This window comes from Paenibacillus sp. Soil766 (assembly GCF_001428105.1).
Taxonomy (GTDB): Bacteria; Bacillota; Bacilli; order Paenibacillales; family NBRC-103111; genus Paenibacillus_E.
The window spans coordinates 1-230,686 of sequence record NZ_LMSJ01000005.1; the positions used below are offsets into that span (position 1 = coordinate 1).

The 230,686-nt window shown below is 43.6% G+C and carries 147 protein-coding genes and 6 pseudogenes (1 of these 153 cut by a window edge); 137 read left to right on the forward strand and 16 right to left on the reverse strand.

Features of this window, described 5'->3' with window-relative positions:
- Positions 1–300: 300 nt before the first annotated feature.
- The 7 genes from ASG89_RS04755 to ASG89_RS37460 all read left to right on the forward strand — a co-directional run bounded on the left by ASG89_RS04755 (position 301) and on the right by ASG89_RS37460 (position 15,258).
- Entirely contained in the window at positions 301–2,013 is a 1,713-nt protein-coding gene (locus tag ASG89_RS04755) for an S-layer homology domain-containing protein (RefSeq protein ID WP_057309231.1), read from the forward strand.
- A 229-nt stretch (positions 2,014–2,242) separates the two neighbouring features.
- Positions 2,243–7,348, forward strand: a complete 5,106-nt coding sequence (locus tag ASG89_RS04760) for a discoidin domain-containing protein (RefSeq protein ID WP_057309233.1) — start codon at positions 2,243–2,245, stop codon at positions 7,346–7,348.
- A gap of 259 nt (positions 7,349–7,607) precedes the next feature.
- Positions 7,608–7,802: an aspartyl-phosphate phosphatase Spo0E family protein gene (locus ASG89_RS04765; protein ID WP_235549601.1), complete on the forward strand. Its 195-nt coding sequence runs from the start codon at positions 7,608–7,610 to the stop codon at positions 7,800–7,802.
- Positions 7,803–7,963: 161 nt separating this feature from the next.
- Positions 7,964–11,083 (forward strand): heparinase II/III domain-containing protein, encoded by a 3,120-nt coding sequence (locus ASG89_RS04770; RefSeq protein ID WP_057309236.1) that lies wholly within the window; start codon positions 7,964–7,966, stop codon positions 11,081–11,083.
- A 4-nt stretch (positions 11,084–11,087) separates the two neighbouring features.
- Positions 11,088–12,242: a glycoside hydrolase family 88 protein gene (locus ASG89_RS04775; RefSeq protein ID WP_057309238.1), complete on the forward strand. Its 1,155-nt coding sequence runs from the start codon at positions 11,088–11,090 to the stop codon at positions 12,240–12,242.
- A 601-nt stretch (positions 12,243–12,843) separates the two neighbouring features.
- Positions 12,844–14,436: a TniQ family protein gene (locus tag ASG89_RS04780; RefSeq protein ID WP_057309240.1), complete on the forward strand. Its 1,593-nt coding sequence runs from the start codon at positions 12,844–12,846 to the stop codon at positions 14,434–14,436.
- 714 nt (positions 14,437–15,150) lie between these two features.
- Positions 15,151–15,258 carry a TniQ family protein gene (locus tag ASG89_RS37460; protein WP_235549602.1) on the forward strand — a complete coding sequence of 36 codons (108 nt, stop codon included), beginning with the start codon at positions 15,151–15,153 and terminating at the stop codon, positions 15,256–15,258.
- Positions 15,259–16,037: 779 nt separating this feature from the next.
- Here the strand turns inward: ASG89_RS37460 and ASG89_RS04785 are convergent.
- On the reverse strand, positions 16,038–17,240 hold the full coding sequence (locus ASG89_RS04785) for an MFS transporter (RefSeq protein ID WP_057309241.1): 1,203 nt from the start codon (positions 17,238–17,240) through the stop codon (positions 16,038–16,040).
- 82 nt (positions 17,241–17,322) lie between these two features.
- Entirely contained in the window at positions 17,323–17,604 is a 282-nt protein-coding gene (locus tag ASG89_RS04790; protein WP_028554769.1) for an ArsR/SmtB family transcription factor, read from the reverse strand.
- Between the two features lie 792 nt (positions 17,605–18,396).
- Between ASG89_RS04790 and ASG89_RS04795 the strand changes: the two genes are divergently transcribed.
- Entirely contained in the window at positions 18,397–19,164 is a 768-nt protein-coding gene (locus ASG89_RS04795) for a stalk domain-containing protein (protein ID WP_057309243.1), read from the forward strand.
- 430 nt (positions 19,165–19,594) lie between these two features.
- On the opposite strand, the gene ASG89_RS04800 is transcribed toward ASG89_RS04795, so the two are convergent.
- The 3 genes from ASG89_RS04800 to ASG89_RS04810 all read right to left on the reverse strand — a co-directional run bounded on the left by ASG89_RS04800 (position 19,595) and on the right by ASG89_RS04810 (position 21,744).
- Complete coding sequence (locus tag ASG89_RS04800) at positions 19,595–20,161, reverse strand: NAD(P)H-dependent oxidoreductase (RefSeq protein ID WP_057309245.1); 567 nt, start codon at positions 20,159–20,161, stop codon at positions 19,595–19,597.
- Between the two features lie 289 nt (positions 20,162–20,450).
- Complete coding sequence (locus ASG89_RS04805; protein WP_057309477.1) at positions 20,451–20,882, reverse strand: tautomerase family protein; 432 nt, start codon at positions 20,880–20,882, stop codon at positions 20,451–20,453.
- Positions 20,883–20,988: 106 nt separating this feature from the next.
- Positions 20,989–21,744, reverse strand: a complete 756-nt coding sequence (locus ASG89_RS04810; protein WP_057309479.1) for an SDR family NAD(P)-dependent oxidoreductase — start codon at positions 21,742–21,744, stop codon at positions 20,989–20,991.
- A 271-nt stretch (positions 21,745–22,015) separates the two neighbouring features.
- Between ASG89_RS04810 and ASG89_RS04815 the strand changes: the two genes are divergently transcribed.
- The gene (locus ASG89_RS04815) at positions 22,016–22,399 is read left to right on the forward strand and encodes a MerR family transcriptional regulator (RefSeq protein ID WP_057309247.1); all 384 of its coding nucleotides are present in this window, start codon (positions 22,016–22,018) and stop codon (positions 22,397–22,399) included.
- 353 nt (positions 22,400–22,752) lie between these two features.
- Here the strand turns inward: ASG89_RS04815 and ASG89_RS04820 are convergent, their stop codons facing one another.
- Complete coding sequence (locus ASG89_RS04820) at positions 22,753–23,646, reverse strand: LysR family transcriptional regulator (protein ID WP_057309249.1); 894 nt, start codon at positions 23,644–23,646, stop codon at positions 22,753–22,755.
- A 101-nt stretch (positions 23,647–23,747) separates the two neighbouring features.
- Here ASG89_RS04820 and ASG89_RS04825 point away from each other — a divergent pair, with 101 nt between their 5' ends.
- From ASG89_RS04825 to ASG89_RS04835, 3 genes and pseudogenes are all read left to right on the forward strand, one after another.
- Positions 23,748–24,650 carry a DMT family transporter gene (locus ASG89_RS04825; RefSeq protein WP_057309251.1) on the forward strand — a complete coding sequence of 301 codons (903 nt, stop codon included), beginning with the start codon at positions 23,748–23,750 and terminating at the stop codon, positions 24,648–24,650.
- 380 nt (positions 24,651–25,030) lie between these two features.
- Positions 25,031–25,582, forward strand: a complete 552-nt coding sequence (locus tag ASG89_RS04830) for a dienelactone hydrolase family protein (protein ID WP_057309252.1) — start codon at positions 25,031–25,033, stop codon at positions 25,580–25,582.
- Positions 25,583–25,816: 234 nt separating this feature from the next.
- Positions 25,817–27,084: pseudogene (locus tag ASG89_RS04835) on the forward strand (IS110 family transposase).
- A gap of 556 nt (positions 27,085–27,640) precedes the next feature.
- Here the strand turns inward: ASG89_RS04835 and ASG89_RS36145 are convergent.
- Positions 27,641–27,862, reverse strand: a complete 222-nt coding sequence (locus ASG89_RS36145; protein WP_157276529.1) for a TetR-like C-terminal domain-containing protein — start codon at positions 27,860–27,862, stop codon at positions 27,641–27,643.
- A 435-nt stretch (positions 27,863–28,297) separates the two neighbouring features.
- Between ASG89_RS36145 and ASG89_RS04840 the strand changes: the two genes are divergently transcribed.
- From ASG89_RS04840 to ASG89_RS04900, 15 genes and pseudogenes are all read left to right on the forward strand, one after another.
- Positions 28,298–30,688, forward strand: a complete 2,391-nt coding sequence (locus tag ASG89_RS04840) for an EAL domain-containing protein (RefSeq protein WP_057309253.1) — start codon at positions 28,298–28,300, stop codon at positions 30,686–30,688.
- 60 nt (positions 30,689–30,748) lie between these two features.
- Positions 30,749–31,165 (forward strand): annotated as a pseudogene (locus ASG89_RS37465) (IS6 family transposase); the annotation flags it as partial.
- 318 nt (positions 31,166–31,483) lie between these two features.
- The gene (locus ASG89_RS04845) at positions 31,484–31,873 is read left to right on the forward strand and encodes an NUDIX domain-containing protein (RefSeq protein ID WP_057309255.1); all 390 of its coding nucleotides are present in this window, start codon (positions 31,484–31,486) and stop codon (positions 31,871–31,873) included.
- A gap of 148 nt (positions 31,874–32,021) precedes the next feature.
- Positions 32,022–32,495 (forward strand): UPF0158 family protein, encoded by a 474-nt coding sequence (locus ASG89_RS04850; protein ID WP_057309257.1) that lies wholly within the window; start codon positions 32,022–32,024, stop codon positions 32,493–32,495.
- A 165-nt stretch (positions 32,496–32,660) separates the two neighbouring features.
- Positions 32,661–32,891 (forward strand): hypothetical protein, encoded by a 231-nt coding sequence (locus ASG89_RS04855; RefSeq protein ID WP_057309259.1) that lies wholly within the window; start codon positions 32,661–32,663, stop codon positions 32,889–32,891.
- Between the two features lie 728 nt (positions 32,892–33,619).
- The gene (locus tag ASG89_RS04865; protein ID WP_057309262.1) at positions 33,620–34,171 is read left to right on the forward strand and encodes a hypothetical protein; all 552 of its coding nucleotides are present in this window, start codon (positions 33,620–33,622) and stop codon (positions 34,169–34,171) included.
- 256 nt (positions 34,172–34,427) lie between these two features.
- The gene (locus ASG89_RS04870; protein WP_057309264.1) at positions 34,428–35,597 is read left to right on the forward strand and encodes a hypothetical protein; all 1,170 of its coding nucleotides are present in this window, start codon (positions 34,428–34,430) and stop codon (positions 35,595–35,597) included.
- Positions 35,598–35,772: 175 nt separating this feature from the next.
- Positions 35,773–35,946 carry a hypothetical protein gene (locus tag ASG89_RS37470; protein ID WP_235549603.1) on the forward strand — a complete coding sequence of 58 codons (174 nt, stop codon included), beginning with the start codon at positions 35,773–35,775 and terminating at the stop codon, positions 35,944–35,946.
- Between the two features lie 104 nt (positions 35,947–36,050).
- A pseudogene (locus tag ASG89_RS37475) lies at positions 36,051–36,526 on the forward strand (tyrosine-type recombinase/integrase).
- Positions 36,527–36,865: 339 nt separating this feature from the next.
- On the forward strand, positions 36,866–37,051 hold the full coding sequence (locus tag ASG89_RS37480) for a hypothetical protein (protein ID WP_235549604.1): 186 nt from the start codon (positions 36,866–36,868) through the stop codon (positions 37,049–37,051).
- A gap of 35 nt (positions 37,052–37,086) precedes the next feature.
- Positions 37,087–37,620: a Nif3-like dinuclear metal center hexameric protein gene (locus tag ASG89_RS04880; protein ID WP_235549605.1), complete on the forward strand. Its 534-nt coding sequence runs from the start codon at positions 37,087–37,089 to the stop codon at positions 37,618–37,620.
- Between the two features lie 240 nt (positions 37,621–37,860).
- Positions 37,861–38,655 carry a phosphotransferase gene (locus ASG89_RS04885; protein ID WP_057309266.1) on the forward strand — a complete coding sequence of 265 codons (795 nt, stop codon included), beginning with the start codon at positions 37,861–37,863 and terminating at the stop codon, positions 38,653–38,655.
- 352 nt (positions 38,656–39,007) lie between these two features.
- Positions 39,008–40,024 carry a phosphotransferase enzyme family protein gene (locus ASG89_RS04890; protein ID WP_057309268.1) on the forward strand — a complete coding sequence of 339 codons (1,017 nt, stop codon included), beginning with the start codon at positions 39,008–39,010 and terminating at the stop codon, positions 40,022–40,024.
- 205 nt (positions 40,025–40,229) lie between these two features.
- Positions 40,230–40,724: a GNAT family N-acetyltransferase gene (locus ASG89_RS04895; RefSeq protein ID WP_235549606.1), complete on the forward strand. Its 495-nt coding sequence runs from the start codon at positions 40,230–40,232 to the stop codon at positions 40,722–40,724.
- 174 nt (positions 40,725–40,898) lie between these two features.
- Complete coding sequence (locus ASG89_RS04900; RefSeq protein WP_057309272.1) at positions 40,899–41,894, forward strand: phosphotransferase; 996 nt, start codon at positions 40,899–40,901, stop codon at positions 41,892–41,894.
- Between the two features lie 457 nt (positions 41,895–42,351).
- Here ASG89_RS04900 and ASG89_RS38165 read toward each other — a convergent pair whose 3' ends face one another.
- Complete coding sequence (locus tag ASG89_RS38165) at positions 42,352–42,483, reverse strand: hypothetical protein (RefSeq protein ID WP_268795582.1); 132 nt, start codon at positions 42,481–42,483, stop codon at positions 42,352–42,354.
- 162 nt (positions 42,484–42,645) lie between these two features.
- The gene (locus ASG89_RS38555; protein ID WP_082592735.1) at positions 42,646–42,828 is read right to left on the reverse strand and encodes a transcriptional regulator; all 183 of its coding nucleotides are present in this window, start codon (positions 42,826–42,828) and stop codon (positions 42,646–42,648) included.
- Here ASG89_RS38555 and ASG89_RS35395 point away from each other — a divergent pair.
- A pseudogene (locus ASG89_RS35395) lies at positions 42,811–43,179 on the forward strand (ADP-ribosylglycohydrolase family protein); the annotation flags it as partial. The gene ASG89_RS38555 and the pseudogene ASG89_RS35395 overlap by 18 nt on opposite strands.
- Positions 43,180–43,714: 535 nt before the next feature.
- On the opposite strand, the gene ASG89_RS04910 reads toward ASG89_RS35395, so the two are convergent.
- Positions 43,715–44,755: a substrate-binding domain-containing protein gene (locus ASG89_RS04910; protein WP_057309276.1), complete on the reverse strand. Its 1,041-nt coding sequence runs from the start codon at positions 44,753–44,755 to the stop codon at positions 43,715–43,717.
- A gap of 696 nt (positions 44,756–45,451) precedes the next feature.
- On the opposite strand from ASG89_RS04910, the gene ASG89_RS04915 reads away from it, so the two are divergent.
- The 20 genes and pseudogenes from ASG89_RS04915 to ASG89_RS05005 form a co-directional block, all read left to right on the forward strand.
- A complete protein-coding gene (locus ASG89_RS04915) occupies positions 45,452–46,483 on the forward strand; it encodes a Gfo/Idh/MocA family protein (RefSeq protein ID WP_057309278.1) in 1,032 nt (343 codons plus the stop codon).
- 104 nt (positions 46,484–46,587) lie between these two features.
- On the forward strand, positions 46,588–47,448 hold the full coding sequence (locus ASG89_RS38170; RefSeq protein WP_268795583.1) for an ABC transporter substrate-binding protein: 861 nt from the start codon (positions 46,588–46,590) through the stop codon (positions 47,446–47,448).
- Between the two features lie 13 nt (positions 47,449–47,461).
- Entirely contained in the window at positions 47,462–47,929 is a 468-nt protein-coding gene (locus tag ASG89_RS38175; RefSeq protein WP_268795584.1) for an extracellular solute-binding protein, read from the forward strand.
- 164 nt (positions 47,930–48,093) lie between these two features.
- On the forward strand, positions 48,094–49,848 hold the full coding sequence (locus ASG89_RS04925) for a sensor histidine kinase (RefSeq protein WP_235549607.1): 1,755 nt from the start codon (positions 48,094–48,096) through the stop codon (positions 49,846–49,848).
- An 8-nt stretch (positions 49,849–49,856) separates the two neighbouring features.
- Positions 49,857–51,494 carry a response regulator transcription factor gene (locus ASG89_RS04930; protein WP_057309282.1) on the forward strand — a complete coding sequence of 546 codons (1,638 nt, stop codon included), beginning with the start codon at positions 49,857–49,859 and terminating at the stop codon, positions 51,492–51,494.
- 241 nt (positions 51,495–51,735) lie between these two features.
- Complete coding sequence (locus tag ASG89_RS04935; protein WP_057309284.1) at positions 51,736–53,583, forward strand: GH32 C-terminal domain-containing protein; 1,848 nt, start codon at positions 51,736–51,738, stop codon at positions 53,581–53,583.
- A gap of 24 nt (positions 53,584–53,607) precedes the next feature.
- Positions 53,608–54,540, forward strand: a complete 933-nt coding sequence (locus ASG89_RS04940; RefSeq protein WP_235549608.1) for a carbohydrate ABC transporter permease — start codon at positions 53,608–53,610, stop codon at positions 54,538–54,540.
- Between the two features lie 19 nt (positions 54,541–54,559).
- Positions 54,560–55,396 (forward strand): carbohydrate ABC transporter permease, encoded by an 837-nt coding sequence (locus tag ASG89_RS04945; protein ID WP_235549609.1) that lies wholly within the window; start codon positions 54,560–54,562, stop codon positions 55,394–55,396.
- A gap of 45 nt (positions 55,397–55,441) precedes the next feature.
- Positions 55,442–56,407, forward strand: a complete 966-nt coding sequence (locus ASG89_RS04950; RefSeq protein WP_057309286.1) for a PfkB family carbohydrate kinase — start codon at positions 55,442–55,444, stop codon at positions 56,405–56,407.
- 302 nt (positions 56,408–56,709) lie between these two features.
- Positions 56,710–58,287, forward strand: a complete 1,578-nt coding sequence (locus ASG89_RS04955) for a glycoside hydrolase family 32 protein (protein WP_157276530.1) — start codon at positions 56,710–56,712, stop codon at positions 58,285–58,287.
- A 260-nt stretch (positions 58,288–58,547) separates the two neighbouring features.
- Positions 58,548–60,368 (forward strand): sensor histidine kinase, encoded by a 1,821-nt coding sequence (locus tag ASG89_RS04960; protein WP_057309287.1) that lies wholly within the window; start codon positions 58,548–58,550, stop codon positions 60,366–60,368.
- Between the two features lie 182 nt (positions 60,369–60,550).
- Positions 60,551–61,867: an extracellular solute-binding protein gene (locus ASG89_RS04965; RefSeq protein ID WP_057309289.1), complete on the forward strand. Its 1,317-nt coding sequence runs from the start codon at positions 60,551–60,553 to the stop codon at positions 61,865–61,867.
- Positions 61,868–61,995: 128 nt separating this feature from the next.
- Positions 61,996–62,922, forward strand: coding sequence for a carbohydrate ABC transporter permease (locus tag ASG89_RS04970; protein WP_057309291.1), 927 nt, complete (start codon positions 61,996–61,998; stop codon positions 62,920–62,922).
- A gap of 20 nt (positions 62,923–62,942) precedes the next feature.
- Entirely contained in the window at positions 62,943–63,773 is an 831-nt protein-coding gene (locus ASG89_RS04975; RefSeq protein WP_057309293.1) for a carbohydrate ABC transporter permease, read from the forward strand.
- Between the two features lie 57 nt (positions 63,774–63,830).
- Positions 63,831–65,447, forward strand: a complete 1,617-nt coding sequence (locus ASG89_RS04980) for a response regulator (RefSeq protein ID WP_057309295.1) — start codon at positions 63,831–63,833, stop codon at positions 65,445–65,447.
- A gap of 83 nt (positions 65,448–65,530) precedes the next feature.
- Positions 65,531–66,025 (forward strand): hypothetical protein, encoded by a 495-nt coding sequence (locus ASG89_RS04985; protein WP_057309297.1) that lies wholly within the window; start codon positions 65,531–65,533, stop codon positions 66,023–66,025.
- A 613-nt stretch (positions 66,026–66,638) separates the two neighbouring features.
- Positions 66,639–70,280, forward strand: a complete 3,642-nt coding sequence (locus ASG89_RS04990; protein WP_057309299.1) for a GH32 C-terminal domain-containing protein — start codon at positions 66,639–66,641, stop codon at positions 70,278–70,280.
- Positions 70,281–70,505: 225 nt separating this feature from the next.
- Positions 70,506–76,955, forward strand: coding sequence for a family 16 glycoside hydrolase (locus ASG89_RS35050; protein ID WP_235549610.1), 6,450 nt, complete (start codon positions 70,506–70,508; stop codon positions 76,953–76,955).
- A gap of 266 nt (positions 76,956–77,221) precedes the next feature.
- Positions 77,222–77,872, forward strand: a complete 651-nt coding sequence (locus tag ASG89_RS05000) for an HAD family hydrolase (protein ID WP_057309301.1) — start codon at positions 77,222–77,224, stop codon at positions 77,870–77,872.
- 194 nt (positions 77,873–78,066) lie between these two features.
- Positions 78,067–78,351, forward strand: a pseudogene (locus tag ASG89_RS05005) (GH32 C-terminal domain-containing protein); the annotation flags it as partial.
- A 1,505-nt stretch (positions 78,352–79,856) separates the two neighbouring features.
- Here the strand turns inward: ASG89_RS05005 and ASG89_RS05010 are convergent.
- Both ASG89_RS05010 and ASG89_RS05015 read right to left on the reverse strand, forming a co-directional pair.
- A complete protein-coding gene (locus ASG89_RS05010) occupies positions 79,857–80,516 on the reverse strand; it encodes a hypothetical protein (protein WP_157276531.1) in 660 nt (219 codons plus the stop codon).
- Entirely contained in the window at positions 80,516–81,016 is a 501-nt protein-coding gene (locus tag ASG89_RS05015; protein ID WP_057309307.1) for a hypothetical protein, read from the reverse strand. Before ASG89_RS05015 ends, ASG89_RS05010 begins: the two co-directional genes overlap by 1 nt.
- 602 nt (positions 81,017–81,618) lie before the next feature.
- On the opposite strand from ASG89_RS05015, the gene ASG89_RS05020 reads away from it, so the two are divergent.
- The 5 genes from ASG89_RS05020 (at position 81,619) to ASG89_RS05040 (ending at position 88,916) form a co-directional block, all read left to right on the forward strand.
- The gene (locus ASG89_RS05020) at positions 81,619–83,853 is read left to right on the forward strand and encodes an AraC family transcriptional regulator (protein WP_057309309.1); all 2,235 of its coding nucleotides are present in this window, start codon (positions 81,619–81,621) and stop codon (positions 83,851–83,853) included.
- Between the two features lie 297 nt (positions 83,854–84,150).
- Entirely contained in the window at positions 84,151–85,074 is a 924-nt protein-coding gene (locus ASG89_RS05025; RefSeq protein ID WP_057309311.1) for an ABC transporter permease, read from the forward strand.
- 1 nt (position 85,075) lies between these two features.
- Entirely contained in the window at positions 85,076–85,951 is an 876-nt protein-coding gene (locus ASG89_RS05030; protein ID WP_057309312.1) for a carbohydrate ABC transporter permease, read from the forward strand.
- A 161-nt stretch (positions 85,952–86,112) separates the two neighbouring features.
- Positions 86,113–87,609: an extracellular solute-binding protein gene (locus tag ASG89_RS05035; protein WP_057309313.1), complete on the forward strand. Its 1,497-nt coding sequence runs from the start codon at positions 86,113–86,115 to the stop codon at positions 87,607–87,609.
- A 14-nt stretch (positions 87,610–87,623) separates the two neighbouring features.
- On the forward strand, positions 87,624–88,916 hold the full coding sequence (locus ASG89_RS05040) for a sulfatase (RefSeq protein WP_057309314.1): 1,293 nt from the start codon (positions 87,624–87,626) through the stop codon (positions 88,914–88,916).
- 112 nt (positions 88,917–89,028) lie between these two features.
- Here ASG89_RS05040 and ASG89_RS05045 read toward each other — a convergent pair.
- A pseudogene (locus ASG89_RS05045) lies at positions 89,029–89,234 on the reverse strand (helix-turn-helix transcriptional regulator).
- Positions 89,235–89,282: 48 nt separating this feature from the next.
- On the opposite strand from ASG89_RS05045, the gene ASG89_RS05050 reads away from it, so the two are divergent.
- From ASG89_RS05050 to ASG89_RS05080, 7 genes are all read left to right on the forward strand, one after another.
- Positions 89,283–89,465: a hypothetical protein gene (locus tag ASG89_RS05050; protein WP_057309316.1), complete on the forward strand. Its 183-nt coding sequence runs from the start codon at positions 89,283–89,285 to the stop codon at positions 89,463–89,465.
- Between the two features lie 116 nt (positions 89,466–89,581).
- Positions 89,582–90,076: an AAA family ATPase gene (locus ASG89_RS05055; protein WP_057309318.1), complete on the forward strand. Its 495-nt coding sequence runs from the start codon at positions 89,582–89,584 to the stop codon at positions 90,074–90,076.
- Positions 90,073–90,252, forward strand: coding sequence for a hypothetical protein (locus ASG89_RS05060; protein ID WP_057309320.1), 180 nt, complete (start codon positions 90,073–90,075; stop codon positions 90,250–90,252). The genes ASG89_RS05055 and ASG89_RS05060 overlap by 4 nt, the downstream gene beginning before the upstream one ends.
- 288 nt (positions 90,253–90,540) lie before the next feature.
- Entirely contained in the window at positions 90,541–91,143 is a 603-nt protein-coding gene (locus ASG89_RS05065) for an extracellular solute-binding protein (protein ID WP_157276532.1), read from the forward strand.
- A 69-nt stretch (positions 91,144–91,212) separates the two neighbouring features.
- The gene (locus tag ASG89_RS05070; protein ID WP_057309323.1) at positions 91,213–92,526 is read left to right on the forward strand and encodes a Gfo/Idh/MocA family protein; all 1,314 of its coding nucleotides are present in this window, start codon (positions 91,213–91,215) and stop codon (positions 92,524–92,526) included.
- A gap of 1,122 nt (positions 92,527–93,648) precedes the next feature.
- Entirely contained in the window at positions 93,649–94,995 is a 1,347-nt protein-coding gene (locus tag ASG89_RS05075) for an ABC transporter substrate-binding protein (RefSeq protein WP_057309325.1), read from the forward strand.
- Between the two features lie 173 nt (positions 94,996–95,168).
- Positions 95,169–97,457 (forward strand): glycosyl hydrolase family 95 catalytic domain-containing protein, encoded by a 2,289-nt coding sequence (locus ASG89_RS05080; protein ID WP_057309327.1) that lies wholly within the window; start codon positions 95,169–95,171, stop codon positions 97,455–97,457.
- Between the two features lie 67 nt (positions 97,458–97,524).
- On the opposite strand, the gene ASG89_RS05085 is transcribed toward ASG89_RS05080, so the two are convergent.
- Entirely contained in the window at positions 97,525–100,215 is a 2,691-nt protein-coding gene (locus ASG89_RS05085; protein ID WP_082592749.1) for an alpha-L-rhamnosidase, read from the reverse strand.
- A complete protein-coding gene (locus ASG89_RS05090) occupies positions 100,202–101,227 on the reverse strand; it encodes a hypothetical protein (RefSeq protein ID WP_057309328.1) in 1,026 nt (341 codons plus the stop codon). The genes ASG89_RS05085 and ASG89_RS05090 overlap by 14 nt, the downstream gene beginning before the upstream one ends.
- A gap of 207 nt (positions 101,228–101,434) precedes the next feature.
- On the opposite strand from ASG89_RS05090, the gene ASG89_RS05095 reads away from it, so the two are divergent.
- The 72 genes from ASG89_RS05095 to ASG89_RS05450 all read left to right on the forward strand — a co-directional run bounded on the left by ASG89_RS05095 (position 101,435) and on the right by ASG89_RS05450 (position 216,061).
- Entirely contained in the window at positions 101,435–102,613 is a 1,179-nt protein-coding gene (locus ASG89_RS05095) for an iron-containing alcohol dehydrogenase (RefSeq protein WP_057309329.1), read from the forward strand.
- 78 nt (positions 102,614–102,691) lie between these two features.
- Positions 102,692–103,996 (forward strand): four-carbon acid sugar kinase family protein, encoded by a 1,305-nt coding sequence (locus ASG89_RS05100; protein ID WP_057309330.1) that lies wholly within the window; start codon positions 102,692–102,694, stop codon positions 103,994–103,996.
- Positions 103,993–105,003 carry a 4-hydroxythreonine-4-phosphate dehydrogenase PdxA gene (pdxA, locus tag ASG89_RS05105; protein WP_057309332.1) on the forward strand — a complete coding sequence of 337 codons (1,011 nt, stop codon included), beginning with the start codon at positions 103,993–103,995 and terminating at the stop codon, positions 105,001–105,003. The genes ASG89_RS05100 and pdxA overlap by 4 nt, the downstream gene beginning before the upstream one ends.
- A gap of 48 nt (positions 105,004–105,051) precedes the next feature.
- The gene (gene dapA / locus ASG89_RS05110; protein WP_057309334.1) at positions 105,052–105,945 is read left to right on the forward strand and encodes a 4-hydroxy-tetrahydrodipicolinate synthase; all 894 of its coding nucleotides are present in this window, start codon (positions 105,052–105,054) and stop codon (positions 105,943–105,945) included.
- Between the two features lie 22 nt (positions 105,946–105,967).
- The gene (locus ASG89_RS05115; RefSeq protein ID WP_057309335.1) at positions 105,968–106,906 is read left to right on the forward strand and encodes a dihydrodipicolinate synthase family protein; all 939 of its coding nucleotides are present in this window, start codon (positions 105,968–105,970) and stop codon (positions 106,904–106,906) included.
- A 21-nt stretch (positions 106,907–106,927) separates the two neighbouring features.
- The gene (locus ASG89_RS05120; protein WP_057309337.1) at positions 106,928–107,566 is read left to right on the forward strand and encodes an SGNH/GDSL hydrolase family protein; all 639 of its coding nucleotides are present in this window, start codon (positions 106,928–106,930) and stop codon (positions 107,564–107,566) included.
- 204 nt (positions 107,567–107,770) lie between these two features.
- Positions 107,771–110,449 (forward strand): glycoside hydrolase family 78 protein, encoded by a 2,679-nt coding sequence (locus ASG89_RS05125; RefSeq protein ID WP_082592753.1) that lies wholly within the window; start codon positions 107,771–107,773, stop codon positions 110,447–110,449.
- On the forward strand, positions 110,446–111,750 hold the full coding sequence (locus ASG89_RS05130; protein WP_057309341.1) for an alpha-L-fucosidase: 1,305 nt from the start codon (positions 110,446–110,448) through the stop codon (positions 111,748–111,750). The genes ASG89_RS05125 and ASG89_RS05130 overlap by 4 nt, the downstream gene beginning before the upstream one ends.
- Before the next feature lie 29 nt (positions 111,751–111,779).
- Positions 111,780–114,491 (forward strand): hypothetical protein, encoded by a 2,712-nt coding sequence (locus tag ASG89_RS05135; RefSeq protein WP_057309342.1) that lies wholly within the window; start codon positions 111,780–111,782, stop codon positions 114,489–114,491.
- 26 nt (positions 114,492–114,517) lie between these two features.
- A complete protein-coding gene (locus ASG89_RS05140) occupies positions 114,518–116,887 on the forward strand; it encodes a glycosyl hydrolase family 95 catalytic domain-containing protein (protein ID WP_057309343.1) in 2,370 nt (789 codons plus the stop codon).
- 1 nt (position 116,888) lies between these two features.
- The gene (locus ASG89_RS05145; protein WP_057309345.1) at positions 116,889–117,872 is read left to right on the forward strand and encodes a sialidase family protein; all 984 of its coding nucleotides are present in this window, start codon (positions 116,889–116,891) and stop codon (positions 117,870–117,872) included.
- A 110-nt stretch (positions 117,873–117,982) separates the two neighbouring features.
- Positions 117,983–120,139 carry an MGH1-like glycoside hydrolase domain-containing protein gene (locus tag ASG89_RS05150; protein ID WP_057309347.1) on the forward strand — a complete coding sequence of 719 codons (2,157 nt, stop codon included), beginning with the start codon at positions 117,983–117,985 and terminating at the stop codon, positions 120,137–120,139.
- A gap of 34 nt (positions 120,140–120,173) precedes the next feature.
- Complete coding sequence (locus ASG89_RS05155) at positions 120,174–121,238, forward strand: sialidase family protein (RefSeq protein ID WP_057309349.1); 1,065 nt, start codon at positions 120,174–120,176, stop codon at positions 121,236–121,238.
- 24 nt (positions 121,239–121,262) lie between these two features.
- Positions 121,263–122,153: an AraC family transcriptional regulator gene (locus ASG89_RS05160; RefSeq protein WP_057309351.1), complete on the forward strand. Its 891-nt coding sequence runs from the start codon at positions 121,263–121,265 to the stop codon at positions 122,151–122,153.
- A 74-nt stretch (positions 122,154–122,227) separates the two neighbouring features.
- The gene (locus ASG89_RS05165) at positions 122,228–123,250 is read left to right on the forward strand and encodes a dienelactone hydrolase family protein (RefSeq protein ID WP_057309353.1); all 1,023 of its coding nucleotides are present in this window, start codon (positions 122,228–122,230) and stop codon (positions 123,248–123,250) included.
- Between the two features lie 112 nt (positions 123,251–123,362).
- Entirely contained in the window at positions 123,363–124,484 is a 1,122-nt protein-coding gene (locus ASG89_RS05170; protein WP_057309355.1) for an ABC transporter ATP-binding protein, read from the forward strand.
- Between the two features lie 15 nt (positions 124,485–124,499).
- A complete protein-coding gene (locus tag ASG89_RS05175; protein WP_082592755.1) occupies positions 124,500–127,466 on the forward strand; it encodes an extracellular solute-binding protein in 2,967 nt (988 codons plus the stop codon).
- On the forward strand, positions 127,453–128,427 hold the full coding sequence (locus ASG89_RS05180; RefSeq protein ID WP_414813243.1) for a carbohydrate ABC transporter permease: 975 nt from the start codon (positions 127,453–127,455) through the stop codon (positions 128,425–128,427). The genes ASG89_RS05175 and ASG89_RS05180 overlap by 14 nt, the downstream gene beginning before the upstream one ends.
- A complete protein-coding gene (locus ASG89_RS05185; protein ID WP_057309359.1) occupies positions 128,428–129,327 on the forward strand; it encodes a carbohydrate ABC transporter permease in 900 nt (299 codons plus the stop codon). It abuts the gene before it with no gap.
- Positions 129,328–129,358: 31 nt separating this feature from the next.
- Entirely contained in the window at positions 129,359–130,795 is a 1,437-nt protein-coding gene (locus ASG89_RS05190; protein WP_057309361.1) for a DUF5060 domain-containing protein, read from the forward strand.
- Between the two features lie 3 nt (positions 130,796–130,798).
- Positions 130,799–132,277 carry a DUF5060 domain-containing protein gene (locus tag ASG89_RS05195; RefSeq protein WP_057309363.1) on the forward strand — a complete coding sequence of 493 codons (1,479 nt, stop codon included), beginning with the start codon at positions 130,799–130,801 and terminating at the stop codon, positions 132,275–132,277.
- 21 nt (positions 132,278–132,298) lie between these two features.
- Positions 132,299–134,668 carry a glycosyl hydrolase family 95 catalytic domain-containing protein gene (locus ASG89_RS05200; RefSeq protein WP_235549611.1) on the forward strand — a complete coding sequence of 790 codons (2,370 nt, stop codon included), beginning with the start codon at positions 132,299–132,301 and terminating at the stop codon, positions 134,666–134,668.
- Between the two features lie 249 nt (positions 134,669–134,917).
- Positions 134,918–136,015: a Gfo/Idh/MocA family protein gene (locus tag ASG89_RS05205; RefSeq protein ID WP_057309367.1), complete on the forward strand. Its 1,098-nt coding sequence runs from the start codon at positions 134,918–134,920 to the stop codon at positions 136,013–136,015.
- A gap of 14 nt (positions 136,016–136,029) precedes the next feature.
- Entirely contained in the window at positions 136,030–136,860 is an 831-nt protein-coding gene (locus ASG89_RS05210; RefSeq protein ID WP_235549612.1) for a sugar phosphate isomerase/epimerase family protein, read from the forward strand.
- Between the two features lie 9 nt (positions 136,861–136,869).
- Positions 136,870–138,519 (forward strand): hypothetical protein, encoded by a 1,650-nt coding sequence (locus ASG89_RS05215; protein WP_057309491.1) that lies wholly within the window; start codon positions 136,870–136,872, stop codon positions 138,517–138,519.
- A gap of 44 nt (positions 138,520–138,563) precedes the next feature.
- Positions 138,564–141,641, forward strand: a complete 3,078-nt coding sequence (locus tag ASG89_RS05220) for a glycosyl hydrolase 2 galactose-binding domain-containing protein (protein WP_235549613.1) — start codon at positions 138,564–138,566, stop codon at positions 141,639–141,641.
- Positions 141,596–143,689: a hypothetical protein gene (locus ASG89_RS05225; protein ID WP_057309371.1), complete on the forward strand. Its 2,094-nt coding sequence runs from the start codon at positions 141,596–141,598 to the stop codon at positions 143,687–143,689. The genes ASG89_RS05220 and ASG89_RS05225 overlap by 46 nt, the downstream gene beginning before the upstream one ends.
- On the forward strand, positions 143,686–145,725 hold the full coding sequence (locus ASG89_RS05230) for a beta-galactosidase (protein ID WP_057309373.1): 2,040 nt from the start codon (positions 143,686–143,688) through the stop codon (positions 145,723–145,725). Before ASG89_RS05225 ends, ASG89_RS05230 begins: the two co-directional genes overlap by 4 nt.
- Positions 145,726–145,782: 57 nt before the next feature.
- Positions 145,783–148,872 (forward strand): glycosyl hydrolase, encoded by a 3,090-nt coding sequence (locus tag ASG89_RS05235; protein ID WP_057309375.1) that lies wholly within the window; start codon positions 145,783–145,785, stop codon positions 148,870–148,872.
- 32 nt (positions 148,873–148,904) lie between these two features.
- Positions 148,905–151,025, forward strand: a complete 2,121-nt coding sequence (locus tag ASG89_RS05240; RefSeq protein ID WP_057309377.1) for a YIP1 family protein — start codon at positions 148,905–148,907, stop codon at positions 151,023–151,025.
- The gene (locus tag ASG89_RS05245) at positions 151,022–153,298 is read left to right on the forward strand and encodes a DUF5696 domain-containing protein (protein WP_057309379.1); all 2,277 of its coding nucleotides are present in this window, start codon (positions 151,022–151,024) and stop codon (positions 153,296–153,298) included. Before ASG89_RS05240 ends, ASG89_RS05245 begins: the two co-directional genes overlap by 4 nt.
- Complete coding sequence (locus tag ASG89_RS05250) at positions 153,298–154,164, forward strand: carbohydrate ABC transporter permease (protein WP_057309495.1); 867 nt, start codon at positions 153,298–153,300, stop codon at positions 154,162–154,164. The genes ASG89_RS05245 and ASG89_RS05250 overlap by 1 nt, the downstream gene beginning before the upstream one ends.
- A gap of 35 nt (positions 154,165–154,199) precedes the next feature.
- Positions 154,200–155,156, forward strand: coding sequence for a carbohydrate ABC transporter permease (locus ASG89_RS05255; RefSeq protein ID WP_057309381.1), 957 nt, complete (start codon positions 154,200–154,202; stop codon positions 155,154–155,156).
- A 28-nt stretch (positions 155,157–155,184) separates the two neighbouring features.
- Positions 155,185–155,883, forward strand: coding sequence for a hypothetical protein (locus ASG89_RS05260; protein WP_057309382.1), 699 nt, complete (start codon positions 155,185–155,187; stop codon positions 155,881–155,883).
- A gap of 41 nt (positions 155,884–155,924) precedes the next feature.
- Positions 155,925–156,662, forward strand: a complete 738-nt coding sequence (locus tag ASG89_RS05265) for a hypothetical protein (RefSeq protein WP_057309383.1) — start codon at positions 155,925–155,927, stop codon at positions 156,660–156,662.
- A gap of 25 nt (positions 156,663–156,687) precedes the next feature.
- Complete coding sequence (locus tag ASG89_RS05270; protein ID WP_057309384.1) at positions 156,688–157,416, forward strand: hypothetical protein; 729 nt, start codon at positions 156,688–156,690, stop codon at positions 157,414–157,416.
- 210 nt (positions 157,417–157,626) lie between these two features.
- Positions 157,627–158,646 (forward strand): hypothetical protein, encoded by a 1,020-nt coding sequence (locus ASG89_RS05280; protein ID WP_063867699.1) that lies wholly within the window; start codon positions 157,627–157,629, stop codon positions 158,644–158,646.
- 56 nt (positions 158,647–158,702) lie between these two features.
- The gene (locus tag ASG89_RS05285; RefSeq protein WP_082592757.1) at positions 158,703–160,046 is read left to right on the forward strand and encodes an ABC transporter substrate-binding protein; all 1,344 of its coding nucleotides are present in this window, start codon (positions 158,703–158,705) and stop codon (positions 160,044–160,046) included.
- Between the two features lie 192 nt (positions 160,047–160,238).
- A complete protein-coding gene (locus ASG89_RS05290) occupies positions 160,239–161,603 on the forward strand; it encodes an S-layer homology domain-containing protein (protein ID WP_057309388.1) in 1,365 nt (454 codons plus the stop codon).
- A 77-nt stretch (positions 161,604–161,680) separates the two neighbouring features.
- Entirely contained in the window at positions 161,681–162,166 is a 486-nt protein-coding gene (locus ASG89_RS05295) for a hypothetical protein (protein ID WP_057309390.1), read from the forward strand.
- Positions 162,167–162,358: 192 nt separating this feature from the next.
- Entirely contained in the window at positions 162,359–163,060 is a 702-nt protein-coding gene (locus ASG89_RS05300) for an ABC transporter ATP-binding protein (protein ID WP_057309392.1), read from the forward strand.
- 76 nt (positions 163,061–163,136) lie between these two features.
- On the forward strand, positions 163,137–164,084 hold the full coding sequence (locus ASG89_RS05305; RefSeq protein ID WP_235549614.1) for an efflux RND transporter periplasmic adaptor subunit: 948 nt from the start codon (positions 163,137–163,139) through the stop codon (positions 164,082–164,084).
- A 12-nt stretch (positions 164,085–164,096) separates the two neighbouring features.
- Positions 164,097–166,997 (forward strand): ABC transporter permease, encoded by a 2,901-nt coding sequence (locus ASG89_RS05310; protein ID WP_057309396.1) that lies wholly within the window; start codon positions 164,097–164,099, stop codon positions 166,995–166,997.
- 1 nt (position 166,998) lies between these two features.
- Positions 166,999–167,883: an ABC transporter ATP-binding protein gene (locus ASG89_RS05315; RefSeq protein ID WP_057309398.1), complete on the forward strand. Its 885-nt coding sequence runs from the start codon at positions 166,999–167,001 to the stop codon at positions 167,881–167,883.
- Between the two features lie 192 nt (positions 167,884–168,075).
- Entirely contained in the window at positions 168,076–171,228 is a 3,153-nt protein-coding gene (locus ASG89_RS05320; RefSeq protein WP_057309400.1) for a hypothetical protein, read from the forward strand.
- Between the two features lie 210 nt (positions 171,229–171,438).
- Entirely contained in the window at positions 171,439–172,725 is a 1,287-nt protein-coding gene (locus tag ASG89_RS05325) for a Gfo/Idh/MocA family oxidoreductase (RefSeq protein WP_057309402.1), read from the forward strand.
- Positions 172,726–172,755: 30 nt separating this feature from the next.
- Entirely contained in the window at positions 172,756–174,747 is a 1,992-nt protein-coding gene (locus ASG89_RS05330) for an alpha/beta hydrolase family protein (RefSeq protein WP_057309404.1), read from the forward strand.
- A gap of 13 nt (positions 174,748–174,760) precedes the next feature.
- Positions 174,761–176,674, forward strand: coding sequence for an ABC transporter ATP-binding protein (locus ASG89_RS05335; RefSeq protein ID WP_235549615.1), 1,914 nt, complete (start codon positions 174,761–174,763; stop codon positions 176,672–176,674).
- Positions 176,675–176,783: 109 nt separating this feature from the next.
- On the forward strand, positions 176,784–178,094 hold the full coding sequence (locus ASG89_RS05340) for an ABC transporter substrate-binding protein (protein ID WP_057309408.1): 1,311 nt from the start codon (positions 176,784–176,786) through the stop codon (positions 178,092–178,094).
- Positions 178,095–178,165: 71 nt separating this feature from the next.
- On the forward strand, positions 178,166–182,032 hold the full coding sequence (locus tag ASG89_RS05345; RefSeq protein ID WP_235549616.1) for a hypothetical protein: 3,867 nt from the start codon (positions 178,166–178,168) through the stop codon (positions 182,030–182,032).
- A 327-nt stretch (positions 182,033–182,359) separates the two neighbouring features.
- On the forward strand, positions 182,360–184,750 hold the full coding sequence (locus ASG89_RS05350; protein WP_157276533.1) for a hypothetical protein: 2,391 nt from the start codon (positions 182,360–182,362) through the stop codon (positions 184,748–184,750).
- Positions 184,751–184,809: 59 nt separating this feature from the next.
- Positions 184,810–189,705 (forward strand): pectinesterase family protein, encoded by a 4,896-nt coding sequence (locus ASG89_RS05355; RefSeq protein WP_057309412.1) that lies wholly within the window; start codon positions 184,810–184,812, stop codon positions 189,703–189,705.
- 16 nt (positions 189,706–189,721) lie between these two features.
- Positions 189,722–190,969: an OmpL47-type beta-barrel domain-containing protein gene (locus ASG89_RS05360; protein ID WP_057309414.1), complete on the forward strand. Its 1,248-nt coding sequence runs from the start codon at positions 189,722–189,724 to the stop codon at positions 190,967–190,969.
- A gap of 57 nt (positions 190,970–191,026) precedes the next feature.
- On the forward strand, positions 191,027–191,131 hold the full coding sequence (locus ASG89_RS35410; RefSeq protein ID WP_268795590.1) for a stalk domain-containing protein: 105 nt from the start codon (positions 191,027–191,029) through the stop codon (positions 191,129–191,131).
- A 330-nt stretch (positions 191,132–191,461) separates the two neighbouring features.
- Positions 191,462–193,054: a spore germination protein gene (locus ASG89_RS05365; RefSeq protein WP_057309416.1), complete on the forward strand. Its 1,593-nt coding sequence runs from the start codon at positions 191,462–191,464 to the stop codon at positions 193,052–193,054.
- A gap of 51 nt (positions 193,055–193,105) precedes the next feature.
- On the forward strand, positions 193,106–194,320 hold the full coding sequence (locus ASG89_RS05370; protein ID WP_057309418.1) for a Ger(x)C family spore germination protein: 1,215 nt from the start codon (positions 193,106–193,108) through the stop codon (positions 194,318–194,320).
- A 15-nt stretch (positions 194,321–194,335) separates the two neighbouring features.
- The gene (locus ASG89_RS05375) at positions 194,336–195,427 is read left to right on the forward strand and encodes a GerAB/ArcD/ProY family transporter (RefSeq protein ID WP_057309420.1); all 1,092 of its coding nucleotides are present in this window, start codon (positions 194,336–194,338) and stop codon (positions 195,425–195,427) included.
- Between the two features lie 95 nt (positions 195,428–195,522).
- A complete protein-coding gene (locus ASG89_RS05380; RefSeq protein WP_235549617.1) occupies positions 195,523–196,530 on the forward strand; it encodes a LacI family DNA-binding transcriptional regulator in 1,008 nt (335 codons plus the stop codon).
- A gap of 86 nt (positions 196,531–196,616) precedes the next feature.
- Positions 196,617–197,531, forward strand: coding sequence for an ABC transporter permease (locus ASG89_RS05385; protein ID WP_235549618.1), 915 nt, complete (start codon positions 196,617–196,619; stop codon positions 197,529–197,531).
- Positions 197,532–197,554: 23 nt separating this feature from the next.
- Positions 197,555–198,442, forward strand: a complete 888-nt coding sequence (locus ASG89_RS05390) for a carbohydrate ABC transporter permease (protein ID WP_057309424.1) — start codon at positions 197,555–197,557, stop codon at positions 198,440–198,442.
- A gap of 117 nt (positions 198,443–198,559) precedes the next feature.
- Positions 198,560–200,218, forward strand: a complete 1,659-nt coding sequence (locus ASG89_RS05395) for an extracellular solute-binding protein (RefSeq protein ID WP_057309426.1) — start codon at positions 198,560–198,562, stop codon at positions 200,216–200,218.
- Between the two features lie 23 nt (positions 200,219–200,241).
- Positions 200,242–202,485 (forward strand): GH32 C-terminal domain-containing protein, encoded by a 2,244-nt coding sequence (locus ASG89_RS05400; RefSeq protein ID WP_235549619.1) that lies wholly within the window; start codon positions 200,242–200,244, stop codon positions 202,483–202,485.
- Between the two features lie 38 nt (positions 202,486–202,523).
- The gene (locus ASG89_RS05405) at positions 202,524–203,492 is read left to right on the forward strand and encodes a carbohydrate kinase family protein (RefSeq protein WP_057309431.1); all 969 of its coding nucleotides are present in this window, start codon (positions 202,524–202,526) and stop codon (positions 203,490–203,492) included.
- Complete coding sequence (locus ASG89_RS05410; protein ID WP_057309433.1) at positions 203,479–204,963, forward strand: glycoside hydrolase family 32 protein; 1,485 nt, start codon at positions 203,479–203,481, stop codon at positions 204,961–204,963. The genes ASG89_RS05405 and ASG89_RS05410 overlap by 14 nt, the downstream gene beginning before the upstream one ends.
- Before the next feature lie 194 nt (positions 204,964–205,157).
- Entirely contained in the window at positions 205,158–206,165 is a 1,008-nt protein-coding gene (locus tag ASG89_RS05415) for a substrate-binding domain-containing protein (RefSeq protein WP_057309435.1), read from the forward strand.
- Positions 206,166–206,203: 38 nt separating this feature from the next.
- A complete protein-coding gene (locus ASG89_RS05420) occupies positions 206,204–207,808 on the forward strand; it encodes a response regulator (protein ID WP_057309437.1) in 1,605 nt (534 codons plus the stop codon).
- 12 nt (positions 207,809–207,820) lie between these two features.
- Complete coding sequence (locus ASG89_RS05425) at positions 207,821–209,599, forward strand: sensor histidine kinase (RefSeq protein ID WP_057309439.1); 1,779 nt, start codon at positions 207,821–207,823, stop codon at positions 209,597–209,599.
- 355 nt (positions 209,600–209,954) lie between these two features.
- On the forward strand, positions 209,955–211,334 hold the full coding sequence (locus ASG89_RS05430) for an ABC transporter substrate-binding protein (RefSeq protein ID WP_057309441.1): 1,380 nt from the start codon (positions 209,955–209,957) through the stop codon (positions 211,332–211,334).
- 66 nt (positions 211,335–211,400) lie between these two features.
- Positions 211,401–212,282, forward strand: a complete 882-nt coding sequence (locus ASG89_RS05435) for a carbohydrate ABC transporter permease (protein WP_063867701.1) — start codon at positions 211,401–211,403, stop codon at positions 212,280–212,282.
- Between the two features lie 16 nt (positions 212,283–212,298).
- Positions 212,299–213,144, forward strand: a complete 846-nt coding sequence (locus ASG89_RS05440; protein ID WP_057309445.1) for a carbohydrate ABC transporter permease — start codon at positions 212,299–212,301, stop codon at positions 213,142–213,144.
- 40 nt (positions 213,145–213,184) lie between these two features.
- Positions 213,185–214,684: a glycoside hydrolase family 32 protein gene (locus tag ASG89_RS05445; protein ID WP_235549620.1), complete on the forward strand. Its 1,500-nt coding sequence runs from the start codon at positions 213,185–213,187 to the stop codon at positions 214,682–214,684.
- A gap of 33 nt (positions 214,685–214,717) precedes the next feature.
- Positions 214,718–216,061 (forward strand): NosD domain-containing protein, encoded by a 1,344-nt coding sequence (locus tag ASG89_RS05450; protein ID WP_057309447.1) that lies wholly within the window; start codon positions 214,718–214,720, stop codon positions 216,059–216,061.
- 79 nt (positions 216,062–216,140) lie between these two features.
- Here the strand turns inward: ASG89_RS05450 and ASG89_RS05455 are convergent, their stop codons facing one another.
- Positions 216,141–217,007 (reverse strand): helix-turn-helix domain-containing protein, encoded by an 867-nt coding sequence (locus tag ASG89_RS05455; protein WP_057309449.1) that lies wholly within the window; start codon positions 217,005–217,007, stop codon positions 216,141–216,143.
- A gap of 307 nt (positions 217,008–217,314) precedes the next feature.
- Between ASG89_RS05455 and ASG89_RS35055 the strand changes: the two genes are divergently transcribed.
- The 5 genes from ASG89_RS35055 to ASG89_RS05480 form a co-directional block, all read left to right on the forward strand.
- Complete coding sequence (locus tag ASG89_RS35055; RefSeq protein ID WP_235549621.1) at positions 217,315–224,292, forward strand: GH32 C-terminal domain-containing protein; 6,978 nt, start codon at positions 217,315–217,317, stop codon at positions 224,290–224,292.
- A 707-nt stretch (positions 224,293–224,999) separates the two neighbouring features.
- Positions 225,000–225,998: a substrate-binding domain-containing protein gene (locus ASG89_RS05465; RefSeq protein ID WP_235549622.1), complete on the forward strand. Its 999-nt coding sequence runs from the start codon at positions 225,000–225,002 to the stop codon at positions 225,996–225,998.
- 101 nt (positions 225,999–226,099) lie between these two features.
- Positions 226,100–227,656: a sugar ABC transporter ATP-binding protein gene (locus tag ASG89_RS05470; protein ID WP_057309453.1), complete on the forward strand. Its 1,557-nt coding sequence runs from the start codon at positions 226,100–226,102 to the stop codon at positions 227,654–227,656.
- An 8-nt stretch (positions 227,657–227,664) separates the two neighbouring features.
- Positions 227,665–228,630 (forward strand): ABC transporter permease, encoded by a 966-nt coding sequence (locus tag ASG89_RS05475; protein WP_200963431.1) that lies wholly within the window; start codon positions 227,665–227,667, stop codon positions 228,628–228,630.
- Between the two features lie 17 nt (positions 228,631–228,647).
- Positions 228,648–230,686 carry the 5' portion of a methyl-accepting chemotaxis protein gene (locus ASG89_RS05480; protein WP_057309455.1) on the forward strand. Its footprint extends 19 nt past the window's final position, so the window shows 2,039 of its 2,058 coding nt (coding positions 1–2,039); the start codon lies at positions 228,648–228,650; its stop codon lies beyond the right edge, outside the window.

The following is a 230,686-nucleotide window of genomic DNA, read 5'->3' on the forward strand; positions in this document are numbered from 1 at the left end:
CTGAAGATGGGGAACTGACGAAGGAAAGCCGTGTGCGGGAAATCCGCATGCACGGTTTGACGGCTGAAGATGGGGAACTGACGAAGGAAAGCCGTGTGCGGGAAATCCGCATGCACGGTTTGACGGGGAGTCCGAGGGAGTAATCCCTCGTCTTACCCTACTCTATTCAGAGTGGTAGAGATGGTTTCTGTACTGTTTTCTATTGAGAAAGTTGAAATTCCCGTTGTTTAAGTAGGAATTCATGTTTTCCAATCCTTGACATTCAGATAGAATTCATTAAAAAAGGAGGCGTATTCATCAATGAAATTCAAGAAACTGCGTTCAATATGTATGGCACTTTTACTTACACTAATATTCAGTCACGACATTCATGTTTTTGCCACCGAAGAAATGACTTTCAATGCAAGTCATATCGAATCTGATGGAAGTGTTACGTTGACTGCTACAGCTGAAGTTATTGATATGTACGGATTTGAAATCAAGGCTTCTTTTGACGCTACAAAGCTAGAATATTTGAGTGGAAAGGTAGAGATAGCCGATGGGTTTACAGTGGATCAAGGAGCAACTGGCAATGAAGTCATTTTTGCCTACTCTAGAACAGGTCAGAATCCGGGGCTGACAGGGAAGATAAAGCTGGCAACATTCAAATTCAAAGTAAAAAGCAATGCCACAGGAAGTACTGCTGTAACTTGGACATCACTTACGGTGGTTAAAGCAGAGACGTCGACAAAAATTAAAAGTACTCCAAATATTACGACAACATTGATGCTTAACGAGGGTTCATCACAGAACCAACCACCTGGGAATTCCACAACTCCTGGTACAACGCCATCATCTAGTGAATTCAGTACAGATAAAGAAACTGTAAATCTGGCGCCTACACTGATTAACGGAGTAGCAAAGTTCGAAATTAAAGAATCAGCTTTAATAGATATGTTCAAGAAAGGGAAGACAAATGAACATGGCGTGATTCAAGCAGAAATTAATGCGGCATATGTCTCGAGTGCAAATTCATATGAGCTTTCAATGCCATCTTCGTTATTTCAATTGGGTCAAGGTAAGAAACAACTCATAATTCAGACACCGCTTGCAGCCATAACGATTCCAGATAATATGCTGAAATCGCAAGATATAGGAAATGCTGCACAAGTTGAGCTTGTCGTGTCTGCTGTTGACCATACTGTTTTTAATGAATCTGTTCAAAAGGAAATTGGGAATCGACCAGTAATTGAATTTAATATTTTGCTAGATGGTAAACGCCTGAATTGGAAAAATAATGAAGTTGTGGTTAACATAGCTTTTAAATACTCACCAACTCGTGATGAAATGAAGAATCCTGAGCATATCGCAATTTGGTATGTTGACGGCGAGGGTAAAATAATTAAGATTCCTTCGGGCAAGTATGATCTTGCTACTGGGATGATGACCTTCAATACGACTCATTTTAGTTATTATACAGTTGGTTATGAAAGAATTAGTTTTGAAGATTTAGTTGGGTATAGTTGGGCTCGGCAACAAATAGAAGTCATGGCATCGAAAGGTATTATTGAAGGGATCTCGGATTCAAGATTTGAACCGGACGGATCAATTAGTCGAGGGGACTTCATATTACTTCTCACTAAAACGTTAGGACTAACAGCTGATGTTAAAAGTAACTTTAATGATATTCCTACGAACGCGTACTATGCTGAAGCTGCTGGGGTTGCCAAAACGATCGGTATAGCAGAGGGGGATGATATGGGGGCTCTGCAACCAGATCAACCCATTATTAGGCAGGATTTAATGACTCTCTTATCACGAGCATTAATATTGAAAGGGCAACTCAGCTCAGCCTTGGATTCAGATTTAAGCAAATTTGACGATATGAAGGAAATCACACCTTATGCGCTCAACGCTATTGCAGATTTGGTGAAAAGTGGAATTGTACAAGGGGATGGGACGCATCTTAATCCAAGAGCGGAAACGACTAGAGCAGAAGCTGCTGTATTACTGTATCGTGTGTATACAAATTAGTTGAAAATTACACTTTATTTTCAAAATAGTGGAAATTCCATGTACTTTTAGTAGGATTTCAGGTTTAAATGCAAGTTTAATCTGCGTAGTATTCATGTGGTAACGGATTCAATTAAGAAAGGAGAATGATGTCAATGCTGTAAGCGCTTTAAATTAAGCGCTAAATAAGTACACTTTAGAAAATCAAGTCTAGTAAGGTAATTATGAAACTTAATTTGGAGGTCATGCAATGATAAGTAAAAGCAAGCTGCTAAAATTTTGTTCATTATTCTTAATTGCCAACATATTTTTATCCGTACTTTCTTTGCCAGCGAAGGCTGCCGACACTTCTACTTCTGGTTCGTCAACGCAAACAAACAATAGTTCTGCAATTTTTGAACAACCAGTGATCAACGATACGGTAAGCGCAGCAGGCTTCGTTCATCCTTCTATCGGCTTTAGCAGCGATTCCTTGAGATTAATGCAGCAGAAGATAGCAATAGGTGAAGAACCTTGGGTTAGCGCATTTGAAAGTTTTCGAAACAGCCCTAGTGGATCGCTGGATTATGATATTCGCAACAAAAGCAAGCTGGATCCCTCGAAGCCTGCATACACGAAGGTTGATAATGATGCAAAAGCAAAAGAGGCTAAAGTTGATGCAGCAGCTGCCATCGCAGATGCAGTGATTTGGACGGCGACAGGAGATATTAGATACCGTGCGAAGGCAATGGAAATAATACGTCTGTGGTCCCGGATTGATCCTACTAATCCAGTTGGTTTTACGGATTCTCATATTAGTATCGGTGATGCCATGTCCGACATGGTAAGAGCTGCGGAATTATTACGGTATACCGAATGCGTGGGAGAATGGGGATGGACGGATCAAGACACATCCAATTTTACCAACAATTTTCTTATGGCTTTCTATGACGGTAGTTTTTATCATAGTAACGGAAGATGGATGAATCAACATGGCATTGTAACGCTTGCCTATATGATGGCAGCTATCTTTTCTGACAATATGCCTTGGTATCAAGAGGCGGTAGAATGGGCTACTGTAAACAAAACGGCTACCTATAAAGGGCAGTCTGGTGATATTTTTCATCAAATTCGCTATGTAACACAAAATGAGAGAACTGGGACACCTGTAGCCCCCCATGTACAATTAGTTGAAATGTTTAGGGATATGGGGCATGCTTCTGGAAACCTAGGAGCTCTTTCAAAGATAGCGTATTTAACTGAACTCCAGGGAACTAAGGTGAATCCTGATCCAGTTTCTGCAACGTTTGGTGAGTTAACAAGTGCTTCGAACGGGGTAGGACTATTTGAATTTTTGGATGATCGCCTACTGACGGGTGCTAATCTTTTTTCAAAATATAATTTAGGTTACGAAATCCCTTATACACCTGTTAATATCAGTAATGCAATTATTGGTGATCCTGCACCAACTGGTAACTATGCAGATACAATTACAGATAATGGACGAGGATTAGGGGCCGCTTCCGAGCTCATATATGGATATTATACACATCTGAATAGTGCTCGCTTAAATCCAAGTGATGAACGAATAAAATATCTTAGTCAATCGGTTGATCGTTTGGGAGGATTGGCAACTTTTCCATCCTATGTATTGCTGCAAGGAACAGAAGATCTGTCAACGGGGAAAATCGTTGGTCCACCAAAGCCCTTGAGTCAGCCTACTTATGCAGAATTAAAGTTGGCTTATAGTCGAATGCAAGCTTATGATTTCCTGGGTAGGAGTGCCACGACTAGTACAAATACGTTCCAAGATCAAGATGGATTACGTTCCGTACTATATGATGTTCGATACGCCAATCAATTTACATGGTACGACTTGGACATTAAGGAAAACAGTTTCGATAATATTACTATTAGAGCGGCAAGTAATTCTAGTGTAGGTACGAAGGTTGATGTAATTCTACTGGACAATGTAGCAGGAATTGATCGTTCCAATGTCACTTTAGACAATTTGTCTCAAGGTGAAGTATTGGCAACGCTGCAAGTTCCTAATACCGCATGGTGGACAAATTACGCAACCGTATCCGGTAAGCTTAGCAGACCGATAACTGGAAAGCATTTACTAGCATTTAAATACTATGGTAGTGACAACTGGCTTTCTTATCAAATTGCATTTGATTGGTTTGCACTCTCCAATTCCTACGCAGGTGTTGAAAACAATGTTTCGAATGCGGTACTTTCCGGACCAGCGACACTTGTTTCGGATGGTGTTCAATTAGAAAATGGTGGATCCATCTCGTTTAGTAAAATGGATTTTGACAGCGGTATCAATAGCGCAGAATTTAATGCCAAAACAACGGACTCAAACGGGAAATTGTTGGTATATAGCGATGGGGTGTTAGTGACTACTTACAACTTGACGAATACAAGTGGATCAATGATTAAATTTATTTCAGAAATTATTACTGCTGATATTGCCAAAATTACCGGAATTCATGATATTTCCATTAGATATGAAGGTTCGTCACCAATCGTTTTGAAGACGTTCAGAAATATTGAGCGTAATCGTTTGCTAGGTTCATCAACGACAACAAGCAATGCATTGCAAATTGAAGACCAAGCAGTTTCTATTTCCGGTAGCTTTGAAAGTGGAGTTGACGGATCAATCAAGTATGTAAAAGCTACCAACGGCAGTATTTTTTACTTAAGTCAGGCCGTTCTGCAAGCTGATAGAACGAAGGATAACATCGTTTCTTTCACGGTAAAATCGAATGGAGAGGCTAACCTTAATTTACAAAGAGATCGTACTACGGTGCCATTTGCGACAATTCGGATTCCAGATACGAAGGGGCAGTGGATTAAAGTAAGTACAAACATCTCGAGCAAATATGTAAATCCTGACGACTATCCGACAAACCTTAAAAGTGTTTTTATTTCAATGAGTTCAGCAATTCCAAATACTGAATTACTGTTAGATAAATTGGAGCTTGATCCCGTACAGGTTCCTCCGACCATTAAGCTGTTAACGGCTAAGGGCGACGAGATACAGTCAATTATGACTTATGAACATGGCAGCAATTTTGATTTGCAAGTTGCAATCCAAGATCCGGATTCGGTTAATGTCATGGTATCTGCCGACCAGAAAGATTTTATGGAAAACAATTTAATGGGAAAAGGCGGAGGAACACTTACCATAAAACCCGCTGCACTTGCACAGGGAGAATATTCGTTTCATATTTATGCGCAGGATGATACTGGAAACTATGTTGATAAAGAAGTCAAACTGATTATCTATTCACAGCAGGAAAATCATGCGCCTGTGGGCTTAACGGTAAACGTAACAGGTGCGACGAGTACGGATCTGCAATGGTCTCCAGTCAAGGGAGCAAGCTATTATGCCATTTATCGAATGGATATGTCTATTGGCAGCTACGTTAAAGTAGCGGATTCCAATGCGACAACATATTCCGATACGAGCATGAGCCCAAATACTACTTATAAATACAAGGTAACGGCTGGCGGAGTGTTTGGGGAAACCACTTCAAGTGATGCAGTAACCGTAACCACGCTTTCAAAGATTGTCATTACTCCTTCGATGGTTAAGGCATCGACACTTACTTGGCCTACTACTGGAACTCCAGAATCAAATGGTTGGCTCGCTTTCGACGGTAATACAACGACTGCAACAGATACAACAACTAATCCGAGTTGGATAGTGATTGATTTGGGTGCAGGAAACGAACAAGTTGTAGGTGCGATGAGGTTCTACCCAAGAAGTTCCAATATTAGCAGAATAAACGCTGCTGTCATTCAAGGTTCGAATGATGGAACAACTTTCGTTGATTTGTATACGATTAATAACATCACTGCTGCTAAATGGTATTTTGCTCCGATAAGCAACAGCGCGTCTTATCGTTATATTCGATTTTATACTCCGAAAGGCAATGCTAATGTTGCGGAGTTGGAGTTCTTCAAGAAGCTGAAGCCTGCCGCTCCAGATGGTATTCAGGCAGTTGCAGGTAACGCTCAGGTCCAACTTAATTGGCAGGGGGTTACAAATGCCGTTTATTATACGGTAAATAGAAGCTTGTCTTTTGACGGATCTTTCAGTGCAGTACAGACAAATATTGAGGGAACTAGCTTCACGGACACAAACCTTACAAATACTGAAACATACTATTATGTAGTTACAGCATCGAATACTCAAGGTGAGAGTATTAGCTCTGCCAAAGTCGATGCAACACCATATGTTGCGGCTACTTCACTTTCAGTAACAGGAGCAGGGGGTTCTACAGCTATTTCGACCGTTGGCGGTACACTTCAACTGAATGCATTTATTCTACCTTCAGGTACAACATATCCTACCGTCAGCTGGGCCGTATATGACGTTGGTGGTGTTGCAGCAACAGATAAGGCAACGATACAGCTTAATGGGTTACTTACAGCTTTGAAGAATGGCGTTGTTAAAGTTACCGCAACAGTTCAGGATGGCTCTGGCACTCAAGGAAGTGCATTTATTGTTATTAATGGACAGTCCCCAGTCACAAGCTCAACTGTTTCAGCTGTTATAACAGCACCAAGCTCTGTGGTAGGAACGGAGGCATTTCATTCCTCAATCGGTTTTAGCAATGTTAGTAACGCTGTGTATGGGGTAGATCTTAAAATTACCTATAATTCAGACGCATTACAATTTGAATCAGCTCAATCTTTAAAGAGCGGATTTACGCTTGTAAGTGCAAACAATGATATCCCCGGGAAGATACGGATTTTAGCTGTCAGTACTTCTGCTGCAGGGGCAATTTCCGTAAATTCCGATATTATTCAGTTGAATTGGATTGCAAAACAAGTACCTTCGACTACAGCTGCACCAATCAATTTGACGCAAGTGCTTCTCTCTGATGGAAGCGGAGCATTGATGACGGCTGAAGCATCTAGCCAGCAATTGGCTGTTATTTTTGTGAATAGAGTTGCACTCGCTAGTGCGATTCAAAACGCAAATAACGAATATATTCATGCAGTAGAAGGAAATCAAATTGGTCAATATCAAACTGGTGCCATGCTTACATTGAATTCTGCCATTCAAGCAGCCAATAGTGTTAATTCGAACAGCTTGGCGTCACAGCTTGAAGTCGATGCAGCGGCAAATTCATTAAACCTTGCATTAAATGAGTTCCACAGTAAGCTAATTACGATTGGAATGCTAGGTGACTTCAATAGCAATGGTAAAGTTGACATCGGAGATTTAGCTTTAATGGCACTTCAATATGGAATTACATCGATAAGTCAGACCTGGAATGATGTTAAAAAGTTTGATGTAGACGGTGATAATATCATTGATATTGCGGATCTTGTTTTTGTTGCTAAGTTGATTCAATAAACGCAAACTATTGCTTGCGAAGTAGTAAGTAGTTTACTAGTTGGTGGACCAGCTACAAACAATAATTAAATGAAAAGGGCTAAGCGAGCGCGCTTAGCTCTTAAACAATTTAATAAACGGTAGAACGAGCATATTCCTTTAAATTATGTGTTTGTATAATAATTTAACAAAGTAGGAATTAACCTGTATGTCGATAGGATGTTGCCTTTAACACCTCGTTCTTCATGATTATAGTTAGAGAATGAGAATCGAAAATAGAATGGAGAATGATATTATGCAATCTATTCTTCAAGAAAAAATTGAATCGTTACGTTTTGAAATGATAAATCAAGCTTTAATAAACGGAAGTCTTACACATGAAAAAGTAATTTCAGTAAGTCAGTTGTTAGACCGATACATTTTGTTATATCAAAAACTTATTTTAGAACAAGCGAAATTGAAGTTTATTAGTTAAGACTACCTATGAGTATTAACTTCAGGAGGGGAGTTTTTTCTCGTCCTTATAAATAAAGTGGGATTTCGCCTGTAAGTCGATAGGATATTGCCTTCATCATCTATCAATTCGTGACTATAGTTAGGAATGAGCATTGAAAAATGATAATGAGGTAATAACAGATGACGAAAGATCCGGGACATAAAGAAAAGCTGCAGAACTTAATCAACCGAGCTGAATACTTAATTAAAACGAGAGGTCGCTTCTTCACAGAAGGGGCCAAATTGGCGATTCACGATATGATTCAAAACGCTTGCATGACGTTAGAGGACACGTACCAACTTCCTTTTGTGAGAAGCCGCAGATTCTATTCGCCTAGAGAAGATGAAGCAGTTCACTTTGCGACGAGACGTTTTACGATGACGCCGAGCTACAAAGACGATGAAAATGAGTATACGTACTATGGCTTGGAGCCAGCATTAGCGTGGTTTGAGAAGCAAGATATGATGATTGGTGGTCGAGCAAGTCTTCTGACGAAATCAGATTTACTGATAGGTAAAACGGAGGAAATACTGAGCACTGCCGTTATCGGGACTGAGATTGGTAATTACTCGGCAGCTGCCTGTAAAGAAGTAACGTACGCTATTGAACAGATAAAGAAGGCGATTACAAGGTCTATCGGCAGTGATGAAGAACTCGCTCTGGCAATTGTAGCAGGGTTCAATGCTTTAAGAAGTTTCCGTTTCTCGAGAGTGCTAAGGACGGATGTGGATCCCTCCGCTACTTTATATGTAACTCAAGAAGGTTTGGAAGGGATTATAGATAACACGAAAAATGATCCTCTAGTGAAGCAACAGTATAACGAGATCGTTTCAATTGCGGATCGATATAGTTTGCCATATATAGAGAAGACTTCTCAACTAATGGCGGAAGAATGGGATTACAACGAAATTAATAAGGAGTTCTATCTTTGGAGTAACACAGATAAAATCATTAATTTCATAGCTCCAGATCAAGCAGTTACAGCATCACTCGCCTTTGTTCTTCCAGCCGTGGAGAATGAGCAGGATGGTTTTGGACATGTATGGATTGATGATCTTAAGCTTGAATCGGCGAGTGGAAATAACCCCGTGATTATAAATAGCAGCTTTGACGAAGGGGTTGGATCACCAGACCATTGGTCACCAATTGCACGTAGTGGAAAACCCCACATGAAATGGGAGGGAGAGTATCCATATTGCGGTGGAGGGGACCGTATTTACTCTAAGCAGTCAATTGAAGGTAAGGATCATGGTCTCAAGCATCATTCCCTGTACATTGGTAATCCTACCAGCAGTGATGAAGGGTCTTGGCAGTATGATAGTGACATTATTATCGTAAGTGGTAGTAGGTACACGATCTCTTTTGCCGCTAAGATTGAAGGGAAGTTTAAACAAGGTTTGAAGTTAATTCTAGTATTTAAAGATGTCGATGGTTGTGAACTCGATACGTTTGAGTATGATTTTAACCGGAAATCGTCTTTACCAAATTCATGCTTTCTTTTGACTATGCAGTGTGACGCCATTCAATATGCTTTTACTAAGGAGATGGTCTATGCCCTGAAAGCCAAAAAGGAGATTCTGTATACCCTGCATGATTTCTGTCAGGGTGCGGAGCACTGGCTGATTAAACAATTACGTCCAGATGGCAGTGATAGCTTCGGGGCTGTGCAAGGCGGAAGAGTACTGTGTTCCACTGCAGTAACGTATTCAATGATTAAAAATGCTGGGGTGTTCACCGAAGAGGAGAAAGCCAAATTTTACGCGATGGTTGAGTACCTCATGCGATACATGTTGGATTTACGTGACAGAACCGAACTCACACCGGAAGAAGCACAGCGTTCTTGTAGTAATTGGCAAACAGACATGTGCGCGGGAGCTGCATATATGATGTTAGTATTGGATGATTTCCCCAATCGAAAAGCATGGTTGTATAACGCGAATATGGTGCTCCGATCTCAATTGGAATGGAATGTGAATTCCGACCACTCTTGGCCAGAATCCATCCGATACCATCATGCAGCACTGGAACGATTTAGCGGCTATGCCAAGGTATTGGAAAATGTGACTGGGGACAACTGGTTTGCAACTACACCGCTAGCAGGCATGTTTGGTTTCAGTCTAGAAATGCAGACTCCGGGGTATACCTTTTTTGAGGGACGGATTGGAACCCCTCCGTTTGGTGACCATGCCTTGGGTGGAGGTTCGGAATTCAGTGTTTTTGGCACGTATATGACGGATATTGCGAAAATCAATCAGACATTAGCAAGCAACATGCATCATACATGGCAGTTGGCAGGCAAGCCTTACAAACATTACTGGGGGGAAGCTATTGCTTTTGAAAATCTGCTGGGTAAAGGCACGTCATATAAGCCATCCTCTCCACTTAGCCTGACTTCAACGCAAGATTATAGAGATGCTGGCATCACGATTTTCAGAAAAGGTTTTGGAGAGTCTCATCAAAGCTATTTTGCAATCATGTCCAGCCCCGCGCCGATCGGTCATGGTCATTTGGATCAAGGTTCTTTCATTATTTATAAAAATTCAGTGCCTATCGTCATGGATTCGGGCATCCAGGGTTATTTCAACTCCAGTACAAATTGGCACCTTAGTTCGTATTCTCACGCTTGCTTGCAATTCGCTACGAAACAAAGTGCTATTCAGAAACAAGGGAACGGATATATCAACCTTTCAGCAGGAACGTACAGCTTGGAGCGTGGTTGGGTTGATGTTCCTAAAACAAGTAGAGTTTTAGAATGCGAAATTGGCACTAATTTGGAAACCATTACGATTGAGATTATGAATCCTGAAGGTACTGGCAAGCACATTCGCCAAGTATGGTATTGGAAAGAGTCAGATCTCTATGTGATTCGCGATACTGTTGTAGACTACGATGGCCAAGTATTATTTAGCTTACCAGTTGTTTCCCATCATTCCGTAATAGAAGAAAAGCGGGTCTACTCGAAGGGCGTATATGGTGTTGATTTAGAGACAGTTTTCATCTCAAAAGTGAAGGATGTCTGGCTGGAAAAAGGACGATCTACGCCAATTTGCGAGAATGAACATGAATCAGATGTCTGCATGATGGATTACATTAGAGCGACCGCCGATGCTAAGGATGGTTTTCTAACGCTGCTCTATCCCAAGAACAGAGAAGCTCGAAGGCTCCAAGTATCAAGTGAAGACGGACTTACACTGCGCATTACTGTGGAGGATAAGATAATCGTATGGTCATCACCAAAATCATCCTATCAAGAGGAGTAAAAACATGCTAAACGTAAATGATCAACAATGGTTAAACTCGGTTATCGATAAAATTTCATCAAAGATGAACTGGGTAAGCGAGAAATCGAAGCATAAAATTCCTTATACAACGATAAATGGAACACATGATGATCGTTCAGTAGATAACCCTTCAGGGACGATAGATAACGGTATTAATTGGTGGACGAATGGTTTCTGGGGCGGGATGATGTGGTTAATGTATCATGAAACCGGCAATGAAAAGTACCAAGATATTGCACGAATTTCAGAAGAGAAGCTCGATAAATGCTTCCAGGATTTCGAAGGGCTGCATCACGATGTAGGGTTTATGTGGTTACCTACCGCCGTGGCTAATTATAAAGTTACAGGTAACCCTGAATCTAGGAAAAGAGCCATGCATGCCGCCAATTTACTTGCTGGTCGTTTTAATTTAGCAGGCGGCTTTATTCGTGCATGGAATGACATTAAGGGAGTAGATACGCGTGGTTGGGCTATAGTGGATTGCATGTTCAATATTCCACTCTTGTATTGGGCAACGGAGGAAAGTGGTGATCCTCGCTTTATGCAAATCGCAATGAAACATGCGGATACAGCTATGACAGCCTTTGTCAGACCGGATGGTTCCGTCAATCACATCGTTGAATTTGATCCTTTTATTGGTGGTGTGGTAAGAACTCACGGCGGACAGGGATATGAAGATGGCTCGTCATGGACAAGAGGCCAGACTTGGGCGCTTTATGGATTTATGATGAGTTATAAGCATACGCAAAAAGAAGACTATCTGCATACAGCGAAGCGAATCGCGCATTATTTTATAGCAAATACACCTGAGAACGGAATTATCCCTGTTGATTTCAGACAGCCCAAGGAGCCGGCTTATGAAGATTCAACAGCTGCAGCAATTGCCGCTTGCGGATTGATTGAGATTGCGAAGGCTGTTGATTCATGTGAAAGTGATCTCTATTTAAATGCTGCATTGAAATTGTTGAAAGTGTTAGATGAAAACCGCTGTGACTGGACAACAGACTCCGATTGTATCTTGTTAAACGGCTCTGAAGCCTATCATCGTAATAACCATCATAGCGCTATTATTTACGGGGATTATTATTTGCTGGAGGCAATATTCAAGTTAAAAGGAAATGATTTGTACTTGTGGTAAGGTAGATGAAGTGACGGGGAGCACAAGAATGAAAGCCGGGGCGTAAGGTGATTAGGGGAAGGAAAGTATGTAAATCCCATCCTGAGTTCAGACTATAGTGGCCCTGAAATAATACGTGTTGGGGATACGTATTATATGATCTGATCCACCTTTCAGATGTTTCCTGGTATGACTTTTCTCTCATCCACAATCTTCTTACCTGGAAAAAGATTGGAACGGTTATAGTTAATATATAGTTAGTTAGATTCTAAACTTGGCCGTGAACATATGGGAGGATATGGAGATTGGAGTATACGCGGCCTCCATTCATTATTATAGTGACTAAAATAGGAAAAACATATCATATTAGTATAAAACACTGCCGTAATTGGCAGTGTTTTTACGTTGCTTGTTGTTCACATCCTCAAAAAATTCGATAATACGGGTGAAGTTTGAGAATTAATTTAAGCAATTTATATGTAATCTTAAACTATAGATCATCCGTTCATTTGTGAGTATCGATGACTTTTGACTTATATGTATATAATTTTGTCTGAATGGGAATATTGAATTCTGTTATGCCCAAATAATAGTAAGGAAGATTGAATTTGAAAAAAAAGTATTGAATAACAATCCCAAAAGATTACCAATTCGTCCTAGTCCTCGTGATGATGAAAGTTTAGTAAGCTATATTTATCGATTAGCTTATGCAAACTATTACGATGATGTTTCCATTGTATACGACTTACTAGGAATTGATATTAATAAAATACGTACACATGGATTTCAACTTGGAAATGAAAAGATTGATACATCAATTCTCTCGGGAATCACTGGAATTGATCAAATTGTTTTTGATAGCTTATCGTTGAATATTAAAAATTCCAACTCAGTGATTCAAAATACAATTGATCAATTTGTAATTAGAAATATAAAAAAACAGTTTTGTCCATTGTGTTTAAAAGAGAGTATCTATTATAGGGAAATTTGGGATATAAATATTTATACAAGATGTCATATTCATAATTGTTTATTAATGTGCAGATGTATCCAGTGTAACAGACATTTAACAAACCAAGATATATTAAGAGGATTATGCAAGTGTGGATACTTAATATCGGGTAATTTAATTGTAGGGTGTGATAATTCTCATTTAGCACAACTAATCTCTAGTAAAATAAAAAAATCTGGTATGGGTAATAGGATCACTTATATAATTGCAGAAGAATTTGAGAAGTTAGAGATTGATTTAATATTATTCTTAATAATATTTTTATCAATAAAAATTTCACATGGTTTTTATAATAGAAGAATTGCATTTACTGAATCTAGTGATGTTCATTATAACGATAAAGTTGTAAATGAAGCATTCGGTATTTTTACTAATTGGCCGCAATCATTTTATAATTTTTTGAACGAATTCAGGGAAATACCTAAGAAAGATCAGTTGTTAAACGGTATAAAAAAAGATTTTGGACGATTTCATTATGAAATAAAGAAACTAAGTCAAATTCCTAGCTTTAGATTCATAACAGATGAATATCAGAATTATCTACAATACATCTGGGATGGGAGAGCAGAACTAAGAGATTTTAAAGCAAATGTAAGCAACGGATATATCACTGAGTCTCAAGCAAGTCAATTGCTTGGAATGAAAAAGAGTTCAATAGATTTCGAGTTACTAATTAGTAGTGGATTAATTGCAGGTGAAATTATCTGCAAACCATCTAAAAATATTATATTAATTGATAAGCAGTCTTTAGATTACTATATTCAGCAAAATCCTAGATTTAATAAAGATAAATTAGAAGCAGATATTGCTATGAAACAAGGATATATAAATATTTCTGATGCTGCGGAAATATTACAAATTTCAATCAGATCTGTATTAAAGATAACAAGAGAGAATAGAGTAAAACGAGGGCATAGTTACTATATTAAAAAAGACTTTATAGTAATGCTAGAGGAGTTAATTATTCATAGAAGTAAAGTATTTAATAATGAGCTTTCTTTAATATTGTTATATCAATCGCAAAAGTATTTCAATAGAGTAACCAAAGGAACTTTAATTGACTACTACAAGTTTTTATTTAAATCTGCAATACAAGTGTATATAAAACCGGGGAAACTGGGGCTAAATAAATTGTATTTCGATAAACAACAGTTAACTCAAGCAATAGAAAGTTTTGTGTATCTTGAAAAGGAAGTCACTTAGAATTAGATATGTTATTTACTCAACGTTCACTGACTGTCAAATCTTTGTGTGAATTCTTTTAAAAGACTCCTCCCTCGAGGATGTTTGGAAGAATTATCAATTCAATGAAAGTTATATCTTTATTTTAGTATTGAAAAAGCTTATATTTACGTTTGTTTTAAAAGTTTTTACCAGATCAAAAATCCACGAAAAGATTCTTCGAAAAATGAGATATAAAAAGAAACAAGCAAACTTAGAACCTAGTAGCTCTCTACGTAAGATATGATGCACATAGTTGCAGGAACCGGATATCAGGTATCTCGTCAAGGGATAAATTATTTCTGGTTAAGCCATTTCATCCGATTAAGCTAAAACCGTTATTGAAATACCTCTTATTGGTATTTCAATAACGGCTTTTTAGTTTCACTGAACTAGGTTCGAATCCATACAAGTAAACGTATCTCCGATACATACATAAATGCCGGTTCGCTGGAGAAGAACACCATTGCGTCATTTCATCTTACAATAGCCTTATGCAATGACAAAATATAGTACAGAATGCGCCAAAACTTAAGTACTAATAGATGAAAACAGTGATTAAAAAACGACAAAACAAGTTACAATTCACAGAATGAATTTATATGCAATATAATGAATAAAAATACAAAACAAGGTCATTCGGCAATGAATTGTCGTCTGACCTTGTTTTGTTATAAAGGAGGGATGGGATATTAAATGAAAAATTTACCGAATTTAATTGATAAATATCCTGATGAATCGTTAGAAGGGTTTCTGTGCAGATTTGCTCTGGCTAATCATCGAGAAGTTAAAGATTTGGAGTAGTTGGTAAATTAGCACGTATTCTGGTTGGTTTGGCTCAACGAGGAGAGTCTTTTTCTCCTGACAAAGCACTCATTCATGATTGTGTAGCAGCTTAAAGTAAATCTATATTACGTAGGTTGCTTCATTCGCAGGATTACAAAGAAAGCACGTAGTACCGATTACCCGTTACTTAAGGGCACTGACCCGCGCGTTGAACTTGATCGGCCTCCACCCCTTGGACAGGTGTAACGAAGGAAGGTAAGGGCATAGACCCGTTGAGATATGGGAGGGTGAACCCCCGGGGGCATTGTGGAGAATGCGTGCAGTAAATGGAATTATGAGGAAATTAAGACTTATCCTCTATTTGCGTATGCCTTCATGGCCGTTCGGTTGTGTCACCACCACTACTAAACCGTTGTATCCTTTTACAAGAGGGATGTAATCCTGCGAATGAGCGAGTAAACGTGAGAAAATCCCTTAATGCCGAGGGAAGTAACGGGCAGTAGAGCTTGGTGGTAGTAAGAATTTCGATAAGGGGTGATTGTGTGAATGTAATTTTAAAAGACTAGTAAACACCACCTTATTAAAATTGTATATGATTTAATTATTCCTCTATGTCCAAAGTAAATCAATCTCTTTCTGGCTGGAAGAAGAGAAACGCGAATCTACGGCCAGGGCTGAAGCATGTTTGCGAAAAGAAGCCTGCAGCCTGCTAGTCAAAGCAGGAGCTGCAGGCTTCTTCTCGTTTTGCTTGGGTCTGGCACATTAGGCGCTGCCCAGTTGACGTAAAAGAGAAATGTTTATGAGCTGATCTTCCCTGCGCGAGCCTCTTTGTGTGCTGCCCGGGAAGCCGCGCCGTAGCGGAAGTAACCGAAGGCCGCGGCCGACATGAGCGCGGCGACGGCGACGCCGGCGGCGCCGATCCAGGTGACGGCGGTCAGCGAAGAGCCTTCCACGACGACGCCGCCGATGCCCGCACCGGCAGCCATAGCTAGCTGCACGACGGAGCTGTTCAGGCTAAGCATGATGCTGGTCGCTTCTGGCGCGAGCGAGATTAGATGGTACTGCTGCGTCGGACCGGACGACCAGGCGGAGAAGGACCAGAGCATTAGCAGAGGGAACATCAGCCCCGGAGAATTGGCTGCGAACGAAATCACGACCAGCCAGGTTGCGTGGAACAGCATGCCGGTCACCAGTGTGCGCTTGAATCCCCAACGGTCGGTGCCGAACCCGCCAAGCTTGGAGCCGATCAGACTGGCAATGCCAAACGCGAGCAGCGCGAAGCTGACGAATTTCTCGCTCATGCCCGTAATATCGAGCAGAAAGGGGGAAATATACGTGTAGGTGATGGAATAGCCGCCTAGCCAGAAGAACGTAATGCTGAGCGCGACGACGATTTTCGGATTTTTGAGCAGTTTCAGTTGGTCGCGCAGCGGTACCGGCTGCTCGCCGTCCGTCTTCGGAATCGTGGAGGCGATGAGCAGCAACGCCAGTAGTCCAAGCAGTCCGATGCCACCGAAAACCACCTTCCAGTCATAGGCGGAAGCGACTAGCCGGCCAAGAGGTACGCCGACGATCAGTGCCGTACTGAAGCCCATAACGAGCGTGGCAATGGCACTGCCCTGCTTCTCCACCGGTGCGAGTTTCGCAGCGACCGTGAGCGCCGTGACAACGAATACGCCGCTGCTGAGCGCTACGATAACGCGAGAAACGATGAGGGCGCCGAAGCCAGAGAACAAGTAGGCTGCGACATTGCCGATGATGAATACCGAGAGCGCGTATAGCATCAGTTTTTTGCGGTCTACTTTGGCAGCGGCCGCCATCAGGAAAGGCGTCCCGAACCCGTATGCAAGGGAGAACACGGTAATCAGTTGGCCTGCTGCTGCGACCGAGACGCCGATATCGTCAGATACTTTATCCAGAATACCGGCAATGATGAATTCGGACGTACCGACGAGAAAGCTGACTAAAGCAAGCATATAAATTTTCAAATTGTAAGACAAACGTTTCAGCTCCTTATCCATTTCTCTCTATATAATATTTTTATATTTCTAAATATATCGAAATATAGGGCAAAAAAAACGGCTACCCCAGTAGATACGGGGCGTACTTTCGCGCGACTTCTTTATTGACGCTGTAATAAATGTACGTTCCGTCTTTGCGAAGCGTGAGCAGGCCGCATTCCGTAAGCTGTTTCAAGTGATGCGACAGCGTGGAACCGGCAACGGACTCGAGTTTGCTGCTGATGTCGGAGCAGCAGAGATTCATCTCTTCCGTAAGAAGCATCGCTATTTTGATCCGGGTCGGCTCTCCGAGTGCTTTGTAGACTTTCACTGCCTGTTTGACTTCCTCGTTATCCTCGACCATGGGTTCTCACCGCCTTTTCATATGTATTTCGAAAACTATAGAAACAAGAGTAACACAACTAGGCAGCCGTTGTAAATGGGCGATTTGACGAATGGATGGGGTTAGACTCTGAAGTAGAGTTGATAGCTGGATAGGTAATCGGTTGCCGCGGTTTGTTACGTTAACGGAAAACGATAGCGAAACAGCGGTTGCTTCGGCAACCGTTTTTGTTTTCCCCGCTAACGGGACATGTTTGTTGAATACTATTCATTTAGCGGCAGCTGGTCACCCGATCGGCTGCCGTTGTCTATTTAAGTAACGGGAGTTTAGCCTTGCGGACTTCAACAGTAGGCAGGGGGTTACCTCAAAATGAAGTTGTTTGAATGGTGATAGGCTCATAGGACTTTCACCGCTCGACTATGAGTTAAATTTGAAGCGATAAAGCACAAGTAAATTCCAATATATGGTATAACGAAGAGGGAGTTATACGTTGATGAGAGTATGATTTTATTGAGTGGATAGTGTTGCATTGTTTTGGATTATTTCAACTGTTATCGCATCCATTTTGTTTTTTATAAACTTTGTACCAATTGCAAAGAATCAGGGGACAACATTAAACACAATATTCGGTTCAATTTTGATTGGATTTATTTGTTACTGTATTCTTATGATTTGTGGATAGATAAAGACTAATTTTTAAAGGGAAATTACAATACCAGTTTATGACTAACAGATCATTGTGTGGGATGTACAATAGATTCGGGAGAACGAAGGCTGGAGTCATTCATTTAGATAAAAAAGGGAGTGGTGACATTGAAAAAGTATTTACTTGGTTTAACGTGCGGGATCGCTCTTACCGCAACGACAGCTGTGTATGCTTCAGAAACGATTAATGCGTACTTATTTCCAGTTAAGTATGTATTTAATGGACAAAGTAAAGAACTAGCCAACGAATACACTACTTTAAATTATAACGGTCATGCCTATGTTCCGATTCGTTTTGTGGCAGAAAATATGGGATCTACCGTAGGGTATGATGAAAGTACACAGATAATAAAGATAAATTATAACAACGACGAAAGCCATCCAGTAAATCTTACCGACAATGAAGCAAAAGATATTCTTAAACTGCTCATACCGAAGGCAGTAAAGTTCTATGGAGTGTTTAATGGAACTGGATCGTTCAAAGTCGATAAGACAAAAACGATTCCAGGTGAACCTGATTACGCTCAGGTAATCGACGAAAAGATCACTTCCATTGCGGATTTGAAAAACTGGGTGGAGGAAACTTTCACAAAAGATGTTGCTCAAACGGTATTCTATTCTCGTTACTTGACTCCGGCAGATGGCCGTTTTCTACTTTATAAGGATTATGAAGGGAAGCTTTATAATGACACAGGGAATGGAGGACACGGATGGGCATTTTCTTTCTTAACTGATACCGCAAAGGTAATAAGCCAGATAGATAATGTTGCAGAAGTTGAGTTGGATAGAACACTTTTTAACAATCCGGATAAAAAATTGACCCTAAGAATTGAATATGTAAATGATAAGTGGATGCTGGCATCACGACTTGATTAAATTAAGCACGGATCATTGCGCTAACGAGAGAACGTTTGTCCAATAAACAATAACGGGAGGCTGCCGGCACGATCGGCAGCCTTCACTAACCTAACGGGCAGGATAGTTCCAATATATGGTGTTGTAATGTATAACAACTCTATGAAAATTCTAATTGGAAGCCACGTATTACTATTGCAGACTACTTAGAAATCGATGTTGAATTTATTGTGCTTTGTACATTTTTAAAAGCTGGACCCCTGATGTTAACTCCAACTCCACCAAAACAGCTCATTGATCTACATATAGGAAGCATATGTTTACTGTTCAAAACAGTATCTATAATCGGCAACGAAAGACTTTGCTAAGGACAATAGTTCAACCAAAACAGGGAGCAGCCCGTTGAGGAGCTGCTCCTAGTGCCGTATATTATTTTTTTTTTGTTTATTCCTTACAACTTGTTAACCTTCTCCTTGATTTGTTCCAGCCAATCAGTACGAGTTGCTTCTTCGGAACTCGGTACGGATTCGAAAATCACATGATTCAGCACCTCTAGACCACAATATTCGAAAATGCCTATGTCGGAAGTTAGAATTAAAGCTTTGTCCATGCCACTTGCGGCATATTGGGAATGCGATTTTCCTTGCGTGTTGATAATTATGGCTTTTTTGCCTTTAAGCAGTCCCTTTTGTTCTCCATTTACGTAACGATACGCAAACCCATACGAAAATACTCGTTCAATGTATCCTTTGACGATTGCCGGCAGTCCAGTCCACCATATCGGATAGATAAAGGTAATCACATCCGCCCATATTAGATACTCCTGCTCCTTTTTGATCTCTTCACCTACGCTGCCCAGAATCTCGCTGCTGCTAATGACAGGCTGGAACTCCATCGCGTACAGATCGCGGACGTTGACCTCGTGCCCTTTTTGGCGGAGGCTTTGGACGGTGGTTTCCATTATGGCATGGTTAAAGCTTTCTTTTCTTGGATGGGCATACACGATTAAATGGTTCACAATAACTTCTCCTCTCGTTTTGCGGTATTCCTTCTAGTTACCAAGGCACGACTCCCTGATCATCAAAAAGGCCTACAGTGGGACCGTCATTATAGAACTTTCAATGATGCTGTAAACGGAGGTACTTTCCAGAGCTCCTTACACTAAACCTTCCGTTTGGAGTTTTTCGATCGGGGTCGAAAAAACTATGTAAACTCCCATTAATGGGATTGTCGTATCCGAAAACTGGACATTTATCTTCACAACTGGTGCATTGTTGTTGGGCCTCAATTGAAGTTGTTATTGCTGCTCAAATGATTACCATAGCTGCCGCGTCAATTGGTGATGTTCGGTAAGCTACTAAATCCGCTTTCCGCCCAAAGATCCCCCAATTTTCTTCGAGGACTTCGTGAATAATGATATAGACGGGCATGAGATTAGAAGTACCGAGTTGTTGTCCGAAAATTATGGTAGCTCTTTCGATCAGCCTTTTTTTGGCGTCGCTGTCTAAACCGCCCTCAATTACGAAGATCTGCACGCTGACAACATTCGTTGTCGCTTCTTCTTCTCCCATAAAGATGGTATCCTGATCGTAAAGATTAAAATAGGTCCAAACCGTACTTTTGACGAAGGGTGACTTTGGCAAGGTTTCGCATTCAAGCGCAACATCTGTAAGTTCTCCGACAATTGCTCGCCGTGCCTTCAAATCGAACGCAGCATCAGGTGCGTGAACAATAATCATTGGCATTGTATTTTTCCTTTCCTTAGACAATTTATGAGGCCGCTGCATTTCTTCGCAGCGGCCTCTGACAACTATAAGGAAGGTTCTTTGCTGTCTTTACTAGCGATCAGATGTTCTGACCACCCGATACTTCGATTCTCTGCGCATTAACCCAGCGATTATCGGATCCAAGTAGGCTGGCGACTGCGGGACCAATGTCCTCTGGTACCCCGACTCGACCAAGGGCAGTCATCGCGGCAAATGTGTCATTGTAAGCAGGTATGTCGCGTACAGAACCTCCTAGAAAATCGGTTTCGATTGCTCCAGGTGCAATGGTATTAACGGTGATACCGCGGTGACCCAGCTCTTTTGCCATATAGATAGTGAGAATTTCTACTGCACCCTTAGCTGCAGAGTAGGCTGAGAAGCCGGGATAAGAGACACGAGTAAGGCCTGATGAGAAGTTAACAATACGACCACCATCTGCAAGAAGCGGTAATAGGGCTTGAGTCAAGAAAAACACGCCCTTAACATGCACATTGAACAGGTCGTCGAATTGAGTCTCTGTTGTTTCGACAAAGCTAATCATTTCTCCATGACCGGCATTATTCACCAGATGATTGAAAGTGGTGCTACCCCAAGTAGATTGCAGAGTAGAACCAACCGTCTTAGCAAAGTCAGCGAAGCTGGATGGGTTTGCTATATCAAGTTGTAGAGCGACAGCTTTACGCCCCAGAGCTTCGATCTGAGCAACGACTGATTTTGCTTCTTCTGCTTGGCTACGATAGGTCAAAATGACATCGCCACCATGACGTGCAATACTAATCGCAGTATTACGACCAAGTCCCCGGCTGCCGCCAGTGACGATTGAAATATTTGTCAGTGAAGCTTCATGTACTAAAATTTTCTTTTCCAACTGTATACCATCCTCTCAAAAATTGAAAATTGTTTTTTATTACCTTGCTATCATAAGATATGAAGTTCACTTTAAGTCAAAGGTTTTTTTTGATAAATAATAAGAGTATGATAGAATATAAAATACCTTGATTTAATAATAGTTTTTTTCTTTTATGACATGAAACTAGAAATTCAATTAGTAAAGATTGAAGAATTCACTTGAAGTACACTTTAACAGGAGGCGATGAAAGTTTAGTATGCTGACTATAAAAGAAGTTACTGAAATAACGGAAATAGCCGCTCCCACACTTCGATATTACGAGAAAGAGGGATTGCTCCCACATGTTAAGAGAAACGAAAATGGAAAGCGATTATACGACGAAGAAGATTTAAGCTGGATATACTTTGTTACAGCACTTCGGGCAACAGGAATGCCTATTGCTCAAATTCAGAAATACGTATACTTATACAAAGAAGGGGACTCAACAATTTCAGAACGAAAATTGATGATGCTCTATCATAAAAAAGAAATAGAGAGAAGCATAAGGGATCTCTATTTTAATTTGGATAAAATAAATTATAAGCTTGCTCTATATGATGTTTTAGAATCTCAGATTGAACGAACTAGTATTAAAATTTAGACTCAAACTAAGAATGAGCGGTTAATATTTTCATCCGATTAAACGTTGCCGGTTGCATTGAGGCACTTATTTTTGACATGACAAGAACCGAATTATTCATTTTACAGAAATTCTAACGGTAATTGTTGATTCAAATTGTATTGAACAGTCTGCAGGCTAGCAGGCTGTTCATTTTTTGTAATCTGTCGGACAGATTAGTTTGTCCGTTAAGGAACCAATGTTAACGTGGCTATTACATATTGGATGCCAATCTCTACTTCGTATACTTTAAAGGCGACTGATCATACCTTTTCTTTAGTTATTCGGGGTACTGCGATGTTTTGAGAGTATTCTGTAATGCGTCAAGATGCACATTATTGGATCCGATCCTCAGATAAATACAGCTCTCTTGCAGTCCGAATGAATAGTTTCACCCCGTGCGAGGACTCCTTTAAAGAAGGAACAGCCAGGTGAATCTCTCTAACGGGTTGCGGATCAATTGTCCTGACGCGAACATTAGGCGGTAGTGACGATAGTGACAAAGATGTTCTCGAAACGATCGAGACGCCAAGCCCTTCTTGAATCATACTCAATGCCGTGTTTATGTTGTGGCCGTTATATTTGGCGTGCAAAGTGGTTCCGAATTCTTTGAATAACTCGATAATCGGCGTTACAAATCCACCTTGGCACACAATCATAGGCTCATTATCTAAATCCGTTATATGAATTGTTTGACGACTTTGCAATGGATGATCATCCCGGTGGACCAGACATAATTCATCACGAAAGAAAGGAATCGTCTCAAGTTCGTTGCATGGCGAAATAATCCATCCGACATCGATTATTCTGGATTCTAGCCAATTTTTAATCTCTTCGATTGTCCCTTCAAACAGTTCGAATGTTAGCCCCGGATGTTTCTCCGCAATGATTCGCAATATTTTCGGCAAGAAGTGCGCGGACACAATTGGGAATACACCAACACGAACGGTGCCAACTTCAAATCCTTTTTCAGCGGTAACCTCCTGCTCAACCTTATTAAATCCATTTAAAATCTCTCTGAATATGACAATCAGGCGCGCGCCAATATCGGTAAGATGAATAACCCCGTTTCTTCGTTCCCGTATCATTAGAATGACTCCTAATTCTGATTCAAGTGTAGAGATGGCGCGGCTTACAGCAGGTTGCGACATATGCAGTTGTTCCCCAGCCCTGGTAAAGCTACCGGTCTCGACGATCTTCACAAACAATATGAGTTGAGAAATATTCATAACAAATTTGATATCTCCTTAATGATAATAATGCATTTTATTTATTTTTCGAGGTATTGTACCATAAGTGAACATCATTATACAAAGGGGACTGATAATTCATGCAGCTTTCAAAAGCACATACTTTTTTGCTTTTAACGTTTTTAGTAGCGATGTGGGGGGTGAACTGGCCGTTATCTAAATATGCGCTCGAATTTGCAACACCATTGCTCTTCGCCGGTTTGAGGATCACGATCGGAGGTTTCATTTTGCTTCTGTTCGCTTTACCACGTTATAAATACATTAATTTGAAGGATACTTGGCATATTTACCTGATCTCCGCATTGCTAAATATTATTCTCTTTTTCGGCTTTCAAACGTTTGGACTGAATATGATGCCTGCCGGTATATTTTCGACGATCGTGTTTATGCAACCCGTTTTACTTGGAATCGGAGCTTGGTTGTGGTTGGGTGAATCCATGAACGGTTTCAAAATAGTTGGTCTTATTCTAGGCTTCATAGGAGTTGCTGTTATCAGCATAACTAATGGCTCTAGTAATATTTCGATCCTTGGCATCTTGCTTGGTTTTGCCAGCACAATTACTTGGACATTCGGTACGATTTATATGAAGAAAACATCTACTAAAGTCGATGCGATCTGGTTGACTACTCTTCAGATGATCTTTGGTGGAATTGTATTGTTAGTTGCGGGGACAACCGTTGAGAATTGGACGGATATTATTTGGAATCAGCAATTCATCTCGACATTGTTGATTATTGCGATCTTCTGTACGGCGCTAACCTGGCTTGTTTTCTTTTTGCTTGTCAGATCAGGCGAAGCCGGAAAAATCGGGTCGTTTAACTTTCTGGTTCCACTCATTGCAATAGTGATCAGCGTTTTCTTTTTGGGAGAAACGATTACTACGAAGATGGTGGTGGGACTTGTTCTAATTATCTTAGGGATTGGACTGGTAAATCTCAAAATGAAATCACTGCAAAAGCATAGCAATATGCACAGGGGATAATTAGATGAGACAAATATCAAGAACTTCCTTTAAGTCTCACATTTATTTTAAGATTAATTTTGACCAAGAGATCGGCTGGCGTTTTTCTTAAATTAGCTTGGACTTCAATGGATCTAAAAAAGCGACCGTTATACTCTTTTTATCCATGTGCTGTAAATCTGATAGCATTATAAAAGTGAAGTGCGGTGATTTAGGTTTGGCATTAAAATTTAATATAAGTGATCTTAGGCAGGATGAAGCCTTCTTAACTAAAAGACGACAAATGAGAGGAATAAATGAATGACAATACAACCTAGAAGCCTGAACGTCGAAATAACAAAAAAGGTACAGATTGATTATCTCATTTCTCATCCTGTAGGATATGAAGGCTCAACTCGTGAGTGGGGACTTATTATTTTTTTGCATGGTTGGATATGAGGGGCAAGGAATTATCCCAATTATCGAATTATGGGCTGCTTGAAATAATTAATAAAGGTAAATTACCACTACCGTTTGTAGTTGCAGTTCCTCAATGTCCAAGTGAGTCTTATTGGAACATGGAGCGAGATGCAGTTACTGGTTTGGTAGATGAGCTTATAACTAATCACCGCCTAGATCCAAGACGTATTTATTTAATTGGGTATAGTATGGGGGGATATGGTGTTTGGGATTTAGCTATCCATAATCCGAAAACGTTTGTTGCAATTGTGCCATTGAGTTCAGGCGGACAAGTTTCAAAAGCAGAGCAGCTTAAAAATACTGCAATTTGGACTTTTCATAGAGCCAGAGATGGAATTGTCCCATTAGAACAAATGACAAACATGGTAAGCGCTGTAGAACAGCATCAAGGAAGTGTAAGTCTTACCATATACCCTGATATGGGACATGATATATTGCGAACAACATTGAGCAACCAAGAACTATATACTTGGCTACTTGAACAAAGAAAGTAGAGTGGAACTACTTTAACGAGGAAAAAGCGTTTAACTAATGGATAACGATAGTTTCAATAAAAACACGGAAGCAGCCGATCATTGGGGTCGGCTGCTTCATTACACTAACGGGCAGCATTCCTATTATGTAGAAATACGAGGATTGAAAAATAAAAAGACTCCTTGGTATGATGTTTATGGATCCCAGTTGCTGGCCAGCGACAGATCCAATAACAATATCAAGGAGACTACAACATGCATTCTACTCAAAATGATCGAATTAATCAAATCACTTTTTCTACCTTAATTATCGGAGTCGATATCGCAAAATTTCGACATGTTGCGAGAGCCCAAGACTTCCGCGGGGTCGAGTTCGGGAAGGCACTTACATTTGAAAACAATCGAGAAGGCTTTGAATTATTTGTGAACTGGTTCAGGAAGATTGCGACGGATCAAGGGTTCAAGGACGTCATAGTTGGTATGGAACCAACGGGTCACTACTGGCTAAACCTAGCCCATTTTCTTAAAGAAGAGCAAGTAAAATACGGCGTAGTGAACCCACTACACGTAAAGAAAAGTAAAGAATTAGATGACAATTCCCCAACAAAGAATGACATTAAGGACGCAAAAGTTATCGCACAGTTGGTCAAAGACGGGAGATACGCTGTACCGAGCCTTCCTCAAGGTGTTTATGCCGAACTGAGGGAAGCCATGAAAATTCGCGAGCACCTGACAACTGACCTTTGTGTTGTGCAATTACGTGTCCATAATTGGCTAGATCGGTATTTTCCAGAGTTTCTGACGGTATTTAAGGACTGGGAGTGCAAGTCTGCAATCCAAATGCTAAGCCTTCATCTACTGCCTCATGAGCTTGTTTCTGTGCCAGACGAGACGTTGCTGCAGCATTTAAGAGAGGCTGCAAAGCGCGGGCTTGGTCTAGGTCGAATACAGAGTCTGAAGGCAGCAACCGGCTGTTCTGTTGGCATCAGGCAAGGTTCAGAGTTGGTTAAAATGGAGCTAAAGTTGTTGCTGACACAGTACGAATGGCTTAAGAACAAGCTTGAGGAATTGGAAGCGAAGATCCCTCATGTAAAGCAAGTATTGGCCATGAAAGGAATTGGCCGGGATACGATCGCTGGCTTTTTAGCCGAGGTAGGAGACATTGACCAGTACCGACATCCAAAACAGATTACAAAGCTTGCCGGACTGAATTTGAAAACAAATTCATCCGGCACTCATATAGGACAAACCAGGATCACAAGAGAGGCAGGAAACGCCCTCGTGCTCTGCTTTTTAGAGTGATGATGCCACTAGTCGCTAAAAATACAGCCTTTCGAATCCTACACGAGTATTACACGCAACGACCTGTGAATCCATTAAAGAAGATGCAGTCTCTCATCGCGTTATGTAACAAACTCATACGAATCCTTTTCGGTATCTTGCAGAAGGGCCATGAGTTTAGTGAAGAAAAGATGATCCGGGATATCCCTCGATTTACAACCGAGATACCACACGCAGCTTAATGATCGCTTTTTTATGTTGATGACCAAAGCAGAGCAAGATAACAAGAAGCACGGAAGAGTCGGAAAGGCACTAAACTTACGGACAAAGATCCTGTCGGGCAGCATATCTGACCTCCACCTCATGGATAGGTTGAATGAAGGAATTTGGGAGCGTAGACTCTGCGAGATGTGGGAGGGTTGACCGCCATGAGCACATGTGGAGATCCAAAGGTGCAACCATACATTACCATACCATCCTTTTTTTATATCTGATGGTTTAGGTAGAGAGTTTATTGTTCGTTGGAATATCCATAAATTTCTTTATCTACAACTTCGTACCATTGAAATGTTATCTCCTAAAAAGTATTGATGGTCAAAAACTGAGAAAACGAGAGTATTTAAAAGCAAAGCGTTTCTCCATAGAGGGAGTTTAGCGCGGAAAAACCAAAAGATGCCTCAAGATCAATGGAAGCCTCTTTTGGTTGATAGATCTCCATGTGTGCATGTAGATTTTTGTTGAAAGTATGCATACCTTACTGCGTGTGATAAGAACTTACGAAGCATGCAGACGTACTATCTATGACAGATTACTCTCTAACATAATACCAACTTGTTCCTTCATCACATGAGGGGGATATGGCATTCCGTTCGTAAACCACCACTCTACAATACCCACGTATGCTGGAGCGAAAAACTGAACCATAATGTCCTCGCTTAATCCGCGGTCCTTTCCTTCCTTCAAGTCCCAGCCGTTTCGGATATCGTCGATAACAAACTTTAGGAATCTACTGCGAAAGATAGGGGCTCCTTTTGCTGGCTAACATCGCCGAAAAGAAAGAATAGTTTTTTCAAAGTACTTGAATCCGCTCATAGTTACTTCGTTCGGAGACTCTGGATCGAAAATTGTTTGAAGTTTATGGAAACACTTAGGAAATTCCCTTTCCCGCAGAAATTAGAGACTATATCCGTCTCAGACGTAATTACAAGTTGGAAGGAGCATATATTTCAGGTTTAGTTCTTAATACCTAATCACAAACAAATATATAATTCTTATTTACTAGTTATTGAGTTATTGTTTATAATCAATTTAGAAAAAAACACATCCTTGCATAAGTTTATGTGTTTTTTGAATTGATATAAAATACAATCTTGCTGTAGAACTCTGGCGCTCGTACCAATATTTCAACCTAAAAGCTCGTACAATCAGAGAACATCACCGGAGGTTGATACTGCCATGTTGCTTCGCCGAAAAATTATTATGTACGTTGGGGTGACCACGCTTTGCCTGCTAACGCTTCTATACCTGATTTCGGAGAGGGCGCTACTGCACAATTATGAGCGGATGGAGCTTGATAGTTTGCGTGAAAACATGAAACAAAACCTGCTTTCCTATTTTGATGAATATACCAATCTCGGAGCAATTGCAATCAACTACGCAGGTTGGGACGATACCTACAACTTTATTAATAGATCAGCGATTCCTGCGGACAACGATCCTTATCTTACGGTCAATTATACCGATTCTTTATTTGTATCAAGCCGACTTAATATTACCCTCCTAATGAATGGCCAAAAGCAAATCTATTTTGGAAAAGCTTACGATTATAGCAATAACCGACCTCTCGCCTATCCAAGCTCAATGATTGAGGCATTAATGAAAGCGTATGCATCTTTCTTTGAACAACCGAACTCTTCACTCCGAAAGCAGGGGTTATTGATTGTGGATAATAAGCCGTTAATTGCTGCCTCTTACCCCATTTTAACGAGCAACAATGAAGGGCCTGTTCACGGAACTTTGGTTTTCGCACGCTTCTTGGACGCAAACTACATTCGGTATATTTCCGCAAAAACGGACATCCCTTTGACGATTTCTATTGTGGATCCGTCCTATATCCCACCTGAACAAGCCACCACCATTACGGTGCCAGGAAGCCGGACCTTGCCGTTTTGGACGGAGTCTGATAAATCGGAGATAAAAGGTTTCACCTTACTTTCGGATGTCGACAATAAGCCTGCCATCCTTTTACAGTTCAAAAAGCCGAGAGAATTGTATAAGGAAGCCCAGAAAAGCATTATGTTTTACTTGCTCTATTTCGGACTTTCCGGATTGGTATTCTTTTTCATCATTAGTTATGTTCTTCAGCGAACGATATTTACAAGATTGGACTATACGATCAGCGGGATGAATTTGATCAAGACGAAACAAGATTTTTCGATTCGCATTCTGGAATCCGGCAATGACGAAATTACCCAGTTTGAGAAGTCGTTTAATCACATGATGACGTCGCTCGAAAAATCGCAAAACAAGATTCAATTTCAAGCGAATCATGATAATTTGACGGGGCTCGCTAATCGGAAAGCATTTTTCGAGTACCTTGATAAAATGATTAAACAAAGTCGCAAGCGCCAGTCCCGATTTGCCGTACTATTTATTGATTTGGACCGTTTTAAATTGATCAATGATACGATGGGGCATCATATGGGGGATATGCTTTTGATGGAGGTTACCAATAGATTACGGCTTTGTATGAAGTATGGCGAATTTCTTTGTCGATTGGGTGGGGATGAGTTTTGTATCGTTGTCCATGACGTTTTCGATTCCAAACAAATTGAACAGCTGGCGAAGTTTATTATTGAGAAAATCAACGCGCCCTATGAGCTAAATGGCTATCACTTTACGATTTCCGCCAGTATTGGAATCAGCCTGTATCCGGATCACGGAGCTGATTCGGAAAGCTTGCTGCATCATTCCGATGTGGCTATGCTGGATGTCAAAGAAACCGGTAAAAATAATTACCGCTGGTTCTCGGAATCGATTGAGGAGATAAGGACTAGAAGAACCCTATTGGAGCAATTCTTGAAAAGTGCGATTGACAACAAAGAGCTTACCCTTGTTTATCAACCAAAATGGGATCTCGTGAAGAGTAAAATTGCCGGGGTGGAAGCGCTCCTCAGGTGGAGGAACCAGAAGTTCGGATATGTATCACCCTACGAATTTATTCCAATTGCTGAATCTTCCGGCATTATTAATGAGATAGGCGAATGGATCATGCGATCAGCATGCCGGCAGTATGTAGCTTGGCAAAATCGAATGGAGGACATGTCATTGATCATCGCCATCAATATATCGGGTGTCCAACTACTGCAGCCCAATTTTGTTGAACGGATTCGAGGTGTATTTGAGGAAGAAAAGGTCGAGCCATGCCATTTCGAGCTGGAAGTGACGGAAACTTTTGCGATCGAAAACTTTGAAGAAGTTATTAACATCCTTGTCGAATTACGAAATTTGGGTTTTATGATTTCCATTGATGACTTTGGAGCGGGCTATTCTTCGATGAAATATGTATGTCAACTTCCCATCCAATGTATGAAACTCGATAAAACGCTGATCGATAACCTCGCGGAAAACGTTCGAAGCCAGGTTGTCGTTTCGACATTGATTGAAATGGCACACAGGCTTCAGTTAACCGTGGTTGCAGAGGGGGTTGAGCTGCCTGAGCAGCTTCAGCTTCTGCAAACATACCGATGTGATCAAATTCAAGGGTTTCTTATCAGCAAACCGGTGCCAGCGAATATGATCATCGAGTTGTTGGATAACAAATCGGGTTGTGGTGCAAAACTCTAATTCATTATTACGTAATTGATAATGAAGTATGGGATGGAGCAACTTATTTAGGAAACCAAATTGGATTTATTTAAATGGAAGCAATATGAATCAGCAATCATTTACTAAAAGTGAGATGGTATTTAAAATATAGTTTAAGCTATCGAGACATCGTAGAAATGATGAGCGAGCGGAGTTTAAAGCTATCCATACAACGATCATGAGATGGGTCCATGAATTTGGGCTCGAAATAAATAAACGAATTCGCAGTTATTTGAAACCCTCAAACGATTCGTGCCGCACGGACGAAACCTACATCAAAGTCAAAGGTCAATGGAAGCATTTATATCGAGCAGTTGATTCTATGGGGAATACAATTGATTTTTGTTACCTGAAAATTGTGATTTGCCGACAGTTAAGCGTTTCTTTACAAAGGCTATGTCCTCTCCACATAATCAATTACCTCGCGTGATCACTTTGGATAAAAACCCGGCATATAAGAGGTGTCTAAACTCTGTTGCGATAACCGTAGGGTTTTGGATATGCAAAAATATGTTAGCAATATATAAATGCATCAATGAAATTTTCGGAGTTGTAAAAAGCCTCTGCGCGGTTCTATCGGCCCAGAGGCTTTTTTTTTCGGGAATGGGATCAAGTTCTTGTCAACAAAAACCGTGTCGGTTGTCAAGATCATTGTCCGATTACCGATAAGCAGTAGAATGACCTGTAGCATGCTGAACTAACTGGCCGTTTACGTAGTTACATGAAACGATTGATGGTATTATTTGGGTGACCAAGTTAAAAGGAGGTAAGGGTATGGTGTCCATAAGACCTAGGGTCTGCGCCGCAATAATCAAAGATGAGCGAATATTAATGGTTTTACAAGAGCATGGGGATCGAAGCTTTTGGACACTTCCAGGGGGCGCTGTTGAAGAGGGAGAAACACTTGAAGCGGCGGTACTACGAGAAGTAAATGAGGAAGTAAATCTGAATGGAAAGGTTGAACGCCTTCTCTTTGAAGATACATACACGTATGGTCCTGATTATTGTTTTTTAGTGAACGTTGACGATGAAGAAGAAGCGAAACTTGGTTTTGATCCAGAGTTACCCCGAAATGAACAAGTATTAAAGGACGTGTCGTGGTTTTCGTTAATTGAAAAGAAAGATGATAAGCAAGTAAAGCGAGTAATTCAATGCATTAGTTAACGTTAAGCTAACGGAGAAACGAGAGTGTGGCTGTGCATGTAGAAATAAATTAATATCTAATCAATTCGATGCTGCCGATAAGAAAGCATGTTTGTTTTTATGGACAAGATGTTTATTGAGGGAACAATTTAAAGGAGCGGAAGAGAATATGAAGGCTAAGAAACATGTTAAATTGGATGAACTAGTTGGTGAAATTGAATTGCAAATGGATGATACTTTTACCTTTATAAATACTACAAAAGGGGAAGTTATTACATTAACTAGAGAAGAAATTGGGGCTGCAGAAGATGAAAAGCCACTTGAAAAATTTCCTGAATGGCAAAGGGAGAACATTGAAAAAGCCATTAGCATTGTTGAGGATGAAGACGGGGTTTACATTGACTTCACATTAAGAAATGATTTCAATGAATATGACATCATAGAGGATTTTATTGGGACTCTAGAGGACGAAAATATTCGAGAAGAACTGTATGAAGCTATTCGAGGAAGAGGAGCATTTCGGAGATTTAAAGATGGGATCATAGAACATGGTGTCGATAAGCAATGGTATAACTACAAAGAAAGTAAGATAAAGGAATTAGTAATTGAATGGTGTAAGGAGCAAGATATTGAACTACGCTAACGAGGGAACTATAACGGAGGAGACTGCATCGCGGCAGCTCCTTTTTTTTGTTCATTCAAGTAACTGGGCAGGATAACGTAATATATTGGAGCTTTCCCTTAAAAAGGAAAATAGTGCTAGAGTGTAGAAATCGTTACTTTGCGGATTATTTTAGGAGGAATAGTTATGAGTTTGGAAGTTCAAAAGCTAGTCTCTGATTATTTTAACGGACCATTTAAACATCAATCTGCGTATTCTTTTATTGTTAAAGCTTTGGATGTTGCTTTAATAATTGTCACTGGTAGCTATTCATTTGGAATGTCTAACGAATCGTCTGACCTCGATATTGAATTCTTAATCCCCGATACATCACACACTGCTTTAGTTAAAATGGCTGGCGGGGTCCAACATCTCTGAGTTCACGATGAAACTAATCGTCCTTTAGTGGATATTAAAATTCGATCTTTAACTTGGTTACAAAATCGTTTGAGTGGAAGCGATCCCGAAGTTCTTTGGATATACAAACATGCTATTTGTATTCAGGATCGTGACCAACTTCTTTCGATGCTTCTAGCTGACGCAACTGAGCGATTCCATTCAATAAATTAAGATCTATTACTATAAAGATTTTCGCACTGGAGTAACGATTTCTGCGTCGCGAGAACCATTGGGAAAAAACATAATGATGACCAGAACAATTGAAGCGGCATTGTCTTTACCTTTTCTATCACAGAAAGAACCATATCCTTATCCAAAGTGGCAAAGTATTTGGTTGAAGTCAAGACATAAACAAGGGGAAACTATCGTGTCTCTCTGCGAGCTGTGGTTAACTGGGAAACCGGTGTATGAACAATTAAGGGAAGTAATTAACACGGTATTGATAGATGATGGACATAAGGATTTAATCAAACACTTTTGGCGAAAGATCTGATAATTAGTTGAGCTAACTGGAAACTATAGTTTAGGATCTGCTTCGCGGCAGATCCTATTTTGTTTATTGAAGTAACGGGCAGTTATGCGTGGTGGAACCAACTACAAACATTCAAGTATTGGGCAGAGTTGTTGAGTAAGCTTTTACATAAAAAGGTGATATGATGTCGTTCTGCGAATATAAATTAAGTAGCATTTTTGTTAGAGGAGGACAAGTGAAGATAAATAAAATTTATATACCGCTCGTTGTAGTCTTCATTATTTCGATCATTCTTTTGATATGGTTAATTCAACAAAATAAACCTCTGTATGATCAAATTGAAAAAGTAATTTCAGAATCTGATTCGGGCTATAGTGAATTAATTCATATACATACTGACAGAGAGCGGACAATGGCATTTTATATAAATAATAGGTCAGAATTAGGTGTTGTTTTACTAAAGAAGAAAATTCGTGGATATGAATTAAGTGAATATATGAAAATAAGTCCAATGTTTACAGATCAGGTCTTAAGCTGGCATGGTTCAGAAAATCAAAAATTTAATATTCATATGCTTTATGGAGTTGTTAAAGATCCAGAAATAACTCAGATTCTTTTAATTAGTGAGGGAGATAAGACAGCTCAAATTATTAATAATGGCGAATATTCAATATGGTACTCATTTGTCGAGAACGGTTTGAAGATGCCTATTACTATTCGGGCAACGAATAAAAAAGGTGAAATATTGTATGAAACTGGCGATGTTGGTTTTTTTGGAATTGATTAGAACTCCCCCCTCATTACGAACGAAGGACGTTTGTTCAATACACAGCAATGGGAGGCTGCAGTCACGATCGGCAGCCTTTCGCTCATTTAACGGGCAGATTTGGTCTGAAAGACCTGATCCAGCACAGACTGAAAATGCTGCTTCGCCTGTACACATGTTGTTCAAGGTTTTTGTTGTCTTGTAAGGGGATAGATCGAATAGTTAAAGGAAACTTTTTCCATTTATAATCGTCTATTTATCAGAGGAGTGATTGCTTATGAACAAAGTGAAATCAAATGCAATTTTGATTTGCTTCGGGTTGTGGATATTTGTCATATTAGGGATGTCGACCCAACAGGCTCATGCCGCATTAGTCATAACACTGGTGGAGGAGAAAACGCTGTACGCCGAGCAAGCCGTCAATAGCACCGTTGTCGGTAAACTATCAGCGAATCAGACCGTCGAGGTCATTTTGGAAAATAATATGGAGGGCACTTCCTGGTTTAAAATCAAGACATGGCTAGGGGACTGCTGGATTTATGGCAACGAATCGGTCATGCACGGCAGCTTTTCCGAGGTTGACATGAGTGTGAGCACACTAAAAACGGAAACCTTCTTCGATGCCCCTACCCCTTACCCATACAGCATATACTCCCTCGGAAACGGACAATTGGCGGCACAACCGATTCAAATGACAGGACTGAATGAGTTCTGTTACCTGTTAAGCAACGGTACGCAAATCTGCGAGCCTGGGTGGTACCGAGTCAAGACCTGGCTTGGCGAGAAATGGCTGTATAAACCAAAACTTAAAGAGCTTATCAAAGAAGAGAAGGTTGATCTTACCTTGACCCTGACCGACGAGGAATTGCTTTACGAACAACCTTATCAGGAGAATGTAACGACTATGCTTCAACCGCAGAAGATCAAAGTTGTCAGTCTTTGGGACACGGGAGAGATGGCCTACCGCTTCCGTCCGGTCATATGGTACAAAATAGAAACCGATCAAGGATCTCGGTGGATCTATCCCAGACATCTTACGCTAACTAACGTAAGCAATATCGATAAAAGCGTTGAGCTTCCAACCGGTGCAAAAGGATATGAACATCCAGATTTCGAAGGAGAGTCTTCGTGGGTTGAACCGGGAACGATAAAGGCCTTCGAAGAATGGCTCGGTTGGTTACATGTTAGGACCTCTTCAGGCGCAATATGGGTTAATCCTGAATGGGCCTTAAAAGTAAGACCGATTGGAACCGTTTCGAGCGAGGAATTCGTGAAAATTACAGCAGATACGGCAAGCTACAAAATGCCTGATAGTATGACTGTAGCCCATGACAGCGGGTTCTACGCTCCGCAAGAAGTGCAATGTATCGCCAAGTGGATCGCTCAAAACGGTACTGATTGGTATTTAATCCAAGGTTTTGACGGAGACGTGTGGGTGAAGCCATAACGAAATCCAAACGGGTCTTCAAGCGGAAGCCCAATTCATGTGGAATAGCTTTTCAGTAATCTGATGAGTTACCCGGTCGTTCAACTAATTGGGAACGCTAGTTCAATACATATAGATTAAAACCTCTCATTAGTAGAAAACCTAGATTTATTAGGACTAATGGGAGGTTTTATTTATGAATATAAGTCAATTGTGGAATCTGTATGAGGCCGATAAGCGCATACAGGGATTTAGTATACTAACTCTAAAAGACTACGCCCTGCAGCTTAAAATGCTGGTTAATGAACTTGGAGATATCAACGCTTTGTTAGATCTTTGTTTCGCTTTGCCTACGAAGAAACCTACCTAACATCAAATCCATCTCTAAAATTAAGAGAGCCTAAGATTGAAAAACTTATTCCGATGTTTTTAATCGAGGAAGATGTGATCCATTTGAAGATCTCTTGTCTATCCATGCGGGAACGAGCTCTTCTAGAGTTCCTTTACACTACCGGTTGCCGAGTTGGAGAAGTACAAAAGATAAACATTGAAGATTTGAACTGGGAGAATTGCTCTGCAATCGTTAATGGTAAGGGATCGAAGCAAGAGAAGTGTATTTCACAACCGAGTGCAAGGTCTGGTTGAAAAAGTATCTGGCAAGTCGCAATGACTCCTGTAAAGCCTTGTTTGTAACCGAAACTTATCCTATTCGCAGGATGGCCATTCCCACGATCAGATGGTCAATAAAACGGCTTGCAGATCGGGGAGAGGTCGCAACCAACGTGTACCCTCATCGTTTTCGTCATACTTATGCGTGCCAGTTGCTGGACAACGGAGCACCTTTGGATTTCATTCAAGGCATGCTGGGACATGAGAAGGCATCGACCACTCAAATATACGCACAGCTCCGCGGCGAGCGTAGAAGAGAACTTTATCGTCGATTCTTTTAGGTGTTCTGTGCCATTTTGTAATGATCATATAATATTAGCTGTTAAGGAGCTGCGTGCATGGAATACCAGGAGACAGAAGAGTTTCTTATAAAGAAGTTGCGGAAATACATAGAAGGGTATGTTTATGATGCTGATCTATCGAGTAGCGAGTGTTTGAAAGTGATTGTGGAGATAGTACGTACCTATCCCATCAGTGGGGAGGAAAATGTAAATGATATTTAAGAAAGAAGAGTAGATATATACCACAATAACTAATCATTTAAGCTAAAGGGAGGTTTGTTGAGTATTTCACCGAATAGAAGTAACTAATATGAAATGTTAATTATTGGGGGGATACGAGTGAATACAGAACAATTTACTGAATTAATCGAAAATCTATTTGGTGGACTCCTAAATCAATTTGATTATGGAAAGGAATTTGCACATTACAGCTATGGTCCTGATTCAATTCGTCGAATTGGGTATGCGACAAATATTAATCCCGAACTTATTGAACAAGCCGCACAAAAAAAGTTGATCTTATAGTTACCCACCATGATGCATGGGATTTTGTTTTTGGAATGCAAGAAGAGTGTCATAAACTTCTCGCATCCTATGGAATAAGTCATTTTTTTGTGCATTTGCCATTGGATTATGCTGAATTTGGCACGTGTACTTCATTATTCAAGGCAATTGGTATAAATAATGTTATTCAACAATCAATTGATATCGAGGGTAGGAGTCTGCCTGGTATTGGGGAGTTCGAGTCCCCAATAAGCTTTCAAGAATTAAGTGATCGGGTTAGTACGGTACTAAGTGAAAACATAAAAACGTGGAAACACTCAGAAAAGTTAATAAAAAGAGTGGGGATTATTACAGGGGCAGGAAACTCTACAAAGTGTCTTCGTGATGCCCATAATTCAGAGTGTGATGTCTATATAACTGGTGAGAAAATCTTATACACAATCCAATATGCAAAGTTCATTAAAATGAACCTGATCGTTGGAAGTCACACTTTCACAGAGATTTTTGGTGTGAAGTCCCTGTCTGAAAAAATCAAAGAAAAATACGACTCTCTAGAGATTATTGGACTAGTAGAAGATCATTCTGAATAAATTTATTGTTAAAGTAACGGTGAACTATAGTTGAGGGGCTTGCTTCGCGGCTAGCTCCTCTTCGGTCATTGAACTGGTAGTTTAGTGCAAACAATGCCGACTCCGTGTAGGGCAGGATAATTCAACTTTAACTATTTACTCACTTTCCTTTGTTGGGAATAAATAGCATAATGGAACTATTATGACTTGGCACATTTGTTTTAAGTTTTATAGAAAGTCATATTAGGGAGGAATATTTAGATGTCACACCATGAAAACGAAGAAATGCTAACAGGAGGGAATGTCTCTAACGTATATCGTTCGGCAGATACTGTTCGACGCGATTTAAAGCCAGACAGTACCAAAATTCATAAGCTATTAAATCATTTGGAAAACAAAGGTTTCAGTTATGCACCAAAGTTTTTAGGGATTGATGGAAAAGGTAGAGAGATACTATCATTTATTGAAGGAAAAGCTGGCAATTATCCTTTAAAAGAATACATGTGGTCTAATGATGTTTTAAAAGAAATAGCGAAGATGCTCCGCCTATATCATGATGCTGTGAGTGATTTTCCAATATCAGATGAATGGAAACCAATGGATAATACCCCAAATAACATAGAGATTATCTGTCATAATGATTTTGCCATCTATAATATAATTTTTAATAATGAGAAACCAGTAGGTATTATTGATTTTGATGTTGCTGCTCCTGGTCCAAGACTTTGGGACATAGCTTATACTCTTTACACTTGCGTTCCTTTAAGCAGGCGTTATCATAACGAAACAGGTGAGGCAGTTTATTATAATCCATTACACGATGCCGAACATATAAAACAAAGAGTTCAATTGTTTTTTGAATCCTACGGTATTGATGGGATGGAAGAAGATTATTTGGAGACGGTATTGCTACGTTTAGAGGGATTATGTAAATACATTAAAAGAAAAGCCAGTGAAGGGGACATTGCTTTTCAAAAAATGATAGATGAAGGACACCTTGAACATTATCAAAATGAGATTAAGTTCATTCGAAAATACGGAAATGAGTGGATTTAAGGTTCAACGGAGAGTTGAGTAAATGTTACACGATTGCAATCTTATTTTCATCTGGTATTAATCATTAAAGGTTATAATAAAAACCGACCCCCTTTAAAATATAAACTTAGACCTGCAGCCCGTTGCTGTGGGTCTCTTTTTGTTATTAAACTAAAGGGCAGATTACGCTAATGAGCTGAAGGATAACATGCACTGATCTAGAAATTATTAGGAGTGTGTCACAAAAGACGTACCGCGTTAGCCTTGGTTGCTCTTTGTGATCAATTGCTTTTACGACAACGGGAAGTTTCGAGAATTTTCGATTTAAAAGCTATGCAGTTACTTAAATTATGAATGAAAGAAGGTTTTGAAAATGATACGAGAAATTAAAGAGCAATTCACTGAAGAGATCCTTAAAGAAGCTATAAAGCGATATGACATTAATAATGACACTGTTCGTTTATTGGGCGGTTATGAAAGTTTTGTTTATGAATACCAGAACAATAATGCATTTTTCATATTAAAAATCTCACATACAATTAGAAGATCAAGAAATAATATTCTGGGAGAAATTGCATTTATAAATTTATTGTCGAATACAGGACTGGCAGTTTCAAATGCTGTACCATCGACCATGGGGAATATGGTTGAAGAAATTGCTGTAGAAAATGGTTCGTTTCTAGCCATTTCATACGAAATGTCTCCTGGAAAAGAAGTGTCGGGTGAAGATTGGAATGAATCGCTTTATGAAAAATGGGGCGAATTCCTGGGAAAAATCCACCATGCCACAAAGGATTATGAATGGAGTCATCCTGCGTTTAAACGAAAAGCTTGGGACCTAGAAGTTCAATTAAAGGCGGAGAAATACCTGCGACCTGATGATGAAATGATTTCAATTATAAAAGAAAGATTAACAAAACTTACTTCTCTGACTAAGTCCAAAGATACATACGGTTTGACTCATACTGATTTTCATCAAAGTAATTTTTATCTGCATAACGGAGACATTTATTTATTCGATTTTGATGATTGCGGTTATACGTATTTCATAAACGACATCGGGATTACATTGTGTTATGCACTTTTGTATCCGTTTAAGGAATTTGAAAATAAAGCGGAATATTATAAAATGTTTTTCCGCCATTTTATGAAAGGATATCTGAAGGAAAATACAATTCAAGAAGTAGAAATAGTACATTTACAAGATGCTATTAAACTTCGTTATGCATTGCTGTATATTTATTTTCATCAAGCAAACGATGTGTCAAATTTGGATGAAAAATCATTGAACTGGTTAAAAGAGCTACAACGAGTAGCCGCTTCTGATGACCCTATACTGCCGATTGATTTTGTTCAAGAATTTAAAAATATTTATAATAGTATTCATTAAAAAGTCGAGAACTCGATCCGCGCGGACCTGGTCGTGGGGCGGATGCTAAGATGGGACCATCTGGCGGTGCACTCCCTTTCTAGCGTTAAGCTATCTGGGAACGATAGTTGAAAGTCTGCTACGAAGCAGCCTTTATTACGGGCTGGATAGTTTAATCTTTACAGCGAATAATCGAAGTATCGAAAACTTGTCGGAGGAATCGCTTTTGGATACATTGAGATGGTTTATAACTGAAATTACCGATAATGATTTTGAAGAAGTGAAAAAAATATACGTTAACGAGCAAGTTAGAAAATACCTTGGTGGTGTCATTCCTGAAGAACATACCCGTGCAAAGTTTAATGACACAGTAGCTCGTTCCAATAATTCGGATACGTGCTTTTGGGTTGTTCGGTTAAAAAACAATCAATTTATTGGGTTAGTGTCCTTAGACAAGCATGTTGATGGCGGCATAGAAGTGTCATACGAATTTCTTCCAGCTTGGTGGGGACAAGGGTACGCAACAGAAGTATTAAGCCAGGTTATTAAGTATGCCTTTGAAGAGTTGGGAATTGTTAAACTCCTGGCTGAGACTCAGACTGCCAATCTTAGTTCGTGTAAACTCTTAGAGCGGGTTGGACTGAAGTTAGAAAGGAAAGTCCAGAGATTTGGTGTTGAACAAGGGATTTTTTCTGTTGAAAAGTCGAGTGCATTGACCTAACGGGACACGTTAGCGGAATATGCAGGGAGCAGCCAGCCACACGGCAACTGCTCCCTGCTTTCGTTAAAGTAACGGGAGTAGAACCTGGTTGGCATTACCTGAATTACCCAATTGTGATACTCTGTTAAGAGTATTTGATTGCTTAAAGAGTGGATATAGGATCGGGGGATTATAATGCAAGAAATAATTGATGAGATCGTCCATAATTATTTTGAGGATTCATTTTACGAGATCGAGTCCGTACCATTCGGTTTGACTAATCTAACGAAAATTTTAATACTGAATGACCAAAAATATGTTATTCGAAATTACAACCGTCATACTAAAAATGTAGAGAGTATTAAATTTGAAGCACAAATAACATCGTGTTTGAGTAAACAGAATCTTTCATTTGTCGTGCCCATATTTATAAATACAATTGTCGACGAACAGTTTGTACACTTGTCCGATGGAACATTAGGTGCAATTGTTTCGTTTGTAGAAGGGTCAGTTCCAGAGATAACCAGTATTAAACAAGCTACAGACTTTGGCTCTATTGTAGGGGAAGTTAGTTCAGCTCTAAGTCAATGCAACGTAGATTGCAAATTCGAAGGAGTTCCCTTCACGGAATTTTATAGTCTGCATCCATTAGCAGATTATTATGCTGTTGCATCTTTTATCAAGTCCCCACCCTTTGAAATTTCTCAAACAGCCCTTAATTTTTATAAAGAAATGATCTCTTTTGTAGAGCAAAATAAACTTGAATTGATGGAATTGCCTAAGCAACTAGTTCATCATGATGTATTAATCTACAACTTACTCTCAAAAGAGAATAAAATCCATGGTGTTTTGGATTTTGATTTTACCTCACTTGATATCAGTTTTATGGAATTTGCCATATCTCTTAATCACGTCATACAATTGACAAATGGATCATTGGAAATGACGGAGGCATTCATTAAAGGCTACTCTCAATTCCGAAAATTTACTTATCAAGAAATGAATCAACTGCAACTTTTGACTCAAATTTACCATATTGCTGTACTTCATATTTACATTGGTCAACATTATTCTGGTAATAATATCGAGCAGAACTTCAATTATATCCTAAGCCAATTTCAATCAAGAAATGACTGGCTGAACAAACATCGTTCTTCAATAAAGATACTACTTGAAAATTTCATGAATTGATTTAATTTCTCTACTAGGGATAACGTTAGTAGTTCAATAAAATACAAAAAGAGGCTGCCTCCGCGAAAACGAGTGCAGCCTCATTAAGCTCCCTCAGAGAATAAGGATTTACTCACGAATGCTCGCTCATTCGCAGGATTTCAATATGCATGGTAAATAGGATTTCAGGTGTTTAGGTAGTGTGTGGCAGGTAGTTCCGTTAGAGTGCATGCGGGAACAGAAGGTGCTGAACGTTTTTACAACATCTTCCATAAAAAGGTATACTGCACGCTTCTCTCCACAAGGTCCTTGGGGATTCACTCTCCCAAATCTCGACGGGTCTTTGCCCTCACATTCCTTCGTCCTATCTATCCAAGGTGTGTCTATGCCCTAAAGCGTAAAAATCTCGGTACTCCGTGCTTTCTTTGTGAGATCCTGCGAATGAGCCAATTTACGCGTCAGGGTAACGATATACTTTTTATGCTGCTAACGGTAGTTGTGCTTTATAATCTATGGAGAATGTTTGTCCTTCTTTTGCCATGGCTACTAGCATCCGGGCCAGTTTCCCAATCAGCTTCATCATGGACTGCATTTTCGTCATTCTTTTCACTTCGGTATTGTGCGCATGTATGGCTTGGAACGCTTCATTGAAAGATAACAGGACTTATTGTACGGATTTCCGAACTGTCTGTAACGGCAAGTTTAATAGCCATCCAACAGGAGGGCCATTTCTAAAGCTAAGAACGACTTCCAAGTATTAACATGTAACAATTCACTCCGATTGATTTTTAACTATATTCAATATCGACTCTAACTGATTTAGGTATGCTAAGTAAGCAGCATGCCCTTCGGGAGTACTAACTAAAACCGTATTAGGTCTGCGGCCAAGGAATGTTTTATTTATTTTAATATATCCCGCATCCTCTACTATCTTTGAATGACCAATCTTTTTCAAGGTAGCCTTATTGGATTAGCAATTGGCGATGCCATCGGTACGACCGTCGAGTTTAAGGAACCCAGGACATTTTCGGAAGTCACAGAAATGATTGGCGGAGGTGTATTCGAACTACCGAAAGGTAGCTGGACCGACGACACTTCCATGGCCTTATGCTTGGCTGAAAGCCTGATATTAAAAAAAGGGTTTGATCCGATGGATCAAATGGAGCGGTATTTGAAATGGTATCGTACCGGACATCTAAGTTCAACTGGAGAATGCTTTGACATTGGAAATGCTACCGCTGAGGCTCTTCGAAGGTTCGAACGTACAGGTGAACCATTTAGTGGGTCTGAAAACCGTTACTCAGCGACTTGAGGTGGGGGCTGAAAAAAAAGGTCTCCACCTTCTTTATTTCAACAGAACGAAACGTGTAATTACAGTTGCCGAGTGGGTTAAAAAAGGAATCTAGTAAATACAAAATGCCTGACTTGCTACCTGCTGGTCGGGCATTTTTTATCGCTTTTTCTAATTTGCATTTTTAGATCCCATTCGATTTCTTTTTTGATTGTGTATAGAGACACAGCTTTTAAAATATTTAATGTCATCATGATCGTTCGAGTAAATTATCCGCGTATCATTCCCAACTAAATCAGCTAACACAGAACTAGACATAACGAGCCCTCCCCTAAGTACCTACCCGTCAATCCCTTTTCCGTTGTTCATAAGAGGAAAAGACTGAAGAATATTGGATTTGCGTTACTATTCATATTAAGATATTACCGTCTTTTGATGAATCTTGTAGCAGTATTCTGATGCCCAAAAGCCTGACCGTAGTACAAAACAAAAAAACCTCAAGTCAACTTCATGTCGACGTGAGGGAGGAGAACTAGGTATTTAAAACTTTTCATAGAGATACATTTGTAGTGTTTCTAAAAATGGGGGTAGTTTTAATGTGAATGACTTGAGGTGGCTTGTCAGGATCATTAATCCGTGACAGCAGCAATTCTGCTGCAATAATCCCCATCTCGTCTCTGAAAATGTGGACAGTCGTAAGATGCGGTTCTACAATCTCGGATTCAGGTGAATCGTCAAAACCACAGATCGTAATATCTTCAGGAATCTTTACATGTTTACTTTTTAAAATCTTCATGACATTAATAGCAATAAAGTCATTGGCACAAATAAAAGCGGTGGGGAGCGGCTTCATCTCTTCCAACCTTTTTTCCAGCCATTTGACATCGCATATGAAACGGTCTTCGTCAACAATGCAATAAGGGAGGTTAACTTGCAGATGGGAGCTAACCAGCGCTCGGTTAAAGCCTGCCCATCTTTCATTAAAGCTTTTGCAATGATTATAGTCTCCAACGAAACCTAATTGATTGTGTAGCCCTTTATCGATCAATTTCTTTGTCATGACGAATGTGCTATGTTCATTTTCCATCAAAATCATATCAGAATTCATGTCGGTGTACATCATGTCTGCAGGACCATCTATGAAAATAGCTGGAATATCTAACTGATCAATGAACTGAATATACTTCAGGTCGAATAATTCAATGCAGATAATCGCATCTACTTTGTTTCTATCAAAATTATTGGGAAGAAGGAGAGACTCGATCTCCGTTTCACGTACAATGTGGATCGATAAATTATAACCTTCGGAACTGACCCTTTTCTCAAGTCCGCTTAATAAGGAGGCTCCAAAATGAGAATTGGTGGGTATGCTCGAAGTTAGCAGAGCAATAGTTCCTGTTTTTTTTGTGAGAACGCTATCCGTGTCGACATAGGCAAACTGCTTGTAATTGAGTTCAATCGCCCGCTTTAATACTTTATTTCGCGTTTCAACCGGAATGCTTTCGTTGCCGTTAAGCGCCTTGGAAACTGTATTTCTGGATAACCCTAATGAATCGGCTATGGATTGCACGGTAATTTTTTCTTTGCGCATGATTTACCCCTTTACGAATAGATCTCAGCATCGTTGAATGGGTATTAACATCAGATGAAGGCCTATAGGGTAACTGTATAACAATTCAAAGGAAAGAGCAATAAAAAAATGCAAATGTAAATAAAAATATAATTAAAGGTACATTTGTAATCTTGGATTTGGTGGGGATCGAAAAGTGGTAGCTGTAAACAATTGAACATATTTTGATGTTCAAAATGCACGATTTCATTTATTATTTTTTCATTAAACTTTTATGATACAACAAATCTCGCGAATATTTTTGATGGAAATTGTATAAAATGACTAGAAAAATGAGCGCAAAGTAACCAAATGAACATTTTATTGCGATCAAAAACAATATTTTATTTTGCGAAATTGCATTGGCTAAATTTATTCCAGGGTGTAAATTGTAAACAGAACGAAGAAATGAAAACCCTTTCATTTTTGTTTCAAACTAATGCGTAAAAGTTTAGTGTTCAAATGTAACAATAAAGTTCGGGGCACAGGAGGTTATAACTTGGAACAAGTAGCGAAATTGGTGGTATCTAGCATCAATGTTTATGTCACCCATAAAACCGAACCTTAACATATCGGAAAACACTTTTGAAATTAGTTTGCGATGGTTTTTGGTATAATATTCAATCTGCAATCTTTTTCTCAAGATGTTGCACGAATGGGGTCTACGGTAAAAAAGAAATGGTTTGGATCTACGGGGTCATTTCTACGGCTCATTTGGAAGGTCTTAAGAAATTAAGGGATGATAACAGGAAGACATTTGAATTGTCTGCCGTTTGCGATCTGAGCCTGAATAGAGCGGAGTCTTTCGCCACTGAAGTGGAGAAGCAATTAGGGAAGCGACCCATCGTGTATACGGATTATCGTCACATGCTTGAGAAAGAACATCTGGATGCAGTTTCCGTATTGCTTGATCATGATCTTCATCATAAGGTGACAGAGGATTGCTTTGCATCTGGTGTCAACGTTCAAATGCAAAAGCCCCTTGCAATTTCGCCAATGTTTGGTAGAAAAATGCTGGCTGATGCGAAAAAATATAACAAAGTGTTAACCCTATCAGAACCAAGTGTATTGGGAGCAGGTAACGTCGCTATGGCACGGGCTGTCAAAGACGGTTTGATTGGGGACGTTTATATGATTATGGACTACGCAACAGTTACACTTGGACGAACGTTTTTCGCGGGAACCCCTTGGCGTCATATGAAGGGCCGTGCAGGCACCGGATGGATAAATGACCATGGTATCCATCGAACTCATTTTTTCACAGAGATAAATGGCCCCATCCAAGAAGTATTTGCCTACACACGAATTTTTGAGAAGGAACTGAGTAATGGTGAGAGCACGATATATCCAACTGGAGAAGATACCTCTGTTACAGTATTTCGATTTGAGAATGGAGGTCTGGGTCATTGGATGTGCAGCACAGCAGCTCATGGAGAGAAAGCAGATGGAGTCTGGGTCTATGGAAGTAAAGGTTGCTTGCGGCCAGGTCAATATGCGGTACTTGAAGATAACCGTATCGCTTCCTTATCAGAAATCATTAAGAATTATGCATTTGATGTGGTAGATGACCCCTTTGCCCATTCTTATCTAGAATTATGGGATGCCATTGTAGACCTTAAGCAACCCATTTCGAGCGCAGAGAGAGGTCTCGAAGCATTGAATGGTATGAAGATACAGTTATTAAAGAAATGCAAGTATAAGAGGGCATAATAATTTTATAAGTTAGAAGCAGAGCATTTTGAATGTAGTGTCCCTTTCACTTTGATAAGATTGTGTCAGGAACAACAATAGAGTAATGAGAGGGGCAACATCAAATGAAAAAACTCGGTTTCACAGTCGTAAGCGCTATCGTAGTTGGTGGTTTGTTGGCAGGATGTTCTTCACAAAGTAATAGTGGAAGCGGATCCAGCACATCTTCAACGGCACCAAAGCAAACAGATGCAGCTCTGAAAAAAGAAGAAAAAGTAAAACTCACATTCTGGAGAAACTCGGGGAATGATACGGAGAATGCGGCCTACGATAAATTAGTGGCTTCTTTTATGCAGAAATATCCGAATATTTCCGTGGAAATGACACCGATTCCATACTCGGATTATGATACCAAATTGCGTGTATCCATCGCTTCCGGAAGTCCACCGGACATCATGGCGCTAGATGCACCAACCGTCGGTTCGTATGCCAACGCGGGAGCACTTAAACCATTGACCGCTTACTTCAAAGCAGACGGAAATATGGATGATGTTCCGAAATCAACACTTGCGACCTACACGTATCAAAATGAAATTTACATGGCACCGCTGACGGAATCTTCCATTGCGATGTTCTATAACAAAAAACTTTTCCAAGCGAAAGGCATTCCGCTTCCTTCTAAAAACCCAGATGAGCCTTGGACATGGGATCAAGTATTGGATGCTGCGAAGAAAGTGAATGATCCTGCGAATGGAATCTTCGGTATCGATCCTGCACAAGGCTTTGGCAACGCAGGTGGAACAGCTTACTTCAAATATCCAATTATATGGCAGCTCGGCGGCGAGATCATGAGCCCCGACGGTAAAACGTCCAAAGGCTATCTAGATTCACCACAAACGAAAAAAGCCGTACAGTTCTTCTCCGATTTGTACAACAAAGATAAAGTATCTGCATTGGAGTATCCACCAGATCCGTTCCCGAATTGACGGCTCGTGGTCCTTGGCTAATTTGAAGGAGAAATTCCCTAATTTCAAATTGGGTGAAGACTATGATATTGCCCCATTGCCAAAAGGAACAGCACAAGCAGTAGCCAACGGCAGCTGGGCCCTCGGTATTTCAGGGAAAAGTAAGCATCCAGATGAAGCTTGGAAGTTTATTAACTGGGTAACTGGTGAAGAAGGTCAGAAAACGTATGCAGGAATGACGAAAGATATCCCATCCCGTTATTCATCTGCTAAGGCATTCCCAGAGCTGAATGAGTATCCGAAGAACATCTTCGTTATTCAAAATCAGAAGTACGGCAGACCGCGTCCAATCACGCCGATCTTCCCGCAAATGTCAGATGCTGTGAACAAAATGTTTGAGGATGTTACGATCGGTAAACGGAATATTGACGCATCCATTGCAGATGCCGTTACAACGATTGATAAGGCATATGCCGATGTCCAAGCACAGCAGAAAAAGTAAGTAGCTCCAGACAAAGTGAGACGAATCATTTTTATGATCGTCTCTTTGTCGTTGTTTCCTCTGAAGGTTGAGAGGTATGATGAGTTGATGGTGCTCGTAAGCTAATTTTTTCATACCATAGATAACGGGGGAATATTATGTTTTTTTCATTGAGGAGCCGTCTTATGGCGGTTTTCTCGGCTTTGCTCCTCATCCCTTTTGCCACCTTGGCCTATATTCTTAGTGAGGAAGCAACGAAAACAATCAAGTCTTCCATCGAAGCTTCAACCACACAAACGATTGAGCAGTTCGCTTCACATGTGGGCACGCTGCTTACGCAGGTGGAGGATACGGGCAATCAGGTCGTGAGCAGCCGAATTACGCAGGACTGGTTATCCGTTCACTTGAATCCAGATAGCACGATTCAGGAGAGAGTTCTCACAAAGCAGCGATTACGGGAGTATTTCTCGTCCTATGCGGTGAACAACTCCAGTGGCATTTCCCTTAGTGCATTCGCAGATGACTCCGGTGGCGTGTGGACGCAAGACAGAACATACAAGAACAGCGCGTGGTTTCAGGCTTTTATGACGGAAAATAAGCGTTGGACGACCGCACATAAAGATATCGATCAGTCGGACGAATTCATGCGAGCGCGATCGATTAATAGCTTTCTTTTTCCATTGGTACAGCTTCAGTCGCTCAAAAATATGGGGTACATTAAGGTGAATTATCCGACAACTCTGCTACGTAATGCCATTGAGAAGATTAATGTAGGGAAAACGGGAAAGGTCATTTTGTTGACGCATGAAGGCCAAAGTGTGCTGGATCAAAATTTGACCGAGGATGGAGACATGCTCAAGAAGGGTCTTCAACAAATTGATGCTCGCTTTGATGGAGAGGTTAACGGGATTTTCCCGTTGAAGGCTAAGGGAGAGACGAATCTACTCTTTTTCCGGAAACTGCCTGCACAGGACTGGGTCATTATCGGAAGTGTTCCAGAGGCTGAATTGTACGAAAAAATTACGCACATTCGCCAAACGATGCTTGTCGTTACGCTTGTTTTGCTTATTCTTGCGATATTGACAGCTTTCTGGTTGTCCGCCGGCATTACCAAGCCGCTGAGCGTAATGGGGAAAGCGATGAAACATGTCCAACGCGGTGAGTTTAATCAAGCGCTGCATGTGATGCCGAAGGTCGGTGATGGCCATAGTGAAGTGAACTATGTGACAGGCGTTTTTGAGCAGATGACGCACCGGCTCCGCTTTTTAATCGAGACGGAGTTCGAGACGAACTTACGCAGGAAAAATGCCGAATACAAGGCGCTGCTGCTGCAAATTAATCCTCATTTTTATAATAATACGCTTGAGATTATTAGTGGTCTGGCCGCCATGAAGCGGGAAGATCTCGTGATGGATGCGACGGAAGCATTGGGCAAAATGATGAGATACTCACTTAACCTTGGTAGTGATTTAGTTCGAGTATCCGAGGAAATGGCCTATATTCGGGATTATTTATTCATCCACCATTTGCGACATGAAGACGGATTGCAAGTGGTGATTGAGGAAGATCCCGCGGCAGCGAATTTCATGATCGCCAAATTCATCATTCAACCATTGGTGGAAAATGCGGTTAAGTATAGCTTGGAGAAGGATGGCGTCGCACAGATTACCCTAAGGACGAAGCGGCAGGAGGATAAATTATTGATCTCCGTAAAGGATAATGGCATTGGCATGTCCCCTGACTTAGTACAAAATCTACTCGAAGAGCTCAAGTCAGGAGATTCTGTAGCGATTCTCAGTACCGAAGGGCAGAGCATCGGACTTCGCAATGTGTTATCCCGCTGTCGCCTGAATTATAGTGAGCAATTTGATTTAGAGCTACATTCCAAGCTAGGGGAAGGGACGGAACTGAACCTGATGCTTCCGCTGATAAGGAGCTGACTAACGAGATGTACAGAATCATGCTGGTTGATGATGAGGTCGGTGTTCGAAACAGTATTAAAGCCAAAATAGATTGGGCATCCGCTGGATTCGCAATTGCTTTGGAAGCAGCGAATGGGCTGGAAGCACTGCAGCTTCTGGGGGAGCAACCGCTGCCTGATATTGTCATCACGGATGTTCGCATGCCACAAATGGACGGTATTGCCTTCGTAAATGCTTGTAAGGAAAAGTACCCCGGGCTTCGGATTATCGTACTTTCGGGTTACTCGGATTTTGAATATATGAAGGCCGCGATTCAGCTTGGAGTGAAGGATTATTTGCTCAAGCCGGTGGTTCGGAGCGAACTAACAGCACTACTTGGGAAGTTAGCCGCGGAATTGGAAGAAGATCGAAATCGCATCCGGGAGCAGGACCAAGAGGAAATCAAAAATCACCAACAACTAGGTCTGATGCAGGAGCAGCTCCTGTGGCAGTTGGTGAAGGATGAATGGTTCAGCGTTTCCACAATGAAAGAGCGAATGGTGCAACTGCAGCTGTCAGATCTAGCCATTGATGAGGTGCATGCACAATTTGTGACGGTGGAGATGCGCATTCCGCCAGGACGCTTAGACGATTGGAGCGACCGGAAAGACTTGCTCTACTTGGCTTTTCAGTTGCTTTGCCGGGAGTCTACTCAGAAGTGGGAGTATGTCTATCCCTTTTATGCGATAAGTCACCCTGCAATGATGCATTACTTGATTCTGATTCAAAATGATGAGCATGAACGCTTCATTGCCGACTTCGTGCGCAAACTGAAGCGGGATATCCAAACCTACCTCAAAGTAGATAGTGTACTCGGCATTGGCGAGCACATCAACGGGTTGAAGCAGCTGAAGGATGGCTATGCCTCGAGCATGTTGGCTTGGAGTCAGGGTACAGTCCACTTGGACAAGGCGCAGCCGAATCAGAATATGTTGGCGATGACGCACACCTTCTCACAAGAGGTTGAGAGAAAGCTGATGCAAACGATCGAAAATCTCGATATGCTTGCCTTTACGAAGCAGCTGCACGCCATATTCTCTGCAAATCGAGATACGCCGATGTTTGTATTCACCTTTTTGACGCTGCGTATTATTCTCTTGTTTAACGCGATTGCCAAGAAGTTTGAGCTGGGTGATGCGTCTCTGCAAAGATATCTCTGGAACTGCCAGATGACTGTGAGAGACTACTCTTCTAGGGAACAAGTACTGGAGCAGCTTCATGATATGGCGCAATTGGTCATGGACGAAGTGAGGAAAACGAGGTTCTCCAGCGGACAGCAAATGATGGAAGCCATTCGGAACTATGTGGAGGAAAACTTTTCCTACGAGCTCACGTTGGCCTCGTTGGCTGACATGTTTCACCTCAATGAAACATATTTGTCTGGACTGTTCAAGCAGAACGTCGGTGTTACATTTAGTGACTACGTCACTAGATTGCGTCTGAACAGGGCCTTAGTTTTGCTCAAAGAAAGTGAACTCAAGCTAACGGAAATCGCTACGTTGGTTGGCTACTCTAGCTCGAGCTATTTTAGCACTGCGTTTAAGAAGTTTTATGGTAAAGGGCCGAAGGAATACCGAGAGGAACTACGTTCTGAGAGAAATGTGAAAGAGGCCCCAATGCTATGAAGAGATGAGTTGGGGCTCAATGAAAAATAAATGTGGTCCTATCTAATTCTATTATTTACTTTTTCGACTATACTCTCATTCAACAGATGAGGGTATTTTTTTTATGTGCTGACGAAGTCAACTGTGCACTGTTCTACAAATCATTTTAAAAGACAACTCCCAATGATATTGAAATCATTTGCCCATCTGACTCGGTACAATAACGATACATCAAAATAGACAGCGAACAGAGGGAGGAACCATGCGGAAAAAGGTAGGATTATGGGTGGTCGGTGCGGCTGCGGTCGTACTTCTGGGTTGGGGGGTGACGACTTTGGTAACAGGTGATGGCAAATCGAAGGACTCCGCGGAGGAAACAGCTTTCTCCTATGCGAAGGATCCGACTTATTATACGGAAAAGTTTCGGCCGCAATATCATTTATCACCGGAGTCCGGTAACATGAGCGATCCGAATGGGATGGTGTATTTTGAGGGAGAGTACCATCAGTTTTATCAAAATAGCGGACAATGGGGCCACGCGGTTAGTCGAGATCTCATTCACTGGGAGCACCTTCCGGTTGCTCTGGCGCGGGATTCGCTCGGCGAAATCTGGTCGGGAAGCGCGGTTGTGGATACAAAGGACACAAGTGGGTTCTTTGGCGGCAAAGCGGGCTTGGTCGCAATTTTTACGCATTTTAAAGGCGGCCTTCAGTCGCAAAGCATTGCTTACAGTAGGGATAAAGGCCGGACGTGGACCAAATATGAAGGTAATCCGGTGATTCCGAATCCCGGCTTGAAGGATTTTCGCGATCCCAAAGTGATCTGGCATGAACAGACGAAATCGTGGGTCATGGTGGTATCAGCAGATAACCGTGTTCAATTCTATACCTCTCCGGATTTGAAAACGTGGAAGCTCGCGAGTGAGTTCGGAAGCGATCAGGGCTCGCACGCGGCAGTTTGGGAGTGTCCGGACTTGTTTGAACTGCCCGTTGAAGGCACGAAAACGAAGAAGTGGGTGTTGACCATCAGCATCGGCAGCAACAACACGACCAAAGGGTCAACTGCCCAATACTTCGTCGGCACGTTCGACGGACAATCATTCAAGAATGATAATCCGACCTCGGAAGTGCTTTGGACGGATTACGGGAAGGATTTCTATGCGGCTGTTTCCTATTCTGACATTCCTTCCAAAGACGGACGTCGCATCTGGCTAGGCTGGATGTCCAACTGGCGTTATCCTTTCGCGATGCCGACGGGTGCATGGAAAGGTAATATGTCTGTCCCGCGCGAGCTTGGGTTGAGGAATATTCCTAATCAAGGTTTGCGTTTGATTCAGGAGCCGATCAAAGAATTGCAGACGCTGCGCGGTAAAGAAGTGGCGGTGCCGAAGCAGCAATTGGCAGCAGGAGTTAATCCTTTTGATGGTCTAAAAGGAACATCTTATGAACTTAACTCGGAGCTTACAGTTCAGCCGAATAGCAAAGTGGAGTTCCAGCTGCGCAAAGGAACCGATCAAGTAACGAAAGTTAGTTACGATGCTGAAGCTGCAAATCTTACGATAGACCGAATCCACTCGGGCGTCACCTTGTTCGAGAAGGGATTTGCCGAACAAATGTCGGCGCCACTGAAGCTGAAGGATGGCAAGCTTAAGCTCCGCTTTTTCGTAGATGAAGCCAGCCTTGAGGTGTTTGCTAATGATGGCGAGGCGGTTGTATCCAGCCTTATCTTCCCTGATCCAACGAGCAATCGACTGGAGCTGATCGCATCTGAAGGCAAAGTCACGTTAGATAAAGCGCAGTTTTATCCGATGGGGACGGTGTGGCGCAAGGAAGATGTGAATGGCATGGCACCGCAAAGGGTGGTACTGAACAAAACTACGCTTGACGTGCCGATTTACGGCAGTCAGTCTATTGAGGCTTCCGTTGTTCCGCTCAGCGGACCGCAGGAGTTAAAGTGGACGTCCAGTGATGAAGAAATTGCGACGGTATCTGTGACGAACAATGGTGCACAGGTCAAGGGTGTCAAGGCTGGGCAGGCTGAGATCAAGGCGACAAGCCAGGATGGGAATATCGTGTCGAGCGTTCAAGTATATGTTTTCGATGGCAAGTAACAGAGTGGAATGGAGAGATGATCGATGGCTACTGTAGAAACGATGGAAACAGTGAAAACTGTTATCTCAAGCAAAAAAAAATCACAAAGCTTTCGCAAGCATGAGCAAGCTACTGCATTTTGGTTTATTTTCCCAGCGATAGCTTTGTTGCTAGTCTTCGTGTTCTATCCCATGCTGCAAGCTTTTTTAATCAGCTTCAAAAACTATTCTTTAGTCGGCGCAGGTGATGTGTTCGTTGGAATGGACAATTATGTGCACCTTATGAAGGATCGTGCATTCTTTAATAGCTTGAAGCATTCATTTTATTTTGCAATTATTGTGATCCCGATTCAGACGAGCATAGCCCTTGGGCTAGCGTTGTTAATTCAGAAGAAAACTGCGACTGCAGGACTGTTCCGAACGCTTTATTTTATCCCAGTAATTATTTCAACAGCGGTAGCAGCTACGGTTTTTAAGCTCATTTATAACAAAGAATTCGGTCTCCTGAACAGTGTGCTCAAAGCGCTGCACTTACCAGTTACAAGCTTCTTATCCGACCCGAAAACTGCGATGAACGGCGTCATTGTGCTCGGGATTTGGAAAGGTGCTGGGTTCTTTATGATCATTTTCCTAGCAGGGTTGAACAATATTTCACCTGATCTCTATGAAGCAGCTAGAGTAGATGGCGCATCGCGAATTCAGCAGTTTTTCAAAATCACGCTTCCGCTGCTCAATCGGACTATGGCCTTCGTAGTCATCATGACGACGATTGATGCGATCAAGCTCTCGGGTCTAGTCTTCGTACTGACAAATGGCGGCCCTAATAGCTCAACGGAGACAGTTGTTTTCTATATATATAAGCAAGCTTTCACGCAAATGAGGATGGGGTACGCGACGGCAGCGGCTTTTGTGTTGTTCGCGATTGTACTGACGATTTCACTTGTTCAAATGAAGCTATTTAGTAAAGACAATGATTAAAATTTAGGAGGGATTCGCTGTGAAAAGGTTAACTGACATCGTCACAATGATCGTGATGATCGTTATCGCACTAATTTCTGTCGCTCCGATCCTATGGATGGTTACTGGCGCTTTTCGGCCGTACCAGGAGCTTTTCAAATACACATCGCTGAATATTCACTTAGTCTTACCTGTTGAATGGACATGGAAGAACTTTCATAACGTCATTTTCAATTCACGAAATCCGTTCCTGCGCTATATCTGGAATACATTGCTCGTTGCTACTATTGTAACGACGATGGTGCTGATCATCAATTCAATGGCGGCATTTGCGTTCGCGAAGCTTAGATTTCCTTTTAAAACGATCATATTCGCATTATTTATGTCGGCGATGGTTATTCCGGGTGAGGTCACTCTTGTGCCTAACTATTTGTTGATGCATGATTTAGGCTGGTTGAATTCGTACAAAGCTCTGATTATTCCTTCGATGTTGTCCGTGTTCGGCATTTTTATGCTGCGGCAATTTTTTGCGGAGGTTCCGAATGAAATGATGGAGGCCGCCCGTATTGACGGAGCGAGCTTGCCGCGAACTTTTGTAGCTATTGTGCTTCCAGCCGCCGTGCCTGCGTTAATTACCCTCGGTCTGATGACTTTCCTAGGGAACTGGGATTCCTATCTGTGGCCGCTCATCGTGATCAATGATCAGAAAATGCAGATGATCCAAGTCGGAATCTCCACGTTTTCCTCGAATGAGGGGACGGATTGGTCCAAGGTGTTGGCGGCGAATACGTTGTCTACCGTTCCGATTTTACTTCTATTTTTATTTTTGCAGCGCTACTATATCCAAGGAATTACAATGTCGGGAATTAAGGGATAAGACAGATCTAGGATCTATCTATACAAATGAATGGGGGCTTACGGCATGAACTACGATGTAGTTGCGCTTGGGGAATACTTGATTGATTTCACTCCGTATGGTCATTCCGAAGCGGGACAGCCGTTGTTTGAGCGTAATCCGGGCGGAGCACCGGTGAATGTGGTAGCTGCTTTGGCGAAGATCGGCAAGAAAACGGGGTTCATCGGGAAGGTGGGCAGTGACCCGTTCGGTGTGTATTTGCGCGAAGTTTTGCTCGATGTCGGTGTGTCTGATCATGGGTTAGTTGCGACAGATGAAGCTCATACGACGATGGCTTTCGTTCAGCTGGATGCAGATGGAGATAGATCATTCCATTTTGCAAGAAATCCGGGTGCTGACCAGTTGTTGAGAGCAGAAGAAGTAAACCTCACGATGCTCGCGGAGACGCGTATTTTTCACTTTGGCTCGATTTCGATGACGGTGGAGCCTGCGTACACAGCGACTTTAAAGGCTGTTCAGGTGGCGAAGGAGTTTGGTGCACTAATTTCATATGACCCGAACTGGCGGCCTTCGTTGTGGAGAGATGAGGAGCATGCTCTAGACGTAATCCACGTAGGCTTGAGCCTCTCGGATGTTGTGAAGCTTTCCGAAGAGGAGCTCGTCTTCTTGACGGCTGAGCAGGATCTGGAAAAGGCAGCGAGACACCTGGTTGAACAGTATGGGATTACCTTGCTTTTGGTCACAGCAGGAGGGGCTGGTTCTTTTTATCATATGAAGGATTGGTGGGGCAAGGTAGAAACCTACTCTGTTCAAACGCTGGATACAACTGGTGCTGGGGATGCGTTTTTCGGGGCTTTACTACATGAAGTTTTGGCGATGGGGAAGCCATTGCAGGCTTGGCAGGAAGAGAATTTGCGAGAAGCATTGCGCTTTGCAAATGCGGCTGGGGCCCTGGCGACAACTCGGAAGGGTGCGATTCCGTCGCTTGGTACGAAAGAGGAAATTCAAGCGTTAATGCGAGGTTTGAAATAGATACAAATTGATGAAGTTGTGGAGGATAACTGAGGGCGGATGAGTCATCAGGTAGGGACGTAAATACTGGAAGCCGAAATGTATTATGACGCAGTTGATGATTATGAATTTGGGTGATGTAGGGTAGTACGGGTATACGAAAAACGAAGATAATCTCATGGAGAGAACCTTTCGAGGTCTAAAAACAGCACGTTATTGTATCGTAACGACCTTCTACTGATTAAACGGAAATTTGAGTCTATTCGAAAAGAAATTGTTCTAGGCTCATAAATTTCATAATGAAAAAGGAGAAAAATATTATTATGTACAAACCAGAAGAGAATAAAATCATAAAGGACGCTCGCAATTGCTCCTATAAAGAAAAATACAGACCTCAGTTCCACTTCGCACCCGCGAAGAACTGGATGAATGATCCGAACGGCTTGGTATACTACGATGGCGAGTACCACCTCTTCTATCAATACACGGTTAATTCCACCACTCCCGACTTCCCACACATGCATTGGGGCCATGCGGTAAGCAAGGATTTAATCCATTGGGATGAACTCCCGCCCGCCATTGCACCTGACGAGGACGGAGCGATCTTCTCGGGAAGCGCAGTGGCGGATTTGAACAACACAAGCGGCTTCTTTCATCAGGAAGGATCCGGTCTTGTTGCCATTTACACGAACGAAGGAAATCAAGTTCAGTCTGGCAAACCGCAAGTTCAAAGTCTCGCTTACAGCAGAGACCGAGGACGGACATGGATAAAGTTTGAAGGGAACCCGGTTCTGTTTCCTGCCAGTGAAACAGCGGACTTTCGAGATCCCAAAGTATTCTGGCATGAAGAGTCTTCCAGGTGGGTTATGGCGCTGGCCGCAAGAGATCGCGTAGAATTCTATACATCAGAAGATCTTAAGGCTTGGAGCTTTGCAAGCGAGTTCGGATCCACATTGCCCTTCGTCCATCGGGGCGTATTCGAATGTCCCGATATCTTCCAGGTAGCTGTGGACAATGATCCAAACAATAAAAAATGGGTTTTGGCTCTGAGTGTCGGGGACCAGAACGGGGAAAACATGAACGATCCGCAGCCGCCCGCTGGCGGTTCAGGCATGATGTATTTTATAGGCCACTTCGACGGTCACTCGTTTATGCCCGACAAAACCATTGCGTCCATTCACGATATCCAATGGATTGATTATGGATCAGACTTTTACGCAGCGGTCACCTGGAACGGGATTCCGAATGAGGATGGGCGAGTCATTTGGATCGGTTGGATGAACAATTGGCGCTATGCGACTGTATTGCCATCGTTGGAATGGCGCGGAAACATGTCACTTCCCCGAGAAATTCAGCTCAAAAAGTATCCGGAAGGACTTCGCCTGATTCAACAGCCAGTGACGGAAATAAACAAGCTGCGAAATCCAGTAACAACCCTGAAGGATCTAGTCGTGAAACTAGGAGATAACCCCTTATCGGGAGCTACTGCTCTTAAAGCGGAAATTATCGGGGAATTCGAAATCGGCACCGCGACAGAATTTGGTTTCAAAGTTCGCAAGTCTTCCAACCAGGAAACCGTCATCGGCTACGATGTCTTGAATGAAGCCATGTTTCTTGATCGAACTAATGCCGGCTCGGTGGATTTCCACTCGGATTTCGTTGCTAAACACACCGCGCCGCTGAAGCCGGAGCATAAGCGGATTCAACTAACTATTTATGTGGATGGATCGAACATAGAACTATTCGGCAATGATGGTAGTGCCGTTATCACAGATTTGATTTTTCCTGATCACGAAAGTCAAGGACTTGAACTGTATGCAGTCGGCGGATCTGTTAAGGTAATTTCCCTGCAAATAAATAGTATGAACGGGGTTTGGGAAAGAGGAAGCGGCGCGATCTAAGGCTGGAGACGGTTATAAGGAAAAGCCAGCAAACCCTTGTGTTTGCTGGCTTCTTTCACTTCAAAACTTACTTGTCACCTAACAATGATGCCAACAATTTACAGACTCCGGGCGCAGATCGATACCACAATGTTCAAAGCTCGGAAACGGCGAATTTCAGACTTGGCCTCATAAGAAATGGCTCGAACTCTTACTGGACGGAGTTTGTTTGACTATAGTCCAAGATAGGAGGATGGATAACGAAGTAAGGAGTGCGTGAAATGAAATCAGCTATAGTGTTATATGCGAATCTAAGTCTGAGAGTACGATTAACTGCTTCTTATATCGCACTGATCGTCGTTTCGATTGCAGTACTAGGCGTAGGTTATTATGTGAAGAGTTCGGAAGTTATTTTGAAGAACGCAAGCGGAACGTATTTGGGGTTAGTGAGAAGCAGTAATCAGTCCTTGGATGCGAAGTTTGCGCGTGTAGAGCAGAGCGCTATTAACATGCATCTGGATGAAGATTTATTCGAATTATTTAACACAACCGATTTACAAAAGAAATATCTGGATTATGAAAACGACAGAAAAATAACTCGGGTCCTACAGAAATATTTCCCTACCTCAGAGGATGTATATTCGGTCAATTTGGCGACAAAAGATTACACTTTTGGAGGAAATCCTAATTTTTGGCTCCCGAAAAAGGACTTTTCCGCTTCTGATATTTACCAGATTGGTATGAATTCCAAAAATCACACATTATGGTTTCCAACTTATAATTTACTAGAAAAATTTTACGCCTCTTCTGTGGTATCCAGCACTAAGAATCAGTATGTATTTACAGCTACCAGACTGATTAACTTATCACTTGTTTCGATTAATTTGTTGAGATCTATGGATAAAGATGCAGAAAGGCCGATTCTTCTCGTTAATTTCCAAGAATCCATGGTTAGCAGGGCTCTCAAGGAGAGCCTTGTTGTTAAGGATTCTTATTACTACGTTTTGACGAAAGACAGTGAGGTCGTGTCAACTTCCAATCGCCCCGGCTCCCGACCTGTAACTCAAGAATGGATCAACAGTGCCATAACGAAGAAGAGCGGTACCGAATTTGTGCAAGTAGACGGGAAAAAGATGGTCGTCTGCTTTGATGTGATTGTTACGACAGGCTGGTTGTCTGCGGTATTCATTCCGTATGACAATCTATTGAAAACGATGCCAAATATGCTCAACTACACGCTCTACTCCACCGTGTTGATCCTTGTCATATCCATTTTTCTTGCCTCTTTCTTTTCAAGCAAAATTACAATGCCGCTTAAGAAACTGATGTGGGGAATTAAACAGATTGGAGATGGGAATTTTAATACAAGGATTGAAACTTACGGCACTAGCGAAGTAAACCTAATCATCCATAAATTTAATCAGATGAACGATAAGATCCAAGTATTGATCGAGGAAAATTATGAGACGCATTTGAAGGAGATGGAGGCGGAATTGAAGGCGCTGAATTTTCAATTCAACCCGCATTTTCTTTATAACACACTCAACATTATTAATTATTTGGCAATCGAAAATAAGCAGACGGTTATCAGTAATATGCTCGTGGAGCTATCGGAGATGCTTGAATATACGACTAAAAAATCAGACGAAGTGGCTTTTAGTGAAGATGTGAAATATTTACAAAATTATGATTATATTATGAAGATGAGGTTTGAAGATAAGTTTAATATCGAATATCATATCGATCCCGCCTTATACCGTTATACCGTGCCCAAATTTTTCTTGCAGCCATTCATGGAGAATGCGCTGATTCATGCTTTGGAAGATAGTGAAACAGGCGGGCGGATTCGGGTAAGCGGGATAATCGAAGACAAAACCAGGGTGTTTACCATTGAAGATAACGGGAAAGGCATGGAGCCGGATACGCTTATGCGCGTACTAGCGACAATAGACGATCCAGTTAGCATGAGTAAATCGATCGGTATTGCCAATGTAAACAAGCGGATAAAGCTCATCTATGGTTCCCAGTACGGTGTAGATATTGAATCCCAGGGGAATAAAGGTACAAAAATAACAATTACCTTACCGCTGTTTGCTAACTGATGATGAGGTGAAAAGTGGACATTCCACCGTTACGACGGTGGATGTTTCATTGTGAAAATCAATGTAAGGGTTTTCGGTACAAAAGTCCACTTTTTCACGTTTTTTAGAGTAGGATCGGCTGAAGTATCACGATATGATGAAAGCGTAAACAAATACAAGATAACGTTCAAGGAGGGGTTTGAATGAAAGAAGGAAAAAAAGGACTAATAACGGTCACTAGTTTACTCACTTTATCCTTGCTTGCCGGATGTTCCACAGGTGGACAAACGAACTCAGGTGGCTCTACGGGAGACAATGGCCAAGCAGCCCAAAAGGAAGTGGAAATTTCCTACTGGAGGCCACAAGCGAGCGGACCGGAAGACGAATTCTTCGTTAGAAAAGTTGATGAGTTCAATAAGGCTTATCAAGGGAAAATCAGATTGAAAATGGAGACGATTACAAGAGGGAACTCGTTTGCATTTGAAGATAAAATTAATGCAGCTGTAGCCTCCCATACGCTTCCGGACGTGCTTGCCATGGACGGTCCGAATGTTGCGAACTACGCAGCATCCCAAATTATCATACCGCTGGATGAGTATTATGCCAAGGATGACCTGACCGATTTCGTTCCTTCCATCATTCAGCAAGGGACTTATAAAGACAAGTTTTATGCCGTAGGGCTAAACGAGTCTTCTGTTGTCCTGTTCTACAACAAGAAAATTATGAAGCAGTATGGCATTGAACCTCCAACGAATATTAAGGATGCCTGGACTTGGGATCAGTGGTACGACGTGATGAAGAAGACGGCACAGAACGATGTGTTCGGTACGAACATGATCAATGACAAAGGCGAATGGATGACGTACGCCTTCGAGCAAATGTGGATTTCGGCGGGAACGGACATCGTTAATAAAGAAGGCACAAAAGCTCAGGGCTGGGTTAACAGCGACAAGGGACTTGCAGCTGCAAACTTCCTGCAAAAGCTTGCGAAAGAAAAATTGTTTAACATTGATCCGAAGCCGACCGAGTTTGAAGAAGGCAAAGCTGCAACAAAGCTGGGCGGACCGTGGAACATTCCGGGCTTCAAGAACTATCCGGATTTGGAATGGGGTATAACTTTTTTCCCTAAGCAAGCTGGCGGAAGCGTAACTTCTCCATCTGGCAGCTGGGCTATCGGCGTATCCACGGACAGCAAGCATCCGAAGGAAGCGGCAGAAGTGGTGAAGTGGATGACGAACAAGGACAGCTCCACTCAGCTTGCCAAAGCAATCAGCATGCCGGCAAGCAGGAAGTCGGCATATGATAGTCTGCCGGAGTATAAGGATCTTCCAATGCGAGTTATTAAGGAGCAAGTGACGACGGTGTCCCATGCAAGACCTGTAACACCAGCCTATCCGGTGCTGACGCAAAAGTTCGCCGAAGCATTGACGGACATTATGATGGGGGCCGATGTGAAGAAATCTTTGGATAGTGTAGCCACTTCTTATGATGATGAATATAAACGAAACTTTAACAACTAAATCTTCTCAGTGAAAACGCAGGTGCGGCATCAGGACATGCTCGATATCGGCCAGATGCCGCTACACGCGGTCATTAAAAAGATAGACTTTAGAATGGACTAATCTTGGAGAGGAGTGATGATTGATACATGCAGAACGTTAGTACACAAGTCCATACAAGCACAAAGTCAAAAGCGACATCAATTAGGCTTCAGAAGCGAAGAGAGTCTATCACAGGATATTCATTCATTCTGCCAGCCGTTCTCCTACTGATTGTGTTCCTGCTGCTGCCTTTTTTGCTGGCAGTGCTGTTCGGATTCACCAAATTCAATTTACTGCGGCCGGATCAAATTAAATTTACAGGCCTGGACAATTACGTGATCCTTTTTAAGGATAAGCTCTTTTATAAATCCTTGTATAACACGATGTATTTCACAGTCGTAGTCGTTCCCGTCCAATCGGCGGTGGCGCTGATACTGGCTTTATTGGTCAACAATCAGCTTAAGTTGAGAAATGCATTTCGGATTGCTTACTTTAGTCCGGTTATTACATCCATGACGGTCATTGCTATTTTGTGGATATCTCTTTACAACTCAAATGAAGGATTGATTAATTCCGCCTTACATCTGTTTGGCATACCGAAGCAGCCCTTTTTGCGAAGCGCGGATCAGGCGATGAATTCCATCATTTTCATGTCCGTATGGCAAGCAGCGGGATATCAAATGATGATTTTTCTAGCGGGTCTTCAAAGTATTCCGAAAGATTTGTATGAAGCCTCGTCTATGGACGGTGCCAATAAGCTCCAACAACTCAAATATATTACGATTCCAAGCTTGTACAATGTGATCGTATTCGTTCTAACAATAACTACGATTCAAGCAGTGAAGTTATTTACCCAACCTTATGTGATGACGAATGGCGGACCGGAGAATTCCACAAGAACGCTTGCACTGCTCATTTACCAGCAAGGATTCCAATTCAGGAATGCAGGTTATGCATCCGCTATATCCGTTATTTTCTTCCTGATTGTAGTTGTTATTTCCTTTTCCATGAAGAAATTTTTAAAAGACAGATAACATCGGAAGGAGATGAGCTCATGGCTGAACGAAAGAGTAGAATACTTATCTATGCGTCTAATATTATCATGTCGGTGCTTTTTATTATCCCGCTACTATGGATGGTCGTTTCATCACTCAAACCAGAAAATCAAATTTTTGCGGATCTAGGCTCGATCAAGTCTTTACTTCCTACGAATATAACATTGGATAACTATATAAAAGCTTTCAACCGGATTCCCATGATGAAATACTTATTTAACAGTTTGTTCTATGTTTCGGTTATCGGGATAAGCGGCTTAGGGGTTAACTCTCTCTGCGGATATGCGCTGGCAAAGCTCAATTTTAAAGGAAGAAATGTTATCCTTACCGCCATCATTGCGTTAATGATCGTACCGTTTGAAAGTATTGTGATGCCGCTATACTTCGTCGTCAACGGCTTGAGTTGGGTGAACACTTGGTTCGCGCTTATCATCCCATTTATCGCGAACTGCTTCAGCATTTTCATGTTTCGTCAATTTTTCATGGATATTCCTAACGAACTTCTAGAATCGGCAGCGATTGACGGCTCAACTCCGTTGAAGACGTTTTTTTCAATAGTCATTCCCCTCTCAGGACCCGTATTTGTGACTGTTTTCATTCTGGACTTTATCTCTCATTGGGGGGATTTCATGTGGCCCATACTGGTAACCACAGGAGAATCATTAAGGAACATTCAGCTCGGTATTCAAACATTCTTTACACTTCCTCCAATATTCTATGGGCAAATTATGGCGACGCTTACATTTACAACCTTGCCAATTGTCGTAATCTTTTTGCTCCTGCAAAAGTACTATGTACAGGGCATCACCAGCACCGGGATCAAAGGGTAGCCTGGCTCGGGTTATTGGACAGTGCAAACATTTGGTCATAGAGGTAAGGAGGCTTGCATGCAAAATATACTGGTAGTGGATGATGAGGTCATACAAAGAAGGGTTTTGGCCAAAATGATCAGGGAGGCCAGACCTTACTGTAAAGTGCTAGAGGCCAAGAATGGTAAAGTGGCATTAGAGGTCATCCATAGTGATGACATCGATATTGTTTTCACAGACATAAAGATGCCGATTCTAGACGGATTAGGATTAATTGAAACGATGAATGCGTCTTCTCATGATATCAAAGTGGTAATACTTAGTGGTTACCGTAATTTTGAATATGCGCAAAAGGCGATTCAATTGGGGGCGTTTGATTATTTGGTGAAGCCACTGAAAGAGGAAAGTATATCTCAAATATTAGAGAAAGTAGAAAGCAGCATTCGAAAAGAAAAAACGAATCTGCTTGAAAGTGAACAAATCAAGCAGCAATTAAACCGTACACTTTCCGTCTATTATGAGCGTATTCTCTCCGACTGGGTTGTGGGAGGAATAACCGAGTCCAAATGCGCAGAGATTCGTCAGCAATTTTTCCTAGAGAGTAGGGGAGTAGTGCTTGTAGCTAAACTGAACGATGAAAGTCTGCTGACAGAATCGTTGAACAGTTTGGATCGCATGAAAATCGATTTGCTAAGTGGTATCGAAGGCCGTTGCAGCAGCATCGGCCCTTCCGTCTCGTTCTTCTCCGGCGAGGATAAGAGCCTTTTGATCACGGTGCTGACCATGGTTCGGCCATATGCTTTGGAAATCGATACGCTGACGAGGCTGCTAAAAGAGTTCACCGAACAAGTGTCCAAACAATATGGGATGACTTTGACGATTGGAATTGGAGAGGAACGAAACAATCTGTTTCAGGAAGCGAGATATTCTTGCAAAGAAGCGATGACAGCTGCTTCTTTTTGCTATTTTTTACATACACAGAACGTGATCTGGTTTTCGGATATTAGCGGGCTTATTCGCACTATGCATTATGATTATTTGAAAGAAGAAGAGCTATTCAAGGAATCCATCCGTAAAATAAAGAGCGAGCAGATCGTTAAACTTATCGATGAATGGTTTGAGCGTATCATAGAAAACGGATTGCCTTATCCCGATCAATGGAATAAAGCTGTAATTCGTATGATGTCTAGCGTAGCCACTGCGATTCAAGACTTTGTGACGGATCAGGAGTATAAAGATATCCAGTTTGAGGCCGAGATCATGCTGACTAGCAGCAGCGATTTTGCGGTATGTAAAAGGCGATTTCTGGATATGCTGCTGCAGTTTATGGACATTATCCAAAAGAGCCGTTCCAATAAGCACGAATCCGTTATTGAAATGTGTGTCCATTATCTGGGGATGCATTATATGGAGGACTTGTCGCTCGATAGGGTAGCTAATCATTTGTTTTTTAGCCCCAATTATTTGAGTCTTATTTTCAAAAATCATTTGGGTATGACATTTAGTAAATATTTGACCAACTTGCGGATTAAGAAAGGGATCGAACTGCTTCAAAACAGCAACATGAAAGTTTACGAAATTGCTCCCAAAGTCGGCTTTAAGGACGACAAATATTTCTATAGAGTGTTTAAACGTCGATTTGGTGTGACACCGGACGAATATCGTAGGAACAAGCACATGCAGAAAAGGAAGTAGATTAAGATGCTGCGTATTGGAGCCATTTGAGCCGAGTTCCACTGCTGACGATTGCTTTAGTGATTATAAGGAGAATGTTGGCCATGAAGAAAAACTTGTGGGTGTTTAATATTGATAACACGCTAGCTAATACGAATGAAAAAATTCAGGAACGCGTGGAGGGGTTTGGCACAAAGCTATACCCCTTTCCGCTTCCTTCTGGTTTTTTCGAGGATAACCCGGATGTTTTCTTGGGAGCAGCTCCTTTTATCGGTTCTGCAGAGGCCCTACGGCGCCTTGAAGAAGCGGGTTCAAAAGTTGTATACGTGACTACTAGATCTCCATGGTTTAGGAATCTCACCGAACATTGGCTTCGTTTGAATGGCTTCCCTCAAGGGCAAGTAATATGTACGTTTAATAAACGTGCCATTGTTCTAAAAATGAAGCCCTTTGCTTTCGTGGATGATTCCCCGCATGAGATCGATAGTATTAAGGATTTGGTTGAGAATATCTATGTGCCGGCGAAGCCATACAACAACGGATATCCAAACCGTTTTGAGACATGGTCGATGTTTCCATTAGTAGGTGCAGCGATTTAATAACGAGGAGGAAGCCCAGTTGGGCTTTTTTTGCGTCATGCAACATGTTCGTCATGGAATATTTGTTGATCAAGCTGAAGGCATAGAGGTGAGGTGACGTACAAGTGGATTATAAACATTTTAAAAGAATGAAACAGAGAATATTGAAATTAATGGCCTCTTTCATTTGATACGATGATTTCGTAAGGGACAAAGGTAATCAAGAATGGGGGAGTTAATCGAGTAAGTCAATTCGTATTCAGCACAATGCTTGTTCCTTTTTAGAATTATGGTAGGCCATCGAGGAGGGACCACCCTGCAGAACCAGCTCTTGAAACCGTCACCATTTAAGTGATTGAGCACATGGATTTCCGTAAATGCCGGTTTGATTTCTTCTGGTAGTAGATAGAATGACTGCTTTGTTCTATCGTAGAGAAAACACCTCTTCGATATGGTAGTGATTGCTCGATACTCTCACTTTACCAATCGAAGTGGTGTTTTCTATGTTATTAAGCTGACAATTCAACAGAGCACAACTCCAGGCTACTGATTTGGTAAATCTGATTTTCTAGGTGTGAAAGTTGAGAATATTTATTATCATTTACACAATCCAATGAATGGAAGTGGATGGCTGATGTTGAAGAATCGAATGTTTTATGGGGTAAAGCTCATACTCGCGATGATGCTTGCCATACCGATTTTATGGACAGGTAACGCTACAAGAGCAGCAGCCGATAGTTCTGGGGTGAATACGAACTTAAGTGGATGGGTGACGTCGGGGGATGCGGGGACGTTATTGAACAATGCAGACGGGAAGCTGCTCACATCGACTGGCAATTTCTTTGCGTTGTCCACCACGGCCGCAGACAATTTCACGTATGAAGCGGATGTGACCATTCGCCAATTCCAAGGGGGAGGCGCATTGGTATTCCGCTCCAATAACAGCGGCTGGGGCTCTTATATGCTGCAGATCGATCCGGTAGGCGGCCGGATTCGCTTGAAAGATGCGAACGGAGATCGGGAGCTGGGCGTGTACAGCGTTTCGCTTGCGGCTAACACAACCTATCATTTGAAAGTGAAAGCTGGTGGATCAGCGCTCCAGGTATACTGGGGGAGCAATGCTTCACCTGTGATCAATGTAAATGATACCGCTTACAGCGGTGGTTACTTAGGTCTTCAAGTTTGGAACAGCTCGATGCTGTTCCAGAACATCATAATGACACCGGAATCAACAACTCCGAATACTCCAACTGTGAACACGAACCTAAGCGGCTGGGTGACGTCGGGGGATGCGGGGACATTAACGAACAGTGCAGACGGGAAGCTGCTCACGTCTGGCGGTAATTTCTTTGCGTTATCGACAACGACTGCCAACGAATTCACGTATGAATCGGATGTGACCATTCGCCAATTTCAAGGGAAAGCTGCATTGGTTTTCCGTTCCAACAACAGCGGATGGGGCTCTTATATGCTGCAGATCGATCCAGTAGGCAGTCGTATTCGCTTGAAGGATGCGAACGGAGATCGGGAGCTGGGCGTGTACAGCGTTTCGCTTGCAGCCAACACAACCTATCATATGAAAGTGAGAGCTGTTGGATCAACGCTCCAGGTATACTGGGGGAACAATGCTACCCCCGTGATTAACGTAAATGATACCGCTTACACCGGGGGTTACTTAGGTGTTCAAGTTTGGAACAGCTCGATGCTGTTCCAGAACATCATAATGACGCCAGAATCAACAACTCCAACTCCAACTCCAACTCCAACTCCAACTCCACCCGTGAACACGAACCTAAGTGGTTGGGTAACTTCGGGGGATGTGGGGACGTCAACGAACAGTGCAGGCGGGATGCTGCTCACGTCTGGCGGCAATTTCTTTGCGCTATCGACAACGACTGCCAACAATTTCACGTATGAGGCGGATGTGACCATTCGCCAATTCCAAGGGAAAGGCGCATTGGTGTTCCGTTCCAACAACAGCGGCTGGGGCTCTTATATGCTGCAGATTGACCCGGCAGGCAACCGGATTCGCTTGAAAGATGCGAACGGAGATCGGGAGCTGGGCGTGTACAGCGTTTCGCTTGCGGCCAATACAGCCTATCATATGAAAGTGAGAGCTGTTGGATCAACGATCCAGGTATACTGGGGGAACAATGCTAACCCAGTGATTAGTGCGAATGATACCGCTTACAACGGAGGTTACTTAGGTCTTCAAGTTTGGAACAGCTCGATGTCGTTCCAGAACATCATAATGACACCGGATTCAACAACTCCGGATACTCCACCTGTGAACACGAACCTAAGCGGCTGGGTAAATAGTAATCTGAAAGGATGGACGTCAAGGGGCGAGTGGACACTGAATCTGAACGTTGTTAAAGGAGTGGGATCTGCGAACGCGGAAGCGACTATTATCGCCGACAGTGTGGCAAGCGATTTCGTGTTTGTAGGCGACGTGACGGTGGATTCGGGGGCGCCGCAAGCGGTCGCAGGGTTGATGTTCCGTTCCGACAGGGAAGGTGCGAACGGATACATTCTTCGGATACGGCCGAGCGATCATACCGTTACATTACTCAAAAAACACGGGGACACCGAAACGGTAATCCAATCGAAATCCGGCATTCCTTTGGCCACTGGGAACAAACACCATATTGAAATAACGGCGGAAGGTTCGAAGCTTACGGTTTATGTCGATGGGTATTCAGCGGAAAAGATCGTAGCACAAGATGCCGACTTTTTGAGCGGATACGCCGGAATGACGGTGACGAATGGGGCAGCCTATTTTCAAGATGTGTATCTTACGCCATACAGCAATTATTATACTGAGCTGTACCGGCCGCAATACCATTTTACGGACGCGCGAGGATGGGCCAGCGATCCGAACGGACTGGTGTATTTTGAAGGTGAATATCATCTGTTCCACCAGGATGGAGGCCAATGGGCTCATGCCATCAGCACCGACCTTTTACATTGGAAGCAGATGCCGCTTGCGTTGACATGGAACAACTTGGGGCATATTTGGTCGGGGTCCATTGTTGCGGATTTAACCAACGCTTCAGGGTTGTTCGAGGACTCGGGCGGTAAAGGTTTGATTGCCTATTATACTTCACACCATCCGACTAAACCGAACGGCAATCAGAAGATCGGGGCTGCGTACAGCAAAGACAAGGGGCGCACGTGGGTATATTACGGGGACGACGCCATAGTGCCCAACCCCGGCGGCATAAACGGCGATTGGGATTTCCGCGATCCGAAAGTCGTGCGCGACGACGTCAATAACCGATGGATTATGGTGGTATCTGGCGGGGATCACATTCGCTTCTATACATCGACGGATCTGCTTCATTGGACGTGGACCGACAATTTTGGGTATAGCCAGTATATACGCGGCGGGGTGTGGGAGTGCCCAGATTTGTTCCAACTTGCAGTGGACGGGAATGTGAACAATAAAAAATGGGTGCTGATGATCAGTACCGGCGGCAACCCGAATACGCAAGGTTCGTCGTCGGAATATTTCATTGGTCAGATAACGGCGGAAGGAAAATTCGTCAATGACAACCTTCCGGGCAAAGTGTTGCTTACCGACTTCGGGAAAGAGAATTACGCTTCGATGTCGTTCTACAACATGCCAGATAACCGGCGCATTACGATGGGATGGATGTCAAATTGGGATTACCCATTTAGCTTCCCGACCGAAGGTTGGAAAGGGCAATTGACAATTCCCCGCGAGCTGTCGTTAAAGACCGTGAACGGGAACGTCATCCTTGCGCAGAATCCGATAAGCGAACTGAGTTCATTGCGTGGAACCGATTTTTCAGTGAACAATGTTTCGGTAACACCGCAATCCGGCAATATCCTTGGAACGGTCAATGGAAAGGCATACGAAATTGACGTGGAACTCCAGCTCCCCAATTCCGGAGCGGCTACCGAATTCGGATTCCGATTGCGAGAAGGCGGGGGACAGAAGACGATCGTCGGCTATCGGAGCACCGATAACAAGATGTTCATCGATCGTTCAGCTTCCGGCAGAACGGATTTTACTACCAATTTTACGACGTTGCATGAAGCGGTCGTGCAGCCCGTCAACGGTGTCGTCCGTATGCATATCCTTGTGGATGAGTCTTCTATAGAGGTATTCGGCAACGACGGGGCAGTGGTCTTTTCCGACATCATCCTACCGAATTCCTCTAGCAGCGGGATGAGCTTTTATGCATCCGGTGGAACGGTTGTGGTGAAATCGTTACACGTGTATTCCTTGAAAAATACATGGAGAAGTTAGATGTAGATGGCAATACCGTACAATGAATAGTGCTGGATCGTCGATTGCTGGAACTCAGAGTCGGCGATCCAGCGTACATATGAAGATACCTTGATTGCAGAAATGAATTCGTTAGAGGAAATGAACAACCGGGAAAATTATCGAAAATTGTTCATATCGTTTTATAAATTATCATTTGCTCAATCCAATATGAAAGGGAAGGGATGACCGATGTTGGGGAATCGTATGTTTTATTGGGTAAAGGTCATTCTAGTGATGATGCTTGCCATACCAATTTTATGGACAGGTAACGCTACAAGAGCAGCGGCTGATGGTTCTGGGGTGAACACGAACCTAAGCGGCTGGACGACGTCGGGGGATACAGGGACGTTAACGAACAGTGCAGACGGGATGCTGCTCACATCCACTGGAAATTACTTTGCGCTGTCGTCAACGACTGCCGAAGATTTTACGTACGAAGCGGATGTGACGATTCACCAATTCCAAGGGGTAGGCGCGTTGGTGTTCCGCTCCAATAATAGCGGTTGGGGTTCCTATATGCTGCAAATCGATCCCGGCTCCGGCAGGATTCGTTTGAAGGATGCGAACAATGATCGAGGACTGGGTGTATACAACGTTTCGCTTGCGGTGAACGAAACGTATCATGTGAAAGTGAAGGCGGTGGGATCGACTTTTCAGGTCTACTGGGGGAACAATGCTACACCGGTGATCAGTGCAAATGATACCGCCTACAGCGGAGGTTACTTAGGTCTCCAAGTTTGGAACAGCTCAATGATGTTCCAGAACATCATAATGACGCCAGAATCAACCACTCCGAATACGCCAACCGTGAACACGAACTTGAGCGGATGGGCGACTTCGGGGGATGAGGGGACGTCAACGAGCAGTGCAGACGGGATGCTGCTCACGTCCAGTGGCAATTTCTTTGCGATGTCCGCTACGGCCGCAGACAATTTTACGTATGAAGCGGATGTGACGATTCACCAATTCCAAGGGGTAGGCGCGTTGGTGTTCCGCTCCAATGATAGCGGTTGGGGCTCATATATGCTGCAGATCGATCCGGTAAGCAGCCAGATTCGCTTGAAGGATGCGGACGGAGACCGAGAGTTAGGCGCGTACAGCGTTTCGCTTGCGGTCTACGATACCTATCATCTGAAAGTAAATGCGGTGGGATCGACGCTCGAAGTCTACTGGGGGAACAATGCTGCCCCTGTGATCGAGGCGAGTGACACCGCGTACAGCAATGGCTACTTGGGGCTTCAAGTTTGGAATAGCTCGATGCTGTTTCAGAACATCACTGTCCACGATTTGAGTGCGGTTTTCCCTCATGTTATTACGAACCTAAGTGGCTGGGCGACGTCGGGGGATGCGGGGACGGTATCGAACAGTACATACGGGATGCTACTCACGTCTGGCGGTAATTTCTTTGATCTATCGACAACGACTGCCGACAATTTCACGTATGAATCGGATGTGACCATTCGCCAATTCCAAGGGGTAGGCACAATGGTGTTCCGTTCCAACAACAGCGGCTGGGGCTCTTATATGCTGCAGATCGATCCAGGAAGCAGTCGGATTCGCTTGAAGGATGCGAACGGAGACCGAGAGCTTGGTGTGTACAGCGTTTCGCTTGCGGCCAACACCACCTATCATATGAAAGTGAAAGCTGTTGGATCGACGCTTCAGGTCTACTGGGGGAACAATGCAACACCGGTGATCGAGGTGAATGATACTGCTTATAGCGGAGGTTATTTAGGTCTTCAAGTTTGGAACAGCTCGATGCTGTTTCAGAACATCATCGTCAATGATCTAAGTCTAACGTTCCCTGGAGTAAATAGTAATCTGAGCGGGTGGCAAAAACGGGAGAGCGGTTCGGTGACTTCGGATAAGGAAGGCTTGCTGCTCTCGTCGGACGTGAATGTGATGGCCTTGTCAGAAACGATGAGCGATGATCTCAATTATGAGACGGATCTCATGCTGAAAAGCCAGAATGCCGTAGGCTCGCTTTTATTCCGATCCTATGACAGCGGCCGAGATGGATATTTGGTGCAGCTGGATCTAAAAGCACAGAAAATTCGATTGCTTGATGCGAATGATCAGCATCCAAACAGACTGTGGATCGAGAAGAATGTGACTCTTGCTGCGAATCAGATCTATCATTTGCGTGTCAAGGCGGAAAAATCGCATATTCAAGTGTATTTTAACGGGAAATACGATCCGTTGATCGTTGCTGATGACGGAACATACAGTAGTGGTCGTCTTGGTCTTCATGTATTTAATGGTTCGGTTCAGTTCCAAAATATCATGACCAGCGATTTGATTTCGAATCTGAAGGGTTGGACGTCAAGGGGCGAGTGGACGCCGAATCTTAATGGTGTGAAGGGAGTCGGGCCTGCGAACACGGAATCGACTCGTATCGCTGACAGTGTGGCAAGTGATTTCGTGTTTGAGGGCGACGTGACGGTGGATTCGGGGGCACCGCAAGCGGTCGCAGGGTTGATGTTCCGTTCCGACAGGGAAGGTACGAACGGATATATGCTTCGGATACATCCGAGCGATCATACTGTCACGTTACTCAAAAAACACGGGGACGCCGAAACGGAAATTCAATCGGTATCCGGCATTCCGATGACCGCTGGGAACAAGCACCATATTGAAATAACGGCGGAAGGTTCAAACCTCACGGTTTATGTCGATGGGTATTCGGCTTCGATGTTCGCAGCTAATGATGCCGACTTTTCGAGCGGATACGCCGGAATGACGGTGACGAACGGGACAGCCTATTTCCAAAATGTGTACCTTACGTCATACAGCAATTATTACGAAGAAACGTACCGGCCGCAATACCATTATTCGCCGGAGCGAGGATCAGTCAGCGATCCGAACGGACTGGTTTATTTTGAGGGTGAATATCATCTGTTTCACCAGGATGGAGGCCAATGGGCTCATGCCATCAGCACCGATCTTGTACATTGGAAGCAGATGCCGATTGCGTTGCCATGGAACAAATTGGGTCATATTTGGTCGGGATCCGCGGTTGCGGATGTATCCAACGCTTCAGGGTTGTTTGGGGATTCAGGGGGCAAAGGTTTGATTGCCTATTATACGTCATACAATCCGGACAAGCGGGGAGGAAATCAGAAGATTGGTTTAGCGTACAGCAAAGACAAGGGACGCACGTGGGAATATTACGGGGACGACGCCGTAGTGAATAACCCCGGCGGTATAAATGGCGATTGGGATTTCCGCGATCCGAAAATCGTGCGGGATGAAGACAATAACCGATGGATTATGGTGGTTTCAGGTGGGGATCATATTGAATTCTTTACATCGACGGATCTGCTTCATTGGTCGTGGAGCGACAATTTCGGATATGGCCCGTACTTACGTGGCGGTGTGTGGGAGTGCCCGGATTTGTTCCAACTCGCGGTGGACGGGAATGTTAACAATAAGAAATGGGTGCTGATGATTAGTACCGGCGCCAACCCGAATACGCAAGGCTCTTCGGCTGAATATTTCATTGGTCAGATAACGGCGGAGGGGAAATTCGTCAATGACAACCCGGCAGGAAAAGTACTGCTTACTGACTTCGGGAAGGACGCGTACGCATCGACATCGTTCTACAACACGCCAGATAATCGGCGCATTATGCTGGCATGGATGACAAATTGGGATTACCCATTTAGCTTCCCGACCGACGGTTGGAAAGGTCAAATGACAATGCCCCGCGAACTTTCGTTAAAGACCGTAAACGGGAATGTCATCCTTGCGCAGAATCCGATAAGCGAACTGGCTTCATTGCGTGGAACCGATTTTTCGCTCAACAACGTTTCGGTAACGCCGCAATCCGGCAACATCCTCGGAGCGGTCAAAGGAACAGCATACGAAATTGAAGCGGAAATCCAGCTACCCGATTCCGGAGCGGCTACCGAATTCGGATTCCGATTGCGAGAGGGCGGGGAACAGAAAACAGTTGTCGGCTATCGGAGTACCGATAACAAGATGTTCGTCGATCGATCCGCTTCCGGCAGAACGGATTTTACTACCAATTTTACGACGTTGCATGAGGCGGTCGTACAACCCGTTAACGGTGTGGTCCATATGCATATCTTAGTGGATGAGTCTTCTATAGAGGTATTCGGCAACGACGGGGCAGTTGTCTTCTCGGACATCATCTTACCGAATTCCACTAGCAGTGGGATGAGCTTTTATACATCCGGTGGAACGGTTGTCGTGAAAACGTTACACGAGTATTCTTTGAATCATACATCGAAAAGTTCGATGCTAGATGGTAATACCGTACAGCGAATCGTGTTGGATCACCGATTGCTGGAACTCGGAGTCGGCGATGAGCAGCGTGTTTATGCAGATGCGGAGCCCTATACGGCGCTCGATAAAACGTTGATATGGGAAACGAGCAATCCGAACGTTGTAAAGGTGCAGGGAGTGGACAACACAAGCGCGATATTGAGGGCCGTATCTTTAGGGCCGGCAACCATTACAGTCAAAACAGCAAACGGCGCTGTTCTCCGATCCATGGATGTCAGTGTCGGATCATTCTCGACGAATTTGAGCGGATGGAACGTTTACCCTGCATCGGAATGGGTACCTACATTGGACGGGATCCGCGGATCGTTCGACACGGATTCGAATAGCATGTCTGGCAATCAAGCGACCGATTTCACCTATGAAGCCGACCTGATGATATCGAAGAACGGCGGGGCTGGTTCGATCTTGTTCCGGGCGAGCGCGGATGGCTCCAATGGCTATTATTTCAACGTTGATCCGAATTTGCAAGTGCTTCGGCTGTTCTATAAAGCGGGAGGACAATTCGACGATCGACAAATCTTAGCCAAAGTGCCGAAGTTTCTGCAGAAAGGCTTGAATTATCATGCCAAAATCGTTGCTTCAGGGCCGCATATTCAAATTTATTTTGACAACCAGTTGGTGATCGATGTTACCGATTATTTGTACAGACAAGGATACTTCGGCCTAAACGTGTTTGGTGGTAAGGCGTATTATCAAAATGTGAACGTAACGAACACGACACCCATCGATTTGAACGTTTATCATTTTGTAAATAGGAATAGTGGCCAAGTTCTGGGCGTGAATGATCAAAACAACTCAACTAGAGTCAAAGTGCAACAACCTAATAACAAATCCATCAATCAGAATTGGATCTACTATAAGACCACAGACGATGCGTATTCGATACGATCCGCCAGCAGCGACAAATCGCTGGATTGGGATATGGGGCAGAATGCTATTAATTTGTATCCATTTTTGAATTATGATAATCAACGGTGGCTAATGATCGAGCATGAAGACGGAACGGTAACGATCGTTTCAAAACGTGATCCGAGTAAAGCGCTGGAAGCTGAAGCCGACGGAGCGGTGCAGCTTGCCGACAGGAACGACCGCGATAACCAAAAATGGAAAATCGTGCAGGTGGAAAAGCCTATTATATCAGATGATACACCCCCACCTTCTAGTCCTCCAGTTAGTAACCAAGACGGACCTGTAAAGGGTGCTTCGGTAATCACTCAGCCTTCACTTGATACCGGAGGGGGATTGAATGCAGAGGTTAAGACAGAGGACCTGCAAAACGCCATTAATAATGCTGCAGCAACAGGCAATGAAACTGTGACGATTGAGATACCTGCTAACAACTCGGCACTGTCTGTGAATGTATCCTTTCATACGGATGTTTTGAAGGAGGCTCATGACAAAGGTATTGACCGCATTGCGGTTAAGAGTCAATTTGGGACGGTAGCGATTACTCCTGATGCACTTGGAACAAACGACGGTAAAATTAATTTGTCAATTACAAGGGTAGATCCAACCATTTTAGATGCAAAACAGCAAGAGAAAATTGGTAATAAACCTGTATATGATTTCAACATCAGTGTTAACGGAACTCCAATAAGCAAATTTGGTTCTAAAAAATCCATGATGATTACTATGCCATACACCATTACGCCAGGAGAGAATCCTTATACAATTGTTGTATATTATCTTCGTGACGATAGCAAACTCGAAGTAATCAAGAATGGAACCTATGATGCCGCAACAGGTGGGATTACTTTCTTTACGAACCATTTCAGTAAATACGCAATAGCCGAAGTGAAAGTTACATTTACTGATTTAGGTTCTGCGGAATGGGCCCGAGCAGCAATCGAATCCTTATCGGCAAAACAAGTGATCAATGGTTACAGTGCTGAGCAATTTAATCCCCAAGGAATAGTTACTCGCGCTGAATTCCTGAAAATGCTATTAGGAGCGTTAGATCTTGTGGATGTTTCCGCGGAAATCAGGTTCAAAGATGTTCAAGCTGATCAGTGGTATGCAGGAACGATTGCAACTGCTCAGAAGTTGGGTATTGTCAGTGGATACCAGGACGGTACATTTAGACCCGATCAGACGATTACTCGAGAAGAAATGACTTTCATGGTTTCTAAAGCATCTAAGCTTGCTCAAGTTCCTTTAACTGCTGTGGTAGCTAAGGACATATTTAAGGATGATGCTGCGATTAGTGGTTTTGCAGCAGAGGCAGTGTCTGAGCTTCAACAAGCAGGAATTATCAACGGCTTTGAAGATGAATCTTTCAAGCCTAAGAATACTGCTTCTCGTGCAGAGGCTGCACAAATGATTAATAAAGTGCTTCTAAAAAAATAGTAATGCTCAGGAAGCCCCTTACTCTGAAAATTAGAGAAGGGGCTTCGCTTGAGGATCGTGGGACGTCACAACGCTTTTCCTGTAATCAGACTAGGTTTTGCACGAGTGTCGGATGACAAGACCATTGTCCGATTGCCGACTTCTTTAAAAGAGCGCGCTAAACTACCGGGCAGGTTAGCTTAACTTCCGGTCAAAGGAATTAAAATATATCATACGAATATTTGAAGATGCAGCAGCTACTCGCCTTATAACGAGAGGAGAAATGTATGATTAAAGCGGTCATTTTCGATATGGATGGGGTCATTATTGACTCTCACTCAGTTGCCTATCAGCTTTTATGTGAAACAGCTAATACATTTGGTTGCAACTTAACTAGTAAGGAGATCAAGACCTGGGGAAGTCTTAGTTCGAGGCAGTTTTGGACAAAAGTAAAAGAACAATACAACCTACCACATGATATTTCTTTATTGATCAATAGCTACAATCAAGACAGGGAAATAGAACTCTACAAATCAATGAAACCTATCCCAGGAGTAAAAGAATTTCTATATGATATTAAAAGTAACCAGGTAAAGACCGCTTTAGCGACTAGCGCATCTAAAAAAAGAATGGATGCTGTTATTCATCTATTTGAGCTCCACACACTTATTGATGAAATCGTTTGTGACGAAGAAGTAGCGGCATCTAAACCCGATCCTCAGATATTTCTTTTGGCGAGCCAAAAACTTGCTATTGAACCAGCTGAATGTTTGGTAATTGAAGACTCAGAAAATGGAAAAATTGCTGCTAAGAAAGCTGGCATGAAGTGTCTTGGGTTTAAGGGATTGAGCCATGTAAAAGAAAACATGGAGGGTTCCGACATGCTATTCTTTAATTTTAATGAACTCAATATAAAGGAATTACAGAAACAATTTTAATAATCTTCGTTGTTCCGCTCCCTCGGTATAATTTAATTTCCTCACGTAAGCTCGTCTATTCGCAGGATTTCATCCTTTAGGTTCCGATGATGAATGGAAAGATAGTCAGATATATTAGGATGTGTCGTTAAAAGGCATGCGGGAACAGAGGTGGAGTTGTTTCACCCAATTCATTCCAAATGCTGCACGTATTCTACTCTTATGTCAATAGAGCTTTTACAGGGCAGCCCGACAAGAGTGGTAAATATGTTGAAAGCAGGGCACCCTTTGATGTGAGTAAGAAGAACGTTCACTTGAAGATTCTCGTCGATAAAATAAGCATTGAAGTCTTTATGGATGATGGAACCATCGTTTTTTTCAATGAAATTTTCCCGGAATTAAACGATTAAGGAATTACCCTTTTTTCGGAAGGCGGCACCGCGATCTTTAAAAATGTTGTAATCAAGCACTTCAACAAAGATCAAATCAATCTAAAATGAACAAAGATTTGGTGTGAAATTATATTACTATGACCTCAGCGAGTTGTTTAGACAGAGCATGTGCAGATAACAATTTCTTTAGATCCGCATTACCAAACATCCGATAATTGATAATAGACTTGATGTATTTGACTTAGGAGTGGCTGATACTCTTAAGAAAGGTGAAGTTAAGATGGTTGGAGTAGTTCCTTATTCAAGCGTGTATAGAGGTGTCGAAGATATGATGTACAACAGGTTGTATTGGCACTTATTTTGAAGGTATTCCTGAGGATGGAAATGTTTTAAGGTATTCATCAAATACCATATAGATATACTAGGAGCTTACATTACAAATAAGAAAAGCATTAATAATGGGCGAATTAGGTGGCTTAAATGGTAGGGCGGTAGAAACAGGCGTGACCCTACGCTAATTTCGTCCGATTCTCTGCATGTTGCCCTTTCAGCACCTAACAATATCCCCATGTTCAATCCCATTGATACTTCTGAAGAAAGCGCAGGACATGCTCAGCAGCCTTCACGGTAAACCTGGTTGTCTCATAATCGCATACGGTTCCATCGTCCATAAAGCATTTGACAAATCCTCTGAGAGAAATCTGGATTGCCTGACCCCATATAGTTATTCATAGATCCAGCAGACTCGTCTTTGGACATTAAACTTTTAGGGTATCCTTTTCTAGATAAAGTTGTAAAGAAATTGAAAGTCAGTACACGAGCATTTTGAAATCTTTCAAATTGAATTTCGAGAATTTTCTTAATTGTACAACTGCAAGTTTTATGTTTGTCGATGGTTACTCGGGAATTGGAAAAACAACTTTTGCAAAGGAAATAATGAGCGAATTTAATAATATACACAAATGGCGAAATATCAGTTTTATTTACCCAAGCTCCTTATATCGATAATGAAAGAGAGTTTATCATTTCATTATTAAGAGCAGACGGAGTATTTTCCGGAAATATACCTACAGCAGATTTAAAAACAATTTTATTGAGAAAATTATCAAATTGCAAGGATTGCAAGTATCTAGTAATTGATGATTCACAAAATCTATTAATTTCAAATAAGCATATGATGAAGCATTTCTTGTTTATGTCATGGCTCGTGAACGAGACCAATATTAAAGTTTTATACTTAGGAACAATTCCGTTTCAACCACTTCTAGAAGATGAATAATACAAAACAATTTATAGAAGAAGCGTACTATACAATTTAAAGGCATCTTAGGATCACATTGATGAAAATTTAAACACGAGCCAATCTGGTATCGTGTTTTTTTGTGCTGAAACGATGATTTTGCGACATTTCATCTTACAAAATCCATACGAAATGCCAAATCATGATACAGAAGGCGCCAAAACCATGATACAAAAACACCGAAATTAGTTTAGTAAAAACGACAAAACAAGTTACAGTTATCAGTATTTTTTTTTTTTGTTATTGTATTGTTGTTGTTGTTGTTGTTGTTGTTGTTGTTGTTGTTGTTGTTGTTGTTGTACTTTTCTTTTCATCATATCTCAAAATCATCAAAAGTATTAGTAGACAACTCTTTATTTTTTACAAATCCAAAAAAGGTTTCTTGCCTGTTTGGATTCAACAAATAATCGTGGTAATGAACGCAATCATCAGTATCAAATTCAAATAGTACCTTTCCCTTTGCATATAACTTCAAATCACAATGACCATAAGGAAAAGCTATATTGGAATCAATATTATATTCATAACAATCATTGTCCACGAAGTCCATATTCCACTCTTTTCTGAAAGACAACGTTTTTCCTTGTCTATCCTTGAAAAAAGTGTAATTTCCTTTCACAGACATATCACAGGGGGAAACTTCTATTTTCCCTGCTATAACTTCTTTAAAACTTAGCTTGCCGAACCCTTGAATCTGAACAGCTATATTTTCACTTCTTTCAACAATCTCCCTAAGGCGAGTTTCACTTTCAAGACTTACGTACTTATTCCAACTGAATCTCGGCATTAGACTAGCACCCCAAACCATGATTTCCAAATTCTTTGGGAGTTTAGTCGTTATGTCAAAGAAAAGAGTCTTTCCATCATAAAAGTCAACAGTATCGTAATAATCATCAAATTTACTCTCAGTTATATCAACTTGGATTTTCATTTCATCACTCCAAAATTCAGATGAATAAAATTGCTCTTTCATTAAAGATAACCTAAAGTTATCTCACCATCATGGAAAAATTCAATAACATAATGTGAAGAACAGTAGACGTAAGTATCAAAGTCCACTGCTAAAACATCATCAAGTGCATTTATGAATCTTTGAAAATCAGTTTGCAAAACTGGGTAGCTTCCACTCCATATAATATAGATTGGAGTTCCTATGTCGATATTTAAGGATTTCAAAGTGTATAATACATCTGCTGCTATTTTTATTTCGGTTTTCTTAGAAATTTTATCCCAATCAATTCTTCCCCAAGGAGTAAAATAGTAAGCATTAACTAATTCGTTCCTCATTGTTTCACTTGATTCTTCGGACAAAATGATAGTGCCTTCACCCAAAGCGTCTAAACATTCCTCAAATAATACGCCATATGATAATTTCTGCTTAGACTTATGCTTTTGTAAAAGCTTTTCTAATCTCCATTTTCTATCGCTCTTATGTTCCATGACTTCACCCTTAAATAAAAATCGTGCTTTCATGTGCGCAGATGATCTTCGAGAATAGCACTCAACTCTCCACGATCTAAGAATTAATAACCTATAAATTAGTCTAGTGACATTGGCAAAAATCGCTTTACTTGAACCAATAGAAGCGTGTGCGCCAATATTAAATAGTAATTGTCCAGTAGGTAATGAATCACTAATATATCCATGCCTGAGAGTTGTGTTTAAAATAGCTCGAGAATATTCTAAAGGTATTCCTATCTGAACTTCATCGTTTGGAAGGGCGATGGTATCATTACACGGACTGCATTTTCGTCATCCGTTTCACTTCAACATTGTGTGCATGCAAGGCTTGGAATGTAGGGTCGTGGGATAATAGGTGAAACACAGTGAAATACAAGTGCTCACGAATAGTGAGTTACCTCCTTCATGAGCTTAATTTTCCCCTTGTATTTACCTGAACTTCGTTCTGCTAGATTCATGGCCGGTGCAAGTGGAAACCTGAACTTGCGAAATACTCATTTTAGGAATATATGCAGCAAACGACTACTTATTAGGTCAACTGATGCTTATTGCGTCTCAAATGCAAGATCCCTATAATTATACTACTACATTATTGTATGGGGAGAATGCTTTGTATGATGAAGTACAGCTACTTGAAAAAATTATTTATATATAGCTTAATTTTGGGAGCCTTGCCTGTCATCGTAATGGGTGTGTTTTCTTATCAGCGCGCCTCGACGGTCATTCAGCACAAGGTTGATGAAGCTAATCGACAAATTTTAAACCGGGCCGTGAACAGCATCGAGCACAAGCTGGAAACCGCGCATATCATGGCCACCCAATTTGCCAATTCAACGCTGGCCGTCTCCGCCCTGGAGCTTGATTTGAACAGGTACCAGTTCGAGGTGGTTAACGACCTGATGAAGACCATTAGGGCATTTCAGGTATTTGATTTTGTGGAAAGTGTCTATTTCGTAAATCTTGAAAAAGAGTGGCTCGTCAGTTACAAGGGATTGGAACGGCTGAGCGAGACCGGCGCTCTCTCTGAATGGTCCGCTTCATTGTCACATCCTGCACAGTGGGAAACGGGATCAGAGGAAGGGTCTGTCTGCTTAATCAAGCCGTTGCCTTTTCTATCTGGCCAATCGCCACCCAGAGCGGCACTTGTCCTAAAGTTTTCCCCTCGATTGTTTGACTCACTGGTTAGAAGTGAAAGCTTCGGAGACACCGTGATTTACAATGAAAACCTAGAAATGATCTTCCGCAATTCGGAAACCCTGAGCTCGAAAGAGCAGCAAGCGAAGCTTGAGAGGGCATTAAAGCTCCAGTCCGCAGAGCAGCAGGATATCGACATCGAGTTGGACGGCGCTCCTATGCTGATCACGGTTCAGAATTCGGGCTATAACGGGTGGAAATATGTTTCCCTGGTCCATCTGTCCGAGATTACTAAAGAGTCTAAAGCGATCGGCTGGGTTACGCTATCTGTGTGTGTAACGATCATTTTGATTACATTGGGTCTGGCCTGGCAAGGCTCGAAAATGTTCTATTCTCCGATCCGATTATTACGAGATATGGTCGCCGGTTCGAATCATGAATCAGTCTCGTCGGCAGCTACGGACGAGATTCAGTATATTCGTACAGGAATACAAGGGCTGCTTGGAAATAAATTGGAGCTTCAGAAACAACTTCAGAAACAGTTTCCCTATTTGCATGAGCTGTTTGTGATCAAACTCCTTCTGGGTCAATTAAGCAGCAAGGAAATAAGAGGGCACATCGAGATGTTTGATATTGTCCAGAACTGGAGCCGATCCAGTGTCCTGACGCTTAGAGTGTACTCTCTCGATGGATCCCGGTTTGAGGAACGGGATCTGGGGCTGATCTTGTATGCAGTGAAGAACATAATGGAAGAGATTTTAACAGTGGTGCAACCGTTTAAGCCGGTCATCATGAATGAGAGCTGCGTGGCTATCGTTGTGGATTCTTCTGCAGGTATAGTGCCGGCAGAGGATCGATTAATGCACCTCTGTGAGGAAATCAAAGAAAAGATTCAAACGTTTATTGGTCTGGAGATTCAAATGGGCGTCAGTCGATTTCATGCAGAGCTGGAGCAAGCGTCCGTTGCATTTGCAGACTCGACCGCGGCGTTACACTTCTGCCAGCGAACCGGCTATCGCGGCGTGATGCGGTCGGAGCAAGCGGATCCGGGCAGTTTGCTAGAGATGACATACCCTGCGCGCCAAGAGCAGGAATTATTGGAAGCGATTCAAAGCGGAGATCGGTCAGCGGCGAATGAGGTCGTAGCGCGCATCCTAGAGAAAATTGAGGAAAGACATTTTACTCAAATCGAAGCGCAGGTGTTATTTTATCAGTTGTTCGTCAAATTAAACGGCTTACTTCAAAGAGATAAGCAGACCTTGAAAAAAATGCTCCTGGATGTGGAGCATGTCCAAACCTTGTTTCGTACCACAAGCTTTGAGGAACTGGGGCACTGGTTTACAAGTATGGGATTGGAACCCTTATTTCATCTATTGCTTGCTCGCGAACAGTCACACCAAAGTCAAATGGCTCAAAGAATCAAAGATGTAGTTCATAAACGGTTCGAGGAAAATCTTACGCTTGAAGCGATTGCGGATCTCATGAATTTTAATGCCAATTACCTAAGCAGAGTGTTCAAAAAGGAAGTGGGAATGAGCTTCAGCGACTATATGGCGAACATCAAGCTGGAGATGGCCAAGCAATTGTTGACCGAGAGCGATATGCAAGTTCAACAAATCGCAGAAATACTGCATTATCAGAGTACAGCAGCCTTTATTCGTTACTTTCGAAAGATGGAGGGCATGACCCCTTCCAGCTACAGGGATAGCAAGTAGTAGCGGCAGATAACCGGGAGCGAGAGGCGGAAGCTGCGTTTAGGCGTGTCAGGATCCAGTTGCTCGAAACGTACCTTGTCGCAAAGAAGGCCGCGCCGCTTCGCCTTGTAGGAAGGCTTCGTATGCAGTAGATGACCCGAAGCCCGAGTAACATGATGCACTGTGCTGCGGCAAAGGGCATGTTTATGCGATTCGGCATATGCAAGAAGCTACATGGAATGTGAGCGTAAGGTGCATATAGACTTCTGACAATGATGCGGCTTAAAGTGAGGGTACAAACGAGAAGGAGGGAACCTCATGCAGCACGTGTCAATGGCTCGTCGATGGCAACAGCAATTGCTTCGAGATCGTTGGTTGTATCTTATGCTATTGCCTGGCATTATTTTTTTTCTGGTTTACAAGTACCTGCCGATGTGGGGTGTGGTGATTGCATTCCAAAATTATTCCCCCGGACTGGGATTGTTCCAGAGCGAGTGGGTAGGGTTAAAGCATTTCAACCGATTGTTTTCCGAGCCTACTTTCTGGATGTTATTTCGCAATACGATTCTGTTGTCCGCTTACCAGCTCATCTTCTTTTTTCCGATTCCGATTGTGCTTGCCTTAATGTTGAACGAGCTGAGAAACCAGGTGTTCAAGAGATTCGTCCAGACGGTGATCTACATTCCGCATTTCGTTTCCTGGGTAGTCATCGCAGGCATCAGTTATTTGTTCCTGACGCCCGAAGGCGGGTTTATTAATGAACTGTTCGGAGTGCTCGGTCTAAAAAAAGTAAATTTTTTGATGAGTACCGATTGGTTCAGGCCGTTGCAAGTGACTCAAGTCATTTGGAAGGAAGCTGGTTGGGGAACAATCATTTTCCTTGCCGCGCTTGCCGGAGTGGATCCTCAGCTCTACGAAGCGGCCAAGATTGACGGGGCAAACCGCTGGAGGCAGCTTTGGCATATCACGTTGCCCGCGCTGCGCAGTACGATCGTGATTTTGTTTATTCTGAAGCTGGGAGACATTATGGAACAAGGCGCTGAACATATCCTGCTGCTGCTGAATGCGGTGAATCGTGAGGTTGGCGAAGTGTTCGATACTTATGTCTACACGGCAGGGCTGCTGCAAGGGAATTTCAGTTACAGTGCCGCAGTAGGTTTGTTCAAGTCGCTTGTAGGCCTGATCCTTGTACTGGCTGCGAATTATTTGGCCAAGAAATCAGGTGAAGAGGGGGTGTTCTGATATGGCGAGGCGTTCCCTCGGAGTTAAGGGGTTTGATGTCATCAATATTGGGCTGTTAGGGTTTATCGCCATTCTTATGGTATTTCCGTTTATTTATATCATCGCACTGTCCTTTTCGGATGAGAAGACGATCGCCGAAGGCGGATTGATTCTTTTTCCGAAGGGCTGGTCCCTGGAGGCATACCGATATATTTTTTCCACGGATACCTTAATGAGAGGCCTTTACAATTCAATCCTGATTACGATAGGCGGTACGATTGTCAATCTGGCCATGACCAGTTTAATGGCTTACCCCTTATCAAAGACCCATCTGTTAGGAAGAAAAAGCATTCTCATGCTCGTGATTTTCACCATTTTGTTTAGCGGAGGGTTGATTCCTACTTTTCTTGTCGTGAAGTGGACGGGTCTGCTTGACAGCTTGTGGTCGGTCATCATTCCAACCTCGATCAGTGCATTTTATTTAATCATTCTCAAAAACTTCTTTCAGCAAATCCCGGAAGGGTTGGAAGAATCGGCCAAGATCGACGGTGCCAACGATATGGTCATTCTGCTTCGCATTGTATTGCCGTTATCTTTGCCCGCTATGGCGACGTTTGCGTTGTTTTACGCAGTCAGTCACTGGAATATGTATTTTCAAGCGATCATGTATATCAACGATAGTTCGAAGTGGCCGATCCAGGTGCTGCTGCGGCAGATTGTGATCCTGTCCCAAAGTTCTGTCGGTGAGAGCTCTTCTATATCGGATGAAACGGTCCTGCCTCCGCAGTCCATTAAAATGGCCGTGATCGTGTTTGCCACCGTTCCAATCATGCTCGTATATCCATTTCTGCAGAAACATTTTGCCAAGGGTGTTCTTCTGGGCTCCGTCAAAGGTTAAAACGTTGCTTACATTCGATCGATCTTACTGAAAACGAGGTCAGCTTTGGATACAACGATATCCCCGATGAAAAGATGGAAGGTGCGATGGTATGAGGAACCCTTTGTGCCATCTGCCTCGGTAAATGCCGAGGGGTTATTTAAAAATGGGAGGTTATGAACATGAGAAAAAAAGGCTGGTTCACCGGCGCAGTCGCAGGTCTGTCATTGTTGGGATTGATGGGCTGCAGCACCAATGGGACAACACAGGACACCACTCAGAATCAAGGAAATGAGGCAGATGCTCCCTACAAGATCAGCATGATGTTCAACTATGATATTGCCCCCCCGAAGAACGATTCTGAGGTTGTGAAAATCATTGAGAATTACACCAACACGAAGTTGGATCTGCAAGCGGTTCCAGACTCCACGCGTTCGGAGAAATTCAATGTCATGGTCGCTTCGGACAATTTGCCGACTGCTGTCAAAGCCTTTTATACGGTGGCCGAGGTCAACGCCATTAAAAACGGGCTTTTCTGGGAGATCGGCCCTTACCTGAAGGATTATCCGAATCTGTCCTCCATTAACCCGCTCGTTTACGATAATCTGAAGGTCGATGGAAAAATATACGGAATTCCGTCAGTTCGGGATCTGGCAAGGAATACGTTCGTGTACCGCAAAGACTGGCTGGATAAACTCGGACTGCCGGAGCCCAAGACCGTGGATGATTTCTATAACATGCTGCTTGCCTTCGCTACCAAGGACCCTGACGGCAACGGGCAGAATGATACCTACGGGCTTATCGAGAACGATGGTTTGTTCAATTTGGATATGATCGCCGCCTATTTTGGAGCGCCTAATCAGTGGGGGGTTGAAAATGAAAAGCTCATCCCGTCCTTTTCAACGGAAGCTTATTTGGAAGCGCTGAAGTTCTACCGCAAACTGTATGAAAAGAAGCTCATCAATCAGGACTTTCCCATCACGTCACGTGATCTCTGGTTTAATATTTGGAAATCGGGGAAAGCGGGGGCTATGCGTCAAATTACCGCAAACGGCTTGGTGCGGCAGCAGGAGGCACAGAAGATAGATCCCAAAGCTCAAATCGGCATGGTTTCTCTTCTCAAAGGACCGCGTGGCACCTCGATCTACTCGGAACGGGGGAGCAACGGATTTTTCCTCATCTCGAAATCAGCAGTCAAGACGGAAGCGGAATTAAAGAAGGTGCTGTCTTTCTTTGATAAATTAATGGACAAAGAAATGGCCGATCTGTTTAACTGGGGCATCAAGGATAGGACGTATACCATCGAAAATGGAAAAGCCAAGTATGTAGAGGGTGACGCCTACTCGAAGCTTATTCAGCCGTATGGTCAAATCGCTGTAGGAGATATAGTGAAAAACTCAACGCCCGGAATTCTCCATCCGCTTCATGAAATGTCGGTTAAGATGAATGCGGAAAATGAGAAAGCAGCCGTGGTCAATCTTGCGCTGACCTTGGATTCCCCTACCAATAACGAAAAGAGAGCACAGCTTGACAAGATCATCTCGGATACCCAGATCAAGTTTATTCTGGGGGAAATCGATGAAGCAGGGTGGGCTAAAGCGATAGAGGAGTGGAAAAAGAACGGCGGTCAGAAAATAATCGAGGAATTTACTACTGCGTATAAGAAAAGTCGGCCCTAAAGGATGATGACAACATGAATATTGTGTATTTGCATTCTCATGATACAGGACGTTATATTCAGCCCTACGGCTATCAGGTGCCGACCCCTCACTTAATGAAGCTTGCCGAGGAGGGGGTTCTGTTCCGGCACGCGTATTGTGCGGCTCCGACATGTTCGCCGAGTCGGGCTGCCCTATTGACCGGCATGTCACCTCATTCCTGCGGAATGTTGGGCTTGGCGCATCGAGGATTTTCACTTGTCAACCCCGAGCGGCATCTGGCAACGTACTTGCGGGAGAACGGCTTCAAGACGGTATTGTGCGGTGTCCAACATGAAGCCAAAGATCCTGCCGACCTTGGCTATATAGATGTCTTGCCAGTAGAATCCGGCTCGGATGATCGACGCAATGCGACCCTTGCGGCCGAATATATAAAAGCCTACCGATCCGAGCAGCCTTTCTTTCTATCGTTTGGGATGTTCAACACGCACAGAGCTTTTCCGGAAGCGGATCCCGATATACGAGCGGATTATGTCATGCCTCACGCGATGTTTTACGATCATCCGGACAACCGCGAGGATATGGCAAGATATATGACTTCGGCAAGAATAATGGATGACAGCATCGGGATCGTCCTGGAAGCTTTAGCGCAATCGGGACGGTCGTCCGATACACTGATCCTATATACGACCGATCATGGCATCGCTTTCCCGCACATGAAAAGCCAGCTTTATGATACCGGCATTGGCGTTTCACTCATCATGAAGCATCCCGGCGCATTTCCCCGGCAGGGAGCTGTCGATACCCTGGTTTCTCAGGTCGATGTGTTTCCCACGATATGCGAGCTACTCGAACTGGATAAGCCGGATTGGCTTCAGGGCGTCTCCCTGCTTCCGGTGCTGACGGACGCGGTAGAACAGGTCAGGGAGGAGATCTACGCCGAGGTAACCTATCATGCCGCCTATGAGCCCATGCGCTGTATTCGCACTCCGCGCTATAAGTACATCAGACTGTACGAGGATCATGGCCGGCATGTAGCAGCGAATATCGACGATGGGTTAAGCAAGACCTTCTTGATGGAGCATGGATTTCTCGATGAGACTCGTGAGCAGGAGATGCTGTTTGATCTTTATCTGGACCCGGTGGAAAGGGTTAACCTTGTGGGACGACCGGAGTATTCCGTGATTCACCAGTCGTTGCAGGATCGACTGACAAGTTGGATGAAGCAGACGGATGACCCGTTGCTCACAGGTCGGGTAGCGAAACCGGCAGGCGTCCGAATCAACAAGAGCAGCACCTTAAGTCCGAGCGAACAAGATTATGAATAAGATGAGCTGTGAGTCTTCATGAAACAACAGCGGTACATGAACGGTCTTCGAAGCTTGTTGTTTATCTTGTCAAACCGGTATGCATAGCTATCAGAAAGCCTCTTGGCACATCTCAAGCATGCTGATCCTCCTCATAAATAAAGATTTCTTCGATACTCATACCGAAAAACGAGCAACCTTGAACGCTAAAAGAATCGATGGGTTATAACGTTCGTTTTCCAGCGAACCGATCGTTCGCCTTGACACTTCAAGAGCCATTGCCAATTCTTCTTGCTTTATTCCGCGTTGCTTGCGGGTTTCTTCTAAATGGTTGTTCAAAGCACTCACTCTCCTCATGGAAAGCTGACTTTCCATAAGGAGAGTATAATGTACAGTGTAAAGCATAAAATCGATCCGTTACCTAACCAATTAATAACTAATTTAACTGATCTAAAAGAACACTATAAGGATTTGGGTCCAGAGTTTTTTGAGGGAGAATTAATTTTGGATATAGTTATACCTAAAGACACAAATGTTGAGACTATCCAATCTTTTTTGTTTAATGCTTGACACAGTATATTAAGCTAAAGAGGATTGATAGCGTAATATTTAGGGAGCTGACTGCCTCGGGGCAGCTGCTTCTTGGATTCGTTGAGGGACGGGCAGGATAGTTCAATCATTTCATAGTGGAAAAACTACCTTCGCTAAAGAATTGGAATCTGTCTTACAACAATGTAGTCATTGGTCAGGACAATCATGCTGAATTTATTAATAGTCATTATAAGAAACTTCTCCCTATAGAAGGGCTTAACACACTAAAATTCTCTATTACCAATGCGATTGTTGAATATGCTGCTGTACAAAGTAATTTTCACATCATCTTGAGCAATTGTAATCTAAATAAATCAGGACGAACAAATGTACTCAGTTATTTTCATGAAAAGGGATTTACAAGTATTATTGTTTACTTTAATTTATCTATTGAATTACTGAAAACACGGGTTGAACAAACGCAAAGAAGTAAAGCTATTTTCAGAAGTGCATCGAGCTTATTAGAAGTATTGGAGCGACAAGGAAATTCGGGAGAAATACCACCTAGTGAAATGGGCTTTGTCAAAAAAGGAGCGCCTCGGTATGATGGGTATGTCCACAACACCATCAAGGAGGCGCTCTTATTATGAAGTTTAAGCAATCAGAGGGACAATATCAACGGATAGAACGAATTACCACTTCCCTTCTTGTTGTAGGAATTGATATAGCGAAGGAAGTCCACGTAGCCCAAGCTACGAACTTTCGTGGGATCGTACTTTCTAATAGGCATCTTACTTTCAAAAACACCATCGAAGGGCTTCGATAAATTACAACGGTGGATCGACGGATTACAGCAGAAACACCGATTAATGAGTCTTATAATCGGAATGGAGCCCACAGGATATTTGAATTCCCATGTTGCCCAGCCCGTATCCCGTAGAGTGTACTTTCTTTGTACATACATTTGGTTATATTTCGTTACAGGATTATCAGTTGTGATGAATTGTCTGTCGCTTTTGTTGATTAATAACACGCATTTTAGATCCTTTAATATGGGGAAGTTTTCAATCGCTGAAGAAATATGCGTTTTATCCATTTTTAGCATTGTGCTCATTTGAAAGATGTTGTTAATATTCCTGCTCCCACAGGTCCAGATGGTAAAGGAGGCATGCTGATCGGTTCTCCGGTCAATATGGCTTGGTCTATTCCAAAATCGAACAAACATCCAGAAGAAGCCATTAAGTTCTTGAACTGGTTTTATTCCGAAGAAGCTCTGAAGTTCCTTGATTACGGCTTGGAAGGCGAAGATTATTCGTTAGAAAATGGCAAAGTGAATTATAAATATCCGACAAATGCGGATGAGATCAACAAAGAAAATATGCATCTCATGTTCCTTCGCTTTGCAGGTCCATCTTATTTGGCCAATGAATCATTTATGAAGGGTCGTAAGGATGGGGATGTAATCGCAAATGCGATCAAAATAGCTAAAGCAGAAGGCCGGCAAGACGATGGACTGGATATGCCGATACCGCCGACCTTGCAGTCGAAGCCAGAGCTTGGTAAAAACGGTTTGTGGATGGAGACAACAGCCAAAATCATGACCGGCAAAGACCCAGTCGACAGCTTTGATAAATTCGTAGAGGATTGGAAAAAGCGTGGTGGGGATCAAATAATTAAAGATGCAACGGAATGGTACAACGCTAAAAATAAAAAGTAAGTTGATCGCTCCCTCCCCCTCCTTTCCTAAGATGGAGGGAGCATCTTTAATAAGCAGGGGGTAATCATTTTGAATAATACCAATCAGCTCAATGAGAATTTCACGAATGGTCAGCCTATAACTGCGGTAATCGTGGGCGCCGGACATCGTAGCTTGCTTTATGCTTCTTATGCGACGAAACATCCTGATCAATTACGAATCGTTGGGATCGTTGAACCTGATCCTGTCCGAAGAGAACTGACCGCTAATAAATTCGGGCTTACGTCTGAATGCTGCTTTGAAACAGTTGAGCAGTTGGTCACGAAGCCTCGGATTTCGGAAGCAGCGATCAACGGAACCATGGACCATCTTCACATCCAAACGACGCTCCCGTTACTTGAAGCCGGCTATCATGTTCTTTTAGAGAAACCGATCGGAACGAACGAAGAAGAGATGTATTTGCTGCACCAAAAAGCAAAAGAGCATAATCGTACTGTGATGATCTGTCACGTTTTACGGTATGCCCCCTTCTATGTGGAAGTTCGCAAAAGAATCGAGGCTGGCGATATCGGAGAAGTCGTCAATATTCAAACCGCAGAACATGTTAGTTATCATCACATGGCGGCTTCCTTTATTAGGGGGAAGTGGAACTCCAAAGAAACATGCAAATCCTCTATGCTCATGGCTAAATGCTGTCATGATTTGGATATTATAAGCTGGATGACGGGTGGAATTAGACCAACGAGAGTAAGCAGCTTCGGTGGTCTGGTGCACTTTAAACCAGAAAATGCGCCGGAAGGCTCGGGAAAACGGTGTCTGGTCGACTGCAAGATTGAAGAAAGCTGTCCTTATTCAGCAAGGAAGCATTACATCGAACAGGGACGTTGGGGCTTTTACGTATGGGAAAACGATTATTTGGGGATAGCTCCGACGGAGGAGGAGAAGATAGACATCCTGCGTACGAGTAGTCCGTTTGGGCAATGCGTATGGCATTGTGACAATGATGTAGTCGATCGCCAATCCGTTGTTGTGGAATTCGAGAATGGCGCTACAGCTACGCACAATATGGTTGGGGCAACTTCCAAGCCATGTAGAACTATCTTCATTATCGGGACAAAAGGGGAAATTCAGGGAACTTTGGAAGATGGTTCATTTGTAATCAGACATCCTGATGCTCGTGCTGGACATGAATACACAGAGGAGCGAGTAACCGTAAATGTAACCAACGACAGTCATGGTGGGGGAGATTTACTGCTTGTGAATGATTTCGTACGTGTTCTGCGGGGGGAAAACCCGTCGATATCAAGCACATCTTTGGAGAAATCCATTTATGGGCATCTAATCGGATTTTCCGCAGAGTGTTCCCGACTGGAAAACAGAATTGTGAAGATCGGAGTTATGTAAGTGGAGTTAGGAGTTTTGGTGCAGTAGAGGGGTAATGGGGATACTTGCTTGTCGTTAGACACAGACCAGTTTGTGTGTGACATCGAAAAAACTAGCAGATGGGGGTCTAGGGTTCAGGAGTTATCTTGGACGTCTCGATAAACTGGGCATTGATATTTTCAATCACCGTTTTAGATAAGTGTTTTCCGAATGAGATCGTATCAGTGCGGCAGTCTAATACTTTATTTATCAGTTTAGGGCTGCCGTTGATTCAAAAATCGAGTCAGTCTAATACTTTTTATTCTGAGCCTGACGATTAGTAATTAAGGAATCTTCATATGCGCAATTTTGTATAAATATACAATCAGAAAATCCTAGAACATCTACGTTCTAGGATTTTTTCTACTGATAACAAAAGTAAAAGGAGAATTTTATCAAAAGGCCATAGTGGCAATCAATAAACAAAATAATAAATAAATTGAAAATCTAACGTATTTAATAGTGTTCTTCCAAACTACTTGCTCTCTAAGTTAGAATATAATGAAGAAAGAAGATTACATAATTATTATATCGAAGCAGTTAGTTATCGATTGAAATTACTTAATAATTAATTGGTTGGGTTGGTAGTTAACCTGGTTGTTCGGAGGTATCGTTCTCTTTGTGGGTATTTTTGGAAATGATTCAGCTTTTGTCATTTTCCACCTATAGATATGTTATGAATACCACCCAAACTAACAACAAAAATGATGTAAGGTAAGAATAACAAATCTTTTTTTGGGATGTGTTTCTAATCGCACGCGAGGATTCAGATATTGATTGTTATTTGGTTGTAAAAGATGAGACTTTCCAGGACCGAAAACAGCGGGATCATTTGTTTTATTCTGCAGAAAAGGGGAGTGAGCCGACTCGTGCCTCATTTGAAGGAGACTCCTTTGTTGCCTTTTCTCGAATACCTAACTTGGATGAGCTTGTTAGTCGTATTTCCGTATATCCTGAAGATAGTCGGGAGAGACTTCAAGGACTTTTTTGCTCAAGTTGGTTGGATGGTGTGCCTCCCATCAGTGATCGTTATTACATAATAGGATACTTGTAAGTGATGTCATTAAATTAGTTTGTAAGTGATTTATAAGGATGGTAAAAGCAATGAGAAGAACGAGAACAGCGCTAAGCGTATCAGCGGCATGTCTGATTACTTTATCTGTCGCGGGATGCGGTAATAGTATGAGTAATACAGACAGGTCGCCAACTGCAGCGAGTGGTACACCCGTACTAGTCAAAGCGAAAAATCCCGTTACACTTACTTTTGTAATGGCCAACACGGTAGATGCAACTCCTTTCAACAAAATCTTTAAATCGTATGAAGCCAAATCGGGCAATAAAGTTGAACTGCAAGCTTTGCCAGGCGGGGATTTCGATAATATGATTAAGACGCGATTCTCAACGGGCGATTTTCCTGATCTCTTTCTCATGCAACCAGGGACTAAGCAAAACGTGAAGCTGAGAGCGGAAGAAACACTTCGCGAATGGTCGGGCGATGCTGACGTTTGGAAGCGAATCATTCCATCGATGAAAGAGTTCCAGACAACGGCATCCGGCAAAATCTTTGGCGTACCTTTCGGGGCAACCGGTATGTACGGTGTGTTCTACAACAAAGATGTGTTTAAAAATGTCGGTGTTGAGCCTCCGAAAAACTATGCTGATTTGTTAATGATCGCTAAGAAAATTAAAGCGGCTGGTGTAATTCCTTTTTATGAAGGTGTAAAAGATGGCTGGCCTGCTCAAATTTTTTATCTCACAGGGTGGGTAACTAATGTTGACCCCGTCGTCAAAGACGAGGGTATTAAGAAATTAGAGACGAATGAATTGAAGCTTGCTAACATTCCAGAAATGAAAGATTTATTTGAGAAACATAAAGAATTGAAGGACCTTGGTTTGTATCAAGAAAATGTGCTTGCTGGTACCTATGACGACATGCAGAATAAATTGGGCGAAGGAAAAGTCGCCATGTCATTCATGCTCGATGGCTTAATTCCACAGCTGGAGAAGAAATTTGGCAAGCCATTTGTAACAGACCACATCGGCTTCTTCCCATTCCCCTCGGCAACGGATGCAGGTACAGCGATGATTACACCTCCGAACCAATTAATGGTTCCGGTAAAAACTAAGCATGCAGCAGAAGCAGTTGATCTTATTAAATTTATGATTTCACCTGAGATGGTGAACGTGTACTACCAAACACAGCCCAGTATTCCAATCTTCGTTGATGCGAATAGTGAACTTTATCCCGCGCAGCAAACGGTAAAAAACATGATCGATGCCGGTAAGGCAAAGATCAATGTGCAAAACCGTCTGACGCCAACATTTGCAGATTTCCAAAAATTACTGCAAAATTTCTTCATCAGCGGCGATGTGGATCAGACCATTCAAGAATTCTCTGCGAACTATGAGAAAGACGGTAAAACCAAATTGCTCCCAGGATTTGAAAAGTAGGGAATGTCCCTTAGGCTTGAACTACGTTTCGGTCGCCAGATTAATCACATTAGAGAGGAGAATTCTTATGAAAAAGTTAACATATGACTGTGTCCCCCAATGCCTCTTCATTACAGATCATGCGGAGCAGACAGGGATACATGACGAAGAACTGAGGGAGGTGGTCCGAAATCATGGATAAAATTTGGTTTCAGCAGCCGGCTTCTGAATGGAACGAAGCGCTGCCGATAGGGAATGGCAGGCTCGGAGGCATGATTTTTGGCAAGGCTGCCAAGGAAAAGATTCAACTGAACGAGGATTCGGTCTGGTATGGCGGACCGAAGGAACGCAACAATCCGGATGCTCTTGAGCATCTTCCACAAATTCGCCAATGGATTATGGAAGGGCGAATTCGCGATGCCGAGCAGCTTGCGGTGATGGCACTTTCCGGCGTCCCAGAGGGGCAGCGCCATTATATGCCGCTTGCCGATTTGACGTTGGCCTTCGAAGGGCACTCCGGAGTGATTGAAGAGTACCACCGTGAACTTGACTTAAGTACGGGGATCGCCACCGTAATCTACCAGACGGGCGGTATTCGTTATAAACGCGAGATGCTGTCCAGTTACGTCGATCAGGTATTGACAGTTCAGCTGGAAGCAGATACGCCCGGCGCATTATCCTTGACCGCTCGTCTCATGCGGGGCGAGAAAAACAAGTATGCGGAACAAATTGGCAAGCTGTCCGATCACGCTATTGCGATTCGCGGCAATTGCGGAGGCGGCGGATCCGAATTTTGTGCAGTGCTGCATGCGGAGGCCCAAGGAGGTGTCGTCCGTGTGATCGGCGAGCACTTGATCATTGATCGAGCTGACAGTGTGACACTTTACTTGGCGGCAGCGACCTCATTTCGTTACGAGGACCCGAAGGCTCAATGCGTCAAGCGGGTGGAGGAAGCGTCAGGGAAACCCTACATGCAGTTAAAAGTCGACCATCTAGAAGACTTCGGACGTTTGTATGACCGAGTTTCTTTGAAGCTTCAATCCGGATTAGGAGAGGCAGTAGATTTACCGACGGACAAGAGGTTGGAGCGAATTCGGGAAGGCAGCGAAGATTCAGGGATCATTCCGCTCTATTTTCAATATGGCCGGTATTTGCTCATTTCCAGCAGCCGCCCCGGTTCCTTGCCCGCTAACTTGCAGGGTATTTGGAATGATAAAATTGAGCCGCCTTGGGACAGCAAATATACGATAAATATCAATGCTCAGATGAACTACTGGCCTACAGAAACGTGTAATTTATCTGAGTGCCATGAACCATTGTTCGATCTTATTGAACGAATGCGGGAGCGCGGAAGGAAGACCGCACAATCCATGTATGGCTGCCGTGGGTTCGTCGCACATCACAATACGGATATTTGGGGAGATACCGCCCCACAGGACATCTATATCCCAGCAACGTATTGGCCGATGGGAGCAGCATGGCTTTGTTTGCACCTGTGGGAGCATTTCGAATTTGGGGGCGACCGCGTATTCTTGCAGCGCGCTTATGAAACGATGAAAGAATCGGCGTTATTCTTCCTCGACTACTTAATGGAAACGCCGGACGGCAAGCTGGTGACCTGCCCATCTGTTTCTCCAGAAAATACCTACGTGATGCCAAATGGGGAACGAGGCTGTCTCACGATGGGACCGTCCATGGATAATCAAATCTTGCATGCTTTATTCACAGCGTGTATTCGGGCAAGCGAATTGTTGGAAACAGAAGATTCCCTACGGGAAGAATGGATACATGTCCGCAGCCGGCTTCCAGAACCGAAAATCGGTCGTTACGGTCAACTTCAAGAATGGCTGGAGGACTACGAAGAGAAGAAGGCTGGCCATCGGCATATCTCTCATTTGTTCGCCCTCCATCCTGGCAATCAAGTGACTGTCAGGGGGACACCTGATCTGGCTGAGGCTGCACGCAAAACACTGGAGCGCCGACTTGCGAACGGAGGCGGGCATACGGGTTGGAGTCGAGCGTGGATCATTAATTTCTGGGCTCGTTTGGAAGACGGCGAAGCAGCCTACGAGAACATCATGGCGCTGTTAAGCAAATCGACGCTGCCGAACCTGCTGGATAACCACCCGCCGTTTCAAATTGACGGCAACTTCGGGGGGACTGCCGGCATCGTGGAAATGCTGCTGCAAAGTCACACGGGTGAGCTTCACCTGCTTCCGGCGCTGCCGGTGGCATGGTCTGACGGAGAAGTGAAGGGACTGAGGGCACGAGGGGGCTTTGAGGTAGATATCAAGTGGAAGAGCGGAAAAATCGAAAGTGCAGTGGTACGTTCGCTGCTTGGAGGTATTTGCCGTCTTAGGACAAGTAGCGAAATTCGTATAGTTGGGGTTGAACCCTTGAAAAATGTATCGATCAACGATCAAGTGGTCGTGTTTAACACAACTTCAGGTATGGCTTATGAGATCGAGTCGATCCATCCATAAATGCGTATAGAAAAAGAGCTGCTCACCATGTAGTCAATACATGTGACGACAGCTCTTTTTTGTTGGACTAATTTCGCTCTAAGGGTAAGTCTGCGACTTCGCTTACAAATTGGTAATGTCCTGAAGTAACGCGAAGTATGGCATATCCAGCTTCATAACCGATGATTTCGATGCCTGAGGCTGCTTCAATCATTGCACCGTTTTCTGTCATCCTATCCATGGTTAAGGCAGGGACATAGACATCGGCCGTACAGTTTGCAGGAATACTCACGTTTAACGTCAATTGAGTTTGATTATTGCGTTTCCATTCAACACCCATAGATCCGACAGGCAACCGGTGCTGAGCCTTGACTTCTTGCAAGCCGCCAGGTATTGACGGTTTAATCGTCAACTTAAAGCTTTGGAATTCGGGGTCATATCGATAATCGATTCCGGCTAAGCCAGCGTATAACCATTCTTCCAGATGACCGAGCATAAAATGGTTTTGTGATTTGCCAACAGTTGGACCGTCCCAGGCTTCCGTTAATGTCGTTGCGCCATGTGCGATTTGATAGCCGTAGCTTGGATGATCCGTTTGTCGGGTCATTTCGTATATGATGTCCGAACGGCCATTCAGCGCGAGTGCAAGCAGCACATAACGGTGTCCCACATCGCCAGCAGTCGTATGATAACCATGCAGTCGTATGTCTTCAATTAAATGAGAGAGTACGGTTTCCTTAAAGTGATCATCCACAAGTCCCAATGATAGCGGCATGGCATTGGAGGCTTGACTGCCAGTAGCATATCGGGAAGTTTCCCGGTTGAAAAATGCGTCATTAAACGCCGATTTGATTTTATCTCGCAAGATAGCGTAATTGATGGCGTCCTGCTTGTTGTTTAACAAGTTTGCGATTTGCACAAAAACATCAACGAGATGGTAATACATCGCTGTTTCCGTGTGGGGGACAGGTGTGTTTTGGGCGAACCCAGGTCCATTTTCCCCAACATCATACCAATCTCCAAGCCCTTGAAGGACGATTAAATGATCGGAGTTCTCCGTCACATAATCGATGTACGCTTTCATACCATCGTAATGCTCGGTCAAGATCCGAGTATTGCCGTACAGCCGATATAAGTTCCAGCCTGTCAACACGTACGCACCGCCCCAAGAAACAGAATCGCGGAAGCAACGCCATTTATCGGAAAATACAACATATTCAGGTGCCGTCGTCGGCACCATTCCGTTCGGCAGTTGGGCATCACTGATATCTTCCATGACTTTCGTTAACAAGGCTTCTACCTGATAATTGAATGCTACAGAGGGACCCATCAAATGGATTTGCTCCAGCCATCCGAGCTTTTCTCGATGCGGACAATCCGTAAAAAGACTTTTCATATTGCTCAGAATCGCTTGATTAATCATTTCGTGCGTCCGGTTCAACATAACATCTGAGCATTCAAAATGACCTGATAATCTCGTATCTGGATAGATCATTTGTCCCTCCAAGCGGAGCAGTGAGGGAATCTCTGTAAGGGGAGTGGACGAATCGACAGGAATAGCGCCTTCGATTTGTACATAACGAAAACCGTAATAGCTGAAACGCGGTGACCAGATTTCCTCTCCGTCTCCATTCAAAATATAGGAAAACCTGTAAGGGGATCCAGTCCACTTCTGATTGGCGGTACCGTCTTCCTTCAACAGTTCTGCAGGGGATAGAGTGATCCTTGAACCTTCCTGGCCCATCACAGATACTTCAATCCACCCTGCAAAGTTTTGCCCGAAATCCGCCACTAATACGCCTGGACTAGGTTGCGTTATGCTCAATGGTTTAAAGGTCTGCATTACTTTCATTGGAGAAAGTGCTTCCGATTTAAGCTTCCCAAGGGGTGGAACAACTTCGGCTGCGTATCTCCAATCATCACTTTCCGTGTAACCGGGCAGATCCCAACTCAATTGATTACGTCGAGCATCATAGTCCTCACCCCCATAAATGCACGAAAAGGTGATAGGTCCTTCTGCGATCCGCCAATCCTGATTACTGGCAATTGTGACCGTCGTACCGTCGGTATAGGTGATTTCCAGCTGTACCAAACATGTGGGGGTACCGAAGGAACGTTTGAATTTCGTGTAACGGCCACCAGTGACATTGAAAAATCCGTTCCCGAGCATCAGACCCACCACATTATCACCTGTTTTCATTTCGTCCGTCACATCGTAGACGTTGTATAGGCAGGTCTTGTTAAAGTTTGTCCACCCCGGCGTTAGCACATGATCGCTGACTTTGTTTCCGTTTAAGCGAAGCTCGTATTGCCCCAAGCCGCAGATGTAAGCTCTTGATCTTTTCACCCTTTTCATTAGTTTGAATTCATATCGGAACAGCGGAAGCGCCTTACGTTCGAACGACTCTCCATCGGGTTCTCCAATCCAGCGAGCTGCCCAATCTGACTCATGAAGAAGTCCCATTTCCCAATACGAAGCTGGGCTTTCTACCATCTGATCGTCTTGATTCCAAAATTGAAGCTTCCAATAATAACGTATGCGAGATTGTAGCGGAGGACCTTCATATAAAACATGCACGTTTTTCCTGCTAACAATTTTACCGCTGTCCCATACGATGTGCTGCACATTTTCTTCAGAGGTTGACACTGTGATCCGATAGGCAGTTTGCATTTGCGAGCGAGTAAGACTGGATTTGTAACTCCAGCCGAAAGCAGGGCGTGTCACATCAATCCCGATAGGACATCTTTTGCCTTCCACAAACATTTCATCCAGTTGCATGGGTAGTGTCTCCTTTGAAAACATCATGCGAGGCAGCCACACTGATTGTACGGAACTCTTTTCCCCAGTTTTTTGTCGCATCGCCTTCCTTATAAGGTCGGCAGGAGCAATAGAAGTGATAAAGCACGCCATTATGCGTAACGACGGAAGGCTTATGGGCGAAAATAGAGTCTACCATGCCTTCTTCACCTACGCGAATAATAGGATCTGGATATTTTTCCCAATGTAAAAGATCTTTCGATAAGGCAATTCCTTCTTGTGCTTGCTTGTAATTATAGCCAAAGAAATACATGATCCATTGATCTTTATCTTGTAAAACACAAGGGTCGCTGACAAAACCGGAGTCCCATCTTTCCGGAGAGACACGAAGAATCGGGTTATGCTCGTATCGCTGCCACGAGATGAGGTCAGTTGAGAAAGCAACGCCCGTTTGTTCGAGCCATTTTCCCTTATTTGTGTTTTTGGCATTATAAAACAGGTAGAACGTGCTGTCATGTTCAACAAGACATTCCTTGTATAAACCGCCTTGTTCCCAATCTGCGCCTTCTTCTGGGGTTAAAATTGGATCAACGCATCTGTGCCACTCCAGTAGTTGTTCATCTTCCGACCATGCGATTCCGATTTTTGCCGAACCTTCTTCGTAACCGAAATCAGGGTAGGCGTGATAGAGCAGCCAGTATTTGTTGTTCCATTTCTTAAGCACCGGAGGAGCATCGATCTTATTTTCCTTTAAAATCCATGTTCCTGCTATATTTCTCGAGTCCCAATCTGCACCTTCATTCCGCCTTAGAATGACACTAAGGTGTTCCCAGTTTAACAAGTCTGTGCTGGTGGCTAAGGCTGTTTGATAACCCGTACCGTCAAATCCTACGTACATCATGTATAACTTTTCATTATGTTGAAAGACGAAGGGGCAATCCACGGCTCGTTCATCAAAGTGACCGGGGATTCCGGATCCGATAAGCACCGGTTTACCCAATTTATAAGGCGTAACATAGGGCTCAATATGCATGTTTTTCAATCTCCTTAATGATTATTAGAACTTACGTTAGATGCCACATATTGTAAGATTACTATCACACCTATTCCTACTCAGGGGGGGATTGAATCCGATATATAGGTCGATTGCATCTTCAAACTACAGCTGCATTGACATCGATTGTAAGCGGGCGTAGGATGAGGGAAAATTGTGGAAATTTTGTTCGGAAGGTGGACTCTTATGAAAGACGGTTATGCATCCAATCCGTTCATGTTTCAGACGTCCGGCAGCATTGTCGTCGGTCGTAATGTCATTGATCAGTTGATTCCGCGCATCAAGTTGCTAGGCGAATTTCGGCACGCCGTGATCGTAACGCAACCTTCGATCGTAGCACTCGGGGTAATTGAACAAATGGTAGGTGAGCTAAAACAAGCCGGTATATCCAGTCGTTATATAACAGAAGTGAAACCGGAACCGACGGTTGACAATATTCGCTCCGTATTCAGCAGCATTTCTGCCGAGCCTGTAGATTTGCTGATTGGTATAGGAGGGGGAAGTGTTCTCGACGCTGCAAAAATATTTTCCGTTTTGCTGACGAATCCAGTTGACGTGCAGAGTCTGATTGGGACCGATCTAGTTTCGCAATCTGGCATTCCTACAGTACTTGTGCCGACGACCTCAGGAACCGGTTCAGAAGTAACGCCGAATGCTATTGTAAGCGTTCCGGAAGAAGAGTTAAAGGTAGGAATAATAAGCAGGCACTTGCTGCCCAAGCTGGTTATCATTGACCCTGTATTGACGATAAGCTTGCCAAAACCGATCACGGCGGCAACGGGAATGGATGCCTTCACCCATGCCTTGGAATCGTATATATCTAATAAGGCTAATCCGATAAGCGATATGTTTGCCTTGGAATCCATCCGCTTGATTGCAGAAAGTCTGGTTCTTGCTTATCATAACGGTTCGGATCTTGAAGCGAGGGGGAAAATGCTGCTCGGGTCCATGTACGGCGGTATGGCGTTGAGCGCAGCTGGCACAGCGGCCGTTCATGCGCTTGCATATCCACTCGGGGGCAAGTTCAATATTTCGCATGGAGTTGCCAATTCGATGCTGCTGCCTCATGTTATGGCCTTTAATCAGGATGCCATAGCAGATCGGCTTAGGAATGTCGCTGGAGCCATGGGTCTGCAGGCTGGGAAGATGGGAGGGACAGAATCCTCCGAGCTGGTGATCAAGCAGATTTTCGAATGGACTTCAGAGATGCGTATCCCGCAAAACTTGCGCGAATTTGGCATTTCGGAAGGAGATGTGGATGATCTGGCGATCGCTGCATCCAAGGTTACTAGGTTATTAACTAATAATCCGAAGCCGATGGACGTGGCGTCGATTAAAACCGTGTATCAGAATCTGTTCCCTTGATAAAGGGAATGTGTCTGCCTGGAATAGGCGTGTTCGAAGCACGTGTTACGAATCAAAACGCTAAGGAGGTTACCGCAATTGAAAGTAGCCGTTATTGCCGATGATCTTACGGGAGCAGGGGATACAGGCGCACAGTTTGCCAAGCATGGGCTGCATGTAACTATACGTTTACAGTTCAGGGCGGGAATGGAAGCGGTGTCAGAGCAGGATGTGCTCGTACTGGATACCGACAGCCGATCCCTGAATGCCGAAGCCGCTTACCAGAGAGCTGTTGAGGCATCGAGATGCGCTCAAGCTTTTGAAGCGGATGTTGTGTTCAAGAAAATCGATTCCACCTTGCGTGGAAATCTGGGGTCGGAAATGGATGCCGTGTACGACACGTATCGACCCGATTTCGTTGTCATCGCCCCGGCTTATCCCAAAGCGGGACGTCTGGTCCGTGAAGGCAGATTGTATGTTCATGGAACGCCGCTGCATGAAACCGAGTTCGCAAGCGATCCGAAAACGCCTATAACCGAATCCTATATCCCAGAATTATTGCGTCATCAGACGAAGCGACCTGTCGAGGTCATCCCTTCCGAGATATTAGCGGAGGGGAGAAGCGCGTTGGAGCTCGTATTGCAAAATTGTCTATCCCAAGGTATTTGTTATTTGCTTGTAGATTCTGACAATGATGATGATTTGAAGCGTATCGTTTCCCTGTTCGGGGAGACATCGTATTCGGTTGTTTGGGTTGGTGCAGCAGGTTTGGCACAACAACTGGCAGTTCAATATGAATCCTTAACGCAGCCATCGCCAAAGAAATTAGTTCAACCAAACGGTCCGATACTTGCTGTGATCGGCAGTGTCAGTTCTCGGTCACGCCGTCAATTGGACGTCCTTCTCAGCCAACCGAATGTGCAGGGCATCCGGATGGAGGCTTATCGCCTTATATCTGGTAAAGCCGAAACAGAGCACGAATTGGCGAATGCAGTGGAAGAAGCAGCACAGGCCATAAATGCAAACTTTCATACGGTGTTATATTCGTCGGGTGACCGGGAAGCTATACGACTCGCCCAGCGTGTCGGGGCGCAGAATGGCATGACTGCGCAAGAAGTTAGCGATACGATATCTCGTGCTTTGGGAGAATCTGCGTTCCGTTTGATAAATCGCTGCAGGATCGGAGGCATCATATTGACCGGCGGCGATACGGCAAGACAAGTCTGCTCATCCCTTCAAGCAAACGAATTTCGAGTGTTTGACGAGGTTGAAACCGGTGTGCCGATTGGATTCCTTGTTTCAGAAGAGCATCTTCCAGTGGTAACCAAAGCGGGGGGATTCGGATCTGATCAAGTATTGCTGCGAGCGCTGGAATCGTTGAATGGAGGATTAAGGACAAGATGAAACCAATAATAGGAATCACAATGGGTGATGCATCAGGCATTGGTCCTGAAATCATCGTGAAAGCGCTGCACCATTCTCAAGTATACGAAAGCTGCCGCCCGCTAGTGATTGGAGATCCGATCATGTTAGAACGAGCACTTCAAATCGTGAAAGGTACAGCTTCCATTCATATCATATCGAGCCCTCAGGACGGGCGTTACGAATACGGCAGCATTGATTGTTTGGATTTGCGCTTGCTTGCCCCTGATCTTGCATACGGTAAAGTATCCGCCGAAGCGGGACACGCTGCTTACGTGTTTGTAGAGAAAGCAGTGGAATTGGCTATGGCTAGGCAAATTGACGCCATATGCACCGCTCCTTTAAATAAAGAGGCTCTGCATAAGGGAGGTCACCTTTATCCGGGTCATACGGAAATATTAGCCGGACTGACACATACCGAAGATTATAGTATGATGCTCACTGCTCCAAAGCTGAAAGTCATACATTTAACCACACATGTTGGACTGATTCAGGCCATTGAGATGATCAATCCGGAGCGGACGTACAAGGTAATCAAGCTGGCCCATGAAACGTTACAGAGGGCTGGAAACGTCAAACCGCGTATTGCCGTTTGCGGGATTAATCCGCATGCCGGAGAGAATGGTCTGTTTGGGTACGGAGAGGAAGAACACAAACTGATGCCAGGTATCAGATCAGCAGCAGAAGAAGGTATCAACGTTACGGGTCCTTATCCGGCTGATACGCTGTTTTATCGAGCTGTGAAGGGGGATTTTGACATTGTGGTCGCTTGTTATCATGATCAAGGACATATACCGATCAAAGTGCTTGGTATTGAAGCCGGCGTGAATATCACGATCGGTTTGAACGGTGGAATCATTCGCACCTCTGTCGATCATGGGACGGCATTTGACATTACAGGTATAGGAATAGCGGATGAAAGAAGCATGTTGGCCGCGATCCACGCTGCGGTTGAGCTTGCGCCTAAACCGATAGATAACCTTTCTTAAGGCATGTAATGTGGTAATTTAAAATCCGTTCCAAACAAGGAGAGATATATGTTAAAGCCAGCAGGCATCATCCCCGCTATGATTACGCCTTTTGATGACAAGCAAAATATCAACGAATCAGCATTGCGACTATTCGTTCGCAGGTTCATTGCTGCTAACGTTCATGGTCTGTTTTGCCTCGGCACCAATGGAGAGTTCTTTACGCTGTCAATGGAGGAAAAGTTGCGAGTTGCCGAAATTGTCATCGAGGAGGCTCAGGGACGCGTTCCAATTTATGTAGGCGCGGGGTGCGTAGGAACGCAGGAAACGGCCCAGTTAGCTGCACGTCTTGAACAAATGGGGGCCGACGCTTTATCCATCATTACACCGTATTTTTTAACATTTACACAGCAAGAGTTGATTGGACATTTCCGAACGGTTGCGGAAGCGACGAAATTGCCTATTCTCCTGTATAACATTCCGGCGCGAACCGGCAATACCCTCTTACCTAAGACGGTCATGGAGTTAAGTAAAGTACCTAACATTGTCGGCATTAAGGACAGCAGCGGAAGCTTTGATAACATCTTGCAAGTTCTGGAACTGTGCGATCCAGATTTCGCCGTACTGGCAGGGACAGACTCACTCATATTGCCGACACTGATGGCAGGCGGTCATGGGGCTATCGCAGCAACGGCCAATGTATTCCCGGAAGTCGTCAGGTCCATTTACGATTTATGGCTGCAAGGTAAACCGGAAGAAGCCGAATTGTCGCAGCGTAAGCTGCGTGCGCTGCGTAGTAGCTTCTCGTTGGGAACACTGCCTTCCGTTTTGAAGGAGGTTTTGAACATGCTCGGTATGCCTGCCGGAGACCCGCGACTGCCGGTTCAACCTCTCTCTCCGACTGCTAAAGCGGAGTTGAAAATTGTGATGGATCCATATGTGAGCGAAGGTGTCATTAAATGATCAGGAAGAGGTGTTGATGATAATGGAAGTTAACATTCCGAACGGCGTATGGCCAACGATGCTAACCCCGTTTACGACTACTAACGAGGTGGATTACGAAGCTTTGGGTCAGTTGGTCGAATGGTATATTGCCCAAGGTGTTCACGGCCTATTTGCAGTCTGTCAATCGAGTGAAATGTTCTACTTAACTTTAGAGGAGAGAGTGCGAATCGCACAGTTCGTCAAAGAAAAGTCAAACGGCCGTGTACCCGTCATCGCTTCTGGCCATATTTCAGACGAATTCGAAGAGCAAGTGAATGAGCTTAAGCGGATGGCCGACACCGGGGTTGATGCGGTCGTGCTGGTTAGCAATCGATTTGCTGGTCCGGAAGAATCAGACGAGGTATGGTTGAACCGTGCAGAACAGCTGCTCAATCGAGTGCCGGATGTGCTGTTTGGTATTTACGAATGCCCTTACCCGTATAAAAGGCTGATGAGTCCGAAACTGCTTAAATGGTGTGCGGATACAGGCAGATTTGGGTTTCTCAAGGACACGAGCTGCGATATTAAACAGATTGCTGAGAAGATCGATGCTGTAAAAGGAAGTCCGTTGAAAATATTCAATGCGAATTCCGCTACCTTACTAGCATCGTTACGTTTAGGGGTGGCCGGCTTTAGCGGTGTGATGGCCAATTTTCACCCTGACTTGTATGTACGTCTTTCGGAGTGCGGGGACTTTCAGACTGAAACCGCAGAAATGATTCAGGCATTTATCGGACCGGCGTCATTAATCGAACTTCAGATGTATCCTGTTAATGCGAAATATCATCTGCAAAGAATAGGTTTATCCCTAGAGATGCACTGCCGCACAAGAGATGCAGGTACTTTCAGAGAAAACCAAAAGTCGGAAGTAATGCAGCTTGATCAGCTGTATCAGTTATTCAAGCAGCAGTTAAAGCCAAAACAGAATGTAACTGTTTGATCACAAAGAGGAGATGCTACATTGCCATTTAAAGCGAAGGACAAAATCGTATTTATCGGTGACAGTATAACGGACAAAGGCCGAAAAAAAGACCCCTTAAAACTGGGATCAGGCTATGTACGCCTGCTGCATGATTATCTCACAGCGTTATACCCTAAGTTGTCATTAAAGATAATTAATGAAGGTGTATCAGGAAACCGAGTGATTGATTTGGAAAAAAGATGGACAATGGATGTCATGGATCATCAGCCGCAGTGGATTTCAGTTTCTATCGGCATCAATGATGTTTGGCGACAGTTGGATTCACCGGATGCGGAACAAGTCTACCCCGAGAAGTTTGAAACTGTATATCGAAGCCTATTGGAACAAACGAAGCAATTACCTAATTGTCGTGTGATCCTCATGCAGCCTACAGTCATCAAGGAGTATCCTGATTCTACAGGAACCCGTTTACTTAAGCCTTATGTTGATATTGTCAATCGACTGACAGAAGAATTCAATGGTATCCTTGTGCCGACACATGAAGCCTTCCTAAATTTCTTTCATTGTGAAACAGGGCAGGATTTAACGACGGACGGCGTACATATGAACACGCTTGGGGATATGTTGATGGCTACAACTTGGCTGAAGGCGGTTACTGGCATTCCTAATAGGAATTAGTGCAAATGATTATATAAACTTTAGACTGCATGTCATTCATCATGGCTGCAGTCTTTTTCATGATTTTTTACATAAATACCATGAAGAGGTGGAGGGCGTCGCCTATAAAATAGGTGAATTTGCCCTATAATCGAAAGTTGAATTTTAGATACACTGGACTCAAGTATCCCGGTGTAGGGAATCTGTCCATAGGAGATGAGGTTTTTGAAAGTTTCTGATCTGAAAACGGAATACTCCGAAAATCCGTTAGGAATAGTAACGACCGTTCCACGTTTAAGTTGGATCCTGAAATCGGAAGAATACAGTCAGTACCAATCGGCCTTCCAAGTATTGGTTGCATCGCATATGGAACTATTGAATGAAAATAAAGCCGATCTGTGGGACAGCGGTAAGGTTAAGTCGGATCAATCGATCCATGTTGCTTACGGAGGAAAACCGTTAGAAGCAAGACGGGTCTATTATTGGCAGGTCAGGGTGTGGGATAAAAACGATATCGTGTCTGACTGGAGCGGGCCAGCCTACTTCTCGATGGGTCCTCTAAACAAGAACGAATGGCAAGCACGTTGGGTTGGCAGAACAAAACCGCAGCATTCGGAGCTTTTACCCTCTCCCTATCTGAGGAAAACATTTCAAATTGATAAGCCGATACATCAGGCTTTCATTTATGCAAGCGCATTAGGTTTGTACGAATTGCACATCAACGGTGAAAGGGTAGGCAGAGATTATTTTGCCCCCGGATGGACAGATTACAAGATCAGAGTGCAGGTTCAGACCTATGATGTAACATCGTATCTGGGCAACGGAACTATGGCTCTAGGTGCAATCCTAGGTACGGGATGGTACGCCGGCAACGTAGGTATGTTTGGACCCAACAGATATGGCGATAATCCGTATTTACTCCTTGAACTGCATATCGAATATGAAGACGGTTCCTCTCAAATCGTCGTGACCGATGAGTCATGGAAGACAATGGCAGGTCCTATCTTGTATTCGGATTTACTTAAAGGCGAAAGCTTTGATGCTCGTTTGGAGCCAAAGGGATGGAGCTTGCCAGGCTTTGACGATGATGCGTGGGAGTCGCCTTGTATCTTAGATAGATATGATGGGGTTCTGATCGCACAAGTAGATCCTCCTGTTCAAGTCATGAAGGAGCTGCTGCCAGTCAGCATGAAGAAAACACCGCGGGGTTCCTACCTGTTTGATATGGGACAAAATATGGTCGGCTGGGTGCGTCTTCAGATTGAAGACGGACAAGAAGGTCAACTCGTTACCGTCAGCTGCGCAGAAATGTTGAATGAAGACAATACCTTATACACGATAAACCTTCGTGAAGCCGTACAGCAGGAGACCTACATCTTGAGAGGCGATAGTGTAGAATCTTTTGAACCTCATTTTACTTTTCATGGTTTCAGATATGTGGAAGTAACGGGATTGACGAGTTCGCCGACGCTTCAAACAGTCATTGGCAGAGTGGTGCATTCGGCAACACCGCAAACGGGGTGGTTAGAAACTTCCAACGTCATGTTGAATAAGCTTCTCAGCAATATCGAGTGGGGGCAACGCGGTAATTTTCTCAGCGTGCCGACGGACTGCCCGCAGCGTGATGAGCGGCTTGGATGGACGGGTGACGCACAAATTTTTGCGCGGACAGCCAGTTACAATATGGATGTCGGACGCTTTTTTAATAAGTATATGATCGATGTTATCGATGCTCAGCGTCCTTCAGGAGCTTTTCCTGATGTCGCGCCAGATTCTGGATGGGAAGAGTTTAAGATCAACCAAACGGAATTGAACTGGCATGCTCCGGATAACGGCGGCTGGGGCGATGCAGGGGTTATTATTCCTTGGACCGTTTACCAGGTTTATGGCGATCTCAGAAATTTGGAAGCATGTTATCCGGCGATGGTCAGATGGGTGAATTATTTACAAGCGAACACGGTGAACTTGATTCGACCGGGTTATTCGAATTATGGAGATTGGTTGTCTATCCATGCGGATACGCCAAAGGACGTGCTTGATACCGCTTACTTTGCATACAGTACGTCACTGCTTTCCAAATCAGCGAAGGCGCTCGGCCATGAAGAAGATGCGCGTAAATACGCGGACTTGTTTGACAGGATCAAACAAGCATTTTCAGAAGCATTTGTGGATCAGTCAGGACGAATCAAAGGAGATACGCAGACTGTTTACGTGCTTGCCCTTAAGATGAACCTGCTGACAGATGAGCAACGCAAACTTGCGGTTCACTATTTGGCGGAAAATATTCAGCTCCACGGCAATCATTTGACGACAGGTTTTCTTGGCGTCGGGTATCTGCTTCCCGCATTAACCGAAGGGGGAAGAGAAGATCTTGCGTACACTTTACTCAATCAAGATACGTTCCCTTCCTGGCTTTATTCCATCAAACATGGAGCTACGACAATCTGGGAACGATGGGATGCTTGGACTGAATCGGATGGATTCCAGAATCCCGGTATGAATTCGTTTAATCACTATTCATTGGGTTCAGTCGGTGAGTGGATGTATCAGCATATATTAGGGATCAACTCCGATGAGTATAGTCCGGGATATAAGCATATCGTGATCCACCCCCGTCCTGGCGGTGGGCTCCGTTTCGCTAAAGGTGAATTTCATTCTGTTTATGGCAGGATTGGCGTAGAGTGGACATGGGAACGGTCTTTGTTCGTTATGAGAGTCCAAATTCCTGTGAACACAACTGCCACGATCTATGTGCCAGGTACTGTCATGAATAAGGCTAGGTACGTAACAAATGGACTGCAAGAAATAGGAACGGCAAACAATCAATCCATTTACAGAGCTGGTTCAGGGAGCTATACATTTATTTCCAGGACGGTTATTCCGAATAAAGGAGAGAGACGATGACATTTGAAGTTGAGAAAACCACAGGAGACAGTGAATGGTTTACACATGACCGTTTCGGCATGTTTATTCATTGGGGATTATATTCGTTAGCAGCTAGACATGAATGGCTGCAATCCCGCGAAAAATTGAGCGGGGAACAGTACAGTAATAAATATTTCAAACGATTTGATCCGGATTTATACGATCCCGAGCTTTGGGCTCAGCTCGCATCCGATGCGGGCATGAAGTACTTCGTGGCGACAACAAAGCATCATGAGGGCTTTTGCTTATGGGACAGTAAGCTTACCGATTATAAAGCAACGAATTCTCCCGCAGGGCGTGATGTGCTAAGACCTATGATAGATGCGTTTCGTAAACGTAATATGAAGGTAGGTTTATATTATTCCTTGCTCGACTGGCATCACCCTCATTATACGGTTGATCCTAAACATCCGCTACGCTTTGATCCCAATCATATCGCTGGGAATGAACAAATAGACTTCACCAACTACCGAAACTATTTGTATGGACAAACGAAGGAATTGCTGACGGATTTCGGTCAAGTAGATCTGTTATTTTATGATTTTTCGTTCCCTGAAGAAAACGGTTTGGCGGGCAAAGGCAAGGACGATTGGGGCAGTGAAGAGCTGGTCCGAATGATTCGCACCTTACAGCCGAACATTTTATTGAACGACCGCTTACAGGTGGGGGGCGATATCACAACCCCTGAACAATATATGCCGACCAAATGGGTACAGGTAAACGGAAAGCGTGTCGTATGGGAAACTTGTCACACTTTTAGCGGTTCGTGGGGCTATCACCGGGAAGAAGAGTCATGGAAGAGTGTCGAATTGTTGATCAAAATGATGATTGATACTGTCAGCAAGGGTGGCAATCTCTTATTGAATGTCGGCCCAACTGGACGCGGTGAATTCGATGAGCGTGCCATAGATCGGTTGAAGGGAATGGGGGAATGGATGAAGCGGCACAACCGCTCCATCTACGGATGCACACAAGCACCGGAAACATTCGTTTGCCCCGACGATTGTCGGTTAACTTACAATCCGCAATTGAATCGCATGTACGTACATGTATACAGTTGGCCGTTCAAAAATATCCATCTTCACGGCTTCGCTGGAAAAGTAGAGTATGCACAATTCTTAAACGATGCGTCCGAAATCAGATTTAAGCAAGGTTTTGTTTCGAGCGGCATTGAAAACGGAGCTTTCAAAGAAGGTCGAGATGAGCATACCGTGACGCTATCGCTGCCTGTCAAAAAACCGAATGTGGCCGTTCCGGTTATCGAACTATTTTTGAAATAAACGAATCGAATGGAGGTTGGATCAAAACGATGAAAGCTATTACCCTTGGATACGCGCCCAATCCTGCCCCGCGGGTTGAAAATGGCATAAGGTTGCTAAAACAAGCGCTGCTGGATTGTGGCTATGATGTAAATGCGGAAGAAGTGTCCTGGACGTGGGACAGTTACCGGTCCGTACAGGAAAGAAAAATCTTTGTGGGAAACCGCAATGAATCTGAATTGCTGCAGCAGCTGGAAGAACGAGACGTCCTGCTGTATCACACACAGGCTCCGGAAGGAGAAGGATTCTACATAGCTACTTGCCCTGGAAATCTGACATCCGTTTCCGGAGGCAACGATTCTGGCGTACTCTATGGCTGTCTAGAGCTTGCTGGGCGTGTCAGCGCCGTAGGTTTCTTACCCGAAGATATCGCCTTTGGAGACGCTCCACGTTTTTCACTGAGAGGACCGGCGATCGGATTGCAGAAAACAACCGTCGAACCGCCTCGTCAAACGTATGAATATCCGATTACCGAGGCACGCTTCCCTTGGTTTTACGACCGGACATTGTGGCAGGAATTTCTAGATATGCTGCTGGAACAACGGTGCAATATCGTCTATTTGTGGTCTGGGCATCCCTTTTCCTCTTTAGTGAAATTGGCGGATTACCCTGAGGCGCTTGAAGTTACAGAAGAAGAGTTCGCGCTGAACGTTGAAACGTTCCGCTGGGTGGCACAAGAAGCGGATCGTCGAGGCATATGGCTCGTATTGAAGTTTTACAACATTCATATTCCGCTGCCATTTGCAGAGAAGCACGGATTGAAGCTGCATCAACCGAAACCGCTTCCGTTAACCAGTGATTACTATAAAAAGTCGATTGCTTCCTTTGTACGTTCATTCCCTAACGTGGGGTTGATGGTCTGCCTGGGGGAAGCGCTGCAGGGACAAATATACGGCGTGGAATGGTTTAATGAAACGATTCTAGCGGGCTTGCTGGAAGGGCTTAAGGATTCAAATGTGAAGGAAAAGCCGCCAATCATTCTGAGATCTCATGCGATTGAACCGCAAAAGGTCATTGAGGCAGCGCTGCCTCTATATCCAAATTTGTATACAGAGGCCAAATATAACGGAGAATCATTGACCACGTATACACCACGAGGCAAATGGCAGGACATTCACAACCGTCTCGGCTCACTAAAGACGATTCATATCGTGAATGTACATATTCTTGCTAACCTGGAGCCTTTTCGTTACGGGGCACCTTCGTTTATCCAAAAATGTATGCAGGCCGCCAAATATCGGCTGAAAGCGAATGGGCTTCATCTGTATCCGTTGTTTTTCTGGGATTGGCCGTTTTCCCCGGATTTGGCTGAGCCAAGACTTAAACAACTGGACCGCGATTGGATATGGTTCGCAGCTTGGTTTCGTTACGCTTGGAATCCGGACCGCGATCCGGCCGCAGAACGGAATTTCTGGATCGATGTGCTTGGCCAAAGGTTCGGCAGTCCAGAAGCAGGTGAAGCGATATTGGACGCGTACGAAGCGTCCGGCGAATGTGCGCCTAAATTGCTGCGGCGTTTCGGCATTACCGAAGGCAATCGTCAAACGATGAGTCTGGGAATGACGATGAGTCAATTGACGAATCCGGATCGGCACATGCCATGGCCTGATTTATGGGAATCTCAGTCTCCTCAGGGGGAAAGGCTGGAGGACTATGTGATCCGCGAGTTGAAAGGCGAACCGCACGTCGGTGAGACGCCTTCGGAAATTATCGCAGATGTCAGTCGGCATGCGGCAGACGCGGTGCATGCGATCGAGAAGGCTCGCAAATTGGTGAAACGAAACTGGGATGAATTTGATCGCTTATTCGATGACATGCAGGCCATTCGTCTCATGGTCAATGTCTTTGTGCATAAAGTTCAAGCGGCATTGCTCATTTTGACTTACAAAGGCAGGGTTCAAGGGGAGTATTTCACACAGTTGGAAATGTTGGAAGAGGCCGCTGGGCAGCTAGAGAGCAGCTTGAAAAGCTACCGTGCATTGACGACTTTAACGGAAAAGACCTATTTATTCGCCAACAGTATGCAAACGCCGCAGCGGAAAGTGCCGATTCGAAACGGACTTGAATACAAGCATTGGACGGCGTGTTTGCCAGTTTACGAGTTAGAGTTGGAACGTTTTCAGTTCCATCTTAATGAGTTAAAGTCAGGTACATTGCCTGAGGCGCTGAAGAATATGAAAGATCCCATTGTTCCATACGAAGAGGTACCGTTCACTTTACTGTCAGGAAACGCGGAAACATACCGAGTTGAGAAGGAAGCGCAAGTGTTTGTGGATGGGGATATTCACATCGTCGGATGCGCGGAGGAACTTGATGGCTTGACCGGTATCCGATTCAGCCAAATGGAAGCGGGTCTAAGCGGAGTGACAATCGATATTGAATTGCATCACCCCTCCAAAGTGTTAATTGGATATTTCAATTCGAAAGATGAACAGTGGCTTCAAGTCCCAAGCTTGGAAGAGAATACACATGCAGATGATTTGGGCGGATATGCGCCAGTATTGCAAAAAGGATTACGTCTGTATGCGTATCCATCTGTCAATGTGCATACGTTTCGATATGAAGCAGGGCGGCATTCGCTTGATTTAGGCAAGGGAGCTTACTTGATTTTGGGCGTCATACCTGCTGATCACGAAATTCGACCAAGAAATGTCGAGCACAAAAATGATGGCATTAACACGCTGGATTGGCTGTACGAGTAAGTAAGCGACAGATGGGGAGAGAGTCTATGACTGATAAGAAATCCACACTCTGGTATGCACATCCGGCCAAGAATTGGTTTGAAGCGCTTCCCATTGGCAACGGCCGGTTCGGAGGGATGGTGTATGGCGGCACGAACAGAGAGCATATTCAATTAAACGAAGACACACTTTGGTCGGGGGAACCCCGAGAAACAGTCCGCTATGATGCGGAGCGGTATCTCGGACCCGTGCGTGAATTGATATTTTCGAAGAAATATGCGGTAGCCGAGCAGATGATCGAGCAGTACATGGGAGGTCCGGATATTGAATCCTTCCTACCGCTTGGGGATTTGGAGCTTCTCTACGACGAAGAGGGCGGAATTTCGGATTATAGCAGGGAATTGGATCTCGAAGCAGGTGTTGTAAGGGTGCGTTACAATCAAAATGGCGCTGTTTACACGCGTGAAGTGTTCGTATCCGCTGTTGATCAAGTGATGGCGATCCGTTTGAATAGCGAGAGGAAATCCAGTTTTACCGCCACTCTTCAAAGTCCACTGCAGTTTTCGGTACGCAAAACAGGTGCAGATCGGATAACGCTTACTGGCCGCTGCCCGTATCACGTTTTGCCTAACACAGTCAAATCCATTGATCCTGTTCTCTATGCCGAGGGGAAAGGAATAGGTTTTGAAATCCACCTTCAAGCGATTGCAGAATGCGGTAAAGTGGAAGTCAGCGGTGGGCGCATTCTCGTAAGCGGGAAAGGTGCGGTAACCTTACTGCTGACCGCTGCTACAAGCTATAATGGTTTCGAAAAAGATCCGGCTGTTCTAGGTAGAAATCCAACAGACATGTGTGCGTCATCGCTATCGAATGCCATTCGGCTGGGTTACGATCATGTGAAAGAGCGGCATATGTGTGATTACGCCGCACTGTTCAACAGAGTTTCAATTGACATTGGCGGTAGAGGTGAAGACAAAAGCATTCTTCCTACGGATGTCCGCATCCAGGCAGTCAAAAATGGATCTGATGATCCTGGTCTTGCTGCGTTGTTCTTTCAGTACGGGAGATATTTGCTGATATCCAGCTCTCGTCCCGGTACACAGCCTGCCAATTTGCAGGGCATTTGGAATGACAAAACCCAACCTCCGTGGTGCAGCAGCTGGACGACAAACATTAATATTGAAATGAACTATTGGCCTGCGGAAGTGGGCAATCTTGCGGAATGCCACCGACCGATGTTTGATTTAATTGAAGATTTACGAATTACAGGCCGGAAAGTAGCCAGTGTCCACTACCGAAGCAGGGGGTGGACCGCTCATCACAACATCGATTTGTGGCGTACCGCGACGCCTGTCGGCGGCTCGCCCAGTTGGGCCTTTTGGCCGATGGCCGGCGCTTGGTTATGCCAACATATATGGGAGCATTACGCGTTTAGCCAGGATGAACAATTTCTCAAACAAGCGTATCCTGCATTGAAAGAGGCAGCGCTGTTTTGTTTGGATTGGCTTATCGAGGATCCTGACGGATATTTGGTTACGTGCCCGTCCACTTCCCCTGAAAATTTTTTCATTACCCCTGAGGGGAAGCCAAGCAGTGTAACCAAAGGAACGACGATGGATTTGGCTTTAATCAAAAGTTTGTTTGCCCATTGTATAGAAGCTAGCCTCATTCTAGACCTAGATGACACGTTTAGGGGCCATCTGGAAACGGCATTAAGTCATATCCCCCCGTTCCGTATTGGGAAATACGGTCAGCTGCAGGAATGGGACGAAGACTTCGAGGAGTTGGAACCGGGCCACCGACACATTGGGCATTTAGTTGCTCTTCATCCGTTGGACCTAGTGACACGTCATGGACAGCCCGAACTGTTTGAAGCCTGCAAAAAAACGCTCGAACGCCGTCTTGCTCACGGCGGAGCGCACACGGGCTGGAGCTGCGCTTGGACGGTTAACTTTTGGGCACGACTAGGAAACCCAATAGACGCCAATAGATTTTTAAATGACTTGCTGGCAGGTCTGCACCCCAACATGATGAATGCTCACCGGCATCCGAAGGTGAAGATGAATATTTTTCAAATTGACGGTAATTTTGCCGGCTTGTCAGGCATTGCGGAAATGCTGCTGCAGAGTCACGCTGGAATGATTCAACTTCTGCCGTCTTTACCGCCTGAATGGGAGCGCGGAAGCTTGAAGGGATTGAGAGCTCGAGGCGGATTTGAAATCGATATGGACTGGAACGAAGGTAGACTTACACGCGCCTGGATCAGGTCAATTGCCGGAAAGAAGTGCCGGTTATTGAGCGCTCAGCCGGTTCAAGTTCACCTGAATGGACAACTCATTTGTTCAACAGGAGTCGATTCCTCATTTGAAACTGGCGTGGGATTCTGTTACGAAATTGTTCCTGTATCGGAGGTTTGAGATGAAATATGTTACTACCATGAAGGAATTTATTTTTGAGGATGATAGACCGTTCCTTAGCTGCCACGCATCCACATTGGAATTGCTGCCGAACGGCGATATTATAGCCGCATGGTTTGGCGGAACACGTGAGAAAGCCGGAGATGTTGCTATTTGGCTATCACGCAGGGGAGTCACGGGGTGGACGCCGCCCCTTAAAGTAGCGGATCAAGCGGATATTCCGCATTGGAATCCCGTCCTTTTTCGTACCAATGACGGTACTCTATTTCTATATTACAAAGTCGGAACCATGATTGCCGAATGGGAAACGATGGTTATTCGCTCAACAGACGATGGACACACATGGACGTCTCCGCTTCCCTTGGTTAAGGGGGATAAGGGAGGAAGGGGTCCTGTCAAAAACAAGCCTATTGTTCTGTATGACGGTACGATAGCAGCTCCTGCCTCATTGGAACCAGCCTGGGATGTATTCGTTGACCTCTCGAGCGACGGAGGCGAGACCTGGACTCGAAGTGAAATCGTTCCATTGGACCGCAGCGTAATGAAAGGCTCAGGCATTATCCAGCCTTCCTTATGGGAATCTACCCATGGAAATGTGCACATGCTCACTCGAAGCAGCGAAGGGCATATATATCGCAGCGACTCAAAGGACGGGGGGAAATCGTGGTGTACAGCATATCCCACTGATTTACCCAACAATAATAGCGGAATCGATCTGGTGAAGCTGGATAACGGCACAATTGCTCTTATTTATAATCCCACACGTCCAGAAGAAGGGATGAAAAAGGGGCCGAGAACGCCGCTTGTCATTCGACTTTCGCATGACAACGGAATGACTTGGGAAAATCAATTTCTGTTAGATGAAGGAGAAAAGCAATATTCCTACCCTGCTATTGTTGCAGGTGGACTAAATCTATATGTGACCTATACCTGGAAGCGCGAACGCATTGCCTTCTGGAAAATAACGCTTTCCGATTTAGCATGATTGACCTATAGATTGAGACGATAACCACCATTCACGCATCAAATGAATTCGATATAATAATTATGGTAATATTATACACCCATAAGTATATATGGGCTGGGAGGTCATCCATGCCAGCTGGCAGCCGATTGGACGAAACATTGCGCGCGGGAAAAAAAGCACTTCGCACGCTCCCCGGTGCACTCTTGCTCGGTTCGACCGGAGCGCGGTTGTGGGCCGATTATTTGGATCCCGTACCTGGTTTTTCTGGAAGGTTCGATTTTATTCACAAAGTGAATATTCCTTTGTTGTTTAAGATAACGAACAATTTGGCAGAAAGCTTAGAGCCATGTCAGACGGAATGGTTTCCAAGTCACTTGCTCATGGCTTATACAGGCAACCGTCTTTCATTGGAAGAACGCAAATTCATAACTTGGAATGATTGTGCGGTTTCGTGCCAAACTTGGACGAATCGCAGCGATGAGGAGCTAATCCTTCGTTTGGAGACCTATGGCGATTCGTTCTCAGAGCGCATAGAGAATTATCTGTATGGATTGTTCAATATCGAGCATTACAGCTTTAATGTCTCAGGTGCTATTGCCGTAAGTGATCCCACTGTATTCGAAGAGCTACGGTTGAAACCAGGTGAAACCAAAGCAATTATTGTCGCTGCAGCATTCGGAATTTCCGGTCAGGATGATATCGCCTTGCTGAAGGAACGGGCATCGAGCTATGCGGAAAGCGGTTACACGGTTGATCAACTAGTAGTAAATCAGAGTAATGAGTATCAAATCTGGTTTGAGAAAACACCTACATTCGCCAGCAGCGACCCTGTGTTAAACAAGACGTGGACCTATCGTTGGTTTCTGCTTCGGCACAATTTGGCCGATCCGCAGTACGGTCACTTGTCCTATCCATTGTTCTACGAGGGCAGATCTCATAAAAAAAGTAAAAAGCCCTTTAGTAAGGGGGGATGGGAGTTCAGCAAGCTAATTAATCTGTCCGTCCCTTTACATATTATGGATGCTAGATGGTATCACGATCCCGTATATAGTGAGGGTCCGCTTCGTAACATGAAGAGCGCTCCCGGTGAAGACGGTATGTTTAGCTGCTTGACGGTAGATTCCATCCTGCATTCCTTTGCCAACTTCTCTTGCTGGGCCGCATATAAGCTCTTTCTTGTGCATCGAAACACCGAAATGATAGTTGACTTACTGCCTGCCATGAAATCGAATATTTCGGCATGGAAACGTGTGAACGGTAATGATCAGGATCATTTGATGATCGAACATAAACATACACGGACGGGAAAAGAATATCAGCCAAGTTATTGGTATTTTCACCAATTCCCGAAAAATCCGAAGGACAAAGCTACCTATACCCATCTTAAGAGGGTGGATCGCGCTGTGTATCACTACTTGAACACGCTAGGCGTTGCTAAGCTTTGCGAGGCAACGGGTGATCCGGAAGCGAAAGTTTTTTTTTGGCAAGCTGAAGAAATCAAGCAGGATATACTTGGGAAAATGTGGAATGAAGATACAAAGTTCTTCTATGATCTACATTATCAAACAGATGAAAAGGCGTTTGTCAAAAATATTGTCGGGATCTATCCCGGGTGGGCAGAAATCCTAGATGATCAATTCAATGGAATGATCGAGCATCTGTTCGATGAACAGGAATTTCGTACGAAATGCCCGTTCCCGTCTGTTTCCGCCGATTCTCCTGCCTATTCACAAGAAGGCGGTTGGATGGGACACTTTGTCAAAGGTCGGAACGGCTGCGTTTGGGATGGTCCAACCTGGCCTTATACCAATTCGATCGCGCTTGATGCGCTTGCCAAGGAAAGCAAGCGGAGAAATCATCAATTTGATCGTCAATTTGCCTATTATCTACGCGAGTATTCGTTTCTCCATTTTATGCAAAGAGATTTAAACCAACCCGGTCTAGTTGAGCATTACAACAGCGCAACAGGTGAACCGTTAAGCGACGAACAGGAATATAATCATTCGTACTATATCGATTTGTTAATTTCACATGTGGCAGGATTATCGATTGAAAAAGATGGGATTGTTCTGGATCCTCTGAATGTGGATTTAGATTATTTTTGTCTGGATCGCGTGAAGGTGGCGGGTATGGAAATACGAATCTCATATCGGAAACCGAGTGTGTCATCGGAGATTCCCTTTAGCGAAGATGGCTACCGTTTATATGTAAATGACAAACTTATTTTCTCCAATCCAACACTTTGTCGAACAGAGTTAACTTGGAAAGAGTTGACCATATCGTAAATTGATAACCCAATCGGACAAGGAGTGTGTTTTAATGAAACGTTTCAATGGAGTTGTTGTACAGTCGGAAACGGATTCGCAATTACGGGAAGCATACCTTCCTATTCCGTACCCGAATGACAACCATGCCGCTAATTTACTAGAATTAGACAATGGCGATCTTCTCTGTGTCTGGTTTTCGGGCAGCGGGGAAGGCAATCCAGATACCAACGTACTGATGTCGAGATTATCTGCCGGATCCAATGAATGGACTGCTCCAATGCAGCTGTCAGGTGATATCGAACGATCCGAACAAAATCCGATCCTTCACCAGGCGCCCGATGGAAAACTTTGGCTGTTCCATACGTCCAACGAGCCCCACAATCAAAAAACATCAAGAATTGTTTACCGCATATCGGATGACAATGGCTTTACTTGGGGTCCGACTGAAGTTTTGTTTGACGGTTTGGGCATATTTCTGAGGCATCCGCTGCTCGTGCTCAAAAATGGCGATTGGCTGCTTCCGACGTATTATTGCAAGCTTGACGGGCACTACAGCGTTGTGCAAATCAGCTCCGACCAAGGGAAAACATGGAAGGAATACGAAGTGCAGGGCAGCACGCACCGGGTTCAAATGAATGTTGTTGAACGAATTGATGGTACGCTTTTTGCCATGTTTCGAAGCCGCCAGGCAGACCGCATTTATACAAGTATCTCTCAAGATAACGGGAGAAATTGGACGGTTCCGGTCAAGAGCGAATTGCCCAACAATAATTCCTCGATGCAGTTCATTAAGCTGCAAAACGGCCACTTGGCCTTGATTTATAACAATTCCTCCATGGAACGGGACCAATTCAGGTGGGTTCAAAGGAAGGGAGAATTCCGAAAAAAACCGCTTCGTACACCACTTACCTTAGCGATTTCGGAAGACGAAGGAAAAACATGGCCATACTACAAGAATATACAGATGGCGGATTTGGAATACAAAGATAGTGAGATCGGGTATTCCTACCCCTCGATTATCTCCACGCGTGATGGCAAGATACATATTGCTTTTTCTTATTTGCGTAAAGGTATCAAACATGTTTGTCTAACGGAAGAATGGATTCATGAGGGTTAATATCTTGCGCCGGAGGTGATGGACATGAATGGTAGAATTGGACATTTAAGTGGGGATATGTTTTTTGATGGAAAGATGAATATTTTTATTAATCGCGAATTGGAATCGTTTACAACTACTCAACATACCCATGATTTTGTTGAAATCAGCTATGTGGGGGAAGGAAGCGGTTATCATTACATTGAAGATCAAGTGATTCCCATTAAACAGGGAGACCTGTTTGTGATTCCGATTGGAACATCACATGTGTTTCGGCCGTCCTCTCCGACGCAGGATAAAATGCTCGTCATTTATAACTGTATTTTTAGAGTAGAGTTATTAGAAAACTGGATGCATATGCTTCAGGAAGAATGCCTGACCTACAATTCCATCACGCTTCCTTGCAAGTGCCCCGAGCGCTGGCTGCATTTTCAAGATAAACATGATACGTTTTCAACGATTGTTAACGCGATGTATCAAGAATATTTGAAACGAAGCAATGGCTTTGAGACGATTTTGACAGCATTACTGATTCAAATGTTGGTGATGCTGCAGCGTTTTGAATTGAAAAATGAAACGGAAGCGGTTCCGTTTCGAATGCTTGAGGAAGTTGTTCATTTCATCAAAGCGCATTACACCGATAATCTTACGGTTCAGCATGTGGCGGATTACTTTTTTTTAAGTGCCAGCCATTTTCAACGGTTGTTTAAAAAATCAACGGGCTTATCGTTCACACAATACTTACAGAACGTGCGTATACAAAAATGCTGTGAACTGCTGAAGTCATCAGATATTCCGATCTACCAAATTGCCAATCAGGTGGGATATCAGGACATGAAATTTTTCCATGCACTATTTCGTAAAAAAACGGGGGTAACCCCTCGACAATATCGACAAAACTTCCAAGAATTCGAAGATAAGGCATTAACATACTAAGAGGTTTACGGCTGACCATCGCAATATCGCAATGGAGCAGCTTTTTTTTATTTATTAAAAGGGTGGGATACTGAATGTTAAATCCGGATGAGTATTTCGTACAGCTTTACAGCGATTTGAATAAGACGTCTGATCATGCCCGAGTACAACCATGGAGAGAGCGAAAAGCGGATGTGCGGACAAAGCTGCTTGCAAGTTTGGGGGATTTCCCCAGAGGGTTAAGTGAATTGAACCCTGTTGTAGGCGAGAAGATCGATAAGGGGGATCATTATTTAGAGCGTGTTATTTACACAACAGATGTAAACCTTCAGATAGCTGCCTTCGTGTTGATTCCGAAAGGGCTCACGGGCAGGGCTCCAGCCGTACTTGCTTGGCACGGACACGGTTATGGGAGTAGGGAAATTGTCGGTTTGCGGCCAGACGGAACCACGGATGACGACCCTCCCGGCATTCATCAACATTTTGCCTTGCATCTTGTACGAAGAGGAATGATTGTCATAGCGCCTGAAATCATTGGGTTTGGTGATCGTAGGTTGTCAGTCGACAGGGGGAAGGACCCTAAGAAAAACAGTTCCTGTGTAGCGCTAACTTCTCGCTTGCTGCTTTATGGTAAAACTTTAGCCGGGCTGAGGATTTATGAAGCAATAAGATCGGTAGATTATGTATTAACTCGTGCGGATGTTGATCCTAATCGGATCGGAAGTATGGGTTTTTCCGGTGGCGGTCTGATAGCTTCGCTTTCTTCCGCTTTGGATGAACGCATTCAGGCTACTGTTCTTTGTGCGTTTACAAGCTCGTTTAGCGGAAGCATATTAGCCATGAATCATTGCATTGATAATTACTTGCCTTCGATTCTTCCTTTTGCGGAGCTTCCAGAACTTATTGGATTGATCGCACCGCGGGCACTATTTGTCGAATCAGGCAGGGAAGACCCGCTATTCCCAGTTGCTTCCGTTCAAGAAGCTGTAGCTAAACTTAAAGAGATATATCATTCTGAAGGATTGGCTTCGAATTTAGAAGTTGATCTTTTTCCAGGGAAACATGAAGTATCTGGGCGACTGTCTTACGATTGGTTAGCTAGGCAGTTGAAAGCATGATTCACCTATAGAGTAAGCCATCATCACCTATATGTGAAAAAGTTGATGGATGTATAATGAACTGAAACCGTTATCATCGGGATGATTGAAACAGACTATAGGAGGTGCCGAAATGGGGCGCATTCTTTTGAATCACGTAGAAAAACGTTATGGCAAAGATGGCGGATATGCAGTGAAAGATTTCCATTTGGAAATACACGACGGAGAATTTCTTGTCATGGTAGGTCCGTCTGGCTGCGGGAAATCAACAACACTCAGGATGATTGCTGGCTTAGAAGATATCACATCAGGAGAGCTTTATATTGGAGATCAGCTTGTCAATGATTTGCCGCCGAAGGATCGGGATATTGCGATGGTTTTTCAAAATTACGCTTTATACCCGAACATGAGTGTGTACGAAAATATTGCATTCGGTTTGCGCTTGCGGAAGATGCCCAAACATGAGATCGACTTAGCGGTAAAAAAATCATCAAGAATACTGGAAATTGAACCGTTTCTCGATAGGAAGCCTAAGCAACTCTCTGGCGGTCAGCGTCAGCGTGTAGCTTTAGGAAGAGCCATTGTCCGTGATCCCCAGGTTTTTCTAATGGATGAGCCGCTGTCAAATTTGGATGCAAAACTGAGAGTTCAAATGCGAACAGAGATCATTAAGCTTCACAAGCAGCTCGGCGTAACAATGGTTTACGTGACACATGATCAAGTAGAAGCCATGACCATGGGGCATCGCATTGTTGTCATGAAAGACGGCGTTATCCAACAGGTAGATACACCGCAACAGATTTACAATAATCCGAGAAATATGTTCGTCGCCGGATTTATCGGGACGCCGCCGATCAATCTCATTGAGGGAAAAATTATGGAAGGCACGGACGGCAAACTAGAGTTTCATACCAATCGATATTATTTAGAAATTCCCTCACAGCAGTCGAGCATTTTGAAAAAGAAAAACAAAGTAAATAGATCCGTTTTTCTAGGAATTCGGTGTGAGAATATACATGTAAATCATCCAGAGACAGATGTTGGCCAGCACGCTCAAATTAACGGGGTTCAAAAGATCAATGAATTGATGGGGGCAGATATGTACCTGTATATGGACATTGGTGTGCCCAATTTACTGATCGTTCGAACCCGTGCTGATCACAACTTCGTGGAAGATGAGAAGCTTGTTCTATCTCTTGATATGCAGAAAGTACTATTTTTCGATAAAGATTCAAAGGAAAATCTCATGTATTAAATAGACAGCGGAGGGATGAAATTGAAGGTTTTTTTTCGAACCCGGGTATGGATTTCAACGATGCTGGCGCTCTTCTGTATGCTCAGTCAAACGCTTCCCGGTTTAGCGGATACAAGTCCTTCATTGGGAACAGAATTAAAGACAACGAATATGGAAGAGCAAGCGAATTCTTCCAAGCATCTGGATCCATCTTATTCGGAGAAGTTGGAACAGTGGAAAAAGGAAGGCGCTTCGATCGATCATAATGGGAGTTTGACTATCCCTGGGGCGAAGCTGGCCAGCCAGTCGGCTAACGCCAATATTTCTACCGGGACTTATAATGTAAAAAATAACGTTTTGATCTGGAGCGCTTCAAAGGACGAATGGATTGAATATGAGGTGGATGTGGCGCAAGGTGGATTGTATACCATTGCAATGACCTATAATCCTTTCGTCGGTACGAAATACCGAAAGCCGATTGCGCTGAATCTGACCATTGATGGTTCAAGCCCTTATTTGGAATCGAAATCAGTCGAGTTATACAGACAATGGAAGGATAAGTTTCCGATTCGTCAAGATGACAAAGGCGATGAGATTCGACCATCGGCGGAGGACAAATCAGGCTGGTTAACTTGGGAACTTCGCGATATATCAGGTGCATACGAGGATCCGCTGACGTGGTATTTAAAACCTGGGAAGCACAGAATTCGATTGTCGGGCAGTGATCCTTTTGCTCTCGAGACTATAACGTTAAAAGCGCCTCATCAACCAGACGAGTATAAAAAAGTGAGAAGTGAGTGGCCAACCGATACACCTCCTGTAAAGTCGGACCCGATCAAGATTGAAGCTGAGCAGATGCAATGGAAGAACGATTCAGCCATCACCTTGGCCTTCGATAACGATATTGCGTCAACGCCTAGTGTACGCGGACATATTACTTACAATGTGGTAGACGGAGCTCGGTGGTCTTCGAATAACCAAGAGATTAGCTGGAACTTTGATGTACCGGAAACCGGGTACTACAAAATTGCGATGCGCGCGGAACAGTCTTATGTATCTAACCGCTCGTCATTCCGGCAGATTATGATTAACGGCAAAATACCATTTAATGAGCTGAAAGCCTATCGGTTTATGTACGCAACTGGTTGGAAAAGTATTACACTGGCCGATGAACACAACAATCCATATGAATTTTACTTGGAAAAAGGGAGCAATACGATCTCGATGCGTGCCACTTGGGCTCCGTTGGGTTCAGTTTCATCGGATTTGGAACAGACGATCAGTGAATTATCTAAGTTATCCGAGGATTTGAGAACATTAACAGGCAATGTTGACGACAAAAACCGGACTTGGGATCTCAAAAATGACCTTCCTTCATTTATTGAACAAATGCAAGGTGTGCATGATGATTTGAATGGTGTGCGAGAACGGATGGCAGCTATTAATGGCCGACCAGATGCCGTTACGCAAGCGCTTGTCACCGTGCAGAAAGATTTGGAAGGTTTGCTGAAAGATCCAGATGAAATTCCTTATAATGCAAGTATATTGAACAGGCTTCAAGGCAAGGTGGCCGAACAGATCAAGCAGCTCACCTATCAGCCTCTTCAGTTGGATCGCATTTATGTCGTGCCAGCCCAGCAGCCGCTTCCGAAAATGCTCCCGACCTTTTATGAGAAGTTGGAAGGCGGGCTCATCAACTTTATCGACTCCTTTAAATCAAAAAGAACAACGAATAAGGATGACATGGTGCTTGATGTCTGGATGCTGCGTGGTAGGGATTACGTCAACATGCTGCAAGGTTTGGCAGATGAGATGTTTACACCGCAAACCGGCATTAAAGTTAGGGTAAATCTGCTAAAAGATGAAAAACTGCTTGTTATGATGAACGCAGCAGGAATTGCACCTGACGTTGCATTAGGCTTGCAGCAGTCGATTCCTTTCGATTATGCGATTCGGGGCGGCGTCTATAATCTGAAGCAATTTCCGGATTTCGATGAGTACGCTAAGCAATTTTCCCCAGGTACGTGGCCAGCTTTTTATTATAATGGCGGTTATTACGCGGTGCCAGAAACACAAGAGTTCCGTGCCATGTATTATCGGAAAGATATTTTAAAAAGACTAGACTTAAAAGTACCTGACACATGGGACGATCTTTACAAGATGCTCCCTGTACTGCAGCAGAACGGAATGAACTTCACACCGGTTAACGACCACGGTATATTCCTGCAGATGCATGGGGCGGAATACTATTTGCAAGACGGTTCAAAGACGGGGCTGTCTTCGGAGAAAAGTTTGAATGCGTTCAAACAATGGACCGAATTGCAAAACAAATATGCAATTGATCAACAGATGGACAGCTTCTACCAACATTTCAAGGATGGGTCGTATCCCCTTGGTATTGCTGATTTGAATACGTATCTGCAATTAAATGTAGCGGCTCCTGAATTGAATGGTTTGTGGGGGGTTGCTCCGGTACCAGGTGAACGTCAGGAGGATGGTTCGGTAGCTCGTTGGATGGGCGGAAACATGTACTCATCGATGATTATGAAAAACGCCAAACATCCGAATGAGAGCTGGGAGTTTTTGAAATGGTGGACATCAGCAGACGTTCAGAGCAGGTTTGGTACTGAGCTGGAAACGCTTTACGGCGTTACATTCCGATGGTTCACGTCCAATATGGAAGCGTTCACGCAGCTTCCGTGGAAGGAAGATGATCTCCAAGCGATTTTGGAGCAATGGAAATGGTACAGGGAAGTGCCGAACGTACCTGGCGGCAGCTATTTAATGGAGCGCGAAATGAAAAATGCATGGAATCGAACCGTCATAGACGGGATGAACTACAGGACATCACTTGAACTGGCCGTGAAAGAAGTGGACCGCGAAGTGAAGAGAAAACTACAGGAATTTAAATTTATCGACGAAAATGGAAAATTGGTCCGTTCATTGGATTTACCGGTTATTACAAAACCTTGGGAAGGGGTGGATAAGTATGTTAAAAAGTGAGCCGATTACGCTCCCTAGTTCGTATATGTCCACAAACCGAGTGAAGAAAAAGGATCGTACCTTGCTGCAAACAATTTGGTCATACCGTGTATCCTATTTGTTTATAGCGCCATTTATGATCTGTTTCATTCTGTTTATCTTCATTCCTGTGCTATCTGCGATCGTACTCAGTTTTACGTATTACGATTCCATCGGACCTCCACGCTTCGCAGGTTGGGATAATTTCCGTTACATGGTGTCGGAAGATTTGATCCTGCTCAAATATGCGCTGCCGAACACAATAACATTCGCATTACTAGTAGGTCCGGGTGGATATATAGCCGCTTTCTTACTAGCGTGGTTAATTTCGATCTTACCTAGTATATATCGCAAATGGTTTACACTCGCTATGTATACGCCATCTTTGGCAGGCACGATAGCGATTGGTATTATATGGGTTCCTATGTTGTCAAGCGATCGAATAGGTTATTTGAATAGTGTCCTTCTTAAATTCGGGTTCATTACCGAACCATTATTGTGGGCTACCAGCAAAGAGTATTTGATGAGTTCTATGGTCTTTGTCACGCTGTGGAAAAGTATGGGGATTGGCTTCTTAGCAATGCTGGCCGGTATTTTGAATGTCAATCCGGAACTATACGAAGCAGGTAGGATAGATGGCATTCGAAGCAGGCTGGAAGAAATCTGGTATATTACCATCCCTTCCACGAAGCCCCAAATGTTGTTCGGAGCTGTGATGGCGATCGTCGGGGCGATTCAATCCGGAGAAATAGGTCAGACGTTATCGGGGATGAATCCAACACCGCAATATTCGGGTCATGTTCTCTTGACACACATGCATGACTATGGATACACCCGTTTTGAGCTCGGTTACTCGACGGCGTTATCTGTACTTCTCCTTATTTTTATTTACTTTGCTAATAAGCTATGTGAGAAGCTGTTTGGCACGAAGGAGGGCGAGTAAATGAATGTCGCTGGAACTCTTCGGAAATTCGATTCATGGCGTCTGCGCAAACGGCTGCGCAGATTCAGTCTAATGGAAAAAATATCGATTTTTATTCTTATTTTGATGAGTATTTTTTTGATGCTGCCTCTGATCTATATATTTAATCATGCTTTTAAACCTTATGAAGAGCTGTTCATTTATCCGCCGAATATCTTCGTGAGGCATCCTACTACTCAAAGCTTTTTAGAATTAGCGTCCATCACGAAGGGTACGGCAGTCCCGATCACGCGGTACTTGTTTAACAGTGTGATTGCCACAACTCTAGGCGTTGTAGCCATCGTAATTGCAAGTGCAATGTGCGCGTATCCGATATCCAAGCATAAGTTTCCAGGGCACAAGTTTATATTTGCGACGATTCTGCTAACTCTGCTGTTCGTTCCTGAAACAGTTTCGATCCCGAGATATTTGATCATCAGCCAATTGGGCATATTTAATACCTATTGGGCTCATGTTCTTCCACTTGTAGCCGTACCAACAGGTGTTTTTCTAATGAAGCAGTTCATTGATCAACTTCCGGATGAGTTACTCGATTCCGCTCGGATGGATGGAGCCAAAGAGTTTACACTTTTTTTAAGAATTGTCATTCCTGTTGTTATGCCTGCGATCATGACAGTTAGTATCATCGCATTTAACTCGACATGGCTCAGCACAGAAGCATCGGAAAATTTCATTCAAGATGAAGAACTGAAAACATTTCAGTTCTATGTTCAAACTTTAACTTCCGGTCTAGCGAACAGTGTATCCAGGCAAGGAGCTGTTGCAGCTGCTGCATTGATCCTATTTTTGCCGAATTTCATCATGTTTTTAGCTTTCCAAAGTAAGGTTATTGCGACAATGGCGCATTCCGGCATCAAGTAGGGATCAAACCGGATGAAGGGGGCGTAACATAATGATGGGCATTCAACAAAACAGCCAAGAAATAGAGAAATGGGGACGGTTTGAGCTGACGATGCAGGGACCGTCGGAAGGGAATCCGTTTCAGGAAGTTCAGCTATCTGCCCGATTTCAGTACAAAAACTACATTGTTCAACCAGATGGCTTTTACGATGGAAACGGTACATACCGGATCCGCTTCATGCCCGACCGAGTCGGTGTTTGGACTTATGTCACGCAAAGCAATCACAATGATCTTGATGGTCAACACGGTGAATTCATGTGTGTGGAGGCTTCGCGTGAAAACCATGGACCTGTAAGGGTAAAGGATCAGTATGTATTCGCTTTTGAGGACGGTACGCCGTATATGCCGTTCGGCACTACCTGCTATCACTGGACACATCACGGAAATGAGCTGCTTGAGGAGCTTACACTCGAATCCTTGAAAGAATCTCCGTTTAATAAAGTGCGGATGTGTCTTTTGCCAACGAGAGATATGAAAGCACCCCTTCGATTGGTTTTCGATGGTTCGTGTCCGGAAGATGTGGATAAAACGCGGTTTAATCCTGATTTTTTCAACCATTTTGAAAAGCGGATCACCGATTTGATGGATCTCGGTATAGAAGCCGATCTGGTCTTATTTCATCCTTATGATAAAGGGTTTTGGGGCGTTGATAACATGGACGCGGCATCCGATACTTTTTACTTACGCTACGTGATCGCGCGACTCTCCTCTTTTCGAAATGTATGGTGGTCGCTTTGCAATGAGTACGATTTTAACACATTCAAAACGGTTGAGGACTGGGATCGACTGATCCAATTCGTACAGCATCATGACCCCTATCAACATCTACGTTCGATCCATAACGGAACGAAGATGTACAAATCCTCTTGGGTGTACGATTTTTCAAAACCCTGGATCACTCATCAGAGCATACAGCACTGGGATGCAGAGCTTACGACAAGCTGGCGGGAAGCGAACGCAAAACCGGTCGTCATTGACGAAATATCTTATGAAGGTAACAGCTCCAGACGTTGGGGAAATATTTCGGGTGAGGAAATGACCCACCGGTTTTGGGAAGCCATGTCTCGAGGCGGGTTTGTCGGGCATGGGGAATCGTTTATCGACAAGGAGACAAGGGCCTGGATTTCTTCAGGTGGAAAATTGTATGGAGAGAGTACACAGAGAATCGCTTTTTTGCGTAAATTGATGGAGGAAGGTCCTTCAGATTGGATAAAAGCTTGGCAGCGAGGAGAGTATGGGCTTCAATATTTCGGCCATCATCAGCATGCTTATACCTACGTTGAGCTTTCGGACAATGCTTCCTACCGTCTAGAGATCATCGATACTTGGGACATGACCGTAACGCCTGTTAAAGGCACGTTTTGCGGACGCACCAAGGTTGACCTCCCCGGGAAACCTAATCTTGCATTGCGAATTTGGAAGCTTTGAACCATGAATGGGAAGGAGGAGGTCTCTCTGAGAGTAACCAAAGAAGTGGAGCGTTGGGGTGTGTTTGAATTGACACTCGAAGGTCCCAGCCATGGAAACCCGTTCACAGACATACGTCTCTGCGCTGTTTTCAAGAAAGAACGAACCTATGCGGAAGCTGAAGGATTTTACGACGGTAACGGGAACTATCGGATCCGGTTTATGCCAGAAGAAGAAGGTGTGTGGACGTATTCAACGTCAAGCAATTGTTCGAAGCTAGATGGAATAACGGGAGAGTTCGCGTGTACCAGACCAACATCAGGACATAACGGACCGGTTCGGGTAAAGGGTACTGTTCATTTTCAATACGCGGATGGAAAGCGATTCACTCCAATTGGCACAACTTCTTATGGGTGGCATTTGCAAAGAGAGGAACTTCAGGAGCAAACGCTGCTTATGCTGCAGCATTCGCCATTTAACAAAATTCGTATGAGTGTGTTTCCGACAAACGATGAATTTCGTGACGCGGAGCCAAATAACTACCCGTTTGAAGGTACGCCTGAACAAGGATTCGATTATAGCCGTCTTCGTCCGGAATATTTTTCTCATTTGGAGAAAAAGGTGAAGGATTTAGCAGAACTCGGCGTACAAGCAGAGCTCATTTTGTGGCATCCATATGACAATGGCCGTTGGGGCTTCGATAATATGTCCTCGGATGAGGATGACCGTTATCTGCGATATGTCATCGCACGGCTTGGAGCACAACACAATGTATGGTGGTCACTCGCGAATGACTATGATTTCATGACACATAAAAGTAGTGAGGATTGGAAGCGCTTATTTCGACTTATTCAGGAATGCGATTATGGAAGACATTTACGCTCCATTCATAATGGTCGGGTTTGGTACGATTTCGGCGTACCGTGGGTGACTCATGCGAGTATCAAATCTACGGACGTAAGAGTTGTATCGGAATGCACCAAACAATTCGGAAAGCCGGTTATCATTGATGAATGTGGATTTGAAGGGAATCTGAATACAAGGTGGGGCAGTTTAACGCCTGAAGAGCTAGTTTGCCGGATGTGGGAAGGGAATTGTCGTGGAGGCTATGTGACACACGGAGAAACGTATTTAAATGCGGAGCATGTACTCTGGTTGTCTCATGGAGGGGAAGTACAAGGACGAAGTGTTCGGAGAATCGAATTTATGCGCGAAATACTAGATAAAGCACCGGCTCATATGGCATACAGCAGCGATCGACTTGATGCTGCAACGTTGGAGGTGAGGGGCGAATATTATTTACAGTACTTTGGCCCACATCGATTTGCCTATCGCGAATTTTCACTGCCAGATGGTAAATATGAAGTAGATCTGATCGATACATGGAACATGACCATCACACCTCTTACAGGGACATTTGAAGGTCGATTCCGAATTGATTTGCCTGCAAAGCTTTATTATGCGCTGCGTATCCGCAAGATGACCGAAACGTCTTACAAATAGCTTCATAAGGGAGAGATGTCATTGGAACCATTACGGAAATCAACGGGTACTTCAAAGACTTCAAAGCTATGGTATGAAAAGCCGGCAAAAACATGGAACGATGCATTGCCTATTGGAAATGGGCGTCTGGGTGCAATGGTATTTGGGAAAGTGAATCAAGAACGGCTGCAGCTGAACGAAGACTCCGTTTGGTACGGGGGACCGGTTAACGGAGATAATCCTGACGGTCGAAAATATTTTCCGGAAGTACGCCGTTTGTTATTAAAAGGGAAACAAATAGAAGCAGAAGAACTGGCACAAATGGGACTCATGTCCAATCCCAAGTCCTTGCGTCCGTATCAGCCGTTAGGTGATTTGCACTTCTACCACGACGGGGAGAAAAAGATGATTTCCAATTATTATAGGGATCTGGACATTGATCAAGGTATCGCCCATGTAAACTATTGTCTCAACGATGTTTTGCATGAAAGGGAATTGTTCAGCAGTGCGGTCGATCAAGTGTTGGTGCTCAGGATCACCTGCAATCGACCTGCAACCTTGAATCTCCGCATGCATTTGAGTCGCAGACCTTTTGACGAAGGTACGCATAGGATCGACAACGATACTTTGGTGATGAGTGGAGAAAGCGGGAAAAACGGAGTGACATACTGCACGGCAGTGAAAGCCGTACCGGAAGGCGGAACGGTGGAAGTCATCGGTGATTTCCTCACAGTTCAACAGGCGGAAGCTGTTACCATTTATCTTTCGGCAGCAACAACCTTCCGTCATGAGGACCCCCAAGCCGAGTGTATTCAACAGTTGGTTCATGCGGCAAGTAAGGGATACGAACGGGTCAAACAGGATCACATTTCGGATCATACGTCCAAATTTGGTCGAGTAAAGCTGGAGTTAGGACGTCCTAAAGATGCAAGTGAAATCGAAGTACTACCAACGGATGTCAGACTTCAACGGTACAAAGACGGTGGCGAAGATCCAGGGCTTATTTCTCTGTTTTTCCAATATGGCCGTTATTTGCTTATGGCTAGTTCCCGCCCTGGTTCAAATCCTGCAAATTTACAGGGCATATGGAATGAAAGTTTTACACCGCCATGGGAATCAAAATACACAATCAATATTAACACGGAGATGAATTACTGGCCTGCGGAAGTTTGTAATTTGTCCGAATGCCATGAGCCGTTGTTTGATTTGATCGATCGTATGCGGCCACATGGCAGGAAAACAGCGCAGAAGGTATACGGTTGCAATGGATTCGTCGCTCACCATAATACCGATATGTGGGGATCCACGCAAATTGAAGGGAATCATATTCCAGGTTCAATTTGGCCAATGGGTGCCGCTTGGTTATCCCTGCATCTATGGGAGCATTACCGGTTCGGCTTGGATGAACAATTTCTTCGTGAACGGGCGTATCCGGTAATGAAGGAAGCGGCTGAATTCTTCCTGGACTACTTGTTTGAAGACGAGAAGGGGCGTCTCGTTACCGGGCCTTCCACTTCTCCTGAAAATAAATTTATCGGTCCTGACGGAAGCGTAGGATGTCTGAGTATAGGTCCTTCTATGGATACCCAAATCATCTATACATTGCTCAGTTCGTGTATGGAAGCTGCGGGCATACTTCAAACGGACGAAACGATTCGGCAGAAATGGGAACTTACGCTGCGCAAGCTGCCGTCGCCGCAAATCGGCAAGCACGGACAACTACAGGAGTGGGTGGAGGATTGGAATGAAGTTCATCCGGGCCATCGCCACATTTCTCATTTGTTCGCGCTCCATCCAGGAGAAATCATTCATCCAAGGCACACGCCGGAGTGGGCACAAGCGGCCAAACGGACACTGGAGCGCCGGTTGGAGAATGGTGGCGGACAAACAGGATGGAGCCGAGCTTGGATCATTAATTTTTTTGCTCGTTTGGAGGATGGGGAACAATCCTATGAGCATCTTCGCTTACTGCTTTCCCTCTCGACATTGCCGAATTTATTCGACAATCATCCGCCGTTTCAGATTGATGGAAATTTTGGTGCAACAGCGGGAATTGCCGAGATGCTCCTGCAATCGCACCGTGGGGAGATTGCGCTGCTACCGTCATTGCCAAAGGCTTGGCAGCGCGGTAGAATCAGTGGTTTTCGAGCCCGTGGCGGCTTCGAGATCGAGATGGAGTGGGAGGATGGCGAACTAACCCACTGCGTCATTAAAGCGACGAAAAGCCAATTGTGTACTGTAACGTGCAGACGCCCGCAATCGGCTCTTATTGTGGAAACGGATGGAAAACCGGTTGAAACCATTACGTCGGAGTTTTTAACAAAGTTTAATGCGGTTGCGGGGAAGGCATACTTGCTGATTGCGGAGAAGAAAAGCAATGCGCAAATAGGGAAATTGGTTCGTCATTCATGATTGTAAACGCAGTTCCACAATTGATGTTCCATCCAATTAATTAAAATGAGTAGGCCACCTTGCGCATAGCGTTTGGTGGTTTTTTTCTGCCTACGGCTGCGCCACTGTGTTATCTGACATGGGATCATAGGAAGATATTTGACGAGTAAACGAACCTATCGATGTGGTTGAATGCTCCCTAAAGAAAGCATGAACAGCCTATAAATGTTTTTTCGTTGTGATGTAATGTAGTAATTAAGAGGTGATACCATGGAATTCATTAGACCAGAAGATTATTTGCCAAGAAAGCAGCATATTCCAGACTTGAAGAAATACGGAATCGGTTTAATTGGCTGCGGTACCATAGCGAATACAGCGCATTTGCCCGCTTATCGTAAATATGGCTTGCATATAGCGGCTGTCTGCGACGTCAACGAGGAAGCGGCTCGCATGACAGCGCAAAAATTTGATATACCGCATTGGACAACTGATGTTAATGAATTATTACAAAATGATGAAGTTGGTCTCATAGATTTGGCGATTCACCCAGAACCAAGGCTTGAAGTGCTGAAACTGATCGGCAAGGCCCCTCGGCCTGTGCTATGCCAAAAGCCATTAGCCTTGAATTTAGAGCACGCTCAGGTGCTAAGTAAAGAAGTAAACCGACTTGGTATCGTACTTGGCGTGAACCAGCAAGCTCGTTGGGCACCAGCACATAAAGCGCTGAAAATGGTTCTTGAGCAGGATCTTATCGGTGAGGTATACAGTATCCACCATGAGATGCGTTCGTTCCAAGATCAAGCAGGCAAGTGGTGGACGAAAATGCAAAATTTCAATATTGTCGATCACGGTGTCCACTATGTGGATTTATGCCGATATTTCAACCCAAATCCTGATGAAGAGTGGTCCCGGGTACACTGCACGACAGCACAATTGAAGCAGCAAAACGCGATTGACCCGCTGATCTACTCGGCTAATGTCGAGTTTGGTCCAAAAGGGGGACGGAACCCGCTTATGGCTTCGCTGCTTTTTAACAATATTGCCAAAGCAAACCGTTCTCATAGCAACACATGGTGGATTGATGGGACGGAAGGTAGCCTCTGGTGTACGCAAGATACGCTCTATATGGCGCTAAATAAGCACAAAAACGTCGTTCACGAGATTAAGCTGAAAGGAACATGGTTCCCGGACGCCTTCGCAGGCTCCATGCTTGCATTCATGACTGCCCTAGAGGAAGGCAAGCGTCCGCCGGTTACTCCGGAAGATAATTTACAAACTGTGGCTTTGACGTCATCAATGGTTATTTCCAGTCAAGAAGGTTGTGTAGTGGAAAGAAGTGATGTGTTGAAAGGAAGCGATGAAGCATGAACAAACTCGGTTTTATGAGTTACATATACCTAGGTTGGAGCGCGAATGCAATCGCCGAAGACGCAAGCAAACATGGGTTGACATATGTACAGATTGACCCTAAGCAATCCATGCAGGTTATGGACGATGAACCATTTTCTCTGATACGTGCTGAAAAAATTCGAGCCATCTTTGAGGATAAAGGGATATCCGTCGTGGGGTTGTCGGCATATACCAATTTACTGAATCCGAATCTTCAGAAACGGGAAGATAAGTTAATGCAGCTAGAGAAGATGATCGACCTATGTTCGGCATATGGTACACGGTATATCGCGACTGAAACGGGAAGTCTTCACCCTACCAATGCTTGGCGTGATTTTGAAGGAAACCGGACTCCTGAAGCCTGGGATGAGCTGCTGAACATCATTGACCGTTTACGGAATCGAGCAGTGAAGAAAAATGCGGTATTAGTGATTGAAGGATTTGCGCTTAATGTGCTGGCACGTCCTGAACAAGGGGTGCGCATGATGGAACAGCTTGGGACCGAAGGGCTGGCGCTCATTATGGATCCTTTCAATTATTTGACGCAAGAAGATTTGAGCCGACAGGAAGCAGCGATGTCGAATATTTTCGATTGCATTGCTCCCTATACTCCGATTGCGCATGCCAAAGACACGCTTTACCATGACGGCGTATTTACGACACCTAGGGTAGGGACGGGGCAAACGGACTGGAATGTATATGCAGCGTTGCTTGCCAGTCGATTGCCGGATGTTCCTTTGATTCTCGAACATGCAAAGCCGGAAGAAGTAGCGGAATGTTTGGATTTGATCCGCAAATCCTTTGAGAGCGCAGTTAGGACGTGAAGAATGTCTATGACGCATAAACCAAAATTAGGCATACAGGGTCCTGTTGTTGCCTGGCAGGATTCATGGGCAGGAGATGCTTCTGAGCATATAATGAGGACTGGAACGGGGAATATCTGTCCGTCTCAAGATCCAAAGCCTGAGCCTGAGCAATTTATTCAAGCCCTAAAAGAGTTAGACGCGGACTTTTATGTTCATCATGTGATTCCAGAAATGAAAGGGTATTCAGAACTCTTGACGGATATCGCGGACGCGGGATTAGACATCTGCCTCGGCAATGAATACGGAAATATAAATGGGCCCTGGACGGAAGGAACGAACCGGTACGACCTGCCCGATAAGGAGATTATGCAGGCTGCAAGTTCGGGACGGTGTATCGGGCTCCTGTATGATGAACCTGAACATTTACAAATAAACGCCGGACAGTATCGGCATGACGGCTGGTTTCCACATTGGGGCAGCACCGATGACAGGAGTTTGGGAGAGTCGCGCGCCAAGGTTGAACGGTCGGTTCAGTCACATGTCCAGCATGTACAGAACGTCTTAGAGCAAGGCGGAGCATCCCGCACATCTATGCCATTGATTGCTGAGCATGTATTTCCAACTATGTTTCATACGTTTGCCAGAGCGGGAATGGACATTTGTCCTAAGATCATGAAGGAGTCATTTCAATCCTTGCAGCTGTGCACCGCTTTGGGAGCGGCCAAACAATATGGCAGAGCGCTATGGATATGTGCTGATTTGTGGGGGCCGGATACGGGAGAGTGGTTTACCCGCTTTCATGGATTCCCTGGGCATTCTCCGCAGGAATTCGCATCAGCACTAAGGTTGGGATACTTAATGGGACCATCCCATCTGTTCGTGGAAAATATCGATGTCCTGATGAGACATAGCCATTTGGGTTTTGAAACAACTGAGTTCGGTGATGTATGGAAAGAGTTCACTCATAAATTCATACCTGAACATACCTTGTCTTGGCATCATTCACAAGCAAATCCGGATATCGTAATCATTCATTCAGATGACAGCAATTACGGTCAAAATGAAAGATTGTTCGGCAATAGGTCACTCACGGATTTAGGTGGTTCCATGAGCGTATTTCATATCTGGCATCTGCTCAGTCGAGGTGCAATACCTGCTCATGGCAGCTGCATGCATATCCCAGGTTACGACTTTCCGAGACACGAATTGAAAAGTAACATAGCATACGAACAATTTCCCTTAGAACAAGGGTATGTTTCAAGCAACAAAAAAAAGATTCATCCGTTATTTTATCCTGTTCGAAATGTCATTGCCTTTGATGATCAAGTGAGCGCAGATCAGCTGGGAAGTCCGAAATTGATTATGGTTGGAGGCTCATCGCTCTCCGTCGAAACATTACTGGCGGTAGTCAAAAGAGCTGAAGATGGAGGCGTCGTTGTGATCGCAGAATGGCTGCTGCCGCAGGATTGCCCGGTAAAACTAAGAAAGAGCGGGAAAATGGGCTTAGGATCCTGGAACGTCACAAACCATTTCTTAGATGAACGAATACAAGAGATCGTTGAACCCTTTTTGGGCGAAGAACGCTGCTGGATACAGCGCTTTGGCACGACAGAGGTAAGAATGTACCCTAAGGACAAGGATGGGTACACACTCGATTTTGAAATAACAGCTCTATGAGTTGAATCTAAGCGGGTATGTGTTCCGCAGAAGGGGAGATAAGTTTGGAGCCAATCAAACATCAGGATCCGTTTGCGGAGATTGCGTTCCGCGAACATCCCGGAAATAAAGACGGATTGCGGGAGATTCCTCCCGTGGCTTATGAGAGAAAATATTTCACGCCGGGTACGGAAAAAGCGAAGAACGTTACTGTTCTCTCCTATGAGGAACAAATCGCGAATTTCAATGAGGGTTTGAAGCTGCTTCGTGAGAAGATCAGCCCTTTTATGAGAAATTTGGCTCCATCCTCCACGATGAAACGCAAACGGCAAATATGTAAGGAATTTCAATTTCGGTATCAAGCAGCTGAGGATGCTAATTTCACGAATGTGCTGGAAGGATCTGGGGATTGGGAAAATGTGCTGGTTCCTGATTTCCGCGGGCCGACGGGTGAAAACGGTAAATGGACGGGGTTTTACCGCAGTGAGTTTTCCTATTCAGCCGTGCCTGTTGGGAAGAGAGTCTACCTTGTATTCAAAGGGGTTGACTATAAAGCGACCGTATATCTCAATCGTAAGTGTATAGGCAGCCATGAGGGACTCTTTGCACCTTTTGAATTCGACGTGACGGACTTGCTGCAGGACCTAAACACATTGGTCGTTGAAGTGGTAAACGACTTTCCAATGATGGGGGTAGGCGGCACGAAGCTGGACGGTGATAAAATGTACGCAGCAACTGGTCCCGGATGGGATGATTCATCCAGCGGATGGAGCCATTGTCCGTCAGGTGCCGGTATTTATAACTCGGTGTATTTGGAAGAGCGGTCAACGCTATTTATTCAGGACATTTTTGTTCGGCCGAACATCGATGACAGCTTCGTGGAAGTATGGATTGATGTCGTTAATACGACGAATAAGCTTAAGGAAAACTTCGAATTGAATCTTGAAATCTTACCGAAAAATTTTAAAGGTGAAGGATTAGGGCCGATCTCTTTTCAAGCTGCTTACGCCGGTCCGGGTCTTAATTATTATCGCTACAAGGTGGATTTTCCGTCATTCTGGATGTGGGAACCGGAAACACCATTTCTATATATGGCTCGTGTACAAGTAAAGAATAGTACAGAATGTTTGGATACCCAAGACCGCACCTTCGGGATGCGCAAATTTCATATGGACGAAACGGACACACCAAAAGGAACGTTGTATCTCAATAACCAGCCGATTATGTTAAGAGGCGCCAATGAAATGGGGCACTTGCAGCAATGTGTCATGAACAACGATTTCGAACAGCTCATTGATGATATTTTGATCGCAAAATATGCTAATTTGAATTTTTACCGTATTACACAGCGTCCTGTTCAGGAAGAAATATATGACTATTTCGATATGCTCGGTATGATGCATCAATGTGATCTTCCAACATTTGGATTCATTCGCCGCAATCAATTTGTAGAAGGAGTCCGACAAGCAGCGGAAATGGAGAGATTGATTCGCAGTCACCCATCGTCGGTCATGGTTTCATTGATTAATGAACCTTCGCGAACGGAGAAGAGGCGTAAAGGCCACCGTCATCTGCATCGGAACGAACTGGAAGCATTTTTCGTTGCCGCTAGACAGGCAATTTTCATTGAAAATCCGGATCGTGTAGTCAAAAACGCGGATGGGGATTACAATCCTCCCACCCATGAAGGACTGCCCGATTTTCATTGTTATAACATGTGGTATACGAACAATACGATTTCTGTAGGTAAAATGTATAAAGGTTTTCTTCCTTCGATTCGGACGGGATGGAAAGCCGGATGTGGAGAATATGGCACGGAAGGATTGGATCATGTCCAATTGATGATGAACCGTTACCCGAAAGAATGGCTTCCCACCTCAGAGAAGGAGCATTGGCTGCCAAACAAAATCACTGGAGCTCAAACCTATGGTCTGCATGGAGATTGGTATGCTGAACAGACTACGATTCATAAATGGGTCGAGGCGAGTCAGAGACACCAATGTCTGGCAACGAAGTTAATGACAGACGCATGGCGAAGAAGGGCCGATTTGGTGGTCTCAACCGCCATTCATCTGCTCATTGACGCATGGCCTGCAGGCTGGATGAAAGCCCTCGTTGGTGTTGATCGTATTCCGAAACCAGCGTACTTCACCTATAAAGAAAGTTTGGAACCGGTAAGGATCCATCTAAGGTGCGACCGTTGGAAGGTGTATGAAGGGGAAACGCTGGAAATCGAAGCCTGGTTATTGAATGATACAGCCAAAGATTATGACCGGTGCCGTTTCATTGCTACGCTTCGGGACGATAATCGGGATTACGGCAATTACGAAATGACAGGCTCTGTACCTATGGCGATTTCCAAATATGCAGGAACAATAAGTTTTTCAGTACCATCGGTACCAGATCGGCAGAACTTGTACGTGGACGTCGTATTGCTGGATGAAAACGGGGAATTGATCAATCAGGAAAGATTTTCCTTTGAGGCGTTTGCAAAAACGATAAATCCGAATTCGCAGCAGATCGCTTTTCTAGATGCCGAATCCGAACTGATTTGCTCCCTGCTAAACATAGAAGGCAAATCGTATGACGGAGATACACAGAAAGAAGGCTCGCTTATTGTTTCTTCCAAGGCAGCATTCCAACGTCATCAGACATCCATACTCGAGAAGGTCCGTCATGGAGCCACGGCCGTTTTGCTTCTGCGTGGTCCTGACAGTGACGCTTGGGAGATCGAAAATACGCTAGTTCGAACACATAAATTACGCGGATTGTACACGTTAGCCTCTCAAACCGAGAATCCGTATTTGCAGTGGATGAAAGTAGATGATCTCTCATATTTTTATAATTTGACGAACGACCGGATAGATGGACTAACCAATTGTTATTTGCAAGGAGAAGGATTTGATCCAATTGCTTTCGCCTATGAGTCTCATGGAGAACCAAACGGCAAAAAAAAGCTGCCAGTAATTGGAGTGAAACCGCTTGGTAAAGGGAAGTTCTACTTCGTTTGTTTGCCGCTAACGGGTAGAGTCGGTTTCAACCCAACACTGGATCGATTCTTGATTTCTATATTAAACGAGAGAGGAGGGGACGACACATGTATACCATTGTTAGCCGAGATAAGCAAAAACGGGCAGCTATAACGCGTACGCCTAAAGGCATTCAGCTTATTTTGCAAAACAAGGGTGAACAGTCCCCTCATTTCTCAGGATATTTGAATGAGATGCTGAGCTTTTCCACTGGAAGACCGTGGCGTTCAGATTTTGTAGGGTTAGAGGGTGTGCAAATCACTGCTGGACCCAACTTGATTCGGTTTCGCGGAACCTTGAAAGCGTTAACGTTCACGATGGAGTTAACCTTCGATGAGCATCATTTACTGAAAATAAATGCGACTTGGGAAAATCTGACGCATGTGATCCTGCGTGATGTTGCGATAGGACTTCAATTCACACTGCCAAAGATGAGCGATGAAATGATTACAATTCCTCATATCATTTACAACAACAATCCTTCCTCAGATCCGAGTCGTGTTGTTCCGCGACTTGGATTAGGTAAAGATAAAGGTTTAATATGCGAGGAACATCGATTACCGATCCCTTGTGTAAATGTGGCGTGGAACGAAGCTGCAGAAGCTCGCTTTTTCTCTTTGTTTTCGGTACCTGCGTACAAGGAAACAGCGGATGGCGTTGTGCACTACGGGTCACTTGGGGCGGTTCAAGAGGAACAGAGGACGATTCTGGCTGCCATGAGCGGTGTTCTGATGTTTAATGGTGAGAAAGACATGTATTATGTCGGTAAAAACAAAACGGCACCTTACCTCGACGGTTATTTGGACTTCATTTCCGGGTTTTCTTTAACGAAAGAATACGCGCTTGATTGGGGATCTGTCGCTCATCCTGGTCATGGTTTTCGCGAAATTGTTCGCAAAAGTTTGGAGCTGTATGCGCCGAAAGGGGCAAATCCGCATTCGCTCGAAGAGATGATCCAGTTGAAGAAGAATGCTATGGATGATAGATGGAGAACAAATGAACTTGGCGCCGCGGGATACGTGAAATTTACGGATTCGAATGAGTTCGGTAACGCCTCTAAACGTCCGCTTCACTATATGTACGGGTGGACTGGACAATGCTTGAAGCTGGCATGGTGCGACGCCAAGCTAGGTTTCATGCACAAAGAGGAAGAACGAATCTCACGTTGTGTGCAGGCCACCCATTTTTATTTGCGCGGAAGCCGGACTGAGATTCCCGGAATAAGACACAGTTCTTACCGAGTAGAGGATGGGCAATGGGATGACTTCAACTGGAATAAGCAGACTGTTGTCTCTAGCCGAGCTCTCGGGGAAAGTATATCCGATTTGGCGGAAATCATCCTTTTGTTTAGGGAAATGGGTAGAGAAGTGCCAGATTCTTGGGTGGAGGCTCTTGAAGAATCGAGTGACTTCTTCCTTAGCGCCGCCCTGCCGTCAGGTATTTATCCGGCAGCCTGGCTGCCCGATGGCCGTTCGGCGGAAGATAGGATTACAGCAGCCGGACTGCCTTGTCTGATCGCTGTTGTAACGGCTTACCGTGTCACAGGTAAAATCAAGTATTTGAAGGCAGCTGAGCAGATGATGCAGTGTTATTACGAGCAGCATGCCATGACATTTGAACGACCATTTGCTCGTTCTACGCTCGATGCGAACTGCGAGGATAAGGAAGCTGGCATGTACTTCTTTCTGGCTGCTTATGAATTGTTTGTGATTACCAATGATGAGCGTTATTGTGAATGGGCCGAAATATCGGCGGATTGGCTCCTTACTTTTGTATATATGTGGAACCCGGTGTTTGATCGGGGATCACAGTTCAGGAACATGGGATTTACTGCCACAGGCTGGCCGGGAGTCAGTGTGCAAAATCATCATCTTGACGTTTTCTTCCCGACCTTCGAATTCTGGCGTTTCGGTCAGTTAACTGGGAAGACGCAATATGAGCAATTAGGACGAATGGTGTTCAATGCAATGGGGCAGGGAATATGTACAAAGCCCGGAGAATGGAATTTTACCATTGTTGGCGAACAGGGGGAAGGGTTTTTCCAAACCTACTGGCATCACCGGGGTCACAGCAATAAATGGAACCCATCCTGGGTGACAGCGCTTGTCCTGCATAATGGTTTGCGGTTCCAAGATGCTATGAAACTGGAGGTGAACCTATGATCAGCCGCAAGTTCCGAAAAATAGTATTTGGCGGTGATTATAACCCCGAACAGTTTCCGAAGGAAATATGGGAGGAAGATATGCGGCTGTTTCAATTAGCCGGTATCGACATCGCAACACTCAATGTTTTCTCTTGGTCCTTGAACCAACCAGATGAGGAGATTTACCGATTCGATTGGCTGGATGAAGTGATGGATATGCTGCATGCCAATGGCGTTCAAGTATGCATGGGAACAAGTACGGCTGCTCATCCGGCTTGGATGGCGCGGAAATATCCGGATATTCTAACCGTGACCTCTGATGGGAAAAAAAGAACATACGGCAGAAGACATAATTCTTGCCCGAACAGCCCGACCTTCCGTCATTTTGCCGGAATCATGGCAAGGAAGTTGGCCGAAAGATACAAAAATCATCCGGCTTTGCTACTCTGGCACGTAAACAATGAAATAGGTAATCGCTGCTACTGCCATAATTGCGAGAAAGCGTTTCGAGATTGGTTGAAAATACGTTACGGCACTTTGGAGCATTTAAATCTAGCATGGTATACCCGCTTCTGGGGACATACATTTTACGATTGGGATGAAATTGTACTCCCTAGCGCGCTAAGCGAGGGTTTGTCAGGCGGAAATTCCGATCAAACGGCTTTTCAAGGCATTACGCTTGATTATTACCGATTTAACTCCGATAGCTGGCTAGATTGTTATCTGATCGAATACAATGCCATCAAAGCTGAGATACCCGATGCGATTGTGACGACTAATTTCCAAGGAAACGGGACTTACAAGCCGCTTGATTATTTCAAATGGGCGCCCCACTTAGACATTGCAGCGCTGGACATCTATACCGAGAATCATACACCGGAAAGCTATATGGCACTCCGATACGATCTCATGCGCGGATTGAAAGACGGAGCACCCTTTATGTTAATGGAGCAAAGTCCTAGTGTAATTAACTGGAAAACCGTGAATCCCGTCAAGCGCCCAGATGTCATGCGGCTCAGGAGCTATCAGGCAGTTGCCCGAGGTGCGGAATCCATTATGTTTTTTCAATTGCGGCGCTCCCTTGGCGCGTATGAGAAATTCCATGGAGCTGTCATTGATCACGCAGGTCACGAGAACACACGAGTTTTCAAGGAATGTGCGGAGCTCGGAAAGGAATTACAGCAATTAGGCGATCGTCTATTGGATTCGCGAGTGAAGAGCAGAGTCGGTCTCTTGTTTGACTGGGATAATTGGTGGTCTGTAGAACTTGGTGGTGGACCATCTGCTCATATCAAGTACTTAGATCAAATTCAAAAATATTATGATGCGTTTTACGAGAATCATATTCAAGTCGATTTCATCCATGTAGATACGGAATTAAGTCAATACGATTTGATACTGGCCCCATTGCTCTATATGGTAAAACCAGGGTACGCGCAAAAGCTGGAACATTTTGTAGCGAGTGGCGGGACGTTTGTGACCTCTTTTTACAGCGGGATCGTGAACGAAAACGATTTGGTTACACCCGGTGGTTATCCAGGTGAACTGCGTAAGCTTCTAGGCATCTGGGTAGAAGAAATCGATCCTCTTTTTCCGGACCAAAGAAATGGTATGGTCATGAAACAGAAGTTTGGACAGCTTCAAGCATCGTATGAATGCGGTTTAGTATGCGAAATTGTTCATCTGGAAGGAGCGGAATCGCTCGCAGAATTTGACCGTGATTTCTACCGTGGATCACCGTGCGTGACCTATCATCATTTCGGAAAGGGCGAGGCATGGTATGCTGCTACAGACCCGAGTCGAGAATTTATGCAGCAATGGATCAAGGCTTTGTGTGAACGGAAAGGGATTTCTAAGTTGTACGACGCACCGCCGGGAGTTGAGGTTACGCAGCGCGAGAAAGACGGAGATCGCTTTACTTTTGTAATGAACCACACCGAACAAATTCAAAAAATGAATGTAGGCAGCAGCGTTCAGAAGGAGCTGCTGAGCGATCTAATCATCAGCGGTGATATTGAGCTAGAGCCCAAGAGTATCCTGATCTTGCAGGCGTAAAATGCCTAGAAGATGACCATGGTACAGAGGTGGTTTCAGAGAAGGAGGCGGATGCCGATGGAAGTAAGCGAACAGTTACGCCATAAATTCGACCATCCATCGGTCGAATGCAGGTCGGTGCCATTCTGGGCTTGGAATGATGAATTGCAAGAAGGTGAGCTGGTTCGTCAAGTGAACCAGATGAAGGAGCAGGGAATGGGCGGATTTTTCATCCACTCTCGCGATGGATTGGAAACCGATTACATGGGTCGCGAGTGGATGGCATACATCCGGAAAACTGTGCAAACAGCCGGAGAACTCGGCATGCAGGTGTGGTTGTACGACGAGGACCGCTGGCCTTCCGGGTTTGCCGGCGGACTTGTGCAGGACAGAGGCGGGGACGCTTTCCGTGCCAAAGGTTTGACGATGGAGGTATGCCAGCAAATCGGCTCGCAGGATTTGACAGATAGCGTGGCGCTGTTTAAGGCTGTCATCGACGAAAGAAACTTGGTTCGCTGCGAAAGACTGCATGATGGCGTATATATCGCGTTGAATGCGGATGAAGTCTTACTGGTCTTTCGCGTAGAAATTTCTGAGCGCAGTGCTTGGTTCAACAACGAAGCGCCGCCTGATAACTTGAATCCGGAGACAGTTCAGGCCTTTATTGACATCACTTATGAAGCCTACAAGAAAGAGGTAGGGGACCATTTTGGCAAAACGATTCGCGGCGTATTTACGGATGAACCTAGCGTGCACGACAGCCACTGTAAGTTTACTCCTGGCCGCGGTTGGCTCCCGTGGAGCCTAACATTTCCTGACTTTTTCCGAGAAAGACGGGGTTATGATCTCTTGGATGTAATCCCCTACATGTACTTCAATGGCGAGTATTCCTCGCAAGCGCGTCATGATTACTGGTGGACGCTCACCGAACGATTCAGCGAATCGTACTCCAAGCAACTGGGTGAATGGTGCGAGAATAACGGCATCGACTTCACTGGTCATTTTCTTTGGGAAAATAATATGGGCACTGCCACCCGCGTCTGTGGAGCCATTATGCCTAACTACAGGTATCAGCAGGTTCCGGGAATCGATATGTTAAACGAGCAGACGAACGAATACATCACGGTTAAGCAATGCACAAGCGTAGCGAATCAATACGGTAGAAAGTTCGTTCTCTCCGAAACGTATGGATGCACCGGTTGGGCGTTCACCTTCGAGGGACAAAAATGGGTGGGAGATTTTCAATATGTGCTCGGTGTCAATATGAGGTCGCAGCATTTGACGCTTTATTCGATCAAAGGGTGCAGGAAGAGGGATTATCCTCCTGTATTCAACTACAATACGAGCTGGTGGAAGTACAATCATGTGGTGGAAAATTATTTTGCCAGATTAGCTTCAGTTTTGACGGAAGGCAGGCCAATTCGCGATGTGCTTGTCCTGCATCCTTCTTCCACCGCGTGGAGTATGGTTGGGACAGGTCCTTACGGTTTCCCTGCCCGCGGGAAAGATAGGGATGTCTCCGCAACGAATACATTTGGTCATGAATTTAACGCTTTTCTAGGCAAACTACTCAGTGCGCACTATGATTTCGATCTCGGCGATGAAACGATTTTGGCGGAAACAGGGGACATACACGGGGATAACCTAGCTGTGAATCTAGTGACATATCGTATCGTCGTCATTCCAGTTATACGGACGATGTTAAGCAGCACCTTTCGGCTTCTGTCAGCGTTCCTGGAGGCAGGGGGAAAAGTGATTGCTGTCGGACCACCTCCGACGATGATCGAGGGCAGACAATCAGACCTGCTCTCTGAGCTATACGAGCATGTGAATATGACCGTCGTAGGTGACGTTGAAGATACAGTTTCGGCCCTGGGGGGCATTCTGCCACGGCGAGTCAGTTTGACGAACAGGCAATCAAAAGAAGCGCCTGAAATGTTATATATGTTAAGGGACATAGGCGATTGCCGAGCCTTGTTTGTCGTGAATAACGACCGCGCGGGTACACATCCTATAACCATTCGCATGGAAGGCGAAGGATGTGTGGAAGAATGGGATGCGCTGACAGGTGATGTGAAGGAGATAGAGATCGACATCCGTGAAGGGTACGTTCATTTTGATACTGTGTTTGGTCCGGCAGATTCCAAGCTGTTTATCATGGATACGTCTAAATCTGCAGTTGTTCTACTAGCGGAAGAATCTCGCTGGAGGGCGGATGAGACTTCCTCGACGGTACGTGAACTTGGACCGATTTGCCATTTCACACGCACGATGCCTAACGTATTGACGCTGGACACCTGCTCATATCGATTACGGGGTGGCGATTGGTCAGAAGAAACTGGTGTATGGCAAGCTCAAAGGGCAATTCGTGAAGCATTGGATATGAGACAGATTTATTATAACGGCCTTGAGCAAAGGTATAAATGGATTGACGATCCTCATCCGCAGAACGGGACATCGGCAGCATTCCGATTCACCTTTCAAGTGTCGGATGTGCCGACTCAAGATGTGTATCTTGTTATAGAATCTGCGGCTTATTACGATATTGCGCTCAATGGTGAAACGGTTTCCAATTTTCCTGTAGGCTGGTTTCTCGACCGAACGTTTGATAAGGTGATTCTTCCTGAATTGAAGCAAGGTGAGAATGAGCTGCTAATATCCTGTAAGTACCATAACCGTATGGAAGTGGAGGATATGTACCTGATCGGTGATTTCGGTGTTGATGCCGACAGGAATGTTGTGACAGAGCCTGCTACATTGATATTCGGAGATTGGTGCAAGCAAGGATATGCTCATTATTGCGGCAGTATCATCTACCATTTCGATGTCACTAGGGATAACCATTCAATGGCACGGACAGTGTTGGAGCTTGGTGAGTACTCCGCGGTAACGATTGAAGTTCGGGCAAACGGGCAAACGGCGGGGCATGTGCCTTGGCAGGCTGCCAACCGTGTCGACCTGACAGCGTATCTTAACGAGGGAGATAACCAAATTGAAATTGAAGTAATGGGAAGCCCGCGCAACATGCTCGGCCCATTTCACCAAATGTCTGGTGAACCATCGACGACCAATTGGGCCTCTTTCCGCAAAGAAGGCGACGGTTATACACCAGAATATAAGTTGCGTTCATACGGTTTGTTTGGACAGATCAAGCTGTACCGTATCTAATGGAAGGAAGAGACAGAAATGGAGGTTTGAGCATGAAAATAAGATGCCACAGGTGGAGGCTATTCCTTTCCTTGATCATCTTGTGCACGGTGCTGTTGCCAACAACTACACATGCCGAAGTGAAATATAAGACTTATACGAAGGACAGTTACAATAATCAAATATGGCTTCAACCTGCCTACTTTCCGCTCGATGTAATCGGAGAGGATTTGTATACAACGGATCCTAAGCAGCCAACCGTTAAAATCCCTTCACCGCTTAGTAATCCGAAGGACATCTTTATCGATGCGAAGAACGAAGTCTACATTGTAGATACAGGGAACAACCGGATCGTTCATCTGACGGAAACAGGGAAACTGATTCGTTATTTAACGCTTAATGAAAGTCCTCTCATTAAGCCAGAAGGCATATTTGTCACCAAGGAAGGCGATATCTACATTGCAGACACGGGAAACAAAAGGGTCGTAAAGCTGGATAAAACCGGTAAGCTGCAAATGGAATTTAAACGACCGGAATCCAAATACATCCCGGCAACATTCGTCTACGATCCAGCCAAAGTGATGGTAGACGAACGGGGATTCATGTATATCGTGGTACATGGAGGTTACGAGGGGATCGTTCTGCTTGATCCAAAGGGCAAATTTCAGGGCTTTTTCGGAGCAAACAAAACGGCACTATCCCCGCTAGACGCTATCAAGCGCATGTTGTACACCAAAAAAATGTACGCCAATGAAGTCGCAAAGAGACCAGAGACGATTAACAGTGTCGCTACGGATAAAAATGGCTATATCTATACGGTCACTGGCGGTATGACCAAGAGCGACCAATTAAAGAAATTAAATATTAAAGGGAACAACTTACTTCGCAGCGGCAATAAAAATTTCGGCGAAGTCGTTCCCGGGGATGTGCCGATAGGGCCGGTAACTTCAGGTCCGCAGCTGATTGATGTGGCCGTTGATCAAAGCGGCAACATGATCGTAGTGGATCAGCAATTTAAATATATTAGTCATTATGATGCGTCAGGTCGTTTGTTGTACTTTTGGGGGGGCATTTCAGCAGTCGGCTCGTCCCAAGTCGGCCTCTTGAAAAGTCCTGTTGCGCTTGATGTGAACAGTAAGAATGAATTATACGTATTGGATGACCAGGAGAATATCGTTCAAGTGTTTCGCTTATCGGAATTTGGTCAAAAGGTAGATCAAGCGAACCAACAGACGCTTGCTGGGTTATATCAAGATAGTGAAAAATCCTGGCAGGAAGTCCTTCGAATGAATGCGCAATTTACACCCGCCATCATGGGATTAGCCCAAGCGGCATTTACAAAGGAACAGTATCCTGATGCGTTAAGACTATTTAAGGAGGCAGGGAATCAGGAAGGGTACTCGGACGCCTTTTGGCAAATTAGAATGAGTTGGCTGCAACAAAACTTCTCTTGGATTGCCAGCTTATTTTTTTTCAGCGGACTATTGTACGTGCTGCTTAGTAAATGGACCTTTACAAGAAGGCTTAGTGATAACTGGCGCAATAGGCAGCGGATACAAACTAGCTTTTTTATGAATTTTAAGCATGTCTTTTACATGATGAAACATCCGATTGATGGTTTTATCGCGATAAGGTATGAAGGTAAAGGCAGCTATTTGAGTGCGATTATCATCTTAGCTTGCGTATATGCGTCACTAGTGATCAAGCGGCTTGTCACCAGTTTTTCATTTAATGCTTCGACTCATGTTGATATTTACTCGATATTTACACAATTTTTCACAGTATGGATTGCGTGGGTCATTTCGAACTATCTCGTTAGCTCCATATACCGAGGAGAGGGAAGGTTTAGAGATATCTTTATCGCCAGCGCATATGCGCTCATACCGTACATCATAATTGGCATACCCCTTGCCTTTATTTCGAACGTCATGACGATGTCGGAATCCACCATTTATCATTATGTAGAACAAGGGATGATTGTATGGATCGGTTTATTGATCTTTTGGAAAATCCAATGGATTCATAATTACAGTGTAGGAGAAACACTATTAAACATCTTGTTTACGCTTTGCACCATGCTGGTCATTGGCGTTCTCCTCTTTCTTACAGCCGGACTGACCAATGATTTGGTATCGTTAATCTTAGAAATGTATCAGGAGGCGATCTTGAGATGATAGGGATAATCAAACGTGGTAAAACCGCAGCAGTCATAACCATCCTGCTCTTGGTCGCCATTTATTTGGCAGTGACGAATATCAAAGTAACCTTCAAAGCAACGGAAAATCGCGTTATTGTGCCGGCAGAGACGGGAAGTAGTGTTGCTGCGGTGAAGAGCGCCGCTTCTCAATTGCCAAAGGAGAGCGACTTTAAACAAGTTGCCGAAACCGATCTTCTGCGTTTAAAAATGGATGAAAAAACCGGTCATTTTGTTGTGGAAGATAAACGGAACGCAAATATTTATCGCTCTTTTCCAAACCCGGATTCTTGGGATAAGGAGAAGATTTCCGAGACCTGGAAAAAGCATCTGGCTTCACCGTTGATGGTCCAATACGTCGATTTCTCGAAAAATATCCTGCAAGCGAAGGAAACAAACTTGGCAGCGGATGGAGGACGAGTCAAAGAGATCAAATCGATTCCCGGTGGATTCTCCCTGGTGTATGAACTGCCTGCGACCGGATTTACGATCCCAATCCAAGTGAGAATCGAAAACGATTATGTAGAGACGAAGATTATACGCGAAGGCGTTAAGGAAACGAGCATGGGTCTCGTCTGGGCCAGATTGTTCCCCTTCTTCGGTGCCGAATATACGGCAGCGGGGCAGGACAGTTATCTATTCATACCAGACGGCGCTGGAGCATTGGTGCGGTTCAAAGATAATCAACTGAATGTCAATAAAATATATGATGAGTCTGTATACGGTCAAGATAACACATTCGCAGGACTTAGTAATAACCGGAACAAAATTGTGATGCCGGTATTCGGTATGAAGACGGGTTCCAAAGGTTTTGTTGCGATCGTTCACGACGGAGATGAATATGCCAATATCGTTGCAGCCCCTGCAGGGGTTCTCAGCAACTATAACTGGGTGACGACTCAAATGAATTTCCGATCGAGTTTCCTGCAGTTTACTACGAGAAATACGAATGTCCCCGATTCATGGGGGTATATCGATTACAACAGAGATGAAGTGTTCGGCAGTGACCGAATTGTGCGTTATTACCTGCTAGACAGTCAAAAGTCAGATTATGTGGGTATGGCTCAAACGTACCGGCAATATCTGATAAAAGAAAAGGGAGCGAAGCCCGTTACTGTCACTAATCCTAATATACCGATGCATGTAGACTTTATCGGGGGGGATCAAGAGGACGGCTTAGTCACCTCGCGATATCTCAATTTGACCACGACGGACGATGCCACACAAATGGTCAATACCTTGCATGAAAAAGGCATAGCCAATATGTCCCTAACATTTAAGGGTTGGCAAAAGGGTGGCTACAGCGCCTTTGGAAACACGTTTCCCGTAGATTCCCGTATCGGCGGCGATAAAGGGATGAAAGCATTTATCGACAATGCCCACAGTTACGGAATACCGGTTTATCTGGAGGCCGAATATGCGTTGAACAACACGGGGGCATCGGGTTTCGATGAGAAATATCATGCCATCGTCAATCTGGCAGGGCGCAATCAATCGGTAAGTGCGCTATATAACAGAGAACAAACTCCTGCGGTAAGTTATAAATTTGCAGAAGAAATGGTCAAGAAAGACTTGGCACACTATAAAACCATGGGTGCGGATGGAATCGCTGTCAACATACTCGGACAAAGACTGTTCAGTGATTATAACTCGGGATTCGGTTCGACTAGAGATGATGCTCGGGATGTTCAGGAACGAATTTTAAAAACGATCAAAGATTCGTTAGGCGGCGTAGAAGGGAAATCTGCCAATTTGTATGTCCTGCCCCAAATGAATTATATTCAATCGCTGGTGTATGATCATTCTTATGATTTATTTACCGATGAGGCGGTTCCCTTCGTTCAGATTGCTACTCATGGGCTAGTCGCCTATTCTTCAGAATATGTGAATAACCGACAAGAGGATGTGCACGACTTTTTACGTGATATCGAATACGGTGCAGAGCCATCTTTTGTATTCACACAAGCAGAATCGAAAAAATATGTGAATTCGTTCGGTGTTCGGTACTACAACACCTATTTTCCTTACTGGGAAACTTTCGCTGTGAATCAGTATAAGCGATACAATGAAGCTCTTGGAAGCGTACAAGATCAATTTATTGCTAATCACAAGACGATAGCCCCCAACGTGAAGGAAACAACTTATGAGAATGGTACTCGGATTATCGTCAATTATAATTTGGAGCCGTACCGCAGCGGCGATCTAGATGTACCAGCACAAAACTTCGTTGTGATTCGAGGAGGGGATAAATGATGAAACGAAAGTTCAGATTAAATTCATCCCTTGTCGAATATTTGGAAGGCGCGATCTTTATTGCTCCTTGGTTTATCGGCTTTCTCATTTTCATGGCGTTCCCAATCGGCTTTTCTTTATATATGAGCTTTCAAAAAGTGACGATAACGGCAACGAAAACGACAACTGAGTATATTGCTTGGACGAATTACCGGTATATTCTATTCGAGAACGGACAATTGTTGTACAACGATCTATTACCGTTTCTCCGGCAAGCCTTGTTTATGATTCCAATTATTGTCCTATTCGCTTTGATGATTGCCATCTTGCTAAATCAAAAGTTTGCAGGTCGAACATTTTTCCGCGCGATATTCTTTCTTCCCGTCATCTTGGCAACAGGTCAAGTTGTTGCAGAATTCCTGACGCAAGGCGAGGGTGACTTGGGCTTTATGTCCAAGTACAACGTTTCCGGCCTCATTACTGCAAATTTATCGGCGACATGGTCCGGGCCGCTCATTAAGATTCTCGACTCTTTTGTGTTGATTCTCTGGTATTCAGGGGTACAGATCCTGATCTTCCTCGGAGGCAGGCAGACGATTTCGAACTCGGCTTATGAAGCGGCCCGAATAGACGGTGCCGGTCCGTGGGAGACGTTTTGGAAAATTACGCTTCCAGCGATGACGCCATTTATTTTTCTTAATCTGATCTATACGGTCGTCGATTTGTTTACGTTCCCGACAAATCCGATTTTAGGAAAAGTAAGAGAAAGTGAATATGGGTCATACAGCGCATTGATCTGGATATATTTCTTAATCATCAGCTTTTTCCTGGCAATTATTTTCATCATTTTCAACAGAGTAACAAAGTCGCAAAGAGAGACGGTTTAACATGTAACCCAAAAAAATTAGGCTGGGGTGAGGCTATGATCGGATTAAAAATCAAGAAAGAACAATCACAATCATTTCTGCTTTGGTTAAATAAAGCTCGCTACACGATCATTGGCAGAGAAGCGGATAAAGGATTGCTGTTTAAATTTTTTATCTATTTGATCTTGCTGAATACGGCTTATATTTATCTTAAGCCTATCCTGCACATGATCACCACGATGGTCAAAGACGCGGATGATCTATTGGATCCTTCTGTTAACTGGTTTCCGCGGACACTTTATCTTGGAAATCTTCAGGAAGCTTGGGATTGGTTGAAATATCCTAAAGCTTTCAGCATCAGCTTGACGCTTTCTCTATCTGTGGCCATCTTGCAAACGTTGTCCTGCGCGGTGACCGGATATGCCTTCGCAAGATTGAAAGTCCCTTTTAAGGGATTGATGTTTTTCCTATTATTGCTGACATTTATTGTGCCGATGCAAGTAACTATCCTACCGAACATCATTTATGCGAGAGAATTGGGGCTTCTCAATACGATTTACCCCATTATTGTTCCTGCGTTTTTCGGTCTTGGCTTAAAAGGAGCGCTATTTGTCATTATTTATCGTCAATTTTTCTCGACACAACCGAAGGAATTGGAGGAAGCAGCAAGAATTGACGGCGCCAATGTGTTTAAGATCTTTTATAAGGTCATGATGCCGCTCGCCAAGCCTGCCATTCTGGTTGTATTTCTATTTTCCTTTGTTTGGACCTGGAATGATTTCTATTTACCGAGCATGTATTTGTCAGATATCGAAACCGCGCCGCTGTCCATTGGTATTTCACGCATAGCCTCAGCACTCCGGCAGCAAGCCGAACAATACGGGCCTTCCGTTAATGATGAAGCGATTCGAATGGCTACCACATTCATGATGATCATTCCGCCGATGCTTCTGTATACGTTCACGCAGCGCTGGTTCGTTGAAGGCGTAGAAAGAACTGGATTAGTGGAATAAGGCCATGTGGAAATGGAGGAGAATGGTAATGAAACGGTTACTTGCACTTTGTATCACTACCGGAGTTATAGTTTCTTTGATGGCATGTTCATCAACAGAGACGGTAACTGCGCCAACAAATGCCAAAAAACTGCTTTATGTTAAAAAGAACGAAGGCACTAACGATCCTGTTATCATGAGTCATTTGAAGAAACTGGGCTATCAAGTTATGGATACAACAGACAGCGTCTTTAAAGTGGAAGCAGCGAAAGGCTATGGCGTGGTATTTATCAGCGATACGGTCAACTCCTCGAAGTTAGATGCTCAGTTGAAGACTTCCACTGTACCTGTTGTCTATGCCAAAACACAGTCGGTTAGCGTCGCTGGCATGACGGGAATTCTGGATTATGGACAACTGAATGATGTGAAAACCATACAAATGAAAGACAGTAAACATCCACTTGCAGCCGGATTGAAGGATCAGGTAACGGTTTATAACAACACGGGTAATATGGGGTATGCGATTCCAGGCAAAGAAGCGGTCATTATAGCGACGGCTCAAAGCGACGATAAGAAAGCTGTCATTTTCGGCTATGAAAAGGGAACGAAAAACATGAATAATGAGCTTATTCCGGCTCGTCAGGTGTTTTTCTACTTGCCTTCCGGGCAAGAAATGAATCAGACGGATGACGGATGGAAGCTTTTTGATGCGTCGATCCAATGGGCTGCACAAAATGGTAAAAAGTAATAAAAGCTTTTACTACTATTTGAGTAAAGGGGATTTGATTCATGAAACGTATACTGAACATGATGACCGTTTTACTGCTGTTTACGGTGCTGATGGCTTGTACAGCTGCACCGGTCCAATTGGATGGCGTGACCAATCAACCTACAGCTCAGAGCAAGACACAAAGTAATGGAAAAAAAGTTCTTTTTGTCGGAAGAGACAGCGGTGGGGATGCCATTGTGACCAAACGACTAAAAGAAATACATGGGTATGAAGTCACAACAATCGCAGACAAAGAAGTAAGTCCCGAGAAAGCAAAGGGGTTTACGCTAATTTATGTAAGCGAATCCGTCAATTCCGGTAAAATTCGAGATAATTTCTTAAAATCTGGGGTACCCGTTATCTATGCCGAGCCGCAATCTACCTCGGATACAGGGATGACGGTTACCGAGGGATACGGGAAATTGGATGCAGGGAACGTGGCAAAAACGATTCAAATGAAAGACAGTAAGCATCAGCTTGCAGCTGGGCTGCAGAACCTGGTAGATGTCTATAAAGCCAATGGGAAAATGGGCTACGCTACCCCAGGTGCCGAAGCTATCGTTGTGGCTACGGTTCCGAATGATGAGGAAAAAGCAACTATTTTCGCTTATGAGAAGGGCGTGAAAAACGCAAAGGGTGATCCTGTACTCGTACGCGAAGTGTTTTTCTATTTGTTCAATGGTGAAGAGATAAACCAAACCGACGATGGCTGGAAGCTCTTTGATGCTGCAATTAAATGGGCAGCAGGTAATAAGTAGCTTTTACTGCTAGGGAGATGATTTCATGAAGCGATTATTGAGCCTGCTCATTATTACCTTAACCCTGATTCTCGCTACTGCATGCACAGCAACAACACAGGTAAATCCTGAGGCGAGTCAAGGGGGGAATGCTCCAGAGCTGTCCGGAAAAGTCAAGAAAGCACTCTTTGTAGGCAGGGAGAGCGGTGGTGATGGCATTTCAATTAAGCATCTGAAAACACTTGGATTCGAGGTCTCAGTGATGACAGATAAAGAACTTACCGCCGCCGAAGCATTGAAATATTCTTTGGTATTTGTCAGCTCTACGGTAAACTCCGGCCGAGTTAGCAACAAATTGATTGCTTCTCCGATCCCCGTCATTTATGCCGAATCTCAAAATATAGGTGATGTGGCTTTGTCGGGTAAAGAAACGGATACGGATAACGGTGATTTCACCGGGAAGACGATAACAATCCAAAACTCTGGACATCCGATGGCAGCTGGGTTAAAAGGCAATGTGGACATCTATAATCTAGACGGGAAGATCGGTTTTGTTGTGCCAAGCAAGGAAGCTGTTATTATTGCTTCAGCTCCTGATGATGACCAAAGAGCCGTTATTTGCGCGTTTGAGAAAGGTATGAAAAACTTGAATAACGAGCCTGTACCGGCACGCCAAGTATACCTTTATTTGGTAAGTGGAGAAGAAATAAACCAAACCGACGAGGGATGGAAGCTCTTCGATGCCGCCGTAAAATGGGCGATCGGCAGCAAGTGATCCTTCATTTATTAAGATAAATTGATTAGGCCACTCCGCTTTGGAGGGCCTATTTTTGTTTTTAACAAACGGAAAGATGCAACAAACAACCTATAAAATAGAACTCCTCCCCTAATGTAAGCGCATTTAATTCGTAATAAAGTAAAGATATAAAGGAGTGCCAAGCGTGTCCGATGGGAATTAATCAACAATTGAGGGGGAATAAGTTTAATGAAACGTTTTCTCGTACTGTTTATTATCGCTTTGATGACGATAACCGTGATCGCCTGCTCTTCATCGGAAACAAAACCGGAGACGAGTGTCTCGCCTAAAGTCACCGAATCCGCAGCACCTGTTGTATCGCCAGCACCTACGGTGTCAGTATCGCCAACGGAATCTTCAACGGCTTCACCGTCACCTGCCCCAAGTGCTTCTACAGTTGTTTCTGCAACGGCTGCACCTACGGCATCTTCAACAGCTACTGTGACTCCTGCATCAACAGATTCAACCAAAGCTTCTGCAACGACTGTACCTAAGGATTCTCCCAAGGCTATCGTGTCATCAGAACCGGCTGCTGCAACGCCTGAAGCAAAACCCGAACCAACACCTCAACCTGACATTTCACCTAAAGGTAAAAAAGTGCTCTTTGTTGGACGGGAACAAGTTCCTGTTCCAGCGGAAGATGTTGTGATGGCTGATCGTTTGAAGGGCATGGGCTTCGTTGTTACGAGGCTTGGCGATAAAGATTTCACTGTGGATGAAACTAAAGGGTATGATTTGCTCTATTTCAGTCAAACCGTAAACTCAAAGTTCCTGAAAGATGGCGTCATGAAAGATGTGGCGATTCCTACCGTCTATGTGAAAAGCCACGGTATGTTTTATCTAGGCTTATCCTCGCTTGAGGAAGGAGCCACGGTTAAAAAAATTAAATCGATCGAAATCGTAGACAGCAAGCATAAGATAGCTGGCGGATTATCAGGCACCATTGATGTGTATAAAGAAGCCGATACCGGTTATGGTGTTAGTTATGGTGTTGTTGGCAAAGAAGCGAAAGTGATTGCAACAATCCCAGGAGATTCGTCGAAGGCTGCACTTTTTTATTACGATAAAGGTTCCAAAGCTGATAATGGATATACGGTTAAAGCGAGGTTATCCTTCTACTATTGGAGCAACGGTATGCAAGATAAATCCACGGATGAGGGCTGGAAGCTATGGGATAATATCGTCCTATGGACTTTGCAAAACGGCTAATGCATATAAAAGCATTCAGATTGGGCAATTATTCTTCGAAGGAGTTGCTTAAACCCATGAAAAAATATGCAAAGAACACCTTTGTAATCGTATCCTTGTTCACACTTTTGACTGGCTGTGAAAGCAGTCTAGATTCAGGTACTGCCGCTACTGCGAACAAACCAGTGGATTCAAGTCCAGAAAATGAATTGTTTATTTACACGGTCTGGCCTTCCTTCTATGCAAAAGAGGAAAATTTCGACAAACAGATCGGTCAATTTCTGAAAAAGAAGTTTCCAGATTTGACGATTAAGCATGTGCATTGGGATAATCCAGGCAGACAATATCAGGACTTGATTGCGGCGGGCACCATACCGGACATTATCCTCGACAATACCCGAATGAATGCACAAAGATACATTATTGATAATGACCTTCAGTATGACATCAGCGATTTAGTCAAGAAATACAACTTTGATACCAACCAATTGAATCCAGCCCATATGGCTCAGATGAGAAATATGACACCCGATGGGAAACTCTATGGTCTACCGTTCAACAATAATGATTTTGTGCTCTTTTATAATAAGGACATTTTCGACAAATTCGGCGTCGACTATCCGAAGGATGGTATGACTTATGATGAAGCTTATGAAATGGCTAAAAGGCTAACCCGTGTGGAGGGTGAAATCACGTATAAAGGATTTTCTCAAAACCCAGGTCATTACATGAACTACAATCAGCTTTCACTTTCGCCGCTTAGTCTAGCGGAAGACAAGGCGAGTTTGAACACACCGGAATGGAAAAAGGTTGTTGACAACTTAAGACGTTTCTATGATATTCCAGCCAATCAATTTGACACCGTCGAAACTTTCGCAACGAAAGGGAATATCGCTATGGCTGTGGCGACAGTGGACCATATCGTTTCATTTCATGAGCAAAACAAAAATTTGAACTTCGACGTTGTTTCGGTACCTTCTTTTAGTGATGTTCCGGATACGAGGTATCAACCGAACCTTTACGGTATGTATATCTCGAAACAATCCACCAAAAAGGATAAAGCTTTTCAAGTAATGGCTGCTATTCTTTCTGAAGAGCATCAAGTCGACTTGGCAAAAGAAGGTGTCATTGTACCGCTCGAAACCAAAGCCGTCCAGGAAGCATTCGGACAAAACTTGGCGCAAATGAAAGGGAAGAACACGAAAGCTATTTTCCACGGCAAAACAGCTATGCCGCCTGCGGCGCGTGCAACAGGCCTAACTTATATCGATGTCCCGATGCAAAATGTGTTCGGTCCTTTGATTTTTAAAGAGTCCAAGGATTCGGTTACGGCACTGCGCATGATCGAAGAACAATCGACCAAAGCTATTGAAACGAAAAAGGCTGAAAAATCTGCTGTTGATAATGCTGCTAAGAAATAATCAGCCTCTTAAAGACCTATAAACATGAGTAAAAGCCCCTATAATAGATTCGTAAATTCATATTAAGGTAGGGATAGTGATTGAATGTCATTAAAAGGGAGGTGTAACTGTTTTCGCCGATTAGTTCATCCTGGTACTTACTAACTGACATATGCTTGTTTCTTTGAGAATCTAACATTAAAGGAGATCTCTATGAAAAAACTTATATCCTCGTTATTAATCGTTTTTCTGTTATCTTTCTCTTTGCTTCCATTAGCTTTTGCAGAAGGTACGGATTCGGCTTCCACAAAATCCGTAGATGATTTTAAAGATTTAAAGGATCTTCCACAGGATGTAAAAGACAAATTTAATTCACTGATTCAAAGCGGAGTGTTTAATGGGTTAACGGACGATACATTCGGTTTGGATGCCCAAATGAATCGCGCGCAGTTCGCCAAAGTCGCTGGCATCATTTTTAAATTGACAATTGATGAAACGCTTACAAGCTCTAGTTTTACAGATGTTCGCTCTGATGATCCAGCAAATTCCTATGCACTTCCCTATATTGAGGCGCTGAAGAAGGCAGGGCTAACAAACGGATATGACGCTGAGGGGAAAACGTACAAACCGTCTGGCGCCGTGTCCAGACAAGAACTCGCGGCTTTCCTGATCAGGGGTTTAGGCTTAGAGGAAGATGCTAAAAACGCAACGCCAGTCTCAGATAGTTCCGTAGACGCTTGGGCGAAAGGTTATGTCGCGCTTGCGCTTGAAAAGAATCTGATGACCAACCAAGAGGATGGAACGTTTGGCGGTTCGAAATCTGCTACTCGTGAAATGTTAGCGCTCGCAAGCTATGAAGCAAAGAATTTGATTGAGGCAGATGGAACGACAGTTGAGCCAGGTACGCCTGCAACTCAGCCGGACACACCAGCTGAACCTACTGGTGAAATTTCTGCTCAAGGTAAAAGAGTCGTGATTATCGGACGGGAATCCGTTCCTCTTCCTGTAGAGGATACGAAGGTTGGCGATCGTCTGAAGGCGCTTGGATTTAGAGTTACTTATTTGAGTGAAAGAAAATTGACTCCTGAAAAGTTGGAAGGCTATGATTTGGTTTATATCAGTCCAACGATTAACTCCAAGTACCTGAAAGGCGGAGTCATGAAAGATGTTGCGATTCCGACGTTATACGGGAAAAACCACGGCATGTACTATCTAGGTCTTTCTTCCATAGAAGAAAACGCCGAATTTGCAAACGGAAAATCGATTAGTATTGTTGACAGTAAGCATAAAGTGGCTAGCGGGTTCTCTGGTAATGTGGATGTATTTAAAGAAGCTGATCCCAAAAGATCATTCGGTTACGGTCTTGTTGGTAAAGAGGCGAAGGTAATTGCGACCGTTCCTGGCGACAAAAACAAGGGTACCATTTATTACTATGATAAAGGTACGAAAGCCGATAACGGATATGTAGTGAAAGCCCGAATTTCCTATTTCTTCTTTTCGGGGGACTCGGATGAGGTCACGGATGATGCATGGACGATGATGGATGCTCTATTTTTATGGACCTTGCAAAATGGTTAGTATTTTTTCACATGTCGAAAACTCCAGTTTGTGAACTGGAGTTTTTTTTAACAAATCTAAATTTGGGAGTGGTTCGTGTGAAAAAGATCAAGCTTTATAGCCTGCTGTCTGTGAGCTCCTTATTGTTTTTCTTATCGCAGCCGGCCATTGCGCAAACGCCCCCTCAATTAGAATGGAGTACGAACATATCAAGCAGTGATTCCAATTATAATCATTGCTACTCCTCGGCAAATGTCAGTGAAGGCAGTCTAACATTAGCAGGTTACAGTGATACCGAAAATTGTGCAGGTGTATCCAGAAGTGAGATAAATGTTGAGAATATTTCCCAACTTTCATTTGGTTGGTCATATTATGTGGAAAGAGACGCTAATATTTCCGTAACGGTTTCGACATATGAGGGAGACTTGTTCAACATCACGAAAAATGGCGGCAGTGATTTTAATTATGAAACGGTTATCGACCTGCCAGCGGGTTACACGGGTCCGCTGTATTTCTATGTAGATGTCAGTGCTTGGGATAATGGTTACGGCGAAGCGAAAATTGAACAGATTGCTTTTCAATAATTGCATAGCTGTAAGCGTTCGCAAAGAGGAAACAATCCTGTTTCCTCTTTGTGAAAGTATAAGTTTTCGGTTCCCGAAAACCGTCTTTCTATTTGGCGATAAAACCTTCCTCTATACGCGGTCGCTCATCTTTGGATGGCCTCGATAGAGGTTTTCTCATAGATACAATTGCGATGAAGGAGTGTGACTATCATGACGATCGAGCAGTTTCAGCAAAGTGGCACAGCTCTTATGAAGGCGGAAGGTATTACAAGGGTATTTGGACGAGGTTCTTCCGCCGTACACGCTTTGAAGGGAGCCAATCTAACAATTGCCCCACATCAGCTAGTCGCTCTTAAAGGCCGGTCTGGTTCTGGTAAAACGACGTTAATGAATATGCTTGGAGCTCTTGACAGGCCAACGGAAGGCAAAGTGTACTTTCAGAATGCCGAAATTAGCGGATTCTCAGAAAAGAAACGCAATGAGTTAAGACGTGTACACATGGGATTAATATTCCAATCCTTTGCGTTAATTCCCCTGATGACGGCTTACGAGAATGTGGAGTTCGGATTACGAATTGCCGGCATTCCATCCGTACATTATAAGGACTATGCGGAAAGGGCGCTTGATTTCGTAGGGTTGAAAACGAGAATGAAGCATCGACCCTATGAGCTGTCCGGTGGAGAGCAGCAGCGCGTAGCGATAGCCAGAGCGATTGCACATAAGCCTGCATTGATTCTGGCAGACGAGCCGACAGCAGAATTGGACAGTAGGATGGGCCTTCAGGTGATGAAAGTATTCAAGGATTTGGTTCAACAGGAGGGAATGACCATTATAATGACGACTCATGATCCCTCAATCATGCGCGTTGCCGATCATGTATACACATTGGAGGATGGTCAAATTGTTAAATAAGATTAGTAAAATACTGTTTCCGGCGTTAGGGGTTTGTTGCTTGGCAGGAACCTTGACAGGATGCTCTTTGCTCCCAATGGAAGAACCAGAATTGAAACCGCCGCTTGTTCAACCTGTTACAGAATCATTAACACTTTTTGAAGCGAAGAAAGCTAATATAACTAAGCAAATTACGGGAGTTGCGACGTTTGCATCCGATAAAATGGATTACTTATTTTATAAAGAATCCAGTGGTAGATTAACATCATTCAATGTGAAATTAGGAGACAAAGTCCATGCCGGCGATGTCGTAGCTTCAACAGAGACGGGCGACTTGGAAATGAAAATTCGTCTGCAGGAAATAGCGATCGAAAAGATCAAAATTTCAATGGCACAAGTAATTGCCGATAAGGGCGGTGATGATCCTGATGTTCGTTTGAAAATGCTCGATTATGAAAGCGCCCAACTTCAGTTAAAGTCGCTGCGGAGCCAATTGGAGAGATCGACGCTTGTTGCAACAGTCGACGGCATCATAACTTACATTGAACCGATGAAACTTGGCGATCAAGTATCGGCTTACAAACAGCTAGTGACGATCTCAGACCCGAATAGTATGAAACTTGTGTATACGGCCTCCAGTCAGAATGATTTGGTCGGCGTAGAGATCAACATGGATGTCAACGTCAAAATAAAAGACAAGTCGTATGTTGGGAAAGTTGTTCAAACGCCAATGACCGCTCCGATTAGCGATAATAAAACGATTCAAGATAAAAATTCAAAGTCTCTTTTTATTAATGTTCCGAAACTTCCAGCAGAAGTGTCGGTCGGTTCCCAAGCAGATATTACCATTGTGACGGAACAGAGAGAGAATGTGCTGGTTATACCTAGATCGGGGCTTCGAAGCTACATGGGGCGGGACTACGTTCAGATCATGGAAGGTGAAAGCAGGAAAGAAATAGATGTGGAGAAAGGGATTGTTGCAGCAAGAGAAGTGGAAATACGCAAAGGTATAACGGAAGGGCAGAAGATTATTCTAAATAATTAGGAGGTTAAGAAATTGGCATTATTTATCATGATCTTGCGCAAAATGATCAATAATAAATGGCTGGAGCTTAGCCTGCTATTCGGATTGGTGTTATCTGTGGCTCTTGCTAGTACAATGCCGATATATACGAATGCTATCTTGCAAAGATTATTGATTAAAGAGCTGCAGCAATTGCAAACTACCAGCAGTCAGTATCCCGGCATTTACTGGCTGTCAGCAACGATGGCGCCTGAAGATCAGAAAAAGAACGAAAAGATCTCTGAAACCGATGTATTTCTGAACAAAGCAAGCAAGAACTTTGGTATCCCTGTTCAGCAGCTTGTACGTGAAAGATCAACGCAGCGATATGGTCTAACTCCGGCAGAACCAGACAAAGTCGATATTAACAGACAGCGGTCGGCGGATCTCTCTGCCATTGATGGTATGGAGGAACACATACGGTTGTTAGACGGACGACTACCGGAGAAAGAACCGGTGAATGGTGTGTATGAAGCGCTTGTTGTAAAGGAAGCTTTGACAGAGCTCGGCATGGTGATTAACACTGTTTTTACAATCCAAGATGAGAAGCTGAAACAACCCGTTTACATTAAGCCTGTAGGTGTATTTGATCGTAAGGATTACGAGGATTTGTTCTGGTATAACATCTCAAGCAGCTATAAGAACAGCTTTCTGATTGATTTTAATTTATTTGAAAAAGAGTTCACAGCAGGCAGCAAACTTAATCTTCAGTCTAGCTATTGGTATTTGGCCCTTGATTACAGCAAAATGTCGTTAGCATCCACGAACACTTTCATTGATGCCCATCGTACAATCACGACATATATGGATCAACGTTACGAAACGCATAATATGAATGCGCCAGCCTTACAAACACTTGCTGCCTATTACGTAAAAGAAACCAATCTAAGGCTCATGCTCTGGTCATTGAATGTGCCTGTTATGCTCATGCTCGCCTTTTATTTGTATATGGTTGCAAACTTGATCACGGATCGTCAGAAAACGGAGATCGCTGTATTACGCAGTCGTGGTGCCAGTCGATTGCAAATCATTCTCAGTTATGTTGTGGAGGGATTAGTCCTTGGTACGATTGCGTTCATGATTGGACCGTATTTTGGCGCCCTTTTGACTAAATTATTAGGGGCTTCCAGCGGATTTCTGGAATTCGTACAGAGGGCCAAGCTTGAAGTTGAAGTGAATCAGGATGCTTTCTTATATGGGTTGATTGCAGTCGTAAGCTCACTTGTGATGACGTTGAGTCCGGTATTCCTTGCCATGCGTGTTACGATTGTTGGGCAAAAACAGCAGTCGGCCAGACAGGAGAAAAGATCCTTCTGGCATACGTATTTCATTGATGTCGTGTTGATTGGGGTAGCTCTTTACGGCTTGAATAATTATAAAACGCGAATAAAGGAGCTGCTGTCACTCGGCTTAAAATCCGGCGACTTGAAGGTAGATCCACTGCTATTTCTCATTCCCGCACTGTTTATCTTAGGGATGGGTCTGCTCATTCTGCGAATCTATCCTTGGTGTATGCGTTTGGTATTTCAGGTTGGCAGGCGATGGTGGCCTCCTTCACTATACAGCACATTTATACAAGTCAGCCGTTCAACCATCCAATATCAATTTATTATGGTTTTTCTAATTATCACGATTGCAACAGGTTTATTCAGTGCCAGTGCAACACGCACAATCAACAAGAATACTGAGGATAAAATCCTTTATTCCGCGGGCGCCGATATTACGATGCAAATTCGTTGGGAGAATGACGCTCCTCCGGCTATTTTAACTGGTTTATCTGAAGAGTCGGAAGAGGAGGAGTCGGATTCTGAGGCGGGATCCGAAGCTCCAGTAAAAACCCAGTATACGGAGCCCTCATTCTTACCATTTACACAACTGAATGGTGTGGAACACGCCGCAAAGGTGTTTAATAAAAAAGATGCGACTTATTTGCATGGAAAGACAACAGAAAAGATTCAGCTTATGGGAATTGAAAGCAAACAATTTGGTGAAACCGCTTGGCTGCGAGATCGATTACTTGAACATCATTTCAATGACTATTTAAACTTGATTGCTCGCAACCCTTCTGCTGTTCTAATTTCGAAATCGATGGCTGAAGAATATAGCCTGAAAGCCGGCGACACCCTAACTTTAGGTTGGGATGGTGTGGAAGGAGCCCAATTTACTGTGTATGGTGTGATTGATTATTGGCCATCTTGGAATCCAAATCCAGGGGTTAATGATACATTAACAACTACGACAAAGACGGGCACCACCACGAAAGTTAATAAACCAAAGCTTGTAATCGGCCAACTGCCGTATATTCAGAACAATCTGGCACTAGAGCCCTATGAGGTTTGGCTGAAGCTGAAGCCAGGGGCAAGCAGCCAAACGGTTTATCAAGCCATCGTTGATCACGGCTATGAGATCGAATCTCTAAGTGATGCCAACCAGGAGCAGATCAAGTCGATCAAAGATCCTTTCCAAATGGCCATCAATGGTGTGATGACGCTTGGGTTTCTGATTTCGATTTTCATTTGCTTTTTTGGGTTTTTGTTATATTGGGTGCTATCCTTATTCGCACGGACGCTGCAGTTTGGCATTTTAAGAGCGATGGGCATTTCCTTATATCAGTTAATAGGGATGCTTGCTGGCGAGCAAATCTTGGTTTCGGGTGCTGCGATCATTATCGGCATTCTAACCGGTAACGTAGCGAGTCATTTGTTCGTTCCTTTATTTGAGTTATCGTTCGATCCGAAAACGCAAGTTCCGCCATTTGAAGTTACCTTTGACTCTCGTGATCAAGTCCGACTATATTGGATTGTCACGGTGATGATCTCGATTGGATTGAGCGTGCTCGGTTATTTCGTATCTCGAATTCGCATTCATCAAGCGGTTAAACTGGGGGAGGACTAGTATGATTCATTGTGAAAATTTGGTCAAAATTTATAAAATGGCTGATTTGGAGGTAGTTGCTTTACAAGGTTTGGATTTGCACGTAGAGGCCGGTGAATTAATGGCGATTATCGGTAACAGCGGAAGTGGCAAATCAACCTTGCTGAATATGCTTGGGGGGCTTGATCGCCCCTCAGCAGGCAAATTAAGCGTGAATGGTAAAGATTTATTAAGCATGTCAGAGAGAGACATTGTGAGTTACAAACGGGAGACTGTTGGCTTCGTATGGCAGAATAATGCGCGGAATTTAATTCCTTATTTGACCGCACAGGAGAATGTAGAATTGCCCATTTTACTACAGGGCAAGCGCAAGCAAGAACGAGCTCAGGAACTTCTGGAAGCCGTAGGCCTTAGCCACCGGCTAAAAAACAAATTGAATCAACTTTCGGGTGGTGAACAGCAGCGGGTTGCTATCGCGATCGCGCTGGCAAATCATCCGAAGCTTTTGCTTGCAGATGAGCCAACTGGCTCGGTCGATACGAACATGGCCAACCAAATTCTTGATTTATTCCGGCATTTGACCCGGAGTCTAGGACTTACAATCGTTATTGTCACGCACGATCCGATGATTGCCAAAAAAGTGGATCGCGTAGTTGCCATTCGAGACGGGAAAACGTCGTCGGAAATCTTGCGGCGTAAATCGTTCGATCAAGAACTACTGGATGCTAAAAACGGGTTCGAAGACCAGGAAGAAGAGTCCCATGTCGAATATGCCGTGTTGGACCAAGCAGGTCGACTGCAAATTCCTCCGGGTTACTTGGATTCGATCGGGGTGAAGAACACGAAAAAGGTTCAAGTAACGTTGGAAGAGGGGAGAATCGTCCTTCTACCTCCAGCAGCAGGATGAAATAAACAACCTATAAAGATGCATAAACGCCCCCATGGAAAGTTCTCTTTTTTGCCATATAGTAAGGTTATGCAAGTAAATTTGAGATCGGAGAGTGGGTTGATGTGTCTAGAGATAATTCAGTGCTTTATCAAAAATGTAAGCGTTTTAGTTTTGTGAGAGGTTTTATTAATCGGGAGGTGCATGTATCGAATGAATAAACAACTTGCACTATTCTTATCGCTGTTACTCTTCTGTTACTGCTTAACGCCATTGGCTTATGCGGAGGAAGCAACATCGCAAAATGCAACAATTGCGACGCCATCTACAGTGACTACACCTGCGACATCGCATGCAACAACAGCTCCTACATCGTCAGTCACCTCAGATACGTTTCTGGCTGACCAGCTCGCAGACTTGAAAAGCAGCTCGAAGGATGACAGGAAAAAGATTACTTCTTTGTTAAAAATCGAAGCGATCGAAACAGCATCTGAAACCTCATTCGGTTCAGAGCAACAAATCACGCGTGAGCAACTGGCGAAAACCGTCGCCATCGTTTTAGGATTACGTATAGATAGCATGGTCAAAACTTCGAGTTTCACTGACGTACAATGGAATGATCCTGCGCTTCTTTATATCGAAGCTTTGAAGAACTCGGCTCTCACCTATGATGTAAAAGATACGTATAATCCTGCCGGACAAGTGACCCGCCAAGAACTCGCCATGCTGCTAATCAAAGGACTTGGTTTGGATGAGAAAGCTCAGGCAGAGACACCAAGTAAAGACGAATCTGTTGACACTGCGTATAAGAGCTATGTTGCCTACGCAATTAAACAAAAAATTATGATGAACCAGGCGGATGGAAAATTCGGCGGAAATACCGCTGTTTCTAAAAAAGTATTTGCATTAGCAGCGTATGATGCTATGCAACTGCATAAGACAACAGCTAAACCTGCTAAAGCTTCTATTGCCGAAGTCAAGTTAATTGGGACAGGTAAAATATCCGTCAGACTTAATCGAGATGTCGATGTGAACAAAGCCGTCTTGAATATTACGAAATACGGCTCGGATACAGCATTGCCATCCAGCACCGAATGGGCAGATGACAATACTAACGCCACGCTCGAAATGGATCCATTAACGTATAGCAAATATACAGTAGAATTATCAGGTTTGGATGCTGGCAGCATGGATAAGAATAAACTTGAGTTCATTTCTGAAGTCGGACAGATTCAAAAATTGGAAATTGTTACCTCAACAGAAAAGCTTCCTAAATCCAAGGTAAGAATCGAGTTCAAAGCGACAAATAAGTATGGTGAGGATGTGATTCTGTCGGCAAGTGATTTGAATATCACAGTTGGAGCTCAGAATCGCAAAGTAGACTTTTATCCTGGTGATAATGCTTTTACCATTGATTTAAGCAAAGAATTAATGGGCAGCAAAGTGATCGTTTCGATGCTGGAAAAACGCAGCTTCAAGACAGCAAGTAAAACGTTCATCGTTGGAGATATTCCGATTGTATCTAAGGTTGAAATCGGAGATTTGAAGATACCCGGTGGACAGTTGATCTTTAAGGCTGGTGTCAGAGCTTATCTCCAATTGAAAGCCTATGATCAAAATGAGTTTCCCGTTACAGATATCAGCATGTTAAACATGGGAATTCATAAGTCTTTTACCGCAACGGGAAATGTCATTAATCAATCAAATGGAAATGATTTCGTTGACTTTGACAATGATGGTTTTCCGGAATTGCAGTTGGAGGCCAGTACGGATTTAGACGGCGATAAGGAAGTAATCGTCAACTTATTCAGTGCGGGTGAGCAGGTATCAACCACAATCAATGTAACAGCATTCAAAACACCTGCTACTGTGGAAATCAAACCATTAGCGGAACCGGCGGCGGAAGGTGACGTTGAGAAATTGTTCGGATTGGTTATCAAGGATTCAACCGGCTACGAGTTTAGTACTGCCGAAATTGTAGAGGCGGAAACAACAGGTAGAATTTCAGTTTACGCCACAGGAGGTATCGTGTTGGAAGCAGATACGCAGACACGTACAGATCCTGTATCTGGTTTAAAAAGACAAGTGGCAATTAGATCAACGGATGGTCAAATTCGTGCCAAAGAGATAAAAGCTGCAGGTCCAGCAACCATTAATGTTCGATTGAACGCACTAAATGAAGTGGTCACGCTGCCCTTAAATATTGAGAAGCCTCGCAAGCCTAACACCATTAAACTCGATGCAGAGAGTTCTGTGAGTGTTACATTATTTAATGGGGTAAAACCATCAACGACATTTAGAATTTATGATCAGTACGATATTGAATACAGCGTATCCAATTTGGATTACATGGTTGAAATGAAACTTGAAAAAATTAGTGGAGATACAGGAGCTATTACCGCCACATCCGGAGCAGTTACTCTTTCTGATGCAGTTCCTACACTAATGAGAGATGTCAGTCAAATAGCAGGCAAAAGTATCACTGTCACACCACATGCAACATTGAAGGGAAGTTATCGCTTAATCGCTACATTAGTTCAAGTTGACAGTAATCTGCAAATCGTAGAGATGTTAGACTCCCTTTCCGTATCATTGAATGTCGTAGACATTAAAAAAGCGGATCTTGTCTACTGGTTAGACATGGGAGACGGCTTAAATGCAGCCGGAAAATTATATTACGATTGGGGAAATACGAAGAGCGTTACGGATGCGACATACTTATTCGCTAACACCAGTTACAGGCTCGCTGGTAAAGATGTCGTAGTTGGTGTCAAAGACAGCTCAGGCTATAAAGTCTCCTACACGCCAAAGGTCAAGTGGTTAGCCGTTAGTAATCCGAATATCATTGCATTTAACGGCGATCCTGCAAGTCCTAAGTTTATTGGTATTAATGCAGGTAAAACAACCTTGAAGGTTTTCTTCGATACACCGAACGGACAAAAAGATCTTTCCATAGAATACCCGATCTCTGGCGATCCTATGGATGTAACTGAACTTAAAATTAATCAAACCTCGCCAAAAAATGTATCCGGCGGGGCTACACTGGCATTGAACAACCTTTTTGTCTGGGACACGAAACTGATGGGACAGATTCAAGTCGTTTCCAATTACGGCAGTTTCGTAAATCAAAATACGCAAGATCAGATTACACCAGTTAATAATATTCTCCAAGCCAAAATGTGGGTTAGTGATATTGTTTACACGGCAGGAACGACTGCGGCTCAGCAAGATACGATCGCGATCGGCAATGACTTTAGAATCACATATAATCGTGTTGGCAGTACGACTGCCAATAATATTAAACAATTTACGATAAACTTTGCTTCGCAAGACCAATACAGAACATTTATCGTTGTCCTTCAATAATGGTTCGATTAGGCTGCCTCAGTAGTAGATCATCTACTATTGAGGCAGTTTTTAGTATTTATCTTTCTTATACGCATTGTGCGTATTGCTGGAGGAAAGCCCGCTCGCTATATCCCTTCGACAGGATTGACCTATAATCAAGATCGTATTTACTAATTCTTTGACCTTAGCATCTTTGTATACTTAACCTAAGATTGGAGGGCGAATACATTGGCAAGAAAAAGATATGTCATCTGCGGCGTAAGTACAAGAGCGAACGGTATGTTCATCAAGCACATGCTGGAAACCTTTCAGTCGCATTGTGAAATTGTTGGATTGCTTGACGCAGACCCCGGACGTTTTACGAATTGTTTCAAGAAATTCCCGACGTTGAACGGATTGCCGGTTTACATGCCCGATCAATTCGAACAAATGGTCCTGGAAACGAGCCCTGATGTCGTTATTGTCGCAGGCGCGGACCATACCCACGCGGATTACATTGTAAAAGGATTGGAACACCATCTTGATGTCATTTCGGAAAAACCGATGGTCACAAGTGGTTCAGATTGCAAACGCGTTCTGGATGCGCAGAACAATAGCAGGGGAAAGCTATATGTGACTTTTAATTACCGTTATTCTCCGGTTCACACGAGAATTAAAGAGTTGATCCTTGAAGGCAGAGTTGGAAGGGTGACATCGGTCGATTTAAATTGGTATCTCGATACCTATCATGGTGCCAGTTATTTTAAAAGATGGAATCGTAGAAGAGACAATTCCGGTGGATTGTCTGTACATAAGAGCACCCACCATATTGATCTTGTCAATTGGTGGATTGATCAAAAGCCCGTGGAGGCTTTTGCATACGGAGCATTGAATTATTTCGGTCCAGAGGGCGAGCTCAATCCACGCAAGGAAGATGGCAGGCACTGCGGAACATGCCATGTCAAGCAGAATTGCGCGTATTTCATGAGATGGTCTACTCGGAGCAAAGAGGTTGTACCAGAAGACGATCATTTGACGAATATGGTGATTGAGCCTGGCAGTAACATTGCTTACCGTGCTGACAGCTGTATATTCGATTCAGACATCGATATTGAGGATACATACGCTGCAGTTGTTAAGTATAACAAAGGTGCGATGATGAGTTATTCCGTTAACTTTTCGCTGCCTTATGAAGGATATCGACTGGCTATTAACGGGACAAAGGGGAGAATCGAAACGCAAGAAGTCCTCTCCAAGCGGTCAACGAATCAGATATTTGAACAAACCATTGATTATTTTCCACTGTTTGGCGGGAAAGAAACGATTCATGTGGTACCTCGGCCAGGCGGACATGGGGGCGGGGATCCTCTCATCTTGGAAGACTTGTTCTTAGGAGCAGATCCGCTCCGTCCCTATGAGATTATGGCAGGAGCTGAAGCAGGAGCTGCTTCTGTGTTGACAGGCGAAGCAATTTGGAAGTCCGTTCAATCAGGCATGCCTGTACGTATTGCCGACCTGTTAGTTTCATCGAATTAAGTAGTAAGAAATAAGGGGGAGCTTAATGCTGTGTATGAGAAATTAGAGAATGTGGGAATCGCCCATTTTGATGTCAAAAGCCAGCTTCCTCGCTGGGTTTACGAATCCGCAATGAGGGCAGCAGAGAAGGGTGTAGAGGCGCGCTCGGCCATCAGGAATAAGACAGAACTTAAGCTGAGGCAGCAAGAGATCCGTATTGGTCTTGAACGCTGCATCGGCGGTATGCCTCCCTCGGATACTCCGTTAAATCCGATAGTTACTGGAACGGTAATAGGGAACGGCTTCCGTGTTGAAAAGATCATTTTCGAACCAAGGCCACATGTCTATGCGACTGCCAATTTATATATACCCGATGGGGTAACAGACCCCCGTGGAACAGTGCTTCTTCTATGTGGTCATCGCGAACAAGCGAAACATTGTGATGAATATCAAACGGTTTGCCATTATTTGGTTCATTCGGGTTTAATCGTCATGTCGTTAGATCCCGTCGGTCAAGGAGAAAGGTTCGGATTTTATGATCCTGAAACGAAACTGGCTCCGATGACCAGCGTTACTGAGCATGAAAATGTCGGGCGGCAGTGTATGCCGTTAGGGGATAGCTTAGCCCGTTACATGCTCCATGACGCCGTAAGGGCGATTGATTATTTATGCACCCGGCCAGAGGTTGATCCGAAACGTATAGGTGTGACAGGTCATTCAGGCGGCGGAACACAGACTTCGCTGGTTATGATGTACGATCATCGTATTGCCGCAGCGGCGCCAGGCGGATTTATTATGAACCGACATTACTTTCTGCTGACCGGCAAAGCCCAGGATGCTGAACAGAAATGGCCTGGTTTCTCAGCACTCGGATTTGACCATGAAGACATTGTTTTGGCGATGGCACCAAAGCCTGTGCGAATTCTTGCAACGACGTATGACTCCGTTCCTATAGAAGGACCAAGGCATACTGTAGCTATAAACCGAAGATTTTGGGAGATGTACGGCAAAAGTGAAGATCTTGACATTTTCGAAGATGAAAATGTTCATCGCTTTACGATTCCCTTAGCACGTGCGGCGGCACAGTTTTTCTCCAAGCATTTGCTTGGACGCACAGTTGAAAATGTTACGGAAGAAATCAAATTGATCCCTGCTCAGCAGCTATGGTGCACACAAAGCGGGCAGGTCATCGGCGAGATTACGCATGCTCAAAGTACACACGTTGAAAATAGGGGCCGGCTAGCGATATTTGAAGGATCACGCCAAGCAATGGAGGAAGACGAGCGTAAAAAGCAAGCAATCGAATGGCTTCGAAAACGTGTATTTTCGGGAAGAGAGCTATGCGACCTTAACCCGCGTCCTTCCGGCGGAGGAGAAATAGCGAATATGTGGATAATCCGTAAAATCTGGTGGAGCCAGACAGGATTATTAAACCATGGTTTGCAATTTTTCGACTCAAAGCTTGCGGGTGCTAAACTTCCTGTTACCATCGCCATTTGGGACGGCGGATCAAACCAGCTCCAACAGCATGCCAAGTGGATTGAAGAAACGACCGCTTCCGGCCGGCTGGCGATGGTACTCAATCCAACTGGGATTGGGCCGCTTCTTCCACATTTGAATTCACCAACGGATAAACCGTTCAAACGATTCGGGATGATGGACAGATATACCGACGAATTAATGTGGTTGGGCGATAGCATGGCCGCACTGCGAACTTATGATGTGTTGCGAGCCGTGGAGCTTGCTTGTGAATCGACCAATATCGATCCCTCGGACATTCGATTATATGGAAACGGACGATATGCGATTTACGCTGGCTTGGCTGCTTTACTTGATGAACGAGTCCGCCAGGTTAGCATGGAAAATCGAATGACCAGTATCTCTGATTGGATTAAGGAACCTTTTTACGATGAAATGGATTCTTTAAGCTTTATTTTACCCCATATGCTCCGATATTTTGATCTTCCTGATATGGATAGATGGCTTGCCGATGCTGGCAAACTTTGTGATTCTACACTTGTTGGAAGTGATGTTGTGAATTGAGGGGGGGATGAGGTTGCCTAATCATAGAAGTCCTCAACTTGTACGGCGCTATATCACATTTTTGAAACCTTACCGGTTGTATATTCTGACGATTATTGTTCTGGGCATTCTACAATTCGCAGCTCCTTTGACTGTACCCTGGATGACGAAGATTATGGTTGATGAAGTGCTTCCGCAAAAAGAGAGCGTATGGTCCCTGCATAAGGTTATCATGATTTTGGCTTGCGTCTATCTGTTTAGTATAGCGACCAACTTCTTTCGCCAATATGTAACGGCAAAAATGGGTAATTCCATGATTATAGATATCCGGTTTCAGTTATATCAACATATGCAGAAGCTTTCCCAGCGTTATTACGACAGTCGCCAAGTAGGGAGCATTCTGTCCCGTATCCTTAATGATGTGAACGGCGCTCAAAACTTGGTCGGCGGAGGGGTTATCAACTTGTTGATTGACCTCTTTCTTGTCCTCTTCGCCGGATTTATGCTTTTTAGTATGGATTGGAAACTTGCCTTGCTATCCTTATGGCTTCTACCCTTTTATTACTTAACGTTTACGAATCTTAATGTACGGATTCGTTATGCTTGGCGGTCTGTCCATCGACAGATGGAGCGAATCTCCGGTGTATTGGTGGAGCGGATCTCAGCTATGAAGGTCGTTCAAGCGTTTAATCGAGAAAGGGTCGAGCTTAATCGATTTAAGAATCAAGCCACTGATCACTACGCCTATACGATGTCTGCTCACCTCTTGTCTAATGCACTAGGCCGTATCAGCCAAACCTTCCAAGACGCAGGAGGCCTGATTATCTGGTTTGTAGGGGGGAGCATGGTGATCGGAGGAAGGATGTCCGTTGGGGAATTGATCGCGTTCCAAGCCTATTTGTCCCAGCTGTATGGTCCCATTCAACGATTTTCTGATATCAATGTCACGATTCAAAATTCGCTGACGAACGTTGAAAGGATTTTTGAGGTATTTGACATTCAACCGGACATTCGAAATAAGGAGAACCCTCTTCCATTGAAAGATTGTCAAGGCGAGATTGAATTTGATCAAGTCAGTTTCGAGTATGTCATCGAAAGACCCGAGCGGCAAGGCGAAGCTCACCAGAGGGATCAGGATAGAATGCCGAGCATAAAGCCTGACAAGCGTTTCTATTGGATTCCGCCTAGAACAAAAACGAATCCGCCTCCACTTGTCTTGGAGAAAAGAAAGGCACTAAGGCGGGTTAGTTTCCATGCGAAAAGCGGGGATGTCGTGGCGCTTGTCGGCCCAAGCGGTGGCGGAAAGTCCACCATTATTCATTTAATTCCCCGTTTCTATGATCCGGACGAAGGCAAGGTTTTGCTGGATGGGATGGATTTACGAGATTACGACTTAGAAGATGTACGCAACCATATCGCTCTCGTGCTTCAGGACAATATATTGTTCTCTGGAACAGTTTACGAGAATATCGCCTATAGCAACCCCAATGCTACCCGTGACGAAGTATACATGGCAGCAAAGTCAGCTAATGCCCATGAATTCATTGAAGAGTGGGAACAGCAGTATGATACTGTCATCGGGGAACGCGGGGTCCGACTCTCAGGTGGGCAAAAACAACGGATCGCAATAGCACGAGCACTTCTTAAAAACCCTCGAATCCTAATCTTGGATGAGGCGACTTCTGCGTTGGATGCGGAGTCAGAATTCTTGGTTACGGAAGCCTTGGAAAGATTGATGACAAACAGAACGACGTTTGTCATAGCGCATCGTCTGGCTACGGTTGTTCGGGCAGATCAAATACTTGTCGTAGACCGGGGGCGGATTGTGGAGCAAGGCAAACACCAAGAGCTGCTTGCTCAAAATGGCTTATATCGTGAGTTATACGATAAGCAGCTGAAGGCAATGAGACCTGAAGAATTGAATTTAGCGCAGAAGTTGAAAGTATGATGAGCCTATATATATGAAATACCACCCAATGAAAGCGCTGCAAATTTCTATTAAAGTAAGATTATTGAAAGTTATACGAAAGCACAACTCTAAGGAGGTTCAAAGAAGTATGAAAAAATATCTTAAAGCATCCTTGTTGATCGTGACAGCAATCACTGTAATTGCAGGCTGTGAATCGGAGCCTACAGCACAACAATCTCCGAGTGTAGACACCGCAAAGAAAGCACCAGATAACGAAATTTTCATCTATACGGTGTACCCTGCTTTCTACGCAAAAGAAGAAAATTACGAGAAGCAAATCGGGCAGTACCTGAAGAAAAAGTTTCCGGATCTCTCCTTTAAACATGTTCATTGGGATAATCCAGGCAGACAGTATAAGGACCTGATCGCGGCTGGTACGATTCCCGACATTATCATCGAGAATTCGAGCGGCAACTTTGAAAAGAGCATAATTCAGAATGATCTCCAATACGATATGACCGACTTGATCAAAAAATATAATTTTGATACGACCAAATTAAACCCAGCGGCTATGGCGAAAATGAAAAATAAGACGCCGGAAGGAAAAATATACGGGTTGCCATATCAATTAAGCGATTTCGTGCTTTTCTACAACAAGGATATTTTTGATAAATTCGGAGTTGATTATCCCAAAGATGGCATGACCTATGATGAAGTTTATGAATTGGCTAAAAAACTGACGCGTGTAGAAGGCGAAAATACGTATAAGGGCTATCAGCAGCATCCAGGTTTGTATATGACGTATAATCAACTCGGGTTATCACCGTTCAGTTTGACCGAGGAAAAGGCCGTACTGGCAACAGATGGATGGAAGAAGGAAGTTGACAACCTAAGACGCTTCTACGAAATTCCGGCCAATCAATTTACTTCCGTTGACGATTTCCCTAAAGGGAATATGGCAATGAGTGTGCACGTTTCCGAGAAAATTGTGCAGTGGTATGAGCAAAATAAAAACCTGAATTTTGATATCGCCGCCATGCCGTCTTTCTCCGATGCTCCTAATACGAAAGCACAGCCTAATATGTATGCGGCATTTATTACGAAGCAATCCACGAAGAAGGACCAGGCGTTCCAAGTTATCCAATACATGCTTTCCGAAGAGATGCAGGTCAATTTAGCCAAAGAAGGCATTATCGGCTCGTTGCAAACCCCAGCGGTTCAAGAAGCGTTTGGGAAAAACCTGCCACAAATGCAGGGTAAACATGTTCAGTCGATCTTTTACGGTCAAAATGCGATGCCTCCAGCAGCACGTGCGAGCGGCTTAACCTATGTTGATGTGCCGCTCCATAATGTATTCTCTCCTTTGATTTTTGGAGAATCCAAAGATTCAATGACCGCGCTGCGGATGATTGAAGAACAAACAACCAAAGGTATTCAAACAGAGAAAGCTAGCAAATAAATGAAGATTGTTGAAACTCCAGTTTGAGGACTGGAGTTTTTTCTCGAAGTTACGAGGAGGAAGAATCACGAATGATGAACGTATCCCAATTGCAACAAAGTTTTACTCAGGCAGATCCGCGATTCGGACCGGTCCCCTTCTGGTGGTGGAGTGCGGAAGAAGTAACGCCGGAACGGATTCGCTGGCAGATGAAAAAGTTTCGAGACGGAGGGCTGCGCAACATCGGCATTATTAATTTGGCACCTACCGGACCGCAGTACGGTTCGGTGAGCGATCTTCCGGTGTATGCTAGCGAAGATTGGTGGTCCATGTTCGAAGTAGCCTTGCGTGAAGCGGAGCGATTGGGCATGTTCCTGTGGTTTTACGATCAAATTGGATTCTCCGGATCCAACATGCCGTCTCGTATTGTTACGGAGCAGCCGGATATGGCTGGATATCAATTATGCCGTTTCACTCGTGGCGAGGAGATGCCCAAATTATCGGAAGTCCTGTTTGAGAACAATGAGTATGTTTATGCTACAGTACGTCAAGGCTTCAATTGGCTCGACCCTCATGCAACGGAACAATTACTTAACCGGATTCACGGTGAAATGGAGCGACGGTTCCCGAATGATCTCGGCAGGACGATAGCGGGAAGCTTCCAAGATGAACTTCCCCCGCTTCCACTGTGGACACCTGAGTTGATGTCTCGTTACAAGGAAAGATATAAAGAAGATCTAACGCCTCTGTTACCCGCATTGTTCGATCAACTACCTGGATATGAACAAGTGCGTCGCCGTGTATACCGTCTTGCTGCTGAACTTGCCGAACAATCCTTCTTTATTCCACTCGGCGAATGGCACCGACAGCGCGGAATGCTTATTTGCTGCGATCAGGCAGGCCCAGCGAGAAGAGCCGATCCGCATGGGGCACAGCGGCTTTATTTGGATTATTTCAGGACACATCGATGGTATAACGCTTCGGGAAGCGACATGGATGGCGAGATTAAGCCGCATTCGTCAATGACGCATTTGCATGGCGGTTCACGCGTATTCTTAGAAGCCTTCCATTCCAGTGGTTGGGGAGGAACATTGGAAGAAACTATGCATTGGTTGATCCCCTGGTTTCAAGCGGGAGCAACAGTCTATAGTCCTCATGCCGTATATTATAGCACCCGAGGCGGTTGGTGGGAGTGGGCTCCGCCCGACACCGGATGGCGTCAGCCTTATTTCGAGCATTATCCGGTTTTTGCCGATACAATCAGCCGTGTTTGTTATTTATTGAGCGAGGGTACGCATGTCTGCGATGTAGCTGTGCATTATCCGTCTTATGCCATATGCGGACACATGTCTTTGACGGATGGGAAACCAAATGAGCATCCAATGGGTGTATCGAACCGTGATCCCAATCCTTATGTAGCCCATATCCAAAACGTCTATAAGAAATTAACAGGCAGCTGGAGCCGCAGAGATCATAAACAGCCAGGTGCGCTAAGAAAAGCACAAATGGATTTCGATATTGCCGATGATAGCGTCTTGCAGAAATCATCATCAGAAAATGGCAAACTTAAAATCGCGGATGAGCGTTTTTCAGTTTTGCTTCTGTGCGGAACAACCGTTATGGACGAGGAAGCACGCATACGGACCGAAGCTTGGTTGGACAAAGGCGGTTTCGTAATTGCTGTAGCTGTGCCGGAAGATGAGCAGGATCTGACTGGCGCTATCTATGTGGATTCAGCAGAAGATGCTGTTGCACTCGTGGAAAGCCGTATTCCGAGAAGGGTGGTGGGTCCGGGTGAATCCTTGCATCGTAGAATCAACGATGCAGATATCTTCTTACTGCTTCCGGAGAACGGCGCTTTGTTAAGCATGCATCAACCTGCTTGTCCGGATACCGTTGTACCAGGCTCTGCCGTTTACCGATTAAAGACGGATCACGAGCCTCAGCTTTGGGATCCGGTCAACGGAACTATGGAGTCGATTCCGTATAAACGGGAAGGCGAATGGATTGAAGTACACGCACCATTCATTTCATGGCCTGCTGCATTGATCGTATGCGCAAAGATGACAGCAGCTGTTGCTTCTACGATAAGTACGCCTGAAAACTCCCCAGTTCGTCCTTTTCCAGCACGAATCGGTCCTTTAAATACGCGTGGGAGCAGGTTGGAGCTAGCATCCAACGATTGGCGTATTCAAGTGGAGCCAACTTTGGACAATCAATATGGAGACTTTGATTTGCATGGCGAAAATAACGGACTTCTGTCAATCGAACGCCGCATGATGAATGTGCGCATAGAGAAGGAAGAGACGGAAGGAGAACATGCGGACTGGCATAAACCTGATTTGGACGAAACCAATTGGCTGACGAGGTTATGGAGCGAATCCGCTTATTGGCAGATATGTTATGGGGAAGAGTACGACGAATCACGTTCAGTTCAGAAAGTATACAGCAATGTGTTTGGCGATCTATCCATGCGTTCTTGGGCAGGTAGGATGGGGCGAGTTCCTCGACGATTTCTGAATCTAGGTGTATTGAAAAAAAGAGAGTATGTTTGGGCAAAAACATGTGTGATCGCGCCATCGGATGGACGTTTTTGGATTCGATCGGAAAGTAACTCCAACATCACGGGACGTATGAATGGAAGGGAGATTATTTGGAGCGGGGGACCCGAGGAGCAGACAGCATGGATTGAATTGCAGGAAGGAAGCAACGAGCTGCTTCTACGGGCTCAAGCTATTGGTAACGGTGTCATAAGGGCAAGCATTGAAGTTAACACGATCGCGCGTCAGCCGCTTCCAAAATGGCTATTCACCCAGAACCCTAACTTACAATCCAGCTTGATGAACCACTTCGAGAGCAGGCGTGATCAACCCTTCAAGCGGGTTCGAATCGTGTTTGCCGCTAGAGGGAGAGCCGTGCTTTATGTGAACGGAGTCAACGTGACAGAGCACGGGGACTTTAATCCTTATATCAGACAAGGTCAGGAAGAAGTCGATGTAACTGCTCTGTGGCAATTAGGCAGGAATGAAATCAGAGTTGCTTTACCCGAAGGGAAAGGGGAAGTGTTTGTAGACGGCGTCATCGAACTGCAGCATGGTGAATCTGTCTCTTTCTTTACCGGGGATCATTGGGTCGACGAACAAGGAGGTGTTCCGGGTATCCATCATTTCTCTGTTCTCCAATTTGCTGAAACGGAGTCACTATGGATTTCCCCGAGACCTCATCCGCTTCCGATTGTAGGCTGGCTTATGCCTGAATCTGTTCCTGAGCAGATACCGCTTTCTTTCTCTTCGGATCCCGCAAGCATTGGAAGGCCCATTTGGCTGCGTTTTCCGCTGCCCGTAGGAGCGAATAGCATGCGGATCGAATGCGCAGGGGAGAAGCGTGTCTGGATTAACGGCTCAGAAGTCGAAGCAACTGGAAACAATATAGAGTTCACTGCACAGCAAGCCGGTGCCTTGGCAGCAGTTAGAATAAACCCCGACGGACCATTTACGGAAGCTGCCGTTCTTCTGGCGCCAATCCGCTTCGAGACCGAGCCTGTGCAAGGGACTTTAGGTGATTGGCGAACTTCGCTTTGTCTGCCTCATCATAGCGGAGCAGTGGAGTACGAAACGGAAATTGAGACTTCCGCTCTCGTCGATGCCGAACTTGATTTAGGACATGTCAGAGGGACTGCAGAAGTTTGGGTGGACGGCGTGCCATTAGGCGTACGGCTTTGGAGGCCATATCGGTTCAAACTTCCAATCCAGCCTGCAGGCAAACATCAGCTGAGGATTAGAGTGACTAACACACTCGGTACGCACTATGAAATCGGTAAGCCAACAAGTCTGGTAGGAGGAAATCCTGACATAACCTACTGGAACCGAGAGCGGAGCGAGGAGGAAACAGGTTGGCAGGAATGGTTCCCTACGGGGGGATTATATGGGCCAGTCGAGATCATCTTAGCTGATGAATAAGCCATATTGACTGGGGAATTTGAAGATTCATGGGTAAAGGCCAATAAGCCGGTATTACGTAAGTTAACGTGTACCGGCTTATTTGTAAAAGAGTAAACAACCTATAATCATGGAATTAATGCCCTATGAAGGTGGATTTATTTTAGTATACATTTTAGACAAAACATTGAGAAAATTGCCACAGGAATCAATCATCTACATAGAAATGCAAGCGCTACCAAATACTTTGTCGAGAAAGGGGGGATCATTGGAATTCATTGAAATAACGTCCAACTGACTTTGAAGGTTTACTTAAACCTATTTTTTCACATTCGGAGGTGTACAAATTTGCGTAATCAGATACAACGAATCCTTTGCTTCACTTTATTATTGATCGTGCTTGCAGGAGGCGGAATGCCGGGGTACTCCGTTCCTACAGTTGCAGCAGACTCAGTAGTTGCTCCTACCACTTTATTGGACAAAGATTTTTCCAACGCGGCAGAAGGACAATCGGCGTCGCAGCTTGGGTTCGATTATTCCACACTTCCTTCTGGCGCCACGAGCAGCGCAGTCGTTGAGGTTGAGCCCGTAACCAGTCAAAAAGCGATGCATCTGAGGGTAAACGGTGCAGGTACTAGCCAGTTCCTGATCAATAAAACGTTCAGCGAATCCAAAAACGGTACCGTTTCAGCAGAGATAACTTTTCTGCAGCCAGGCACTTCCAAAGCCAAAGATCAACTTATTTACCTCACGAATGGGGCAGGCACCAAATCGCTAGTCATTGCGGGATTGGATGCTTCGAAAGGTGTGGTTTACTGGCCTGATACAGCGCCAGTCGATCTGAAAACAGCCTATCAATTAAATACCTGGCACACTATTAAAGTTGAACTTAATACATTGACGAAGCGATTTAACATGTGGTTTGACGGGACGCTTATTTCAGCTAGAAAAAATACAAACGATGCCATTGATGTGAAAAAAATATCCATCGGCACCCCGGCAGGAAATGGCGAACTTTATGTACGAAGCATCAAAGTAACGCATACGGTCCCTAATTATTTACCGGCAAAGCCGAAAATCGCTTATTGGGTTGGTCGGGATAAATCCATTGCGATGTGGATCGAACCGAATGCTTGGGCTTCTAAGTATAGTATTAAGATAAAGGAGAAAGCGGAAGATCCGTGGTATACGACAGCCACTTACACGTCTATTCCAACGTCAATTCCGCCTTATGCGTCTCCTTCAGCGAGTAAAATTTGGGATCCTGTGACCAATACGGCTGTGGCTTTAACCAATGGTAAGACATACATCGTAGGTGTAGCGGTGATTACCAGAGATGAAACAGCAAAAATTGATTATGAGGGTGAGATTTCCGAATTTACGGCCACCCCCTATGCGGTTACACCGATCGAAACACCTGATACGAACGTGATTGGTACTGTTACGGCATACAACAATTATAACGCGAACAGGTGGTCAATTAACTCCGGACTTCATGTGGGTGATGAACCATTTGCAGATCGAACGGCTGTCCTCAAGATAACCGCTCTTCCCGAAACATACAGCAACATGGACTGGATCAAAACGCATGCAGACACCATGAAATATACTGGAAGCACCACGGGTATGCAGATTGCTACTTTCCCAGTCCGCGATAAAGCTTCGGTTTTCGTGGCCATGGACCAAAGGGAAGCACCGCCTGCATGGCTATCGTCTTCAACAGGCTGGGTAGATACTGGTGATGCTATACAATTAGCGGACACTGCACTGACGTACTCATTTAAAATTTACGAAAAGAAATTTGCCTCCGGTGAAACGGTTACCATGGGTCTCAATCAGGCGACCGATTATAATGCAGGCAAAAACGCCGGTTACTTCGTAATGACTGAGCGGGTTCCGACTGGTTTGAAAGCGGATCCATTCGTAAATTGGACAAATACATCCACTTACACATTGCACGGTTCTTTAGAAGAAGCTGGTGTAACTCTGGCAGTCTATAACAATCAAACGCTTGTTCATGAAAGCGTGATCGCACAAACGGAATTTTCTTTGGATGTTGCGCTGACCCCTGGTGTTAATAACATTGAATTAATCGCAAGAAGAGCTGGCAGTTCTTACTCAGATCACATTTCTGGCGTTGTTCATCTGGATTCGGATGCTCCCGATCTACAAATGGATGTTCCACCCACGACTGTCAAAGACTTTCTGTTCAATGTGCAAGGAATTGTTGATGAGGAATCGCAAATAACGATCAAGAACAATGGAGCATCGGTTGCAGATTCCGTCTACACGTCAAGTAACACACCATTTATCTATCCAGTGCAGTTGGCAGAAGGATTGAACCAGATCGAGATTTCCGCAAAGGATGCTGCCGGTAATGAGAGTAAGAAAAGCTTCGAGATCGAATACATGTTCTGGGCAGGGAAGCCTGAATTTTACAATTTAAACGAAATTCAAATGACAACGTTAGTCTCATCAACAGATATGATAGCGCAGAAGCAAATCACAAATGCAACACAGATTTCGAAGCCAATTACCCTGTTTGTCGTATTGCTTGATTCGAACAAGAAAATGGTGGATTTTTCGACACTGATTGAAGAGTTGGGTCCAGGGGAAACAAAAACGTTGAGCACTGGTTTTTTACTTCCTACAAACGTGAGCGGCTACAGTTTAAAAGCATTTATATGGGACAGCTTGGATGGGATGAAGCCGTTATCGGATGAATCGATCATTCAATAGATCTGGAGCATTGCGGTGAAATAAGATTTGCAAAAGCAAAACTCTAAGGAGGTTAAACCATGAAGAAAGCCCTAAGCATAGGGATGTGCCTTTTGCTTGGATTAAACGTATTCCCGCTTATCCTACATGCTGAAACGTTGGCGACAATTCCAGTGGCACAATCAACTTCGGTACTGACGAATCCAACTGGGGTAACGGCCGTTTCAGGCGATAATCGAGTTGATTTATCTTGGAATTCAGTATCAGGAGCTATTTCGTACAAGGTAAAACGAAGTTTGGTAAACGGTGGACCATATGAAACAATCTCAAGCAATATTTCGAATATAACCTATACGGATACTTCAGCTATGAACGGGACGGTTTACTATTATGTCGTGACAGCAGTCGGTTCAACGCTTGAGAGTATGATCTCGAATCAGACTAAAGCTCTTCCGTATATTTCGATTCCGGGAGCACCTGCGGTGCCTGCGGATTTCTCAGCCACAGCAAACGACGGAAGTGTAGAATTATCGTGGTCGTCAGTGCCGGGAACGGTCTCTTATTCGATAAAAAGAAGTGAGACGAGCGGCGGACCCTATACGGTTGTAAATAGTAACCAAACTTCAACGACCTATAGGGATTCTTCCATTACAAACGGGAAGCAATATTATTATGTCGTTTCTGCTGTTAATACGAACGGTGAGAGTCAAAATACGGAAGAAATTATTGTAGCGCCTGCTAGGGTTGTTACGGTAGCACAGGATGGAAGCGGTGATTTCACTAACATTACGGATGCGCTTGCAACTATACCGGTTAACAATAATGCTCGTACGGTCATTTATGTGAAGAAGGGGACCTATCGGGAAAGATCAATCATAACTGCTCCTTATGTAAGCCTTGTAGGGGCTGGGCAGGATGAGACGAAAATTGTTTACGACCTTTCAAATGCAGATATGCCTAACCAAGCTGTCAATGGCGCAACGGTAGCTGTAAGCGGCGATAATTTTACTGCTGCTAATCTGACGATTGAAAATGATTCCAAGCCGAGCGATGGTCAGGCTTTGGCCTTATCTGTCAATGCGGACAAAGCTGTGTTTGAGAACGTTAAGCTTATCGGTTATCAGGATACATTGTACGCGGGTATCCGGACAGCTAGTCCAAGACTTGGCAGACAGTATTATCACAATAGTGAGATAAGGGGACGTACAGACTTTATCTATGGTCCAGCCAGTGCAGCCGTGTTCGATCATGTCGATGCAGTTAGTATTAATGCAGGGGAAACGGGCGGTTACGTAACGGCTGCTGCAACAAAAAATGAAACAGACCCCGGCCTTGTGTTCATGAACTCAAGGCTGTTGAGAGACAGCTCTACAAATGGCCTTCACTATCTAGGCCGTCCGTGGCAGGATAAACCGTCGACGCGATACATTAACACCTGGATGGATAGTCATATCCATACGGAAGGCTGGACACCTATGCAAGTTCCGCCTTACTTCTACGGCGAATATAACAGCAGTGGTCCAGGGGCAAGTCCAGCAACTCGGGTCATGGGAACTCAAATGACAGCCGAGGAAGCCAGCGCATTGACGATTCCACGTATGTTCGACGGATGGGATCCGAGTAAAGCAGTGATTATTCCCAAGATGTTTCCTCTAATAACAACTGCGGTTGCTCCTGCTCTTCCTGATGGGCTTAACGGTGCTTATACCAAGCCGGTGGTTGTTTATATGGAAGAAGATGGTAGTCTTCCGGAAGATAATCGAGTTCAGTATCGAATAAACGGCGGAGAATGGACTGAATATGCGGCAGAATTCGAAGTCGGTCAACCCGGTAAGAATTTGATCGAATATCGATATGTTAACAAAGCAGGTAATGCAAGTGCAGTTAAACATGTAAGCGTTGAAATCGATCCAACAGCTGCAACCAGAGTACCGGCTTTCCCTGGGGCTGAAGGAGCGGCCATGTATGCCAAAGGTGGCCGTGGGGGACAGGTTTATGAAGTAACGAACCTACTGGATTATGACACGACGAAGGGCGAAGCGGCAATACCGGGATCTTTGCGCGACGCCGTGAGCACGGGAAATCGGACGGTTGTGTTTCGAATATCAGGTACAATTAACCTAAAGAGAGGATTGGATATTACGTCCGGGAATCTGACGATTGCAGGACAGACGGCGCCGGGAGACGGTATTGCAATTAGCGGATATATGGTCAAGTTTGGAAATAACGATGTAGGAACAGATTTAATTATTCGCTATCTTCGTTTTCGAAATGGCATTAACGTGTTAAGTGATTCGGCTGATATTGCGGGCAACAATATTATTGTCGATCACTGCTCCTTCAGCTGGAGCTCAGATGAGACGTTCTCTGTGAAAAATCGTAAAAACTTTACAGTCCAGTGGAGCATCATTAGTGACAGCCTGAATCAGTCGATTCACGGTAAGGGAGCACACGGCTACGGGGGAATATGGGGAGGAACGAATGCATCCTATCATCATAATCTGATTGCCAATCATAACAGTAGAAACCCGCGTTTTGACCGGCAAACCGATCCGGACAATTATCCGACGAAAATAGACTATCGGAATAATGTTGTTTATAACTGGGGGGCTAACTCTGCGTACGGCGGCGAACAGTCAACGGGCATCAACATGATTAACAATTACTACAAACCAGGTCCAAGTACGTTCGATAACGTTAGAAATCGGATCGTCGCTCCATCCGGTGCAAGCTTTAGCGGTACCTGGTATATTGACGGCAACTTCATTGAAGACGCAGCCGATGTTTCGGCAAATAACTGGGTGACGAACAGCAATGGATCATGGAAAGCCATCAATCCAGAAGGACCCTTGCTCCGCAAGTATGAGCCAATGGTCATACCGGACGCAGCGGATCCAATCGGCGGTCCCGTATCGACTGACACTGCACAAGTCGCCTATGAAAAGGTACTGCAAGGCGCTGGCGCCTCATTGCCTAAACGGGATTCGTTGGATGCTCGTATTCTGAATGACGTCAGAAATGGAACTGGTAGAATTACCAATACGATCCAGAGTGATGGAGGATTACCTGAATTAAATACAACACCTGCGCCTCAGGACAACGATCACGACGGGATGGTGGATGCTTGGGAAACAGCCAAGCTACTCAATCCGAATGATCCGTCAGACGGAACAGGAATTGCTGGAAACGGGTACACCAATTTGGAAAACTATATCAATTCCCTCGTGGGTTCGGTTTCCGATAACCCGACAATTACGACAACAAACCCTGTGCACCAAGCATCGTTTGAAGTTGAATCTCCCATTTTGATAACTGCCGATGCAGCGGATAATGAGGGAATTGCAAAGGTTAAGTTTTATGCGGGTGATCAGGAGCTTGGTGATGACTTAACAGCGCCATTTTCTTTCAACTGGGAAAATGCCCCGAAAGGCGAGCATTACATTTACACAAAAGCTATTGATAACGCAGGTTATATGACGCTATCCGCTGTAAGTATTATTTATGTGAATGGACCTGACAACATTGCTCCTTGGACATCACAAGATATTGGCCCTGTAGCAATTGCAGGCAGCGCTAGCTTGGATGGAACCACATACACGGTGAAAGGTTCCGGTGAAGTGAGAAACGGTTCAGATTCTTTCCATTATGTGTACCAGCCTGTTCACGGAAACTTTGAGATGCTCGCCTATGTCAACTTTGATTCCGAAATCGATGATGTGGCTAAGGCTGGTTTGATGATACGCGGCAGTTTAGCAGCTAATTCACCCGCTGCAGCTGTTGTCTTATCACCAGAATCGGATGAAAACATTGATACGAGCGGAAGGAAAGCTCTCTTTATGAATCGTACCAATACGGGTGGGAGCTATAGCACAAATAGTGTGTCATCAAGCACGCTCAAAGCACCTTTCTGGTTGAAAATCGTAAGAAACGAAAATGTTGTTTCCGGTTTTGTGTCTACAGACAAAAATAGTTGGGCGTTGGTAGACTATGCAGATGTCACATTACCAGATGAAGTCTTCGTCGGTATGGCAGTTGACGCAGGGAAAGCAACAAGCAATTCTGATTATTTAACAGCTGCAACATTCACAGATGTGAGTTTTCAGCGATCTGCCGGATTTACTGTGAAAAACCCAGTAAGTGAAACCGTTAATATTCCTGCTTACACCGTTGCGGGAACGATGATCGATGGAGCCAAATTGACGATAACGAATAATGGCTCAACCGTCGTAGACGCTGTAAATACAGATGCCGGAACGGACTTTGAGCACAAAATTCAGCTTAGCGATGGTGTTAACATCATCACAATCTCAGCAAGTAGCGACACGCTGGGTGATGTCATAAATACCAAAACAATCACAGTAACTTACAATAAATCCGCGGTAGTCATAACAAGTGAAATACCTGCGACGGTTAACACTTCTAACTTTAACTTATTGGCGAGCATAAGCAGAAACGCCAGTGTTACGGTTAAAATGAATGGAACTACGGTGTTGGATCAAGCTGCTAAACCGGCAAACGAACCGTTCAACATTCCGTTACTCTTACAGGAAGGTCCTAACGAAATCGTCATTTATGCCGTTGATGAGTATGGAATAGATGCGACAAATACGTACGCAATAACCTATGTTCAAGATTGGGGCACCGGACTGTTTGCTTTCTCAGGATTGGCCTTTCATGATTTGAGCGGGAATGCGCTTTCCGGTTTAGAAGGTTCGCAGGATACGATGGTGACTGTGAACATCCATAACAATTCCCAAGTAGCCCAAAACGGTGTATTTGTTATCGCGCTTTATGATCCACTAGACCGGAAAGTAAAATACGCTTTCGTCAAACAGCTGGTTCCCGGAGAAGGGGATAAACAAATCAAAGCGATTCTGAATATGCCAAAGGATGTCACCGGTTACAAAGTAAAGGTGTATGCACTTAATAAAATATCCGATAGCACGCCAATTTCCAACACCATCATTAGTCCTTAAAAAGGGGGGGAAACGATTGAGAAGATGGTCAATAATCATACTGTCACTCCTATTGTGCTTCGGAATGGTTGCTCCACTCGCGATGGCTTCATCTTTGACGGTAAGCGCATCGTTTGACAACATCACCCGAACCGCAACGATTTCAGGCCAACTTGGCTCAGAGGAAGGGCGCATCATAAGTGTTCAAGTAAGAAACCCATTGAATCAAATCGATTATTTGAATCAAAGCATTAGCGGTCCAGACGGAACTTACCAGTTTATATATATAATCAGTCAAGAAGTTACGGGAGCGTATCTAGTAACCGTTGGCGGCCAGAATGCCGACTCGCTTGCTACTGCCACATTTACGGTTGAACCGTCTATCGTGGAGCTTGAGTCAAAAGTGTCGCCAGAGCAGCCTGATGGCAAAGAGGGTTGGTACTTACATCCTGTGACAGTTACCATCGAAGCTACGAACGGAATGCAAGAGAACAATATGATCCAATACCGCATCAATCAAGGGCAGTGGAAAACATACACTACAGCGATTGATGTGAAAACAGATGGAACTCATACGATTGAATACCGAAGTGTTGATCAGCAAGGGATTCCCGGCAACGTAAAATCAACGATCATTAAATTGGATTCCAAAGCACCGGTTACCACTGCAGAAGCAAGTCCGATTGATGGAATGAACGGTTGGTATAAGTCGAACCCGACAGTGAACCTCATGGCATCAGATAACATTTCCGTCACACAAACGGTGTATCGTGTCGATGGTTCTGAGTGGACGACTTACTCTCAGCCGGTTACATTGTCCGTTTCTGGCATCCATACGCTTGAGTACAAGAGTATGGACCAAGCAGGAAATGAAGAAGCCGTAAAATCATTGTCGCTGAAATTAGATAATGTGGCTCCAGAACTAAGTGTCACTTTGGATAAAACCACGTTATGGCCTGCGAACAAAAAGCTGGTTACCGTTACAGCCAATGTTTATGCAGCGGATGATATTTCCCAAACCAGCAGCATTGTTCTGACCTCAATAACAAGCAATGAGAAGTTACAGAGTGACGATATTCAAGATGCACGTTACGGCATGTTCGATACGTCCTTTAGTCTTCGAGCAGAGAGAAAGGGGGGAGGTTCTGGGAGGGTTTATACTATAACGTACACGGCTATAGACCTAGCAGGGAATAAAACAATCGCAACAGCAATAATTAAAGTGCCTCACGACCAAGGACATACTAGCGATGAACCGTTAACGGAAAGCGAGAATGGAAATTAGTCATAATGAAAACCAGAAGTAAAGGAGAAGTAAAGGAATTAGATAAAGAAGTTCATAATCAACGGAAGTACATTTGTCCCTATCAGACTTGTCAGTGAAGGATTAGGCGCTGAGGTTACTTGGGATGCATCTAACAAGACAGTTGTAATAATAACTAATTAATAACAATTTTGAAGAAATGTTAGGATCAAATAATACTTTGTATAACCTAACGAATTCTGGAACAACAAAAACGGAGCGCCGCGGGTTTGCGGGCTCCGTTTTCTAATTAATTATGGAATATCACAGTGTGAAATTCCATAATTAATTGGAATTGTTTCAAAAATCGATTGAATTGATTTTTATGCAAATGACTGAATAGAAAAATACAAGGGTAGGCGATGATGAACATTGCCTACCCTTGTATTTTTGTAATGGAGAGATCACGTATAACTAATGAAAGCCAAGGCGAAAATGAATGTTAATACATATAAGTTCTAAGTAGGAGTATTGATGAACAAATTTCTACAGCGTTTTGCTCCGAAATATAATACGAGATCGCAACAAGCCACTCAAGTAAACACGGAACAAGCCGATATACTATCAAATAGCCTACAGGGAAATATCAAGAAAATATCTGCGTTAACCGGTAACAGCTCAGATGTTGTCATCCGTACATTTCAAGGGGCTAATAGTTTACCTATGGCTATCATATATATAAGCGTTTTAACCGATACGGTGGTCATAAACGATCACATCATGAATCCGATTATGTCCGATGCAGAAGCAAATGAAGCTCAACAGAGGAACTTATCCGATTCTTTGATGGTTATTAAAGACAAGATTCTTACCGTTAGTTCCACAAATATAGTAAGTAAAATAGACGATTTCATGTCTGCTCTATACAGCGGATCTACCGTTATTCTCGCGGAGGGCTGGGTTCAGGGCATATCCGCAAGTTCTGCGAAATGGATGCAAAGGGGCGTAGAGGAACCCTCATCTCAGTCTGTTATTCGCGGACCCAAAGATGGATTCACCGAGGATATTAGCACGAATGTAGCATTACTTCGGCGCAGAATCAAAAGTCCGAATCTATGGAAAATTGACAGGCGAATTGGATTGGTGACGCAAACAGACGTTAGTGTTATGTATCTGAAAGGCACCGCCAATGATGCAGTCGTGAATGAAGTGCTTCAACGGCTGGATCGCATCGAAATAGACGGCATACTGGAAAGTGGCTATTTGGAAGAATTTATTCAAGATCAAACCTTTACCCCGTTTCCAACAATGATTAACACGGAACGCCCCGACACGGTTGCGGGTTCTATCTTGGATGGGCAGGTTGCGGTTCTAGTGGATGGAACTCCCTTTGTTCTGGTGCTCCCGATCACTTTTCTTAAGTTTTTTGTGGCCAGTGAAGACTATTATCAAAGGTTCGATATTTCTACTTTTTTGCGAATTTTGCGCTTCTTTGCGTTTACTATTTCTATGATTCTACCCTCCTTATATATTGCAATAACAACGTTTCATCAAGAAATGTTACCTACAACTCTCTTGGTTAGCCTTGCTGCACAAAGAGAAGGAATTCCTTTTCCTGCATTCTTTGAAGCTCTATTGATGGAGATAACATTTGAAGTGTTAAGGGAAGCGGGGGTTCGAATGCCTAGAGCCATCGGTTCTGCAATTTCCATCGTTGGAGCTCTTGTTTTGGGACAGGCAGCAGTTGAAGCTGGGCTAGTCTCGGCAGCCATGGTGATCGTGGTAGCCTTTACGGCGATCTCCAGCTTCGTCGTTCCGGCTTTTAATATCTCAATTGCCGCCCGATTGATTCGGTTCATACTAATGGTTTTTGCCGCAGTTTTAGGATTGTTCGGGATTATGTCGGGGCTTTTTTTTCTATTGCTCCATATGTTGTCTCTACGCTCTTTTGGAGTTCCTTACATGGCACCCATAGCACCTTTTATACCAAGTAACTTAAAAGATACGGTGATCAGGGTGCCTTGGTGGATGATGGTAACCAGACCGCGTCTATTCGCTAAGAATAATTATGTGCGCCAACAAGTAAACTTACGTCCGGAGCCCTCCGATAAGGAGAAAGAAAAGTAATCGTCTGTCATTCATACGGGCAGGGAAACGGATATCAAGGGGGATTAGGAAGTGAAACGATGGATAATCCTGCTGTTGATCACCATTATGCTAATCGTTAATAGTGGTTGTTCAAACCATATCGAACTAAACAAATTGGGGATTATCAGCGCAATAGCCTTTGATTTAGATGAAAATAATCAATGGGTATTGACCTTTCAAATTATCATACCGAAGTCAACTCAGAGTAAATCTGGCGGAGGCAGTTCCCAATCTCCAGTTACCGTCTTTTCATCGAAAGGGAAGACCATACAGGAGGCCATTCAAAAGAGTGATTTGGAGGCTCCACGCCACCTTTTTTTTTCCCATACTCGGGTCATTATTATTAGCCAACGTGTTGCTAAATATGGAGTCAATCAAATATTAGACGCTTATTTGAGAAGTTACGAATCAAGGGAAAATACGAATGTTCTCCTTTCGGATGGAGACGCAAAGCATGTACTTGAGATCCTTACTCCGTTAGAATCCATTCCCGGAAATGCGATTTCCAATTTGGTAAGTGAACAAGCAGACCGATTAACCAACCTAGTCCCTTCTAAAATGCACGAACTCATTTCTACAATGACAAATCCTACCGCTAGCTCTACTGTGCCAGAAATCAAAATCACAGGTCAGCGAGAGGGGCAAGATTCTTTAGATGCACTCAAAGAAACGCGTAAATCCACCGTATTGAAATTGGATAGAGTCGGGGTATTTAAGGAAGATAAATTTGCAGGATGGTTAAGCCGGAATGAAAGCATCGGAATCCCTTGGATAACGAATAAGATGAAGAAAATGACAATCGTTTTTTCTTGTGAAGGGGAGACCCAAAGTGAGAATCTATCCTCCTTTTTGGTTGAACAATCCCATACTAACTTAAACCCGAAAATTACGGACGGTAACTTGTTCATGTCCGTAGAAATTGAAGCCAAAGGAAATCTGAATGAAACGGCATGTAATCTGAAACTGAAAGAGCCTAAAACCTTACGTAAACTCGAGCTATATATCCAGGGACAAATAAAAAATGATGTCGAAGACTCCTTCCAAGCCGCGAAAAGGCTGAAAGCAGATATACTGGGCTTCGGTGACAAATTCCACGAGTCTTATCCGCAAGACTGGAAAGAACTGAGTAAGAACTGGGAGAAAGAGTTCGCTGATATCAGCTTGGACGTTAAAGTTCACGTAACGATCCGACGAACTGGAATGATTGATGACTCCTTTTCCAAGTTATCCGAAAAAAAAGAATGAGAAAGGAGGCATTTTATGGAGCGGATCAGCAAATATCAGTTAGGTGCGATGATTATCTTATTTCAAATTGGAAGCACGCCATTATTTGAAATAGGAATCAAAACCGGTCAAGATGCCTGGTTGGTGGTAGTCATTAGCATGCTGCTAGGATTACTGCTGCTTTTTCTTTTTTTGGCGATCCAATGTAGGGAACCTGAAAAAAATTTAAGTCAGATATTGATTACATATTTCGGTTCAATTGTGGGAAAGACGGTCTTATTCCTCTATGCCCTAATGTTTGCTTACGAAGCCATGCGAAATGTACGAGACTTTGGTGATCTTACGCTCTTGACTATTCTTCCAAAAGGTCCTATTTCAATCATTATGCTGATTATGGTGACTTTATCGATTTATGCGATATACAAGGGAATAGAAGTTTTTTTCCGTTTAGCCGAATATATTGTAGTGGGTGTGCTGACTTTTTATTTAATTTTGCTTATTATGCACTTTGTATCGGGTAATGTTCATTTTGACTATCTTCTACCGATGATGGAAAAAGGCATTCAACCTATATTAAAAGAAAGTACAGCTGAATCCGTTTGGTTTCCATTTGGTCAAATGGTGATTTTTCTCGTGTTCTGGAGTTATTTAGACGAGAAGAAAGAGATGACAAAAACGACGATTCGATCTTTTTTTGTATCCGGGATTGTTATCACTCTCTGCAATATAATGAATCTGATCGTTCTAGGTCCACGATTAGTTAACATAAGTACAGTACCTTTATTACAGTCGGTACAACTGATTCAGATTGCAGAAGTATTTGAGCGTTTCGATGCACTGGTTATCTTACTTTTTTACGCGGGAATATTAATCAAATCGACATTATGGTTTTTGGCCTCCGTACTTGGGTTATCTCAAATGTTTCATACAGACTATCGAAGGTTTGCGCTTCCTGTTGGGGGGCTTATTTATTTAACAGCTTTTCTGCCTACAAGTTGGCAGTCACATTTAGAGATTGGGAGAATCGTAGCGAATCAATTTATGGTCAACAAGATTTTTATTGGAATCATACCGTCTATTCTTTTTCTCGTTATGTTAATGAAAGGTCGTGGGAACAAACCGCATTAAATCCTTATAATACCATTGACAACTTAAATAGAGGGAATCTATAATGATTAAGAAAACGGTTACGTAAACGTTTTTCTGGGAAAAGAGGGGCAATTATGATGCGTTCGGGTATTAAGCAGGTAGCCGAGCATGCGGGCGTTTCAATAGCATCTGTGTCTCATGTTATTAATAGCACCCGCTATGTATCGGATGAAGTTAAGCGCAAGGTTTACCAGGCGATGCAAGAGCTTGATTACCGTCCCAATTCAGCAGCCAGAAGCCTGCGCAGCCAGAAATCTAACACGATCGGCCTTATTGTGCCGGTTCTTCCCTCGGATACTTCTAATTTCTTCTTTATGATGGTAGCGCAGGGGATTCAGTATACATTGAAGCAGCACGGCTATCATTTACTATTGAGCAACAATACAACGGAACAAATTGAAGATGAACAAGAGCAGATTAAATTATTTAATTCTAAGCTGATTGACGGTTTGTTCATTGCTTCTATTGCTGAAGATGTCAGTTATTTAACCGATATCGTGCGTTCGAATTATCCTGTCGTGTTTATCGACCGTAAACCTACTGGTTATATTGGGGATTGCGTGCTGGCTGACGGTATTGGAGGCGCGTATGAGGCAGTCCAAACCCTTATTATTAAAGGCCACCGTCGCATTGGGATGCTAACAGGAGAGCTTGGTATTACAACAAGCAATGAGCGCTATGAGGGATATATCAAAGCACTGACAGACCACAACATTCCATTCGATTCTTCCATTGTGAGGATTGCGGAATCCAACCTTGAGAGCGGTTACGAGGGCGTCAAAGATCTGCTTGCGGAGAAAGAAATAACTGCGCTGTTCATTGCTAATAATGTGTTAACAATGGGAGCCATGAAATACATGCAAGAAAGTAGGATTCAAATCCCAACCGAGTTGGCTGTTATTGGCTTTGACGACTACGATTGGACTCAAATTACTTCCCCGCCGTTGTCGGTTATCCGGCAGCCATCTTATGAGATTGGCGTGAAGTCGGCAGAGATCATGTTAGAGCGGATTGAGAACCCGGGTACGATTAGCAAAGAATACAGACTGCCAACCTCGTTAATCCTACGAGGCTCATGTTAAAAAGCTGATCCAGCTTTTTTTTGACCTTTAGAAAAACGTTTACGCAAACGTTTTTCCATAAAATGAAAGGGGATGTATCATTCATAATGGTCACATTCAAAGAACCTCTCAAACAGATCAAAGCCAACTACGAGCTGTATCTTCTTATTATGCCAACTGTGATTTATTTCATTATTTTTAAATACTGGCCGATGTATGGGGTTCAAATCGCATTTAAGGATTTCATCGCATCCAAGGGTTTCTGGGATAGTCCCTGGGTAGGATTAACGCATTTCCAACGGTTCTTCGATTCTTTCAACTTCTGGACGGTCATTAAGAATACGTTAGGACTCAGTCTTTTCTCTTTAGTGGTTTCATTTCCGGTACCGATTCTAATTGCACTTATGCTTAATCAGCTGCTCCACGAAAGGTATAAACGTTTTATTCAAACGGTTATTTATGCTCCTTATTTCATCTCTACTGTGGTACTTGTTGGTATGATTTATGTTTTCTTATCCCCTGGCAGCGGGCTCATCAATCATATTATTCAACTGTTTGGCGGTGAGCCAATCTACTTTTTATCGAAGGCAGAATGGTTCAAAAGCCTGTATGTCTTCTCCGGCGTGTGGCAAGAAACAGGCTTTGCCTCGGTTATCTACTTAGCGGCGCTAGCCGGTATCGATCCGCATCTTCACGAAGCGGCAGTCGTGGACGGTGCAACGAAATGGCACCGAATTTGGCATATTGATATCCCTGGGATTCAGCCGACAATTCTCATATTGTTCATATTGGCGATCGGAAATCTCATGAATGTTGGATTTGAGAAAGCATTTCTCATGCAAAATGATCTAAACGCAAGTTCATCAGAGATTATTGCTACGTACGTGTACAAAATTGGTTTGCAGCGAGCGGAATACAGCTTCTCCGCAGCAGTTGGTTTGTTTAATTCCTTGATTAATTTTGTTCTCCTTATCTCCGTTAACCGCATTGTCAAAAAAGTAAACGGCAGTAGCCTATTTTAAAAAGAGAGGAGGGACTTCACATTATGATTACGGCTAAGAGCACCGCAGACAAGTGGTTCGATGCATTAAACATACTACTATTGAGTGGCTTTGCGATGCTCATATTATACCCGCTTTATTTCGTTGTCATAGCTTCCATCAGTGAGCCCGATCAAATTTATGCAGGCCATGTATGGCTTTGGCCTAAAGGCTTTACACTCGAGGGTTACACGAGAATTTTATCGGATCCACAGATATGGACTGGATATGGAAATTCAATTGTGTATGCAGTCACAAGTGCGCTGATCAGTGTTGCGCTTACGATAGGAGCCGCATATCCGCTTTCTCGTAAGGATTTTTATGGACGCAATGTGATTATGCTGTTTTTTGTATTTACGATGTTTTTCTCAGGCGGCTTAATTCCTACCTATTTGTTAGTCAAGCAATTAGGCATGGTGAACACGATTTGGTCAGTCATTTTGCCATCAGCCGTGGATGCATTCGGAATTATAATTGCCCGGACGTTCTTCCAATCCAGCATACCGGATGAACTTAGAGAAGCGGCATTCATGGATGGCTGCAGGAATACGCGATTTTTGTGGAGTGTTGTTGTTCCTTTATCCAAACCGATCATAGCTGTGCTAGTGTTATTTGCGGTTGTTCGGCAGTGGAACGGATTTTTTGATGCATTAATTTATTTGGAAAATGAAAAGCTGTATCCGCTTCAGCTAGTGTTGCGTAATATTCTAGTCCAAAGCCAGCCAATCGGCGACATGGTGTCGGATATTGACTCGCTTTTGGCTAAACAAAGGGTATCGGAACTAATCAAATATGGGGTCATTCTCATTGCAGCAGCACCACTGCTCATACTATACCCTTTCTTGCAGCGCTACTTCGTTAAAGGTGTTCTAATTGGTTCTGTAAAGGGTTAGAGATGCGAATGCCAAGCATGATTGGAGGTGGTGGCTGTCTTTCGGTGATATCTAAAGCGTGCATCCAGGGATCAGGTATAAATCTTAAGGGGTTACATATAACGAGGAGGATCGTATATGAAGAAAAAATTAACGACGCTAACGATGGTGACGATGTGCTTGAGTCTGGTGCTGGCAGCATGCAGTGACAAAACGCCAGATGTAAAAGATACGGCAGCCCCGCAAAACAGCGAGAATGCGGCAACCAAGAACTTTAACGAAACTGGATACCCGATCGTAAAGGATAAGGTAACACTGAAAATGCTATCGCCGAAAGCGCCGCTTGCGCCGAATTACGGAGAGATGGAAATCTTCAAACGTCTGGAAGAACAGACCAACGTACATGTGGACTGGGATAATGTGCCGGAGGCGAATTACAATGATAAGAAGAACATTCTGCTTGCCAGCTCCAACTTGCCAGATGTCTTCTACGGCGCGCGCTTTACAGATAACGATTTAATGAAATATAGCAAGGACGGCACGATTATTCCTTTAAATGACCTCATCGATAAGTATATGCCTAACATGAAGAAGCTATTTGAGAAAAGGCCAGAGCTGAAGGCGTTCGTTACCGCACCTGACGGGAAAATATACTCCCTTCCAGTTGCTGAAGAGCTGGGCAAAGGGCAAGCTGGCATCGGTTCGAACCCAGATTTCCTCTTCTTGAACAAAGCATGGCTGGATAAGCTGAGTTTGAAGATGCCTGAGAGCATTGAGGAGCTGCATGCTGTGCTTACTGCTTTCAAAACGAAAGACCCTAATGGTAACGGCAAAGCAGATGAAGTGCCGATGTCTTTTATGAATACCTTCTGGACCGGTGATATCGGTTATTTGTTCGGAGCTTTCGGAGTTCCTGACAAAACGTACCAACCTGGGGATAACTCGTTTATCGAACACTTGAATGTGAAAGACGGCAAAGTGAATTATGCGGCAATCGATCCGAAATACAAAGAAGCAGTTTCCTATTTTCACAAATGGGTTGAAGAGGGCCTTATTGATAAAGACTCCTTTACTTTCAACAACAATCCGGCTCCTTACTTCGCAAAAGGAAAAACAAAGGATGTTACGCTAGGCTCCTACCTCTGGTGGGAAGAGACGGAAATTGTCGGACCAGACCGTGCTAAGGATTATGCGCTCGTCCCTCCTTTCAAGGACATGGTCGTGAAATATAATAATGGCTCTCCATGGAGTCGTGGAGGTCCTGTCATCACGAAAGTGAACAAAAATCCTGAAATCACAGCCAGATGGCTAGATTTGCAATATGAGCCGAAGATGGCTGCTCAGCTTCACTGGGGACCGATTGGTGTTGTATTTGATGAAAAAGACGGCAAGCTTGTACAGAAACCACTTGATGCAGGGGTAGCCGCAGGTGAATTCCGTCAAAAGGTTGCGCCGAACATGACGGGTGTCATCTTAGCTGAGGATTTCCAAAACCTCGTCGCTCCCGAGCCACGTGCATTGGAAAGAATGAATCGTATCAAGGATATCTTCGTTCAGCAGATGGAAAAAGAAAATTACCCGAGTATTTTCTTTACACCGGAGGAGCTGGATAAAATCAGCAAAATCAAACCCGATCTTGCCAAGCTGACCAATGAAAAACGCTCTAAATGGTTGATGGAAGGCGGCGTAGAGAAGGAGTGGGATGCTTATTTAGCGACGTTGAAGAAAATGGGATTAGATGATTTATTGAAAATCTACCAAGACGCATTGGACCGCTACATCAAAGCGTCCAAGTAATGAGAAATCAGGAGGAATCAACCATGGAACCTGTTGCCTATTGGCCCTTCGATGAGGGGCAGGGGGGTATAGTGCAAGAACGAAGTACGCGTAGTTGGGATCACATTCATTATGCGCTTGCCAAAGGCCGGTTTCAACCTCCCCAAGATCCGGTTTGGCGGGATGGCATTCGTGGGCATGCTCTGTTGTTTGATGGTTATTCAACATGGCTGCAGCGTCCAGTAGACCAATGTCCAAGGTTGACGAAATCGTTGACGATTACCGCTTGGCTAGCACCGCGAAGTTATGACTTCGGAGACGAGCAGCGCCTTGCGGCGATCGTGAATCAACATGACAGAGAACGCTGCGAGGGTTATGTATTTGGATTATCCCGTCATGGGTCTTGGTCACTCCAGCTTGCGTTAGGCGAAGAGTGGGTGGAGGTTTGGTGCTATGATCACCCGATTCCTAAAGGTGCATGGTCCTTTGTTTCTGCTACGTACGAAGCATTAACAGGTTTACTGAAGCTATATTTAAATGGAAACAAGGTTTCCGAAAAGCAGCTTGCAAAGAAGGATATCGGGATTACACCATGTCAGGAAGATTTGTTCATAGGACGAAATAATAAGGGGGCTATCTTAGCGGAAGCCTTCACGATGAATATGTTCGATGGATTGATGGATGAGCTTCGTCTCTACGATCTTGCGATGTCTGAAGAGGATATCGCAAAATCTTACCGGGATTATGTAAGCGAGCACGGTGGGGTAGTACCAGCTATTCCTTACGAGCATCTAGCAATCCAGAGAGCTAACTTTGCTCAGGATCGGCATCGTCCGCAGTACCACTTGACTTCGCCTGGTCATTGGATGAATGAACCGCATGCGCCTATTTATTTCAATGGGCAGTATCACTTGTTCTACCAGTTCAACCCGAATGGCCCTTTCTGGCATTATATTCATTGGGGACATTGGGTGAGCGAGGATTTGGTACATTGGCGCGATCTTCCGGCTGCTTTAGCGCCAGAGCCCGGTATAGATCCGGACGGGATCTGGTCAGGCAGTGCGGCGTATGATGAACATGGATATCCGGCCTTATTTTATACAGCAGGTAATTACGCCTGTTCTCCAAATCAATCGGTAGGTCTAGCTCATACAACGTATCCGCAGGATAGGGATCTAGATTTGAAAAAATGGGTGAAACATTCTGAGCCAATTGTTGTTCAGGAGCCTGGGATTGGATACTTTGGTGAATTCCGAGATCCCTTTGTTTGGAAGGAAGATCATACATGGATTATGCTCGTCGGTACGGGAATTGAGGGGAAAGGTGGCACCGCGATGGTCTACCGCTCAGAGAACTTAACTGATTGGGAGCTAGAAGGTCCCCTGTTTGTAAGCAATTATGAGCAGTATCCCTACCTTGGGGTTGTTTGGGAGCTTCCTGTACTGCTGCCGTTAAAGCGTGATGGTCAGGAAACAGGTAAACATATTTTACTGATAAGCCCATGGGGGCCAGAGGCTAAAGTAGAAGTGAATTATTGGTTGGGAGAGTGGGATAGCAGCTGTTTCCGTTTTATCCCGGATCATGAAGAACCAAGACTCATTGATGTAGGTGATTTCCATTTCACTGGCCCAAGCGGCATGGTTGATCCTGTATCTGGAAGATCGCTGCTGTTTACAATAGCTCAAGGTGAGCGAACACCAGAAATCGATTACGATTGTGGTTGGTCACACGGTGCTGGCATGCCAATCAGTTTGACTTTGCGGGAGGATGGGCAGCTGGGGATTGAGCCTATCGAGGAGATGCGTCAGCTCCGGGGGGAGCAGCTTCTGAACATCCAAAATGTTAGCTTGGCTGAAGCGAATGAGTGCTTGCAGCACATACGAAATGATTCATTTGAGATCGAGTTAACTTTTGGTCTAGGAGCCGTGCACCAATATGGAATTTCGGTAAGACGTACACCGGATGGGGAAGAAGAGACCGTTCTTTACTATGATCAGGATCGCGAGCAGCTAGGTGTTAATCGTAATAAAACAACGTTAGATGTACGTGAAAGAACGACAGGCATTCAAGAAGGTTTGCTTGAACTTCAAGGAGAACCTCTGGATTTGCAGGTATATGTTGATCGTTCATTGATCGAAGTTTACGCCAATGGGCAAAAATGCTTAACGACACGCGCCTACCCTTCTAGGCTGGACGCGCTAGGTTTACAGTTGCAAGGGGAGAGAGACATTCCAATCCTGTCCATGCAAATGTGGGAGATCAAACCGGCATTTCAGGTGTCGGTGTAGAATAAAAAGGATGAGCATATCGGGAGGTAGAGAGAGCGATGTATGATATCGTTGCATTAGGTGAGGTGTTAATCGACTTCACACCAGCTGGGCAGTCAGATTTAGGATATACATTATTTGAACGCAATCCTGGAGGCGCGCCAGCCAATGTGCTGGCTGCATTAGCTAAGTGGGGCAAACGGACTGGCTTCATCAGTAAAGTAGGAGCTGACAATCACGGACAGTTTCTAGTGGATACGCTCGAAAAGTGCGGTATTCATACGCAGGGGGTAGTGATGAGCAAGGAAGCAAATACGACGCTGGCTTTTGTTCAATTAGATGCAAGCGGCGACCGCTCTTTTAGCTTTTATCGTAAACCTGGAGCTGATACCCTGCTAGCAGTAGATGAAGTACGCTTGGATTTAATCGCGAATTCGAAGTTATTTCACTTTGGCTCGTTGTCTATGACGGATGAACCTTCGGCTTCCGCGACGAAGAAAGCACTGCTGTTCGCCAAGGAAAATGGCTGCAAGATATCGTTTGACCCTAATTTGCGAATTCCACTTTGGGACGATTTGGAACACGCTAAACGAATGATGGAGTTTGGGTTGTCTTATGCTGACATTGTGAAATTATCCGAAGAAGAGCTCGTATTCCTAACGGGGGTTACGGATCTTGATGAGGGATCACGCATGCTATCTGAGTCCTTTGGTCTTTCGGTCATCTTAATAACGCTTGCAGAAAAGGGAGCTTTCTACCGATTCGGTCAAACAACGGGAAGCGTTCGTGGGTATACAGTAGATGCTATTGATGCTACAGGTGCGGGTGATGCCTTTTTTGGCGGTTTTCTTCATGGCTGGTTGGATGGAAATTATGACATCCAGACTATAACTGAATATGACATTCAGGGCTTGATCAGCTTCGCCAATGCAGCTGGTGCTTTAACCACGACCCGAAGAGGTGCCATTCCTGCGATTCCAACTCTTGAAGAGATACGAAAGGTGACGAAGATGCATGATAACAGCTAACAATCGAACTCAATTCCGACCGCAGCTTCATTTCACACCGAGTAACCAGTGGATGAATGACCCGAATGGGATGGTGTTCTATGAGGGGGAATATCATCTTTTCTATCAATACCACCCCGAAAGTACGGTTTGGGGACCTATGCATTGGGGGCACGCTGTCAGTCGGGATCTGGTTCATTGGGAGCATCTATCTATCGCACTTTCTCCTGATGAGCACGGCGCAATTTTTTCAGGAAGCGCAGTGGTTGACAAGCATGATACGAGCGGATTTTTTGCCGGTAAAGCGGGTCTTGTCGCTATTTTTACGCATCATGATACGATACCGGGGACGGATCAAATTAGGCAAAGACAGAGTCTAGCTTACAGTATGGATCGCGGGCGCACATGGACGAAATATGCCAACAACCCTGTATTGACCGAAGAAGCTCTTCCTGATTTCCGTGATCCCAAAGTCATGTGGTACGAACCTAGTCAATGCTGGGTGATGGTCATTGCTGCGGGTGATTATGTTCGGTTCTACAAATCACCTAATTTGAAAGATTGGACATATACCGGCCAATTCGGATTAGGGCAAGGCTCACATGATGGCGTTTGGGAGTGTCCCGATTTATTCGAACTGCCTATTGACAATGAACTCAACAACACGAGATGGGTGCTAATTGTTAGTATTGGCGATGATGTTAAGTTCACTGAAGGCTCCCGTACACAATATTTTATTGGGACTTTTAATGGGGACACGTTTGTTCCTGAGGAAAGTCCTGCTCCGCTTCTTTGGCTGGATCATGGGAGAGATAATTACGCGGGGGTTACATGGTCAGATGTGACTGAACAGCAGGGGCGGCGTTTGTTTATCGGGTGGATGAACAATTGGAAATACGCCAACATCATTCCAACTGCCGATTGGAGAGGTGCGATGACGCTTCCTAGAGAGTTAACACTTGCGACAGAATTAGAGGGAGTACGACTCCACCAGAAGCCGATCCGCGAGCTAGAGGCTAAGAGGCGGAATAAAGTGGATCGGGCAGCATTCGAGTTGAGAAATTCCGAAATAACGATAACTGAAGGCGATTTATTAGAAATTATTGCTGAATTTGAAATTTGTGATGCCTTAGATTTTGGTTTGAAGCTAAGGTCCTCCGAGACAGAAGAAACGGTTATAAGCTATTGCGTTCAGGAGCACTTGCTGTATATGGATCGAAGTCGCTCTGGAGTTACCGAATTTCATGAACATTTTGCCTGCAAGCATAATGTTGAATTGAAACCGGAGAATGGCATGATTAAGTTGCATATTTTCGTAGACTGGTCGTCCATTGAAGTTTTTGCAAATGATGGGAAGCGTGTCATAACAGATCAAATTTTCCCATTATCAACACTAGCAGAAATAAAAATGTACGCGAAAAACGGTAGTGTTAGCGTGAAATCCTTAACGATTTATACACTCAATTCCATATGGAGTGATACGTACCAATAATGAGAAGAAAGTGCTGCGGATAAGGTTTCAAGAACCCCCTTAAAGATGATAGGGGGTTTTGTTTTTCCACATTAGAAAGTATAAGTTTTCGGTTCCCGAAAAACGCACATCTTTGAATGGCCTCGATAGAGGTTTTCTCACCAGAATCTTCGTGTTAGTTATTTATACAGCCATATTATAGGGGATAGTCTACTATGAAAAGTATGAAAGTATTGTCATTACTATTAATTGCCTTTGGTATGGTTGCTCTTACTGCATGCTCTTCAAGTAAAATAACGGAACCTCCTAATACATCAGAAGCAACAGTTGCATCTTTACCTACAGAAAAAACAGTGTCGCCAGTAAAAGAGGATGAAGTTGTGGTAGGATTTACTTTACAAAATTTAAGCAATCCATTCTTTGTTGCAATGTCCAAAGGCGCTACTGCTGGTGCAATACTGCATGGTGTTGATGTCATTACAGTAAGTGCAGAAGGTGATTTGGCTAAGCAAACAGCTCAAATCAAGGATTTCATTGCAAGAAAAGTAAATTTGATACTTCTGAATGCTGTAGATTCCATAGGTATTGCAGGTGCTGTTAGTCAAGCTAAAGCGGCGGGAATCCCGGTCATTGCAGTTGACGTAGATGCAGATGGAGGTGTGAACACAGTCGTAACCTCAGATAACTTTCTTGCTGGCAAATTAGCTGGGGAATATATTGTTAAGCGCTTAGATGGAAAAGGAAAAGTTGTTGTCATTGATGGCCCTCCTGTATCTGCTGTTACGGACCGTATCGCTGGGTTTGAAGAGGCAATTAAAGCTGCTCCAGGAATTAGAGTAGTTGCCAAAATAAATGGACATGGCAACCGTGAAATAACAGCTTCCATGATGGAGACCATTTTGCAAACCTATAAAAAAGGGGGAATTGACGCTGTATTTGCCACGAATGACCCTTCTGGAGTTGGTGCCAAAATTGCTGCGGAACAAGCAGGTCGCGATAAAGAAATGTTTATCGTCGGCGTAGATGGAGCACCAGATGCTGTTAAAGCGCTCAAAGAGAAGAAAAGTTTTGTTGCGACCTCAGCGCAGTATCCCTTTGAAATGATTAAGTTGGCAATGGATGAAGGCTTTAAAGTACTTAAAGGTGAAAAGATTGAATCGTTAATTAAAATTCCAGTTGACTTGATTAGTCAAGACAATGTAGAAACTTACAAAGGTTGGTAATATGCTTAAAAAACTTGGAAAGCATAATGGTGAGGTATATGTATAAGATTATCATTGCGGATGATGAAGATAACGTAAGAGAGGGGATTCGAGATAGTCTAAACTGGGGAAAATTAGGATTTGAGGTCGTTGGAGTCTTTGAAAATGGTCGTGATGTGCTCCAATCCCTTGAACAACTTCAACCTGATGTCATTTTAACGGATATTAACATGCCCTTGATGGATGGTTTAGATGTGACACGCTATCTATTTGAACATTATCCCCAGACCAAAGTCATTATTCTTACGGGTTACGATGAGTTTGAATACGCTCAGCAAGCCTTGAAGATGAAGGTTCATGATTATATCTTGAAGCCGAATACGGCTGATGAATTATCTCAAATACTTTCCAAGGTAAAGGTGGATCTTGACGATGAGAATCGTAAGGTGGAGGATTTAAGTAAGCTTATGCAGCAGATTAAAGAGAGCTTGCCTCTCGTAAGAGAGCGCTTCTTGAATCAGTTGGTTACAGGAGAACTTCGAGAAAGCAACCTTGAAGATAAACTAGCTTATTTAGATATTGATCTACCTGGAAGCTATTATATAGTCGCAGTGATAGATGTAGATGATCACGGAGAACTGCAAAGATTTTATCCCGAAAGTGAGAGCGAACTACTTTATTTTGCAGTGTGCAATATTAGTGGGGAAATTATTGCAAGAAAAAAGAACGGAATTGTGTTTCAAAACAACAATGAAAAAACAATTGCCATTCTCTTTGGTGAGAATATGGAAACGCTCCGTGAAGAAGCTACGATAATTTTCGAAGAGATCAATCGTTCAGTAAGAGAGTATCTAAAGTTTACAGTGTCTATTGGTGTAGGAGATATTTGCGCTTCGCTGCAATTCATTCATCATTCTCATAAAAGGGCATCATTTGCGCTAGATTATCGTTTTTTTCTTGGAAAGAATCGGATCATACATTTCGGAGACCTTGAAGAAGGACTCGGGGAGAGCATTCCTTACGATAAACATTGGGAAAGAAAGCTCGCCCCTACCTTAAAGTCAGGAACACAGCAGGAGATTTCATGGATCGTTGAGAGAATCATTGAAAATTTAAAGGAATCCTATTTACCAATGGAACGCTGTTATATTCACATACAGCAAATAATCGTCTCGATTTTGGATGTTCTGGATGAGCTTGAGATTCGTGAAACACATTATAGCTCTTCTTCAAGCCCATTGACCGAAATTTACGGGCTAAAAACTCTTGATGAAGTTGAAGATTGGCTTAAAAATTATTGTTTGCATATATCAGGTGCCATCCTTGAGACTAGAAACAATTTTTGTAAGCTGCAAGCTTTGAAAGCAGAAGAATATATAAAAGATAATTATGCGGATGCGAAAATATCCATGGATATGGTTTGTAAGTATCTGGTTCTTAGTACAAGTTACTTTAGCCTTATTTTTAAAAACCATACCGGAGAGACGTTCATTAGTTATCTAACTCGGATTCGTGTGGAAAAGGCGAAAGAATTACTTAAATGTACGGATTTGAAAACTTACGAAATCGCGGATCGCATAGGGTATATTGATCCCCATTATTTTAATTTAATTTTCAAAAAAGCGACGGGTATGACCCCGACTGTATTTCGCAAAATGAGGTAAAGGGGCGTAAACATGGTCGGTAATCGATTTTTGCACTTTTTTCGTTTTAAAAGTATTCAGTCAACCATTGCTGTTGCCTTTTCATGCTTAATTGTGGTCACGATTACGGTAATTGCATGGATGTCTTATCGTCTTTCCACAGATGCAGTGAAAAAAAATTCACGTGATTATACCTATCAACTGATGGGACAAGTAAGCTCGAATATGGATAGTTATATCAATTATATGGACAATATTTCGCGTATGGTCCTTTCTAATTATGATATTAAGGAGTACCTCTTGAAACAGGTATATCTGGGTGCGATCGGTAAGGAAGACTTGAAACAGAAAATATCCTTCCAACTGAATACCGTGTTAAACACAAGAAAAGATATTTCATCGATTCTTATCTTCGGTACAAATGGCGAAATTATCCCTTACAATAAAAATATTAAACTAAATCCACAAGTGGAACCAACTGAACAAAGCTGGTATAAGAAGGCAATTGAAGCGAAGGGGAAGGTCGTTATTTCTTCTTCCCATGTACAGAATATGATCCTTAACGACTATAATTCAGTAATATCTTTAAGTCGTGAACTGAGTAGTGATGTCGGGGATGAAAAGCTTGGTGTTCTGCTTGTAGACTTGAACTATAGTGTTATCAACGATATTTGCAATAAGATTAAACTTGGAAATAGGGGATATGTTTTCATTGTGGATGCAAATGGGAGTATCGTGTATCACCCGGAGCAGCAAATGATTAACAATAATCAGAAAATTGAATTGATCTCTGAAGTTATGCGTACTCCTGGCAGCAGCTTTGTGACTTCAGAAGGTAAAAATAGCCGGATGTACACGATTAAAACATCGCAAAGTACCGGATGGAAAATTGTCGGAGTCACTTATGTGGACGAATTAGTTTCCAATAAGAATGAGCTGCAAATGTATACTTTTTTTGGAGGAATTGGATTTCTAATCATCGTAGTACTGCTCTCAATTATTCTATCTTTACGTATTTCAAGGCCCATTAAACATCTTGAAAGTTCGATGAAAGAGGTAGAGAAAGGGAATTTTGACATTCAGGTTGATATTCAAAGCTCCAATGAAATTGGGCATTTAAGTAAACGCTTCAATCGAATGACCACAGAAATCAAAGAACTAATGATACAAAATGTGAAGGAACAAGAATTAAAAAGAAAGAGCGAGTTGCAGGTATTACAAGCTCAAATTAATCCTCATTTTCTTTATAATACGTTAGATTCAATCATATGGATGGCAGAGACTGGAAAATCGAACGAAGTCATCCTGATGACAGCATCCTTGGCCAAGTTATTTCGTTTAAGTATTAGTAAAGGACAAGAATTGATTTCTATTTTTAACGAAATCGAGCATATTAAGAATTATTTAACAATCCAGAAAATGCGGTATAAATCTAAATTGGATTTTGAAATCAATGTGGATAAGCGTATACTTTCCTATAAGATAATTAAGATTATTTTACAGCCTTTAGTAGAAAATGCCATCTATCATGGTATAAGAAATAATGCTGGGAAAGGTCACATTCAAATAACCGGGATACAGAAGGACGACTGTATTCTTCTTCAGGTCATCGATAATGGAATCGGGATGTCTCCGGAAGAGATCGATCATATATACCAAATAGATCGTACATCTGCGACAGGGAGTGGTATCGGCGTACAGAATGTGGATCAAAGAATCAAGCTCCATTTTGGTGTTCAATATGGCCTGCAGTTCGAAAGTGAATTAGGGAAAGGGACAACCGTCAATGTTTGGCTGCCAGTCATAGCGTAGAAGTAACAAAATAGTAGCCCTAACCTGATTCTACTTATCAGGTTAGGGCTATTTCAATCCGTAAATAGGGCGACAGATTATGTAGTTCAAGTAGTTACTTCTAACTGCAATATTTGACAAATTATTAATAATTTAAGCCAACGACAATGCTTGAATATTAGTATATTATTAGCTTTGTAGAAAAGAAAACGTTTAACTGAGCAAGTCGAACGTTTTCCAGAAACGCAATATTGGCTAAAATTTACTTATAACTTAGGGGGGCTAGGGGGGCGAGGGTATAGGAGAGCATAGTAAAACAAATGAAAATGATGCAGAAACGATTATGGGATACATAAAAATGAGGGGGTAACTTTTTATGAAATTAAAAGGTAAGCTTTTATCCGGTGTACTTGTTCTATGCATGTCTTTTTCAACGATTTTAGTTGGTTGTTCCAATAATGAAAAGAACCCTGAAAGCACGGCGTCCAATAAAGGACAACAGACATCTGAGAAAGGAGCATCTGGCTCATCGGATAAATCTATTACGATTTTGGTTGAGGGTGGAAGTCCTGCGAACACGGTCGCTACCCAAACGGCGGAAGAATTCAAGCAAAAGACCGGCTATGAAGTGAAGATTGAAACGGTTCCCTACATCGGTGTCTACGACAAATTGAATGTTGAAATGAAAGCGAACTCAGGAGCATACGATGTTGCCACGATTGATATCCTATGGTTTCCTGCCCTGGCTAAAAACTTGGTAGCCATGGATGATCTCATGACGGATGAAGTCAAAAATGACTTTGTACCTAATGTAGTCGATGGCGGTAAAGTTGATGGTAAAATTTTGGGCATGCCGCTTTGGACGAATTCAAAAATTTTATTGTATCGAACGGATCTATTTAATGATCCGAAGGAACAAGAGACATTTAAGGCTAAGTATGGCTATGATTTGAAGCCGCCTACGAATTGGCAACAATACAGGGATGTAGCAAAGTTCTTTACTCGTGATACAGATAATGATGGGAAAATCGAACAATATGGTACAGGTATATTAGGAATGAATAACGGTGATTCGGTTGCCAGTTGGTTGGACCATGCGGCGCAAGCAGGAGCCAAACCGTTGGTTGTAGGTAAAGATAATAAAGCCTTAGTCAACTCGGAGCCATATGTAAAAGCCCTGGAATTTGAAACAAAGATACTGCGTGAAGATAAATCTGCGCCAGAAGGTGCACTTAACATGGCCTCTTCTGAAATTTCTGAAATGTTTTGGAATGGAAAAATGGCGATGATGCTGGAGTGGGCACATTTCTTTGTCCCTTCTAACGATCCGACTAAATCGAAAGTAGCGGGTAAAGTGGGAGCGGCGCCTATGATTGCCGGAGATTCAGGAGTAGGGGTAGTACCTGGACCTTGGTATCAAGTGATCCCAAGCACATCCAAAAAACAAGATATCGCCAAACAGTACGTGAAATTTATTTATGACAAAAATGAATTATTTATGAAAGCATTAGGTGTGGCTGCACGCAAATCGGTCTTCGAGAGTTACGGCCAAAAACCGGAGTATGCACACCTGAAAGCGCTTGAAACTACGCTAGCTGGCAGCCAAACACAGAATCGCCCGATATTGCCACGTTGGAACGAAATCGAAAGTGAAGCATTAGTCACTGCGATTCAAGTAGCTCTCGCAGGAAAGGAAACACCGAAAGCAGCATTAGACAAAGCAGCAGCATTAATTAACGAGATACAAGGTAGATAAGCGGGATAAGGGGCTGAGGTTCAAGCCCCTTTTCAACCGTTCAATTCTCGCAGAAGGATGATGGATATGTCTTCAAGGGATCAAAAGCTTTCTTTCTTATTTTTTTTACCAGCATTCGTTTTCATGATATTGTTTTTTGTTTATCCAATGCTATTGCTTATTAAAGACAGTTTTTTTGACGATGACGACCCTTCCAAATTTATTGGTGTACAGCATTATACGAAGGCACTTACTTCGGATACCTTCCATCAATCTTTGACTAATACGATCGAATATGTGATTGGTGCAGTAGCAATTGAGTTGTTATTGGGTATGATCCTTGCTCTTTTGCTAAGTACAGGGTTTAAAGGCGCCAACATCATTCGTACCTTACTATTGAGTCCATTAATGATCTCGCCTTTAGTATGTGGGTTAATATGGAAGTTTATGCTGAATGACCAATTTGGTATTTTAAATGTCATTTTATACAAAATCGGTTTAATTAAGAGTCCTCAAAGTATCTTGTGGTTATCTGACACTAAGTATGCGTTAATCTCCTGTATGATTGCCGACGTATGGCTTACCACACCCTTTATGATGTTGATATTATTAGCGGGTATACAAGGAATTCCTGAAAGTTTGTATGAAGCGGCGCGTATTGATGGAGCCAATAAGTTTCAGAACTTCCTGCATATCACGCTGCCGAGTTTAAAACCGGTCATTGTCGTTGCAGTAATCATACGAATAATTGATGCCGCAAAATCATTTGATATTATTTGGGTTATGACACAAGGTGGTCCTAGCGGATCCTCTTCATTAGTAAGTACACTAATTTATAAATCGGTAGCCAGATACAATCAAGAAGGGTATGCAAGCGCAATGGCTGTAATCTTTATGATTATTTTGCTGGCGATCTGTTCATTCTTTTTTAAACAATTCTGGAATCCAAATAAGAATGCGGTTCGATAGGAAGGAGATCAGCAAGATGGTTATTACCATAAGTAAACAGAAATCCAGAGTTGCCGGGTTACTTGTATTCGTCATCTCATGTATTTTTTTGATTATTACTTTATTTCCATACGCTTACCTTGTGTTATCTTCACTGAAACCCCCAAGGGAAGTGATCTCCACAAACCCGTCGTTGTTGCCCTCTGTGTTTACCTTAGCCAATTATACTGCCCTGTTTCATCAACTAGCCATCGGCAAATATTTTGTTAACAGTCTTGTAACCGCAATGGCAGGGACACTGTCGAGTGTCTTTCTGGGATCATTAGCTGCTTATGGCTTAACTAGATTTGCATCAAAGCTCGGGAATATGTTTCTGTTGTTTACTTTAGTGGTTCGCATGACGCCTCTGATCAGCGTTGCAATACCTATGTACCGTATTATTGGGCAATTAGGTTTAATGGACACAAAAATAGCACTTGTACTAGTCTATACCAGCATTAACATTCCATTTGCCATTTGGATGATGATTGGATTTTTCGAAAATTTGCCCAAAGAGCTTGATGAATCCGCGCGTGTCGATGGATGCGGGATGTTTGGAACATTTATGCGTATTATTTTGCCAATCTCGTTACCTGGATTAGCAACTACCGCAATTTTTAGCTTTATGCTTTCTTGGAATGATTTTTTGTTCGCATTACTTTTAACAAGCACTTCTGCTAAGACGGTACCAGTGGGAATTTCTGAGTTTTTAACAGCTTACGGTTTGGATCTAGGACCCATGACTGCTGCGGCAACATTATTTAGCCTGCCTGTTATGCTGTTTTCATTTTTCATGCAGAATTACATCGTTGGCGGTATGACGATGGGTGCCGTAAAAGAATGAGTCGATTCATAGAGACATAATTTAGGAGGAGGAAACCGGATTGCAATACGATCATAACACCTATCATAAGTACATGTTGGCCAAAGCCGAACAATCCATAGCAAATATGAAAGATCATGTGGCCAAAGATCCCATGCGCTTACACTATCATTTTATGGCCCCTGCATATTGGCTAAATGATCCTAACGGACTTATCTATTATCGCGAAGAATATCATATGTTTTACCAGTTTCATCCATATTCGGCTGAGTGGGGTCCGATGCATTGGGGGCATGCAAAAAGCAAAGATTTGGTCCATTGGGAACACCTTCCAATTGCTTTGGCACCCAGTGAAACCTATGACCTTGACGAAAAAGGCGGATGTTTTTCCGGAAGCGCCGTTGATCATAATGGGATATTGACGTTAATTTATACCGGCACTGCAATGAAAGAGGGGCGCAGTGTACAAACCCAATGTTTAGCTACGAGTGATGATGGTGTGACATTTCAAAAATATATTGGGAATCCGGTAATCTCGGCTCCGCCGGAAGATAGTTCCGCAGATTTCAGGGATCCCAAAGCTTGGAAACATCAAGATAAATGGTACATGATCGTAGGTTCAAGTAAAGATGGGAAAGGAAGGGCTTTACTATATCGATCGAATGAACTAAACGCATGGGAATATGTTGGTGTGGTGGCCGAGAGTGATGGTACGATGGGCACGATGTGGGAGTGTCCCGATTTATTTCAACTCGGTGATCGTCATATACTGATGTTTTCTCCAATGGGAATGGGTGAGAAGAAAGCGATTTATTTATCAGGTGAATTTGACTATCACACCGGAAGATTTACCTGGGATTATTGCGGAGAAGTTGATTGCGGTTTCGAATATTATGCTCCACAGTCCCTCCTTGATTCCAAAGGAAGAAGGATTATCGTGGGTTGGTTAAACGCTTGGGATTGGATGCCGTGGTTTCAAAATTTCGGTCCCACTAATAAAAACAATTGGTGCGGCGCGATGTCCATTCCTAGAACTGTAGAGATGGACGATAACGGACATCTGAGATTTCTTCCAGTTGAAGAATTAAAGGCGTTAAGGGGGGAACATTTCCATCTTGACCGTACGGTGATTGAAGAGGAAATACAAACGCTTCCCCGATCGATAAAAGGGGATAGTTTAGAGATTATGGCGGAATTCAATCTGGAAAATTGCCAGGCGGAGGAATTCGGCTTCAAAATGCGGGTGTCGGATGACGGGAACGAGGAGACTGTACTCTCTTATTTGCCTAAGTCTGGAGAACTTCAATTTGATAGAAACAGATCGGACGGATGGAGTCAGGGTATTCGAAGATGTAAACTGGAATCTGCCGATAAGGATACATTAAGGCTACATATCTACTTAGATACTTGCGTTGTAGAAGTATTTGCGGATGAAGGGCGCACGACAATGACCAATAACATATATCCGAATCCGGACAGTATAAACTTGAAACTTTATAGTCTCGGAGATAAGGTGGAACTCATTTCTCTTGATATATGGCAACTTCACTCGGTATGGTGAACAAACACACAAAATTGATAGGGGTATTTATTTATGGCTAGTAAAAATTATTACGACGTAACAGAGTGGCCTGTCGGAAATCCGTATGAGGATATTGGTGAGGTAATCAATAGCATTATAGCAGATATTAAAAGCAGGCAAACGGACACTGATGTGAATAAAGGCGGAAAACCGGGTGCGGTTATCTATATTCCACCGGGAGATTATCATCTTGGCAGTCAAGTAGTTATAGATATCAGTTATCTTAAAATTATGGGTTCTGGACACGGGTTTACATCTTCGAGTATTCGTTTTAATACTTCTGAGAATGAATGGGCGGATTTGCATGAATTGTGGCCGGGAGGAAGTCGCGTACTCGTAGATATTCCCCTAGGAGTAAATGACGAGGAGTATAAAGGAGCTGCATTTTATGTTGAACGAAGTGGAAATCCACGCATAAGTTCAGTAGAGTTTTCTAACTTTTGTATTGATGGTTTGCATTTTATTGAAGACGGTTCAGGAGAAACAAATCCGGAAAACACATACACTAACGGAAAAACGGGTATTTATGTTGCAAGTGCTTGCGACTCATTTCGGATTACAGGCATGGGGTTTGTGTATTTAGAGCATGGAATTACTATTTATCATGCAGATGCACTGACGATACATGATAATTTCATAGCTGAATGTGGCAACTGTATAGAACTACGAGGTTGGGGACAGGCATCAAAGATAACCGACAACTTGATAGGAGCCGGTTTTAAAGGATATTCAATTTACGCTCAAAATTTTGGTGGACTTTTGATTACAGCAAATAATGTTTTCCCACGAGGTGCGAGCAGTATCTATTTTGATGGTGTGACACGTTCCAGTATCACAAATAATAGACTTCATTCATTTTATCCAGGTATGGTGGTATTCAGGGAAAATTGTTCGGAAAACTTGGTTTCTTCAAATCACTTTTTACGTGACCATGAACCTTGGACCCCTTTTCTAGGAATAGACAATGGTTTAGATGATTTGTATGGTCTCCTCTATATCAGTGGCAATAATAATTCTGTGATTGCTAATCACTTTTCTGAAGGAATTAATACTCAGAACATCAAGCCGGTAGGTGCAACACCTGTAATCATACGTATTGTTTCGGGTAATGGAAATTACATTTCTAATAACCATGTTGTTGCCACGGAGGTTCATGCCAAGGTAAGTGATGCTTGTTTCTCTGCGCAGGTAGACGCTTTGTTGAATACCGAAGCGTCAGAGCCGCTTGCCGTAACAACAGTATTGGTAGAAAAAGAATCGCTTCATAATACGATTCTTGATTCGGGAAGTGATGCACAGGTTGTTATGGACAAGACTGTAAATGCATTCAGAGGCACTCCAACGCCAGGAGCATAAATCATATATTCAACTATTTTGGGTGCTTCCTAGCGATGGAAGTACCTTTTTTACCCCAAAACGATACATGTTTATGAATTTACTTTTTACGATAAAAGGAAGGATTAACTCCATCTATTTTTTTAAAGGCTTTACTAAAGGAATGAATATCCGGAAAACCGATACTTCCGGCAATGAGCATTAGCGGGTCATTGGTGAACTGAATCATTTCCTTCGCCTTTTCTATTCTTTGTAAAAGATGATATTGGATTGGGCTCATCCCGAATGATTGTTTAAATAAGGAAATCATATAGTATTTGCTAATTCCCGAAATTTTGGAAAGTTCATCTAAGGTTACCTTTCGGTCGATATTGTGTTTCAAGTAGATCCGCATCTGCTCCATTTCTCCCATATTGGTTACTAGATGTGGATTACAATTCCAATAGTTTTCACGTAAAAGTACATTTAATAATTGCAAAAACAGTCCTTTTATATTCATTTCATAAAAGGGTAACGTCATTTGGAATTCTTTTATGATTTCAAAGATCAATCTTTCGATAACCAAGGTATTCCTTAAACGGATATGACTGGGAAACTGAGGGATAATTTGGTCAAGATCGTCGTTTCGAAACCATTTCATCTCATCGGCAGTCATATCTTCAAGTTTTTTAAAAGAAACCTTTACGTCTGGACTATCCTCCTCATAGAACAAATCAAAATGCAAATGAGGTTGTCGTACTAATTCTGTTCCTAACTTTCTAATCGAGTGTCGTTGCTTTGGACGAAAAAGAAAGAGGTCCCCTGGTTCTCCGATAAAAACATCATTCTCGATGGTTACTTGTATTCTGCCTTCCTTAACGTAAAGTAACTCATAGTCAAATAAAACTCTCTCCTCTAAATACCAAGGGATTGGGACATAACTATCCATTGCTATCCGGACGTACGGCGATAATTGTTTAATGTTCATATCAGGTCTGTCCCTTCTGAATATTCTTCAAAGCAATATATGACAAATAATCCTTCCTGAATACAAATCCATAAATGTATTATAACATATATATGTAATGAGTGAAGCGCTTCCACTGATCCGTAATTAGTGATAAGAAAAGCAATGCCGTCATGAAAATACAGCAGGGTAGAGAAGAAATCAAATAAAAGAACACCCAATAGAAAATTTTCAACAGTTACGAGAAGATTTTCTATTATTATTAATTTTGATCGAAGGTATGATGAAGACACACACATACACAGAAAAAAACTCGAGCTATTATTTTATGAAAGGGGTTACAGAAATGGCGATTAGCGCCCGAAAGGTAAAAAGAAATGTTGCGCTTGGTTTAGCTAGTTTTATGTTATTTTCAAATGTATTTGCTTTTAGCGGACTATCAACATCCGCGAATGCTTTACAACATCCTGTCAATATTGAAAACCCCGATTTCGAAGCAGGCGATCTATCAGGATGGATGTCAACCGGGAGTGCTTTTAGTGATCTTCCCTCATCATTACCCAATTTTTGGGGAGATCATCCTTTTAAGCAGAACGGGGCTTATCACGCATGGGGATGGAATTCGGAAGCAGTAGATCCAAGCGATAGCAGCATAAACATCTCGGATTCCAGAACAGGAACGTTGAAATCGAGTACGTTCAGGCTTTCTGGAAATGGCGAGGTTAACTTCCTGGTTGGCGGAGGCAATGATATCGACAATGTATATGTTTCTCTCGTTCGCGCTTCTGATCATACAATCTTGTTTAAAAGCGCGGGGTTCGCATTGCCAGATCAATATGAAAGATATGTACGAGTGAATTGGCAAGCTCAGGCATACATAGGGGAAGATCTCTATATTGAAGTTGTGGACAATAGCACAAGTCAGCACATTAATGTGGACGATTTCCATGTATACAATGTAACGAATAGTATTGACAATCCAAGCTTCGAAACAGGAAGTTTGAGTGGTTGGAACGCCAAGGGGGATGCTTTTACAGTCTCAAATGCGTTAACCTATGGTGAGGTGCAAACCCCTTATTATCAAAAAGGAAAGTACTTTGTATCCGGCTTGACTGGTGATGCCGGAAGTACAGAAGCAAAGTCAGGCTCTCTACAGTCTGCCTCATTCAAGCTGGAAGGAACAGGCGAAGTAAACTTTCTTATCGGCGGAACGAATGATATGGATCATACTTATGTTGCTCTATTCAGAGAGTCCGACGATACAGAATTATATAGAGCAACCGGTTCATCACTAGGTGATGGTCCCGAATCCATGAGAAGAGTGATCTGGGATGCGTCCGCTCATCTTAGCGAAGTGGTCTACTTGAAAGCTGTTGATCTGGGTCAAGGACATATCAATGTTGATGATTTCCACGTATATAATACCATTCATAACATTGTTAACCCTGACTTCGAAACAGGCGACTTAACTGGATGGACGGTTGAATCCGGAGAAGTGCCAGGTCAAGTTTCGCCAACCGTAAAATATTGGCATGAAAATCCGATTAATAAGACAGGGCAGTTCCATTTCTGGGGCGATGACATGAAGCAAGGTTCAATCAAATCCAGTGTGTTTGTCCTTGGCGGAACCGGCGAAATTAATTTCATGATGGGTGGCGGAAATCTCGATACACAGTATGTTGCTTTAATACGTGCATCTGACAATACGGAACTGATGAGAGCAAATAATACACAATTTGCAGATTCTGAGGCGTATGCAAGAGTGATGTGGGATGCTTCGGCTTATCTAGGCGATCAAGTCTATTTAATGCTTGTGGACCAGATTGCAGCAGGCGGATGGCAGCACGTGAATCTTGATGATATCCATGTTTATAATCTGCCTCATGATATTGTGAACCCTGACTTTGAAACCGGGGACTTGGCGGGTTGGACTGTTGTCAGTGGCGAGGCGCCTGGTCGGGTTACTTCTGAAGTTAATTACTGGCATCCTGACCCGATTAATAAAGTAGGTGAATATCACTTCTGGGGTGATGATTGGAAGGAAGGCAGTATCCAATCAAGCACCTTTGTGCTAAGCGGGAATGGTGAAATTAATTTCATGCTAGGCGGAGGTAATTTCCCCAAAACGGAGTATGTTGCGCTTGTTCGCGCTTCTGACGGGAAAGAACTAATTAAATCCACACATACTGCTCATGCAGGTTCTGAAGGGTATGATCGAGTTGTGTGGGATGCTTCTGCATTTACAGGTGAGGAAGTGTATCTGAAAGCAGTGGATAGCGTGCCTGGCGGCGGATGGCAGCATATTAACCTTGACGATATTCACGCATTCAACAACGATCCAGCCGATATCTTGAATCCAAGCTTCGAAACAGGCACTTTAGAGGGCTGGCAAGCTGCAGGTGATGCTTTTACAGGAACTGTTTCCTCTGAGACAATGTCGGGTGAAGCCCCAATTAACAAGATAGGCAATTACTATATTCAAGGCTTAGCTGGCGCCGGTTCGGGTAATGCTAGTGCAAGAACAGGCTCTCTCCAATCGTCAGTCTTTAAACTTGGTGGCAACGGTGAAATTAACTTTATGTTAAGCGGTAATCATGATCCGAGTAATCTATACGTTGCGTTAGTAAATGCGGAAGACGATTCAATCCTATTTAGTGAGACACCGGCAAATGGTGAGTTAAACCCTGAATATCTTCGACGGATCGTTTGGGATGCCAAAGCCTACTTAGGGCAAAAGGTGTTTTTGAAGGTGATGGACAATAGCCTAATAGGACATTTGAATGTCGACGATTTCCATGTTCGCAATACAGGTTCTCCTTCTTACGTGATGAATAATGAAGATTTTGAAAAAGGAGATTTATCTGGATGGACAGTAGGTGGCGACGCTTTTTCAATTTCTGATCAATACACTGATTCTTCGGGAATTGCCTACGGGCAACAGCGTAATTATCATGTTGTTGGAAATAACGAAGCGACAGGCACTTTAACATCCAACACATTCAGACTGGCAGGAACAGGGACTGTTAATTTTAAAATCAGCGGAGATATAGACGTTGACCATCTTTATGTGTCATTAGTTCGAGCATCGGACAATAAAGAATTGTTTAGAGCAACAGCTCACAACTCTAACCGTTATCAAACTGTTACTTGGGACGCTTCGAAATTTATAAACGAAGAGCTTTATTTCTCCATTGTAGACAACGTGGCGACAGGTCATCTTAATGTCGATGATTTCAACTATTATGTGTCTCATGAAGTTATGAATAGCGATTTTGAAAGCGGAGACCTGCGTGGTTGGAAGGTCGTTGAGGGTAACGCTTTCGATGATACGCTTACCAAGCAGGATAAATTCTGGGGAACAAAGCCATTTATGCACAATGGACTGTATCATCTATGGGGGTTTCAAGGTGGTGGAGACGGTAGAAAGGGAATTATGGAATCCAGCCATTTCATCGCTTTAGGCGATAAGAATATCCCTACATCGGGAAGATTAACTTTCCTGATGGGAGGTGGTTCGGATATTGACAACTTATATGTTGCTCTTATAAGGGATCGAACAGGCGAGATTCTTAATAAGACGACAGGTAATAGTGATGAACAATATTCTGAGCATGTTTTTGATGCTACCCCTTATGCCGGGGAAGAACTATATTTCAGAGTTGTGGATCAAACAACTGCCGGATTTGGTCATCTCAACCTGGATCGCTTTGTGACGATGAATGCTGTTTCACAATTGGAAAACCCTGATTTTGAAACTGGTGATTTATCTGGGTGGACGCTGGAAGGTGAAGCATTCGCAGATTCTGTCTCAAATTTACCTGGGAATGGAAACTATGGAACGTATTATGTGAATGGGAATAAAGCAAGTAACCCTGCCTTGACAGGTACATTGTCATCCAAGGTATTCGAGTTGACGGGGACTGGAATTCTGAGCTTTTTGGTCGCTGGAGGCAAGGATGCTGATCAGCTACATGTAGCCCTAGTCAGAGCTTATGATCATATGGAATTGTTTAGAGCCACGGGATCGGACTCTGACCTATTTCAGGATGTTACATGGGATGCTTCAGCTTACCTAGGGGAAGAAGTATATGTTAAAGTCGTGGACAATAAGACCTCAGGCACTTTTGGTTATATCAGTGTAGATGATTTTCAACTAAGTATACCGCGTGAAAGCTATTCGGAACCATACAGGCCACAGTTCCATTATACACCTGAAAAAAATTGGATGAATGATCCCAACGGTATGGTCTATTATAATGGAGAATACCATCTGTTTTACCAGTATACGCCGTTTTCCACATCCCCTGCTTTCGATAAGATGCATTGGGGGCATGCGGTAAGTACAGATCTAACACATTGGAAAGAACTCCCACCAGCGATAGCGCCTGATGAACATGGTGCCATATTCTCAGGCGGCGCTGTAGTAGATGCGCATAACACATCTGGATTATTTAATGAAGAAGGCTCAGGTCTGGTAGCGTTTTATACGCAAAATGGATCACAGCAGGTGCAGAGTATCGCTTACAGTAAAGATAGTGGCAGAACCTGGACGAAATATACAGGAAATCCTGTCCTGTTGCCAGGAGCTGCCGCGGATTTAAGGGAACCTAACGGAACCGCGCCTGATTTCAGGGATCCTAAAGTATTCTGGCATGAGGCTACATCCAAATGGATTATGTTATTAGCTGTAGGTCATCACATCGAGTTTTATTCATCGCCCAACTTAAAAGAATGGACTTATGAAAACTCATTTGGAGCTGACGGACTTGGATCACATTATGGCATCTACGAGTGCCCTGATTTGATCGAATTGTCCGTCGATGGAGATCCAACCAAGAAGAAATGGGTTATGATCATTAGTACCGGTGATGGTAACGGAAACAGAAGAGATGTTGACCCTCAGCCTCCTGGTAAAGGATCGGGTATGATGTATTTTGTCGGTGCGTTCGATGGCAAAACCTTTACACCAGATGAACGGCCAACTCCTGATCAATCCAATTGGATTGACTATGGTTCCGATTTCTATGCAGCAGTAACATGGAGCAATATTCGAGATGAGCAAGGAAGACCCTTATGGCTCGGCTGGATGAATAACTGGAGATATGCGAGCAATACGCCTACAAGTACTTGGCGTGGTGGAATGAGCATTCCGCGTACGATCGAGCTTAAGACGACAACGGATGGAATCCGTCTGATTCAGGAGCCGATTCAGCAGCTAGAACAATTAAGAAAGCCGGTTCTAAATTGGACCAATTTCCAAGTTCAACAGGTTAATAATGTATTGCAAGCCGTATATGGAAGTACAATGGAAATTGTCGCGGAATTTGGTATTCAGGATGCATCGGAATTTGGATTCAGAATTCGTAAGTCCAATTCGCAAGAGACAGTGATCGGGTATGACACGTCAAGTCAAAAAGTATTTGTGGACCGTACGCATTCAGGAGGGCCTGACGTAAGTGATATTGTCCCTGTCCGACAAGAGGCTCCTCTGCCTCCGGAAAATAACAAAATTAAACTTCATATCTTCGTAGATGAGGATACCCTTGAAGTGTTTGCAAATGATGGAAGAAAAGTTTTCACAGATCAAATATTCCCTGATTCGAACAGTAAGGGCCTTGAGCTTTATGCAGAAAATGGGGAAGTGAACGTCAACTCTTTACGTATTTATCACCTTGACACAATTTGGGCAGATAGGGCGATCAAGAAGCTTCAAATGGATAAAAGAAGCTATACGATTGAAACGAATGGAACCTTCCCAACCGTTGTATCGGCTCTTGTTTTAAGTCCAATGAATCACACTGTAAGCCAAGCGGTATATGGCGGTGCCATTCAAGATGCAAGCAACTCTGTAACGGGAATCGTGTATGGGGGTTGGCAGGGTATGCCATTAACGGTGTATGGATATGGCGATCTGACAAGCAAACAAATTGTTACGGACCAAGCTGTCTTCAAAAGCTCTGATCCTTCTGTAGCCAGCGTGAATGATGCCGGCATCGTATATGGGAAGCGACTGGGTCAAACCTTGATTACAGCTGCGTATAAAGGACATGTGACAACAGCTTCTGTCACGGTCTTACAATCAAATGAAACTCCTTCAGAACCTACGCCAGTAATCCCAGGTGTGGACACAACGCCTAACAATCAGGGCCGACTTGTTGTTCCGACTAGTATAAGTAATAAAATTGCTGTGGGAAAAGTTTCGAAAGAGACGTTGAATAAAGCGTTGGATGCAGCTGGGATTGACGCTAAAGGCACCAAAAAGATAACAATCGAATTGGATAAAGCGGATGATGTTAACGGATACAGTATCGAGATACCATCTACGTTTATATCTAGTGACCATGCTAATCGACAATTTGAAATTCGTAGTCCAATAGGTACCATGACTTTATCGAGTCAGATGTTTACCAAAGCCGCATTCAATGAAAATGACAACATTGTATTAAGTATGACCCTTGCGGATCGTAATGCAGCTGGTGGCGGTAAACAATCTGAAATCGGAGCAAGGCCGGTTCTTGAATTAATCGCCACTTTGAATGGTAACGTACTTCCATGGCGTAATGCGGATGCTCCTGTACAGGTAGCTATCCATTACACGCCTTTAGCAGAAGAAATGAATCATACAGATCATTTAGTTGTCTGGTATCTGGATCCATCCGGCAGCATCGCACCTGTTCCTAATGCCAAATATAATAAAGCAACGGGTGAAATGAACTTTAAAACAATCCATTTCAGCCAATATGCGATAGCTTACGTGAATAAGTCCTTTGATGATCTTAACGATTACGCTTGGGCTAAAAACCAGATCGAATTCCTTGCATCTAGAAGCATCATTAAAGGCACAACAGAGACAGCCTTTGCTCCGCAAAAGGATATTACAAGGGCAGACTTTGTTCTACTGCTAGTACGCGCACTTGAATTAACGGCTCAAGCGGATTCCAACTTTGATGATGTTAAATCGGATGATTATTACTATGAAGCGGTCAGCATCGCCAAAAGGCTGGGTATTACCAATGGCATAGATGGAAGTTTTTTTAATCCGAACGCTTCGATTACAAGGCAAGATATGATGGTTATGCTGAGTAGAGCGATGGATGCAGCGAAACGCGAAACAGCCATAGGTACAAAATCAGATTTGAGTATTTTCCAGGATCGTAATGATATTTCGTCATATGCCATAGAAAGTGTTTCTTCTCTTGTGAAATCCCATATTATTGATGGTAACAATGGGAAGATTCTTCCACTCGATCATACGACGAGGGCTGAGACGGCAGTAGTGCTTTACCGATTATTGTTACAGGAATAAGCGTAGCTACAACCATCAATGTTTGGCTGCCTCTCGCAGAGTAGAAGTAATAAGAAATAGCCCTAGCCTGTCATAACAGGCCAGGGCTATTTTTAGTTTTTTCGTTTTGGTGAATTATGCGGAAGGGAGAGAAACATCATGCTAGGTCTTTTTTACCACATAAGAAAGTATAAGTTTTCGGTACCTGAAAACCGCTTTCTTATTGGCGATAAAACCTACCTCTCTTGGGGGCCCCACAAAGTAATCGGACTTTGCTTCGAAGGTTAGCATCACTTTGTGGGGGAGAATAGCGGTCGCTCATCTTTGAATGGCCTCGATAGAGGTTTTCTCATATTTGAATGAAGATAGTAGAAAATATTCAACAGTTGAGAGAAGATTTTCTATTATTTTTTGTATTTATCACAGGTATGATGAAGACACAGAAAACATACATCCACTCTTTTAGGGAGGTGAGGTTTCTTGTAGGTAATTGATTAGTATCAATCATGCATGACTTCATTTGGGGGATTTATTTGTATCAAAAAAGGAGGGAGTAAAGAACATGCTAAAGAGATTTACAATTGGCTATTTGTGTCGCTAAACGTGATAGTCAATTGGACTCTAAAACATGTTCATAGAAAAACATTTACACTTTAATTAAGACCTATCTTCTTAATGTCCGCCAAACTTTTTTTTGAAAAATTATAATAATTCGGAGGAATTTGAAAATGAAAAACATGAAGATTTTCTTGTTGCTATTTGTTGTATTTGCACTTTCGGCTTGTGGTAAAGCAGTAGAAACAAAACCCGCAGCAGCAACTGGGGCGCCAGCGGAAACAGCTAAAGCTGCGAAAGCAGCAGATCCGACACCCGGGAAAAAAGTAGTTATCGGTTTGACTGTACAAAACTTAAGCAATCCTTTCTTCGTGGCGATGTCCAAAGGTGCAGCAGAAGCTGCCAAGAAACACGGTGGTGAAGTAATCGCCGTTAGCGCAGAAGATAATTTGGCTACACAAACGGCCCAAATCGAAGATTTTATTACCAAAAAAGTGAGTATGATTATTCTAAGCTCTGTAGATACCAAAGGTATTGCAGCAGCGGTGGGTCAAGCTAAAGCAGCAGGTATCCCAATCATTTCTGTCGATACAATTTCTGAGGGCGGTGTTAATGCGAGTGTAACATCCGATAACGTTCAAGCAGGACGTATAGCGGGTGAATACTTGGTCAAACGGTTGAATGGAAAAGGAAATATTGCCGTATTAGATGGACCGCCGGTGTCCGCTGTAACAGACCGTATTGCAGGATTTAATGAAGCTCTCAAAGCAGCTCCTGGAATTAAAATAGTTGCTAATCAAAATGGTAACGGTAATCGTGAAACATCGCTTGCTAAGATGGAGACCATCTTACAAGCAAACGGCAAAGGATCAATCGACGCTGTATTTGCTATTAATGATCCAACAGGTATTGGGGCTAAAATTGCTGCAGAGCAAGCTGGTCGCGACAAGGAAATGTTTATCGTTGGTGTAGATGGATCTCCGGATGCAGTGACGACACTTAAAGAAAACAAAAGCTATGTTGGAAGCTCAGCACAAAATCCATTCAATATGATTACAATTGCAGTTGAAACGGCATTTAAAGTTCTTGCTGGTGAAAAAGTGGAACCATTAATTAAACTTCCAACTGATTTCATTACGACAGAAAACGTTAAAGACTATAAAGGCTGGTAGTATTATTCTTGCGATGTGGTTACTCTCTACCTGAGTGCCACATCGTATTCATTCTATTTTCATTAAATGATATTAATTATTAAATTGGTTGGAGTGAGAATATGGAAGCTGTGCAATCGGAAATTTGGAAGAATAATTCCTCTGAATCGTCGTCACAAGTGTTAAGCATGCGAGCGATCTCCAAGTCTTTCTCAGGGGTTACCGTATTAAAAAACATAAATATCGATCTGCATAAAGGTGAAGTACATGCATTAATGGGAGAAAACGGTGCCGGTAAATCGACGCTTATGAAGATTATGGCAGGGATTCACCGTCCAGATAAAGGCGAAATATTGTATCGAGGGAACTTGATCACATGGTCTAATGCCATGGAAGCGCGCGAGAAAGGCATCAGTGTCATTCATCAAGAGTTGAATCTTTCGCCGAATATAACCATAGGTGAAAATGTATTAATGGGAACCAAATTCCCGAAAAATAAGTTCGGTATGGTGGACTGGAAGAAAGTTCACGAACGAGCCCATTCGTTATTAAAATTAATCGGATCTGATTTAGATCCTAGATCGTATGTCTCAAGCTTAAGTGTTGCTCAACAACAAATGGTGGAAATCGCTAGAGCCTTATCAATAGAAGCAGAAGTTCTGGTGATGGATGAACCAACAGCTTCATTAACCCACAAAGAAATAGATAAGCTGTTTATTATTATTAATGAGTTAAAGCAAAAAGGTGTTGCAATTGTTTATATTTCACATCGTATGGATGAAATTTTTAAAATTTCTGACCGCTGTACCATTTTGCGTGATGGAGAATGGATTACAACAATTCCTATCGCCGAAACCAATCCGGATCATTTGGTTAAGACAATGGTTGGTCGTGAATTAAACGATTTATTTCAAAAACCGCCTTCACATACGACCTGGATTAAAGATAAAACACCGGTTCTAGAGGTAAAAGGTTTATCTGATAACAAAAATGTAAAGAATATTTCGCTCGAGGTGCATTCTGGAGAAATTGTTGGCATTTCGGGATTGGTAGGGGCAGGAAGAACCGAATTAGTCAGAGCGATCTTTGGTTTATCGGAAATATCATCAGGTGAAATTCTGATTAACGGTCAACCGGTGAAAATCTCTTCTCCAGAAGATGCTATACGATATGGTATTGCTCATGTTCCAGAAAGTCGCAAGGAACAAGGGTTATTCTTGAATATGTCTGTCAAAGAAAATATTATGATGGCTGAAATGTATAAATATCGAAAAGCAGCTCTCTTAGATTGGTCGCAAATAAGCAATGAAGCTGATGAGTTTATTAGAGAATTAGGCATTAAAACGGCAAACAAAGAACAAAAGGTGGTCAGTTTAAGCGGAGGAAATCAGCAAAAAGCACTACTTGCACGTTGGTTATCCATACAGCCTAAAGTGCTTTTGTTAGATGAACCGACAAGAGGTGTTGACATTGGCGCTAAAACTGAAATTCATAAAGTTATTTGTAAATTAGCCAAAAACGGTCTTGCTGTGTTGGTCATTTCCTCTGAACTGCCAGAAATCTTAGCACTGAGTGATCGTATACTTGTTATGCATGAGGGGAAATTACGTGCAAACCTCGGGCGCGAAGAAGCTACACAAGAAAAGATTATGTACTATGCAACGGGGGAGATCAAATGAGCACTGGAATGGAAGTAGTCGTAAATAAAAAACATAATGTTGGGTTATCCTTGAGAAAAATTTGGAATCAATTAGGCATGTTAATTGTATTAGTTGCTATTTGTATCGTACTTGCTATTTTTGCTCCTAATTTCACAGATATGGGGAATATTCTCAATATATTAAAACAATCATCCGTTAATGGAATTCTTGCTGCAGGTATGACATTAGTTATCCTGACTGGTGGGATTGACTTATCTGTGGGATCTACGATTGCACTTTCGGGCGTTATTTCCGTCCTGCTTTCTAAACAAGGAGTTAATCCTTTTATAGCCATGTTCGCTGGGATTGCGGTGGGATATGCTGCAGGGTGGATCAATGGGTTTCTGACTGCAAGAACCAAATTACCTTCCTTTATTGTTACATTAGGGAGTATGACTTATATTAGAGGCGCTGCTTTTGTAATAAGCGGAGGATTACCTACGATACTGGCTTCGGAACCATTTAAATTTATTGGATCAGGGAAGATATTATCGGTCCCAACTCCCATCTACATCATGCTTACTGTATATATTGTTATGTTTATCGTACTTAAATACACGATGTTTGGCAGACATATTTATGCGATTGGCGGTAATGAAGAGGCAGCAAGATTAACAGGCATTAAGGTTGAAAAGACATTGATAAATGTGTACGCCATTAGTGGTTTATGTGCAGGATTAGCTGGTGTAGTTCTTGCAGGGCGTTTAATTTCCGGTCAGCCAAATGCTGGAAGCATGGCCGAGCTAGATGCTATTGCTGCTGTTGTTCTCGGAGGCACGAGCCTAGCAGGGGGAATTGGCCGCATTCAGATGACTATTATTGGTGTGTTAATCTTAGGTGTAATTAGAAATGGGTTGACACTCTTAAATGTTAGCTTCTTTTGGCAAACCGTTATTACAGGTGTTGTTATCGTACTTGCGGTGCTTTTGGATCGTCTCCGCAGCGATAAGTAAGAGGAAGGGCTGTTAATATGGTGAAATTACATTTCAAGAGCATACGTACTCGCACATTAGTGACGATTCTACCATGGTTAATTTTATCTATGTTTGTGTTGTTTGCGTTAAGTTATAGTTATTCTAAACAAATTATTAATGCGGAAATCCAAGAAAAAATGGAATATCAATTAAACGCAACGATCAACAATATGCAAACGATATTAACAGCTCACAGTAAAATACCTGAAAGCTTAGCGCGCACGATTGAACCTGTAGGGGATAAGATTGATAAAGGAAAATATTTTCAAATTATCCAAGGTTTGTTGTCGACAAACCCGGACACCTTTGGAGTTGGGATCTGGTATGAGCCCTATCAATATAAAAACTATTTGCAATATTACAGTTCCTATGCTTACCGGGATAACGGTCGCATCTTATTTTCTAATGATTACGATACGAAAGAATATAACTATCCTGAAAAAGATTGGTATTTACTTGGCAAAAACACAAAAGAAACCAAGGTATGGACGGATCCATTTTTTGATAAAACTGCGGGTGCTATGATTTTAACAACGGCGGTTCCCTTTTATACTAACAATAAATTTCAAGGGGTAGTTACTGCCAATATCAATTTGACTAGCTTGCAGCAGAAGATTTCAGACATTCAAGTTGGAAAAAGTGGATGGGCATTTTTGTTGGATCGAAATGGGAACTTTATTGCTAATCATGATAACCAGAACTCAACCAATCATCAAATCATGGATGACTCTAATGCCAGTTTGGCACAAATTGGCCAACATATACTGTCGAATAACAAAGGGAATGCCACTTTTAGCGACGATAGAGGATCCAATACCGTGTATTTTCAGACGGTTCCGGATACATCTTGGAAACTTGCAATCGTCATATCACAGGGGGAGCTTTATCAGAAATTAAACGATTATTTTATCCTCTCACTGATGATTATAATTGTGTTAATATGTTTTGTTATCATGGTGATTTATTTCTACAGTTTATACATTACTAATAACATTAAGAGGGTAAATATTTTTTCTCAATCGATGTCAAACGGTGATTTAACCCAGACTATACCTGTGAGAACGGTCGATGAATTCGGACAAATGGGCACGAATCTAAATTCAATGGCAAGTAACATGAAGTCCATTTTATTTCAAGTATCTGCAAGTGCGAAAAGCGTATCTGAAACTTCTGTTCTTTTATCTGGAAATGCAGAACAATCCGCGAAAGCAACAGAAGAAATTGCACAATCGATTCAAGAAGTAGCGAGTGGTACGCATACACAACTTTCATTAACGGATGAAGCTGTTGAAGAAACAACAGACATGTTTGTGAATATCAATAAAATTACGCAACAAATTGAACTTGCAAGCCAATCAGCAAAGGATGCGCTGCAAACGGCCATTGAAGGGAAAGCGGATATTGTGGAAGCAATAAATCAAATCAATTTGATTTCACGAAACTCTCTCGATTCGGTTGGAATAGTCCGACAGTTAGAAGATAAGTCCAGAAAGATCAATCATATTATGACCCTACTATCCACTATCGCCAAGCAAACGAAAATGCTTGCTTTAAATGCAGGTATTATTGCCTCCGAAGCTGGATCAAATGGAAAAACATTTTCGGTGATTTCTCGTGAAATTCGCCTTCTTGCTGAAAATTCTAGTAAATCAAATAGTGAGATCGAAACATTAATAACAGAGATCCAGGAGGATATCTCGCAAGTAGTGAAAGCGATGGAAAATGGAGATTCATCAATTCAAGAAGGGAAGCTGCTTACGAAAAAGGCTGGAGATTCCTTCTCTACGATTCTTAACTTAGTCGATGGTGTATCTGGGCAAACGGGCGAAATGACCAATGAAATTATAATGATTCAAATGAATATGCAGAAAATGGTTAAAAACATGGAGGTAGTTTCTAATCTCTACGGAAGTTCAGCAAATTCAACCAATCACATCTCGGCAACGACACAGGAACAGACAGCGGCAATCCAAGAAGTTGCTTCCTATTCCAACGAATTAGCCCATATGGCTAAGGTCTTACAACAATCTGTGGC

Coding starts and splice junctions, on each gene's coding strand:
- ASG89_RS05475 (WP_200963431.1), top strand. CDS start 227,665: ATGGAAGTAGTCGTAAATAAAAAACATAATGTTGGGTTATCCTTGAGA.
- ASG89_RS04805 (WP_057309477.1), bottom strand. CDS start 20,882: ATGATTATTGTTCACGCACCTGATGCTGCGTTCGATTTGAAGGCACGG.
- ASG89_RS04925 (WP_235549607.1), top strand. CDS start 48,094: ATGGCGGTTTTCTCGGCTTTGCTCCTCATCCCTTTTGCCACCTTGGCC.
- ASG89_RS05115 (WP_057309335.1), top strand. CDS start 105,968: ATGGAAGTTAACATTCCGAACGGCGTATGGCCAACGATGCTAACCCCG.
- ASG89_RS04950 (WP_057309286.1), top strand. CDS start 55,442: ATGAACTACGATGTAGTTGCGCTTGGGGAATACTTGATTGATTTCACT.
- ASG89_RS04910 (WP_057309276.1), bottom strand. CDS start 44,755: ATGCGCAAAGAAAAAATTACCGTGCAATCCATAGCCGATTCATTAGGG.
- ASG89_RS05135 (WP_057309342.1), top strand. CDS start 111,780: ATGAAAGCTATTACCCTTGGATACGCGCCCAATCCTGCCCCGCGGGTT.
- ASG89_RS04870 (WP_057309264.1), top strand. CDS start 34,428: ATGAACAAAGTGAAATCAAATGCAATTTTGATTTGCTTCGGGTTGTGG.
- ASG89_RS05190 (WP_057309361.1), top strand. CDS start 129,359: ATGATGGGCATTCAACAAAACAGCCAAGAAATAGAGAAATGGGGACGG.
- ASG89_RS04755 (WP_057309231.1), top strand. CDS start 301: ATGAAATTCAAGAAACTGCGTTCAATATGTATGGCACTTTTACTTACA.
- ASG89_RS05285 (WP_082592757.1), top strand. CDS start 158,703: ATGAAAAAATATGCAAAGAACACCTTTGTAATCGTATCCTTGTTCACA.
- ASG89_RS38170 (WP_268795583.1), top strand. CDS start 46,588: ATGAAAAAACTCGGTTTCACAGTCGTAAGCGCTATCGTAGTTGGTGGT.
- ASG89_RS35050 (WP_235549610.1), top strand. CDS start 70,506: ATGTTTTATTGGGTAAAGGTCATTCTAGTGATGATGCTTGCCATACCA.
- ASG89_RS05175 (WP_082592755.1), top strand. CDS start 124,500: ATGAAATTGAAGGTTTTTTTTCGAACCCGGGTATGGATTTCAACGATG.
- ASG89_RS37460 (WP_235549602.1), top strand. CDS start 15,151: ATGAAAAATTTACCGAATTTAATTGATAAATATCCTGATGAATCGTTA.
- ASG89_RS05150 (WP_057309347.1), top strand. CDS start 117,983: ATGCCAGCTGGCAGCCGATTGGACGAAACATTGCGCGCGGGAAAAAAA.
- ASG89_RS05250 (WP_057309495.1), top strand. CDS start 153,298: ATGAAACGAAAGTTCAGATTAAATTCATCCCTTGTCGAATATTTGGAA.
- ASG89_RS05245 (WP_057309379.1), top strand. CDS start 151,022: ATGATAGGGATAATCAAACGTGGTAAAACCGCAGCAGTCATAACCATC.
- ASG89_RS04990 (WP_057309299.1), top strand. CDS start 66,639: ATGTTGAAGAATCGAATGTTTTATGGGGTAAAGCTCATACTCGCGATG.
- pdxA (WP_057309332.1), top strand. CDS start 103,993: ATGAAACCAATAATAGGAATCACAATGGGTGATGCATCAGGCATTGGT.
- ASG89_RS05300 (WP_057309392.1), top strand. CDS start 162,359: ATGACGATCGAGCAGTTTCAGCAAAGTGGCACAGCTCTTATGAAGGCG.
- ASG89_RS04900 (WP_057309272.1), top strand. CDS start 40,899: ATGCAAGAAATAATTGATGAGATCGTCCATAATTATTTTGAGGATTCA.
- ASG89_RS05205 (WP_057309367.1), top strand. CDS start 134,918: ATGGAATTCATTAGACCAGAAGATTATTTGCCAAGAAAGCAGCATATT.
- ASG89_RS05040 (WP_057309314.1), top strand. CDS start 87,624: ATGAATATTGTGTATTTGCATTCTCATGATACAGGACGTTATATTCAG.
- ASG89_RS05020 (WP_057309309.1), top strand. CDS start 81,619: ATGATGAAGTACAGCTACTTGAAAAAATTATTTATATATAGCTTAATT.
- ASG89_RS05130 (WP_057309341.1), top strand. CDS start 110,446: ATGACATTTGAAGTTGAGAAAACCACAGGAGACAGTGAATGGTTTACA.
- ASG89_RS05395 (WP_057309426.1), top strand. CDS start 198,560: ATGAAGAAAAAATTAACGACGCTAACGATGGTGACGATGTGCTTGAGT.
- ASG89_RS05340 (WP_057309408.1), top strand. CDS start 176,784: ATGAAAAAATATCTTAAAGCATCCTTGTTGATCGTGACAGCAATCACT.
- ASG89_RS05030 (WP_057309312.1), top strand. CDS start 85,076: ATGGCGAGGCGTTCCCTCGGAGTTAAGGGGTTTGATGTCATCAATATT.
- ASG89_RS05430 (WP_057309441.1), top strand. CDS start 209,955: ATGAAATTAAAAGGTAAGCTTTTATCCGGTGTACTTGTTCTATGCATG.
- ASG89_RS05195 (WP_057309363.1), top strand. CDS start 130,799: ATGAATGGGAAGGAGGAGGTCTCTCTGAGAGTAACCAAAGAAGTGGAG.
- ASG89_RS05075 (WP_057309325.1), top strand. CDS start 93,649: ATGAGAAGAACGAGAACAGCGCTAAGCGTATCAGCGGCATGTCTGATT.
- ASG89_RS05270 (WP_057309384.1), top strand. CDS start 156,688: ATGAAGCGATTATTGAGCCTGCTCATTATTACCTTAACCCTGATTCTC.
- ASG89_RS05305 (WP_235549614.1), top strand. CDS start 163,137: ATGGAAGAACCAGAATTGAAACCGCCGCTTGTTCAACCTGTTACAGAA.
- ASG89_RS04960 (WP_057309287.1), top strand. CDS start 58,548: ATGAAATCAGCTATAGTGTTATATGCGAATCTAAGTCTGAGAGTACGA.
- ASG89_RS05410 (WP_057309433.1), top strand. CDS start 203,479: ATGATAACAGCTAACAATCGAACTCAATTCCGACCGCAGCTTCATTTC.
- ASG89_RS35055 (WP_235549621.1), top strand. CDS start 217,315: ATGAAAGGGGTTACAGAAATGGCGATTAGCGCCCGAAAGGTAAAAAGA.
- ASG89_RS05160 (WP_057309351.1), top strand. CDS start 121,263: ATGAATGGTAGAATTGGACATTTAAGTGGGGATATGTTTTTTGATGGA.
- ASG89_RS05355 (WP_057309412.1), top strand. CDS start 184,810: ATGAAGAAAGCCCTAAGCATAGGGATGTGCCTTTTGCTTGGATTAAAC.
- ASG89_RS04820 (WP_057309249.1), bottom strand. CDS start 23,646: ATGAATATTTCTCAACTCATATTGTTTGTGAAGATCGTCGAGACCGGT.
- ASG89_RS05155 (WP_057309349.1), top strand. CDS start 120,174: ATGAAACGTTTCAATGGAGTTGTTGTACAGTCGGAAACGGATTCGCAA.
- ASG89_RS04845 (WP_057309255.1), top strand. CDS start 31,484: ATGGTGTCCATAAGACCTAGGGTCTGCGCCGCAATAATCAAAGATGAG.
- ASG89_RS05215 (WP_057309491.1), top strand. CDS start 136,870: ATGACGCATAAACCAAAATTAGGCATACAGGGTCCTGTTGTTGCCTGG.
- ASG89_RS05380 (WP_235549617.1), top strand. CDS start 195,523: ATGATGCGTTCGGGTATTAAGCAGGTAGCCGAGCATGCGGGCGTTTCA.
- ASG89_RS05025 (WP_057309311.1), top strand. CDS start 84,151: ATGCAGCACGTGTCAATGGCTCGTCGATGGCAACAGCAATTGCTTCGA.
- dapA (WP_057309334.1), top strand. CDS start 105,052: ATGTTAAAGCCAGCAGGCATCATCCCCGCTATGATTACGCCTTTTGAT.
- ASG89_RS05415 (WP_057309435.1), top strand. CDS start 205,158: ATGAAAAGTATGAAAGTATTGTCATTACTATTAATTGCCTTTGGTATG.
- ASG89_RS05290 (WP_057309388.1), top strand. CDS start 160,239: ATGAAAAAACTTATATCCTCGTTATTAATCGTTTTTCTGTTATCTTTC.
- ASG89_RS05280 (WP_063867699.1), top strand. CDS start 157,627: ATGAAACGTTTTCTCGTACTGTTTATTATCGCTTTGATGACGATAACC.
- ASG89_RS05265 (WP_057309383.1), top strand. CDS start 155,925: ATGAAACGTATACTGAACATGATGACCGTTTTACTGCTGTTTACGGTG.
- ASG89_RS04970 (WP_057309291.1), top strand. CDS start 61,996: ATGCAGAACGTTAGTACACAAGTCCATACAAGCACAAAGTCAAAAGCG.
- ASG89_RS05095 (WP_057309329.1), top strand. CDS start 101,435: ATGAAAGACGGTTATGCATCCAATCCGTTCATGTTTCAGACGTCCGGC.
- ASG89_RS04775 (WP_057309238.1), top strand. CDS start 11,088: ATGCTAAACGTAAATGATCAACAATGGTTAAACTCGGTTATCGATAAA.
- ASG89_RS05140 (WP_057309343.1), top strand. CDS start 114,518: ATGACTGATAAGAAATCCACACTCTGGTATGCACATCCGGCCAAGAAT.
- ASG89_RS05235 (WP_057309375.1), top strand. CDS start 145,783: ATGGAAGTAAGCGAACAGTTACGCCATAAATTCGACCATCCATCGGTC.
- ASG89_RS05165 (WP_057309353.1), top strand. CDS start 122,228: ATGTTAAATCCGGATGAGTATTTCGTACAGCTTTACAGCGATTTGAAT.
- ASG89_RS05390 (WP_057309424.1), top strand. CDS start 197,555: ATGATTACGGCTAAGAGCACCGCAGACAAGTGGTTCGATGCATTAAAC.
- ASG89_RS04965 (WP_057309289.1), top strand. CDS start 60,551: ATGAAAGAAGGAAAAAAAGGACTAATAACGGTCACTAGTTTACTCACT.
- ASG89_RS04850 (WP_057309257.1), top strand. CDS start 32,022: ATGAAGGCTAAGAAACATGTTAAATTGGATGAACTAGTTGGTGAAATT.
- ASG89_RS04815 (WP_057309247.1), top strand. CDS start 22,016: ATGCTGACTATAAAAGAAGTTACTGAAATAACGGAAATAGCCGCTCCC.
- ASG89_RS05470 (WP_057309453.1), top strand. CDS start 226,100: ATGGAAGCTGTGCAATCGGAAATTTGGAAGAATAATTCCTCTGAATCG.
- ASG89_RS04935 (WP_057309284.1), top strand. CDS start 51,736: ATGCGGAAAAAGGTAGGATTATGGGTGGTCGGTGCGGCTGCGGTCGTA.
- ASG89_RS04975 (WP_057309293.1), top strand. CDS start 62,943: ATGGCTGAACGAAAGAGTAGAATACTTATCTATGCGTCTAATATTATC.
- ASG89_RS04790 (WP_028554769.1), bottom strand. CDS start 17,604: ATGGTCGAGGATAACGAGGAAGTCAAACAGGCAGTGAAAGTCTACAAA.
- ASG89_RS04940 (WP_235549608.1), top strand. CDS start 53,608: ATGGCTACTGTAGAAACGATGGAAACAGTGAAAACTGTTATCTCAAGC.
- ASG89_RS05085 (WP_082592749.1), bottom strand. CDS start 100,215: ATGCAACTGGATGAAATGTTTGTGGAAGGCAAAAGATGTCCTATCGGG.
- ASG89_RS05080 (WP_057309327.1), top strand. CDS start 95,169: ATGGATAAAATTTGGTTTCAGCAGCCGGCTTCTGAATGGAACGAAGCG.
- ASG89_RS05365 (WP_057309416.1), top strand. CDS start 191,462: ATGAACAAATTTCTACAGCGTTTTGCTCCGAAATATAATACGAGATCG.
- ASG89_RS05440 (WP_057309445.1), top strand. CDS start 212,299: ATGGTTATTACCATAAGTAAACAGAAATCCAGAGTTGCCGGGTTACTT.
- ASG89_RS05035 (WP_057309313.1), top strand. CDS start 86,113: ATGAGAAAAAAAGGCTGGTTCACCGGCGCAGTCGCAGGTCTGTCATTG.
- ASG89_RS05320 (WP_057309400.1), top strand. CDS start 168,076: ATGAATAAACAACTTGCACTATTCTTATCGCTGTTACTCTTCTGTTAC.
- ASG89_RS04855 (WP_057309259.1), top strand. CDS start 32,661: ATGAGTTTGGAAGTTCAAAAGCTAGTCTCTGATTATTTTAACGGACCA.
- ASG89_RS05225 (WP_057309371.1), top strand. CDS start 141,596: ATGTATACCATTGTTAGCCGAGATAAGCAAAAACGGGCAGCTATAACG.
- ASG89_RS05455 (WP_057309449.1), bottom strand. CDS start 217,007: ATGAACATTAAACAATTATCGCCGTACGTCCGGATAGCAATGGATAGT.
- ASG89_RS05010 (WP_157276531.1), bottom strand. CDS start 80,516: ATGAAAGAGCAATTTTATTCATCTGAATTTTGGAGTGATGAAATGAAA.
- ASG89_RS05465 (WP_235549622.1), top strand. CDS start 225,000: ATGAAAAACATGAAGATTTTCTTGTTGCTATTTGTTGTATTTGCACTT.
- ASG89_RS04930 (WP_057309282.1), top strand. CDS start 49,857: ATGTACAGAATCATGCTGGTTGATGATGAGGTCGGTGTTCGAAACAGT.
- ASG89_RS05170 (WP_057309355.1), top strand. CDS start 123,363: ATGGGGCGCATTCTTTTGAATCACGTAGAAAAACGTTATGGCAAAGAT.
- ASG89_RS05435 (WP_063867701.1), top strand. CDS start 211,401: ATGTCTTCAAGGGATCAAAAGCTTTCTTTCTTATTTTTTTTACCAGCA.
- ASG89_RS04915 (WP_057309278.1), top strand. CDS start 45,452: ATGGTTTGGATCTACGGGGTCATTTCTACGGCTCATTTGGAAGGTCTT.
- ASG89_RS04955 (WP_157276530.1), top strand. CDS start 56,710: ATGTACAAACCAGAAGAGAATAAAATCATAAAGGACGCTCGCAATTGC.
- ASG89_RS05420 (WP_057309437.1), top strand. CDS start 206,204: ATGTATAAGATTATCATTGCGGATGATGAAGATAACGTAAGAGAGGGG.
- ASG89_RS04825 (WP_057309251.1), top strand. CDS start 23,748: ATGCAGCTTTCAAAAGCACATACTTTTTTGCTTTTAACGTTTTTAGTA.
- ASG89_RS04760 (WP_057309233.1), top strand. CDS start 2,243: ATGATAAGTAAAAGCAAGCTGCTAAAATTTTGTTCATTATTCTTAATT.
- ASG89_RS04980 (WP_057309295.1), top strand. CDS start 63,831: ATGCAAAATATACTGGTAGTGGATGATGAGGTCATACAAAGAAGGGTT.
- ASG89_RS05185 (WP_057309359.1), top strand. CDS start 128,428: ATGAATGTCGCTGGAACTCTTCGGAAATTCGATTCATGGCGTCTGCGC.
- ASG89_RS05375 (WP_057309420.1), top strand. CDS start 194,336: ATGGAGCGGATCAGCAAATATCAGTTAGGTGCGATGATTATCTTATTT.
- ASG89_RS05240 (WP_057309377.1), top strand. CDS start 148,905: ATGAAAATAAGATGCCACAGGTGGAGGCTATTCCTTTCCTTGATCATC.
- ASG89_RS05260 (WP_057309382.1), top strand. CDS start 155,185: ATGAAACGGTTACTTGCACTTTGTATCACTACCGGAGTTATAGTTTCT.
- ASG89_RS04885 (WP_057309266.1), top strand. CDS start 37,861: ATGTCACACCATGAAAACGAAGAAATGCTAACAGGAGGGAATGTCTCT.
- ASG89_RS05230 (WP_057309373.1), top strand. CDS start 143,686: ATGATCAGCCGCAAGTTCCGAAAAATAGTATTTGGCGGTGATTATAAC.
- ASG89_RS05145 (WP_057309345.1), top strand. CDS start 116,889: ATGAAATATGTTACTACCATGAAGGAATTTATTTTTGAGGATGATAGA.
- ASG89_RS04840 (WP_057309253.1), top strand. CDS start 28,298: ATGTTGCTTCGCCGAAAAATTATTATGTACGTTGGGGTGACCACGCTT.
- ASG89_RS05450 (WP_057309447.1), top strand. CDS start 214,718: ATGGCTAGTAAAAATTATTACGACGTAACAGAGTGGCCTGTCGGAAAT.
- ASG89_RS05405 (WP_057309431.1), top strand. CDS start 202,524: ATGTATGATATCGTTGCATTAGGTGAGGTGTTAATCGACTTCACACCA.
- ASG89_RS05210 (WP_235549612.1), top strand. CDS start 136,030: ATGAGTTACATATACCTAGGTTGGAGCGCGAATGCAATCGCCGAAGAC.
- ASG89_RS04890 (WP_057309268.1), top strand. CDS start 39,008: ATGATACGAGAAATTAAAGAGCAATTCACTGAAGAGATCCTTAAAGAA.
- ASG89_RS05385 (WP_235549618.1), top strand. CDS start 196,617: ATGGTCACATTCAAAGAACCTCTCAAACAGATCAAAGCCAACTACGAG.
- ASG89_RS04880 (WP_235549605.1), top strand. CDS start 37,087: ATGCAAGAAGAGTGTCATAAACTTCTCGCATCCTATGGAATAAGTCAT.
- ASG89_RS05000 (WP_057309301.1), top strand. CDS start 77,222: ATGATTAAAGCGGTCATTTTCGATATGGATGGGGTCATTATTGACTCT.
- ASG89_RS05425 (WP_057309439.1), top strand. CDS start 207,821: ATGGTCGGTAATCGATTTTTGCACTTTTTTCGTTTTAAAAGTATTCAG.
- ASG89_RS05180 (WP_414813243.1), top strand. CDS start 127,453: ATGTTAAAAAGTGAGCCGATTACGCTCCCTAGTTCGTATATGTCCACA.
- ASG89_RS05255 (WP_057309381.1), top strand. CDS start 154,200: ATGATCGGATTAAAAATCAAGAAAGAACAATCACAATCATTTCTGCTT.
- ASG89_RS04985 (WP_057309297.1), top strand. CDS start 65,531: ATGAAGAAAAACTTGTGGGTGTTTAATATTGATAACACGCTAGCTAAT.
- ASG89_RS05345 (WP_235549616.1), top strand. CDS start 178,166: ATGATGAACGTATCCCAATTGCAACAAAGTTTTACTCAGGCAGATCCG.
- ASG89_RS05400 (WP_235549619.1), top strand. CDS start 200,242: ATGGAACCTGTTGCCTATTGGCCCTTCGATGAGGGGCAGGGGGGTATA.
- ASG89_RS05060 (WP_057309320.1), top strand. CDS start 90,073: ATGAAGTTTAAGCAATCAGAGGGACAATATCAACGGATAGAACGAATT.
- ASG89_RS05015 (WP_057309307.1), bottom strand. CDS start 81,016: ATGAAAGCACGATTTTTATTTAAGGGTGAAGTCATGGAACATAAGAGC.
- ASG89_RS05315 (WP_057309398.1), top strand. CDS start 166,999: ATGATTCATTGTGAAAATTTGGTCAAAATTTATAAAATGGCTGATTTG.
- ASG89_RS04765 (WP_235549601.1), top strand. CDS start 7,608: ATGGAGAATGATATTATGCAATCTATTCTTCAAGAAAAAATTGAATCG.
- ASG89_RS05050 (WP_057309316.1), top strand. CDS start 89,283: ATGTACAGTGTAAAGCATAAAATCGATCCGTTACCTAACCAATTAATA.
- ASG89_RS05090 (WP_057309328.1), bottom strand. CDS start 101,227: ATGCATATTGAGCCCTATGTTACGCCTTATAAATTGGGTAAACCGGTG.
- ASG89_RS04770 (WP_057309236.1), top strand. CDS start 7,964: ATGACGAAAGATCCGGGACATAAAGAAAAGCTGCAGAACTTAATCAAC.
- ASG89_RS37470 (WP_235549603.1), top strand. CDS start 35,773: ATGAATATAAGTCAATTGTGGAATCTGTATGAGGCCGATAAGCGCATA.